This is a genomic window from Pseudomonas sp. URIL14HWK12:I6 (assembly GCF_000514195.1).
GTDB lineage: Bacteria > Pseudomonadota > Gammaproteobacteria > Pseudomonadales > Pseudomonadaceae > Aquipseudomonas > Aquipseudomonas putida_A.
Genome location: NZ_AZVL01000014.1, coordinates 1 through 194,147 on the forward strand (window position 1 = coordinate 1; position 194,147 = coordinate 194,147).

A 194,147-nucleotide genomic window follows, 5' to 3' on the forward strand; every position below is an offset into this window, starting at 1 on the left:
TGCATGACGAGGTTGAAGGGATCGAGATCTTCAGGGCGCCGGGGTTGAGGTAGAAGTTGATGGCGCGGTCGGTGGCCGCTTTTATCTTCTGCGGGTCGAGGGCTGGGTCGTACGGGATTGAGGTGTCCGGGGGGTTGGGTGTGGCTTTGAACATGGATGAAGCTCCTGCTTAGCAAAAGTAAGGAGCCATCACTCTCGCTACCAAACGAGGGTGGCGGCCATACGCGGGTTGGTAGACCGGTCTAAGCAGGAAAACCCGGCGCTCCCGAAGGAGCCCCACGCATGGCCACCATAAAATCGAGCCCCTGAAAAGGGACTGCACACGGTGTCGCCATCACACTTAGAAACGGGCTACCAAACCCGATCACTGATTTTCAGTGACAGGGAAACGATATAGCCCGCCCCATAGCCGTGTAAGCCGGCGGATTCTGGCGTACGTGTAGGTAACGGCGCAAGGCGTTGTAGCCGTTATGGCGTAACGGGTCGTGTATTTTAAACGTGGTTGCGGCGATGCGTTTATGGTGCGTGTAGAGAACCGGGATTGCTCCTGTAGTTTTGATGTCGTCTGGCAGACCGCTTTCGCGAGCAAGCCCGCTCCCACAGTTGGATTGAGTGCATTCAGGTGGGAATTGGTCGGCTTGTAGGCCGTCATCGCTGGCAAGCCAGCTCCCACCATTTGACCGAGTGCATTCAGTCAGGGATTGGTCGACTGTGAGGCCGCTTTCGCGAGCAGGCTCGCTCCCACAGTTGGAAAGCGAAAAACAGGGACGGGTTCATCACCCGTCCCTTTCGATGTGTGAACTTCAGACACCAGCCCGGCCAATCAGCTTCGGCAATCAGTCCCGCGCCAGCGCCTCGATCGGATCGAGGCGCGATGCATTGCGCGCGGGGACGAAGCCGAAGACGATGCCGATCAGCGTCGAGCAGATCACCGCCGTCAGCACCGAGGCCATGGAGAACACCATCTCCCATTCCTTGATGAACAGCGAAAACAGATGGCCGATGGCGTACGACAGGGAAATGCCGATGGCCCCGCCGAGCAGGCAGACCATCACCGCCTCCACCAGAAACTGCTGACGGATGTCCGACTGACGCGCGCCGACCGCCATGCGAATGCCGATCTCGCGGGTACGCTCGGTGACCGACACCAGCATGATGTTCATCACCCCGATGCCGCCGACCACCAGCGAAATCACCGCGATCAGCGACAGCAGCAAGGCCAGCGAGCGGCTGGTTTTCTGCACGGTCTGCATCACGCTGTCGAGGTTGTTAGTGTAGAAGTCCTTGATGCCGTGGCGTTGCAGCATCAATTGGGTGACGTGATTTTCCACGACTTTGCTCGACTGGCCGTCCTTGATCCGTACGCTGATGCTGTCGAGAAAACGTTGGCCCAAGATACGCCCGGCGGCGGTTTCGTAGGGCACCCAGACGTTGAGGGTTTTGCCCGAGGCAAACAGGTTCTTGTTCTCGGCGGCCACGCCGATCACGGTGCATGGCAGGTTACCGATCAGGATCACCTGCCCCAGCGGATCGACGCCCTCGCCGAATAACCGATGCCGGGTGTTGAAGTCGATCACCACCACCTGCGCCTGACGCCGCGCGTCGCTCTCGCTGAAGGTGATGCCCGCCTCCAGTTTGATTCCGCGAACCTGGAAATACTGGTCACTGACACCGTTGATCTGCGCATCGAGGTCGATGTTGCGATAACGCAGAAGCATGCTGCGACCGACCACCGGGGTGGCGCTGTCGACGTAATACAGCTGATTCAGCGCGGTGACGTCGGCCGGCACCAGTGTCTCGATCGAGGCGGCGCGCTTGTCGCCGAAACTGCTGCCGGAATAGATATCGATGGTATTGCTGCCGATCGCCGAAATGTCCTTGAGCACGTAGTTTTTCGCGCCCTCACCGATCGCCGAAATCGACACCACCGAGGTGATGCCGATGACAATCCCGAGCATGGTCAGCAAGGTGCGCATGCGGTGCGAAATCAGCGCCACCCAGGCCATGTTGAAGGCCTCCTTGAACAGCCCGAGGCTGGCGACCAAACGGCGTGTCGCCGGTGGTTTGGGCGGCACCTCCTCTTCGTCCGACAGTTGCCCGGTGTCGCGCTGATTGCGCCGGTCGCTGAGGATTTCACCGTCGCTGACTTCGATGATGCGTTCGGCGTTGGCCGCGACTTTAGGGTCGTGGGTCACCAGAATCACCGTGTGCCCGGCCGCGTGCAGCTCCAGCAGAATACGCATTACCTCTTTGCCGCTGGCGGTGTCGAGGGCGCCGGTGGGTTCGTCGGCGAGGATCACTTCACCGCCGTTCATCAAGGCCCGGGCGATACTCACCCGTTGTTGCTGACCACCGGAGAGCTGACTCGGCCGGTGGGTCAGGTGCCCATCAAGGCCCAGCCGTGCCAGCAATTCGCGGGCGCGGGCATGGCGTTGCGGCGCCGGGATCCCGGCGTAAATGGCCGGCATCTCGACGTTGTGCATCGCGCTCAGGTGCGGCAGCAAGTGATAGCGCTGGAAGATGAAACCGAAGTAATCGCGGCGCAGTTCGGCCAGCGCCTGATCGTCGAGGTCGCGGGTCTCCTGGCCGTTGATCTTGTAACTGCCGGCGGTCGCATAGTCGAGGCAACCGAGGATGTTCATCAGGGTTGATTTGCCAGACCCGGACGCGCCGATGATCGCCACCATTTCTCCGGCATTGATCGTCAGGTTGATGTTCTTCAGTGCGAGAAATTCACGGTCGCCGGCGGTGAAACTGCGGGTGATGCCGGTCAGTTGCAGCAACGCTTGCGTCATGCTCAAGCCCCCGCCACGGCAGGCAGCGGATCACCGATCACCACCCGCTCGCCTTCGCTGAGGCCCTGATTGATCTGCACTTTGACGTTGTTGTTGATCCCGGTCTGGACGTTGCGCGACTGCGCTTGGCCCTTGGAATCGAGCACCCGCACCGGAAAGCTGCCATCGGCGTTGCGTGGCCCAAGCGCGGCCACCGGCACGGTCAGCACCGATTGCGCGGTATCGAGGACGATGCGCACTTGCGCGGTCATCGAGATGCGCAAGCGATGGTCGGGATTGGGCACCTCGAACAGCGCGTTATAGAACACTGCGGTGTTTTGCTTCGGGGTGCCGGCCGGCGGCGTTTCGAGGAAGTTCTGCGGCGCCGGCTCAGTGCCGCGCAGCTTGCCGTAATAGCGTTTGTCTTCGCCGAGAATAGTGAAATACACCTGCTGCCCCGGCGCGATATGAATCACGTCGGCCTCCGAGACCTGGGCCTTGATGGTCATGGTGTCCAGATCCGCCAGTTTCAGCAGGATCGGCGCCAACTGGTTGGCGATCACGGTCTGGCCTTCCTGGGTGACGATGCCGACCACGTCGCCATCGATCGGCGCGACGATCCGCGTGTACGCGAGGTTGACCTTTGCGGTATCGATCTGGATGTGCGCACTTTTGATCTGCGCGTCCAGCGACAGCAGGTTGGCCTGCTGCACCTCGTAGTCCGATTGCGCGGTTTCGAAATCCTGACGCGAGATCGACGCGTCTTCCTGCAGGTTCTGATAGCGCTGGTAAATCGCTTTGGTCTGTTTGAGCTGGGCCTGCGTGGCGCGCTTTTGCGCCTGCAGGTTTTCCTCATCGACCTGCGCCTGACGCAGGGTGTTCTGCAGCACCAGCGGATCGATCTCGGCCAGCCACTGGCCCTTCTTCACCTTGTCGCCAACCTTGACCTTGAGCGACTTCAACTGCCCCGACACCTGGGCACCGACGTCCACCTGCTTGACGCCTTCCAGCAATCCGGTGGCGAGCACGGTGTTTTCGATATCCGAGCGTTCGACCGGGGCGGTCTGGTACTTCGGCGCTTCGGCCGGTGCCTGCACCGTGTACAGCACCAACCCGGCCACCGCCGCCAATGCCAACCCCATACCGACTTTGCGCAACTTCGACTTTTCCATAAATAACCACAAGTCCGTTCAGGGATGAACCCGGCCAGCGGCCGGGTCTTGATAGAACAACCACACTCAGGACAGCACTTCGCCGACCGTCAGCGCCAGGCCGTCATGCCACCACGCGGCGAAACTGAAGACGTTGGGCGCCTTGAGAATCGTGAAGTGATTGCCCGGCCCGTACCACACCGCCAGATCGCTGACCTGCCGCTGCCAGCCTTCAAGCACCGCCGCCTGTTCGCGCTGATTGCCCCACTCGTCCAGCGTCGGGTCATCGACTAGTACCAGCCGCACCGGCCCGGTATAGGCCAGTCGCGGTTGATAGACCGTGCGCAAGGCGCTGGCGAAGGTGCGTACCGGGCCATGCATCGCGTCCGGCGCCGCGCGCTCCGACAACACCCCGGCGCGCACCATGCCGTCGTGCAGCATGCGCAATTGCGTGGTGTCGTCAGCGTCGGCGAACAGCACAGGATCGATGCCCAGCGACTTGCCACAGGACAGTTGCAGGGTGTCGATCAGCCGTTGCAGCGCGGCAGTGGCGGTGTATGGTTTGCCCGCCGTGCCGTCACCGCCCGGTGCCTCGCTGTCGATCAACGTCAGCGAAGCCACCACGCGCCCGGCCGCCTGCAACTGCGCGGCCATGGCATGCGCGACCCAGCCGCCGAACGAATGACCGATCAGGTGCAGCGGCCCCTGCGGGTGGATCTGCTCGATGGCTTGCAGGTAGAACGCGGCAGCGGCTTCGACCGCGCTGTGCGGCACACTGACGCCGTCCAGCCCGCGCGGTTGCAAGCCGATGATCGGCCACTCCGGGCCGATCGCCTCGGTCAGGTGAATGAACCCGGTGACGCTGTCACCCGCCCCCGGCACACAGAAAATCGGCGCATGCCCCGACTGCCCGGTCTGAATCGTCAGCAGCGGTTGATACAGCGCCGGTTCCGGCGTCACCAGGGTTTCCAGCGCCTGGGTAATGGCCTGGCCAAGCGCTTGGATGTGCGGGTGCTTCATCATGGTCCGGTGATCGCCGGGGATGTCGATGCAACGCAGCAAGCCAATGTTGAAGCGCTCTTCCCAGCCGCGCGTCGGGCTCGGCAATGACTGGCCTTCCATCAGTTCCTGTGCACGGAACAGGTGGATCGGCTGGCTCGCCGGGCTGACCCGGTAATGCGCCAGCGCCAGACGATGCGCCGCTTCGCGATCAAAGTAATGCCAGGCGTCCGCCGCGCTGACCGTGGCCAGTTCCGGATCGGTCAGTTGCTGCGCCTGACAGCGCTTGAACAGCTCGGGGAAATCCAGCTGTTCGACTTGCGCTTCCAGCACTTGCACCGCCGCCAGCGCCGCCTCGGTTTCGGCACCCAGCATCAGCGAACGCCCTCGGCAATGGCCAAGTAACTGGCGCTTGTCGAGGCCCTCGCCGCTCCACATTGCCTTGTCCTGGGCGAGCGGGTTTGGCGCGTAGCTGTCGAGCATGCCGATGAAATCCACCGGCTCATCGAGGCCGAGCAATTGCTGCGCGACCTCATGCGCCAGCACCCCGCCGAACGACCAGCCCGCCAGCCGATACGGCCCGTGAGGCTGTACCGCGCGGATGATTCCGACCATGCGCTGCGCCATGCACTCAAGCGTGCGCAATTGCGCTTGCCCCAGCGGCACACCGGGCAAACCGTAAATCGGGAACTCGCCACCGATGTGCTGGGCCAGCGTCGGGAAATACACGTCCCTGCCGCTGAATTCATGCAGCAGAAACAGCGGCGTACCGTGCGCCCCGGCACGCACCACGACCAGCCCGTCAGGCTGACTGAGCGCCTCGCCCTGACTGAGCAGCGCGGCGGCAGACTCGATGCTCGGATACTGGAACAGCTCGGCCAGCGACAGTGGCAGCCCGGCCCGTTGCAGCAGATTGACCAGCTTCACCGCCAGCAACGAATGCCCACCGAGTTCAAAGAAGTTGTCGTGCCGTCCGACCTGTTCGACGCCAAGCACCTCGCCCCAGATCTGCGCCAGCGCGGTTTCGACTTCACCCTGTGGCGCCACGTATGGGCGGTTGATCACCGCGTCTGCACCCGGTTCCGGCAAGGCTTTGCGATCAATCTTGTCGTTTGGCGTCAGTGGCAACGCGTCGAGCAGCACAAACGCGCCCGGCACCATGTACTCCGGCAAACGCTCCAGCACATGGCTGCGCAAGGTATCCAACGATGGCGCGTCGATGCCGGCGCGCAAGCTGTACCAGGCCACCAGACGCTCATCGCGGACCATCACCACCGCCTCGCGAATCGCCGGATGCTCAATCAACCGCGCCTCGATTTCTCCCGGCTCCAGACGCAAGCCCCGCAGCTTGATCTGGAAGTCATTACGGCCGAGGAATTCCAGTTCCCCATGATTGTTGTAGCGCGCCAGATCCCCCGTTCGATACAGGCGATCACTCGGCACAAACGGGCTGTCGATGAAGCGCTCGGCCTGCATCTCCGGCAAGCCGTGATAACCACGTGCCACGCCGACGCCGCCGATGTGCAACTCACCGCTGACGCCTTGCGGCACCGGTTGTCCGTACGCGTCGAGCACGTACAGGCGTGTATTGCTCAAGGCTGTACCGATTGGCACCACGTTGTCCGGCACCGGCATGTCCGGCTCCAGCGTCCAGCCCGTGCTGTCCACCGTGGTTTCAGTCGGGCCATAAACGTTGTGCAAACGCACCCACGGCAGGCGATTACGCACTTGGCGGGCCAGCGCCGCGCTGAGTTCGCCGCCACCGTTGAGCACATCGGTCAGGCTGGTGCACTGTTCGACACCGTCCTGCTCAATGAACTGCTGCAATAGCGCCGGCACGAACTTGACCACCGTCACCTGCTGCTCGCGAATGGTCTGCACCACATACGCCGAATCGCGGTTGCCATCCGGTCGCGCCAGTACCAGGCGCATCCCGGAGCACAGCGGCCAGAAGATCTCCCACACCGAACTGTCGAAGCTGAACGGCGCCTTTTGCAGCAGCGCACCGTGTTCGGTCGGCGGACTGAGCTGCGAGCCCCAGTGCACCATGTTGCAGGCGCTGCGATGCTCGATCATCACGCCTTTCGGCAACCCGGTGGAGCCCGAGGTGTAGATCATGTAAGCGAGGTTCGAGGCGCTGAGACCAGGCACCTGCAAATCATGTTCCGGCAGGTGCTGCCAGGTACTGCGGTCAAGGTCGATCACCGTGGCGGCCGCCTCATCGAACAGTCCGCAAGTAGCGGTCTGCACTAGCACCGCGGTCGGCGCGCTGTCCTTGAGCATGTAGGCCAGACGCTCCACCGGATACCCCGGATCCAGCGGCACATAGGCACCACCAGCCTTGAGGATGCCGAGCAGACCAACGATCAGATCCAACCCGCGCTCGACGCAGATCGCCACCCGTGCATCCGGCTGCACACCGAGTTCGCGCAGATGCTGGGCCAAACGGTTAGCACGCTGATTGAGCTCGCGGTAGGTCAGGTTGCCTTGCGCGGACTGCAGCGCGACAGCGTCCGGTTTGCGCCGCACCTGCGCTTCGAACAAGCCGTGCAACGGCTGCTCCAGCGGACAATCAACGGCGCTGGCATTGAAATCGACCAGCAAACGCTGCTGCTCCTGCGGTGCGAGCAACGGCACTCGCGCAAGCACGGCCTGATCATCGTTGACCAACGCCGCCAGCAGCCGCTGGAAGTAGCCGACGAAACGCTGCACCGTCGACTCATCGAACAACGCCGTGGCGTAGCGCAACGAACCGCGAATGCCGTCGTGCGAATCGCCAAGACTCAGCGACAGATCGAATTTCACAAAATGGCTGTCGCCGGCCACCCCTTCCAGGGTCAGGTCGCCGAGGGTCAGGCTCGGATCGTCGTTGTTGTCCCAACTGAGCATGGTCTGGAACAACGCGCTGTGCGACAGGCTGCGGACCGGTTTGCTGATGTCCACCACTTGCTCGAACGGCAGATCCTGATGCGCCTGAGCGTCCAGAGTCCGCGCCTTGACCCGCGCCAGCAGCGCCTCGCCGCTCGGTTCGCCCGAGGTGTCGATGCGCAGCGCCAGGGTGTTGACGAACATGCCGATCAGGCCTTCGATCTCGGCCCGGGTACGGTTGGCCACTGGCGAGCCAATCACCACGTCGTCCTGCCCGGACAAACGGCTGAGCAACATCGCCCAGGCGCTCATGATCACCATGTACGGCGTCACCGCGCGACGCTGACACAAGGCTTTCAAACCGGCGCTCAAGTGTTGATCGAGCAGCATGTCGACGCGGCTGCCGGAATAGTCCTGCTGTGGCGGACGCGGACGGTCGGTGGGCAGGGTCAGCAGGGCTGGCGCGCCGGCCAGCGTCTGCTGCCAGTAATCGCTTTGACGCTGCAGCACCTCGCCGCTGAGCCAGCGCCGTTGCCACACCGCGTAGTCGGTGTATTGCAGCGCCAGCGACGGCAGCGGATCGTCTTCGCCACGGCTGAAGGCCTGATACAACGCGGCCAACTCGCGGGTCAGCACGCCCATCGACCAGCCATCGGCGATGATGTGGTGCAGCGTCAGCAACAGCACATGATGGTCGTCGGCCAGACGCACAAGACGTCCGCGCAGCAGCGCATCGTGCTGCAGATTGAACGAGGCGCAGGCCTGTTCCTCGATCAGGCCACGCAAGGCATTGTCAGCCTGCGGGTGCTGACGCAGGTCTTCTACCGCCAGCAACAAACTGCTCTCGGCCGGCAGAATCCGCACTTGCGGCTGATCGTCGATCTGGCTGAAACGGCTGCGCAGGGTTTCGTGACGGGCGACGATGCGTGCCAGTGCCCGTTGCAGCGCGTCCTCATCCAGCCGACCACGCAGGCGCAGACCGACCGGGATGTTGTAGGCGCTGTTGCCGCCGTCCATCTGCGCCAGGAACCACAGGCGTTGCTGAGCGAAGGACAGCGGCAATAGCTGATGACGCGGTGCCGGCAAAATCTCCGGCAAGGTGCTGCGCCCTGCCCGGCTCAGCACCTCGGCGACAGCGGCCAGCTCGGGGTTGGCGAACAGCTCGGCGAGTGTCAGCTCGACGCCCAACTGCTGGCGCACCTGCGACAGCATGCGCATCGCCAACAAAGAGTGCCCGCCCAGTTCGAAGAAGTTGTCGTGACGACCGACCTGTTCGAGCTGCAGCAAACCGGCCCAGATCCGCGCCAGATGTTCCTCCAGCGCCGAGATCGGCGCGACATACACCCGGCTGAGCATCGCTGCCTGGGTCGGCGCCGGCAGCGCCTTGCGGTCGACCTTGCCGTTGTTGTTCAACGGCAGGACATCCAGTTGCACCCACGCGCTCGGCACCATGTATTCCGGCAGTCGCGCCAGCAACTGCGCATGCAGATCGGCGCTGTCCAGGCGCCCGGCGTGCGCGGTGTAGTACGCCACCAGACGCGTGATGTCCTGACCATCGCGGCGCGCCAGCACCACCGCTTCCTTGATCCCTTGGCAGTTGAGCAGGCGGTTTTCGATTTCGCCCAGTTCGATACGGAAACCGCGAATCTTCACCTGATCGTCATTGCGCCCGATGCAATCGAGCTGCCCCGGTGCCAGCCAGCGTGCGAGGTCGCCGGTGCGATAAAGCAACGCACCCGGCTGCTCGCTGAACGGATCGCGCAGGAACTTCTCGGCGGTCAGATCGGCGCGATTCAGATAACCCAGCGCCACGCCCTGCCCGCCGATGTACAACTCGCCGGTCACGCCCATCGGCACCGGTTGCTGATGCGCGTCGAGCACATAAACCTGAGTGTTGGAGATCGGCGCGCCAATCGGCACGCTCTCGGCGTTTTCCGCCACTTCACGCACTTCGAAGGTGGTGGCGTAAGTGGTGGTTTCGGTCGGACCGTAGCAATGCACGATGCGCAGCGCCGGCGCCTCGGCCAGCAGTCGACGGAACGCCGCCGGGTCACCGCGCTCACCGCCACACAGCAGAATGCGCAAGCCTTTCAGCGCCTGCGGAATCAGCTGCACGTACTGGTTGAACAGCGCCGTGGTGACGAACAGCACAGTCGCCCCGGAGGCGCTCAATTCATGGCCGAACGCGTGCGGATCAAGCAGGGTCTGATGATCGAGCACCAGCACCCGCCCGCCGTTGAGCAGCGGCCCCCAGATGTCCATGGTACTCGCATCGAACGCCGGGTTGGAGGCGAATACCACGCGGTCCTGCGGGTTGAAATCGGCGTAACCGTTGTTCAGCACCAGGCGGCCGATGGCGCGGTGCGGCACCATCACGCCTTTCGGCGTGCCGGTGGAGCCGGAGGTGTACATGATGTACGCCAGCGACTCCGAGGACTGCGCCAGATTCGGGTTGTGCGTCGGTTGGCCGCTGAGGGTCAAGCGGTCGAGGTCGATGCGTGGCGCAGCGTAGTCGATGACTTCACTGCTGAGGGTCAGCAACGCCGCCGCGTGACAGTCTTCGACCATGAACGCCTGCCGCTCGCTCGGCGCATTGATATCCAGCGGCACATAGGCCGCCGCGCACTTGGCAATCGCCAGTTGCGCCACCAGCAATTCCAGCGAACGCGGCAACAGGATCGCCACGTGGTCGCCCGGCTGCACGCCCTGGCTGATCAAGTGATGCGCCAGACGGTTGGCCTGGGCGTTCAGTTCAAAGTAGCTCAGCGAATGCTCGCCATGCACCGCCGCCACCGCCTTCGGATGCGCCGCTGCCTGCTGCTGGAAAATCCCGTGCACGGTCAACGTCTGCGGGTATTCGCGTGCGGTGGCGTTGAACTCGTAGAGCAAGCGCTGACGCTCTGGCTCGGTGAGTAACGCCACCCGCTCCAACACCGTCTGCTCATCGCTGACCATCGCCGCCAGCAGGCGCTGCAGGTAGCCGACATAACGCTCGACGGTCGCTTGATCGAACAACGCCGTGGCGTACTCCAGCGATCCGCGAATCACCCCGTTGACCTCACCCAGGGTCAGGGTCAGGTCGAACTTGGCCACCTGGCCCGGCGCGGCCACACCTTCGAGGCGCAGATCGCCCAACGCCAGGTTCGGCCCCACGTTGCTGTCCCAGCTCAGCGTGCTCTGGAACAACGGGCTGTGCGCCAGACTGCGCGCCGGCCGGGTGATTTCCACCACTTGCTCGAACGGCAGATCCTGATGCGCCTGCGCCTCCAGCGTGCGCGCCTTGACCCGTGCCAGCAGCGTGGCCACGTTCGGTTCGCCCGAGGTGTCGATGCGCAGGGCCAGGGTGTTGACGAACATGCCGATCAGGCCTTCGATCTCGGCCCGGGTGCGGTTGGCCACCGGCGAGCCGATCACCACGTCGGACTGCCCGGACAAACGACTCAGCAACAGCGACCAGGCACTCATCAGGGTCATGAACAGGGTCACACCGTGCCGCTGACTCAGGGCTTTGAGCCCGGCGCTCAGGCGCTCGTCCAGCCGTACTTCGACGCTGCTGCCGGCAAAGTCTTGCTGTGTCGGACGCGGACGATCGGTGGGCAGGGTCAGCAACGCCGGCGCGCCGTCGAGGGTCTGCTGCCAGTAATCGCTCTGGCGCTGCAGCACTTCACCGCTGAGCCAGCGCCGCTGCCACACGGCGTAGTCGCCGTATTGCAGCGCCAGTGGTGGTAACGGATTCGGTTGCCCATGACTGAAGGCTTGGTACAGCGCCATCAGCTCACGGGTCAGCACGCCCATCGACCAGCCATCGGCGACGATGTGATGCACAGTCAGCAACAGCACATGGTGCTCGTCGGCCAGACGCAGCAGGCGTCCGCGAATCAGTGGATCGCTTTGTAGATCGAAGGCTGTCGCGGCTTCCTGCGCGAGCAGCGCCTGCACGCTGGCTTCGGCCTGCGGGTCCTGGCGCAGGTCTTCCACTTGCAACAGCAGACCGCTATCGACCGGTGCAATCGTCACCTGCGCCTGATCGTCGACGCTGACGAAGCGGCTGCGCAGGGTTTCGTGGCGCGCAACGATCTGCGTCAGCGCGCGCTGCAAAGCTTCGACATCGAGTTGCCCGCGCAGGCGCAGGCCAAGCGGAATGTTGTACGCCGAATTGCCGCCGTCCATTTGCGCGAGGAACCACAGGCGTTGCTGGGCGAAGGACAGCGTGCCGTCACGCGGCACCGCTACGATCTGCGGTTGGCTACTGACCTGCGCTACGCAAAGGCATTCGGCGACCGCCGCCAGTTCAGGGTTGGCGAACAGATCAGCCAGCACCAGCTCCAGCCCCAGTTGCTGACGCACCTGCGCGACCATGCGCATAGCCAGCAGTGAATGCCCGCCGAGTTCGAAGAAGTGATCATGGCGGCCAACCCGCTCGACCTGCAGCACCTCGGCCCAGATCTGCGCCAGCGCGGTTTCCAGCTCACCTTGCGGCTCGATGTATTCGCGGGTGAATAGCGCAGTCAGGTCAGGTTTCGGCAATGCCTTGCGATCAACCTTGCCATTGGCGGTCAGGGGTAACGCGTCGAGCCGGACAAACGCCGCCGGCACCATGTACTCAGGCAATTGCGTGAGCAGGTGCGCGCGCAGATCAGCGACGCTCAACGATGCGCCCTGCTCGGTGTAATACGCCACCAACCGTGGCTGACCGGGTTCGTCCTCACGGGCCAGCAACACCGCATCCTGAACACCGGGGAGCTGATTGAGCCGGGTTTCGATCTCGCCCAACTCGATACGCACGCCGCGGATTTTCACCTGATCGTCGTTGCGCCCGAGGTACTCGAGCGTGCCGTCCTCACGCCAGCGCGCAAGGTCGCCGGTGCGGTACATACGTGCATTTGGCAGGCTGCTGAACGGATCGCGCAGAAAGCGTTCGGTGGTCATCTGCGGACGGTTCAGGTAACCACGGGCCACGCCGGCACCTCCGACATACAACTCGCCGATCACCCCTAGCGGTACCGGGCGTTGCCGTGCGTCGAGCAGATACACCATGGCATTGCTCACCGGTTTACCGATATGCAGCACCTCGCCCGCCGCAATCAGGCCGGAGGTAGCAACCACCGTAGCCTCGGTCGGGCCATAGTTGTTGATCACCCGGAACGGCTGGTTACGGTTGAACTGACGCAGTCGATCGCCGCCGATCAACAGGGTTTTCAGGGTTGGATGCGCCGGCTCCTGACTGAAGGCGTATTCGGCCACCGGGGTCGGCAGGAAGCTCACGTCCAGCGGCTGCGCACGCCACCAGGCAAGCAGTGCGTCGATGTCTTCGTTGCCGTCATGGGTTGGCGCCAGATGCACGGTCGCACCCACGCACAGCGCCGGCCAGACCTCCCAGGCCATGGCGTCGAAACCGAACCCGGCCAGGCTTGAGGTATGGCTGCCGGCGTGCAGATCGAAGGCCGCGCAGTGCCAGTCCACGAGGTTGCTCAGCGTCTGGTGCTCGACCATCACGCCTTTCGGCAAACCGGTGGAGCCGGAGGTGTAGATCACGTAAGCCAGATGCTGCGGGCTCAGGGCCGGCAGCGATGGGTTGTCGATGCGCTCGTTTGACCATTGGCGCAGATCAAGGTCGATCAGCGGCACCGTCAATGCCGGCAGGCGTTCACGCAGATCGCTTTGGCTCAGCACCACGACGGGCGCACTGTCTTGCAGCAGATAGCTCAGGCGCTCCGCCGGGTGCGCCGGATCCACCGGCACATAACCGGCGCCGGCCTTGAGAATCGCCACCAGCCCGACCAGCGTATCGAGACCGCGCCGGGCGACGATGGCCACGCGGTCGTCAGGCTGTACACCCGATGCAATCAGATGATGCGCCAGACTGTTGGCCTGGCGGTTCAACTCGGCATAGCTCAGCGAAGCACCGGCAAACACCGCCGCCAGCGCCTGCGGTCGTTCAAGCGTTTGTTGCTCGAAACGCTGGGCAATCGTCAGTCTCTGTGGGTAATTGGCGCGGGTCGCGTTGAAGCTGTGCAACAACTGCTCGCGCTCCCCATCCGGCAGGATCGACAGGTGCTCGAAACCTTGGTGCGGCGCGCGTTCCAGCGCATCCACCAGCCTGTGCAAGGCGCATTGCAGATAGTCGCAGGTACGCCGCGCATCGATGCCGGCACCGGCCAGCGCCGTCAGGCTGAAGCCTTCACCGAGATCGTCGACACTGAGGGTCAGGCGATAGTTGCTGTGTTCTTCGGCCTCAAGCAATTGCATGCCTTGCCAGGCCGTTTGGGCCTCGGCAGAACCGCCCTGCGCCGAGGCACCATGACGATAATTGAACAACGAACTGAACAGCGGCGTGCTTGGCGCCATGGCGCTGCAATGCTGGATGCGCGCCAGTTGCGCGTGTTCGTGCTGCAGTAACTGACTGAGCCGTTGATGCGTCGCCAGTGCCGCGCCCTTGACGCTGTGCGCACGCAGATCGACGCGCAGCGGCAAGGTGTTGATGAACACCCCGAGCGCGCGTTCGGCGCCCTCGCCGCCCTGCAAGCGACCGAGCAATACCGTACCGAAAACCACGTCATCGCGACCGGACAACTGCCCCAGCACCTGCGCCCACGCCAGGTGCATCAGGCTCGCCGCGCTGACACCCAGACGCCGCGCCTGACTGCGCAGGTTGCGGCTCAGCGCGGTGTCGAGGCTCAACTGTGCCTGCGTGGCCAGCCCTTCCGGCGCCGGGTTCTGCCCGTAAGGCAAGGTTGGTTCGTCGACGTCACCGAGCATCTCGCGGAAGAACTCTTCGTGCTGCTGGTCGCTCATCCCCGACAGGGTATGCGCCACATAATTGCGATACGACACCGGCTCGGCCAGACGCTGCGGCTGGCCGCTGAGGAACGCCTGCATTTCGTGTTGCAGCACCTCCAGCGCCACGTGGTCCATCACCAGGTGATGAAACAGCAACAACGCCACCACACGCTGATTGGCGGCGTCCCACGCGTGCACCACGCGCATCAGCGGCGCCTGATTGACGGCCATGCGGTACTGCGCGGCGTCGAAGCGCCGGCGCAATTGCTCCAGCACATCGCCGTCCGCGCCATTCAGTTGCAGCGCTTCGCACGCCAGCGGCGCCTCACGCCAGACCACTTGCACCGGGTCTTGCAGTCCGTCCCAGAACAGCGAAGTGCGCAGGATGTCGTGGCGCTGGATTACGTTCTGCAAGGCTTGGGTGAAGCTGTTCAGGCGTTGCTCATCGGCAAACGCGAACTGCGCCTGCAACACATACGGATCGCCCTGTGCGGCGGACAAATGGTGGAACAGGATGCCGGTCTGCAACGGCGCCAGCGGATAAATATCCTGCACGTTGGCCGCACCGCCGGGGATGCTCGCGACGATGCGGTCGATGCTCGGCTGGTCGAGCGCCACCAGTGGCAACAGCTCGGGGGTGATGCGCGTGCAGTCCGCAGTGATCAGGTTGGCCGCGACTTCGGCCTCGGGCTCACCGCCCACGGCAGCGGCCAGCGCGGCGAGGGTCGGCTGGTTGAACAGCACGCGAATGTCGGCGCTCAGGCCGGCACGGCGCATCCGCGCCACCAGATTCACCGCCAGCAGCGAGTGACCACCGAGTTCGAAGAAATGGTCGTGGCGCCCTACCCGCTCAACCTTGAGCAATTCAGCCCAGAGCTGCGCGAGCGCGGTTTCCACTTCGCCGACCGGGGCTTCGTATTCACGGGCGGTCTGCGCCGCCAGATCGGGGGCCGGCAGCGCCTTGCGGTCAAGTTTGCCGTTGGGGCTCAGCGGCAATGCTTCGAGATGCACGAACACGGCGGGCACCATGTAGTCCGGCAGGTTTTCCAGCAAGTGGCCGCGCAGTTTTTCAATTTCCAGCGGTGCGCCGGTGTAGTACGCGACCAGACGCTTGTCGCCCGGCACGTCTTCGCGGGCCAGTACGGCGGCCTCCTGAATGCCGTCGATCTGGGTCAGGCGCGCCTGGATCTCGCCGAGTTCAATGCGCAGGCCACGGATCTTCACCTGATCGTCGTTGCGGCCCAGGTATTCGATATTGCCGTCCGGCAGATAGCGGGCGACGTCGCCGGTGCGGTACATCCGCCCGTTGCTCTGGAACGGATCGTCAAGGAAGCGTTCGGCGTTCAGTTCCGGGCGATTCAGATAACCGCGCGCCACCTGCACGCCGCCGATGTACAGCTCGCCGACCACGCCGTGCGGCACTGGTTGTTGCTGGGCATCGAGGATGTACATGCGGGTGTTGGCGATCGGTTTGCCGATCGGTGTGTTGTCCGGAGTGCTTTCCAGCGGCCCGGCGCAGTTCCACGCGGTCACGTCCACTGCCGCTTCGGTCGGGCCGTAGAGGTTGTGCAGTTCGCTGCCCGGCAGTTGCTGTTTGAAACGCCGCACCACGCTGCCCGGCAACGCTTCGCCGCTGCACATGACTTGCCGCAGGCTGCTGCAACGTGCGGTGTCGGCGTGGGCGAGAAAGACGTCGAGCATCGACGGAACAAAGTGCAGCGTGGTGATGTGTTCGCGTTCGATGATTTCGCTGAGGTATTGCGGATCCTTGTGCCCTTCAGGTCGGGCCATGACCAATCGGGCGCCAGTCATCAACGGCCAGAAAAACTCCCAGACCGACACGTCGAAGCTGAACGGGGTCTTTTGCAGCACCGTGTCAGTGGAACTCAGTTGGTAAGCGTCCTGCATCCACAGCAAGCGGTTGACCACCCCGGCATGTTCGTTGATCACGCCTTTCGGCTGGCCAGTGGAACCGGAGGTGTAGATCACGTAGGCGGTGTGCTGCGGGGTCAATTCAGCGAGCGGAAGGTTTTCCGTCGACAGCGATTGCCAATGCGGCAGATCCAGATCGATCACCGGCACGCCAACGTCACTGAGCAACGAACGCGTGGTTCCCTGCACCAGCACCGCCAGCGGCGCGCTGTCCTCCAGCATGTAAGCCAGACGCTCCAGCGGATACGCCGGGTCGAGCGGCACATAACCGCCGCCGGCCTTGAGGATCGCCAGCAGCCCGACCACCATGTCCAGATCGCGCTCGACGCAGATCGCCACCCGTGAGTCCGGCCCTACGCCCAATTCGCGCAGGCGCCGTGCCAGTTGATTGGCCCGGGCGTTGAGTTCGGCGTAGCTGAGTTGCTGCTCACCCGCGATCACGGCGGGCGCCAGAGGCGAGCGCACCACTTGCGCTTCGAACAGACCATGAATGGTCTGCTCAAGGTTGTAATCGACATCCGTGGCATTGAACTCGACCAGCAAGCGCTGCTGTTCTTCCGGCGCCAGCAGCGGCGCCTGTTCCAGCAGCGCCTGATCGTTGGCGACCATCGACTGCAACAGACGCTGGAAGTAACCGGTGAAGCGCTCGACCGTGCTCTGGTCGAACAATGCTGTGGCGTATTCCAGCGATCCGCGAATGATGCCGTTGGACTCACTGAGGCTCAGCGACAGGTCGAACTTGGCGAAGTGGCTCGGCTCGGCCACGCCCTCCAGCGTCAGTTCGCCGAGGGCCAGCGCCGGGCTTTCGAGGCCATCCCAACTGAGCAAGGTCTGGAACAACGGGCTGTGGGCCAGGCTGCGCACGGGCCGGGTGATTTCCACCACTTGCTCGAACGGCAGATCCTGATGCGCCTGCGCTTGCAGGGTTTGCGCCTTGACCCGCGCCAGCAGCGCTTCGACGCTCAGCTCGCCCGAGGTGTCGATGCGCAGCGCCAGGGTGTTGACGAACATGCCGATCAGGCCTTCGATTTCGGCGCGGGTGCGGTTGGCCACCGGCGAACCGATCACCACTTCAGCCTGCCCGGACAAGCGGCTGAGCAGCATCGCCCAGGCACTCATCAGCGTCATGTACAGGGTCACGCCGTGGCGTTGGCCCAAGGCTTTGAGCCCGGCGCTCAAGCGTTCGTCGAGCACTACGGCAACGCTGCTGCCGGCATAGTCCTGCTGCGCCGGGCGGGGGCGATCGGTCGGCAGCATCAGCAGCGCCGGAGCACCGGCGAGGGTCTGTTGCCAATATTCGCTCTGGCGCTGCAGCACTTCGCCGCTGAGCCAGCGTCGTTGCCATACCGCGTAGTCGGTGTATTGCAGCGCCAGTGGCGGCAATGGATCCGGCTGGCCGTGACTGAACGCCTGATACAGCGCCATCAGTTCACGGGTCAAAACGCCCATCGACCAACCGTCAGAGATGATGTGGTGCAGGGTCAGCAACAGCACATGGTGATCGTCGGCCAGGCGTACCAGTCGCCCGCGAATCAACGGATCGTCCTGCAAGTCGAACGGTCCGGAGGCTTCGCCCTGAATCAGCGCTTGCAGGGTTTCCTCGGGTTGCGGGTGCTGGCGCAGGTCCTCGACCCGCAGCAGCAGACCGGTATCCACCGGGGCAATCAGCACCTGCGCTTCGTCGTTGAATTGGGCGAAGCGGCTGCGCAGGGTTTCGTGGCGGGCGACGATCCGCGCCAGCGCGCGTTGCAGCGCTGCGTCGTCGAGACGGCCACGCAGCCGCAGGGCCACGGGAATGTTGTAGGCGGTGTTGGCGCCTTCCATTTGCGCGAGGAACCACAGGCGTTGCTGGGCGAACGACAGCGGCAACGCGCCGTCACGCGGGACCGGCACGATCTGCGGTTGCGCACAGCGCCCGGCCTCGTTGAGTACTGACGCGACCGCCGCCAGTTCAGCGTTGGCGAACAAATCGCTCAGCGCCAGCTCGACACCCAGGCGCTGGCGCACTTGCGAGACCATGCGCATCGCCAGCAACGAATGCCCGCCAAGTTCGAAAAAGTGATCCTGGCGCCCAACCCGCTCGACCTGCAGCACGTCGGCCCAGATCTGCGCCAGCGCGGTTTCCACCTCGCCTTCGGGCGCTGCGTACTCGCGAGTGAACAGCGCCGCGAGATCCGGCGCTGGCAAGGCCTTGCGGTCGACCTTGCCATTGGCGGTCAGCGGCAGCGCGGCGAGTTTGACGAACGCCGTCGGCACCATGTACTCCGGCAAACGGCTGAGCAATTGCGCGCGCAACTCGCCCACCGGCAACGCTTCGACCTGCGGCTGTTCGGTGAAGTAGGCCACCACTCGCGGCTGGCCGGGCTGGTCTTCGCGGGCCAGCAACACCGCCTCCTGAATGCCCGGCAACTGGTTGAGGCAGGTTTCGATCTCGCCCAGCTCGATGCGCACGCCACGGATCTTCACCTGATCGTCGTTGCGCCCCAGGTACTCGATGTTGCCGTCCTCGCGCCAGCGTGCAAGGTCGCCAGTGCGGTACATCCGTGCGTTCGGCGCGCGGCTGAACGGGTCACGCAGAAAACGCTCGGCGGTCATGTCCGGGCGATTCAGGTAGCCACGGGCGACCCCGGCACCGCCAACGTACAACTCGCCCGCCACGCCAAGCGGCACCGGGCGTTGTTGTTCGTCGAGCAGGTACACCGTGGCGTTGCTCAGCGGTTTGCCGATGTGCAGCGCATCGCCGCTTGCTACCCGCCCTGAAGTGGCGACCACTGTGGCCTCGGTCGGGCCGTAGTTGTTGATCACGTCGAAATGCTGGTTGCGATTGAACTGCCGCAAGCGGTCGCCGCCGATCAGCAGCGTGCGCAGGGTCGGGTGTTCGAGGTTCTGGCTGAAGGCGTATTCGGCCACCGGGGTCGGCAGGAAACTCACGTCCAGCGGCTGCGCGCACCACCACGCGAGCAAGGCATCGATGTCTTCGCCGCCCTCGTGAGTCGGCGCCAGATGCAGGGTCGCGCCCACGCACAGCGCCGGCCAGACTTCCCAGGCCATCGCATCGAAACCAAAGCCGGCGAGGCTTGAGGTGTGGCGCCCGGCGCAGAGGTCGAACGCCGTGCAGTGCCAGTCGACCAGATTGCTCAAGGTGTGATGCTCGACCATCACGCCTTTGGGCAAACCAGTGGAGCCGGAGGTGTAGATCACGTAGGCCAGGTTCGCGGTGCTCAGGCCCGGTACCTGCGGGTTTTGCGTAACCGTCAGCGGCCAGTTGCAGTGATCGAGGTCGAGCACCGGCACGTTTAGCGCCGGCAGTCGCTCGCGCAAATGACTTTGGGTCAGTACGGCGACTGGGGCGCTGTCGTCGAGCAGGTAGTTCAAACGCTCGGCCGGGTGCGCCGGGTCAATCGGCACGTAACCGGCACCAGCCTTGAGGATCGCCACCAGTCCGACCAGGGTGTCCAGCCCGCGACGGGCGACGATGGCGACACGGTCGTCGGGTTTCACGCCCAAACCGATCAGATGCTGTGCCAAGGCGTTGGCCTGACGATTGAGTTCGGCGTAGGTCAGTTGCGCGTCGGCAAACACTGCCGCCAGCGCGTCCGGCCGTTCGGCTACCTGTGCCTCGAAACGTTGCTGGATGGTCTGTGCAGCCGGGAAATCCACTTGAGTGGCATTGAACTCGAGCAGTACCTGCGCAAGCTCCGCCGCCGGCAGGATCGGCAGTTGATTGACCGGTGTCTGCGGCGCCTGCTCCAGCGCGAGCACGAGGTTTTCCAGCGCGCAGTGCAGGTAGTCGCAGATGCGCTGCGGATCGGTCTGGGTGCTGGCCAGCAGGGTCAGGCTGAATGCATCACCGAGGTCATCGACACTCATCGTCAACGGATAGTTGCTGCGCTCTTCGGAGTGCAACGTGGAGATACCGTCCCACGCCGCGAGGGTTTCGGCACTGGCGGTGGCGACGTTGTGGCTGTGGCGATAATTGAGCAGTGTGCTGAACAGCGGCGTCGGCGCCACCACGTGACTGCAGCGCTGAGCCAGGGCCAGCGGTGCGTGTTCGTGCCGCATCAGCGTGGTCAACCGGGCGTGGGTGGCGTTGACCGCCGCGCGCACGTCCTGCCTGTCGATGTTCACCCGCAACGGCAAGGTGTTGATGAAAATCCCCAGCGCCCGGTCAATCGCTTCGGCGCCCTGCATGCGGCCCATCAGCACGGTGCCGAACACCACTTGCTGCTTGCCGGTCAGCGCGGCCAGCACCTGCGCCCAGCCGAGGTGGAACAGGCTGGCGACACTGACGCCGAGCGTCCGTGCCTGCGCCCGCAAACGCTGGCCCAATAGCGCCGCAACCGGCACGCTGAGTTCGACGATTTCGCTGCCGTCACCTTGCACATCCTGCAAGCCGTAGGGCAGCGTCGGTTCGTCGATGTCGCTGAGCATCTCGCGGAAAAACGCCTCGTGCTCGGCCTCGCTGACGCCCAGACGTGCCTGCGCCACGTAGTTGCGAAACGGCACCGGGCGCCCGAGCAGCTCGCGCTGCCCGGTGAGGCAGGCGCGCATTTCGTGGCGCACCACGTCGAGGGCCGAGTGGTCGAGCGCCATGTGATGGAACAACAGTGTGGCGATCACCCGTTGCCCCGCTTCATCCCAGGCGTAGGCCAGACACATCAGCGGTGCCTGGGTGACGTCGAGGCGGAAGTGCCGGGCGTCGAAGCGCTCATGCAGATACGCCAGCACGTCGCCATTTGCATCAGGCAACGTCACCTCTTCCACTGGCAGTTCGGCCCGGCGCCAGACCACCTGCACCGGCGCGTCCAGCCCTGCCCAATGCACAGCGGTGCGCAGAATGTCATGGCGATCGATCACCGCTTGCAGCGCTTGAGCGAACGCTTGAAAACGCTCGCGGCTGGCGAAGGCGAAATGCGATTGCATGACATACGGATCACCGTCACCGCCACTCACGTGGTGATACAGGATGCCTTCCTGCAGCGGCGCCAGCGGGTAGATGTCCTGCACATTGGCTGCGCCGCCGGGGACTTGTGCGACGAGGTGGTCGATGGTCGCCTGGTCGAGTTCGACCAGCGTCAGCATCGCCGGGGTGATGTGCGTGGTGCCCGAGACGATGCCATTGGCCGGCACCTCGACCTGGCCGTGCTTGCTGGCCGAGTACTGCCCGGCCTTGATCAGTTCGATCAGCGCCGGTTTGTGCTCGCGCAACAGCGCCAGCAACGCCGGGTCGTTCAACGCCTGCTTGTTGCCATTGACCCGCAATTGGTCGTCCGCGACCGCCAGCTGGATATCTTTAGCCTTCAATGTGGCCAACAGTTCGATCACGTTCACAGGACGATCTCCATTCGTTCGGTAATTGCGGCGTAGCCGGCCAGGGTCGGATGTTCGAACAGCGACCTGACATCGGCTTCCATGCCTTCCTGACGCAAGCGGCCGATCAGACTGACCGCCAGCAGCGAGTGACCACCCAGTTCAAAGAAATGATCGTTGCGCCCCACCCGCTCGACGTTGAGCAACTCGGCCCAGAGCCGTGCGAGGGTGATTTCCACCTCGCCCACCGGGGCTTCATATTCGCGCACAGGCAATGCGGCCTGATCCGGGGCCGGCAGCGCCTTGCGGTCGAGTTTGCCGTTGGGGCTCAGTGGCAATGCATCGAGATGCACGAACAGCGCAGGCACCATGTAGTCCGGCAGATGCTCCAGCAAGTGGCTGCGCAGCACGTCGATTTCCAGGCGTGCCCCGGTGTAGTACGCCACCAGACGCTTGTCGCCGGATGCATCTTCGCGGGCGAGCACGGCGGCTTCCTGAATGCCGTCGATCTGGGTCAAACGCGCCTGAATCTCGCCGAGTTCGATGCGCAAGCCACGGATCTTCACCTGATCGTCGTTGCGGCCCAGGTATTCGATATTGCCGTCCGGCAGATAGCGGGCGATGTCGCCGGTGCGGTACATGCGTCCATTGGACTGGAACGGATCGGTGAGGAAGCGCTCGGCGTTCAGTTCCGGGCGATTCAGATAACCGCGCGCCACCTGCACGCCACCGATGTACAGCTCGCCGACCACGCCGTGCGGCACCGGTTGTTGCTGGGCATCGAGGATGTACATGCGGGTGTTGGCGATCGGTTTGCCGATCGGCGTGTTGTCCGGGGTGTATTCCAACGGCCCGGCGCAGTTCCACGCGGTCACGTCCACCGCGGCTTCGGTCGGGCCATAGAGGTTGTGCAATTGGCTGGCCGGCAGTTGCTGTTTGAAACGCCGCACCACGCTGCCCGGTAACGCTTCGCCGCTGCACATGACTTGCCGCAGACTGCTGCAGCGTGCGGTGTCGGCGTGGGCGAGAAAGACGTCGAGCATCGACGGAACAAAGTGCAGTGTGGTGATGTGTTCGCGTTCGATGATTTCGCTGAGATACAGCGGATCCTTGTGTCCCTCGGGCCGGGCCATGACCAATCGGGCGCCAGTCATCAACGGCCAGAAGAACTCCCAGACCGAGACGTCGAAGCTGAACGGGGTTTTCTGCAACACCGTGTCGCTGGCGGTGAGTTGATAGGCGTCCTGCATCCACAGCAGGCGGTTGACTACCCCGCTGTGCTCATTGATCACGCCTTTCGGTTGGCCAGTGGAACCGGAGGTGTAGATCACGTAAGCGGTGTGCTGCGGGGCCAGTTCGGTTATCGCAAGATTGTCTATCGGCAGCGCTTGCCAATGCGGCTGATCCAGGTCGATCACCGGCACGCCAACGTCACCGAGCAACGAGCGCGTCGTTCCCTGCACCAGCACCGCCAGCGGCGCGCCGTCCTCCAGCATGTAGGCCAGTCGTTCCAGCGGATACGCCGGATCCAGCGGCAGATAACCGCCACCGGCCTTCAGGATCGCCAGCAGCCCGACCACCATGTCCAGACCGCGCTCGACGCAGATCGCCACCCGTGAGTCCGGCCCTACGCCCAATTCGCGCAGGTGCCGCGCCAGTTGATTGGCCCGGGCGTTGAGTTCGGCATAAGTCAGTGGCTGTTCATCAGCGGCCACCGCTGGTGCCCAAGGCGTGCGCGCCACTTGCGTCTCGAACAAGCCGTGAATGGTTTGCTCAAGGTTGTAATCGACCTCCGTGGCGTTCAGGCCGAACAGCAGATGCTGACGCTCGGCATCCGCCAGCACCGACAGACGATTTAACGCCTGCTGCGGAGTCTGCTCCAGCGCTTCGACCAGCCCCGCCAACGCCTGCTGCATGTAGCCACACAGCCGCGCCGCGCCAATCGGCGAAGGGGTCATGGCCGTGAGATCAAAGCCCTGACCGAGGTCATCGACGTTGAAACTCAGCGGATAGTTGGTGCGCTCCTCGCTGGAGAGGTTTTCGATGCCTTGCCAGGCCAAGCGATTGGCTTGCAACTGTTCCGCGCTGACGCTGTGCCGGTAGTTGAGCATGGCGCTGAACAGCGGCGACGGCGCGGCCACCCCGCTGCAACGCTGGGCCAATGCCAGTGACGCATGTTCATGGCCGAGCAATGCGGTCAGTTGCGCATGGGTGGCGCGCACCCCGGCACGCACCGAAACATCGCCTAAATCCACCCGCAGCGGCAGCGTGTTGATGAACATTCCCAGACCACGATCAGCGCCGGTACCGCCCTGCATCCGCCCCAGCAGCACGGTGCCGAACACCACGCGCTCATGTCCGGAAGTCGCCGCCAATACCTGGGCAAATGCCAGATGGAACAGGCTCGCGACACTCACGCCCATCTGCCGCGCCTGGCTGCGCAGGCGCCGCGCCACGGCGTCGGGCAGGCGCTGACGGACTTCTTCGATGTCATGGCCGTCACCGTGCACGTCCAGCAGACCGAACGGCAGCGTTGGCTCGTCAATCTCGCCAAGCATCGCGCGGAAGAACGCTTCATGCTCCTGCTCGCTGACGCCCAGCCGGGTCTGCGCCACGTAATTGCGATACGGCACGGCGGGTATCAGCGCTTCGCCGTGACCGAAGAGCAGCGCCTGCAGTTCCTGCTGCACCACTTCCAGCGCCGTGTGATCCATGGCGATGTGATGGAACAGCAGCATGGCGACCACTCGATCATTGGCCGGGTCTTGTGTATACACCAGGCGAATCAACGGCGCCTGACTGAGGTCGATGCGGTAATGCCGCGCGTCGAAACGCTCATACAACTGCGCCAGAACATCACCGGCCGCCGGGTCGAGGGCTACTTCCTGCACCGGCAGCTCGGCTTCACGCCAGACCACTTGCACCGGCATCGCCAACCCTTCCCAGACCACGCCGGTGCGCAGGATGTCGTGCCGGGTCATGACCTGACGCAGCGCGGCGGCAAAGGCCTGCAAGCGTTCAAGGCTGTCGAATGCCAGGCGCGATTGCAGCAGATATGGATCGCCCTGCCCGGCGCTCAAGTGGTGATAAAGAATGCCTTCCTGCAAGGGCGCCAGCGGATAAATGTCCTGCACGTTGGCGGCACCGCCCGGCACCGTGGCCACGATACGCTCGATGCTCTGCTGATCCAGTTGCAACAGGGTCAGCATGTCTGGAGTGATATGCGTGCAACCGAGTGGAATCAGGTTGGCCGGCACCGCGACTTCGCGACCGCTGCCGACGGCGGCCGCCAGCGCGGCGAGGGTTGGCTGGCTGAACAGCACGCGCACGTCGGTACTCAGGCCGAGCTGACGCATGCGCTCGACCAGGGTCACCGCCAGCAGCGAATGTCCGCCCAGTTCAAAGAAGTTGTCGTGCCGCCCGACCTGTTCAACTTGCAGCACCTCGGCCCAGACCTGCGCCAGCGCGGTTTCCACCGGCCCTTGCGGCGCTGCGTATTCGCGGCTGAGCCAGGCGTCCTGATCCGGTTCGGGCAAGGCCTTGCGGTCGAGTTTGCCGTTGGCGGTCAGCGGCAGCGCCGGCAGGCGCACGTAGGCGGCGGGCACCAGTGCCTGCGGCAAACGTGCTTGCAGATGCTGGCGCAGCTCTTCGATTTCTACCGCAGTGCGCGCGGTGAACCAGGCGATCAAGAGCGCCTCGCGCACCTGCACCACCGCGTCCTGCACCGCCGGATGGCTGGACAGCGCGGCTTCGATTTCACCCAGTTCCACCCGCACGCCGCGCAGTTTGACCTGATCGTCGTTACGCCCCAGATACTCGATATTGCCGTCGGCCAGCCAGCGCGCGAGGTCACCGGTGCGGTACATGCGCGCCTGCGGTTCGTCACTGAACGGGTCTTCGAGGAAGCGTTCGGCGGTCAGCTCGGGACGGTTCAGATAACCACGGGCCACACCCGCGCCACCGACGTACAGCTCGCCCGCCACGCCAACCGGCACCGGACGTTGTTGTTCGTCGAGCAGGTAGATTCTGGCGTTGCTCATCGGTCGGCCGATGTGCAGCAATTGCCCGGCATGGATTTGCCCTGAAGTCGCAACCACCGTGGCCTCGGTCGGGCCGTAGTTGTTGATGACGTCAAAGGTCTGCCCACGCGAGAACTGGCGCAACTTGTCGCCACCGATCAACAGCGTGCGCAAGGTCGGGTGACCCAGCTCACGACTGAAAGCGTATTCGGCAATCGGCGTCGGCAGGAAGCTCACTTGCAACGGCTGCGCGCGCCACCAGTCGAGCAGTTCATCGAGGTGTTCGTTGCTGATCGACGGCGGCGGCAGGCGCAGGGTCGCGCCGACACACAGCGCCGGCCAGACCTCCCAGGCCATCGCGTCGAAACCGCAACCGGCGACGCTGGCGGTGTGGCTGCCGGCGCGCAGGTCGAACGCCTCGCAGTGCCAGTGCACAAGGTTTTCCAGGGTTGCGTGTTCGACCATCACGCCTTTCGGCTGACCGGTCGAACCCGAGGTGTAGATCACGTAGGCCAGATGCGCCGGGGTCAGCGTCGGCAGTTGCGGATTGGTAGCCGGCAGGTGCTGCCAGAGGGCGTTGTCCAGATCGATCACCGGCACTCGACCCAGCAGCTCGCGGGTCGCGCCCTGCGCCAGCACCGCCACCGGATCGCTGTCCTGCAACAGGTAGGCGATGCGCTCCGCCGGGTACGCCGGGTCGATTGGCACGTAACCGGCGCCGGCCTTGAGAATCGCCAGCAGCGCCACCAGCATCTGCGGGCTGCGTTGCAGGCACACGGCAATCCGGTCGTCCGGCTGCACGCCGAGGCCGAGCAAGTGATGCGCCAGGCGATTGGCCTGCTGATTGAGTTGCGCATAAGTCAGTTGCTGCGTGCCCTGGACCACCGCCAGTGCCTGTGGCTGCTGCTCGGCCTGCGCTTGCACCAGCGCCTGAATCGTTGCGCCGCGCGGGTATGCCGCCGCCGTCGGGTTGAAACCGATCAGCAAGCGTTCGTATTCCTCGACCGAAAGAATCGGCAAGCGGTTGAGCGGACGTTGCGGCGCCTGTTCCAGTGCGTGCACCAGATGCTCCAGCGCGGTGTGCATGTAGCCGCAGATCCGTTGCGCGCCGATCTGCGCCAACGCCAGCACGGACAGGGAAAAGTCTTCGCCGAGATCGTCGACGCTGAGGGTCAGCGGATAGTTGCTGCGCTCTTCGCCGCCGAGCAATTGCACGCCTTCCCAGATGCCCTGACCGTCACGCGGCTGCGCTTCGGCAGCGGTATGCCGGTAGTTGAGCAAGGCGCTGAACAGCGGCGCGCCGGACACCGCGCTGCAACGCTGGGCCAGCGCCAGTGGCGCGTGTTCATGGGCCAGCAGCGCGGTCAGCCGTGCGTGGGTGGTTTTGACTGCAGAGCGCACGCCTTCGCTGACATCCACCCGCAGCGGCAAGGTGTTGATGAACACGCCGAGGGTGCGATCCGCGCCCTCACCGCCCTGCATCCGCCCCAACAGCACCGTGCCGAAGACCACGTCACGGCGGTTGGCAAGCACGCCCAGCACTTGCGCCCAGGCCAGGTGCATCAGGCTCGCCGGGCTGACGCCGAGTTGCCGGGCCTGCTCGCGTATACGCAGGGTCAACCCGGCATCGACGGCTTGCTGCGCCTCCTCGATGGCGCCGCCATCGCCTTGCACGTCGTGCAGACCGAACGGCAGAGTCGGTTCGTCGATATCGCCGAGCATGTCGCGGAAGAACGTTTCGTGCTCCCGTTCGCTGGCCCCCAGACGCGCCTGCGCCACGTAGTTGCGATACGGCATCGGCGTGCCGAGGCTGTCGGCCTGATTGAACATGAACGCGCGCATTTCCTGGCCCACCACCTCCATGGCGGTGTGGTCGAGAATCAAGTGCTGGAACAGGATGATCGCCACCACCCGTTGCTGCGCCGGGTCCTCGGCGTAGACGATGCGCATCAGGGGTGCCTGGCTCAGGTCGAGGCGGTTGTGCCGGGCGTCGAAGCGCGCGTGCAACTGTTCGAGAACGTCGCCCTGCGCCGGATCCAGCGGCACCGCTTGCACCACCAGCGGCGCCTGACGCCAGACCACTTGCTGCGGACTCGCCAGCCCTTCCCAGACCACACTGGTGCGCAGAATGTCGTGACGCGCGATGACCTGCTGCAAGGCTTGGCTGAAGGTGCGCAGGCGCTCGACGCTGTCGAAGATCAGCCGCGATTGCAGCAGGTACGGATCGCCCTGTTCGGCGCTCAAGTGGTGGTAAAGAATGCCTTCCTGCAAGGGTGCCAGCGGGTAGATGTCCTGTACGTTGGCGGCACCACCCGGCACCGTGGCGACGATGCGCTCGATGCTCGCTTGATCGAGTTCAGTCAGGCTGAGCATGTCCGGGGTGATGTGCGTGCAGCCCGGCGGAATGCGGTTGGCCGGCACCTCGATTTCGCGACCGCTGCCCACAGCGGCGGCCAGTGCGGCCAGAGTCGGCTGATTGAACAGCACGCGCACGTCGGCCGCGAGGTCAATCTGGCGCATGCGTTCGATCAGGCTCACTGCCAACAGCGAATGCCCGCCCAATTCGAAGAAGTTGTCGTGACGCCCGACCCGCTCGACTTTCAGCACGTCGATCCAGATCTGCGCCAGCGCGGTTTCCACCGCACCCTGTGGCGCTTCATATTCGCGGCTGGGCCACGCGCCCTGCTCCGGCTCCGGCAAGGCCTTGCGGTCGATCTTGCCGTTGGCGGTCAACGGCAATGCGTCCAGACGCACGTAAGCCGCCGGTAGCAGCGCATCCGGCAAGCGAGCCTGTAAATGCGTGTGCAACAGTTGAATATCGACCGCCGTACGCTCGGTGAACCACGCAATCAGCCGCTCGTCGCGAACCAGAACCACCGCCTCCCGCAGCGCCGCGTGGCTGCCGAGCGCAGCTTCGATTTCACCGAGCTCGATACGCACACCACGCAGTTTGACCTGATCGTCGTTGCGCCCCAGGTACTCGATGTTACCGTCGGCCAGCCAACGCGCCTGATCGCCGGTGCGGTACATGCGCGCCTGCGGCTCGTCGCTGAACGGATCGAAGAGGAACTGCGCAGAGCTCAGCTCGGGGCGATTCAGATAACCGCGCGCCACACCCGCCCCGCCGACATACAACTCGCCCGCCACACCCACCGGCACCGGGCGCTGCTCGGCGTCCAGTACATAGATTTTGGCGTTGGCGATCGGGCGGCCGATATGCAGCGGCTGATCCAGCGAGACCGGTCCCGAGGTGGCGACCACCGTGGCTTCGGTCGGGCCATAGTTGTTGATCACCTCGAAGGTTTGCGCGCGACTGAACTGACGCAGTCGGTCGCCGCCAATCAGCAGCGTACGCAAGGTCGGGTGCTGCAATTGCCGGCTGAACGCGTATTCGGCCACCGGCGTCGGCAAGAAGCTGACCTGCAACGGCTGCGCGCACCACCAGTCGAGCAGCTCGTCGAGGTGCTCGTTGCGGATCGACTGCGGCGGCAGGTGCAAGGTCGCGCCGACACACAGTGCCGGCCAGACTTCCCAGGCCATGGCATCGAAACCGAAGCCGGCGACGCTCGCGGTCTGGCTGCCGGCCTGCAAGTCGAAGGCTTCCGCGTGCCAGTGCACGAGGTTTTCCAGGGTCGCATGCTCGACCATCACCCCTTTCGGTTGGCCAGTGGAGCCGGAGGTGTAGATCACGTAAGCCAGATGGTTCGGGGTTAATGCCGGCACCTGCGGATTGGCATCCGACAGGTGCTGCCAGAGGTCGCGGTCCAGATCGATGACCGGCACGCCACCGAGCAGATCGCGGGTCGCTGCCTGCGCCACGACGGCCACCGGGGCGCAGTCCTGCAACAGATAGGCGATGCGTTCCGGTGGATACGCCGGATCGACCGGCACATAACCGGCGCCGGCCTTGAGGATCGCCAGCAGCGCGACCAGCATGTCCGGGCTGCGCCGGGCGCACAGGGCGACCCGGTCATCGGGCTGCACGCCCAGTCCGATCAGGTGATGCGCCAGGCGATTGGCCCGCTGATTGAGCTCGCCATAGCGCAACTGCTGCGCGCCTTGCACCGCCGCCAATGCCTCGGGGTGCGCGGCCGCCTGGGCCTCGAACAAACGCTGCACGGTTTGCGCCGGCGGGTATTGGCGACCAGTGATGTTAAACCCGACCAGGACCCGCTGGCGTTCGCTCGGCGACAGCACCGAGATCTGCCGCAGCGGCATTGCTGGCGTGTGCTCCAGCGCCGTCAGCAAATTGTGCAGCGCAGTTTGCAGGTAATCGCAGACCCGTACGCCGTCCACTTGCGGCACCGCCTGCACGCTCAGGCGGAAACCTGCGCCGAGATCATCGACGCTGACCACCAGCGGATAGTTGCTGCGCTCGCGCGAGCTGAGAATCTCGATCCCGTCCCAGGCCACGCCTGCCGGTTCGGCCGCGCTGTGGCGATAGTTGAGCAAGCTGCTGAACAGCGGCAGCGATGCGGCAACACCGCTGCAACGCTGGGCCAGCGACAGCGAGGCCTGCTCATGCGCCAGCAGTTGCGCCAGACGCTCATGAGTAGCGCGCACGCCTTGCTCCACCGCAGTCGCGCCAACACTGACCCGCAACGGCAAGGTGTTGATGAACATGCCGAGTGCGCGATCGGCGCCCTCGCCACCCTGCATGCGCCCGAGCAGCACGGTGCCGAACACCACCTCTTCGCGCCCCGAAACCTGCGCCAGCACCTGGCCCCAAGCCTGGTGCACCAGACTGGCGGCGCTGATGCCGAGGCGGCGCGCCTGCTCGCGCAAGCGCTGGGCCACGCTCGAATCCAGCGCCTGCTCGCTGTCGACGATGCTGCTGCCGTCGCCATGTACGTCCTGCACACCGAAGGCCACGGTCGGCTCGTCGATGTCGCCGAGCATGTCGCGGAAGAACGCTTCGTGCGCCTGAGTATCGGCGTGCTGTTGCGCCTGCGCCACGTAGTTGCGGTACTGCACCGGCATCGGCAAATCGGCGCCGCTCGGGTACAGGCTGTCGTTCATTTCCGCGAGCAACACTTCCAGTGCGGTGTGATCGAGCACGATGTGGTGCAGCAACAGGATGCCGACCCAGCGCTGCTGTTCCCGGTCTTCTGTGTAGGCCAGACGCATCAGCGGCGCCCGGCGCAGGTCGAGGCGGTAGTGCCGTGGATCGAACCGCGCCTGCATCTGCTCCAGCACATCGCCCTCAAGCAGGTCGGCATCGACCCGTTCCAGCGCCAGCGGCGCCTCGCGCCAGACCACTTGCACTGGCTCCTCAAGCCCTTCCCAGACCACGCTGGTGCGCAGAATGTCGTGACGCGCAATCACCGCATTCAACGCACGGACGAAGGCCTTGATCTGTGCCAGACCGGCGAAGGCGAATTGCGCCTGCAATACGTAGGGATCACCGGCGCTGGTCGCCAGATGGTGGTAGAGAATCCCCGCCTGCAACGGTGCCAGGCCGTAAATGTCCTGCACATTGGCAACGCCGCCGGGCACGCTGGCGACCACGCAGTCGATGGCGGCCTGATCCAGCGTGGCCAGCGGCAGCATGTCCGGGGTGATCCGCGTGCAATCGGCAGCAATCAGATTGTCCGGCACCCGCAGGGCGTGACTGTGGCTCAGGGTCGCCGCCAGTGCCGCGACGCTCGGCTGGCCGAACAGAACACGTACGTCGCACTGCAAGTCGTGCTGGCGCATGCGCTCGATCAGTTTCACCGCCAGCAGCGAATGGCCGCCAAGTTCGAAGAAATTGTCGTGCCGCCCGACCTGCTCGACACCGAGCAGGGTCTGCCAGATCCCGGCGATCAGGGTTTCCACCGGCCCCAGCGGAGCTTCGAAGCCGCGCCGGGCGAACGCATCGCTGTCCGGTTGTGGCAAGGCTTTGCGATCAAGTTTGCCGTTGGTGGTCAGCGGTAACGCGTCGAGGCGCACAAACGCGCTCGGCACCATGTAGTCGGCCAGCGATTGCAGCAACGCGTCGCGCAATTGCGCGGCGCTCGGTTCAGTGCCTTCGGCGGCCAGCCAGTAGGCCACCAGACGCTTGTCACCGGGGCTGTCTTCGCGGGCGATCACCAGCGCTTCGCGCACACCGGCGCAGGCGGCGAGGCGAGCTTCAATTTCACCGAGCTCGATGCGAAAACCACGGATCTTCACTTGATCGTCGTTACGCCCCAGGTACTCAAGGCTGCCATCGGCGGTCCAGCGCGCCAGGTCACCGGTCTTGTACAGACGCGCCTCGGCACGGCCGCTGAACGGGTCGGCAATAAAGCGCTCGGCGGTCAGCGCCTCGCGGTTGAGGTAGCCGCGGGCAACCCCGGCGCCACCGACGTACAACTCGCCGATCACGCCGACCGGCACCGGTTCGCGCAGCGCGTCGAGCACATACAGTTGCAGGTCGGGAATACCCACACCGATCGGGCTGCGCCCGACCAGTAGCGAGTCCGCTGCCTCCAGTGGCCGATAGGTCACGTGCACCGTGGTTTCGGTGATGCCGTACATGTTCACCAACCGCGTACCGGCATTGCCGACCCGCGCGTACCACGGTTTGAGCAGGCCCGGTTCCAGGGCTTCGCCGCCGAAGATCACTTCGCGCAACGAGTGCTGCAACGGGCTGCGGCCCTGCGCCGCGATCAACTGGCGGAAGGCGCTCGGGGTCTGATTGAGCACGGTGACGCCAGTGCGGCACAGCAGCGCGTAGCAGTCGTCCGGCGAGCGGCTGACGGCCTGCGGCACCAGCAACAACTGGCCGCCAAACGCTAGCGCACCCCAGATTTCCCACACCGAGAAATCGAAGGCGAAAGAATGGAACAGCGCCCACACGTCCTGCGGGTTGAAGTTGAACCAGTCATGGGTCGCCGAAAACAGGCGCACCACGTTGCGGTGTTCGACCATCACGCCTTTGGGCAACCCGGTGGAACCGGAGGTGTAGATCACGTAGGCGAGGTGATTTGGGCTCAGCTCGGGAATCTGCGGATTGCTGCTGAGTTCAGCCTGCAACTGCAGGCTGTCCAGATCGATGATCGGCACGCCAAGCGCGCCAACCCGATCCAGCGTATCGGCCTGGGTCAGCACCGCCACCGGGGCGCTGTCCTCCAGGGCGTAGGCGATGCGCTCCAGTGGATAGGCCGGGTCGATCGGCACGTAACCGGCGCCAGCCTTGAGGATAGCGAGCAGGCCGATGATCATCTGCGGGCCGCGCTCGACGCAGATCGCCACGCGCTGATCCGGACGAATCCCCCGCGCCAGCAGGTGATGCGCAAGTTGATTGGCGCGGCGATTGAGTTCGCCATAGCTCAGCGTCTGCTCCTCGAACAGCAGCGCTGTGACCTCGGGGCGCGCCGCCGCGTGGGCTTCGAACTGCTGGTGAATCAGCGGGGTTTCCGGGAACTGCGGCAACGGCGAATTGACCCCGTGCACCAAGTATTCGCGCTCGGCCGCCGGCAGAATATTCAGGCGTTGCAGCGGCGCATCCGGGGTCGATTGCAAGGCCTGCAGCAGGCTGTGCAACGCGGTGTGCAGGTAAGCGGCGATGCGTTCGGCACCCAGCGCCGCATCCGCCAGCGCGGTGATGCGCAAGTCTTCGCCGAGGTCGTCGATGTTGATCGTCAGCGGGTAGTTGGTGCGTTCGCGGGCGCCCAGCACTTGCACGCCGGGGGCCAGTTCGCTGACCTCGGCGATCTCTTCGCTGCTGCTGTGGCGATAGTTGAGAATCGCGCTGAACAACGGCGTCGGCACCGCCACCGCACTGCAACGCTGGGCCAAGGCCAGCGAGGTCTGTTCATGGCCGAGCAACGCGGTCAGGCGTCGATGGGTGGCCAGCACCCCGGCACGCACGCCGTCCTGCCCGACATCCACGCGCAGCGGCAAGGTGTTGATGAACATCCCCAGCGCCTGTTCGCCGCCCTCGCCCGCCTCCATCCGCCCCAGCAACACGGTGCCGAACACCACGGCGGTGCGGCCCGACAACTGGCCGAGCACCCGCGCCAGCGCCAGGTGCATCAGGCTCGCGACACTGACGCCGAGCTGACGCGCCTGGCCACGCAGTTGCCGGCTGAAGTCGGTGTCGAGCATCAGCACAGCTTCTTCGATGCTTTGGCCGTCGCCTTGCACATCCTGCAGACCACAGGGCAAGGTCGGCTCGTCGATGTCGGCGAGCATCTCGCGGAAAAACTGCTCGTGAGTCTGTTCGTCCAGACGCAGACGGGCCTTGGCCAGGTGATCGCGGTATGGCACCGGCGGCCCGACCTGCGCGGTCTGGCCCAGCAGGTGCGCACGAGTTTCGCGGCGCACCACGTCGAGGGCGACGTGGTCCATGATCAGGTGATGGAACAGCAACAGTGCGACCACGCGCCCGTTGGCCGGATCCATGGCGTAGACCAGACGCAGCAGCGGCGCCTGCTGGATGTCGAGGCGGAAGAACCGTGGGTCGTGGCGCTCCAGCAGTTGCGTCAGGACATCCGAGCCCGGGTCGAGGGCGATTTCTTCGCAGTGCAGACGAGCCTGCCGCTGCACCACTTGCAGCGGTTCGTTCAGGCGTTCCCAGACGAAGGAAGTGCGCAGAATGTCGTGGCGTTCGATCATCCATTGCAGCGCCTCGGCGAAGGCCTCCAGATGTTCGCGGCTGTCGAAGGCGAATCGCGCTTGCGACACGTAGGGGTCACCGGCGGGCGCCGACAGGTGCAGATAGAGCATGCCTTCCTGCAGCGGCGCCAGCGGGTAAATGTCCTGCAGGTTGGCGGCGCCGCCGGGTACTTTGGCGACCAGGCGATCGATGGTCGGCTGATCCAGAGTCACCAGCGGCAGCATGTCCGGGGTGATGCGAAACGCCGGGCTCAGCCAGTCGCCACCGTTTTGCGCGACCAGTTCCAGCAACTGCGCCTTGTGTTCGCTGAGGCTGTCCCACAACGCATCGTCCAACGCGTCGTCGCTGCCCAGAATGACCAGGTCTTCATCTTCCTGTTGAAGGCGGATCGCATGGGTGGAAAGAACAGCCATCAGTTCGCTGAAATGCATGGGATAACCTGCTGTAAATACGAGAAAAAGGAGCGCGCAGCGGCGAGTCCGTGCCTGCTGTGCGCAGCCTGGAAAAACTAAAACATCGGGGCTTGCGGGGCTGACATGGGAAGCGGGGACAAGCTGCCGGCTCGGTCACCGCAATACCCCTGTGGGAGCGGGCTTGCTCGCGAATACGGTGGATCAGTCGATGTTGATGGCGACTGTTACACCGCATTCGCGAGCAAGCCCGCTCCCACAGGGTTTGGTTTACACAATCAGTTCCGGGTCAGAGCCGCCGTTTGCGATTGAGGCTCGGGATGGTGGTTTGCGGAATGACCACGTGCTGCGCCTCTGGCGTGGTACTGAGCGCCAGCGCCGCCAGAGTCGGCTGACTGAACAACGCGCGGGCGTCGGTGTGCAAACCGCTCTGACGCATGCGCGCCACCAGACTCACTGCCAGCAGCGAGTGCCCACCCAGTTCGAAGAAGTTGTCGTGCCGACCGACCTGTTCGACGCCGAGGACTTCACCCCAGATCTGCGCCAGCGCGGTTTCGACTTCACCCTCGGGCGCCACGTATGGGCGGTTGATCACCGCGTCTGCACCCGGTTCCGGCAAGGCTTTGCGATCGATCTTGTCGTTCGGTGTCAGCGGCAAAGCGTCGAGCAGCACAAACGCACCCGGCACCATGTACTCCGGCAAACGCTCCAGCACATGGCTGCGCAAGGTTTCCAACGATGGCGCGTCGATGCCGGCGCGCAAGCTGTACCAGGCCACCAGACGCTCATCGCGGACCATCACTACCGCTTGGCGAACCGCCGGATGTTCGATCAGCCGCGCCTCGATTTCCCCCGGCTCCAGACGCAAGCCACGCAGCTTGATCTGGAAGTCATTGCGGCCGAGGAATTCCAGTTCCCCATGATTGTTGTAGCGCGCCAGATCGCCAGTGCGGTACAGGCGATCCCCCGGCACAAACGGGCTGTCGATGAAGCGTTCGGCCTGCATCTCCGGCAAGCCGTGATAACCACGTGCCACGCCGACGCCGCCAATGTGCAACTCACCGCTGACACCTTGTGGCACCGGTTGTCCGTACGCGTCGAGCACGTACAGGCGGGTGTTGCTCAACGCCTTGCCGATTGGCACCACGTTTTCAGGCACTGGCATGTCCGGTTCCAGCGTCCAGCCCGTGCTGTCCACTGTGGTTTCAGTCGGGCCGTAAACGTTATGCAAACGCACCCACGGCAGCCGATCGCGCACCTGCCGCGCCAGCGCTGCACTGAGTTCGCCGCCACCGTTGAGCACATCGGTCAGGCTGGTGCACTGCTCGACACCGTCCTGTTCGATGAACTGCTGCAACAGCGCCGGGACGAACTTGACCACCGTCACCTGCTGCTCACGAATGGTCTGCACCACATACGCCGAATCGCGATTGCCGTCCGGTCGCGCCAGTACCAGACGCATCCCGGAGCACAGCGGCCAGAAGATCTCCCACACCGAACTGTCGAAGCTGAACGGCGCTTTTTGCAGCAGCGCACCGTGTTCGGTCGGCGGACTGAGCTGCGAGCCCCAATGCACCATGTTGCAGGCACTGCGATGCTCGATCATCACGCCTTTGGGCAACCCGGTGGAGCCCGAGGTGTAGATCATGTACGCGAGATTCGAAGCATTCAGGCCAGGCACCTCCGGATTTCCTGACGACTGCTGCTCCCAACTGCCGTGATCCAGATTGATCAGCGTCACACCCGGTTCGCCGAGCAATTGCCGCGTGGCGTCATGCACCAGCAGTGCGACCGGCGCGCTGTCCTGCAACATGTAGTTCAGACGCTCCAGCGGATAGTCCGGATCCAGCGGCACATAGGCGCCGCCAGCCTTGAGGATGCCGAGCAAACCAACGATCAGATCCAGTCCGCGCTCGACGCAGATTGCTACGCGCGAGTCCGGTTGCACGCCGAGTTCACGCAGGTGATGGGCCAGACGGTTGGCGCGCTGATTGAGCTCAAGGTAAGTCAGGGTTCCCTGCGCGGATTGCAGCGCGATGGCGTCCGGTTTACGCCGCACCTGTGCTTCGAACAACCTGTGCAACGGCTGGTCCAGCGGACAATCGACCTCGGTGGCGTTGAAGGTGATCAGCAAGCGTTGCAACTCATCGGGCTGCAGGATCGGCAAGCGGTTCAACGGCTGTTGCGGGGTCTGCTCCAGGGCCTGCAGCAAACCGTGCAACGCGGCTTGCATGTAGCCGCAAATCCGCTGCGCGCCGATCTGCGCCACGGCCCTGCCGGTGAGGCGCAAGCCGTTGCCAAAATCATCCACGCTCATGGTCAGCGGGTAATTGGTGCGCTCCTCGTTGGCCAGGGTTTCGATGCCTTGCCAGGCCTGACTGGATGGCTCCAGCAGTTCGGACTCGTCACTGTGCCGATAATTGAGCAGCGCGCTGAACAACGGTGACGGCGAGGCGACGCCGCTGCAGCGCTGAGCCAGTGCCAGCGAAGCGTGCTCATGCCCGAGCAGCGCGGTCAGCCGCGCATGGGTGGCGCGCACCGCGTCGAGCACCCCGGCATCGACGTCGATGCGCAGCGGCAAGCTGTTGATGAACACGCCCAAGGCCCGGTCAGCGCCCTCGCCGCCTTGCATACGCCCCATCAGCACCGTGCCGAACACCACACGCTGCTGGCCAGACGTCGCCGCCAGCACCCGCGCCCACGCCAGATGAATCAGGCTCGCCACACTGACCCCGGCCTGTCGCGCCTGGGTGCGCAAGCGCTGATAGACGTCAGCCGGCAACGCCTGCTGCGCTTCGTCGATGCCGCGCCCGTCGCCCTGCACTTCCTGCAGACCGAATGGCAGGGTCGGCTCGTCGATGTCGGCCAGTTGCTCACGGAAAAACGCCTCATGTTCCTGCTCGCTGACGCCCAGTCGCGTCTGCGCCACGTAATTGCGATACGGCACCGGCGGCGCCAGCGCCACGACCTGCCCCGACAGGCTGGCCTGCATTTCGCTGCGCATCACTTCGAGGGCGATGTGATCCATGGCCAAGTGATGGAACAACAGAATCCCCACCACCCGATCCTGCGCCGGGTCACGGGCATACACCAGGCGCATCAGCGGCGCCTGGCTGACGTCGAGGCGATAACGCCGGGCGTTGAAGCGCTGGTGCAACTGCTCGATGATCGAGCCGTCGGCCGGGTTCAGTTCGACCTCCCGCAACGGCAGAATCGCTTCGCGCCACACCACCTGCACCGGGGTGCTCAGGCCTTCCCAGAGCACCGAAGTGCGCAGAATGTCGTGCCGCGCCATGACTTCTCGCAACGCTGCGGCGAAAGCCTCGACGCGTTCAAGACTGTCGAACGCCAGTTGCGATTGCAGCAGGTACGGATCGCCCTGCTCAGCGGTGATGTGGTGGTAGAGAATGCCTTCCTGCAGCGGTGCCAGCGGATAGATGTCCTGCACGTTGGCCGCGCCGCCCGGTACCGTGGCGACGATCCGCTCGATGTCCTTCTGCTGCAGTTGCACCAGCGGCAGCATCTCTGGCGTGAGGTGGGTGCAATCGGCGGCGATGCGGTTGGCCGGCACTTCGATTTCCCGACCGCTGCCGACCGAAGCCGCCAGCGCCGCCAGGGTCGGCTGACTGAACAGCACGCGCACGTCGCTGCTCAGATCGAGCTGACGCATGCGCTCGATCAGAATCACCGCCAGCAACGAATGCCCGCCGAGTTCGAAGAAGTGATCGTGACGCCCGACCCGCTCGACTTGCAGGACTTCGGCCCAGATCTGCGCCAGGGCGATTTCGACCTCACCCTGCGGCGCCTCGTATTCGCGGCGGATCAGATCGTCCGGCCCAGGCGCCGGCAGTGCCTTGCGATCGACCTTGCCGTTGGCGGTCAGCGGCAGCGCCGACAGACGCACGTAGGCGCTCGGCAGCATGGCGCTGCTCAGGCGGGTTTTCAGCTGCGCGTGCAGCTCATTGATGTCCAGCGGCGCCTGCTCGGTGAACCACGCCAGCAATTGCCCGTCGCGCACCAGCACCACCGCTTCGCGCACCGCCGAATGGCTGGCGAGTGCGCTCTCGACCTCCCCCGGCTCGATCCGGATGCCACGGATTTTCACCTGATCATCGTTGCGCCCCAGATACTCCAGATTGCCGTCGGCGCGCCACCGCGCGAGGTCGCCGGTGCGGTACAGGCGCGCGCCCGGTTCAGCACTGAACGGGTCGCGCAGGAAACGCTCGGCGCTCAGCTCTGCGCGGTTCAGGTAACCACGGGCTACCCCGACCCCGCCGACGTACAACTCGCCCGTCACGCCAAGCGGCACCGGTTGCTGCTGCTCGTCGAGCAGATACACCGTGGCGTTGCTCACCGGTTTGCCGATGTGCAGCGCCTGCCCGGCGTCGATGCGCCCCGAGGTCGCCACCACGGTGGCTTCGGTCGGGCCGTAGTTGTTGATCACTTCGAACGATGGCTGACGCGGGAACTGGCGCAGGCGATCGCCACCGATCAGCAGCGTGCGCAACGTCGGGTGATCGAGCTGGCGGCTGAACGCGTATTCGGCGATCGGCGTCGGCAAAAAACTCACGTCCAGCGGCTGCGCACGCCACCAGTCGAGCAGCGCATCGATGTCTTCGCTGCCCTCGCTGGCCGGCGCCAGGTGCAGGGTCGCGCCCACGCACAGCGCCGGCCAGACTTCCCAGGCCATCGCATCGAAACCGAAACCGGCCAGGCTTGAGGTATGGCTGCCGGCATGCAGGTCGAAGACATCAGCGTGCCAATCGACCAGATTGCACAGGGTGCGGTGCTCGACCATCACCCCCTTGGGCAGGCCGGTCGAGCCGGAGGTGTAAATCACATAAGCGAGGTTGGCCGGGGTCAGCCCCGGCACCTTCGGCGCGCCGACATATTCGGCGGGCCAGCTCGGCTGATCCAGCTCGATCACCGGCACCGACAACGCCGGCAAATGCCCGCGCAGCGCGCGCTGGGTCAGCACCGCGATGGGCGCGCTGTCCTCCAGCAGATAGCTCAGGCGCTCGGCCGGATGCGCCGGATCCAGCGGCACATAAGCGGCGCCAGCCTTGAGGATCGCCAACAGCCCGACCAGCGTGTCGAGCCCGCGCCGGGCAACGATCGCCACCCGGTCATCCGGGCGCACCCCGAGATCGAGCAGATGATGAGCCAGCGCGTTGGCGCGTTGATTGAGTTCGGCATAGGTCAGGCTTTGCCCCTGATCAACCGCCGCCAGCGCGTGCGGCCGTAGCGTCGCCTGCGCTTCGATACGTTGCTGAAGGGGCGTCGGCGCCGGGTAGTCCACCCGCGTGGCATTCCACTGTTGCAGCAACGCGGTTTCTTCCGGCGTGCTCAGATCGAAATCCGCCACCGCCAGATTCACCGCTTCCAGCCCCTGCTCCAGAATCAGCAACCAGCGTTCAGCCAGTGCCTTGACTTCATCGGCGCTGAAATACGCCTCGCTGTAGATCAGGTACAGCCGCGCGTCGTCATTGGCCAGATTGCTCAGCAAGTGCACCGCCAGCGGTGTGGCCTCCTCGACGTTCGAGGCCTTGATGATCCGTCCCGACGCCTCGCCGTAGCGATAATCGTGAGTGCCCTGCTCGTAGGAAACAGTGACTTCGAACAGCCGCGAGCGCTCCTCCCGCAGCAGGCCAAGGGCGCGGTTCATCTCACTCACGGGGAAGCGCTGATGGCGGAAATCCTTGCGCAGTTCCTCACGGATCGCTCTGACCAGTTCAGCGAACGTGCAGTGGCGACCGAAGCCCATGCGCACCGCACTGACCTGGGCGAACAACCCAAGCGTGGATTTGAAGCGCGCGCCGGAGCGGTTGAGAATCGGTAATCCAACCACCCATTCGTCACGTTGTGCGGTGCGGCTGAAGTAGACATGCAGCGCCGCCAGCAACACATGGAACGCCGACGCGCCGAACGCTCGGGCCACCTGCTGCATGCGCTCGTGCAGCAACGCCGGCAAGGGCTGCGCGTAGACCTGCGTCTGCGCGGTCTGGCCGGCCAGACTCTGCTGATGCCGTGGCAGCAACAGCGGCTCGGGCAATTGTCGGTACTTGTCCAGCCAATAGGCGCGATCCTGCGCATAACGCGGCGACGCGTGATAGCGCGCATTGTCCTCGATGAAGTCGATGTACGACGGCGCCGCGACCGGTGCCGGTTGACCGTGTGCCAGCGCGTTGTAGATCTCGTCCAGCGACTTGAACATTTCGCCGAAGCCCCAGCCATCGACGATCAAGTGATGCGCCTGCACGGACAGCCAGTGTCGCTGCTCATCGAGGCGAATCAATAGAAAGCGCAACAGGCAGCCGCCGTCCAGTACAAAGGGTTGATCGATGCGTGCTTGCACCAATGCCCGCGCCGCCGATTCCGGGTCGCTGTGCGCCGACACATCGTCGATCGGCATCGGCACCGCTACTGACCGGGCGAACTGCTGCAAAGGCAGACCATCGGCGCCAGCGCCCGGCAGCAGAATCGTGCGCAGCGCGTCATGCCGGGCTACCAGTGCTTCCAGCGCAGCCTGCATCCGCGCCGGATCCAGCGGCCCGCTGAGGTCCAGGTAGCCGCCGATGTTGTACAGCGGCGAATCCCCGTGACTCAGCTGATCCAGCCAGATATCCAGCTGCGCTGCGGTCAGCGGATACGTCTGGAGCGATGCGGACGGCGTGGCCACCGCAGGGGCAGAAATAGGCGGCATAAGATCCTTCTCATGTGATTTTGCGCCTATTCAAGCATCGGCCCCGATGCCGACATGACACGTAAAACCCGGACAACCCCGCCCCGGGCGCTGGCCTGTCAGCGCTTGTAGCCCCTGATTGGGTGGGAACCCACTAAAAGTTCGGAGAGGAAACACTGAAAATCCTGTAGGAAAAATGCCACACACCAGCGCTGCCATCGACCTGAGTTGTGACCTCAAAAAAACACAACTGCCCCGGTTTTCAAGGTCTTGCCGTGACCAAACAGTCACACGATGCGCAACACCTGTAGCAAACGGCGTCAGAAGCCCGGCGCCAACTTTCAGAAATGATGGCACTTTGTGTCCCTGTTTTCCCCTACAGACGTAGGACAAATCCATAGGCTTAAATCCCGCCCCAGATCAGTTTCAAGGAGAGACGATTGCGTGGGCGGCTTTTGCATAAACAGCGGACGACTCGGTGATGACTCGGAACCAGGGATGACAAGGATATGAATCTGACCGGCAGCATTCGCAACATGGAAAACCCGCATTTCTACTGGCAACTAGGGGAACTGATTGCCAGCACCGGCGACGATCATTTCGCCAGCAACCTGTTCCAGTTGGTCGACACCCTGGTGCCGGTCAATCGCGTCGATCTCAGTGAGTGGACGCTGGACGAACGTCAGGCCAGCGTGGTCGAGATCAAGGCGCTGGGCAGCGCCGGACTGCCGCAGACCTTCCCGCCACCGGACCCGTTGAAAAGTCCGGACGATCATCCGTTGTTGCAGAAGATGATCGAGATGAATGATTCCCTGCTGATTCAACTCAAAGCGTCGCTCCAGCCGCAACATCCGCAGCACAGCGTGCACCAGTGCAATCTGGTGTCCCGCACCTCTAATCGCCGCTGTGTCATCTCGTTCTACCGACCGCATACGCAACGGGTGTTTTCCCTGCCGGAACTGTCGTTTCTCAAAAGCCTGTCCGACACCCTGTTGCCGCTGATCGAACGGCACGCGCAGCTCAGTCGGCAGATCGTCGCCAAACAGCCACGCCAGCCCTTGGCCGATCTGGAGCAGGCGCCGTTGCAGAAGGTGTTCGACGAACGTCTGGCGCTGGGTGGCATCGTGCTGTCGGCGCGGGAAAAGGAAGTCTGCCTGGGTCTGCTGACCGGCGGTACCGTGCCGCAACTGGCCGAGATACTGCGGGTCAAGAGCAGTTCGGTCGAGACCTACCTCAAACGGGCGACCGCCAAACTGGGGGTCAGCGGACGGCACGGTCTGGCGCGCTGGATGGCCGGGGCGTAACCGCACAGTCGTGTTCAACAGTGTTCGATGGTGGTGTGGGGACGCGGTCCCCGGCACGTGTTTTTTCTGCATGAGAGCGTTCGATGCTGCGCATTTCCCTGCTGTCCTTCGCCGTCCTGCTGGCCGGTTGTTCGTTGATTCCCGAGTACCAGCGCCCTGCGTCACCGAGCGCGGCGCAGTATCCGCAAGGCGCCGTTTACCCGGCACCGACACCCGCCGCAGCGCGCACTGAAGACTGGCGCACGCTGTTCAACGACCCGGCGCTGCAACAGTTGATCGAAAGCGCGCTGGTGAACAATCGCGATCTGCGGGTGGCGGCGCTGAACGTCGAGGCGTTCCAGGCGCAGTACCGGATCCAGCGCGCCGATCTGCTGCCGGCGGTGTCGGCCAATGCCAGCGAGTCACGCCAGCGCATGCCGCCCAGCGTGACCCGCAGCAAAGCCATGATCAATTCGACCTATGCGGTGAATCTGGGTGTCAGTGCCTATGAGCTGGATTTTTTCGGCCGAGTGCGCAGCCTCAGCGAGCAGGCGCTGCAAACCTGGCTGGCGACCGAACAGGCGCGGCGCAGTGCCGAGCTGAGTCTGGTAGCCAACGTCGCCAACGCCTACCTGACCTGGCGCGCCGATCAGGAGTTGCTCGAACTGACGCGCCAGACCCTGGCCGCCGATGAGCAAAGCCTGCGCCTGACCACGCGCAACCGCGACGCCGGCAAGTCTTCGGCGCTGGAACAGGCGCAGGCGCAAACCAGCGTCGACAGTTCGCGAGCCAATCTGGCGCGATACAAACGTCAGGTGGCGCAGGATCTCAACAGCCTGACGCTACTGGTTGGCGCTCAGATCCCCGAGCAACTGCCGGCGCAACCACTGGCCAGCGATCTGGTTCAGCAATTGCCGGCCGGGTTGCCGTCGGATCTGCTGCAACGGCGCCCGGACATTCTCCAGGCCGAGTACAAACTGAAAGCGGCCAACGCCAATATCGGTGCAGCGCGCGCGGCGTTTTTCCCCAGTGTCAGCCTGACCGCCAGCGCCGGCACCTCCAGCCGCGATCTGTCCGGCCTGTTCAGCGCCGGCTCCGGGGCGTGGACGTTCCAGCCGCAAATCAACCTGCCGATTTTCAACGCCGGCGGCCTGCGCGCGAGTCTGGATTATTCGAAATTGCAGAAAGACGTCGCGGTCGCCGAATACGAGAAATCGATTCAAACCGCGTTTCAGGAAGTTGCCGACGGCCTGGCAGCGCGCAGCACTTATCAGCAGCAATTGCAGGCACAGCGCGATCTGGTGCAGGCGACACAGGACTACTACAACCTGGCGCAGCACCGCTATCAAAACGGTGTCGACAGCAGCCTGACGTTTCTTGATGCGCAACGTTCACTGTTCAGTTCACAGCAGGGGCTGATCACTGATCGGCTGGCGCAGCTGGTTGCCGAGGTCAACCTGTACACCGCGCTGGGCGGCGGCTGGCAGGCCGATGAGGCCCGGGTTCAGTAGCCCCTCGTCACTTTTTCTTACACCTTTTGTCGCCCGATACGACGCCGCGCGGCGATCCGTGGCCGGCGTCTGCCGTCAGTTTGGTATCATGCGCCGCTTTTACGGTTAACCCCCCGCCAGTCCTGCCGACTGACGGGCTGCAAAAGGCGGTATTAGATGACGGCTTTGTTGACTCGCCGCAAGGTGCTTGCGGGAATGGGCGTGCTGGGCCTGGGCCTGCTCGCCGGCTGCGACACCCGTGGCCAACTGTCGTACAAGTACGGCAAGGACCTGAGTGACAAGATCCTCGGACGCACCTTCAAGCTGAAGAACACCGACGGTGAAACCATGACGCTGTCGAGCTTTCGCGGGATGATGCCGATGATCTTCTTCGGCTTCACCCAATGCCCGGCGGTGTGCCCGACCACTCTCGCCCGCGCCGCGCAAATCAAGAAGCTGATGGGCAAGGACGGCGACCGTCTGCAGGTGATCTTCATCACCCTCGACCCGGAACGCGACACGCCGCAGATCCTCGACGCCTACGTCAAAGCCTTCGACCCGAGCTTCGTCGCACTGTACGGCACGCTGGAAGAAACCCAGGCCACCGCCAAGGAATTCGACGTGTTCTTCGAGAAGGTGCCGGCCGGCGAAACCTACACCATCTCCCACACGTCCACCAGTTACGTCTACGACTCGCGCGGCCAGTTGCGCATGGGTCTGTCTGTATCGCTTTCGGCACAAGAGTGCACGGAAGATTTGCTCACCGTTATGGAGGTCTGCTGATGCACCCCGTTTTGAACAACATCAAACGCGCCGTTTTCGCCCTGTCCCTGCTGGGCCTGGCGTTTCAAGCCTCGGCTCAGACCAAGGTCGATGATGCCTGGGTGCGTGCGACCGTGCCGACCCAATCGGCCAGCGGCGCGTTCATGACCGTCACCGCGGACAGCGACAGCAAACTGCTGAGCGTGGCCTCGCCAGTGGCCAAGGATGTGCAGATCCACGAAATGTCGATGAAGAACGACGTGATGAGCATGGGCCCGGTCAAATCGGTTGACCTGCCAGCCGGCAAAGCCGTCACCTTCGACCCGAACGGCTACCACGTGATGCTGATGGGCCTGACCGGCCAGCTCAAGGAAGGCGAAAGCGTACCGCTGACCCTGACCGTGGAAAACGCCAAGGGCGAGAAAGAAACCGTCGAAGTCAAAGCCGAAGTGCGTGCGCTGACGCACATGGAAGGCCACGATCACAGCAAGATGCATTGATCTGACTTGGCGGTAATAAAAAGGGGCGGCCTGATTGATGATCAGGTCGCCCCTTTTTTATCGCGCATGTCAGCCGCGCTTGCGGGCCAGTGCATTGCGCACGCTTTCTCTCGACATCCCCGAGCGCGATGCCGCTGCAGTTTTCTCCACGGGCGCCACAGCCAACTGCTGCTTGCGCTTCAACACCTGACTCCAGCGATAACCGAGATAACCGGCCGCCGCAAAAAATCCCAGCCAACCGGTGATCAGGTTGACCACTGTCCACAGCCCAAGGGTGATCAGTACGGTTTTCCAGGTGAACAGCTTCAGGTTGTTGTCGACGGGCACCGTTTCAACCGGTGCCTGCTGCGCCACTGGAGTCTGCTGCACTCCATCCAGATCAAAGCGCAATGAGAAGTCCGCCCCCGGTACCTGGACATTTATCTGATTGCCTTCAGCGGTATGCACCCGCACTTCGCCATTGACGACCGACACCGAGCTGAAACTGATCTGGGTTTCGTGATGAATCTCGCCGTTGACCAAGGTCACGACCGTTCGTTGTTCGCCATTGGGGGTGTCGCGCATGTCGATTCCTTGAGAACTCCACGTCGGACGACGTGCGAAGGGAAAATCCGTTGGGCTCGAATGCTACTGAGTGGCCATCAGGCTGTCCAGAAACAGCCAAAGGTTTCAACGCTTTGGCGAGCCGTTATCAGCTCCCCGCGCCGCCATGCGCCTCTTCAAAGAAGTAATCCTTCCAACTGTCGGCCTTGTTCTTCAGCACGCCCAGTTCCTGCAGTTTCTCGGCATAGATGAACGTGCGCTGCGGCACCACTGTGAAGTCGATTTCCGGATCGGTGACGATCTGCTCGACCAGCGCCAGCGGCAGCTTCGACTGTTCGACGCGGATGTACGCCTGGGCGGCGGCGGGTTTGTCGGCCTTGATGATTTTTTCCGCTTCGGCCAACGCGTCGTAGAACGCCTTGTAGGTCCTGGGATTTTCGTCGTGGAATTTTTCCGTGGTGTAGAGCACGTTGAACGTGGCCTGACCGCCGAGCACGTCGTAGGAACTCAGCACTTTGTGCACGTTGGGGTTTTGCAACGCCTGATACTGGAACGGCGGGCTGGAGAAGTGCGAGTTGATTTCCGAACCACCGGCAATCAGCGCCGCCGTGGCGTCCGGATGCGGCAGGCTGACCGAGATGTCGTCAAATTTTTTGTACTGGTCATTGCCGAATTCCCTGGCCGTTTCGATCTGCAGGGTCCGCGACTGGAACCCCACGCCCGCCGCCGGCACGGCGATGCGATCCTTGTCGCTGAAATCCTTCAGGGTCTTGATGTTCGGGTTGTTGGTCAGCAGGTAATTGGGCATCGAGCCGAGCGAGGCAATCGCCTTGACGTTCTGTTTGCCACGGGTGCGATCCCACACGGTGAGCATCGGCGGCACCCCGGCGGAGACCACGTCCAGCGCGCCGGTCAGCAGCGCTTCGTTCATGGCGGTGGCGCCGGAGATGCTGTTCCAGTCGACCTTGATCTCCAGCCCCTGCGCCTTGCCGTGTTTTTCGATCAACTGCTGATCACGGACCACATCGAGAATCAGATAACCGATGCCGAATTGCTGGGCGATGCTGATCTTGCCTTCGGCCTGGGCACCGCCGCTGAGCAGAAGACTGCCTGCCAGGGATGCGGCCAACAGAATCAGCGCAGAACGTTTGAACGGTATGGCCATGACAACCTCGCAGCTGGGTGAATTGGCTGAAAGGCCGAACTCTATCGCTATAAAAAACAGAAATTAAATACCGTTATCGAATATCCATAGCACGCTCACGTTTGCCGTCATGCGCTGATTTAAACAGCCTGAAACAATAAATCTGCCATCGATTACACGCTGTGCGTCAGCCGTCAGCGCGCTGACACCAACGCCAGTCACGGCCTCAAGCCCTGCGCCGTGCCTGCGAGAGCGGATCAGCCGGTAGTTTAAAAGGGCGATCAGACAGCCCACCCTTGGTATCATCGCGCACACTTTTATGACGGTTTGATGGCTGGAAGGTCTTTGTTTGTGAGCGTTTTATTGCGTTGGTTGCGGCAGCCGCATGCCCGCCTGTTTTCCCTGATTCTGCTGGTGCTGATTGTACCGGTGTGCCTGCGCGCGGCGTTGGGCTGGTCGTCGTCGCCGGGCTATTTGTCCGACCTGGCGATTGGCAGTTTGCTGGTGCTGGTGCTGCATCGTCGTGCGTGGTGGCTGGCGTTGCCGTTGCTGCTGTTCTGGGGGTTGCTGGCGGTGGCAACGGCCGAGTTGGTCAGCGCTGTCGGCCGGTTGCCGAACCCATCCGACCTGCATTACCTGATTGACCCGCAGTTCGTGGAGAACTCCACCGGTGGCGGCTTTGCCCATCCGACGCTGGGCGTTGCCCTGTTGCTGGCGCTGCTGCTCTGGTTGCTGACGCGTTTCGCCAATCGCGCGCAGCCCGCTGCTGCCCTGCCCCGTGCCGTGTGGGCGGCCCCGGCGCTGCTATTCGCCGCGCACTGGGGCGTGCAGAACCAGTGGCCGAACGATGAGGATCCGTGGCGCCTGTACAACCTGCCGCATCAGTTGCTCGCCTCGCAAGTCGCCGAGCTGCAGTTGCAGGCCGAGGAATGGCTGGACGGTGACGTCGAACCCGCCGCGCCACAGATGGCCGGGCTGACCGATCTGGATCTCAATGGCCACAAGCTGCTGGCCGCACCGGGGCAGGCGCGCAATGTGCTGATCATCGCCCTGGAGGGCATCCCCGGCGCGTACATCCGCGCCAATCGCGAGGCCATCGGCAGTCATTATCAGGAAGAACTGATGCCTCATCTCAGTCGCTGGGCCGAGCGCGGCATGAACACCCCGGATTACGTGCTGCATACGCACCAGACCATTCGTGGCCTGTACGCCATGCTCTGTGGCGATTACGACAAGCTCAACAACGGCACGCCCAAAGGCGTGGAAATGCTCACCCAGCAGGAGCGCAATCAGGCCTGCCTGCCGGCGCAACTGCGGCAGAACGGCTTCAGCACTCACTACCTGCAAGGCGCCGGTCTGCGTTTCATGGCCAAAGACAAGATCATGCCGCACATCGGTTTCGATGCGACCCATGGTCTGGAGTGGTTCAGCAACGCCAACTATCTGGAGTTTCCGTGGGGCAAGGATGACAAGGCGTTCTTCGAAGGCGCGCTGGATTACGTCGGCCAACTGAAGAAGCAGAAGCAACCGTGGATGCTCACTCTGTTGACCGTCGGCACGCACCAGCCCTACTCCGCACCGGAAGACTATCTGGCGCGCTACGAGACGCCGAAACAGGCTGCCGTCGGTTATCTCGATGATGCGCTGGAGCAGTTCCTCAGCGGTCTCGAACGCCAGGGCGTACTGAAAGACACGCTGGTGGTGATCACCTCGGACGAATCCCACGGCATCGATGGCGTGCGTCTGGCGTCGTCCTGGGGTTTCAACCTGACTCTGGCACCGGAACACGAGCAACTGCCGCGACTGAATGCCGGGGTCTACGGTCATGTCGATCTGAGCGCGTCGATCCTCGACTATTTCGATCTGCCGGTGCCGTCGGCGCTGAGCGGCCGTTCGCTGTTCCGCGACTACGACAGCGGACGCGAAATCATGTCCTACACCAACGGCAAGCTGCGCTACCACAACGGCCAGGGGATCTTTTCCGAGTGCGACATGCCGCGCCGCTGCCGCTACTACGAAAGCGCCGGGTTCATTGCCGAGCGGGCCACCTTCAAGGGCAATGAAAGCAGCCAGCAGGCCCGGCAGATTGCCGCGCGGGCCATGGCGCTGGACCTGTCGCTGCTGCGCACCCCGCTCAATCAGCGTTACCAGTTCGGCAGCAACAACGTCATCCCGCTGCAGGCGCAGATCAAGGATGACTGGGCCGATAACCTGATCGGTGCGCAATACCTGGAAATGCCCAAGGGTTCGCACACCCGCGTGCGCCTGACCGTGCGCTCGGTGGACCCGCAGCAGGCGGCGTACATTCAGCTCAAGGCCAAGGAGTTCGAACAGGACGTGCAACTGGGCCTGCCGACCGAGATGGTCGCCACGGCCGATCAGCCGCTGCAGATGGATTTCAGCTTCGACAACCCGCAACAGCGCAAGGCCTTTTCGTTTCACTTGCTGGGTTATGGATTGGGTGCGGTCGAGGTCACGGATTTCAGTGTGATTACTGAATTGCCGGGGCAGGAAGATCCGCTGGATGCGTTGCCGGAGGATGAAACTGTGCAATCGAGTTGAAATCGGGGAAGGGGCGGATTGGTTGGATCCGTCCCTTTACGTTTACTCACGGAGCTTAATTTCAAATTTACCTGTTATTTTCCCTACTCGAGGCAAACTAAAATCGATTTCACCTTTAACACCGTATTTATATTCGCCGCTTTGTAAGAACGTCACAGTTGCCACCCCTTGTTGAATCTCGTGAAAATCGCCGCCCTTACTAATGCTCCAAACCAGACCACCTTTGTACCACTTCACCTCGTGAGGGCCTTCTTTTATAGCCCATGGAACACAGAAGGCTACGGAGTTTTTATTATCTCTATCAGCCCCAACAATGTAATATTCCTCTCCTGCCCTGTGAAACACCACGTTCGTATCCGCGAACATGAACTCTACGTTATCAACGCTAGCTTTAAACGTGCCTTTATATTTACCGCGACCTTCATGAATCAGCTTAAGAATTTGCTCTTCTGGTTTAATTGAATTTTTCATGCAAATACACTCCCGACTCGATTGCCAACAAAGGTTTGTGATTCATCAGGCCCTTAACATGCAGCCAATATATTTTTTATTAATTCCTCCGCGCACTGTCAGAAATGACAGTCGTTTAGTCTATTTCGAGCTAAAAACCTTTCAACTCATTCCATAGCATCATTCATTGAAGAGTTTGCCTATCAGCCTCCAATAGTCGGCCTATTAGCTGACTGCCCAAGTCGGGTCTAGCCTTACTAGTCCGAAGTCGGCATGAGCCGGCCGCACAAGACCTGATAAGGACTCGAACATGGCAAACGAATCGAAATGCCCGTTCAACCACGCCGCCGGTGGTGGTACGACGAACCGTGACTGGTGGCCGAATCAACTGAACCTGAAGATCCTCAGCCAGCACTCGCCCAAGTCCGATCCGCTGGGCAAGGACTTCGACTACGCCAAAGCCTTCCAGAGCCTGGACTTCCAGGCCCTGAAACAAGACCTGCGTGCGCTGATGACCGACTCCCAGGACTGGTGGCCGGCCGACTTCGGCCACTACGGCCCGCTGTTCATTCGCATGGCCTGGCATAGCGCCGGCACCTATCGCACCGCCGATGGCCGTGGTGGCGCCGGCTCCGGGCAACAGCGTTTCGCTCCGCTCAACAGCTGGCCGGACAACGTCAGCCTCGACAAAGCGCGGCGCCTGCTGTGGCCGATCAAACAGAAATACGGCCGCAATATTTCCTGGGCCGACCTGATCGTGCTCACCGGCAACGTCGCTCTGGAGTCGATGGGCTTCAAGACCTTCGGCTTCTCCGGTGGACGTCCCGATGTCTGGGAACCGGACGAAGACGTCTACTGGGGTTCGGAACGCGAATGGCTCGGCGGCGACAGCCGTTACGGCAAAGACAAGTCAGCCATGCAGGAGCCCGGTGACGGCACGCTGGTGGCCGAACCGGACTTGCACGGCAAAGAGCAAAGCCGTACCGATCAGGGCGAACGCAATCTGGAAAACCCGCTCGCCGCGGTGCAAATGGGCCTGATTTATGTGAACCCGGAAGGCCCAGAGGGCAATCCGGACCCAGTAGCTTCGGGCCGCGATATCCGCGAAACCTTCGGCCGCATGGCCATGAACGACGAAGAAACCGTCGCGCTGATCGCCGGCGGTCACGCCTTCGGCAAGACCCACGGCGCCGGCCCGGCCGACAATGTCGGACCTGAGCCGGAAGCGGCCGGCCTGGAAGAACAAGGCCTCGGCTGGCGCAACGCATTCGGCACCGGCAAAGGCGCCGACACCATTACCAGCGGCCTGGAAGTGACCTGGACCACCACCCCGACCCAATGGAGCAACAACTACCTGGAAAACCTGTTCGGCTTCGAGTGGGAACTGTTCAAGAGCCCGGCCGGTGCGCACCAGTGGAAACCGAAAAACGGCGCGGGGGCTGGCACCGTTCCCCATGCGCACGATCCAAGCAAAAAACTCTCGCCAACCATGCTCACCTCCGACCTGGCGCTACGTTTCGACCCGATCTACGAGCCGATCGCCCGTCGCTTCCTGGCCAACCCGGATCAACTGGCCGACGCCTTCGCCCGCGCCTGGTACAAACTGATCCACCGAGACATGGGTCCGCTGTCGCGCTACCTCGGCCCGGAACTGCCGAACGAAGAACTGCTGTGGCAAGACCCGATTCCTGAGGCCACTCACCCACTGATCGACAGCAACGATGCGGCAGCGCTGAAAAGCAAAGTGCTGGCTTCCGGCCTTTCGGTGTCGCAACTGGTGTCCACCGCCTGGGCCGCGGCATCGACCTTCCGTGGTTCGGACAAACGGGGGGGCGCCAACGGCGGACGTCTGCGTCTGGCCCCGCAGAAATTCTGGCAGGCCAATCAGCCGGAGCAACTGGACAAGGTGCTGAAAACCCTTGAGGGCATTCAGAACGAGTTCAACGCCGGCTTATCCGGCAAGAAAGTCTCGCTGGCAGATCTGATCGTGCTGGCGGGTAACGCCGGGGTCGAGCAAGCGGCGAAAAACGCCGGGCACTCGGTCTCTGTGCCGTTCAATCCAGGACGCACCGACGCGACTCAGGAGCAAACCGATGTCGAGTCGTTTGGTTTCCTCGAACCGATTGCCGATGGTTTCCGCAACTACAGCAAGGGCAAATACACCGTGTCGGCCGAAGCGCTACTGATCGACAAGGCGCAATTGCTCACCCTCTCCGCTCCGGAAATGACCGTACTGGTCGGTGGTCTGCGGGTATTGGGGGCGAATGTCGGGCAGAGCCGGCATGGCGTGTTCACCTCGCGCACGGAAACCCTAAGCAACGACTTCTTCACCAACCTGCTGGACATGGGTGTGGAGTGGAAGCCGACGTCGGCAGCGGCGGACGAGTTCGAAGGACGCGACCGTAAAACCGGTAGCGTGAAGTGGACGGCGACGCGGGTTGATCTGGTGTTTGGTTCCAACGCGATACTGCGCGCGCTGGCCGAGGTGTATGCGAGTTCTGACGCGAAGGAACAGTTCGTCAAAGACTTCGTGGCGGCGTGGGCCAAGGTGATGGAGCTGGATCGATTCGACCTGAAATAACAGCAAACGCAAAAACCTGTGGGAGCGGGCTTGCTCGCGAATGCGGTATACCAGTCGACATCTCCGTGTCTGACACACCGCTTTCGCGAGCAAGCCCGCTCCCACATTTCGTTATGCGTTACGCCAGGCTTTTGCTCACCACTTCATATACATCGCTGGACAGCTGACCGGAAGCCAGAATCCGCTCCAGCTCCGCCTTCATCAACGCCTGACGGGCGCTGTCGTATTTACGCCAGCGAGTCAGTGGCGCCAGTTGCCGCGAAGCAATCTGCGGGTTGAAGCCGTTCAGTTCGATCACCAGATCCGCAAGGAAGCGGTAGCCCGAACCGTCGGCGGCGTGGAAGTTGATCAGGTTCTGCCCGGCAAACGCACCGACCAGCGCACGCACCTTGTTCGGGTTCTTGATATTGAACGCCGGGTGCTGCATCAACGCCTTCACCCGCGCCAGACCGCCCGGCAGTGTGCTGCCGGCCTGCACGCTGAACCACTGATCCATGACCAGCGGATTGTCCTTGAAGTGCTCGGCGAACGTCGCCAGCGCTTTGGCCTTGTGTTCTTCGAACGGCGAGTTGACCAGCACCGCCAGCGCGGTCAGGCGCTCGGTCATGTTGTCGCTGTTTTCGAACTGTTCCTGCGTAGCGGCCAGCACTTCGGGCTTGCCGCTGAGCATCAGGTACGACAGCGCAATGTTCTGCAGCGCGCGACGGGCAAAGTGCTCGGCCTCGGCCACATACGGCGTCTGCTTCGACAAGTCGCGGTTGGCCTGATAACGCAGCCACAGCGCTTCGAACAGGTTGTCCGCGAGTTGCTTGCGAGCGAATTCGCGAGCGTTGTGGATCGCCTCGACATCCGCCACTTCGCTGATTTCGGTCAGATACGCTTCGCTCGGCAGCGAAAGCATTTCGGCGACCATGGCCTGATCCAGCGACTCATCGGACAGCACGGTTTTCAGCGCCGAGATCAGACGCGGATCGAGCACCAGGCTCTCGCCCTTCTGCTGCTGGGCGATCAGCTCCTGCAGGACCTGCACCGACAGTTGCTGACCGGCATCCCAGCGGTTGAAGCCGTCGCTGTCGTGCTGCATCAGGAACATCAACTGGTCACGGTTGTACGGGAAGCTCAGTTTCACCGGTGCCGAGAAACCACGCAGCAACGACGGCAGCGGCTGTTCAGCGATGTCGACGAAGGTGAAGGTCTGCTCAGCCTCGGTCACCGAGATCACGCGGGTGGTGCCCTGGGCCGACGCTTCACCCGCCAGACGCAGCGCGATCTCGTGGCCTTTGCTGTCGAGCAGACCGAGTTCGACCGGGATCACGAACGGCAGTTTTTCCACTTTGTCCGGGGTTTCCGGGCAGCTCTGGCGGAAGGTCAGGCTGTAGGTTTTCGCCGCGGCGTCGTAGGACTCGCTGACCGCCAGACGCGGCGTGCCAGCCTGGCTGTACCAGCGTTTGAACTGGGTCAGGTCGACACCGTTGGCGTCTTCCATGGCTTTGACAAAGTCGTCGCAGGTCACGGCCTGGCCGTCGTGGCGTTCGAAGTACAGGTCACTGCCCTTGCGGAAGCCTTCGGCACCCAGCAAGGTATGGATCATGCCGACCACTTCCGAGCCTTTTTCGTACACGGTCAGGGTGTAGAAGTTGGAAATCTCGATGAAGCTGTCCGGGCGCACCGCGTGGGCCATCGGGCCGGCATCTTCGGCGAACTGGTGGGTACGCAGGTACGCTACGTCCTGAATGCGCTTGACCGTGGCCGAGTTCATGTCCGAGGAGAAACCGGCGTCGCGGAATACGGTGAAGCCTTCCTTGAGCGACAGCTGGAACCAGTCGCGGCAGGTCACGCGGTTACCCGACCAGTTGTGGAAGTATTCGTGGGCGACGATTGCCTCGACCCGCTGGTGCGCGGCGTCGGTGGCGGTTTCGGCGCGAGCCAGCACGGCGCTGGAGTTGAAGATGTTGAGGCCCTTGTTCTCCATCGCGCCCATGTTGAAGTCGTTGACGGCGACGATCATGAAGATGTCCAGATCGTACTCGCGACCGTAGACCTCTTCGTCCCAGCGCATCGACTTCTTCAGGCTGTTCATCGCGTGCTGGCACTTGTCGATGTTTTCCGGCTCGACGTAAATGCGCAGTGCAACATTGCGATTGGTCATGGTGGTGAAGGTGTCTTCGACACACCACAAATCACCGGCCACCAGCGCGAACAGGTACGCCGGTTTCATGAACGGGTCTTCCCAGGTCGCCCAGTGTCGGCCGTCTTCGCCCGGGCCGGAGGCAATCGGGTTGCCGTTGGACAGCAGCACCGGATAGCTGTGCTGCTCGGCGACCACCGTGGTGGTGAACTTGCTCATCACGTCCGGGCGGTCGAGGTAATAGGTGATCTTGCGGAAGCCTTCGGCCTCGCACTGGGTACAGAACATCGTGCCGGACTTGTACAGGCCTTCCAGCGCGGTATTGGTTTCCGGGTGAATCCGGACGCTGGTGTCGACCGTGAAGCTGGCGCTGGCCGGCTGCAGGGTCAGGGTGTTTTCGCTCAGCTGGTAATCACTGGCGCTCAGTTCCTGGTCGGCCAGGGTTACCGACAGCAGTTCCAACTGCTGGCCGTCGAGCACCAGCGGCGGCAGGCCCGGGCCACGCTCCGGGTTGCGGCGCATCACCAGTTGCGCGTGGACCAGGCTGTGGTCCTCGAACAGCTCGAAGGTGAGGTGCGTCTCGTCGATCAGGTACTCGGGCGCCTGATAGTCCTTCAGGTAAATCATCTTCGGTTGTTCGGTGCGCATGCTGGAATCCTTATTGATGCACGGCGAGCTGATAGGCCGTGTATTTACGAATGTTGATCACGCCGGTGTCAAAAATCAGGTACTGACCCTTGATACCCAGCAGCGTGCCTTCGGCAATCGGGTTCTTGTCCAGGTTGAAGCTGACGATTTTGGCCGGGTATTGCTCGACCGGATAGCGGATTTCGAGAGGTTCTACATCGGCAATCGTCTGAATTGCTTGTAGGCCGAATCGCTGTTGCAGGCCTTGCAAGCCCTCGGCGCAGCTTTCAAATAACTGGTCGCGCACTTGGGCCAGGTCCACCGCCGCCGCATCGCCCTTGAGCAAGGCGCGCCAGTTGGTCTTGTCGGCCACCTGGCTGCGGAACAGGTCTTCGACGAAGCCCGACTGCTGGCGCGTCGATACGCGCATGATCGGCAGCGCCTGACTTGCGCCCTGATCGAGCCAGCGAGTCGGCAACTGCGTGGCGCGAGTAATACCGACCTTGATCCCCGACGAGTTGGCCAGATACACCACATGATCAGTCATGCAGAACTTCTGCCCCCACTCCGGCTCCCGGCAGGTACCGGCCTCGAAGTGACAACGCTCCGGGCTCATGATGCACAGATCGCACTGCGCCAGTTTGGTCATGCACGGGTAGCAGTAACCCTGACTGAAACTGGTTTTGGTCTTGCGCCCGCAATGGGTGCAATGAATCGCCCCCAGGTACTCCAGACGCACAGTGGTGCCGATCATGGGGTTGACCGGGACCTCGACGTCATCCAGACGAAACGCGTATTGCACATTCGGCCCGTCCAGGCGCGCCGACATTTTGCTGATTGCACCGCGGCCAATCTCGATCAATGGATGGCATCCGACTTGAACAGGATGTTCGGTACTTCGATCGACTTCGACGCACATTCCTGCGGGCCCATGTAACCGGTGCGCTGATCTTCAGGCAGGTTCTGGATTTCCCAGGCGATCATCGCCTGCAGCGACAGCTCGCGCTGTTCGGCGGTGAGTTTGCCACCGTCGGACCACTTGCCGATTTCCACGGCCAGTTTCAGGCTCTCGTAGATGTCCGGGGTGATGTTTTTGATCATGTCGTTAAAAGAGGACATCAGGGTCTCCGTGCTCTTTATTCACTTAAAATTTCAGGCGGCCAGTTTACGGCGGTTATACAAACCGCCCAACAAACCGGTGAAGCATCCGATGAGTAACCCGCTGACGTGCGCGGCGTTGGCGATCTGGCCGAAACCGATCATCGAGACCAGTCCGGACATGCAAATCACCAGCCACACCAGCATCATCACCAGCACGCCTCGCGGCAGGCGATACGCCGGGTTCGGCGCCAGCAACTGGAAAATCCAGCAATGGCCGAGCAAACCGTAGAGCACGCCGGACAAGCCGCCAAACAGGCTCGGGCCGCTCCAGGCAAACTGCGCGTAGTTCGACACCAGGCTGAACAGCAGGGTCAGCCCGAGCAGGTTGATGCTGCCCTGACGTGACTCGATGCGCCGCCCCAGCTCCCAGTACCACATGCCGTTCATGGCCAGGTGCAGGATGCCGAAGTGCAGCAGCATCGGCGTGAACAGGCGCCACCACTGCCCCGCCGCCAGGCTGTCGGCCAGCGGCGTGAACTGGATGTACTCGCCGACCACGCGGAAGTCGAGGAAGGTCAGCCAGCGAATGGTGTCGAGGTTGTCACCCAGATAGGTCAGGCCGCCGACCAGCAGGCTCAGCAGCAGGATCAACCCGGTGGCCTTGGCGTGTTTGAGTTGCTCGGCGAAGCTCGGACGCTTGAAAGTCGGCGCCAGCGGGATGTCCAGTTGCTGATCGGGGTCACCGGCCGGGAAGCGCTCGTACAGTGAACGCACGTCCTCGCTGATTTCCGAAGGCGCCCACAGCACCTGCTCGCCCGCCTCTTCGCTGACTCGATGCGGCACCTGCATCCGTTGCAGCAGCTTGACGAAACCGCTCAGATCCACCGCCAACGGCAGACGCAATACCGCTACCGCACTCATTGCAGCACCTCCGGCCGCTCGACATCGACCCAGACAAATTTATGCGGATCCAGACGTGTTTCCTGATCCAGACGATAGGCCACCAGTTTGCCGTAGAGCACCGCGCTGTAATCGAGACACGCGAGGTTCGGGCGGATCGGCGCCGGTTTGCCGCTGCGCCAGTAGTGGCCGACGAACAACAACGGCTCGTCAATGCCGTAGCGCAGCAGATTGTTTTTTTCGCTGGAGGTCAGCGGCTTCTGCGCCACCGGCTCCGGCAATGCATCCGGCTGGAAGACGATGTCGCCGTAGGTTTTCGGGTCGTCTTCCCAGAATTTGGTGCGGAAGAACGAGCGCACCAGACCGTCGCCGCTGGTCATGGTCAAGCCATCCGGCAGGCGCATGTCGGTGCCGCGCAGCAAGCGGTCGAACACGGTGCAGGCGAAACTGCCGGGCACGGCCGACGCCTGGAGAAAGTGCTCGTCGATGCGCGCATCGGGAAACAGCCCGCGCAATGGTTCGATCAGGCTGGCATCCCAACAGGCGTGCACCACACGGAAGCGTCCGGCATCAACCACCAGCGGCAGTTCGTAGAACCAGTTGAGAAAGTCATGCCAGTCGCCCGGATGGTCTTCGAACTGGGTCAGGGTTTCATGCAGCAGGCGCGCGTGCCGCGGCGTGTGCTCACGGACGAACTGCTTGCCGCTGCCCGGCAGCGCCGGCGTGCTCCAGCCCAGTGCGTTGAATTCGTGGTTGCCCATGATGCACAGCGCCTGCCCGGCCTCGACCATGTCGTGGACGATGTGCAGTGCCTCGCGGATTCGCGGGCCACGGTCGATGATGTCGCCGACGAACACGGCCATGCGCGATGGATGCCGCCAGACCCCGCCCTGCTTGTGATAACCGAGACGATCAAGCAAGTGTTCGAGGGTCAGGGCGCATCCGTGCACGTCACCAATCAAGTCATAACTGCGCGCGGGATCGAGCATCAGTCGCCTCCACCACCCAACTTGCTGCCCCAGCCGAGCTTGGTCCGGCAGACTTCGTAGTAGTTGTGGTCGAGCGGGTGAATCAGCCGCAGCTTCTGGGCTTTTTTGCTGACGGTGATGGTGTCGCCCGGCGCGCAGGTGAAGTGGTTCTGCCCGTCGCAGGAGACCTGCGGGTAGATCTGCATGTTTTTCGACACGACGATTTTCAGCTCACTGTTGCCATCGACCACAATTGGCCGGCTCGACAACATATGGGGGTACATCGGCACGATCACAATGGCATCGAGCTTGGGATGCATGATCGGGCCACCGGCGGACAGCGCGTACGCGGTGGAACCGGTCGGCGTGGCGACGATCAGGCCGTCGGCCTTCTGGCTGCAAACGAACTGGCCGTCGATGTACAGCTCGAACTCGATCATCCGCGTCGATTTGCCCGGGTGCAGCACCACGTCATTCAGCGCATCGCCCTGGCCAATGGCCTCGGCATGCCGGCGCACCTCGGCTTGCAGCAGGAAGCGGTTTTCCACCAGATAGTGGCCGTCGAGCACCTTGGCCACTTCGACTTCCAGCTCATCGGGACGAATGTCGGTGAGAAAACCGAGGCTGCCCCGGTTGATCCCGAGTACCGGAATATTGTGCTTGGCCAGCGCCCGCGCGGCGCCGAGCAGGCTGCCGTCACCGCCGACGACGATGACCATGTCGCAGACTTCGCCGAGCATCTTGCGTGACGAGGTCTGCAGGCCGTGGCCCGGCAGGACTTCGGCGATGGTGTCTTCGAGAATCACGTGCAGGTGACGATCGAGCAGAAAGCGTTTCAGTCGGCGGACGGTATCCAGCACCTGGGAACTGCCCAGGCGACCGATGATGCCGATATTACGAAATTGCTCCATGGGACCTCTGCGGACAATCGAAAACGCGAAAAACACGATTATGGGCGAAAGCCCGCCATAGACAAAATCCTTTCAGCCTCAAGGGTGCGCGCGTGTTTCAGGCTATGCTCGCAAGATGATCCTGTTTCCCGACCTGCTTCAGTTGCCACACCAATTACGCCATCCCGAAGTGCGTGATCTGGCGTGGGTGATTCTCGCGCCGCCGATGCTGGCCGCGACGCCGTGGCCGCAGCGCCATCCGCTGGCCGGCAGCGACTGGGTCAGTGATCCGCAGCGCCTGGAGCACTGGCTGCGGCAACTTGATCGTGACAGTTATGGTTTGCTGCACTGGCTGTCGCAGGCGCGTACCCGGCGGCTGGGCCTGTATTACGAACGGTTGTGGCAGTTTGCCGTGGAGCATGCGCCGGGCATCGAACTGATTGCCGCCAACCTGCCGATCCGCCGCGAAGGCCACACCCTCGGTGAACTGGACATGCTGCTGCGCGACCGCGACGGTGTGCATCACCTGGAACTGGCGATCAAGCTCTATCTCGGCCCGCAGAATGGCGACGGCCACGACCCGGCGCAGTGGCTGGGGCCGGGCTGTCACGATCGACTGGACCGCAAACTGGCGCATCTGGCCGAACATCAACTGCCGATCTCGGCGCGCCCGGAAAGTCGCGAGGTGCTGGCGAAGCTGGATATCGAGGTGTTCAGTGCGCAGCTGTGGCTGGGCGGATACCTGTTATACCCGTGGCCCGGCACGTCTGCCTCACCGAGCGGCGCGCATCCGCAACATTTGCGCGGGAGCTGGCTGCATCAGAAGGATTGGCCGGCGTTCGTCGCTCAACGTCCGGCCGGGCGCTGGCAACCCCTGCCCCGCCATGCGTGGCTGGCGCCGGCACACTACCCGGCGGATCAGACCTGGAGTGCTGAACATCTGCAGATGTGGCTGGACGACCTGGAACCGATGGCCCCGGCGCAACTGCTGGTGCGCCTGACCGAGAATGCGCAGGGCGAATGGGAAGAGGCGGAGCGGTTGTTTCTGGTGGCGGATCTTTGGCCGAATGTGCCGGGCCAGGCCTGAAAATTTCAATGCCTGACCCGGCCTCTTCGCGAGCAGGCTCGCTCCCACATTTGGACTGCATTTCAAATGTAGGGAGAGGCGCCACACTCCCTGTGGGAGCGAGCCTGCTCGCGAATGGGCCGACTCGGTCTAAAGGGATAACCGCAGCGCCAAAGCCGCCAAAGTAATCAACAACACCGGCACCGTCAGCACAATCCCGACCTTGAAGTAATAGCCCCAGCCAATCCGGATATCCTTGCGCGCCAGCACATGCAGCCAGAGCAAGGTCGCCAGACTGCCGATCGGGGTGATTTTCGGCCCCAAGTCGCTGCCGATCACGTTGGCGTAGATCATCGCTTCCTTGATCACACCGCTGGCCTGACTGGCATCGATCGACAACAAGCCGATCAGCACTGTCGGCAAGTTGTTCATGATCGACGACAACAGCGCGGTCAGCACCCCTGTGCCCAGCGCCGCGCCCCACACACCGTACCCGGCAAACACATCCAGCCAGCCGGCCAGATACCCGGTCAGCCCGGCATTGCGCAGGCCATAGACCACCAGATACATGCCGAGCGAGAAAATCACGATCTGCCACGGCGCTTCTTTCAGCACCTTGCGCGTGGAAATCTTGTGGCCTCGGGCGGCGATCCCCAGCAGCAGCGCCGCACAGACCGCCGAGATCGCGCTGATCGGGATGCCCATCTGTTCGAGGAAGAAGCAGCCGATCAACAGGATCACCAGCACCACCCAGCCGGCATAGAACGTGGCTTTGTCGTGGATCGCCGTGTGCGGCTGTTCGAGCTGTTCGGGGTCGTAAGCCTTGGGAATGTCGCGGCGGAAAAACCACATCAGCACGCCGAGCGTCGCGGCCACGCTGACGAAGTTGACCGGCACCATCACCGCCGCGTAGCGGTTGAAGCCGATGTGGAAGAAGTCTGCCGAGACGATGTTGACCAGGTTCGACACCACCAGCGGCAGGCTCGCGGTGTCGGCGATGAAACCGGCGCCCATGACGAACGCCAAGGTCGCCGCCGGGGAAAAGCGCAGCGCCAGCAGCATCGAAATCACGATCGGGGTGAGGATCAGCGCCGCACCGTCATTGGCGAACAGCGCCGACACCAGCGCGCCGAGCAGCACCATGAAGGCAAACAGCTTGCGCCCACTGCCCCGCCCCCAGCGCGCCACGTGCAACGCGGCCCAGGCGAAGAACCCGGCTTCGTCGAGCAACAGGCTGATGATGATCAGTGCGACGAAGGTGCCGGTGGCGTTCCAGATGATTTGCCACACCAGCGGAATATCGCTCAGGTGCACGACGCCGAAGATCAGCGCCAGCACCGCGCCGAGCGTCGCGCTCCAGCCGACCCCGAGGCCTTTGGGTTGCCAGATGACAAGGGTGATGGTCAGCAGGAAGATCAGTGACGCAGCGAGCATTCGCGACAGCCTTCAATTATTCAATGAGTGGAGATCCAAACGTGGGAGCGGGCTTGCTCGCGAAAGCGGTGTGTCAGATGACAACTTTGTGTCTGACACACCGCCTTCGCGAGCAAGCCCGCTCCCACAGGATCTCTGTTTTATCGCAGCTCTGACCAGATTATTTCTTGTGTTGTTCCACAAATTTCCCATACGCATTAATGAAATTCTGCAGGAACGGTTTGACCGACTCGCTCAACTTGCCCGCCTCGTCAAACGCCGAACCCGCGCCCCCCAGATACGCTTCCGGCTGCTGCATGCACGGCACATCGAGAAACACGAAGGATTGGCGCAAATGCTGGTTGGCACCAAAACCGCCAATCGCCCCCGGCGACACACTGATCACCGCACCCGGTTTGCCGCTCCAGACGGCCTTGCCATACGGCCGCGAACCCACGTCAATCGCATTCTTCAAAGGCGCCGGCACCGAGCGGTTATATTCCGGGGTGACGAACAGCACCGCGTCGGAAGAACCGACTTCCTGGCGGAAAGTGCTGTAGGCTGCCGGCGGTGAATCGCCGTCGATGTCTTCGTTATAGAGTGGCAGGTCGCCAATCTCGACAATCTTCAGTTTGAGGTTCGCCGGTGCCAGCTCGGCCAGCGCCAGCGCGACTTTGCGGTTGATCGATGCTTTGCGCAGGCTGCCGACGACTACAGCGACGTTGTAGACATTGCTCATGGAAGACTCTCGACTGTCGGTGGGAAGAGCCAGTAGTTATAGATGATTCGATGACAGTTTCACCAGCGAGCAAGGGAAATTCCTGCGCGCTGATTATTTTTTTCCTGTAGGAAAACTTACAGGGCTTGATGACGGTCTACCAAGCCGCAAATCAAGCGTTTTATCTCCAGAGGTTCTAAGCAGATGGCAGCAGTACTCGTCGGTCAGTTCCATGCAAGAGATGCGGAAGGCCGCGTTTATTCCGTGCATGAGTTCCAGGAATCCACCCCGTCGGCAGACGGTTCCACTGGCTCGGAGCCGATTTACAAACTGGCCATTGGCGATCGCGTCAACAAAGTCAGTGACACCGAGTTTCTCCTGGTTCAGTCAGGTATTACCCTGACCCGTGAGCCTGAGACAACCGTCGCGTCATAACCGGCCGTTATGAGCAGAAGTCATATGCGAAGACTTGGGGTAGGATTCAGCCACTGACCCCACCTGCTGAACATGGACTTCACGCATGCGTTTACGTCATATCGAAGTGATTCAGGCGCTCTTGCAGACCGGTCACCTGGGCACCGCCGCCGAATGGCTGCAGCTCCCGGTGACCGAGGTCGAAGAGCGTTTGCGCGAAGCCGAGAGCGAGCTGGGGTTCATGCTGTTCGCCAGCGTACGCGGTCGATTGCAATCGACGCCCGAAGCGCGGGCGCTGCAAGTCGAGATCGCTCATGTCTATGAGGCACTGGAACCGGTGCAGCGCTTGGCCAGCAGCCTCAAGCAATACCTCGCCCCGCCCCTGCGCATCATCGGCACCCCGCCGCTGGCGCAACAGCTGTTGCCGCAAAGTATCGCGCTGCTGCGCCGACGCTTGCCCGACGCTCCTTGCCGCTTGCTCAGCTCTCCGACCTGCGACATCGTCCGCAGCCTGCTGCTGCGCGAAAGCGATCTGGGCCTGAGCCTGCACGATCCAGAACACCCCGACATCCACTGCCAGCCATTGGCCCACGGCAAGCTGCAACTGCTCGCGCCCCACGGCTGGCTGCAACCGAAGCAAAAATACATTTCCCTGCAGGATCTGGCTGGCCAGGCAATGGTCGGCCTCGAAGGCCACGACCCGTTGAGCCCGGCGCTGGAGAACAAACTCCAGGCCCTGCGCCCGGCACCGAGCATCCAGACCCGAGTGCAAACTCATCAGATGATGCGCAGCATGGTCGAGGCCGGCGAAGGCCTGGCCATCGTCGACCCGTTCACCGCCCTCGGCGCGCGGACGAGCGGGCTGGATGTCTGCCCGTTGTCACCGGCGGTGCCGATCAGCCTGTATGCGCTGACCTACCGACACAGCGCCATGCCGGCCGCGATTCAGACCCTGCTGACGATCGTCACGGAACAAGCCGAGGCGATGCTGGCGAGCTGAGCGAATGTTCCAGCGGGTTATCGAACAGTCGATACCAGAACAACGCAATTTCCGCGGTGTTCGGATCAATCCCGCGATAACGTAGATGGTCGATACCGCCAATCTCGTAGCCACAACGCTCATACAAACGACAGGCGCCGAGGTTGTTGTTCTGGGTTTCGAGCATGATCCCCGGCAGTTTTTTCTTGCGACTCCAGAACTGCGCGACATCCAGCAGCGCCTTGGCCACACCATGCCGGCGCGCCGGTGCGTGTACCGCCAGCTCATCGATATGGGCAAAGCCGTTCCAGTTGGTGCTGATCACCAGATGACCGACCGGCTCATCATCGAGATACGCCATGAAGATCGCGCTGTCGGCGGCATCGCGATAGCTGCTGAACTCTTCAGGATCAATGCCGTAGCACTTGCGGTACGGCACGATCGGCGTCACCGCCCAGCGCTCGACCGGTTGACCAATGACGGCGGCACCGTACGCGCCCACCTCGAAACTGAAGTCGCTGCCCCAGATGTACGCCGCGAAACCATCGTCGGCGACGCGCACCGACAGCCCTGGGTATTTCGGATTCATGACCGGTTGCATACTCGGAAAAGTCCTCATTCCTTGACGCAATCGACGGTGTACTGCCGTCCATTGCCCTCGTCTTCATGTTGCAGTCCATGCACATCAGCGACAAAACCGGGGAAGCTGCTATCGAACGTGCGGGCGAACTTCAGGTAGTCAATGATCGAGCGGGTTGCCTCGGTAAAGCGCTCGCCGGGCATGATCAATGGAATTCCCGGTGGATACGGCACCAGCATCACCGCCGCGATCCTTCCTTCCAGCTCATCGATCGGCACCGCCTCGACTTCGCCGCGCACCAGATGATCATAGGCATGGGCCGGCTTCATTGCGATTTCCGGCAGCACCGTGTACATGCGTTTCAGATGTTTGGCGGTGGCGTTGCTGCGGTAACAGGCGTGCAGTTGATCGCACAGGTCACGCAGGCCCATGCCGCGATAGCGCGCGGTGTCTTGCTGCGCCACGCACGGCAGGCAGGTCGCGAGACTGATGTTGGCGTCGTAACTGCGCTTGAACTCCAGCAACTCGGTGAGCAGCGTGCTCCACTTGCCTTTGGTGATGCCCATCGAGAACAGCACCAGGAACGAATACAGCCCGGTCTTCTCCACCACCAGCCCGCGCTCCCAGAGGAACTTGCTGACCACCGCCGCCGGGATGCCCTTCTCGCTCAGCGCGCCACCGGCATTCAACCCGGGCATGACCAGGGTCACTTTGATCGGGTCGAGCAGCACATAGTCGTCACTGACTTCGCCGAAGCCGTGCCAGTCGGCGTCCGGTTGCAGCAGCCAGTCTTCAGTCTGCACCCGGTCGATGCCTTCGACGCCGGGCGGCTGCCAGATCGAGAACCACCAGTCGTCCGCCGCAATGTGCTCGCGCAGATTGGCCAGCGCCCGGCGAAAACTCAGCGCTTCATCGAAGGTTTCCTGCAACAGCGAACGCCCGGCCGGGCCTTCCATCATGGCCGAGGCCACATCCAGCGAAGCGATGATGCTGTACTGCGGCGAAGTCGAGATGTGCATCATGAACGCTTCGTTGAAACGGTCACGGTCCAGTTGCCGCGCTCCGCCGTCCTGCACATGAATCATCGAGGCCTGGCTGAATGCGGCGAGCAGCTTGTGCGTGGAATGGGTAGTGAACACCAGCGGGCTGTCTTCGGTGCGCGAGGTGGCCATGCCATAACGCCCGGCGAAGAACTCGTGAAACGCCGCGTAGGCGTACCACGCCTCATCGAAATGCAGCACTTCAACGCTATTGCCCAGACTCTGTTTGATCAGCTCGGCGTTGTAGCAAAGCCCGTCGTAGGTCGAATTGGTCACCACCGCCAGTTTGACTTTTGGCGCCCGGCCCTTGGTCAGCGGGCTGGCGTCGATCTTCGCCTGAATCGATTCGCGACTGAATTCGCTCAGCGGAATCGGGCCGATGATCCCCAGCTCATTGCGCTCCGGACACAGGTACAGCGGGATCGCGCCGGTCATGATGATCGCGTGCAGCACCGATTTGTGGCAGTTGCGATCGACCAGCACCAGATCATCCCGACCGACCATCGAGTGCCAGACGATCTTGTTGGCGGTCGAGGTGCCATTGATCACGAAAAACGTGTGATCGGCGCCGAAGTTGCGCGCGGCGCGCTCTTCGGCTTCGGCCAGCGGCCCAGTGTGATCGAGCAGTGAACCGAGTTCCGGCACCGATACCGACAAGTCCGAACGCAGGGTGTTTTCACCAAAGAACTGATGAAACGCCTGCCCCACCGGACTCTTGTGATAGGCCACGCCACCGCCATGCCCGGGGGTGTGCCAGGAATAGTTGGAGTCGGCGGTGTGCTGCACCAGCGCCTTGAAAAACGGCGGCAGCAGACCGTCCAGATACTTGCGCGCCGCCCGCGCCACTTGCCGCGCCAGAAACGGCACAGTGTCTTCGAACAGATAGAGAATGCCGCGCAGTTGATTGAGCTCGGCCATGGCATCGGCGGGGGCGTTTTCCAGAGTGACCTGTTCGCCGAGGGCAAAGATCGGCAGATCCGGCGCGCGCACCCGGGCCAGACCGATCAGTTCGGCCATGTTCTGCAGCAGATGCGAGTTGGTGCTGGCGTCTTCGGCAGCGATCAGCATGCACGCCAGACCATGATGGGTGGAGGCCACCAACCGCCCTTCGGTGTAGTCGATGGCCGAAACGATATTGAAACCTTCCTGCTCCAACTCCCGGGCGATGCCACGGATACGGTCACCGGCGACCGTGTCGGCCTTGATGTCGCGGTGGACGATCAACACCGGAAACTTCAAATCTTTGTACATGAGGCTCAGTGTCCCGAGGCGGCGGATCAAAGTCTGCCAATGCACTCAGGGTAGAGGGTTGCAGCGAAAGTGGCGAGGGTGGCCAGTTGGCTTCATTCAGCCAAAAGCAAAAGATCGTCCGAACGCGGCCCGAACCTTCGGCAGCTCCTACAGGGATCGCATTCCAATGTAGGAGCTGCCGAAGGCTGCGATCTTTTGATCTTTTGATCTTTTGATCTTTCAGGCTTGAGCATCAGCCTCGGCAATCTGCGTCCACAGCGCCGGACCGCCCGCCGACTTGGCGATGATTTCCAGCCGCGCCATATGCGCCGCCAGTTCCTCTTCCGTCGCCCGAATGATCCGCGCAGGCTGACGACTCGCCGGCAGACGACGGATTTCGGTGGCGGAGTTGTCCGCGCCCTCGCCCGTGCCATTGCCGTCGGAAGCGTTGCCGGCCAGCGACAGACTGGTCTGGCCACCGGTCATGGTCAGGTAGACGTCGGCGAGAATCTCCGAGTCGAGCAAGGCGCCGTGCAGTTCACGGCCAGAGTTGTCGACGCCATAACGTTTGCACAAGGCGTCGAGGCTGTTGCGCTGCCCCGGGTGACGTTCCCGAGCCATCATCAGGGTGTCGAGGATGGTGCAATGCTGGGTGATGTCAGCGCGATCGTGCTGACCCATCAAGGCAAATTCGTTGTTGATGAAGCCAACGTCGAACGCCGCGTTATGGATGATCAGTTGCGCGCCGTTGATGAACTCGAAGAACTCGTCGGCCACTTCGGCGAAGCGCGGTTTGCCGACGAGGAATTCGTTGGTGATGCCGTGAACGCCGATCGCGCCCTCGTCACTCTCGCGATCCGGTTGCAGGTAGACGTGAAAGTGCCGGCCCGTCAGGCGCCGACCGATCAGTTCGACACAGCCGATCTCAATGATCCGGTGACCATCGGTCACCGGCATGCCGGTGGTTTCGGTATCGAGTACAACGGATCTGGTGGCCATCAGTGTTCAATTCTCAACGGGGTCAATCGTGCAAAAGCGGCGATGTTAACACGCTCGGTGGGGGTGTTTCAGTCAGACCGTGTCGCCCCATTCGCGAGCAGGCTCGCTCCCACAGGGAAGCGCATTCCAATGTGGGAGCGAGCCTGCTCGCGAATGGGCCGTACCACAGTGCAGCGCCGTTAATCAGCTCTGCTTGTACCCGCGAACTTCATCCACCCCACGGTTGGCCAACTGGTCAGCCCGTTCGTTACCGTGATGACCAATGTGCCCGCGCACCCACTTCCAGGTGACCTTATGCCGGTTGACCTGCTCATCCAGCTCTTTCCACAGATCAGCGTTTTTCACCGGTTCTTTCGCCGCCGTCTTCCAGCCGCGTTTTTTCCAGTTGGCCATCCACTCGTTGATGCCCTTCATCACATATTGCGAGTCGGTCACCAGCAGCACTTCGCACGGCCGCTTCAAGGCTTCGAGGCCACGGATGGCGCCGAGCAGTTCCATGCGGTTGTTGGTGGTATTGGCTTCGCCGCCCCACAGTTCCTTTTCGACGCCCTTGCACACCAGCAAGGCGCCCCAGCCGCCCGGGCCTGGATTGCCCTTGCAGGCACCGTCGGTGAACAGTTCTACGCTATCGACGCTTTCGCTCATGCCACTCTATCCAGAAAAATGCCTGGCCCCGTCAATCGCGGATCGACGATGGCCGCGGCCGGAACAAGTCCGGCCACTATAAAAAGAAGGTTTACGGTTCGATACGACGGCGGTTGACCTTGGCCATCGGCAGCGGAATCAGCTTGCCCATCGGCTCGCGACGCTCCTGACGCACCGGGCGCAGGCCGACCACGATCTTGCGCGCGACCAATAAATAGAAGCCACCGCCCGACAGTTGCCAGTCGCCGGCCTTGCGTTCCCAGCCGGCCAGTCGGGCCTGCCACTTGGGCGACGCGAGCGGCGGACGATAGCACCCGAAGCGGCGTTTCTCCAGCGCAAACCCCAGCAGATTGAGCCAGTCGGCGACCCGCGATGGCGAGATGCAGCGTGCCTGGCGCAAGGCGTCGTGGGCAAATACGTGGCGCAAACCCCAGGTGCTCCAGGGGTTGATGCCGATGATCAGCAGATGCCCGCCGGGGCGTACACTGCTTGCCGCTTCGCGCAGCAAACCGTGGGGCGACAGACAGAAATCCAGACCGTGCTGCAACACCACCACGTCGGCGGCGTGCTCACTCAATGGCCAGGCCTGTTCCTCGCAGACGATCTCGACACCCGGCAACGGCGCGCCGAGCCGCACGTTGCGCTGTACCTGCGGCGCCGACGGCGGAGTCTGGGCCGACGGCCCGTAATGCACCAGATAGCCGCCGAAGAACCGCCCCAACTCGTCTTCGAGCATGCGCCGTTCTTCATCCAGCAGAAATTGCCCGAGCGGGCCGGCCAGCCATTCTCGGGCCGCGCCGATCAACGCCAGCCAGTCGGGATCGGCCTGAGCGAACGCTTTATCGGTCATGTCATTCTCCAACGCCGCTAGAAGCTCTAAGATGCGCCAATGTTTTCCGCTTGGCGAATTCCGACGATGATACAGATCAGTGCCCTGCCCGCGTTCACCGACAACTACATCTGGTTGTTACAGGATCACCGCACCCAGCGCTGCGCCGTGGTCGACCCGGGCGATGCCGCGCCGGTGCAGGCCTGGCTGGCCGCGCACCCGGGCTGGGTGTTGAGCGACATTCTGATCACCCATCACCATCACGATCACGTCGGCGGCGTCGAACGCCTGAAAGCGGCGAGTGGCGCCAAAGTCTACGGCCCGGCCAGCGAAAACATCCCGGGGCGCGACGTGGCGCTCAAGGACAACGACACGGTCAGCGTGCTCGGCTGGGATTTCGATGTCTATGCGGTGCCCGGTCACACCCTCGGCCACATCGCCTATTACCACCACGGCCTGCTGTTTTGCGGCGACACCCTGTTCGCCGCCGGTTGCGGACGCCTGTTCGAAGGCACGCCGGAGCAGATGCACCACTCGCTCGGCCGTCTCGCTGCCCTGCCCGAGGATACGCTGGTGTATTGCACCCATGAATACACCCTGAGCAATCTGAAATTTGCTGCGGCAGTCGAACCGAGCAACCCGGACATTGCCGCCCGTCTGGAAAAAGTCACCCGGCAACGGGAAAAAGGCGTGATGACCCTGCCCTCTACCCTGGCCCTGGAAAAGCTCACAAATCCGTTTTTGCGTACCGCTGAAACATTAGTTACACAAAAAGTGGACGAACGGGCAGGCGCTCAAAACCGGGCGCCGAGTGAGGTTTTTGCGGCTCTGCGGGCATGGAAAGATAAGTTCTAAGTGACTCACCAGTTGGTACAAAAATTCTGAATGGTTGACCGCAGGGGGTGCGCTTTCTAGAATCGCCCGACATTTTTGCCCGGAACTTACTTCCAGCCAATGTCGTCATCCATACGTAAGTCCGTCAATTCAGACACGCTGACCCGCCTGGCGCAAGCCATCGCGGTGGCTGTGTCCGCCACGTTGGCGGGCTGTTCCAGCCATGCTCCGCAACCTGAAGCGAGCCATACGCCGAACATTGCTGCGCGAGCCAAGCAGAAACCGATCTGGCTCAGCGAAAAGCCCAGCCCGCAGGTGCCTCAGGACATCTGGGAGCGCATGCGCGGTGGTTTCCAGCTGCAGGACGGCCTGGGCGTCAACCCGCGCATCGAGCAGCAGCGGCTGTGGTTTGCCAGCAACCCGTCCTTTCTGGAGAACGCCGGCGAACGCGGCAGTCTCTACATTCATTACATCGTCGAGCGTCTCGAAGAGCGCAACATGCCGCTGGAACTGGCCCTGCTGCCAGTGATCGAGAGCGCCTACAACCCGATGGCCTATTCCCGGGCCGACGCATCGGGCCTGTGGCAATTCATCCCGTCCACCGGTCGTTACTACAACCTGCGCCAGACCCGCTTCTATGATGGCCGTCGCGATATCACCGCCTCGACCACCGCCGCGATGGACTACCTGACTCGTCTGCACGACATGTTCAACGGTGACTGGCTGCTGGCCCTGGCGGCCTATAACGCCGGTGAAGGCACGGTCAGCCGTGCCATCGAGCGTAACGAGAAGCTCGGCCTGCCGACCGATTATTGGAACCTGTCGTCGTTGCCGGCGGAAACCCAGGCCTACGTGCCGAAGCTGCTGGCCCTGTCGCAAGTGGTGCTGGCCCCGGAAGCCTACGGGGTGAACCTCAACCCGATCGCCAACGAACCCTATTTCCAGGTCGTCGAAATCAACCAGCGCATGGACCTGTCCAAGGTCGCAGCGGTGGCCAACATCGACGAAGACGAGCTGTTCCAGCTCAACCCGGCTTTCAAGCAGCGCACCACCATCGACGGTCCTCAGCATCTGCTGGTGCCGACGTCCAAGGCGCAATTGCTGACCGCCAGCCTGCAGACCATGCGGCCTGAAGAGCTGATCAGCCCACGCTCGCTGAAGCCGGTGTTCGACGGTGCCGACCCGACTGAAGTGGCGAAGCTCAAGCGCGCTTACCGGGTCAAACGCGGCGACAATCTCGGTTCCATCGCCAAGGCCAACAAGGTCGAAGTCAAGGATCTGCAGCGCTGGAACAAGCTGACCGGCAAGAACCTCAAGGTCGGCCAGACCTTGGTGATGCAGGACAACACCAAGCGCACCCCGGCGCGCAGCGGTGGCCGGGTCAACACGGTGATCGCCGCCAACAGCAAGAGCAAAGGCAAAGCCGACAGCCAGCAGCAGACCCAGTACAAGGTCAAGCGTGGCGACACATTGTATGTGGTGGCCAAGCGTTTCAACGTCGAGATGCAGCATCTCAAGCGCTGGAACCCGGGTGCCGGCAAGGCCCTCAAGCCTGGGCAGATGCTCACGGTTTATCAGCCGCACTGACAGAAGAGCCCCTGAAATTCAGGGGCTTTTTTATTACCAGAATATTGTCCCTGACGGATTCCTTGTGGTGAGGGGATTTATCCCCGATGGGGCGCGAAGCGACCCCCTGCCTTCCAAAAACCACGGGGACTGCTGCGCAGTCCATCGGGGATAAATCCCCTCGCTACAATGCAAACCGGGCAAGCATTGCACGCCGATTAACAGCGCATTAACCCGCTATCTTTTTCCTGTCCAGACAAGCTGTTACTGTACGGCCCACTAAGCCCAAGCCGCCTGGATCGGATCTGACTTGAAGCGTCCCCTCCTCCTGCTCCTGATCAGCCTGGCCTTGAGCTCACCCGCAAGCGCGACGATTACCGAAAGTCACGGTTATGCGCAGTTCGGCACGCTCAAGTACCCGGCCAGATTTACCCACTTCGACTGGGTCAACCCGCAAGCGCCCAAGGGCGGTACGTTGCGGGTGATGGCGTTCGGCACCTTCGATACGGTCAACCCGTACACCTTCAAGGGCACCAGCCCGGTCACCACGCCGAATTTCCTGCAGTACGGCATCAATGAGCTGAACGAGCCGCTGATGGTCGGCACCGGCCAGTATTCGCCGTCCGGTGACGAACCGGCGTCCAGTTATGGCTTAATCGCGCAATCGGTGGAGTACAGCGAAGATCGCAGCTGGGTGGTGTTCAATCTGCGCCCGGAAGCACGCTTTCACGACGGCACCCAGATCACCGCTTACGACGTGGCGTTCTCCTACCGAATACTGCTCAAGGACGGCCACCCGCTGTACCGCACCGCCCTGCAGGAAGTGTCGCGGGTCGACATCCTCAACCCGCAGCGCATTCGTTTCGTGATGAAACGCTCGGGCAATCCGTTACTGATCCTGCGCCTCGGCGAGTTGCCGGTGCTGCCGCAGCATTACTGGAAGGATCGCGACTTCAAGGCCACCACCTTCGAACCACCGCTGGGCAGCGGCCCGTACCGCATCACCTCAGTGACGCCGGGGCGGCAGCTGATTTTCGAGCGGGTCAAGGATTACTGGGGCAAGGATCTGCCGGTCAATCGCGGCAAGTACAACTTCGATCGCATGGAAGTCGAGTTCTACCGCGACAGCGACGTGGCCTTCGAAGCGTTCAAGGCCGGCGAATTCGACATCTACATCGAGCATCAGGCGAAGAACTGGGCCAACGGCTACAACTTTCCGGCGGTGCGCCGTGGCGAAGTGATCAAGGCGCAGATTCCGCACCAGATCCCGACGCAGAGCCAAGGCCTGTTCATGAACACCCGACGCGCGACCTTCAGCGACGTCAAGGTGCGCGAAGCGCTGGGCCTGATGTTCGACTTCGAATGGACCAACCGCGCGCTGTTCAGCGATGCCTACCAGCGCACCACCAGCTACTACCCTAACAGCGAGTTTTCCGCGACGGGGCTGCCGGTCGGCCATGAATGGCTGATGCTCAAGCCGTACAAGGAGCAACTACCGGCCAAGCTGTTCACCGAGCCGTTCAGCCTGCCGCAAACCGATGGCCGTGGCATCCCGCGAGAGACCATGCGCAAGGCCCTGGCCCTGCTCGCCGAGGCCGGCTGGAAGCTCAACGGCCAGCGCCTGCAAAACACCGCAGGGCAGCCGCTGAGCTTCGAACTGTTGCTGGTCAATCCGAACCTTGAGCGGATCCTCCAGCCCTATATCGAGAACCTCAACAGCATCGGCATCGACGCGCGCCTGCGCACGGTGGATCGCGCCCAGTACAAACAGCGTCTGGACCAGTTCGATTTCGACATGATCCTGATGACCCTCAACCAGACCCTCAGCCCGGGTCTGGAGCAATGGCAGTACTTCCATTCCAGTCAGGTCGGGGTCAAGGGCAGCAAGAATTACGCCGGCATTGCCAACCCGGTGGTCGATCACCTGCTCGAACAATTACTCGCCGCGCAAACCCGCGACGAACAGGTCGCCGCCGGCAAGGCGCTGGACCGCGTGCTGCTCTGGCAGCACTACAGCATTCCCAACTGGTACCTCAATTATCACCGACTGGCCTACCGCAACCGGTTGGCCTTCGTCACCACGCCGCCCTACACCCTGGGCCTGAGCGCGTGGTGGCTGAAATCTTCGGAGAACAATAAATGACGCCCATCCGCGCCCTGCTCGTGCAGGCCAGCGGTCTGCTGTTCGCCGGGCTGGCGATTGCCGCCCCGCAACACGCTGTGACCCTGTACAACGAGCCGCCGAAATACCCGGCGGACTTCAAGCAGTTCGATTACGTGAACCCCGACGCGCCCAAGGGCGGGATCTTCCGTCAGGCCGGGTTCGGCGGCTTCGACAGCCTCAACCCGTTCATCAGCAAAGGCGTGCCGGCCGATGATATCGGGCAGATCTACGACACCCTGACCAAGCACAGCCTCGACGAGCCGTTCACCGAGTACGGCCTGATCGCCGCGAAGATCGAGAAAGCCCCGGACAACAGCTGGGTACGTTTCTACCTGCGCCCGGAAGCGCGTTTTCACGATGGCCATCCGGTGCGCGCCGAAGACGTGGTGTTCAGCTTCCAGACCCTGACCAAGGACGGCTCGCCGCTGTTTCGCGGCTACTACAGCGATGTCGAAGAGGCCATCGCCGAAGACCCGCTCAAGGTGCTGTTCAAGTTCAAGCACACCAACAATCGCGAGTTGCCGCTGATCCTCGGTCAGCTCCCGGTGCTGCCGAAACACTGGTGGGCCAGTCGTGATTTTTCCAAGGGCAATCTGGAGATCCCGCTGGGCAGCGGCCCGTACAAGGTCGCCGAAGTGAAAGCCGGGCGCTCGGTGCGCTATGAACGGGTCAAGGACTACTGGGGCAAGGATCTGCCGGTCAATCGCGGGTTCTACAACTTCGACGTAATGACCACCGATTACTACCGCGACAACACCGTCGCCGTCGAAGCGCTGAAGGCCGGCCAGTTCGATTACTGGCTGGAAATGACCGCGAAGAACTGGGCCAACGCCTACAACATCCCGGCCGTGACCGAAGGTCGGCTGATCAAGGAACAGATCGCCAACAGCAACCCGACCGGCATGCAGGGCTTCGTTTTCAACTTGCGCCGTCCGGTGTTTCAGGATGTGCGGGTGCGTCAGGCGCTCGGCCTGCTGTTCGATTTCGAGTGGACCAACAAGCAGCTGTTCAACGGTGCCTACTTCCGCACCCGCAGCTATTTCGAGAACTCGGAAATGGCCGCCACCGGCCTGCCCGACGTCGAACAACGGGCGATCCTCGAACCGTTTCGCAGCAAGCTGCCGGCGCAGGTGTTCAGCGAAGCCTTCGAGAACCCGAAGACCGACGCCAGCGGCATGATCCGCACCCAGCAGCGCGAGGCCTATCAATTGCTGCAGGAGGCTGGCTGGAAGATCGTCGACGACAAAATGGTCGACGCCAGCGGCAAACCGGTGGTCATCGAGTTTCTTCTGGCGCAGACCGAATTCGAACGCGTGCTGCTGCCGTTCAAACGCAATCTGGCCGACCTCGGCATCGATCTGGTGATCCGCCGTGTCGACGTTTCGCAATACATCAACCGCGTGCGCTCGCGGGACTTCGACATGATGGTCGGCAGCTTTCCGCAATCCAATTCGCCGGGCAACGAGCAGCGCGAATTCTGGATGAGCGCCGCCGCCGACAAACCGAGCAGCCGCAACACCATGGGCCTGAAGGATCCGATCGTCGATCAACTGGTGGAGAACCTGATCAACGCCGACTCGCGCAGCAGCCTGGTGGCGCACGCCCGGGCGCTGGATCGAGTGCTGCAATGGGGTTACTACGTGGTCCCCAACTGGCACATCAAGACCTGGCGCGTGGCGTACTGGAACCACATCGGTCACCCGAAAGTCTCGCCCAAATACGACATCGGGATTAATACCTGGTGGGTCAAGCCTGACGCGAAGCCCGCCATAGAAGTCGAAACCAAACTGCAAGCCGACCCTGTGGGCACGGAGTAATCAGATGCTGGCGTATATCTTTCGGCGACTGCTGCTGATCATCCCGACCCTGTTCGGCATCCTGCTGATCAACTTCGTGATCATCCAGGCCGCGCCCGGCGGCCCGGTGGAGCAGATGATCGCCAAGCTCGAAGGCTTCGAAGGCGCCACCAGCCGCATCGCCGGTGGCGGTGCCGAGGTCTCGGTGGCCGGCTCCGCGTATCGTGGCGCGCAAGGCCTCGACCCAGCGCTGATCAAGGAAATCGAGCACATGTACGGGTTCGACAAATCGGCCCCGGAACGTCTGTGGATCATGGTCAAGAACTACGCGAAGCTGGATTTCGGCGACAGCTTTTTCCGTGACGCCAAGGTCATCGACCTGATCAAGGAAAAGATGCCGGTGTCGATCTCCCTCGGGCTGTGGAGCACGCTGATCATGTACCTGGTGTCGATCCCGCTGGGGATCGCCAAGGCCACGCGGCACGGCAGCCACTTCGACGTGTGGACCAGTTCGGCGATCATCATCGGCTATGCGATTCCGGCTTTTCTTTTTGCCATCCTGCTGATCGTGGTGTTTGCCGGCGGCAGCTATCTGGACTGGTTCCCGCTACGCGGGCTGACCTCGAACAACTTCGATGAGCTGAGCCTGGGCGGCAAGATCCTCGACTATTTCTGGCACCTGGCGCTGCCGGTGACCGCGCTGGTGATCGGCAACTTCGCGACCATGACCCTGCTGACCAAAAACAGCTTCCTCGACGAGATCAACAAGCAGTACGTGGTCACCGCCAAGGCCAAGGGCCTGACGCGCAATCGCGTGCTCTACGGCCATGTGTTCCGCAACGCCATGCTGCTGGTGATTGCCGGGTTCCCGTCAGCGTTCATCGGCATCTTCTTCACCGGCTCGTTGCTGGTGGAAGTGATTTTCTCCCTCGACGGTCTGGGTCTGATGAGTTTCGAAGCGGCGATCAACCGCGATTACCCGGTGGTGTTCGGCACTCTGTTCATCTTCACCCTGCTCGGCCTGGTGGTGAAACTGATCGGCGATCTCACCTACACCCTGGTCGATCCGCGCATCGACTTCGCCAGCCGGGAGCATTGAGATGAACCTGTCCCCTCTCAACCGCCGCCGGTTCGAACTGTTCAAGGCCAACAAGCGTGGCTGGTGGTCGCTGTGGCTGTTTCTGATCCTGTTCGGCCTGAGCCTCGGTGCCGAACTGATCGCCAACGACAAGCCGCTGGTGGTGCATTACGACAACCACTGGTACTTCCCGGCGATCAAGCGCTACCCGGAAACCACCTTCGGCGGCGAATTCCCGCTGGAAGCCAACTACAAGAGCCCGTACATCCGCGAACTGCTCAAGGCCAAGGATGCGTGGGTGTTGTGGGCGCCGATCCCCTACAGCTACCAGAGCATCAACTACGACCTGAAAGTCCCGGCCCCAGCCCCGCCGTCGGCGGACAACCTGCTCGGCACCGACGATCAGGGCCGCGATGTGCTCGCGCGGGTGATCTACGGCTTCCGCATTTCCGTACTGTTTGCCCTGACGCTGACCGTGCTCAGCTCGATCATCGGCGTGATCGCCGGCGCGCTGCAGGGTTTCTATGGCGGCTGGGTCGATCTGGCCGGGCAACGCTTTCTGGAGATCTGGTCGGGATTGCCGGTGCTGTACCTGCTGATCATCCTTGCCAGTTTCGTCCAGCCGAATTTCTGGTGGCTGCTGGGGATCATGCTGTTGTTCTCGTGGATGAGCCTGGTCGACGTGGTGCGCGCCGAGTTCCTGCGTGGCCGCAACCTCGAATACGTGCGTGCGGCACGGGCGCTGGGCATGCAGAACGGCGCGATCATGTTCCGCCACATTCTGCCCAACGCGATGGTCTCGACCATGACCTTCATGCCGTTCATCCTCACCGGTGCCATCGGCACCCTGACCGCGCTGGACTTCCTCGGCTTCGGCTTGCCGGCCGGCAGCCCGTCGCTGGGTGAACTGGTGGCCCAGGGCAAATCCAACCTGCAGGCACCGTGGCTGGGCATGAGCGCGTTCGCGGTGCTGGCGCTGATGTTGAGTTTGCTGGTGTTTATCGGCGAGTCCGCTCGCGATGCCTTCGACCCGAGGAAGTGAAATGAATCAGGACAATCTGATCGAAGTGCGCGACCTCGCCGTCGAGTTCGGCTTCAACGAGCGGCTGCACCGGGTGGTCGAGGGCGTGAGCTTCGACATCAAACGCGGCGAAACCCTGGCCCTGGTCGGCGAGTCCGGCTCGGGCAAATCGGTGACGGCGCACTCGATCCTGCGCCTGCTGCCCTACCCGCTGGCCCGCCATCCGGCCGGCAGCATCAACTATGCCGGGCAGAATCTGCTGGGGCTGAGCGAAAAGACCATCCGGCATATTCGCGGCAACCGCATCGCGATGATCTTTCAGGAGCCGATGACCTCGCTCAACCCGCTGCACTCGATCGAGAAGCAGATCAACGAGATCCTCGGCATCCACAAGGGTCTGAGCGGCAAAGTCGCGACCAAGCGCACTTTGGAGCTGCTGGAGATGGTCGGCATCCCCGAGCCGCACAAACGCCTCAAGGCCCTGCCCCACGAATTGTCCGGCGGCCAGCGCCAGCGGGTGATGATCGCCATGGCGCTGGCCAACGAGCCGGAGCTGCTCATCGCCGACGAACCCACCACCGCACTGGACGTGACCGTTCAGCTGAAAATCCTCGATTTGCTCAAGGAATTGCAGGCCAGATTGGGCATGTCGCTGCTACTGATCAGTCACGATTTGAACCTGGTGCGAAGAATTGCGCATCGCGTATGTGTCATGCAGCGCGGTTGCATCGTCGAACAGGCATCGTGCGCAGAGCTGTTCCGTTCGCCGCAGCATCCGTACACTCGGGAATTGCTCGGCGCGGAGCCCAGCGGAGGCCCGGCGAGCAATAAAATCGGGGCGCCGCTGCTCGAAGTCGAGAACCTCAAAGTCTGGTTCCCGATCAAGAAAGGCCTGCTCAAGCGCACGGTGGATTACGTCAAGGCAGTGGACGGCATCAATTTCAGCCTGCCTCAGGGTCAGACCCTGGGGATCGTGGGGGAAAGCGGTTCCGGCAAATCCACCCTCGGTCTGGCGATTTTGCGGCTGATCGGCAGCAAAGGCGCGATCCGCTTTGAGGGTAAGCAGCTAGACTGCCTGACGCAGAACGAGGTTCGCCCGTTGCGTCGGGAGATGCAGGTGGTGTTTCAGGATCCGTTCGGCAGCCTGAGTCCGCGGATGTGCGTCAGCGACATCGTTGGCGAAGGCTTGCGGATTCACAAGATGGGCACCGCCGCCGAGCAGGAAGCGGCGATTATTGCGGCATTGAAGGAGGTAGGTCTGGATCCGGAAACCCGGCACCGCTACCCTCACGAATTTTCCGGTGGGCAACGGCAACGTATCGCCATTGCCCGGGCTTTGGTGCTGAAACCGGCGCTGATCCTGCTGGACGAGCCAACTTCTGCGCTCGACCGCACGGTGCAGCGGCAAGTGGTGGAGCTGTTACGTTCACTGCAAGCCAAGTACAACCTGACGTATTTGTTCATCAGCCATGACCTGGCTGTCGTCAAAGCGCTGAGCCACCAGTTGATGGTGGTCAAGCATGGCCAAGTGGTCGAACAGGGAGACGCGCAAGATATTTTTGCCGCCCCCAAACATCCGTATACACAGCAGTTGCTGGAAGCCGCTTTTTTGGCACCAGCCACTGCGCAATAACCTGAAAGAGGAGCAACACATGGGTTTTCTCGCCGGTAAGCGCGTACTGATCGTCGGTGTCGCCAGCAAGCTGTCCATCGCATCCGGCATCGCTGCCGCCATGCATCGCGAGGGCGCTGAGCTTGCCTTCACTTATCAGAACGACAAACTGAAAGGTCGTGTTGAGGAATTCGCTCAAGGCTGGGGTTCGAGCCCTGAGCTGTGCTTCCCGTGCGACGTGGCCAGCGATGAAGAAATCGCCAAGGTCTTCGAAGAACTGAGCAAGAAGTGGGACGGCCTGGACTGCATCGTGCACTCCGTCGGCTTCGCCCCGGGCGACCAACTGGACGGCGACTTCACCGAAGCCACCACCCGTGAAGGTTTCCGCATCGCTCACGACATCAGCGCCTACAGCTTCGTGGCCCTGGCCAAGGCTGGCCGCGAAATGATGAAAGGCCGCAACGGCAGCCTGCTGACTCTGTCGTACCTGGGCGCCGAGCGCACCATGCCGAACTACAACGTGATGGGCATGGCCAAGGCTTCGCTGGAAGCTGGCGTACGCTACCTGGCCGGCTCCCTGGGCCCGGACGGCACCCGCGTCAACTGCGTATCGGCCGGCCCGATCCGTACCCTGGCAGCCTCGGGCATCAAGAACTTCCGCAAGATGCTGGCCGCCAACGAAGCGCAAACCCCACTGCGCCGCAACGTCACCATCGAAGAAGTCGGCAACGCCGGCGCCTTCCTGTGCTCCGACCTGGCGTCGGGCATCAGCGGTGAAATCATGTACGTGGACGGCGGCTTCAACACCACCGCCATGGGCAACATCGAAGAGTAATCTTCGGTCTGCCGATAAAAAACCCGCCAATCGGCGGGTTTTTTTGTGCCTGCAATGTCTTCAACAACCCAAATCCCCCTGTAGGAGTGAGCTTGAATTTCGTGAACAGCGGATAAACCTGTGGGAGTGGGCTTGCTCACGAAGAGGCCGGCACATTCAACATGGATATCGCCTGACCGGACGCTTTCGCGAGCAAGCTCGCTCCCACACTGTTTTTACGATGTGCCTGAATTTTATGGGCAGCCGACAAACCTGTGGGAGTGAGCTTGCTCACGAAGAGGCTGGCACATTCGACATGGATATAGCCTGAGCGGACGCTTTCGCGAGCAAGCCCGCTCCCACACTGTTTTGCGATGCGCCTGAACTTTGTGGGCAGCCGCTAAACCTGTGGGAGTGGGCTTGCTCACGAAGAGGCCGGCACATTCAACATGGATATCGCCTGACCGGACGCTTTCGCGAGCAAGCCCGCTCCCACAGGGTTCTGCGGTGTGCCGGGATTTCGTGGGCAGCCGCTAAATCTGTGGGAGCTGGCTTGCCAGCGATGAGGCCTGAATCAGCGCCGTTTCAACGCCTGCTTGTGCGCATACATCGCCTCGTCGGCATCGGCCAGCAGTCGATCCACCGTTTCATGGCGTTGCGGATCGTATTCGATCTGGCCGACGCTGAAGCGAATCTCGTAGCCGCGCTGCAACATCGCATTGCGCTCGTCGAGGATTTCCTTGAGCCGCGCCATGATCGCTGTGGTTTCAACGTGACTGGAGCCGGTCAGCAGCGCCACGAACTCGTCACCGCCCAAGCGCCCGACCACGTCGCTCTCGCGAAAAGCGATGCGCAGCACATCGGCAAAGGTCTTCAGCGCACTGTCGCCTTCGGCATGGCCGTAACGATCGTTGATCTGTTTGAAGTCATTGAGATCGAAAAACAGCAGCGTCGCCGGTTTATCCCGGTGTTTGCAGGCGTCCAGCGCATGCTGGGCCAGGGTCTTGAAGCCGCGGCGGTTGGACAGCAGCGTCAGCTCGTCCATGCTTGCCATCTGCACCGCCATCAACTCTTGCTCGGCCATGCCGGCGAGATCGCGCAACAGGGCACGCTCCTCGTCGTCGAGTTCGCGCGGCTGGGTGTCGATCAGGCACAACGTGCCCATTTTGTTGCCGTTGGGCACGGTCAGCGGGTAGCCCGCGTAGAAACGAATCTTTGGCTCGCCGGTAACCAGCGGATTGTCATGAAAGCGTCTGTCCTGCTTGGCATCGGGCACCAGCAGCAATTCGTCCTGAAGAATCGCGTGCCCACAGAACGACACATCTCGCGGGGTTTCGTTGACGTCGAGGCCGACGCACGACTTGAACCATTGCCGATCCTTGTCCACCAGTGTGACCAGCGCAATCGGCACGTTGAACAGGCGTTTGGCTAGACGGGTCAAACGGTCGAAGCGTTCTTCGGGCGCAGAATCCAGGACGTTCAGTGCGTGCAACGCCTGGATTCGCACAGCTTCATTGGCAGGTTTACTCGGGGCCAGCATCACGCACTCCATCGAGGTCAGTGGCCGTAGAGTAGCCTGATTTTGCGCAGGGTCACATCGTCAACTCCCGGCTACCGGGCACGGCCCACCGGCATCGGCCCAAAGCTTGAACTGGGCCACAAAAATGTCATGCGGCACCGGCACCGGTGCGCGCCCTGCCCCGGGATTCCAGCCCCACAACACCAGTTTGTCGTCGCTGACATGTTTGATCAGTGCAGCGAAATCACGGTCGCCGTTGCTCGAACGGTCCTTGATCATCGCGCACAACTTGTCCGGTGGCAGGCCGATCCAGGCCATCTTGTGCGCCGCCGGCGGCAGGCTCCAGTGCGGCGCCCCCGGAGGTGCATGCGGGCCATAACTGGCCGGCGGATTGCTCTCGGCGTGGCAGGTGGCGCAAGGCAAACCGGCAGCGCCCTTGCCGTCCATGCCGCGCACCACATTCATCGCGTGTGGAATGCCGGCATCGAACTGCAGCGGCGAGTCGCCGGGGATGTGGCAGTTCTGGCAGCGCGGGCTCTGGAACACCTTCTGCACCGTGCCGAACGCCTTGAGCGCTTCCTGATCGTCGGCGAACAGGTCCGAGGCGTAGCCGCCCAGCCCCAGCAACATCATCGTGCCCAACAGCAGATGTCGTTTCATCTCACACCCCCGACAGTTGCAGCGGCAGTTCACGCAAGCGCTGCCCGGTCAGCGCATACACGGCATTGGCCACCGCCGGCGCGGTGGGCGGAACCCCGGCCTCGCCGATGCCGCCGGGCTTGTCGCTGCTGGGCACGATATGCACCTCGACCAGCGGCATCTCGTTGAGCCGCAGCACCTGGTAATCGTGATAATTGGACTGCACCACCGCGCCATCCTTGAGCGTCAGTTTGCTGTGCAGCGCCATGCCCAGGCCAAAGGTGATACACGATTCCATCTGCGCCGCGATGCTCTGCGGATTGACCGCGATTCCGCAATCCACCGCACACACCACGCGGTGCACGCGGATCGCCAGATTGTCCTGCGAGACCTCGGCCACCTGCGCCACATAACTGCCGAACGACTCGTGTACCGCCACGCCCAATGCATGCCCGTCAGGCAACGGCGCTGTCCAGTTGGCCTTCTCCACCGCCAGATTCAGCACGCCGAGATGGCGCGCGTGGTCCTTGAGCAAGGTGCGTCGGTATTCCACCGGATCCTTGCCCGCCGCTGAGGCCATCTCATCGATCAGCGACTCCATGACGAACGCGGTGTGGCTGTGCCCCACCGAACGCAGCCACAGCACATTGATTCCGGTCTGCGGCGAATGCAGCTCGACCTGTTGATGGGCCAGGCCCTTGATATACGGGCTGTCGGCCACACCTTCGACCGAAGTCGCGTCGATGCCGTTCTTGACCATGGTCTGTTCGAGCATGGTGCCGGCCATGATCGACTGGCCGACCAGCACATGCTGCCAGCTCAGCGGCATGCCCTGCCCGTCCAGGCCTATGCGTGCCTGATGCAGGAACATCGAGCGGTAATAGCCGCCGCGAATGTCGTCCTCGCGCGACCACACGGTTTTCACCGGCAGCCCGGCGGCTTTCGCCACTTGCACCGCTTCGGCGACGAAGTCCGAGGTCGGATTGGCCCGCCGCCCGAATCCGCCGCCAAGAAATTCGGTGTGAATTTCCACCTGTTCCGGTTTGAGTCCGGTGATCTTGCCGGCGACCATCTGATCGAGGGTCTGGAATTGCGTGCCGGTCCAGATCTCGCACTTTTCGGCGCTGATCTTCACTGTGCAGTTCAGCGGTTCCATCGGTGCGTGCGCCAGATACGGCACGCTGTATTCGACGTCGATTTTCTTCGCCGCCTTGTCGAAGTTGCCTTTCGGATCCCCAGCCTGGCTGGCGGAAGTGCCCGGTGTCGCTGCCAGTTTGCGGAAACTGTCGAGCAGGCCCTGGCTGCTCAGGTCAGCGTGCGGCCCGAGATCCCAATCGACCTTCAGCGCATCGCGACCAAGTTTCGCCGCCCAGTAATGATCGGCAATCACCGCCACACCGGTCGGCACCTGTACCACTTTGTGCACACCGGGCACCGCCAGTGCCTCGGCGCCCTCGAAGGATTTGACCGTGGCACCGAACACCGGCGCACGGGCGACCATCGCGGTCATCAAGCCCTCGAATTGCACGTCCATGCCGAACTTGGCGCGGCCGGTGATTTTCTCCGGGGTATCGAGGCGTTTGGTCGGTTTGCCGATGACTTTCCAGTCCTTGGCCTCTTTGAAGGTGATCGACTTTGGATCTGGCACTGGCAGTTGCCCGGCGGCGTCCGCCAGTTCGCCGTACGTCGCGCGTTTATCGCCGGCGATCACTACGCCGGACTCGGTGCGAATCGTCGACGCAGCGACGTTGAAGCGCTTGGCCGCCGCTTCCACCAGCATCTGCCGCGCCGTGGCCCCGGCGAGCCGGTAGCGGTCGAATTCCATCCAGGTCGAGGTCGAGCCGCCAGTAATCTGCATCCCGCCAAACGCGGGCATGCCGTAATTGGCCGCCGAGGCCGGCGAGTGCTCGACGCGGATCGTCGACCAGTCGGCGTCCAGTTCTTCGGCGATCAGCATGGTCAGGCCGGTCCAGATGCCCTGGCCCATTTCAGAATGCCCGAGCAACACCGTCACGCTGTTGTCGGCGGCAATGCGCAAAAACGCATTCGGCGCGAAGACCTTGCCTTCATTCTCCGCCGCCAGAGCAAAACGATGGGCACCGGGCACGACAAACGCCACCACCAGACCGCCACCCAGCACGGCACTGCCCTTGAGAAATCCGCGACGCGATACAGGACTGTTCATCGTCTATCTCCCAATCAGCCGATCTCGGCCGCACGTTTCACAGCCGCGCGGATTCGCGGATAGGTACCGCAGCGGCAAATATTGCCGGAGAGCGCCTGATCGATATCGCTGTCGGTGGGCTTGGGGATTTTCGCCAGCAGCGCGGCGGCAGACATGATCTGCCCCGACTGGCAGTAGCCGCACTGCACCACATCAAGTTCGGCCCAGGCCTGCTGCACCGGGTGCGAGCCATCGGTCGAAAGGCCTTCGATGGTGAGAATTTTCTGCCCGTTGGCCACGGCGGTGGCGGGCGTGATACAGGCGCGCAACGGCGCGCCATCGACGTGTACGGTGCAGGCGCCGCACTGGGCCATGCCACAGCCGAATTTGGTACCGGTCAGGTGCGCAACGTCACGCAGGACCCAGAGCAACGGCATGTCGGCCGGCACATCGAGCTCCTGATCCTTGCCATTGATATTCAAGGTCAGCATCGGGGATTTTCCTCAGACTCACGGTGTTCTGAAGGGGCGTCGCTACGGCCATCGAAGCCTGTGCGCGCCTCGGCTTATCCCTTTCAGCAAAGCCTAATTTGCGCGTGAAGCCAGACGTGGCGACCACCGGTCATGCCCTATCGCAAAAATGTCGACTTTAATCTTCTGGCTGATAACGGCGCTTATCCGAACCGTCACGACCGGTCTGCGACGAGCGCGGTAACCCATCACCTTGGTCAGGAGTCGCGAACATGGGATTTGTCACCACCAAAGACGGCGTCGAAATTTTCTACAAGGACTGGGGCCCGAAGGACGCCCCGGTGATCCACTTCCACCACGGCTGGCCGCTCAGCTCGGATGACTGGGATGCGCAGATGCTGTTCTTTCTGGCCCAGGGCTTTCGGGTGATTGCTCACGACCGTCGAGGCCACGGACGGTCGAGCCAGGTCTGGGACGGCCATGACATGGACCATTACGCCGACGATGCGCTGGCGGTGGTTCAGCACCTGGGGGTGAAGAACGTGGTGCATGTCGGCCACTCCACCGGCGGCGGCGAGGTCATCCACTACATCGCCCGGCATGGTCAGGACAACGTCGCCAAAGGCGTGTTGATCAGCGCGGTGCCACCGTTGATGGTCAAGACCGAAAGCAATCCGGGTGGTTTGCCGAAATCGGTGTTCGACGATTTTCAGGCGCAACTGGCGGCCAATCGTGCGCAGTTCTACCGCGACATTCCCACTGGCCCGTTCTACGGTTACAACCGCCCGGGGGCCACGCCTTCGGAAGGGATCATCAGCAACTGGTGGCGTCAGGGCATGATCGGCGGGGCCAAGGCGCATTACGACGGAATCGTCGCGTTCTCGCAGACCGATTTCACTGAAGACCTGAAGAAGGTCACCGTGCCGGTGCTGGTGATGCACGGCGAGGATGATCAGATCGTGCCGTACGCAAACTCTGGGCCTTTGTCGGCGAAACTGCTGCCAAATGGCACGTTGAAGTCGTATCCGGGGTTTCCGCACGGGATGCCGACGACTGAGGCGGCGACGATCAATGCGGATCTGCTGGCGTTTATTCGCGGTTGAGATAACCGAAGTCAGCTGACTCCCCTGTAGGAACGGGCTTGCTCGCGAAGGCAATCGGTCTGTCGATATCGAGTTGGCTGAACCACCGCTTTCGCGAGCAAGCCCGCTCCCACCAAGGTCGGTGGGGTACACACTTCTATCTATCCAACACAAATCCTGTGGGAGCGGGCTTGCTCGCGAAGGCAATCGGTCTGTCGACATCGGGTTGGCTGAACCACCGCTTTCGCGAGCAAGCCCGCTCCCACCAAGGTCGGTGGGGTACACACCTCTATCTATCCAACACAAATCCTGTGGGAGCGGGCTTGCTCGCGAAGGCAATCGGTCTGTCGATATCGAGTTGGCTGAACCACCGCTTTCGCGAGCAAGCCCGCTCCCACCAAGGTCGGTGGGGTACACACTTCTATCTATCCAACACAAATCCTGTGGGAGCGGGCTTGCTCGCGAAGGCAATCGGCCTGTCGATATGGAGTTGGCTGAACCACCGCTTTCGCGAGCAAGCCCGCTCCCACCATAGTCGGTGGCGTGCACACTTCTATCCATCCAACACAAATCCTGTGGGAGCGGGCTTGCTCGCGAAGGCAATCGGTCTGTCGATATCGAGTTGGCTGAACCACCGCTTTCGCGAGCAAGCCCGCTCCCACCAGGGGACTCGGTATTGCCCGGACTTTTTGCTATTCCTCGGTGCGCCCCGTCCCTTCGCGATCACGTTCGTAGTGGTGCGCCAGTGGCAGCGCCGGCAACCATGACTCGCGCCGCACAGTCCACAGTTCATAAGTCGGCTTGAGCTGGTTCGGCGCGTCCAGCGAGCCGACATTCACTTCAATTTCATCCCCCGAACGCGCCAGTACCGGCGAACCACAGCGCGGACAGAACACCCGCCCTTGATATTCGCCGGTCTTGCCACTGACGGTCACGGCATTCTCGGGAAATATCGCCGAGGCATGAAACAACGTGCCATGGTGTTTGCGGCAGTCGAGGCAGTGGCAGATCCCGACGCGGTAAGGTTGGCCCGATGCTTCGAAACGCACATCGCCGCACAGGCAACCGCCAGTTAATGGGTTCATGGTGTCTATCCTCTGCCAGACTCTGTTCAGCCTTTGAACATAGCAGCCGTACAAGCGAACGCCCACAATCGGCTTATACCGGAGACAGCGCCATGCCCTCCCCTGAATCCATCTTGTTACAGAGCTGGCACACCAACGCTGATGCCTGGATCGACGCGATCCGCAGCGGTGCCATCGAAAGCCGTCAGCAGGTCACCGATCAGGCGATCCTGCTGGCGATCATGGGGCGCCAACCGGAGCGCGTACTGGATCTGGGTTGCGGCGAAGGCTGGTTGTTGCGGGCGCTGGCGGATCGCGGTATCGATGCGGCGGGCGTCGATGGCGATGCGACGTTGATCGAGGCTGCACGCGAGGCCGGTTCGGCCAAGGTGCATGTGGCCAGTTATGCGGCATTGGTCGACGCCGAAATTGATATTGGCCGTGATTACGATTTGATCTGCGCCAACTTCTCACTACTGCATCAGGACATCATTCCATTGCTCGCCGCGATGCAGGCGTTGCTGGTTCCCGGCGGCGCCATGATCATTCAGACCCTGCATCCGTGGGCCGTGGCGGCCGGCGATTATCAGGACGGCTGGCGAGAAGAATCCTTTGCCGGGTTCAAAGGCCAGTGGCAGCCGATGCCGTGGTATTTCCGCACGCTGTCGAGCTGGTGCAACGCGCTGGACATGGCCGGGTTTCACCTGGTCAGCCTGCAAGAGCCGCAGCATCCGCAAAGCCCGGTGCCGCAGTCGCTGTTGATGATTGCCGAGCGGCGCTCCTTGTAGGAGTGAGCCTGCTCGCGATGGCGTCGTCGCAGCTTGCATAGGCGTTGCCTGACCCTACGCCATCGCGAGCAGGCTCACTCCTACAGGGTTTGGCGGCAAGCGACGCACTTGTCGATCTACGGCACCGCCATTCGACCAAGGACTGACTACGCTGTAAATCCTGCGTGTCTAACCTGCCGAGGATGACTGCCATGCAACGCTTTCAAAAACTCACACCGTGCCTGTGGTTCGATGATCAGGCCGAAGCCGCCGCGAAGTTCTATTGCTCGATCTTCGACCATTCGAAAATCACCGGCCTGACCCACTACAGCAAAGTCGGCCAGGAATTTCACGGCAAGCCGGAAGGCGCGGTAATGACCGTCAGTTTCGAACTCGACGGCCAGACCTTCACCGGCCTCAACGGCGGGCCGATGTTCAAGTTCAGTGAAGCCATTTCGTTTCAGGTCAATTGCCAGAATCAGGAAGAAGTCGACCACTTCTGGGGCAACCTGTCGGCCGGTGGCCCGGTCGAGGCCCAGCAATGCGGCTGGCTCAAGGACCAGTTCGGGGTGTCGTGGCAGATCGTGCCGGTGGCGTTCATGCACATGATGCAGGACCCCGACACCAGCAAGTCGCAACGGGCGATGCAGGCCATGTTCAAGATGAAAAAACTCGACATCGCCGAACTGGAGCGGGCCTTTGCCGGCCAGAGCTAATACACTCCGGTTCTGGCCTGCCGGGAACCATAACGATGAAACACGCTGCCGCCAAAAACCCTGAAAAAGCCCCTCGCTTCTGGCGCGACGATGCCCTGCCCTTCATCGAAGCGCGGGCCATCGCCGATGGCCGTGAGGTCTGCTACTCGCGCCATTCCCATGCGCATTTTTCAATTGGCGCGATCACCGCCGGGCGGAGCATTTATGTGCATGAGCAATCGACGTTCGAAGTCGCCGCCGGCACCGTGGTGCTGATGAATCCGGGCGACGTGCATGCCTGCAATCCGATCGATGATCAGCCGTGGTCGTACTTGATGTTGTATGTCGAGACGCCGTGGCTGACGGATTTGCAGCATCAACTGGGGTTCAGTGCGGAGCTGGAGTTTCGGCGGTTCTCCACTACTCATCTGGATGACCCGCGACTGTTTCGTGACCTGCAAGGGCTTTACGCCACCCTTGTCGACGAGCAGCAGGACGTACTGCGCAAACACAGCGCAGCGGTGGAGTTTTTCAGCGATCTGCAACTACGCTTGAACCCGGCTGAACCACCGTTGCGCGAACCGAATTTCAAGCTCGAACGCGCCGCCGACTTCATTCGCGAACACTGCACCGACCTGCTCAGCCTGGAGGACATCTGCACGGCGGCGCAGTTGTCACCGTCGTATCTGATCCGTACGTTCAAGCAGCATTACGGCATGACCCCGCATGCATTTGTGGTCAACCAGCGCATCCAGTTCGCCCGCGAACGTCTGCGCAGCGGCCAGTTGATTGCCGATGTCGCGCTGGAAGCAGGGTTTGCCGATCAGGCGCATTTTCAGCGCGCATTCAAACAGCATCTGGCGGCAACACCGGGCCAATATCGCGGCTGATCCTGGCGCCGGGCTCACGGCAACAGCAGATAACCCGCGCTCGCCGCCAGCAACAAGGCCATCAACCGATTGAACAGGCGCATCCCCTTCGGATTGCCCAGATACCCACGCAGAAACGTCCCGGCATAGACCCAGCAACCGACCGACAGATAACAGATCACCAGATACACCGCGGCGAACTGCCAGACCAGCCGTGCCTCGCCATCGGCGACAAACGCGCCCATCCCTGCCACACACGCCAACCAGGCTTTCGGGTTGAGCCATTGCATCACCGCGCCGTACAACATCGACGGCGCCCGACCCGTCTCGCCGGCATGCAACTGGCCGTCATCGGCAGCCAGTTTCCAGGCCATGAACAACAGAAACGCCACCCCGGCCAACTGCACCACCCGGGTCAGGAACGGCCAGAGTTTCAGGACTTCATGCAATCCCAGGCCCATCAGTACCAGCAACAATACAAACCCCAGCGTCGCTCCCGCCACGTGGCGCTGACTGGCCCGAAAGCCGAACTGCGCACCGGAACTCAGCGCGACGATGTTCACCGGGCCCGGGGTTATGGACGCCACTAGCGCGAACGCCGCCATCGACACAATCAGACTCATAACGCACCTGCCGCAGATTGGGGAGAAAGAGACTCAGGCTAACTAAGGCATAGCCTCCTGTATTGAACAAAATTGCCCTCGTATCGACCGACAGGAAACATACATTGAAACCAATACTGCAGAACAAACCCTGACTGCGCCGATATAGTCGCCATGCGAAAACAAAACTTCGCTATACCCGTTTATTGACCCACCTATATAGCCATGGATGGACTGACACCCAATGACGACTTCAACCAATCTTTTTCCCCCAGCACCTCTATCAAGTGAGCAACTTGAGCGACGTGATATTGCGCAGACAATGAGAGCCATGCTCGGAAAGTGGGAAAAGGCCAATGCCAGCGACAACTATGCCTACCCCACCAACCGTGTTAATAACAAACAACTGTGCATATCGACTCTTGAGGGAAGTCTATTCAATCAAGCGCATTTTTCGGCACACATCGTCCTGCGCCAACTGGTACGTCAGCCACAATTCGTTGCAATCGTCGATACGTTAGAAATCAATGATGACAACTGGACACTGGTCAATAAAAAGGGCGAAATCTTTCAAGTCCATGAAATCCAAACAACTGTCGGGACGTTTATCGAGCGCATTGATATCACCCAGCAGATCCACGCGATTGATTCGTTGAAAGCCGACCTGGAATTGCTGGCCAGAAGTGCAGTCATGACAGGCGGCATCGTTTCTTCAAGCGACCGTCTGCCGTTGCTCAACTGGCTGCAGTTCCAGCAACTGAACCTGCCCAAGAGCGTGGAACAGATTCAAAACCTGATCGCCTGGCTCGAACTGACGTTGCCGCTGCCACCGACGCATGGCAACTACTGGGGGATATCGAACGAAACCGGCGCAACAGAGCTGTGCATCGACGAAGATCAGCAATCGGCTATCTACCAGGTCATCCATAAGTTGATGGACAGGGGCGAGCCGCGCGCGGAACCGCTGATCAATTATCTGGCGGGCGCACTGCTCAAGAAAGAGACGCCGACAGCCCTGCGTGAATACCCGCGTCGCGCCTGGGCACTGCTGATCGAGACCGAAGAAGCCAAAGCTTTCGCCCAGTCCTGCTTCGAAGCGCTGAACGAGCCGTCCATGGTCAATGCGACTGTGCTGAGCACAGAGCAGCGCAGTCGACTGCTGGTCGCAGCGGTCATGCTGGATTTGTCGTTGGGTCGCGAAGACAAGAACCAGAACTTCATCGAGCAGAATATCTATAACCCAGGTTACGTGCAGGCTACCTCCCATGAGGTCAACCTGACACTGGAACAGGCACTCGGACGCCGACGTATCAAGGAATATGCAGTTCCCATGACGCTGGAACTGATCCTCGCCGGACTTGCACCTGAGTTCCTGGTCAGGACACCCGCGACTCTGCAGATCGGCACGCCAGGCTGGGTAATTCTGCGCAAATCGGTAAGTCTGGCCGAGAGCATCGCGCCTGGCCTGTCCAGTCAGATGTCCTATGACAAGCTGCTTGAATTGGGCGCGATCTTGCCCACTAGTGCCCAACAGCAGACCCTGCATGACTGGGCGAACCTGCAAGGCATCATGGACTGGTCGATGCTGAATGGCCTGGAACCGGAGAATGCCAATGACCTGCCAACCCAGGAACTGTTCAAGCAGGCAGCCAGCCAATACAACGCCCACCTCGAGACGATCAACACCGCACTGACAACGATCGCCACCCCACCGGTCAGCCGGCGCAAGCTGGCAAAAGCCGAGCTGTACGACGTAGGTTGCGATCCGATGATGCAAATAGCGTTGCCGGTCGAATACGGATACGAACGCCATTATCATCCCGTGCTTGATGTTTACATGACCCGCAACTTGCTGTTCAAAAAGGGCTATGACAGGCAATCCGGCACAAGTATCTACAAGGCGTATCCGGATCTGCTGACACTCGAACCAATCAACGACATTTACAAGGCAAAAGTAAAAGAACACTTCAAGCAATACAAAACAGCCATCAATACCACTGTGCGTCTGACACTTTCACGATTGTCACTGGAAGAACGGATGGCACTTGAATTCGGCAAGGTGGCCATATTCACCGTTCGCGATTTCTCCATACAAACCCCGATAAACAGCAGCTTTGTGCCGTTTGATCCACGTAAAACAGCGCGCTTCGGCAACATGCTGTTTTGCAAGTATGGATTGCAGTTCTACTGTTTTGAAATATTCCCCCTGCAAGGCATTTGCCGCAATAATCCGGCTCTTGCTGGAGCCTACATCCGCGGCCAGACACTCGATGAGATCGGATGGTTTACCGAGGGACCGAACGGCGACAAAGACTTCAAGTCGCTGACGTATCTTCATGCGCGAATCGAGAAAACCGCCTACTTCGAAGGCCAGCCCCCCTTGAGCGAGGAGCTGCGAGACAGGCCGGGCATCATTCTCGAACGCTTTGCCGAATTCGATGAACCTGACGACGCGCTACCCCTTACGCGTAGCCCTATGCACAGTTTCAACTCGGAACGTTTCGACAAGATCGGCGAAATCATTGCCGAACATAATCCCCCGACCCATTACGATCAGTTTTATGCAATCAGTTACGACAGACCCGCCCTGGAGAAGAAACATGATGACTGGGACAACGTCACCGAAACCATTCTCGACATCGTCATCCCGTTCCGCCAGTGCATCAGGGGCCTGTCCTCCAGTGACCCGGATCTTCGCAGCGGCGCCATATTCAGCTGTGTGATGGACCTGACCGCGATCCTCTTCGTCTTTGCCGGAGCGCTGGGGCCGTTCAGCAAGGCGCTGGGCAGCAGTACAAGACTGTTAAGCCTGAGCAAGGTCGGCGCAAGCGTAGCGCTGTCGGTGTTCAATCCGCTCGATGGCGTTCCGAAGCTGGTTTACGGTGGCGCCAGACTGGTCGGCAAAGGCGTGATGAAACTCAGCCATTTCGGCCATACCGTCATCCGGGCCGGAGCCGGACAACTCCGAGCGCTGAGCAGTACCAGCAGCGGCTCGTACGACCTGGTCAAGGCCCTGAGCAAGACCGGGGCTGCAGCGGAGATTCGCATGACGTTGCCGACGCTGGCGCATGCACGGGCATTGTTCAAGGATGATGCACTCGAAACAGTCGAACAGCTCGTCACACGCCTGAGCCAGGACGTTGTTTCCATACCCAAGGGCGGCAATGCGACAGAACTGCAGCATCTGTTCAACGCTGCAACGAGGGAAGCGACTCAGTCCTCAAAGGGATTCCAGCAACTGGAATCGTTAATCGGTCATGCCGCGGCGAACGACGTACTGATCAGCTTCACCAAAAGCAGAGGCCCCCGGTTCAACGGCACAAAGTTCACTACAAAAGCTGGTGACTATTCGGAAATACTTGGATCAATGGCCGAGCTTGAATCCAGGAAAGTCATCTATCTGAAGAATCATCAGCAAAGCATCTTGAAGACGGATCTGGGCAAGCCACCCTACAGCGACGTGATGCCCGAAACGGCGTTCAACCCGCAGGGTTTCACCGACAATGCGCAGAGAGCCGGAGCCTGGATGGTCAAGGGTTCGTCCTCCGACAACGAACTGGAGCACATTGTCGCGATCCTGCGCGAGTATACGAGCAACAATAAATCGCTCACCGATGCGAACGTGGTCAAAGAGATCCACGCTCGACTGGTGCCTCAACTGGCGGAGTCTGTGCGCGAGGTAGGACAGCCAACAAAATATGGTGGCAGCATCAGCGGTTATGCTTCGCTGGAACAACATCTGAAGACGCTCGATGCCGCCCATGAGCATGTCGACAAACACTTGCTGGCGGCCATCGCCGGTTTTCAAGGCTTCGGCGACGGCAATGGTCGTACCGCCAGCGCGGTGTATGCGATCAGCCAATTGCGCAACAATCGATTTGTACCGATGCCGAAACACGTGTTCATGTCGTTGAGCGATCTGGGCTAACCACCCAAAATCCGTGCCCCGTTTAAGGTGGCACGGATTTCTTCATTCCCCGGAGAGCATCGCCGGCACGGTAAACCGAAACTCCGTGCCCTCACCCGGCTCACTGCTGGCCTCGATGCGCCCGCCGTGGGCTTCAACAATCCCCTGCGTGATGTACAAGCCCAGTCCGGTTCCGGTCGGGTTGCCCTCCTTCACCGTCCAGTAGCGGTCAAACACCCGCGCCAGGTTTTCCTTGGGAATGCCTTCGCCGGTATCGCGCACGGTAAACACGATCTCTTTGCCGTCAGACTTGGCCAACACGCCCACCGAACCTTTGCGCGGGGTGAACTTGATCGCGTTGCCGATCAGGTTCGACAGCACCTGAAACAGGCGCTCCGGGTCGGCGTGGATTTTCAGGTCGGGATCGGCCTCGAACGAGATATTGATGTCCTTGTCCAGCGCCAGTGGCCCGAGCAGCGACTGGGTTTCCTCGAACATCTGCCCGACATCCAGGGTCTGCGGGGCGATGGTGTAGCGCCCGGCGTCGATCTTCGAGGTGTCGAGCAGATCTTCCAGTAGCGTGTTCATCCGCCCGGCCGCCTGCTGCATGGTGTCGATAGCCGTGGAGATGCGCCGCGAGGTGTGCGGGCCGTCGGAACTGAAGGTCTTCTGCATCATGCCGCAGAGCATGGAAATCACGGTCATCGGGTTGCGCAGGTCATGGGAAACCACCGCCACCAGTTCATCACGGGCGCGCACCGCCTCCTGCTCGCGGCGTACCTGTCGCGCCAGGTCGTTTTCCAGTGCCGAACGGCGCAAATCGTTGGCCGCGAACAGATCGCCATGACTCCATTTGGTGGAGATCCCGGCCATCTCGACTTTCCAGATTTCGAACGAAGTACGCGGACGCAGACGCAGGCCGGCGTCGGAATTTTCCAGATCCAGCGGCTTGCGCGGGTCGCCGCTCCAGTTGATGTTTTCCTTGACCTCGGGACGGAACCACATCACCCCGTTGTCCACCGGTTTGGGCAGGCTCATGGCAAGCACGCCGCTGGCCACTTGCTGAAACTGCGCAGCCGGCGGATAGACGCTCGCCAGATGATGGCTGGCGAACACCGGCTCACCGGTTTCCTGCAACCACTTGTGCAGGGCGCGAATGTCTTCTGGCTCCGGGCAGTTGCCATAACGGTGCAACTGCTTGTCTTCGATGATCGCAATACCCCCGGCCCCGGCCAGCGCCATCAGCACTTGCGGCTGCTGCGCCAGACCGTCGAAGACATTTTCCGGCGAGTCGATCATGGCTTGATTGAGCAGCGCCAGCGCCTCGACTTTCTCTTCGCGCTGGCGGCTGATCTCCAGCGCCTCCATCGCGCTGATCTGCAGCGACAGCACCTGACCGATGGTCTGGCACGCGCTGCGCAGTTCGTGCGGCACATGCAGCGGCTGGCGGTTGCCGCAGCTGATCAGGCCCCAGAGTTTGTCGCCCTTGAGCAGCGAGATGCTCATCGACGACAGCACGCCCATGTTCTTCATGTACTGGCAATGAATCGGCGAGACGCTGCGCAGAGTGGCAAAACTCAGGTCCAGCGGGGTCTGGGTGTCCGGGCGCAACTTGGGCACCAGCGGCACCGGCTGGTAATCGGCATTCGGGATGATCCGCAGCCAGTTGGTGCGGTACAGCTCGCGCGCCTGCTCGGGGATGTCCGAGGCCGGGAAAAACAGGCCGTTAAACACTTCCATTGACGGGTCGGACGCCTCGGCGATCACCTGACCGTGGCCCTCCTCCTCGAAGCGGTAGATCAGCACCCGATCGTAACCGGTCATTGCCTGGATTTCCTTGACGCTGATGTCGTACAGCGCCTGCAGCGAAGTGGCCGCTTGCAAGCGCTGGAGCATGCGCCCCAGATGGGTCTGGTTGCCGGCGACGTTGCGCGGCTGGAAGTTCTCGACGTGGATTTCCAGTTCCAGAATCAACACGCCTTGATGACGGTGCAGCAGACCTTCGAACGCGGTGCCGTTGAGGCGAAAGTGCAGCGGTCCGGCATCGGCAAATACCGGTTGTTGCAACGCCTCGCGCACGGCCGCCGCGTGCGTCTCACCCAGCAATTCGTGCAGTGGCTGGCCGAACAGTTCTTGCGCCGGGCGTGCCAGCAGGGTCTCGACGTTGGCGCTGATCTGAATGATGTCCAGCGCCGGCTCGCTCAGGGTCAGCAACAGGCCGTGGGGCTGGATTGCCCCGGGAAAGCGGATCGGTTCGTCGGCACAGTTGGCCAGCAGTTCTTCAAAAGCTTCTTGGTCTTGCGGGTTCATGCCAGTACCTCCCGGCTTTCGAGCCAGCGCTCGAAACAACTGAATGTGGTTCGGGCCGCCGCAACCACGGCTTCACGTTCGCTCGCATCCAGCGATCGACTGCCCAGGTATTCAATGAAAGCGCGCCAGCGGCGGCCGGTGGCGGCGCCATAAATGTCGAGGAATGCCGCGCCATTGTCGGCGTTCAGGCTCAACCTCGAGGCGATTTCGCGGCGCAGGATCTGCCCGCCGAGGGTTGCCCCTTCCAGCACGTACAACACCCCCAGGCAGGCATCGTTGGAGTCGATCACCGGCAACGACTGACACAGTGGCAAGCGAGCGATGGCCTCGGCCGTCAGGCCCAGCGCCTGCAGATCATTGAGCAGGATCTGCGTCTTGAGACGTGGCGCAAGATCGAAATCGACCGGGATCACGCCACTGTCGAGCAGTGCACTTTCCAGCGGTCGATAAAAGCCGTAGTAGGCCTGCATCAACCGTACAAAAGCGTTCGAATCGAGGGTATCGGAGAAAAAAGGAAGACGTTTTTCCAGTGCGATGTGCAGTTCGGCAGTGCCGGCTCGCAGATCTTGCAGCACCGGTGGCACATAAACTTCACGGGCCTTTGCTTGCATGTAGATCGCTCTTGGTGGGGCCGCTTCGGGGCCGGCAGGGTGTTTGCAGCTTTGGAAGGATATTACACGGCAAACGCCTTTTTCTGACTTGGCGCACAGATTTTTCTGACGAAACCATCGCCTTCAGACCTTTGAGAGTTTCGGCCAACCGGAAAAGTTCGACTCGATGGACGGGCTGCTGATGCTGTACCGCGACAGCACCACGTGACTGTACGGGTCAAGGCGCCCGCAGCCTGTGATAAAAAAGCACCATCGTTTCCGGAGCCCAAGCCCATGGATCTCGCCACGCTCTCGCTGTTTCTCCCGGCCTGTTTCGCCCTGAACATGGCCCCCGGCCCGAACAACCTGCTGTCGGTGAGCAATGCCACCCGCTACGGCTATCGTCGGGCCTGCGCCGCCGGTATCGGACGGATTATCGCGTTCGCCGCAATGATCACCCTCGCTGGCGCGGGGTTGTCGGTGGTGCTGCAGACCTCGGAATGGCTGTTCCATGCGATCAAGATCATTGGCGCGGCGTACTTGCTGTACCTGGCCTGGCAACTGTGGCGCGCCAACCCCGAGGCCGAGCAGCAGGTCGCAGGAGCGTCGGTGGGGTTCTGGCGCTTGGCGCGTCAGGAGTTTCTGGTGGCGGCAGGCAATCCGAAAGCAATCCTGTTGTTCACCGCGTTTCTGCCGCAATTCGTTGATCCGAGCCGCCCGGTGCCGGCGCAATTCGCGGTGCTCGGCGCGCTGTTTCTGCTGCTGGAATGGATTGCCATCGGCGCCTATGCGTGGATGGGCCTGCACATGCGCCGCTGGTTCGCCGAGCCGCGCGGCAAACGGATCTTCAACCGTTGCTGCGCAGGGCTGTTGTCGGCAGCGGCTTCGGTGTTGTTGCTGGCGAAACGCGCGTGATACCTAGGCCTCGGACGGCCCTTTGAGTTCGACCTGATTGCCGTCCGGGTCGAAGCAATACAACGACAGGCCGTAGCCCTCGGCGCCGAAGCGTCGGGTGGCTTTTTCCACGGTCAGACCGTGCGCCTGCAAGTGTGCGATCAGCGCCGGTTCATCGAACGGCTCAATGCGCAGGCAGAAGTGATCGACGTTGCGCCGCTCTTTACCGGCCGCCCCGCCACCCTTTTTGCCAAGTTCGCCTTGCAAGTCGACGAGGTCGATCATCGAGGTGCCGGCGCGCAGGTGCACCAGACCCAATGGTTCGTTGTGCCTGACCACCTCGACGCCGAAGACCTGGCGGTAGAACTCGATACTGCGTTGCAGATCGGCGACACGCAGGACGATGTGATCGATGTGTTGAATGATGAACGGTGGCATGGTTGGCTCCAGCGAATCGGCGATCCGCTGATTGTGGTGCAGAATCGAAAAAATTCACTGTCGATTTTTCGGTGGAGCCATCGAAATCCTGGATTTAAGCTCTGCCCATGAACATACAAACCGCACTGCTGCCGCCCCACGCCGAGATGGTTCGCGCCATGCTCGAACGCGACACCGCCTACGAAGGGGTGTTCTTCACGGCCGTGAAAACCACCGGGATCTTCTGCCGCCCCAGCTGCACGGCGCGCAAGCCGAAACCGCAGAACGTCGAATTCTTCGCCCACGCCGATGAGTGCTTGAGCGCCGGTTATCGCGCCTGCCTGCGCTGCAAACCGCTGGACGCCGCAGCCATCGCCCCCGACTGGGTGCAGCGCCTGCTCACCGCCGTCGATGCCGACCCGGAAATGCGCTGGAGCGATGCGCAACTGCTGGCCGCAGGCATCGAACCGCTGAAGCTGCGGCGCTGGTTCAAGCAGCATTTCGGCATGACCTTTCATGCGTGGCTGCGCACGCGCCGGCTCGGTATGGCGCTGGGCGGGATTCGCCAAGGCACCTCGATTGACCATGCGGCGTTCGACTCAGGCTATGAATCGCTCAGCGGTTTTCGCGATGCGTTCCAGAAGTCGTTCCACATCACCCCGGGCCGCGCGGCCAACAGTGAACCGCTGCTGTTCACCCGCCTGACCACGCCGCTGGGGCCGATGATCGCCATGGCCGAACGTCGCGGACTGGTGTTGCTGGAGTTTCTCGATCGCCCGGCGCTGACCCGCGAAGTCGAGGAACTGCAAACCCGTCATGGCTACGTGGTCGCCCCGGGACACAATGCGCATTTGCAGCTGATCGAAGAGCAAATCAACGAATATTTTGCCGGGACGCGCAGTGCATTCAGCGTCCCGCTGCATCTGCCCGGCAGCGCGTTCGACCAGCAAGTCTGGGAGCAACTGCTGCAAATTCCTTATGGCCAGACCAGCACCTACGGCGCCATCGCCTCACGCCTGGGCAAACCCGGCGCCAGTCGCGCGGTAGGTTTGGCCAATGGGCACAATCGGCTGTCGATCGTGGTTCCGTGCCATCGGGTGATCGGTGCGGACGGTTCGCTGACCGGCTATGGTGGTGGACAGCCGCGCAAGGCGTTTCTGCTGAGGCTGGAAAACGCTGCGGTGCAGCTCACGCAACCACTGGCTTTCTGACACTTCGCTCCACTCACAAGAAGGGATTTCGATGAACGCGCTCGACACTCGGTTCCACCAGTTACACCAGGAAGGTCTGCTGATCCTGACTAACGTCGCCGACGCCACTGGCGCGCGACTGGTCGAGCACGCGGGTGGGCAAGCGGTCGCCACCAGCAGCGCGGCAGTCGCTTGGGCGCATGGCTATCCAGACGGCAACACCCTGCCCCTCGAACGGCTGATTTCAACCGTGGAATCCATCGCGCGGGTGATCCAGGTGCCGCTGAGCGTGGACATCGAGGCGGGTTATTCCGATGACCTTGGCCGTGTGGCCGAAGTGGTCGACGCGGTGCTCGCCGCCGGTGCGGTCGGGATCAATATCGAGGACGGCAGCGGCGCCCCGGAGCTGTTGGCGCGCAAGATCGAAGTAGCACGGCAGATCGCTCAGAAGCGTGGTGTGAAGCTGTTCATCAATGCGCGCACGGACGTCTACCTCAAAGGTCTGGTACCGGCCGAGGATCGCGTCGCCGAAACCCTGCACCGTTCAGCGTTGTATCAGGCGGCCGGGGCTGATGGCTTGTTTGCCGCTGGCGTGACCGCCGCTTATGAAATCCAGGCAATCTGCAAGGGCACGTCACTGCCGGTGAACGTGCTCGGCTTCGCCTGCCTGCCCTCGCCGACCGAGCTGCAAGCTCTGGGCGTGCGGCGCTTGAGCGCCGGGTCCGGGATCGCCGAGTTCCTCTACGGCGCAATGGGTTCGCTGGTGAAAAGTTTCCTCGCCAGCGGTAAGCTCGACACCCATGATCTGAAGGCGCTGACCTACGGCGAAGTCAACGGACTGCTGAAATAGCATGCCGGATCGTTATCAGGCGGCCAGCGAATTTCTCGCCGCGCTCGACGAGGACTGGCAGCGCCACATTGCAGCCGTCGGCCCGTGCCTGCATCAACCGCACCCGGCGCGTGATCCTTACGAATCGCTGGTGCGGGCAATTGCTTATCAGCAACTGCACGCCAAGGCTGGGGATGCAATTGTCGGGCGTCTGGTGGCGCTGTTTCCGGGGCAGACGTTTCCCCGGCCTGAACAGATTCTCGCGACCGACTTCGATCAACTGCGCGGCTGCGGTTTTTCGGCGGGCAAGATTGCGACCATTCAGGGCATCGCCCAGGCAACGCTGGACGGTGTAGTGCCGGATTATCCCACCGCGCTGGCAATGGAGGATGAAGCGCTGATCGAACGCCTGGTCAGCCTGCGCGGGGTTGGCCGCTGGACCGTGGAGATGCTGCTGATTTACAGCCTGGAGCGCATGGATATTCTGCCGGCGGATGATTTTGGCGTGCGCGAGGGCTATCGGCGCTTGAAGGCGCCGGAGGTACAGCCGACGCGCAGGCAGATGATCGAGATCGGCTTGGCGTGGAGTCCGTATCGGACGGTGGCAGCTTGGTATTTGTGGCGCGTTGCCAAGGTCTAGACCGCGTTATCGTTCTTCGCGAGCAAGCCCGCTCCCACAGAGGAACGCATTTCAAAATTTGGGAGCGGGCTTGCTCGCGAAGGCGCCCGTCGACTCAACCTCAAATCAAAGACCTGACTTCAACTTGCTGAACGCCCGAATCAAAGCCCGGTTGAACGCCTTGCCATTGTCATTCTTGCTGTACAGCGAAGCCCGCACCGCCTCCGACGGATACGTCCCCGGATCATTACGGATCGACGCATCCACCAGACCATCCGCCGCCGTGATCGCATTGGCATAGTGAATGGTGTCGGTGATCGGCGCGATCACCTCAGGCGTCATCAGATAATCCATTAATGCCAGCCCGGCCTGTGGATGCGGCGCATCCTTGGGAATGACCATGGCGTCAAACCAGATCAACGTGCCTTCTTTGGGGATGCGGTAACTGAGCTGGAACGGCTTGTTCGCCGCTTGCGCCTGCCCCGCCGCAATCGCCACGTTGCCATTCCACGACATCGCCACGCAGGTGTTGCCGTTGGCCAGGTCGCTAATGTTCAGATCGTTGTCGAAGTAGCGAATGTACGGGCGGATCTTCGCCAGTTGCTGCTCGGCGAGTTTCAAGTCATCAAGGTTCTGCCGGTTGATGTCCAGGCCCAGGTACTTCATGACCGCCGCGAACACTTCGTTCGGATCGTTGAGCAGACTCACGCCACAGTCGGCAAATTTCGCCACCACCGCCGGGTCGAACAGCATCGCCCAACTGTCGGTCGGCGCGTTTGGCAGACGCCGCTTGATCGCCTGTTCCTGATAACCCACGCCGGTGGTACCCCAGGCATAAATCCCGGCGTAACGGTTGCCCGGATCGAACACCGCCATGTGCTGGCGGAACTCCTCGCCAACCCCGGCAAAGTGCGGCACCCGCGCCTTGTCCAGCGGCTGGATCGCACCGCTCTCGATGGCTCGCGACAGGTGTTGCCCGGCGGTCAGTACCAGGTCATAACCGCTGCGCCCGGTGAGCAGTTTGGTCTCTACGGTTTCCAGCGAATCGAAGTGATCGGCGACCACCTGAATCCCGGTTTTCGCCTCGAAATTCTTCAGGGTATCCGGGGCCAGGTACTCGCCCCAGATGTACAGATTGACCACCGGTTTCGCCGTTTCGGCAGCCTGCACACACAGGGGTGCAAGCACCAGCAATAACGCTTTACTCAGTTTGTGCAGGCCCATGGTCAGGCTCCTTTTTTCTGGCCGGCGTATTGCGGCATGGTGATGCACGCGACGTTGCCGCCACCGAGGAGGATTTCCCGGGAGTTTTCGATGCCGACAATCTTGTGCTGCGGGAACAGTTCGGCGAGGGTCGCCAGCGCCACCTGATCGTTGCGATCACCGAACAGCGGCACCACGATCGAGCTGTTGCCGGCGTAGTAGTTGATATACGACGCACAGATTCTGGTGCCGGCCTGACGGGTATGGGTACTGTCCTGCTGATCGAGGCCTTCGGCTTCTTCGGCGGTCCACTCCAGCACGTCCGGTTGCGGCAGCTTGTGCACGATCAACTCGCGGCCACGGCTGTCGCGGGTGCTGCGCAGGATGTCGTAGGCCTCTTGATAGATTTCCCACTGCGGATCGTCGCGGTTGTCGGTCCATTGCAGCACCACTTCGCCGGGGCGCACGAAACAGGCGAGGTCATCGACATGGCCATCGGTTTCGTCGAACTTGCAGCCACGTGGCAACCAGATCACTTGTTCGGCGCCGAGGTAATCGGTCAGGCGCCGAGTGACCTCGTCCTTGCCCAGATGCTGGTTGCGATTGCGGTTGAGCAGGCACTGTTCGGTGGTGAGGATGCTGCCCTGCCCATCGCTCTGGATGCCGCCGAGTTCGGCAATCAGCGGTGCGCGGTAACGGTCGAAGCGTTCGATTTCGAGGATCTTGCTGGCGATCTGGTCGTCCTTGTCCCACGGGTAGTACAAACCGCCGTCGAGCCCACCGTAGGCGTTGAACTCGAAGTCGACGCCGCGCACTTCGCCGCTCTGGTCGTTGACCACGAAGCACGGACCGCTGTCGCGGAACCAGGTGTCGTTGCAGGTCATCTCGACCACGCGCACTTGCGGCGGCAACTGGCGGCGGGCGGTGGCGAATTGTGCGGCGGAGGCGCAGACGGTGACCGGTTCGCTGTGGGAGATGGCGGTGACGATCTGCACCCAGACTTTCTGCGCCGGTTTCGCGCCGTTGCGCCACACGTCGGTGCGCTCCGGCCAGCCGAGCCAGCAGCCGGACTTGGCTTCGAATTCGCCGGGCAGACGGAAGCCGTCGCGCTTGGGGGTGGAGTCGAGCAAACGTGCCATGGTCAAACCTCGTCTTGGGGTTGGGAATGACCACAGGCTACGATCGCGGACGGCTGGCCCGCCAACGATGAATATTGCGGAACAGTTGAATTCAACTCATCAATCGGCCAGTTGATCGTTGAACCATTCAAGCATCTGCGCCACCGCCGGCCGCTCCAGGCGCAGCCGTTCGCAGACCAGCGCGTACTGGCCGAGCGCGGTCATGCTCGAGGTGAACGGCCGCACCAGCCGCCCGCTGAGCAAGTCCTCCTGCGCGGTGAGGTTGTCGCCCATCGCCACACCCTGCCCCTGTGCCGCCGCTTCCAGCGCCAGACCGGCATGGGCGAAATACAACTGGCGCTGCGGGCGCAGATCGCCGGCGTGACTGGTCAGCCAGGCGGTCCAGGTCTTGCCGTCCTGATCGTCATGCAGCAGGCAGTGGCGCGCCAGGTCTTTCGGGGTTTTCAGAGTGCCCTGATTGAACAGCCCCGGGCTGCATACCGGGAAGAACTGCAGCGCCGGCAACGGCCGTACGAAGTAGGCGCTGCTGTCCACCGGGCCGGTGCCGTAGGTGATCGCCAGGTCGATGTCTTCGCCCGGCGCGCTGCCGTCGATCGGCTGTTCGTAGAGATGCAGGGTGATGTGCGGATAGCGTGCGTAGAAATCGGTGAGACGGTTCATCAGCCACTTTTGCGCCAGCTCGGCGGTAACCGCCAGGCGCAACACCGCCAGCGAGGAAGGATCGCGCAGTTCATCACAGGCCTCGCCGATCAGTTCGAAGGCCTGCTGCAGGCTCTGCATCAGGCGTCCGGCGGCGATGGTCGGGCGGATCTGCCGGCCTGCGCGAATGAACAGCGAGACGCCGAGCTGCTCTTCGAGCTGCCGGATCTGGTGGCTGACCGCGCTGTCGGTGACGCACAACTCGGCGGCAGCCCGGCCGAAATGCGCGTGGCGGGCGGCGCATTCGAAGGTTCGCAGGGCCGCCAGTGAGGGGAGTCTTCGCATGGGTTGGGGTGCCTTTTTTTGGGACATGCTGACCGGGCTGGCGGTGGGCGTCCAGTGCGACCGAGTTATCGTTCTTCGCGAGCAGGCTCGCTCCCACATTCTCGAACGCGCGCCCCTGTGGGAGCGAGCCTGCTCGCGAAAGCGTCTGCATGATCGCCACAAATCTTCTAGGCTCAACCGCACCCCTTCAGCCAACCGGAGGCCCCTCATGCACCTCGAAGGCTCCTGCCATTGCGGCGCCGTCACTTTCAGCCTGACCAGCGCCCATCCCTACCCCTATCAACGCTGCTACTGCTCGATCTGCCGCAAGACTCAGGGCGGTGGCGGCTACGCGATCAACCTCGGTGGCGATGCGGCCAGCCTCAAGGTTCAGGGGCGCAAGCACATCAGCATCTACCACGCGAAGATGAAGGAAGCAGGTGAAAAACGTGCCCATCGCAGCACCGCCGAGCGGCATTTCTGCTCACAGTGCGGCAGCGGCTTGTGGCTGTTCAGCCCGGAATGGCCGGAGTTGATTCATCCATTCGCCTCGGCCATCGATACGCCACTGCCGTTGCCGCCGCAGCACACGCATTTGATGCTGGGGTCGAAGGCGGCTTGGGTCGAGGTGGATGCGAAGCCCAAGGACAAACAGTTTGCGGTGTATCCCGAGGAGTCGATTGCGCAGTGGCATGAGCGGTTGGGGTTGGTCAAATGACAGGGGGGGTGTTGTGATTGATGGCCCTATCGCGAGCAGGCTCACTCCTACAAGGGAATGCATTCCAAATGTAGGAGTGAGCCTGCTCGCGATGGGGCCCAACCTGTCTACACAAATCAGTCCAGATGCGCCCAGGTCATCCGGAACGACGCCCCACCCCACACCGATTCCCCGACCTCGACCTGCCCGCCATGGGACTGCGACACCCGCCGCACCAGCGCCAGACCCAGGCCGAAACCGCCGGTACGCCGATCGCGACTGGCATCCAGCCGCGAGAACGGCTCGAAGATTTTCTCCCGACCTTCCACCGGCACACCCGGACCGTCGTCGTTGACCCGCACTTCGTAGTAATCGCCGCTGCGCACCAGCGTCACTTCGACACGGCGCTCGGCATAACGAATAGCGTTGCGCAGCAGATTGATCACTGCGCGCGCCATAAAGCGCGGCTCGATGCGTACGGTGTCGAGCAGGCAGTCACCAATCAGCAACTGCACCCCCGCCGCTTCCGCCTCCAGCGCCACGCTGCCGACCACGCTGTCGAGCCAGTTGGCAGCTTGAATGTTTTCGCACTTGATCACCGTCGCGCCACGTTCGAGGCTGGCGTAGGTCAGCAGCTCGGAGACCATTTCTTCCAGCTCGCCAAGGTCGGCGTACATGTCGGCGATCAGTTCGCGGTTCTGGCTGGCGTCCGGTTGCTGCTTGAGCTGGTCGAGTTCGAACGACAATCGCGCAATCGGCGTGCGCAGCTCGTGGGACACCGCGTTGGTCAGCTCACGCTGATTGGCGATCAAACTCTCGATGCGCGCCGCCATCAGGTTGAAGTGTTCAGCCAGATCGCGAATGTTCGAGCGCTTGGACAGTTGAATGCGCACCGACAGATCGTTGTCGCCAAAGCGCTCGGCGGCCAGACGCAGTTTTTCCAGATCGCGCCAGTGCGGGCGCACCCAGAAAAACAGCACGCAGCCGATCAGCACGGCGATCATCAAGTAGGCACCGGCAATGTAGAACGGCATCAGGCTGGGTTCGGCGGGCAAGCGGATGCTGAGCAGTTGCGAGCCGCCGTCGATGGCTGAAATGTATTGGGTGTATTTGTCGCGGATCACCAGCAAGCCTTGAGCAAGCTCGGCTTTTTCCTCGTCGCTGAGCGCCAGTTGATCGGCGTCGACCAAGGTCAACCCCAGGCCATAGTGCGGGCGCAGGGCCTGCAATTGTTTTTCACGGGCCGGGCCGTCGAGGTTGCGCAGCAACTCCCCCAGCGTCCAGGCCTGACCACGCACCGCCTCGCGGTTGTAATCCTGCATCTGATAGTCGAGCAAGGCATCGAACGTACGCTCGACAGTTTGCAGGGCCAGGACCAGGCCCACCGTCATCACCAGAAACAGCCCGAGGAATAACCGCAGCATCTACAGCTCCCACGCGAACGGATTGAACAGATACCCCTTGCCCCACACGGTCTTGATGCACACCGGTTCGCGTGGGTTGTCCTTGAGTTTGTTGCGCAACTTGCTGATGTACACGTCGACGCTACGATTGAGCCCGTCGAAGGCGATGCCGCGCATGCGGTTGAGAATGTCATCGCGGGACAAGGTCTTGCCCGCGGCGCTGGCCAGCAACCACAGCAGCTCGAATTCCATGGTGGTCATTTCGATGATCTCGCCGGCCAGACGCACTTCGCGACAGCTGCGATCGATGCTCAAGCGCCCGAACTCCAGCGCACTGACCACGCCAGCTTCCGGCATCTGCCGCCGCTGCAAGGCGCGCAGCCGAGCGAGCAGTACCGGCGGTTTGATCGGTTTGATCACGTAGTCGTCGGCGCCGGATTCCAGGCCGAGAATATGGTCGAGGTCGTCTTCCTTGGCGGTGAGGATGACAATCGGCGTGTCCGACACGCTGCGGATTTCCCGGCACACGTGCAGGCCGCTCTGCCCCGGCAGCATCAGGTCGAGCACCACCACTTTGGGCTGGAACTCGAGAAACGCGGCCACTGCCAGATCACCGCGATGCACCGCGCGCACCTCGTAGCCATGTTGTTCGAGAAAGTGCGCAATCAACGTGGCCAGACGCTCATCGTCTTCGACCAGCAGGACTTTGCCAAAACCCAGGTTATCCATAACGACCGTCTGCCAACCCATGTGTGAAGTGGGCGACAGTATGGCGGGATTCGTCGGCGAGGCGTTGTTTCGGGCAGCAAAAACCGGCCGCAGGGGCCGGTTTTCGGTGATATTTCATACTCTTAAGAGTTTTTAACAGTTTGTGTTTCAGGCCGCGGCCGGCACACCACTGTGAAAGCGGAATTCTTCATCCGGCGACTCGATCAGCTCCTGCTCGGCAGCACGCACCTTGTCGATCACCTGAGCGATGTCCTTCGCGTCGCCGTACTGGTAAGCCAGTTTCAGATAACCCTGGAAGTGCCGCGCCTCGCTTTTCAGCAGGCCGAAATAGAACTTGCCGAGTTCTTCGTCCAGATGCGGCACCAGCGCTTCGAAACGCTCGCAACTGCGCGCTTCGATAAATGCACCGACCACCAGGGTATCCACCAGTTTCACCGGCTCATGGCTGCGCACCACTTTGCGCAGGCCCGAGGCGTAACGCCCGGCGTGCAACTGGCGCAGCTCGATCTTGCGGCGTTTCATGAGGCGCATGACTTGTTCGTGGTGCACCAGTTCTTCCCGGGCCAGACGCGACATCATATTGATCAGGTCGACGTGGGAATGGTACTTGGCAATCAGGCTCAACGCGGTACTGGCGGCCTTGAACTCGCAGTTCTTGTGGTCGATCAGCAGGGTTTCCTGATCGGCCAGTGCCGCCTGGACCCAGGCGTCGGGCGTGCGGCAGCCAAGGAATTCGTGGATTTCGGGAAGGATCATGGGGCTCACGGTAAAAAGTGTACGAGCAAAGGCCGCCGATTATACCGGCCTGCCCGCAGACCACCAGTCGCAGGCGTTGATATGTATCAAGTCGCAGGCGCATGAGCAGCAACTATAGTTGTGCAACGCCGTGCCTTTTCTTTGCTGGAGACTCCGCTCATGCAAGCCATTCGCAGCATTCTGGTGGTCATCGAACCCGAACATTCGGAAAGCCTGGCGCTCAAGCGCGCCAAGCTGATCGCCGGCGTGACCCAGGCCCATCTGCACCTGCTGGTGTGCGACCGCAAGCACGACCACGCCGGCATGCTCGGCGTGCTCAAAGCCGCGCTGCTGGCGGATGGCTACAGCGCGACCACCGAACAGGCGTGGAACGAGAGCCTGCACGAAACCATCATCGATGTGCAGCAGGCCGAAGGCTGCGGGCTGGTGATCAAGCAGCACTATCCCGACAGTGCGCTGAAAAAGGCTCTGCTGACGCCGGCGGACTGGAAACTGCTGCGCCACTGCCCGACCCCGGTGCTATTGGTAAAAACATCCACTTCCTGGAAAGACCGGGTGATTCTTGCGGCCGTGGACGTGGGCAATGCCGATGGCGAACACCGGCATTTGCACACCACGATCATTGATCACGGCTACGACATTGCCAGCCTCGCCAAGGCGCATCTGCATGTGATCACGGCGCATCCGTCACCCATGCTCTCGGCAGCGGATCCGACCTTTCAACTCAAGGAAACCATCGAGGCGAAATACCGCGAACAGTGCAAGGCGTTTCAGGCCGAGTTCGATGTGGACGACGAACACCTGCACATCGAGGAAGGCCCGGCGGATGTGCTGATTCCGTTCATGGCGCACAAACTGCAAGCGGCAGTGACCGTGATCGGCACCGTGGCGCGGACCGGGTTGTCGGGCGCACTGATCGGCAATACCGCCGAAGTGGTGCTGGATGCACTGGAAAGCGACGTGCTGGTGCTCAAGCCGCAGGAGGTTGAGGATCATCTGGTGGAGTTGGCGGTGAAGCACTGAGGATTACGGTGCCTGAACCGGCGCCTTCGCGAGCAGGCTCGCTCCCACAATTGGAATGCAATCTCCTGTGGGAGCGGGCTTGCTCGCGAAGCTTTTGATCTTCAGGCGCCGAAGGCGTCTTTCAGGAAGCCAGGGGCGATGTAGCGCTGATAATGCGCTTCCGACAGCAGGAAAAATTCCCGATCAATGGCATCGCGCAACTCCGGCAGGTTCCAGTCGCGGAACTCCGGCAGCAACACCATCCCGTAGGCTTCCAGATTAATGATCACCCGCGCCCCGCGCGCAATCAGCTGATAGGCCCAGCAATATTCCGACTGATGCGGCACGAAGCGGATCTTGCGCTGCTCCAGCTGTTGGCGAAGGCGCGCCGGATCGAAGATCTCGACCTTGCTCGCCATCACTTGTGACAGCAATTGCTCCAGACGCAACCACACCGCACGCTTTTCCTCCTCGCCGTAACCATTCCAGTGGATCACTTCGTGGTGGAAACGCTTGCAGCCACGGCACACCAGATCTCCGTAAACAGTGGAGCAGAGGCCGACGCAGGGGGTCTTGATGGTCTGATTGGGCATAAATTGGCAAAACACTGAAACGCGGAACAGGCCGGCATGTTAGCCCTTTGTCGGGCATTGATCACCCCTCAAACGTCAGGGGCAAGCGCTGGCTCGCGGTTTGCCTCGCCCGCGCACAACGCCACCAAAGTCCAATAGAGCGCGACTTACCTTTAAATTTTTTTTGCCGTAGAATCAGCCAGCCTTTTAAGGCGCCAATGTCCGTTAGAAGCTGTTTTCAAAGCGTCACGAGCACAGTCGTTCCTTCAGAGCGGTGTTGGCGAAGGGTTTTTCCAGCGGGGAAAAGCCCAACGCCAACCCTCATCAGCTCCCCGTTCTGCAGGCGTAAAACTTTGAAAGCAGCTTCTGTAAGGAATTGCCGGTAATTCTGGCCAAACGACCCACAACGTCGTGCGGTGCATGAGTACGGCAATTTCGGGATGAGCGTCCCGGACACCCATTTGGGACCACTGATGAGGGTAATAACTGTGCTTGAAGCCTACCGCAAACATATCGAAGAGCGTGCAGCCCTGGGTATCGTTCCCCAGCCGCTTAACGCCGAACAAACTGCAGGCCTGGTCGAGCTGCTGAAGAATCCTCCGGCTGGCGAAGAAGCTTTCCTCGTTGACCTGATCACCAATCGCGTACCACCAGGAGTGGACGAAGCCGCTTACGTCAAAGCCGGTTTCCTGTCGGCCCTGGCCAAAGGCGAAGTCACCTCCCCTCTGCTGGACAAGAAGCGCGCTGTAGAACTGCTCGGCACCATGCAGGGCGGCTACAACATCGTGACTCTGGTTGAACTGCTGGACAACGCCGAGCTGGCGCCAGTGGCTGCCGAAGAACTCAAGCACACCCTGCTGATGTTCGATGCCTTCCACGACGTGGCTGAAAAAGCCAAGAACGGCAACGTTCACGCCAAGGCCGTGCTGCAATCCTGGGCTGACGGCGAGTGGTTCAAGAAGCGTCCTGTCCTGGCCGACAAGATCAGCCTGCGCGTATTCAAGGTCACCGGCGAAACCAACACCGACGACCTGTCCCCTGCGCCAGACGCCTGGTCGCGTCCTGACATCCCGCTGCACGCCCTGGCCATGCTGAAAATGGCCCGTGACGGCATCGTTCCGGACGAGCAAGGCAAGACCGGCCCGATGAAGCAGATCGAAGAAATGCGCGGTCAAGGCTTCCCGATCGCCTACGTCGGTGACGTGGTCGGTACCGGTTCCTCGCGTAAATCGGCAACCAACTCGGTGCTGTGGTTCTTCGGCGACGACATCCCTTACGTGCCGAACAAGCGCGCTGGCGGTTTCTGCTTCGGCAGCAAAATCGCTCCGATCTTCTACAACACCATGGAAGATGCCGGCGCACTGCCAATCGAGTTCGACGTGTCGAACATGAACATGGGCGACGTGATCGACCTGTACCCGCACGCTGGCAAAGTCTGCAAGCACGGTACCGACGAAGTCATCACCACCTTCGAAATGAAGACCCCTGTGCTGCTGGATGAAGTCCGTGCCGGCGGTCGTATTCCGCTGATCATCGGCCGTGGCCTGACCGAGAAGGCTCGCGCCGAACTGGGTCTGCCGGCATTCGATCTGTTCAAGAAGCCGGAAGCACCGGCTGAAAGCACCAAGGGCTTCACCCTGGCGCAGAAAATGGTCGGCAAGGCGTGCGGTCTGGCAGAAGGCAAAGGCGTTCGTCCTGGCACCTACTGCGAACCGAAAATGACCACCGTAGGTTCTCAGGACACCACCGGTCCGATGACCCGTGACGAACTGAAAGACCTGGCGTGCCTGGGCTTCTCCGCTGACCTGGTGATGCAGTCCTTCTGCCACACCGCGGCGTATCCGAAGCCGATCGACGTGACCACCCACCACACCCTGCCTGACTTCATCATGACCCGCGGCGGCGTTTCCCTGCGTCCGGGCGACGGCATCATCCACTCGTGGCTGAACCGCATGCTGCTGCCGGACACCGTGGGTACCGGTGGTGACTCGCACACCCGTTTCCCGATGGGCATCTCGTTCCCGGCCGGTTCCGGTCTGGTCGCGTTCGCCGCTGCCACCGGCGTCATGCCGCTGGACATGCCGGAATCGATCCTGGTGCGCTTCAAAGGCAAAATGAAACCTGGCATCACCCTGCGTGACCTGGTTCATGCCATCCCTTACTTCGCCATCCAGAACGGTCTGCTGACCGTCGAGAAGAAAGGCAAGAAAAACGCCTTCTCCGGCCGCATCCTGGAGATCGAAGGCCTGGAAGGTCTGACCCTGGAACAGGCGTTCGAACTGTCCGACGCCTCGGCCGAACGTTCGGCTGCCGGTTGCACCATCAAGCTGTCGAAAGAGTCGATCACCGAGTACCTGCAGTCCAACATCACCCTGCTGCGCTGGATGATCGGCGAAGGCTACGGCGATGCACGTACCCTGGAACGTCGCGCGCAAGCGATGGAAGCCTGGATTGCCAACCCTGAGCTGATGGAAGCCGATGCCGACGCCGAATACGCCGAAGTCATCGAAATCGATCTGGCCGACATCAACGAGCCGGTACTGTGCGCGCCGAACGATCCGGACGACGCCCGTCTGCTGTCCAGCGTGGCTGGCGAGAAGATCGACGAAGTGTTCATCGGTTCGTGCATGACCAACATCGGTCACTTCCGCGCTGCCGGTAAACTGCTGGATCAGGTCAAGGGTCAGCTGCCTACCCGTCTGTGGCTGTCGCCGCCGACCAAGATGGACGCTCACCAACTGACCGAAGAAGGCTACTACGGCATCTACGGCAAGGCCGGCGCACGCATGGAAATGCCAGGCTGCTCGCTGTGCATGGGTAACCAGGCACGCGTTGAGCCGAACAGCACCGTGGTCTCGACTTCGACCCGTAACTTCCCGAACCGTCTGGGCGACGGCGCGAACGTCTACCTGGCTTCGGCCGAGCTGGCGTCCGTGGCTTCGATCCTGGGTCGCCTGCCGACCGTCGAGGAGTACATGGAATACGCTGGCAAGATCGACAGCATGGCGGCCGATGTCTACCGCTACCTGTCCTTCGACCAGATCGCCGAGTTCCGTGAAGCTGCTGCGAACGCCAAGATTCCAGTCGTTCAAGCCTAACGTTACAAAGCAATAGAAAACGCCGCCCATCGTGAGATGCGCGGCGTTTTTTTATGCCTTGGAATACCGTCCCCTGTAGGAGTGAGCCTGCTCGCGATAGCGGTGTGTCAGATACATTTGTATCGACTGACACACCGCTATCGCGAGCAGGCTCACTCCTACAGGGGGGTTAAGTGTTGAGTTTGAGGGCTTGCCGGACCGCGCCATCAACGCTCAGCCCGCTAAGCGTCACGCCATTTGCTTGCACTTCAGGCAACGCCTCCAACACGGCCAGCGCCTCATGCTTGAGTCGCGCCAGAATCAGGCGCTTGCCCTCCTGATGCACCCGCAGGAAGAACTCCTGGATCGCCTCGATGCTGGTGCCGTCCAGATCCGGGGTTTCCTCCAGACTGAGAATCACCGTGTGCAGCGCCACGTCCGAATGACGAATCAAGTGCAAAGCTGCACCAAGAACTCGCTCGACGTTAGCAAAGAACAACGCTTCACTGGGCCGCACAATCAGCACTCCCGGCTCAGTCACCGCCGTTGGGTGACGCTGCAGATCGACAAAATCATGCCCGCCGTCGATCCGACCGAGCACCTGAATGTCCGCCGCCGACATCTGTTTGAGCATCAGCAACACGCTGATGGCCACCGACACCAGCAAGCCGTCGAGAATGCCCAGTACCAGCACCGCCCCCACCGCGCACAGCACCAGCAGCCGATCCCGGCGCCAGACGAAATAGCGCCCCAGCGGCTGCAGACTCAAGCCCCGCGCCAGCGCATGAACCACGATGGCCGCCAGAATCGGCTCCGGTGTCAGGGCGATCCACGGCAGCACCGTCAGCACGATCACCAGTACCACCAGCGCCGCCACCCCACCAGCCCAGCGGGAAGTCGCGCCGGCGGCCTCGTTCGCCGACGTCGCCGAATACCCGGCCCCCGCCGGCATGCCATGGAACAATCCGGACAACAAGTTCGCTGCGCCGAGCGCCAGCAGATCGCGGTTGGAGGTCACACGATCACCGTGCTTGAGGGCGAACGAACTGATCGAGCCGTACGACTCGGCGTACAGAATCATCACCAGCGCAAACCCCACCTCCCCCAGCCGCAGCCAGTCGGCAAACGGCAGCAACGGCAGGCTTGGCATCTCCAGGCTCAGGTCGATCAAACCGATCATGTTCACGCCATACGCCGGAAGGTTCAACCATTGTCCGGCGACGATGCCGATCACCACCACCAGCAAACCGCCTGGCACCCGTGGAAAGCGCGAGAACAGTCCCAACAGCAGCAACGCCACCGCTGCGACGGCCGCCGCCGGCCAGTTCCACTGCGGCAGTTGTTCGAGCAGTTGCGGGGCGAAGCGCACCAGATTGGCATCGGTCAGATGCACACCGACCACACTGGCGACCTGCTTGAGGATGATGGTCAGCGCGAGGCCGAAGGCGAAGCCGCGCAGCACCGGTTTGGCGATAAACGCAGTGACGCTGCCGAAACGAAAGATCCCCGCCAGCAAGAACAGCCCACCGGTGACCAGCACCAACCCGACCGCCAGCGTCGCGCGTAGCTGCGGGTCGCCATTGGCCATGGTCGCGGTGGCCGCCGCCAGCACCGCCGCTGACGAAGACGTGGCTGAGACAATGGCAAAGCGGCTGGTGCCAAACAACCCATAGCACAGCAACCCGGCAAACAGCGCAATCACCCCGGCCTGGGGCGCCAGTGCGGCGATGGTCGAATAGGCGACCGCTTCGGGCAACAGCAGACCGGCAATCGACAGACCGGCGAGGATGTCCTGCCAGCGATTGGGTGGCTCTACTGATTGGGGCGCGCTCGACAATCCACTGTCTCCAGACGAAAAAAAGCCGCTGTGCGTATCACGCACAGCGGCCACTGTAGCTGAGTCTCTGGCGCTTTGGCTTACGCCGTCAGCGAATAAATCACCGCCGAAATGGCCACCAGACCGACCAGGGTAACGAATACGTTCGACGCCTGACCGCGATAGCGCGCCATCGCCGGTACTTTACGAATCGCGTACATCGGCATCAGGAACAGGATCGCCGCAATCACCGGACCGCCGACGGCCTCGATCATCCCGAGAATGCTCGGGTTCAGGGTTGCAACGATCCAGCACACCACCAGCATGAACGCCGCGACGATGCGATCCAGCGCTTTGGCGCCCGGACGCTTGCCGCTCTTGACGATCAGGCCCTTGAGGCCTTCGCTGGCACCGATATAGTGGCCGAGGAACGACTTGGAGATCGCCACAAAGGCAATCAACGGCGCCGCAAAAGCGATAGCCGGATTGCTGAAGTGGTTGGCCAGGTACGACAGGATCGACAGGTTCTGCGCTTTGGCTTCGGCCAGTTGTTCCGGCGACAGGGTCAGCACGCAACTGAAGACGAAGAACAGCACCATCACCACCATCAGCAGGTGGGCGCGGCAGAGGATCTGCGAGCTGCGCTGCTCCGCATTGGCACCGTAACGACGCTTCTGGTCCACCGCGAAGGCCGAGATGATCGGCGAGTGGTTGAACGAGAACACCATCACCGGAATCGCCAGCCACAGTGTGTGCAGCAGTGCCGACGGTGCCGGCACTTGCGAAGCGGTCGTAAGAATGCCGCCATTCCAGTGCGGAATCAGGTACACCGCGAGGAACAGCAACGCGACGATGAACGGATACACCATCAGGCTCATCGCCTTGACGATCGCCTGCTCGCCGCAACGCACCACGGCCAGCAGGCCGAGGATCAGCACGAACGACAGCAGCGCGCGCGGTGGCGGCGTGATGTGCAGTTGGTGTTCGAGGAAGCTGGCGACCGTGTTGGTCAGGCCGACGCTGTAGATCAGCAGGATCGGGAAGATGGCGAAGAAGTACAGCAGGGTGATCAGCGCGCCGGCCTTGATGCCGAAATGCTGCTCGACCACCTCGGTGATGTCGGCGCCTTCGCGACCGGAGAGCACGAAGCGGGTCAGGCCGCGGTGAGCGAAGAATGTCATCGGGAAGGCCAGCAGCGCGAGGATCACCAGCGGCCAGAAGCCACCCAGACCCGCGTTGATCGGCAAAAACAGGGTACCGGCGCCAATGGCCGTCCCGAACAGTCCCAACATCCACGTGGTGTCATGGCGATTCCAGCTCGACAGTTCAGCTGGTGCTGCCGCTTCATAGCGTGCGTCGACGCTATTGGCCTGATCATTCATCCGGTCGGATCTCCGCATTCCGGTCACTTGCCACTCGGTCAGGACGCGTCGGAAAAAACCGACAGACATGCTCCGGCCGAAACAGGGGCGCGATTCTCCGCGATAAATGAGCAGAAGCAAAGACTTAGCTGAGGAATGGTTGTACGGAGCAGATCAGCGGGTTGTCGTTTTCGGGAAAATGGCTGTCGGCTCCAGATACGTTAGATGTCGTTTTCCGGCAAGTTTCAATGGAATACGAGCGGGAAGATTTGATCAGATCGATCGAGCCAGCATGAATCCGAGTGACATGCAAAACAGGCCGAACGCTAGCATTCCCCAGATTGGGTACATATCGCCCTTGTTTTTGATGCGCATTCTTTCAACGTCCTCATCGTATTCTCGATCTGCCCGTTCAATCATGGCCTGACGGTCAAATGTACTCATGGTGATGTCCTTTTTTAGAGAGGGGTCTGAATGGTACAAACGCGAACACTTAAAACTTGAGTGAAAGTCCTACTACGGCTGCTGTTGCGGTCAACACCCCAGTGACTACCGCAAACGGATAAAAATACGTATCCCACCTCAACTTCTTTTCTTCCGCTATAAGCTTTTTTCTCTCGGCCGCCAGTTTCCGTATTTCACTCATTATCCTTTCGAGTTCCAGGTGTTCTCGATTGTTTTGAAGCATTTGCCTTCCTTGGCTGTTGGTAGTCACTGCCCAAGCTACTTTGTGCCCCCATGATTTCGCGTTCATCACCATTCCGGTAGCAGACGCATCCGCCAAATTCGTAGGCAAAATCCGCGAAAAACGTAGGTAGCCTCGTACAAAAACAGCGGCGAGCTCATCACCCCACACTTTCAATCTGGCCGACATGTTCTAGCGTGAGACAAGTCCCCTACCCAACGGAGTCTCTGCCCATGCCCCTCGTCCGCGTCGAAATCAAAAAACACTCTGACCCCACCTTCGCCAAACGCATCGGCAAGCAGATCTACGCCGCCATGCGCAGCACCATCAACGTGCCGGAGCACGACAACTTCCAGATTCTCAACGAGCACGACGGCGAACATTTCATCTTCGATCCGCAGTACCTGGGCATCCAGCGCAGCGATCAGTTGGTGATCATCCAGATCACCCTCAATGAAGGGCGGACGCTGGAGCAGAAAAAAGCCCTGTACCAGACCATCGCGCACAGCCTGAACACCCAACTGGGCATTCGCATGGAAGACGTGTTCATCAATCTGGTGGAAGTAAAAAAGGAGAATTGGTCGTTCGGCAACGGCATCGCTCAATACGCCAGTTGACAGCCCTTCGCCGCCGCCAGCATGATCGGCGGCATGAACGTTCGCCCGCTGCACCTCACCCGTACCACCACGACCGCCACCGGCGGGTCGTGGTGTTGCTGCCTGAGATGAATCCAGCGCAGTGAACCCAAGGCCCCGCCAGCAATGGACGGGGCTTTGTTGTTTCTCCCGTCCGTGCGGCTTTTGCAGCCCTCAAGGAGAAACATCATGTCCGCAGCATTGTTGATCATCGATATGCAGGTCGGTCTGTTCCATGGCCCGGAAAAACCCCACGACGGCGAACGTGTGCTCGCCAACATCCAGCAGTTGATCCGCCAGGCACGCCAGCAACACGTGCCGATCTACGCCGTGCGCCACACCGGCCCGACAGGTTCGCCGATTGCCGCCGGTAGCCCCTTCTGGCAATTGCTGCTGGAACTTGACCTGAATGCCGAGTCCGACCACGTGTTCGACAAGTCCCGACCCAACGCCTTCCATGGCACCGATCTGGCGCAGCAACTTAAAAGCCGAAACGTCGAAGATCTGTACCTGGTCGGCATGAAGACCCAGTTCTGCATCGACGCCACCTGCCGCGCCGCTGCGGATCTTGGCTTCAAGCCGTTGCTGGTGGCCGACGCCCACACTTGCATGGACACCCCGGCATTACCCGCCCACGTCATCATTGAGCACCATAACGCCACCCTCGGCGGAGCATTTGCACGGCTGATCAACAGCGCTGACGTGAGCTTCTGACGAAGCGCCCGCGCGCTCCCCGTTTCAGCTCCTACACTGGCTGAAGCGGGGCTGCGGCCACCATTGCCAAACCGCTCTGGAATCAGCACTCTGACACGACTTTCGCGACCACACCGTCATAGATCACAGGAGCCGCGCAATGCCCGCCACCGTTCTGGTACTGGTTGAAACCATCAATGACTATCTGCCGATTCTCGAGCATCAGGGCTTTCATCTGATCCTCGCACCAACCCCTGCCGAACGTGCGCAAGCCATCGCCAGCCACGGCGCACGGATCGACGCGGTGCTGACCCGTGGCCCGCTGGGACTGACCGCTGAGGAAATCGCCGCCCTGCCGGCGCTGAAAATCATCACCGTGATCGGCGCCGGCTATGAACACGTTGACCTGCAGGCTGCCAGCGATCGCGGGATCACCGTGACCAATGGTGCCGGGGTCAACGCTTCGTCGGTGGCTGATCATGCGATGGCGATGCTGTTGGCGCTGGTGCGCGACATTCCGCGCTGCGACGCGGCGGTGCGCCGGGGTGAATGGCCGAAGATCATGCGCCCGTCGCTGGCCAATAAACGCCTGGGCATTCTCGGCCTGGGCGCGGTGGGCATGGCGATTGCAAGGCGTGCTCACCTCGGTTTCGACATGCAGATCAGCTATCACAACCGTCAGTTGCGCAGTGATGTGCCCTATGCGTTCTGCTCGACGCCGACCGAACTGGCACGCGCCTCGGACTTTCTGATCGTCGCCACGCCGGGCGGGATTGGCACCCAGCATCTGGTGACTCGCCCGGTGCTCGACGCCCTTGGCCCGAACGGTTTCATCGTCAACATCGCGCGGGCCAGTGTGATCGCCACCGCTGAGTTGATCAGCGCCCTTGAGCAACGGCGGATTGCCGGCGCCGCACTGGACGTGTTCGATCACGAACCGCAGGTGCCGGATGCACTGAAAACCCTGAGTAATGTGATTCTCACGCCACACGTCGCCGGCCTGTCACCCGAGGCCACCCAAGGCACGGTGGAACTGGTGGGAAAAAACCTCGTGGCGTTCTTCTCAGGGCAACCGGTGCTGACGCCGATCGCCCTGCCCCCCAGGCTCAACAACCAGCGCGTGCATTGAAAAGAGCCGGCAGCGCCCTGCTGCCGTACCTATTCGAAACGCTGATTATCCTGCAACACGCTAACCTATAAGACCGCTGCGCGCTTGTGGCCGCCCGAGTGCGCCATTAGATTAGCCAATGATGTCTGGCCTCCAAAATAAGCAGAAGGGATAAGCATGGCGCTTACTGACCAGTCCACCCGGATCCGCTCTGGCGAAGAACTCGATGCCAGCCTGATCGATCCATACTTGAAGGCGCACATTCCGGACCTGACCGGCACGCCGCAGATCAGCCAGTTTCCAGGCGGTGCGTCGAACCTGACTTACCTTCTGGAATACCCGCAGCAGGAGTTCGTGCTGCGCCGGCCGCCGTTCGGCCACAAGGCCAAATCCGCCCACGACATGGGCCGCGAATTCCGCATCCTCAATCAACTGCGCGACGGTTTCCCCTACTGCCCGAAAGCCTACGTGCACTGCACCGACGAGTCGGTGATCGGTGCCGAGTTCTATGTGATGGAGCGGGTCAAGGGCATCATCCTGCGCTCCGACCTGCCGCCGGAACTGGGCCTCGATGCAGCCAAGACCGAAGCACTGTGCAAGAGCTTCATCGACCGTTTCGTCGAGCTGCATCAAGTTGACTACAACGCCTGCGGCCTCGGCGACCTGGGAAAGCCGGAAGGCTACGTCGCCCGTCAGATCAAAGGCTGGAGCGACCGCTACGATAAAGCCCTGACCCCGGATGCGCCGCACTGGGAGAAAGTCAAAGCCTGGCTCAACGACAAGATGCCGGCCGACCATCCGACCTCGAGCATCGTCCACAACGACTATCGCTTCGACAACGTGATCCTTGACCCGAACAACCCGATGCAGATCATCGGCGTGCTCGACTGGGAACTGACCACCCTCGGCGATCCGCTGATGGACCTGGGCAACACCCTCGCCTACTGGATTCAGGCCGATGATCCGGCACCGGTGCAACTGATGCGCCGCCAGCCGAGCCACGCCCCGGGCATGCTGACTCGACGCGAATTCGTCGATTACTACGCCGAACGCTCGGGCATCCAGATCGACAATTTCGACTTCTACTACACCTACGGCCTGTTCCGTCTGGCCGGCATCGTGCAGCAGATCTACTACCGCTTCTACCACGGCCAGACTCAGGACAAACGCTTCGCGCAGTTCATTCACATGAACAAACTGCTGGAGCACATGAGCCTGCAGGTCATTGCGAAATCGAGCCTCTGACGGCCCACACCAAGGAACCTTTATGTCCAAGACTCAGTTGTTCGACCTCGACGGCAAAATCGCATTCGTCTCCGGCGCCAGCCGTGGCATCGGCGAAGCCATCGCCAAACTGCTGGCCCAGCAAGGCGCCCACGTGATCGTCTCGAGCCGCAAGCTCGAAGGCTGCCAGCACGTCGCCGACGCGATCATCGCCGCCGGCGGCAAGGCCACCGCCGTGGCCTGCCACATTGGTGAAATGGAACAGATCAGCCAGGTCTTCGCCGGAATCAAGGAACAGTTCGGTCGCCTCGATATTCTGGTGAACAACGCGGCGACCAACCCGCAGTTCTGCAACGTGCTGGACACCGATCTGGGTGCGTTCCAGAAGACTGTCGACGTGAACATCCGTGGCTACTTCTTCATGTCGGTGGAAGCCGGCAAGCTGATGCGCGAAAACGGTGGCGGCAGCATCATCAACGTCGCCTCGATCAACGGTATTTCACCGGGCGTGTTCCAGGGCATCTACTCGGTGACCAAAGCAGCGGTGATCAACATGACCAAGGTCTTCGCCAAGGAATGCGCGCAATTCGGCATCCGCTGCAACGCCTTGCTGCCGGGCCTGACCGACACCAAATTCGCTTCGGCCTTGGTGAAGAATGACGCGATCCTCAAGCAGGCACTGACGCAGATCCCGCTCAAGCGCGTGGCCGATCCGAGTGAAATGGCCGGGGCGGTGCTGTATCTGGCAAGTGATGCATCGAGCTACACCACCGGGGTTTCGCTGAATGTGGATGGTGGGTTCCTGTCCTGATCTCTCTGACAACCCTGTGGGAGCGGGCTTGCTCGCGAAGTCGGAGTGTCAGGCAGCATTGCCTTGAATGACACACCGCATTCGCGAGCAAGCCCGCTTCCACAGGGGTTATCCGTAAGACAGTGACTTTGGGTAATGGCCTGACAAAGTGCACCGGCAAGCCCCCCCACAGCACTACTGCGTGACACACCGGGTGGTGGTGATATGCCGAGTGACCTGCTCGTCAACATACATATCGCCCGACACCTGAGTGTTTTCCAGGATCTGACAGGTACGCACCGGCGGTGGTGGCGGTGCAGCAGGAGGCGGTGGCGGAGGACTGGCGCAGCCGCTCAATAGCGCGACAGAGAAAGCCAGCGACAACGGCAGATACACGCGTTTCCCAGGATTATTCATAGGACGACCCGCGATGAATGGAAGAGCCACTTCCGCAATCGCGCACGAATACTGCGGATGACGGAAGACCTGACCACTCATTCTTTATAGCCGACCACCCTGTAAGCGCCAGTGAAATGGAGAGGGATAAGGGAATTGGCTGTCGATTTTGCGGGGAGTAACTCTGTGTGGGAGGGGTACATCAACAAGAATTTTTTTGACTGGAAGGCCGCCATCGCTGGCAAGCCAGCTCCCACAGGGGTTGAGTATTCCTGACTGAAATGGGTCAGCTGTCAGGCCGCCTTCGCGAGCAAGCCCGCTCCCACAGTTGGAATGGGTGTGTTCAGTTGTAAATTGGTCAGCTGTCAGGTCGCCATCGCCAGCAGGCTGGCTCCTGCAATTCAGAGAGCGAGCCCCCCATGCGGCGAAGCCGCCCCACTCAACACAATGAGCGTTAGCTCGAGTACCGCTTTTGATCTGAGGGCCTGTCGGCAGGCTGAGTGGAGGGATTTATCCGGGGGTGGGAGCGCAGCGACCGTTTGGCGCAGCCAAACACAGCGAGAGGAGGTGCAGCGAAGCAAACCGTAGGCGCTGCCCCCCGGATGAATCCCGCAGCGAAGGAACCCGAGCCCAGGCGAGGGCCGAACGTCAGGGTAAAGCCTTTTTGGTTACTTTTTCGGCGTCTGGAAAAAGTGACCCGCCGTCAGGGCGGAACCCTAAGTGGCCGTTACCGCAGCAACGGATATACACCCAAAACAAACCAACACCAAAACCCTAGGCCATATCCGGATCCCGAGCAGCCCGCAAAGAATTGCTCTCCAACTCATACCGCAACTCATCAACCAACGCCGCCACAGCCTCCGGCGTACGCAACGCATTGAGCTTCAACCCGCTGATCACCAGATCCACCTGCCCCGAATCCGGGTGATACAACTTCACCGTCAGCGAATGATCCCCATCCACTGAACACTCGCACGCCAATGGCGAAAAACTCTGTTCGAGGCTGGCGCGCAACTGCGCAAGATTCATCATGGAGCCTGTTCCTTTAGCTGTTTCGAAGGGAGACGATCCCAAGCCAACAGGCTCGTATCGCACCCCAACAGACTAAGAACTGCCCTATCTCACCAGAACCTGCATTTGCACCGCATCAGCTAGTGCATTTGCACCTACCGCTGACCCTTCGCGCCGCGCTCGCCAGAAAACAGACCACGCTCCCGCGCCCAGACAATCGCCTCGCTGCGACTGTGTACATCAAGCTTGGAATACACGGTCGCCACATGATTGCGCACGGTGTTCGGCGCGAGTTTCAGGCGGGCGGCGATCTCCTTGTCGGCCAGGCCTTCGCAGATCAGCCCCAGCACGTCGCGCTCACGCGCCGTCAGGTCAGTGAACGACACGCTCGGCAGTTGCGGCGAGTTGACCTTCTTCACATTGGCCAGTTTTTCGATCAGCGTCCGGCTGAACCACGAAGCGTCTTTCATCACCTCTTCAATCGCCGCCACCAGCTCCAGCTCGGTGCGCTTGCGTTCGGTGATGTCCATCAGCACCAGCAGATAGCACGGCGTGTCCTGAATATTCACGGTGTCCGCAGACACCGCGCACTCCAGCAGATCCGCGTCCTTCTTGCGCACCCGCACATCGACCCGATCCACTCGTCCGCTTTTCGCCAAGGCGGTCAGCAGTCGGGCCCGCGCACCATCGTCGTCAATGAAATTCAGCTGCGTCACGGTTTTGCCGACGACGTCGTCACTCTCGTACGCCAGGGCGTCGAGGAACGCCTGATTGACATCGATCACCTGCTGTTCGTCGGCGGTACAGATCAGAATCGGCACCGGAGTCAGGCGGAACGCCTTGGCAAAGCGCTCTTCACTCTGACGCAGCGCGACTTCGGCCTTGTGGCGCAGCTCCATGTCGACGAAGGAAAACAGCATGCAATCCTCATCATTGAGCACCAACGGCTGCCCGGCAACGATCACTTGCTTGCTGCCGCCATCGGGCAGGCGCAGTTGAGCCTGCATCTGCGGAATGGTCGCCACATCGCGCAGGCGCTGGATCGCCAGATCCTTTTTTTCGGCCTGTTCGAAGATGTCGATTTCATAGGCCGAGGTGCCGATCACCTGCTCGCGGGTGTAACCGGTCATCTCCAGAAACCCCGGATTGACCTTGATGTAGCGCAAATCGCTGAGGCGGCAGATCACCGCCGGCGCCGGGTTGGCATTGAAGGTCTTTTCGAAGCGCTGCTCGGCGTTGGCCCAATCGGTGACGTCGCTCATGATCAGCACCAGTGACTCCGGCTGCCCTTCGCGATCAGTCAGGATCATGCTGCGCACGCTGTGCACCCAGACGTGCTCGGGATCATTCACGGCAGACACTTCGATCAGCACGTCGTTGAAGGCTTCGCAGCGTGCCGCGCGGCTGATCGGATAGTGTTCCGGGGGCACCGTATGATTGTTGCGATAGCGCAGGCTGAAGCGCTTGGCATACTCATCGGCATTAGTGCCCAGCTCACCGATCCGGCTGACACCGTGCATCGCCAGCGCCGCCTCATTGGCCCAGAGGATGCTCTGATCGAGCTCCAGCAGAATCACCCCGTCGGACAGCCCGGCGATGATCTGCTGCAGCTGGCGACGGTTGGTTTCGGTGGTCAGGACTTCCTGGCTCATTGGATCTCCACAGGGAATTCGCGTGTGAAGATTACGACCGCAGGCGTTCGTGATCGTGCCGAACTCTTCAACAACACCACAAATCCCTGTAGGAGTGAGCCTGCTCGCGATAGCGGTCTGTCAGCCACATCAACTCTGACTGACACACTGCTATCGCGAGCAGGCTCACTCCTACAGGGGATCAATGGTGATCTGAAGTTTCCACCAGCTCGCGCAACGTATCGAGAAACAGCTTGAGCACCGGCGAGGCATCATCCGCCCGGTAAGTCGCATACAACGGCACCTCCGGCAGCGCCGGTGTCAGCTTGCGAAACACCAGCCCCGCCGGCGCCAACTGCTCGATCGAGGCCGGCAGCAGCGCCACCCCGAAACCGGCGCGCACCAGACTGAGCAAGGTCTGCACCTCGATCACCTGCTGGCGGATCTGCGGGGTGAATCCGGCCTGAATGCAGCACTGATAAAGGAAGTTGGCGAACCGCGACTGCTTCAGTTCCAGCGCGACAAACGGCTCCTGCGCCAGATCTGCCGGGGCCAGAAGCTCGCGGCTGGCCAGCGGATGATCGGCCGGCATCACCACATGAATCGGCTCGTAGATCAACAACTCGTTGCGCAGCAACGGATCGTCATAACCCACGCGAAACACGCAGGCGTCGATACGCTTTTCCTTCAACGCCTTGACCTGTGCTGCCGGGGTCATTTCATGCAGCCGCCAGTTCACCTGCGGATAGCGCTCGCGAAACAGATGCAGGGCCTTGGGCAGCACGCCGACCATCACCGAACTGATCATGCCGATTTCCAGTTCGCCGAGTTGCCCGCGCCCGGTCTGGCGCGTCAGATCCAGCGCCCGTTCCAGTTGTTCGAACACCAGCGGCGCCTGCTCCTTGAGCATCTGCCCCGCCGCTGTCAGCTCGACCCGATGGTGACTGCGCTCGAACAGCGGCGTGCCCAGCTCCTCCTCCAGCAGGCGAATCTGCTGGCTCAGCGGCGGCTGGCAGATGTGCAGGCGCTCGGCGGCCCGGCCGAAATGCAGCTCATCGGCCAGGGCCATGAAATACCGCAGCAGACGCAGGTCCATAGCGCTTACCCCAGACTCAGCGGCGTTGAACGCTGGCGCACGCCGGTCAGCGCAAACAAGGCGTTGGCAATCGCCGGCGCCACCGACGGACTGCCCAACTCACCAACGCCACCGGGTTTTCCGGGCTCGCCATCCATCACCACGATATCGGTGGCCGGCATGTCCGACATCCGGGTCACGCGGTAGTCGTGGAAATTGCTCTGCACCACCCTGCCCTGTTGGATATCGAGGCGGTCAAACAGTGCATGGCCCAGGCCCCACATCAGTCCGCCGTAGATCTGCTCCTCGACCCCGCCCGGCGACACCGCCAGACCGCAATCGACCACACAGGTCAACTTCTCCACTTTCGGCTTGCCATCGACCATCGCGACCCGCGCCACCACCGCAATAAAACTGCTGTAACCCTGATGGGTCGCAATCCCCAGCGCAGTGCCCGGCGGCAATGACTGGCCCCATCCGCCGCGTTCGGCAGCCTGTTTGAGCACCGCCACATGCCGTGGCCGCTCCTGCATGTTGGCCAGACGGAACGCCAGCGGATCCGCGCCTGCCGCATGGGCCAGTTCGTCCATGAAACTCTCGACGGCAAACACATTGGGAATAAAGCTCACCGAGCGATACCAGCCGCTGGGCACATGGCTTTCGTGCTTGACCCAGTTCAACTCCAGGTGCGGCGGACGGTAGGCGAAGTCCCACGCGGTGATCGCTTCGGTGGTGCTGTAATCCATGTGATCCGGGCGTTCGAAATAGCCCGGCTCCCACTGCTCCGGCGAGGCCGGTGACACCGCGTGCAGTTGCAGTGCGTTGAGTTTGCCTTGGGCATCCAGCGCGCCTCTGACCCGGTGCAGCGTCGCCGGGTGATTGAACAGTGCGTGCATTTCGTCTTCGCGGCTGTTGAGCAACTTCACCGGCACGCCGGTCTGTTGCGCCAGATACGCCACCTCGAACAACCAGTATTTGGCCTCCCGCGCGCCGAAGCTGCCGCCGGACACCAGCTCATTGATGGTGACCTTCTCCTTGGCGATGCCGCATACGGTTTGCGCCGCTTCCAGCGCCGACGACGGCACCTGCACGCCGCCCCAATAAGTGATCGCCTTGTCCTGCACGTGCGCGGTGATGCAGATTGGCTCGAGCGGGTTCTGCACCTTGTACGGCATGCGGTAATCGGCTTCGATCAGTTGCGCCGCGTGCGGCCATTGCGCGCCGACATCGCCATGCGTCATGGCTTTGATGGTTTGGCTGTTCGGGTCGGAAATAGCGGCAGCCTGGGCCTTGGCCAGTTCCGCGCTGTCGAACCCGGCCAGCGGCGAATCGCTCCATTTGATCTCCAGCACTTTGCGCCCCTGCTGCGCCGCCCAGAACGTCTCGGCCAGCACCGCGACGCCTTCCAGATTGCCGCCGAGCACGTCCGGGCGCCCGGGGACTGCAAGCACCTGGCGCACGCCCGGCACCTGCAATGCCGCCGCCGAATTCACGCTGACGACTTTCGCCCCGACTACCGGCGCACGCTGAATCACCGCCACCAGCATCCCCGGCAACTGCACGTCGATGCTGTACTTGAAGCGCCCGCAGACCTTGGCCGTGGCATCGCGCTTGTGCCGCAGTTTGCCGATGTATTTGAACTGCGTCGGATCCTTCAGCGTGACACTGGCCGGCGCCGGCAGACGCGCCGCCACCCCGACCAGTTCGCCGTAGCCGAGGCTGCGTTTGCTGGGCAGATGAACCACCCGACCTTCTTCGGTGCTGCAGCTGTCGGGGCTGACTTTCCATTGCTGCGCTGCCGCCGCGATCAGCAGCGCCCGCGCCGCGGCGCCGGCCATGCGCAAGCGTTCGTATTCCAGCGAAACACTGGTGCTGCCGCCGGTGGAGAAGACTTTCCAGACCGGATGAATGTAGGTGTCGAAGAACGGATCTTCCGGGGTGATGACCTGCACGGTCATCGGGTTCACATCCAGCTCTTCGGCCACACACGCGGCCAACGCCGTTTGCGTGCCGGTGCCGGAATCGTGTTTGTGCACCACCAGTTTCACTGTGCCGTCGGGGAAGATCCGCACCCAGGCGTTGGGCTCGAATTCGGTGGCCGGCGCCGGAGCTTTCGGGTCGCTGGCGGCGCTGCCGGAGGGCAGATACAAGGCAATCGCCAGGCCCGAAGCCACCGTCGCCGCTTGCTTGAGAAATACCCGGCGTGACGGTTCGAGCAAGGTGTCGTCGCGCAGGCTCATCACGCCTCCTTCGGCGCGTTCGCCGCGCGCTTGATCGCTTTGTTGATCCGCGCGTAAGTGCCGCAACGGCAGATATTGCCGGTCATCGCATTGCGGATCGAATCGTCGGTTACCGCCGCGCCGGTGTTGAGCAGCGCCGCGGCGGACATGATCTGCCCGGATTGACAGTAGCCGCATTGCGGCACATCTTCGGCGACCCAGGCCAGTTGCAGCGGATGGCTTTCGTTTGGCGACAGGCCTTCGATGGTGGTGATGCTGTGGCCCGCGACGGCGGCCAGCGGCAACTGGCAGGAACGCACCGCGACACCGTCCAGATGCACGGTGCAGGCCCCGCACAGGCCCATGCCGCAGCCGAATTTGGTGCCGGTGAGTTTCAGTTGATCACGCAGTACCCATAACAAGGGCATGGAGGGGGACGCCTCATCCAGCTCGCGTCGTTCGCCGTTAACCGTGAATGCGATCATTGTCAGGCTCCAAAAGAGCGGCCCGTCTTTGTGCGGGCCTGGTGACCGATTATTGGAAGCCCACGCAACACGCGGCCAGCGACGATTTCTGCCAACCGGTGTAAGCAGGACTAACAACATGTACAAGCGATACCCGTCGGTGCAGTCCATGAGCGCGTTCATCCAAGCGGCGCGCAGCGGCAGTTTTTCCAGTGCCGCGCGCAAACTCGACCTGACGCACAGTGCGATCAGCCAGCAGATTCGCGCACTGGAAGATTTCATCGGTCAGCCGTTGTTCGTACGTGAGGGCGGCGGCAGCAACCTCACCGATGCCGGGCAGTTGTTTGCCAGCGTGCTGGCGGACGGACTGGCGCAGATCGACCGGGCCCTGTCCTCGGTGAAAAACCGCAGCGTGGCGCAGCGCCTGACCCTGGACGTCGACAGTGAACTGGCACAGAGCTGGCTCAATCCGCGCCTGCCGGAGTTGCTCGACGGACTTCCGGATTACGAGGTGACGCTGCTGTCGATGCCGCGCAGTGATCGCAGCACGTTTGAGCGGGTCGATCTGGCGTTGCGTTACGGCTATGGCGATTGGGATGACTGCGAGATGACGCAGATCTGCGGCGACCGGGTGCTGGCGGTGGCTTCACCGGCGCTGCTTGAGCGCTATGGTTTGCAGTTGCCGCTGAGCCCGGCGCAGATTCTTGAATTGCCGCTGTTGGGCTATACGCGGCGCTCGTGGATACCGTGGCTGGATGCGGCCGGAATGCCCCCGGTAGAGCCAGCGGCGCGGGTGATTTTCGATAATGCAGCGAACCTGATTGCGGCTGCCGAAGCCGGGGTTGGTGCCGGGCTGGTACGCGGTTTACTCGCCGCCGATGCGTTGCGCAGTGGGCGGCTGGTGGCGTTGAACGAGGCGCAGATTGCTGCGCATTACAACCTGTATGCGGTTTGGCCGCATGGGCAGGCCGAGCGGGTGGCGCCGGTGGTTGAGGTGATCCGGCAGTTGGCTTTGCGTACGCAACACTGACGCCTTCGCGAGCAGGCTCGCTCCCACAGTTTGACCGCATTTCTCCAGCTGGAATGCATTCCCCCCTGTGGGAGCGAGCCTGCTCGCGAAGAGGCACCATCAGTCACATCACTGTTGAATGAAACTCCGCCATCGCGAGCAGGCTCACTCCTACAATTGGAATGCGTACCCTGTAGGAGTGAGCCTGCTCGCGATAGCGCCGGTAGAGTTTCCACAGAAGTAAAAACCAAAACCATATCGCCCAAGTATCACCACCGCGCCCAATTAATATTGTACGAACCCCTCCGCCCTTTCCAATACTCGCCCTCAGCAACCACCCACCCGGGCCGGATGCGAACAGGCGAGGGAATGCGCGAGTGCTGCGCATAGAAATGGCCGATAGCCCGGGGCGTGGATGCCGAGAGCCGCAAGGCTCCCTTCCCCGCTATCAGGAGATCGACTTCAATGATCATCGATATCAGCTGCTATCCCACGGATCTCGTGGACCTCGCCTGGAGGCATGACGGTGACCCGTTCACCGGCGAGCGTTTGCTGGAGATGATGGATGGCCCGTACATGGTCAACGGCAAACCTCGCCGGATCGACAAAGCCTTCATCCAGCCGCCGCAGGGCAACACGATTTACACCTGGACCGACGGCGAACTCTCGGGCCGTGAATCCATCGACGCCTACATGGCCTACACCCTGAAAATGGTGCAGACCTACCCCGATCGTTTCATCGGCTGCTTCGTCTACAACCCGCGCTGCGGCGTGGAAAACGGCGTCGAGGCGATCGAGCGCTACGTCAAGGAGCACGGTTTCAAGATGGTGCAGATGCAGGCCAACATGCACGCCTACCGGCCTGATCGTGCATTGGACTGGGTGCGCCCGTGCTTCGAGAAGTGCGCCGAGCTGGGTATTCCGGTCAAGCTGCACACCGGTGACGGGCCGTACAGCATCCCGTCGGAATGGGTGCCGATGATCAAGGAATTCCCCAACGTGAATTTCATCATGGCCCACTTCGGCGTGCAGACCGGCGGGGTCTACGTATTCGAACCGATGCAATGGGCGATGGAACTGCCCAACGTCTATTGCGAATCCGGCTGGTGCCTGCAATCGCGGATCGTCGAGTTCGCCAAGGTCTTGCCGACGCACAAGATCCTGTTCGGCACCGACACCCCGCCGAACGAACCGGGCATGTGGCTGCGCCTGCTCGAAGTGTTGTGCCACGAGCCGCCGCAAGGCCTGAACCTCGACGAAGACACCCTCGAGGAATACCTGGGCAACAACACCGCGCGGATGATCGGCCTCGAACCGACCCCGCCGCCGCGTTCCGTTTCCGAAGCAGAGGCGCAACTCAAGCGCCCCGTCACCACGCAACTGGCCAGGAGCTGAACCGATGATCATCGACACCCATCTGCACCCCACCAATCTGGTCGACGAAGCCTGGCGCCACACCGGCGAACCGTTCACCGGCGAGCGCATGCTCAAACTGATGGACGGCCCGTACATGATCAACGGCAAACCGCGCCGCATCGACATGGGTTTCATCCAGCCGCCACCGGGCAACACCGGTTATCGCGACGGTAACCGCCGTGGCCGCGAGGGCGTGCGTGACTACATGTCGTACGTCGCCGAACTCTGTGTGAAGTACCCGGATCGCTTCATCGGCAACTTCAACTTCAACCCGCGCTGGGGACCGGAAAACGGTGCGGCGGAGCTGGAATTCCACATCAAGGAATACGGCTTCAAGATGCTCAAGCTGCACGCCAACATGCACGGCTATCGCCCGGACCGGGCGCTGGACTGGTTGCGCCCGGCAATGAAAGTCTGCGCCAAGTACAACATCGTGGTGCTGATCCATACCGGCGACGGCCCGTACACCATTCCGACAATGTTCTACCCGATCATCCGCGAGTTCCCGATGGTCAATTTCATCATCGGCCACTTCGGCATCCAGACCGGCGGCAACTACTCGTTCGAGGCGTTCTGGATGGCGATGGACACGCCGAACGTTTACTGCGAATCGGGTTGGTGCTTCCAGTCGCGGATCGTCGAATTCGCCAAGGAACTGCCGCGCAACAAGATCGTGTTCGGCACCGACTCGCCGCCGAACGAACCAGGCATGTGGCTGCGCGAGCTGGAGGTGTTGTGCTCACCGGCACCGCAAGGTCTGGGCATCGATGAGGATCATCTGGAGGACTACCTGGGCAACAACATCGCCCGGTTGTGCGGGATCGAGCCGACGCCACCGCCGAAGGATCTGGTTGAGGCGGATATTCGCCTGACCACCACTTACCTCTGACCTGAAGAAATGGCGCACTTTGTGGTGAGGGGATTCATCCCCGATGGGTGACGAAGTCGCCCTCTCTTGATGCTGAGAGTCCAGGCCTGCTGCGCAGTCCATCGGGGATAAATCCCCTCACCACAGTTAATCCCATTCCACAGGGGTTTCTCAGTGTTTCATGTGGGCAACACAGCGACTTTACGGGCACGAAGATGACCCGGCGTTCCCTCGACCGGCAGGCCAACGGCTGCTCGATCGAACGCCCTCTCACCCCTGCGTGCCTGCTTTTTACGAGGTGAAACCATGACCCGTTCGACGCTCGGCGATTCTCAGGATTTTCACGTGTTCATCGACGCCTATCGCCGTGAGTACCCGGACGATGTGCTGACCATCACCCAATCTGTTTCTGCCGATCAGGACATCACCGCCCTGGTCGATGCCCTCGCCGCACAGGGTCGCGATCCGCTGCTGATCTGCGAAAACGTCGGCGGCCTCAAGGTGCCGGTGGCGACCAATCTGTTCGCCTCCCGCACCCGCATTGCCCGGTTGTTCGATGTCACCCCGGCACAACTGCACGAAACCTTCCAGCGCCGCGCCAACCAGCCCATCGCCCCGCGCTACGTGGAAAGCGGCCCGGTGCTCGATGAAGTGTTCGAAGGCGAAGCCGTGGATCTGGCGCTGCTGCCGATGCTCAAGCATTTCGACAGCGATCGCGGGCCGTACATCACCAACGCGATCATCATCGCCGAGGACCCGCTGACCGGCATCGCCAACATGAGCTACCACCGCTCGATGCGCCACGCTCGCCAGTCCCTGGCGACCAGCCTGCACTCGCGTGGACACCTGTGGCGGATGCTGCAGACCGCCCGTGAGCGCGGCGAAGAATTGCGCGTGGCAATGGTGGTCGGCGCACATCCGCTGTTCATGCTCGCGGCGGCAGCGCGTTTGCCGTATGGCGCCGATGAGCGCGCTGTCGCTGGCGGGTTGTTCGGCGCGCCGTTGGAACTGGTCAAGACCCCGCGCTACGGCATTGGCGTCCCGGCATACGCCGAGTTCGTCCTCGAAGGCGCCATCGACCCGACGGCCTACGCCGAGGAAGGCCCGTTCGGCGAGTTCAGCGGTTACTCCTCGGATCGCTCGACCAACAATGTGCTGCGCGTCGACACCCTGTTGCGGCGCAAGGACGCCTGGCTGGTGGACGTGATGGGCGGCCGCTACGCCGAACACCTGACCCTCGCCCGGCTGCCGCGCGAAGCGGAAATGAGCGAGAAGCTCAAGGCGCGTTTCCCTGCCGTCACCGCCGTGCATTACCCGAATTCCGGCACGCACTTTCATTGCTATGTAGCGCTGGATCAGAGCCGCGACGGCGAGGCGCGGCAGATCATGCTGGCCCTGCTCGGCTGGGATCCGTATCTGAAAAACGTGATCGCGGTGGACAGCGATATCGATATCACCGACGACAGCCAGGTGTTGTGGGCGCTGGCCACGCATTTCCAGCCGCATCTGGATATTTTCGTGATCGATGGCTTGCCCGGCAGCCCGCTGGATCCGTCGTCATCGGTCAACGGCACCACTTCGCGCATGGGCCTGGACGCCACCCGTGGCTCGGGCTTCGACGGGATCAAGGCGCAGCTCGATCAGGACGTGCTCGAACGTGCCCGGCAACTGCTCAAAGGCCTGGCCTCGTGAACCGTCAGCGGATGGTGGTCGGCATCAGCGGCGCGTCCGGCTTCATCTACGGCGTGCGTCTTTTGCAATTGCTCGCCGAGCTGAACATCGAAAGCCACCTGATCATCAGTCGTGCGGCGCTGCTGACCATGGCCCACGAGACCGATTACAAACTGGCCGATGTCACTGCGCTTGCCAGCCACTACCACCGCGCCGATGACGTCGCGGCCGGGATCGCCAGCGGTTCGTTTCGCTGCCTGGGCATGGTGGTCGCGCCGTGTTCGATGCGCACGCTGGCGGAGATCGCCACCGGCACGTCTTCCGGGCTGATCGGCCGCGCCGCCGACGTCACCCTCAAGGAGCGCCGCACCCTGGTGCTGATGGCCCGCGAAACCCCGCTGACCCTCGCCCACCTGCGCAACATGACTTCCGTCACCGAGATGGGCGGAATCATCGCCCCGCCGGTGCCGGCGTTCTACGCCCGGCCCGAGAGTCTTGGGCAAATGGTCGATCACAGCCTCGGCCGGGTGCTCGACCTGTTCGGCCTCGATGCCGGGGTTGCCACCCGCTGGAAAGAACACCGAGAACCCTGTGGGAGCGGGCTTGCTCGCGAATGCGGTGGGTCATTCAACAATGAAGGTGGCTGAACCACCGCATTCGCGAGCAAGCCCGCTCCCACCCAAAGCAAATCCGCGTCCATCAAGGAGCTGCATATGAACACCCCCTTCAACGCCCCAACCCCCAACACCAAAATCCCCGTGACCATCCTCACCGGCTTCCTCGGTGCCGGCAAAACCACCCTGCTCAACTACATCCTCAAGGAAAACCACGGGCGCAAGATTGCCGTGATCGAAAACGAGTTCGGCGAGGTCGGCATCGATGGCGATCTGGTGCTCAGCTCCGAAACCGAAGAAATCTACGAGATGGTCAACGGCTGCGTGTGCTGCACCGCCGAGGTTCGTGAGGACCTGGTGCGCATCGTCCGCGAGCTGGTGGCGCGCCCGGTGCGCCTCGATCACATCCTGATCGAGACCAGCGGCCTCGCCGATCCGTACCCGGTGGCGCAGAGCTTTTTCATCAATGACCCGATTGCCGAAGAAGTCGAACTCGATGCGATCGTGACCATGGTCGACGCCAAGCACATCGCCCAGCACCTGGAAGATTTGCAACTGGATGGCGTCGACAATCAGGCGGTGGATCAGATCGTCTGCGCCGACCGCATCGTGATCAACAAGGTCGATCTGGTCAGCCCTGAAGAGGTGGACATTCTGCGCGGCAAGATCCGGGGTTTGAACGCCACCGCAGATCTGGTGACCTCCACCCACGCGCAGATCGACCTGACGAAAATCCTCGGCATCGGTGCGTTCGAGTGCACGCAGAAGCTTATGGAAATCGGCGCGGAACCTGAGCATCACGGCCATGACCACCACCATGAATCAGAAGACCACGAACACGATCCGAGCGTGTCATCGGTGGGCATCGCCGTCGACGGCGCGGTCAATCTGATGGCGTTCCACCGCTGGATTAGCGAACTGCGCTCGTCCCAGGCCGACAACCTCTATCGCATGAAAGGCGTGCTCGCCGTGGCCAACGAAGACCAGCGCTACGTGCTGCAAGGCGTGCACAGCCTGGTGGAGTTTCGCGCCTCGACCGCATGGGGCACGGAGCCTCGTTCGAGCAAGATCGTGTTCATCGGCCGCGACCTGGACCGCGCGGCGTTGAACCAGGGCTTTGCCGCCTGCCTGGCAGGCTGAACAAGGCATCGGAGCCGGTGGATGGCGGTTCCGGGCACGAATGACTGATGTTGATCAGCGAAACGCTGCAAAACCTGTGGGAGCGAGCCTGCTCGCGAAGGCGGTGGGCCATTGAACAGTGATGTCGGCTGACACAACGCTTTCGCGAGCAGGCTCGCTCCCACAAGGGATTTTCAGTGTTCCTGAAACCTGAGGCATCAGACGAATACCCCTCTGTACCGAATAACAACAGCTAGAGGTGATTCCCCATGTCGTCAGCCACTCCTTCCTCCACCGTGCACCCCGTCGACCGCGTCCTGCCGGTGCGACAGATGCTCACCCTCGGCCTGCAACACATGGCCGTCTCGTACATCGGCGCCATCGCCGTGCCGTTGATCGTCGCCAGTGCCCTGAAGATGTCCCACGCCGACACCGTGGTACTGATCAGCACCACGCTGTTCTGCTCCGGCATCGCCACCCTTTTGCAAACCGTCGGTTTCTGGAAATTCGGCGTACGCCTGCCGATCCTGCAAGGCGTGGCGTTCAGCAGCGTCGGTCCAGTGATTGCCATCGGCAGCAACCCCGAAGTGGGCTTCGCCGGTGTCTGCGGCGCGGTGATCGGCGCCGGAATTTTCACCCTGCTGATGGCGCCGTTCGTGGGCCGATTACGGCGGTTTTTCCCGCCGGTGGTCACCGGTTGCATCGTCACAGTGATCGGTTTGCAGCTGTTCCCGATCGCCTATGAATGGGTCGGTGGCGGGCGCAACGCGAGCAACTTCGGCGCCCCGGCATTTCTCGCGGTGGCGGTGGTGGTGCTGCTGACCATCCTGCTGGTCAATCGCTATGGCAGTCCGCTGCTGCGCAACATGGCGGTGCTGGTGGGCATGCTGGTCGGCGCCGGTCTGGCCTACGGTCTGGGCATGGGCAATTTCCACAGCGTCGAAGAGGCGCCGTGGCTGACCGTGCCCTACCCGTTCTACTTCGGCCTGCCGACTTTCAGCCTGATCCCCATCGCGACCATGGTGGTGGTGATGATCGTGCAGATGGTCGAGTCGATGGGGCTATTCGTGGCCATCGGCGACATCGTCGACAAACCGGTGGAAGACAAGCAGGTGATCAACGGCCTGCGCGCCAACGGCCTGGCCAGCACCATCGCCGGGATGTTCGCCGCGTTCCCGTTTATCGCCTTCATGGAAAACGTCGGTCTGGTGATCCTGACCGGCGTGCGCAGCCGCTGGGTGGTCGCCGTCAGTGGCCTGCTGATGTGCTCGATTGCGCTAGTGCCCAAGGCCGGGGCGATCATCGCGTCGATGCCGACCGCGGCGCTGGGCGGTGCCGGCATTGCGATGTTCGGCGTGGTCGCGGCGGCGGGGATTCAGACCCTGGCCAAGGTCGATTACGAGCGCAATCGCTACAACGTATTGATCGTCGGTTTCACCATCGCCGCCGCGCTGGTACCGGTGCTCGCGCCCACCCTGTTCAAACAAATGCCCGAGTGGTCACAGCCGTTCCTGCACAGCAGCGTGGTCATCGCCTGCCTGGTGTCGGTGCTGCTCAACGCGGCGCTCAACGGCGTCAGCGTGCCAGACACCACACCCGGCAAATCCGCCTCGCACATTCTCTGACTGGAGCCTGCCCATGACTCGACTTCAAAACATCCTGATCAAAAACCCGCTGGCGGTGATGACCGGCCTGCGCGGCCCGCGTGCCCGGGCCGGTGCGGTGGACATTCGCGTGGTCAACGGCCGCATCGCCGAAATGGCCGCCGACCTTCAAGCGCAACCCGGCGAGCGCGTGATCGATGCACGCAACTGCGTGGTCTATCCGGGCTGGATCAACACCCACCATCACCTGTTCCAGAATCTGCTCAAAGCCGTGCCCGAAGGTTTGAATCAGGATCTGCAAGGCTGGCTGGCGAGCGTGCCCTACCCAAGGTTGAACCGCTTTACCCCGCAACTGGCGCGGATCGCCGCTCGGCTGGGCATGGTCGAATTGCTGTTGTCCGGGGTGACGACCTGCGCCGATCACCACTATCTCTACCATGCCCACGGCACCACCGAGACCGGGGACCTGCTGTTCGATCTGGCCGATGAGTTCGGCCTGCGCTTTGTGCTGTGTCGCGGTGGCGCGCTGGAATCCGCCAGCGCGCACCCGGGTTTCTCGAAAACCGCGCTGCAACCGGAAAGCCTCGAACAAATGGTCGGCGATATCGAGCGACTGAAATCGCTGTATCACCAGGACACCCCGGATGCCCTGCGCCGGGTGGTCGTCGCGCCAACCACACCGACCTTTTCGCTGCCGCCGACCCTGCTGCGCGAACTGGCGCACACCGCGCGCGGCCTCGGTTTGCGCCTGCACACGCACCTGTCGGAAACACAGAACTACGTGAATTTCTGCCGCGAGAAATACAACTGCCTGCCGGTGGAATTCGTCGCCGAACACGAATGGCTCGGCCCCGACGTGTGGTTCGCCCACGCCGTGCACCTGCAACCCGGCGAAATCCGCATGCTCGCCCAGACCGGTACCGGCATCTCGCATTGCCCGGTGAGCAACGCGCGCCTGGGCAGCGGCGTCGCGCCCGTGCCGCAAATGTACGAGGCCGGCGTACCGATCTCCCTCGGCGTCGACGGCGTCGCGTCCAACGAATCCGGAAGTATGGTCGGCGAAGCCAACACCGCATGGCTGATCCACCGCGCCGAACAAGGCGCCTCGGCGACCACTGCCGAAGACGTGATCCACTGGGGCACGGCGGGCGGCGCGCAGGTATTGGGACTGGGCGCGGTCGGTACGCTGGAGATCGGGCAAGCGGCGGATCTGGTGATCTACAGCCTTGATCATCCACGCTTCTTCGGCTTCCACGACAGTGCGGTTGCAACGGTGGTCGCGGGAGAACCGATCACGGTGAAGTACAGCCTGGTGGGCGGCCGGATCGTGGTCGATAACGGCGTGATTCCGGGGCTGGATATCGAACGGATGCGCGCCGAGGCATGGGAAGGTGTGCAGGCGATGATGAATATCGAGGATTGACTTGCAGGCGATACGAAAACCTGTGGGAGCGAGCCTGCTCGCGAAAGCGATGTGTCAGCTGACATTTGCGCTACTGACGCACCGCTATCGCGAGCAGGCTCACTCCTACAGGGAACAACGGCGCATTCGCGGACTCGAGGATTCTCGACTAAGGTTACCCCCTCATCGGATTGAGCCCCTGCCAGCTACACCGGGCTCTTGATCAAGGAGAGACTGATGACGTCGCGTCGCAACATCGAACAGACCTATCGCACCTGGTCCAGCCCGATTCTGCTGGAGCTGAAAAAGCGCGAACACCAAATGGCGCCGGTCGAGCGTCAGGCGCTGGAGAATGTGCTGGTAGAACGACGGTTGCTGGATATCGGCAATCCAAATGGAAGTGATCGCCGCCAAGGGGGCGCGAACAAAAACGAGCGTCCCGGCTGATCACTAAAAAAAACCTGTGGGAACTGCTCCCACAGGTCATGCCGCGTTTTCAGGCCGCGCGCTGCCCCTCCGCCACCATCGCCGAAGCCGCCAGCATCGCCCGCAACAACACCGCGCACCCGGCCGCCAGATCATCCGGCGCGGCATTCTCGATTTCGTTGTGGCTGATCCCGCCTTCGCACGGTACGAAGATCATCCCCGCAGGACCGAGTTCGGCGAGGAAGATCGCGTCATGCCCGGCGCCGCTGACGATGTCCATGTGCGACAGGCCCAAACCTTTTGCCGCACCGCGCACGGCTTCGACGCAACCCTTCTCGAAGTACAGCGGCGGAAAGTCGGCCGTCGGGGTCAGTTCATAGGTCAGGCCGTGTTCTTCGCAGGTCGCCTCAATGACTTGTTTCACCTCGCTGATCATCGAATCCAGCCGCTCCGGTTGCAGATGGCGGAAGTCGAGGGTCATGCGCACCTCGCCGGGGATGACGTTGCGCGAGCCGGGGTAGGCTTGCAGGCAACCGACGGTGCCGCAGGCGTGGGGTTGATGGCCGAGGGCGGCGCGGTTGACCGCACCAACGATGACCGAGGCGCCGACCAGCGCGTCCTTGCGCAGGTGCATCGGGGTTGGCCCGGCGTGGGCTTCGACGCCGCGCAGTTTCAGGTCGAACCACTTCTGCCCGAGGGCGCCGAGCACCACGCCGATGGTTTTCTGCTCGTCTTCGAGGATCGGGCCTTGCTCGATGTGTGCCTCGAAATAGGCACCGACCTTATGACCGCTGACCTTGCGTGACCCGGCGTAACCGATCGCATTCAGGGCTTCGCCGACGGTGACGCCGTCAGCATCGACCTTGGCCAGAGTTTCTTCGAGGGTGAATTTCTCGGCGAACACCCCGGAGCCCATCATGCACGGGGCGAAGCGCGAGCCTTCTTCGTTGGTCCAGACCACCACTTCCAGCGGCGCTTCGGTTTCCACGCCGAGGTCATTGAGGGTGCGCAGCACTTCGACGCCGGCGAGGACACCGAAGCAGCCGTCGAACTTGCCGCCGGTGGGCTGGGTATCGATGTGGCTGCCGGTCATCACCGGCGGCAGGTTCGGATTGCGCCCGTGACGGCGGGCGAAGATGTTGCCGACTTCATCCACCGTGACGCTGCATCCGGCGTCCTTGCACCACTGCACGAACAGGTCGCGGGCCTGACGGTCGAGGTCGGTCAGCGCCAGGCGACAGACCCCGCCCTTGACCGTGGCACCGAGCTTGGCCAGTTCCATGAGCGAGGCCCAGAGGCGGTCGCGGTTGATGTGCTGATGGGTGGATTGCAGAACGTCTACGGCTGCGTTCATGTTGATCTCCTCAGGCAGTTTCTTAGGGTATTTCTTTGGTGTTTTCCAGGCCGCCATCGCTGGCAAGCCAGCTCCCACAGGTTTTGAGTGAACTCATGGTTTGTGTACGACTTGATCCTTGTGGGAGCTGGCTTGCCAGCGATGAGGCCCTCCCTCACACCGGTGATTTCACGACCGAAGGCTGCGCCCGCATCACGCACAACCCGTAATAAATCACCCCACCCAGCGCCGAACCGGTAAACCAGCCGTAGCTGTAAAACCAGCTGAACGCATCGCTACCCAGCGACAGCAAGGTCAGCACCACCGGCACGCCAAACGCGGTAAACCCGGCCCAGTTCCACGCCGGATAGACGTCATCGCGATACAACCCGGCCAGGTCCAGCTGCTGTTTCTTGATCAGGAAATAGTCCACCACCATGATCCCGGCAATCGGTCCGAGCAGGCTCGAATAGCCCAGCAGCCAGTTGGAATACACGGTTTCCAGGCTGACATCGGAAACGATCAGCCCCAGCTTTTTCAGCAGCTCATGGGCCATCAGCGCGAGCCCGACGAAGCCCGTGAGCAACACCGCTTTGGTGCGGTTGATCACCTTGGGCGCGATGTTCTGGAAGTCGTTGGTCGGCGAGACAATGTTCGCTGCGGTATTGGTCGACAGCGTGGCAATGATGATCAGCGCCATGGCCACCGCCACCCACAGCGGGCTCTGGATATGGCCGATCAGGCTGACCGGATCCGACACGGTGACACCGACCAGTTTCACCGACGCGGCAGTCATCACCACACCCAGCGAAGCGAACAGGAACATGGTCAGCGGCAGACCGAAAATCTGCCCGAGGATCTGGTCCTTCTGGCTCTTGGCGTAACGGCTGAAGTCAGGAATGTTCAGCGACAGCGTGGCCCAGAAGCCGACCATCGCCGTCAGCCCGGCGGCAAAGTAACTGACCACGCTCGCGCCCTCAGGACGCTTGGGTGGAATCGCCAGCAGCTCGGTCATCGACACATTGGGCATCGCCCACATCAGCAGGCCGATGCCGACCGCCACCAGCAACGGCGCGGACAGGGTTTCAAGCCACTTGATCGACTCGGCGCCGCGGATCACCACCCACAGATTCAGCGACCAGAAGATCATGAAGCCGATCACCTCCCCTGTTCCACCGAGTGACTTCCAGCCGTCGAAGATCGAGCCAAGAAACAGGTGAATCGCCAACCCGCCGAACATGGTCTGAATGCCGAACCAGCCACACGCCACCAGTGCACGAATCAGGCACGGCACGTTGGAACCGAGCACGCCGAACGACGAGCGCAGCAGCACCGGGAATGGAATGCCGTACTTGGTGCCGGGGAAAGCATTGAGGGTCAACGGGATCAGCACGATGACGTTGGCCAGCAGAATCGCCATCAGCGCTTCGCCGACGGTCAGGCCGAAATACGCGGTAAGTACGCCGCCGAGGGTGTAAGTCGGCACGCACACCGACATGCCGACCCACAGCGCGGTGATGTGCCATTTATTCCAGGTTCGTTCGCGCACCTTGGTCGGTGCCATGTCGTGGTTGTAACGGGGACTGTCGAGGACGTCACTGCCGGCTTCGAGTTCGAACAAGCCGTCGCGCTCGGTCACTTGCGATCTGTTCTGTTGCATGGCCGCTCCACTGTTCTTCTGATTATTTTTTTGCTCATCAGGCGGCTGCACACGGGGTGCGAGCCGGACGATGGCCGGAGGAACTGACAACTTTCGTGTACCGGCCATGGTGTCAGCGGCGGCATCAATAAACGTGCCGGGTGCCCCGCTTAACGGTAGGGCCGTGGTTCAAACACATTGCAACTTTCTGATATTGCTCGGTTTTAATTATTCACCGAAAGAGTCCGCGAAAACTTGTCTGCATGCTCAGGCCAAACGTTTGCCAAGTTGTCCGAACTGTCAGGACTCAATCTGGTGCACTGCACTTTTTTTCATCACGGACAATCAGCCGCAGCTCAACTTCAAGCGGCTGATTTCACATAGGAAATCTTGCTCATATTTCCATCCTGTCAAGTGCGTCAAAATGGTGAACAGCCTCACCATTTTGGTGATTTAGGTTTTTTATCGTTATTTTTCATAGAGTTAAAACAGTCATAAGCTTATAAAAAATAATCTTGATCAATTTCAAAACTGCGACTAGCTTCTATTCCTGACAGCACTGACAGGAATACGCCGATCAGCGTTGTAGATCAATAAAACATTTAGAACCGGCACAAGTCGGTCATGCCTGCGAGGAACTCGGAATGTCTCTGTTGATCCGTGGCGCCACCGTTGTTACCCATGATGAAAGTTATCGCGCCGACGTCTATTGCGCCGACGGCGTGATCAAAGCCATTGGTCAGAACCTGGATGTTCCCGCCGGCGCCGAAGTGCTCGACGGCAGCGGCCAATACCTGATGCCCGGCGGCATCGACCCACACACTCACATGCAACTGCCGTTCATGGGCACCGTGGCCAGCGAAGACTTCTACAGCGGCACCGCTGCAGGTCTGGCCGGCGGCACCACGTCGATCATCGACTTCGTGATTCCCAATCCGCAGCAGTCGTTGATGGAAGCGTTTCATCAGTGGCGCGGCTGGGCCGAGAAGTCGGCATCGGACTACGGCTTCCACGTCGCGATCACCTGGTGGAGCGAGCAAGTGCGTGAGGAAATGGCCGAGTTGGTCAGCCATCACGGGGTCAACAGCTTCAAGCATTTCATGGCCTACAAGAACGCGATCATGGCCGCCGACGACACGCTGGTGGCAAGTTTTGAACGCTGCCTGGAACTCGGCGCGGTGCCGACCGTGCATGCGGAAAACGGCGAACTGGTCTATCACCTGCAACGCAAGTTGATGGCCCAGGGCATCACCGGGCCGGAAGCGCATCCACTGTCGCGGCCATCGCAGGTGGAAGGTGAAGCGGCGAGCCGGGCGATTCGCATCGCTGAAACCATCGGCACGCCGTTGTATCTGGTGCACGTTTCGACCAAGGAAGCGCTGGACGAAATCACCTACGCCCGCAGCAAGGGTCAACCAGTGTACGGCGAAGTGCTGGCCGGGCATCTGCTGCTCGACGACAGCGTCTATCAGCACCCGGACTGGCAGACCGCCGCCGGTTACGTGATGAGCCCGCCGTTCCGCCCGCGCGGCCATCAGGAAGCGCTGTGGCACGGTCTGCAAAGCGGCAATCTGCACACCACCGCCACTGACCACTGCTGCTTCTGCGCCGAGCAAAAAGTCGTCGGGCGCGACGACTTCAGCAAGATCCCCAACGGCACCGCCGGCATTGAAGACCGCATGGCGGTGCTGTGGGATGAAGGGGTCAACAGCGGACGTTTGTCGATGCAGGACTTCGTCGCCCTCACCTCCACCAACACCGCGAAAATCTTCAACCTCTACCCGCGCAAAGGCGCGATCCGCGTCGGCGCCGATGCCGACCTGGTGCTGTGGGACCCGCAAGGCACCCGCACCATCTCCGCCAAGACCCACCATCAGCAGGTGGACTTCAACATCTTCGAAGGCAAGACCGTGCGCGGCGTACCGAGCCATACCGTCAGCCAGGGCAAAGTGGTCTGGGCCGACGGCGACCTGCGCGCCGAGCGTGGGGCCGGGCGGTACATCGAACGGCCGGCGTATCCGGCGGTGTTTGATTTGCTGAGCAAGCGGGCTGAGAGGCACAAGCCGGCGGCTGTGAAACGCTGAAATCCAGGCCTTCGGCCTTCGCGAGCAGGCTCGCTCCCACATTTGAAATGCATTCCCCTGTGGGAGCGAGCCTGCTCGCGAAGAGGCCCTCCCAAACGACACAAAAACCACTGCCCATCAGAGGCAGAGAACCTCAATAACCGTGAGGCACAAAACCGTGATCGAGACCCTGAACCATCTCCCGCACCCGCACGAAAGCGCGGCCGCCCTCGCCGGCCATTTCACCGATCTGGCGCCACCGCTCAACGCCCGGCAGGCGCATCTGGAAGCCTCGCGCTGCCTGTATTGCTACGACGCGCCATGCGTCAACGCGTGCCCAAGCGAAATCGACATTCCGTCGTTCATCCGCAACATCCATCAGGACAACGTGCCCGGCGCAGCGCAGAAAATTCTTTCGGCGAACATCCTCGGCGGCAGTTGTGCGCGGGTCTGTCCGACGGAAATCCTTTGTCAGCAAGCCTGTGTGCGCAACAACGCCCAGGAATGCGCGCCGGTACTCATCGGCCTGCTGCAACGCTACGCCGTGGACAATGCGAATTTCACCGAGCACCCGTTCCAGCGTGCGGCGAGCGCCGGCAAGCGCATCGCCGTGGTCGGCGCCGGGCCAGCGGGTTTGTCCTGCGCCCACCGCAGTGCGATGCACGGGCATGACGTGGTGATTTTCGAAGCACGGGAGAAGGCTGGTGGCCTCAATGAATACGGGATCGCCAAGTACAAACTGGTCGACGACTACGCGCAGAAGGAGCTGGATTTCCTCCTGCAGATCGGCGGCATCGAAATCCGTCACGGACAGAAACTCGGCGAGAATCTGACCCTCAGCGAGCTGCATCAGCAGTTCGACGCGGTGTTCCTCGGCCTCGGCCTCAACGCCAGCAAACAGCTCGGTCTGGCCCACGAAGACGCGCCCGGCCTGCTCGCCGCCACCGACTACATCCGTGAACTGCGCCAGGCCGATGACCTGACGCAACTGCCACTGGCCGAACGCTGCATCGTCCTCGGCGCCGGCAACACCGCGATCGACATGGCCGTGCAAATGGCCCGCCTCGGAGCGCGTGACGTGAATCTGGTGTATCGCCGGGGTGCGGCGGACATGGGCGCCACCGGCCACGAACAAGACATCGCCAAAGCCAATCAGGTGCGCCTGCTGACTTGGGCGCAACCGGAGGAAGTGCTGCTCGACGCGCAAGGCAAGGTGCGCGGCATGCGTTTCGCCCGCACGCAACTGGTCGACGGTCGCCTGCAAACCACTGGCGAAACTTTCGAGCTGGCCGCCGACGCGATCTTCAAAGCCATCGGCCAGGCCTTCGACAGCAGCGCCCTCGCCGACCCGCTGGCCCGTGAACTCAAGCGTCAGGGCGAACGGATTCAGGTCGATGACAACCTGCGCACGAGCATTCCCGGCGTGTATGCCGGCGGCGACTGCACCAGCCTCGATCAGGACCTCACCGTGCAAGCCGTACAGCACGGCAAACTCGCCGCCGAGGCGATCAACGCGCAACTGATGCTCAACGTGGAGGCTGCGTAAATGGCCGATCTCTCGATAGTCTTCGCCGGTATCAAAGCCCCCAACCCGTTCTGGCTGGCCTCTGCGCCGCCGACCGACAAGGCCTACAACGTCGTGCGCGCCTTCGAGGCCGGTTGGGGTGGCGTGGTCTGGAAAACCCTCGGCGAGGACCCGGCAGCGGTCAACGTCTCGTCGCGCTACTCGGCGCACTACGGCAACAACCGCGAGGTGCTGGGCATCAACAACATCGAACTGATCACCGACCGCTCGCTGGAAATCAACCTGCGCGAGATCACACAGGTCAAGAAGGACTGGCCGGATCGTGCGCTGATCGTCTCGCTAATGGTGCCGTGCGTCGAGGAATCGTGGAAACACATCCTGCCGCTGGTGGAAGCCACCGGTGCCGACGGCATCGAGCTGAATTTCGGTTGCCCGCACGGTATGCCCGAGCGTGGCATGGGCGCAGCGGTCGGTCAGGTGCCGGAGTATGTCGAGCAGGTGACGCGCTGGTGCAAGACCTATTGCTCGCTGCCGGTGATCGTCAAGCTGACACCGAATATCACCGACATCCGTGTCGCCGCCCGCGCTGCGCATCGCGGGGGCGCCGATGCGGTGTCGCTGATCAACACCATCAACTCGATCACCAGCGTCGACCTGGAACACATGGTCGCCCTGCCCACCGTCGGCAGTAAGAGCACCCACGGCGGTTACTGCGGCTCGGCCGTCAAACCGATCGCGCTGAACATGGTCGCCGAAATCGCCCGTGATCCACAGACCCAGGGCCTGCCGATCTGCGGCATTGGCGGCATCGGCAGTTGGCGTGACGCGGCGGAGTTCATGGCGCTGGGCAGCGGCGCGGTGCAGGTTTGCACCGCGGCGATGCTCCACGGTTTCCGGATTGTCGAGGAGATGAAGGACGGGCTGTCGCGCTGGATGGACAGCCAAGGCTACGCCAACATCGCCGAATTTTCCGGGCGCGCAGTGGGCAATACCACCGACTGGAAGTACCTCGACATCAACTATCAGGTGATCGCCAAGATCGACCAGGACGCGTGCATCGGTTGCGGGCGTTGCCACATTGCTTGCGAAGACACTTCACACCAGGCGATCAGCAGCCTGAAACAGGCCGACGGCACGCATAAATATGAAGTGATCGATGAGGAGTGTGTGGGGTGTAACTTGTGCCAGATCACTTGTCCGGTGGCGGACTGTATCGAGATGGTGCCGATGGAAACCGGCAAGCCGTTTCTGGACTGGAATCATGATCCGAGGAATCCGTACCATGTCTCAGCTTAGGGCAGGTAGCGTCTGAACTGACGCCTTCGCGAGCAAGCCCGCTCCCACATTTGGAATGCATTTCAAAACAGTGGGAGCGGGCTTGCTCGCGAAGAGGCCAGCCGCTTCAACTCATATATCAGGGCTCCAACCCGATCCCGCGCAAAATCACACTGGTCACCGTCTGCACCGCCCGCTCGAACTGCATGTCCGACAGCGGTTGATGCTCGTTGAGAATATTCACCTGATGGTCGAAGTCGGCGTAATGCTGGGTCGAAGCCCAGATCATGTACAGCAGGCTCGACGGCTCCACCGGCAGAATCCGCTTGTCCTCGACCCACTGGCGGATCTTCGCTTCCTTCATTTTCGCCCAGTCGTACAGGCTCAGATCCAGCGCTTCACCCAAGGTCGGGGCGCCGTGGATGATCTCGTTGGCCCAGACTTTCGAACCATAAGGCCGGCTGCGCGAGTGGTTCATCTTGGCGCGGATGTAGCTGCTGAGCACCACCCGTGGGTCATCGAACATCTCGAAGCACAGCGCATCCTGCTTCCACACCTCCAGCAGGTCGAACAGCACCGCGCTGTACAGTTCGCTTTTGGTGGAAAAGTAGTAATGCAGGTTGGAGCGCGGCAATTGCACCTCGGCGGCGATGTCGGCCATGGCGGTGCCGCCGAAACCTTTTTCGGCGAAGACTTTTTCCGCCGCGAGCAGGATTTTCTCGACGTTACTGCGACGGATCTCGATCTTGTGATTGCCCATGAGGGCTCCCTGACAACGACGTTGTTGAAGACTAGCATCCGCTCTGGCCTCGGGGCGACCGCTGCAAACAAAACTTCGTATGAAGGCCGGCGCATGGCTAAACTGGCGCTTCTTTGTCCTGCCTCAGAGGTATCCGCGATGCTGTTCAAGAACGTCCTGACCACCACTGCCCTGCTCGCTTCGCTGTTCGCCGCATCTTCGGTTTTCGCCCACGCCCACCTGAAAAGTGCCACCCCGGCCGCCGACAGCACCGTCGCCACGCCGGCCGATCTGCGCCTGACCTTTTCTGAAGGCGTCGAAGCCAGTTTCACCAAAGTCAGCCTGACCCACGACGGCGCCCCGGTCGCGATCAAACCGCTGACCACCGAAGCCGACAAGAAAACCCTGATCGTCACCCCCGCCGCACCACTCGCCGCCGGTGAATACAAAGTCGAATGGCACGCGGTGTCGGTCGACACACACAAGAGCGAAGGCGCCTACCAGTTCAAGGTTGGCCAGTAATTCATGAGTGAAGCGCTGGTGCTGTGCCGTTTTGTGCATTTCAGCGCGGTGTTGATGCTGTTCGGCGCCTGGTTGTTCCGGCCGTTGCTGCTCAAGGCACCAGTGCCGACGTTGGATCGGCATCTGGCGCAACTGGCGCGTTGGCTGACCACGATTGCGTTGGTCAGCGGTGTCACCTGGGCACTGTTGATCACCGCGAGCATGGCCGGTTCGGCGGCGGCAGCGTTCGATCCGGACACTGTTGGCATGGTGCTCGGCAACACCTTTTTCGGCCAGGTCTGGCGCTGGCATCTGCTGATCAACGCGCTGTTGCTGGCATTGCTGTTCACGCCGTGGCGTTCGAATGTGCTGCTGCGCCTGGGCTTGAGCGCGCTGCTCTTGGCGACCCTGGCGCCGGTCGGTCACGGCGCGATGCTCGACGGCCTCAGCGGGCAACTGCTGATCCTCAACCAGATCGTTCATCTGACTTGCGTCGCTGCATGGCTGGGCGGCTTGTTGCTGTTGGTGTTGATCCTGCGTCAGCCGAGCACAGCGATGGGGCGGATCCTGCAACGCTTCAGCGGTGTCGGTTATACGATCGTTGGCGGCCTTCTGATCACCGGGTTGATCAACGTGCGCGTGCTGACCGGGCAATGGTGGCCGACGCCGCTGTTTGCAGGGTTTGCCTTGATTCTGCTGATTAAGGCCTTGCTGGTGCTGGGCATGCTCGCGCTGGCGCTGTTCAATCGCTTGCGGATTGATGATTGCGAACAGCGGATGGGCGCGCTCAAGCGCAGTGTGGTGCTGGAGTGGTTGTTGGGGATGGGGGCGGTGGCGGCCGTCTCCCTGCTCGGTACCTTGCCGCCGATGATTGCTGGATAAACCCAATCAGACTGTGGGAGCGGGCTTGCTCGCGAAGGCGGTGTATCAGATACGAAAATATCGCCTGACACACCGCTTTCGCGAGCAAGCCCGCTCCCACATTTTTGATCTGCGCAGGTCAATGCGGTTGTGTGTCGCCCGCCGCGGTGTCGATGCTGACCACCACCGACATCCCCGGGCGCAAGCGTTCCTCTTCCTGCTGCCCCTCATCAATGGTGATTCGCACCGGCACGCGCTGGGCGATTTTCACAAAGTTGCCGGTGGCGTTGTCGGCCTGCAACAGGGCGAATTCCGAGCCGGTACCGGGCGAAATGTGCTGCACATGGCCGGTGAACTTGCGGTGGTTCAGCGCATCAACGGTGAAGCGCACCGGCTGCCCGACGCGCACATTGTTCATCTGGGTTTCCTTCATGTTGGCGATCACCCATTTCTGGTTCGGCACCAACGCCATCAACTGCGCCCCGGAGTTGACGTAAGCGCCGAGGCGCACGCCGATCTGCCCGAGCTGGCCGTCACGCGGGGCGACGATGCGGGTGTTCGACAAGTCGATCCGCGCCAGTTGCACCGCCGCTTCAGCGCTGGCCACCGAGGCTTCCAGCGAACCGCGATTGACGATCACCGTCTGCAGATCCTGCCGGGCGATTTCCAGATTGGCCTTGGCCTGCGCCACCGCCGCAATGCTCTGCGCATTGGCCGCGAGCGTCACGTCCATCTCGCGTTTCGACACCGAGCCGTCACTCACCAGCTCCTTGTTACGGCGCAGATCCGCCTCGCTTTTGCGCAACTGCGCCTCGCTGTCGGCCACCACCGCCTGACGCAGTTTGATCGTCGCTTCGGCGCTGTTGCGTTGCTGCACCACGTTGGCCAGCGCGGCTTTCTGCACCGCCAGTTGCGCCAGCGACTGGTCGAGGCGCTGCTGATAAATCCGGTCATCCAGGCGCACCAGCAGGTCGCCGGCCTTCACGTACTGGAAATCCTGCACCGGCACCTCGAACACGTAACCGCTGAGCTGCGGGCCGATGATCGTCACCTGGCCACGCACCAGGGCGTTTTCAGTGGTTTCGACCGCACTGCTGAACGGCGGCAACTGCCAGGCGTAGAGCACGATCAGCACACCGACGATGGCAATCGCGGCAAAGCCCAGGGACGAGATGATCCGCACCCGCAACGAGCGCGGCTCGGTGTTCGGCGAGGACGGCGGTGCCACGCCTTCCGGGGTGGCGGCGATGGCATTGGTGGTTGTGGTGGTGGGTTCGGTCATGAATTGGAAGCACCGTCAGGAGGTACGGAAGGCGCGGGGTCGACGGCTTTGGTGGTGCTCATCAGCCACAGCGCACGAATGGACAGCCAGATCATGGTCAGCACCGCAATCACGGCGATCAGCATGAATACATCGTTATAGGCCAGCACGTTGGCTTCGCGAGTGGCCGCGTTGGACAGGCTGCGAATCCCGGCCAGATTGCGCAGGCTCGGGTCGGCCAGCAACGAGCCATAGGCCGACCCGCCGCTCTGTACGCGGGCGGCCACCAGCGGATCGGACAGCGTCAGGTGCTCGACCAGGTGACTGGAATGGAATTTCTCGCGCACGATCTGGAACGTGCCCAACAACGCCGCGCCGAGCAGGCCGCCGAGGTTGTTGCAGATCCCGAACAACACCGAAAAACTCACCAGATTGCGCGGATTGGTCAGCACGTTGCGGGTGCCGAACACCATGGTCGGTCCCAGAAAAAACGTGCTGCCGAAGGCCAGCAGAAACTGGCTGAAATACAGGTTTTGCGGGCGGGTCAGGTTATTGGAAAAACTGTCCATCACCGAACCGGTGGCCATCAGCGCCAGCGAGATGATCAGCGGCATCAGCAGGTGCTTGGGGTCGATGGTCAGGGCGCTGGTCGCCAGCCCCGCGACGCTGCCGATCAGCATCACCACATACAGGCTGTGCAACTGCTCATAACCCATGTTGAGGTTCTGCATGAAACCGACGGCGCCGGTGGATTGCTCCGAAGTGACCATGCGAATCAGGGTCACCGCCAGCGCCAGGCGGATCATCGTGCCGCTGCCGAGCCAGCGGGTCATCAGCATCGGGTTGCTGCGATTGTGCTCGATCGCCAAGCCCGCGAGGATCAGGGCAATCGAGGCCGCCAGCGCATAGCCGATCCAGTTGGCCTCCAGCCACCAGTCGATGCGCCCCAGCGAGAGCACCGCGCAAAGCAGTGCCACGCCGCTGGCGAGAATAGCGAAGGTCAGAAAGTCCAGCGGCTCGAAGGTTTTGAAGCGGTCACCGGGCGGCAACTTGAGCAGCAGCACGCAGCCCAGCGACAGCAAGGCCATGCCCAATTCGAACAGGTACAGGCCGCGCCATTCGGCAATCTGCAGCAAGTCTTCGGAGAACAGGCGCGCCAGCGGCAGCGCCAGTTGCGAGGCACCGAGACCCAGCACCAGCGCCTTCAACCGCCATTTGGCCGGAAACGCCTGAACCATGTAATACAGACCCAGCGAACTCAGCGCCGCACCGACCATGCCGTGCGCCGCCCGCACCGCGATGGCCGAGCTCAAGTCGTTGACGAACAGATGACCGAACGTCACCAGCGCATACAGCACCAGAAACACTTCGGTGAACGCGCGCAGGCCAAACTGCTGGCGAAACTTCACCAACAGCAGGTTCATCGACACGTTGGTCATCACGTACGCAGCTGGCAGCCAGGCCATCTCCGCCGTGGTCGCGCCCAGCGCGCCTTGCAGGTAAGGCAGGTTGGCGACCACCAGCGAGTTACCCAAACCACCGGTCACTGCCACCAGCAGCCCGACCAGCGCATAGGCCAGGCGCTTGGGGTTGGAGTGCAGCGGCGTCGAGGGGGAACCGGGCAGACTGGGCTTCTCGTGAGGCTGCCAGTCGCGCGGGGCGTATCGATCCATTGAAAGGCCTTGTGCTTGTGTTGCCGGGAGTTTGCCGCAAATCCTGCGGCAAACCCACAATCCTGTGGGAGCTGGCTTGCCGGCGATGACGGCAGTCGGCTCGGCAACAGGCTGACTGGCAGACCGTTATCGCGGGCACGCCCGCCCCCACAGGGTTCGTGGTGGATTCGTAAATTCTGTTTAAAGGTCCTCTCGCCCGCAACGGATTTTTCCCGCGCCGGGCAACTGCCACCCTTGCAGCCCTTCTCAACCTGCAAGGTGCCCGTTATGACCACGCCCCACTGGCAACGCTCCCCACGCCTGCTGAAAAACCTTTTGGCCGCCGCCCTGTTGCTGCCCGCCCTCGCCTTCGCCCAGGAACGCCCGTGGCCGGACGGTTCGCAACTGGTGATTTCAGTGTCGATGCAGTTCGAAACCGGCGGCCAGCCCGAGGGTGCGGAAAGTCCGTTCTCCGGCAGTCCATTGCCCAAGGGTTACCCTGATCTGCCGGCGCAGACCTGGTTTGATTATGGCTACAAGGAAGGCTTGTGGCGGATGCTCGACCTGTGGGATCGCACCGGGATCAAGGTCACCTCGCATGTGGTCGGCGAAGCGGCGCTCAAGCACCCGGAACTGGCGAAAGCGATTGCCGAGCGCGGCCACGAACTGGCAGCCCACGGCATGCGCTGGGCCGATTCCTACAACATGAGTTACGACCAGGAAAAACAGTTCATCGGCGACGGTGTCAACGCGGTCGAGAGACTTACCGGCCAGCGCTCGGTGGGCTACAACGCCAACTGGTTGCGGCGCAGCCCCAACACGCTGAAAGTCCTGCAAGACCTGAACTTCACCTACCACATCGATGACGTCAGCCGCGACGAACCGTTCGTGACCATGGTCCGTGGGCGCAAATTCGCCGTGGTGCCGTATACCTTGCGCAACAACGACATCGTGTTGATCGAGGGTCGGCATTTCTCCGCCGAGCAGTTCTATCAGCAACTGGTGCTGGAATTTGATCGCCTGTACGCGGAAGGCGCGAGCAAGCGGCGGATGATGTCGGTGAGTTTGCACGATCGCATCGGCGGCACCCCGGCGATGGTCGAGGCGATGGAACGTTTTATCCGCTATGCGCAGTCCCATCCGAAAGTGACATTCATGCGCAAGGACCAGATCGCCCGGATCGTCCTGACCGAGAAAAACCCGCTGATCGACAACACAGAGGCGCTCTATAACCGGTAAACCCGCCGGAAACAGCCCTCTTCGCAGCATTTGGAGGGCTGCCACCTCGCGCAAAATAATCGTAAAAAGCCCTGTTGACTTTTACGGAAAACCTCGCAACTATCCGCAACCATGTTGTACGACGACGTATGACAAATAATAAAAACAACAACAGGGAGCGTCACAGTGAGCACACTCGTCTGCAATTCCGTTCGCACGTCCCGTATTTCCTTCCCCCGCCCGTGTTCCACCCTGAGTTTGATCGGCTGCAGCAGCCTCGCCCTGGTTTTGCCGATGAGCGCCGACGCCGAAGGTTTCCTCGAAGACAGCAAAGCCACGCTGAACCTGCGCAACGCCTACTTCAATCGCAACTTCGTCTACCCGAACTACCCGCAGGGCAAGGCTGAAGAGTGGACGCAAAACTTCATCCTTGATGCCAAATCCGGCTTCACCCAAGGCACAGTCGGCTTCGGTCTCGATGTGCTGGGGATGTATTCGCAAAAACTCGATGGCGGCAAGGGCACCGGCGGTACGCAACTGTTGCCGATTCACGATGACGGGCGTCCGGCGGACAACTTCGGTCGCCTCGGCGTGGCGCTGAAGGCCAAGGTGTCGAAGACCGAATTGAAGGTTGGCGAATGGATGCCGGTGCTGCCGATCCTGCGCTCAGACGATGGCCGCTCGTTGCCGCAGACCTTTCGCGGTGGCCAGATCACCTCCACCGAAATCAACGGCCTGACCCTCTACGGTGGGCAGTTCCGTGGCAACAGCCCGCGCAACGATGCCAGCATGGAAGACATGTCGATGAACGGCCGCGGCGCCTTCACCTCCGACCGTTTCAACTTCGGCGGCGGCGAGTACACCTTCAACGACAAGCGCACCCTGGTCGGCGTGTGGTACGCCGAACTCAGCGACATCTACCAGCAGCAGTATTTCAACCTCAGCCACAGCCAACCGCTGGGCGACTGGACGCTGGGCGCCAACCTCGGTTTCTTCACCGGCAAGGAAGACGGCAGCGCCCAGGCCGGCGACCTCGATAACAAGACTGCATTTGCCCTGCTTTCGGCCCGCTACGGCGGCAACACCTTCTATGTCGGCCTGCAAAAACTCAGCGGCGACGATGCGTGGATGCGGGTCAACGGCACCAGCGGCGGCACCCTGGCCAACGACAGCTACAACGCCAGTTATGACAACGCCAAAGAGCGCTCCTGGCAGTTGCGGCATGACTACAACTTCGTCGCCCTCGGCATTCCCGGCCTGACCCTGATGAACCGTTACATCAGCGGCGACAACGTGCACACCGGGACGATCACCGACGGCAAGGAATGGGGTCGCGAGTCGGAACTGGGATACACCGTGCAGAGCGGGCCGCTGAAAAACCTCAACGTGAGATGGCGCAACGCGACGATCCGCCGGGACTTCAGCACCAATGAGTTCGACGAGAACCGGGTCTTTATCAGCTATCCGATTTCGTTGTTGTAAAGCCAGTACTCACACCGGGTTTCCCTGTGGGAGCGGGCTTGCTCACGAAGGCGTCGGGTCAGTCAATTCATCTTTCAATGACACACCGCTTTCGCGAGCAAGCCCGCTTCCACAAGGGGATTGCATTGCAACGAAGGCGTCGCGGTGATTGAAAAGTGAATGAGCCCCTTCCGTCATTTACCCCAAAAGTCGCGTTGACAAGTTCCGGAAAGCCTACCGATACTTCAGTGCAGTCATACGACAACCTACAACAAACCTAATAACAACGTGTAAGGGATTGCCATGACGTCTACCTCTACTCCCCGCGCCCCGTTCAACCGTCTGCTGCTGACCGGCGCTGCCGGTGGCCTGGGCAAAGTCCTGCGCGAACGTATGCGCCCTTATGCCCATGTCCTGCGCCTGTCGGACATCGCCGCCCTCGCCCCGGCCGTTGATGATCGCGAAGAAATCGTCCCCTGCGATCTGGCTGATAAACACGCAGTGCACCAACTGGTCGAAGGCGTCGATGCGATCCTGCATTTCGGCGGTGTCTCCGTCGAGCGGCCCTTTGAAGAAATCCTCGGCGCCAACATCTGCGGCGTGTTTCACATCTACGAAGCTGCACGCCGCCATGGTGTGAAGCGAGTGATCTTCGCCAGTTCCAACCACGTCATCGGCTTCTACAAACAAGACGAGCCGCTCGACGCCAGTTGCGCCCGCCGCCCCGATGGCTACTACGGATTGTCCAAGTCCTACGGCGAAGACATGGCCAGTTTCTACTTCGATCGCTACGGCATCGAAACCGTCAGCATCCGCATCGGCTCTTCATTTCCCGAGCCGCAGAACCGCCGAATGATGCATACCTGGCTGAGTTTCGACGACCTCACGCAATTGCTCGAACGCGCGCTGTACACGCCAAACGTTGGCCATACCGTGGTCTACGGCATGTCCGCCAACAAGGACGTCTGGTGGGACAACCGCTTCGCCAGTCACCTCGGTTTTGAAGCCAAGGACAGCTCCGAAGTGTTCCGCGAAAAAGTCGAAGCACAGCCTATGCCCGCCGCCGATGACCCGGCGCGGATCTATCAGGGCGGCGCATTCGTCGCGGCCGGCCCCTTCGGCGACTGAACACTCTGCCAACGACGCAAAGGAATGAGTATGCAAGCCGAATTGATCGTCGATGCGCGCAACGCCGTGGGCGAAAGCCCGGTCTGGGTGCCGCAGGAAAACGCGCTGTATTGGGTCGATATTCCCAACGGCGGACTGCAACGCTGGAGCGCTGACTTCGGCCATGTGCATGCCTGGAAAACCCCGCAAATGCTCGCCTGCATCGCCCGTCACAGCGGTGGCGGCTGGGTTGCCGGCATGGAGAGCGGCTTTTTTCATCTGCACCCGCACAGCGACGGCAGCCTCGACAGCGAATGGCTCGCCACCGTCGAGCACAGCCGAGCAGACATGCGCCTCAACGATGGTCGCTGCGACCGTCAGGGCCGTTTCTGGGCTGGCAGCATGGTGCTGAACATGGGCCTGAACGCATCCGAAGGCCGGCTCTACCGCTACGGCGCCGACCCGTCAGGTGTGATCGAAGCGCAACTCGACGGGTTCATCGTGCCCAACGGCCTCGGCTTCAGCCCTGACGGCAAGACGATGTACCTGTCCGATTCACATCCGCACGTGCAATTGATCTGGGCCTTCGATTACGACACCGAGACCGGCACACCATCGAATCGGCGGATCTTCGTTGACATGAAGCACTTCCCCGGCCGGCCGGATGGCGCTGCCGTGGATGCCGAAGGCTGCTACTGGATCTGCGCCAACGACGCCGGCCTGATTCACCGTTTTGCCCCGGACGGACGCCTCGATTTCTCGCTGGAAGTGCCGGTGAAGAAACCGACGATGTGTGCCTTCGGCGGCAGCCGCATGGACACCCTCTTCGTGACCTCGATTCGTCCCGGCGACGACCGCGATCCGCAATCCCTGGCCGGCGGCGTGTTCGCCCTCAACCCCGGGGTCAAAGGCCTGGAAGAACCGCTGTTCGACGATTCCCTGTAACACCCGCCTCTGCTGCACCGCTGCGCCTTGAACACAACAATAACAAGACTGGAGACTCGCCCCCATGAACTTCAAACGCACCTTGCTGGCCGCTGCACTCCCGCTGATGTTCACCTTCACTGGTGCCGCCCAGGCCCTGCAACTCAAATTCGCTGACATCCATCCCGCCGGTTATCCCACCGTGGTGGCCGAAGAAAACATGGGCAAGACCCTGACCAAGGAGACCAACGGCGAGCTGACCTTCCAATACTTTCCCGGCGGCGTGCTGGGCTCAGAAAAGGAAGTCATCGAGCAGATGCAAGTCGGCGCGGTACAGCTGTCTCGCGTCAGCCTGGGTATCGTCGGCCCGGTAGTGCCGGACGTGAACGTGTTCAACATGCCGTTCATCTTCCGCGACCATCAACACATGCGTAACGTCATCGACGGCGCAGTGGGCGACGAGATTCTCGATAAAATCACCAACTCCGAATTCGGCCTCGTGGCCCTGGCCTGGATGGACGGCGGCACGCGCAACGTCTACACCAAAAAACCGGTACGCAAGCTCGAAGACCTCAAGGGCATGAAGATTCGTGTCCAGGGCAACCCGATGTTCATCGACATGATGAACGCCATGGGCGGTAACGGTATCGCCATGGACACCGGGGAAATCTTCAGCGCCTTGCAGACCGGCGTAATCGACGGCGCGGAAAACAACCCGCCGACCCTCCTCGAACACAACCACTTCCAGAACGCCAAGTTCTACAGCCTGACCGGTCACTTGATCCTGCCAGAGCCGATTGTGATGTCGAAAATCACCTGGGAAAAACTCACCCCGGAACAACAGGCGCTGGTCAAGACCGCCGCCAAGGCTGCCCAGGCTGAAGAGCGCGTGCTGTGGGACAAGAAGTCCGCTGCCAGCGAAGAAAAACTCAAGGCCGCTGGCGTCGAGTTCATCGAGGTCGACAAGAAACCCTTCTACGACGCCACCGCACCGGTGCGGGAAAAGTACGGTGCGAAGTACGCCGACCTGATCAAGAAAATCGAAGCCGTGCAGTAACGCCTCCCGCTCCGTCCTCATTAACCAGGCCCGGCGCACCTGATCACTCAGGCGCGCCCGGTTACGGTGGAACCCGATGAAGAATCTACTGCTGCGTATCAACGACAAGATCTACATGACGTGCATCTGGGTCGCCGGCCTTTCCGTCCTGGCGATTTCCCTGATGATTCCCTGGGGCGTGTTCGCCCGCTACGTGCTGGGCACCGGTTCGAGCTGGCCAGAGCCGACGGCGATCCTGCTGATGATGGTGTTCACCTTCATCGGTGCCGCCGCCAGTTACCGCGCCGGTGCGCACATGGCTGTGGCCATGCTCACCGACCGCATGCCACCCCGGCTGAGATCTGCGGCGGCGATACTCTCGCAACTGCTCATGGCGTCGATCTGCATTTTCATGACGATCTGGGGCGCCAAGTTGTGCATGTCCACCTGGAACCAGTTCATGGCGGCCCTGCCCGATCTGCGGGTTGGCGTGACCTATCTGCCGATTCCCGTGGGCGGCTTGCTGACGCTGGTTTTCGTCCTGGAAAAACTCTTGCTCGGTGACCAGAGCAAACGGCGGGTCGTGCAGTTCGATCTGGTTGAAGAAAGTGAAGGTGGCGCTTAATGGACGCTCTGATTCTGCTGGGCAGTTTTATCCTGTTGATCCTCATCGGCATGCCAGTCGCCTATGCGCTGGGCGCCGCCGCGCTGATCGGTGCATGGTGGATCGACATCCCGTTCCAGGCGGTGATGATCCAGGTCGCGTCGGGGGTGAACAAGTTCTCGCTGCTGGCCATTCCGTTCTTCGTCCTGGCCGGCGCGATCATGGCCGAGGGCGGCATGTCGCGGCGTTTGGTGGCGTGTGCCGGGGTGCTGGTGGGTTTCGTGCGCGGTGGCCTGTCGCTGGTCAACATTGTCGCCTCGACCTTCTTCGGCGCGATCTCCGGTTCCTCGGTGGCCGACACCGCGTCGGTGGGTTCGGTGCTGATTCCGGAAATGGAACGCAAGGGCTATCCACGGGATTTCTCCACCGCGGTGACCGTCAGCGGCTCGGTGCAAGCCCTGCTCACGCCGCCAAGCCATAACTCGGTGCTCTACTCCCTGGCCGCCGGTGGTACGGTTTCGATTGCCTCGCTGTTCATGGCAGGCATCGTGCCGGGGTTACTGATGAGCGCCTGCCTGATGGTGCTGTGCCTGATCTTCGCGAAAAAACGCGACTACCCCAAGGGTGAAGTCATCCCGATGCGCCAGGCGTTGAAAATCGTCGGCGAAGCCCTCTGGGGCCTGATGGCGATGGTGATCATCCTCGGCGGCATCCTCTCGGGGATTTTCACCGCTACGGAATCGGCGGCCATCGCCGTGTTGTGGTCGTTCTTCGTGACCATGTTCATCTACCGCGACTACAAGTGGCGTGAACTGCCGAAGCTGATGCATCGCACGGTACGCACGATTTCCATCGTGATGATCCTGATCGGCTTCGCCGCGAGCTTCGGCTACATCATGACCCTGATGCAGATTCCGGCGAAAATCACCACGCTGTTCCTGACCCTGTCGGACAACCGCTACGTGATCCTGATGTGCATCAACGTCATGCTGCTGTTGCTCGGCACAGTGATGGACATGGCGCCGCTGATCCTGATTCTGACGCCGATCCTGATGCCGGTGATTCTCGGCATCGGTGTCGATCCAGTGCAGTTCGGCATGATCATGCTGGTCAACCTCGGGATCGGGCTGATCACACCGCCGGTGGGCGCGGTGCTGTTTGTCGGTTCGGCGGTGGGCAAGGTCAGTATCGAGAGCACCGTGAAGGCGCTGCTGCCGTTTTATGCGGTGCTGTTTCTGGTGTTGATGCTGGTGACTTACATCCCCGCCATTTCCCTGTGGCTACCGCATTTGGTGTTGTAACAACCTGAAAGATCGCAGCCTCGTTTCACTCGACAGCTCCTGCATGGGAATGCGATTCCTGTAGGAGCTGCCGAAGGCTGCGATCTTTTGATCTGCCAACATTCAGGCACGCAACAACATATACCCCGCCACCACCAGACACACGCTGGCAAACCCCACCTGCAACGTCCGCGCCGGCACCCGGGCGCAGAGTTTGCGGCCGATGATCATGCCGACGATGCTGGCCACGATAAACGCCGCGCCCTGAGCGTCGATGCGCACTCCGGCATGGAAGGAGCCGATCACGCCAATCGCCGAAATCAGGCTGATCACCATCAGCGACGTCGCGACAATTCCGCGCATTTGCACATCGGTCAGTTGCTTGAACGCCGGCACGATCAGGAAACCACCGCCAACGCCGAGCAAGCCCGAAACCACACCGGTCACCGCACCCAGCGCCGCGAGGGTCGCGGTGCATTTGGCGGTCCAGTCGAAACGACCGGTCTGCTCATTGAGCATGCAGTTTTTCTGCCCCCAGCTCGCGTGGCCGTGGTCGCTCGGCCCCTCTTGCGCACGCTCACGGCGCAGCATGCGCCAGGCCACCATGACCATCAGCAGACTGAAGAGGATCATCAGGATCTTCTCCGGCAACTGGTGCGCGAAATAAATGCCCAGCGGCGAAAACACCGCGCCAAGCGCGGCGATCAGCAGCGCCGCGCGATAACGCACCAGCCCATGGCGCAAACCGTCGATCGCCCCGACTGCCGCCGCACTACCGACGGCGAACAACGCCACGGGCGCGGCCTGGGTCATGCTCCAGCCGAGGCCAAGCACCAGCGCCGGCACCGCGAGAATCCCGCCGCCTGCCCCGGTCAGTCCGAGAATCAGCCCCATCAACACGCCAAACAGACTTGCCAGCAACATAGGGAGTTCTCAGTCGACTTTGGACAAACCGGTCAGCCACTCGCGGCCCTTGAGCATGCCGTTCCAGTAGAACCACGGCAGTAGCGTCGCCTTGAGGAACCACGCCGAGCGGCGCGGCACGGTCGCATCGAGGGCGAAAGTCGGCAGCAACTTCCCGCCGTAACCAAACTCGGCGAGGATCACCTTGCCCTTCTCCACCGTGAGCGGGCACGAACCGTAGCCGTCGTACTTCAGTGGCAGCGGTTGTTGCTTGCGCAGGGCCAGCAGGTTTTCCGCGACCACCACGACCTGCTTGCGCACCGCCGCAGCGGTTTTCGCATTGCTGGTGCCGCAGATATCACCGAGGCCGAACACCTCGGGGTAACGCGGATGTTGCAGGCTATGCGGATTGACTTCGCACCAGCCGGCAGCGTCGGCCAGCGGGCTCTGGGCGATGAAATCCGGCGAGACTTGCGGCGGCACCACGTGCAGCAGATCGAAGGTTTTCGCCTGTGTGGTGAGGTTGCCGTCGGCGTCCTTGATCTCGAACCACGCGGTTTTCGCCGGGCCGTCGACCTTGACCAGGTTGGAGTTGAAGGCCAGTTGCGCGTTGTACTTTTCGATGTACTTCATCAGTGGCGGGACGAAGGTCGCGACACCGAACAACGCGGCGCCGGCCAGGTTGAATTCGACATTGATGTTGTTCAGCACAGCGGTTTTGCGCCAGTGATCGCACGACAGGTACAACGCCTTCTGCGGCGCGCCGGCGCATTTGATCGGCATCGCCGGCTGGCTGAACAACGCCTTGCCGCCGCGCAGTTTCTGCACCTGATCCCAGGTGTACTGCGAGTGCTGATAGCTGTAGTTGGAGGTTACGCCGTGCTGACCGAGGCTTTCCTGCAGGCCTTCGATCTTCTCCCAGGCCAGACGCAGGCCGGGGCAGACGATCAGGTTCTGGTAAGTGACGGTGCGCTGATCGTTGAGGGTCAACTGGCGCTGATCGGGATCGATGCCAGTCACCGCCGCCTGAATCCAGGTGGCCTGACGCGGCATCACTTTGCTCATCGGCCGCACGGTGTCCTTGACGTCGTAGGCGCCACCGCCGACCAGCGTCCACGCCGGTTGGTAGTAGTGCTGGGCGCTTGGCTCGATCACGGTGACTTTTAGAGTGGGATCACGCTTGAGCAGACTGGCGACGAAGCCGATGCCGGCGGTGCCGCCGCCGATGACCACGATATCGGCACTGATGGATGGGCCCCAGTGTTGATCGTTCATTGCTTGTTCCTTATTGCTGCATGCAAGGATTTCTTTGAATCAAACCACTAAACCTGTGGGAGCTGGCTTGCCAGCGATAGGGACTTGTCAGCCGCGGTTGATGGCGACTGACACTCCGCCATCGCTGGCAAGCCAGCTCCCACAGGTTTTGAATGTGTTGGCTGGCATTCAGGGGTGACCCCAGCTCTTGAGCACCGCTCCGCAATACAACCCGGACAGGGTCTTCATCACCTGAATCACTTCAGGACTGGCCAGACCGTAAAAGATGTATTTGCCTTCGCGACGGGTCGCCACCAGGCCTTCATCGCGCAGGATGCCCAGTTGCTGGGACAGCGTCGGCTGGCGCACGCCGGTCATTTTTTCCAGCTCGCCGACGTTGCGCTCGCCCTGGGTCAGCTGGCACAGGATCAACAGGCGATCCTCATTGGCCAGCGCCTTGAGCAGCGCGCAGGCCTTGGAGGCGGACGCCCGCAACTGGGCGACTTCACATTCGGTCAGACTGGATTGCATTTGCACGATGCCTTCAACGTCACTTAAGCTGCGAACATTATGTTTTTAGATAAAGTGTTGCAACCCATTTCCCTGGTTCAGGTTGGTGTCCATGCCCGCGCAGATTGAAGCTTTCCTCGACCCCGCCTCCTCGACCTACAGCTACGTGGTCTATGAAGCCGATGGCGGGCAGTGTGCAATCGTCGATCCGGTACTCGATTACGACGGCGCTGCCGGTCGCACCTGCACCGCGCAGGCCGACAAAATCATCACCTTCGTCCGAGAACACCACTTGCAGGTGCAATGGCTGCTGGAAACCCACGCCCACGCCGACCACCTGTCCGCCGCGCCGTACCTGCGCCGCGAGCTGGGCGGCAAAATTGCGATCGGCCAGTCCATCAGCAAGGTGCAGAACGTGTTCAAGGCGCTTTTCAACCTGGAACCGGAATTCTGCGTTGACGGCTCGCAGTTCGATCACCTGTTCGCGCCGAACGAATCGTTCAAGATCGGTAACCTCAAGGCCACCGCCCTGCACGTCCCCGGCCACACTCCGGCAGACATGGCTTACCTGATCGACGGCGAACAGATCCTGGTCGGCGACACGCTGTTCATGCCCGATGTCGGCACCGCCCGCTGCGACTTCCCCGGCGGCAACGCCCATCAACTGTTCAACTCGATCCACAAACTGCTGGCCTTCCCGGCCAGCGTCAAACTCTACGTCTGCCACGACTACCCGCCCGAAGGCCGCGCGGCGCAATGCCAGACCACCGTCGGTGAGCAGCGTCTGAGCAATATTCATGTGCATGACGGGATCGATGAGGCGACGTTTGTCGAGATGCGCACCAAACGTGACGCCGGGTTGGGCATGCCGACGCTGTTGCTGCCGGCGATTCAGGTGAATGTGCGGGCGGGGAACATGCCGCCGGCCGAGGACAATGGTGTGGTTTATTTGAAAGTGCCGATCAACAAGCTCTAGAAGCAAAAGATCGCAGCCTTCGGCAGCTCCTACAGGAACACGGTTTATGCGTGCTCTGTGTAGGAGCTGACGAAGGCTGCGATCTTTTGATTTTCAGGACCCGAGGGTCAACCCATTGGCCGGCAACGGCAACGCCGTCTTGTAGCGCACCTGCTTCAAGGCAAAACTCGAGCGGATATTCGCCACCCCCGGCACCTTGGTCAGAAAGTCCATCATGAACCGCTCCAGCGCCTGAATCGTCGGCACCAGCACCCGGATCAGATAGTCCGGGTCGCCGGCCATCAGGTAGCACTCCATCACCTCGGGGCGGTCGGAGATCGCCTCTTCGAAATGCTGCAACGCTTCCTCGACCTGTTTCTCCAGGCTGACGTGAATGAACACGTTCACATGCAGCCCCAGCAGATCGGCATCCAGCAGCGTCACCTGCTCGCGAATCAGCCCTAATTCTTCCATCGCCTTGACCCGGTTGAAACACGGCGTCGGCGACAGATTCACCGAGCGCGCGAGGTCGGCGTTGGTGATGCGTGCATTCTCCTGAAGGCTGTTGAGAATGCCGATGTCTGTACGGTCCAGTTTGCGCATGAGACAAAACCACCTGTTTTTTATGTTTATGCAGAATTTCTATCTGCAAATCGTCTCCAGCGCAACGAAACAGAGAGAAATATTCTTCTTGGCCGGGCCTATGATTGTTGTAGGACAAGATTTCTTTCACCCAAGAATGATTGCCAGCTCACTACAAGAAATTCACAAGATCGAGCGTAGAAGCCATGACCCAAGCGTATGAACCGCTGCGTCTGCACGTCCCTGAACCCTCGGGCCGCCCAGGCTGCAAAACCGACTTCTCCTACCTGCATCTGACCGATGCCGGCACGGTGCGCAAACCCTCCATTGACGTAGAACCCGCCGACACCGCCGACCTGGCGCGCGGGCTGATTCGTGTGCTCGACGACCAGGGCAACGCCCTCGGCCCCTGGGCTGAAAACGTGCCGATCGAGATCCTGCGCAAGGGCATGCGCGCCATGCTCAAGACGCGGATCTACGACAACCGCATGGTGGTCGCCCAGCGCCAGAAAAAAATGTCGTTCTACATGCAGAGCCTTGGCGAAGAAGCCATCGGCAGTGCTCAGGCCCTGGCCTTGAATATCGACGACATGTGCTTCCCGACCTACCGCCAGCAAAGCATCCTGATGGCCCGCGAAGTGCCGCTGGTCGACCTGATCTGCCAACTGCTGTCCAACGAGCGCGATCCACTCAAGGGCCGGCAGTTGCCGATCATGTACTCGGTCAAGGACGCCGGTTTCTTCACCATCTCCGGCAACCTCGCCACCCAATTCATTCAGGCCGTCGGCTGGGGCATGGCCTCAGCGATCAAGGGCGACACGAAAATCGCCTCGGCCTGGATCGGTGACGGCGCCACCGCCGAATCGGACTTCCACACCGCCCTCACCTTCGCTCACGTTTACCGCGCGCCGGTGATCCTCAACGTGGTCAACAACCAATGGGCGATCTCGACCTTCCAGGCCATCGCCGGGGGTGAAGCCACCACTTTCGCCGGACGCGGCGTCGGCTGCGGTATCGCCTCGCTGCGGGTCGATGGCAACGATTTCTACGCGGTCTACGCCGCTTCCGCCTGGGCTGCCGAACGCGCCCGGCGCAACCTCGGCCCGACCATGATCGAATGGGTCACCTACCGCGCCGGCCCGCACTCGACCTCCGACGATCCGTCGAAATACCGTCCTGCCGATGACTGGAGCCACTTCCCGCTGGGCGACCCGATTGCCCGCCTGAAGCAGCACCTGATCAAGGTCGGCCACTGGTCGGAAGAAGAGCACGCCGCCGTCAGCGCCGAGCTCGAAGCCGAAGTGATTGCCGCGCAGAAACAGGCCGAACAGTACGGCACCCTTGCCGGCGGACAGATTCCAAGCGCCGCGACCATGTTCGAAGACGTCTACAAAGAGATGCCGGAGCACTTGAAGCGCCAGCGTCAGCAGTTGGGGATCTGACATGAACGATCACAACAACAATATTCAGTTGGAAACCGCCATGACCACGACCACCATGACCATGATCCAGGCCCTGCGCTCGGCCATGGATGTGATGCTTGAGCGTGACGACAATGTGGTGGTGTTCGGTCAGGACGTCGGCTACTTCGGCGGCGTGTTCCGTTGCACCGAAGGCCTGCAGACCAAGTACGGCACCTCGCGGGTATTCGACGCGCCGATCTCCGAAAGCGGCATTGTCGGTGTTGCGGTGGGCATGGGTGCTTACGGCCTGCGCCCGGTGGCCGAGATTCAGTTCGCCGACTACGTCTACCCGGCTTCCGACCAGATCATTTCCGAAGCGGCGCGCCTGCGTTATCGCTCGGCCGGCGAGTTCACCGCGCCGATGACCCTGCGCATGCCGTGCGGCGGCGGGATCTACGGCGGCCAGACCCACAGCCAGAGCATCGAGGCGATGTTCACTCAGGTCTGTGGTCTGCGCACCGTGATGCCGTCCAATCCTTATGACGCCAAAGGCCTGCTGATCGCCTCCATCGAAAACGATGATCCGGTGATCTTCCTTGAGCCGAAACGCCTGTACAACGGCCCGTTCGACGGCCACCACGACCGCCCCGTAACCCCGTGGTCGAAACACCCGCAGGCCCAAGTACCGGACGGTTACTACACCGTGCCGCTGGACGTCGCCGCGATCACTCGTCCGGGCAAGGACGTGACCGTATTGACCTACGGCACCACCGTGTACGTGTCGCAAGTTGCCGCTGAAGAAAGTGGCGTTGACGCCGAAGTCATCGACCTGCGTAGCCTGTGGCCGCTGGATCTGGAGACCATCGTCAAGTCGGTGAAGAAAACCGGCCGCTGCGTGGTGGTGCACGAAGCCACCCGTACCTGCGGTTTCGGCGCCGAGCTGGTGTCGCTGGTGCAAGAGCACTGCTTCCATCACCTGGAAGCGCCGATCGAACGCGTTACCGGTTGGGACACCCCCTACCCGCACGCGCAAGAGTGGGCGTATTTCCCAGGGCCGTCCCGAGTGGGCGCGGCGTTGAAACGGGTCATGGAGGTCTGAATGGGCACGCACGTTATCAAGATGCCGGACATCGGCGAAGGCATCGCAGAAGTCGAACTGTCGCAGTGGCACGTCAAGGTCGGCGACCTGGTGGTTGAAGACCAGGTGCTGGCGGACGTGATGACCGACAAGGCAATGGTCGATATTCCATCGCCGGTCCACGGCAAGGTGATTGCGCTCGGCGGTCAGCCGGGTGACGTGATGGCGGTCGGCAGTGTGCTGATCAGCATTGAAGTTGAAGGCGCCGGGAATCTGAAAGAGTCCGCCGCGCCAGCACCGGTTGCTGCGCAAGAGCCGCCTGCTGCTCCGAAAGTTGAAACAGTTGCCGAGAGCAAACCTGCCGCTGCTGCTGGGCCGCGCCCGGCACCGGTTTGCCAGGGCCCGATGGTTGCCCGCGAGGCCGATGAACGTCCGCTGGCCTCGCCGGCCGTGCGCAAACATGCGCTGGATCTGGGCATTCAATTGCGTCTGGTGCGCGGTTCCGGCCCGGCCGGTCGTGTGCTGCACGAAGACCTCGAAGCCTATCTGGCGCAAGGTCAGTCGAACGCTTCGGCGCCGGCAGCTGCCGCGTACGCCCAGCGTCACGATGAAGAACATATTCAGGTTATCGGCATGCGCCGCAAGATTGCCCAGCGCATGCAGGACGCCACCCAGCGTGCCGCACACTTCAGCTACGTCGAGGAAATCGACGTTACCGCGATTGAAGAACTGCGCGCGCATCTGAATGAAAAACACGGCGCCAGCCGGGGCAAGTTGACCTTGCTGCCGTTCCTGGTCCGCGCACTGGTCGTCGCCCTGCGTGACTTCCCGCAGATGAACGCCCGTTACGACGACGAAGCCCAGGTCATCACCCGCCTCGGCGCAGTGCATGTCGGTGTCGCCACGCAAAGCGATGTCGGCCTGATGGTGCCGGTGGTGCGTCACGCCGAAGCGCGCAGCCTGTGGGACAGCGCCGCGGAAATCTCGCGTCTGGCTAACGCCGCACGCACTGGCAAGGCCAGCCGCGACGAATTGTCTGGTTCGACCATCACCCTGACCAGCCTCGGTGCGCTGGGCGGCATCGTCAGCACCCCGGTGCTGAACCTGCCGGAAGTGGCTATCGTCGGCGTGAACAAAATCGTCGAACGGCCGATGGTCATCAAGGGCCAGGTGGTGATCCGCAAGATGATGAACCTCTCCAGCTCCTTCGATCACCGCGTGGTCGACGGCATGGACGCGGCGCTCTTCATCCAGGCCATTCGTGGCTTGATCGAACAACCCGCAACCCTGTTTGTGGAGTGACGCCATGCAAACCTTGAACACCACGCTGCTGATTATCGGCGGCGGCCCCGGCGGCTACGTCACGGCGATTCGCGCCGGGCAACTGGGCATTTCGACGATTCTGGTCGAAGGCCAATCGCTGGGTGGCACTTGCCTGAACATCGGCTGCATTCCGTCCAAAGCGTTGATTCACGTGGCCGAGCAGTTCCACCAGACACAACATCACAGTCAGCATTCGGCGCTGGGTATCAGTGTCTCGGCGCCGACCCTCGACATCGGCAAAAGCGTCGAGTGGAAGGACGGCATCGTCGATCGCCTGACCACCGGCGTCGCCGCACTGCTGAAAAAGAACAAGGTCCAGGTCATCAATGGCTGGGCCAAAGTCATCGACGGCAAAACCGTGGAAGTCGGCGATACGCGGATTCAGTGCGAGCATCTGGTGCTGGCCACCGGTTCGACCAGCGTCAACCTGCCGATCCTGCCAATCGGCGGGCCGATCATCTCCTCCACCGAAGCGCTGTCGCCGAAGTCCGTGCCCAAACGTCTGGTGGTGGTGGGCGGCGGTTACATCGGTCTGGAGCTGGGCATTGCTTACCGCAAGCTCGGCGCCGAGGTCAGCGTGGTCGAGGCGCAGGATCGTATCCTGCCGGCCTACGATGCCGAGCTGACCCAACCGGTCCACGAAGCACTGAAGCAACTGGGCGTGAAGCTCTATCTCAAGCACAGCGTGCTGGGTTTCGACGGCACCTTGCAGGTGCGTGACCCGAACGGCGACACCCTCAATCTGGAAACCGATCAGGTGCTGGTGGCGGTCGGTCGCAAGCCGAACACACAGGGCTGGAACCTCGAAGCGCTGAACCTGGACATGAACGGCTCGGCGATCAAGATCGACAGTCGTTGCCAGACCAGCATGCGCAACGTCTACGCCATCGGCGACCTCAGCGGCGAGCCGATGCTCGCCCATCGCGCCATGGCTCAGGGCGAAATGGTTGCCGAGCTGATCAGCGGCAAATCCCGCGAATTCAACCCGACCGCCATCGCCGCCGTGTGCTTTACCGACCCGGAACTGGTGGTGGTCGGCCAGACCCCGGACGAAGCCAAGGCTGCCGGGCTGGACTGCATCGTTTCCAGCTTCCCGTTCGCTGCCAATGGCCGGGCGATGACCCTGGAATCAAAAAGCGGCTTCGTGCGGGTGGTCGCACGTCGTGACAATCATCTGATAGTCGGTTGGCAAGCGGTCGGGGCAGGCGTTTCCGAGTTGTCGACCGCGTTCGCGCAAAGCCTGGAAATGGGTGCGCGCCTCGAAGACATCGGCGGCACCATTCATGCGCATCCGACCCTGGGTGAAGCGGTGCAGGAAGCGGCGTTGCGTGCTTTGGGGCATGCGTTGCACCTGTGATGGTGGGTGGCTGTAATGGCCCCTTCGCGAGCAGGCTCGCTCCCACAATGGGAATGCATTTCAAATGTGGGAGCGAGCCTGCTCGCGAATTCTCAGGCGCAACCGGAATTATCTGTCTGTCATCCGATAGTCCGGGCTGCGAAACCGCTCAAGAATGAAGTATTGTTGTGCCCATCCAAAAAAACGTCAGAAGCCTTGAACCGTTTCGACGGTTGTTCAGTGATAGAGGGTGTCATGGGTAACGAAAGCATCAATTGGGACAAGCTGGGTTTTGACTACATCAAGACCGACAAACGCTATCTGTCGTACTTTCGCAATGGCGAATGGGACAAAGGCACCCTGACCGAAGACAACGTGCTGCACATCAGCGAAGGCTCGACTGCCCTTCACTATGGCCAGCAGTGCTTCGAAGGCCTGAAGGCTTATCGTTGCAAGGACGGCTCGATCAACCTGTTCCGTCCTGACCAGAACGCCGCGCGCATGCAACGCAGCTGCGCTCGCCTGCTGATGCCGCACGTGTCGACCGAGCAGTTCATCGAAGCGTGCAAGGAAGTGGTTCGCGCCAACGAGCGCTTCATCCCGCCATACGGCACCGGCGGAGCGCTGTACCTGCGTCCGTTCGTGATCGGCGTGGGTGACAACATCGGCGTGCGTACCGCGCCGGAGTTCATCTTCTCGGTATTCGCGATCCCGGTCGGCGCCTACTTCAAGGGCGGCCTGACTCCGCACAACTTCCAGATCTCCAGCTTCGACCGCGCCGCCCCACAAGGCACCGGTGCGGCCAAGGTCGGTGGCAACTATGCCGCCAGCCTGATGCCGGGCTCCCAGGCCAAGAAAGCGCACTTCGCTGACGCCATCTACCTGGATCCGCTGACCCACAAGAAGATCGAGGAAGTCGGTTCGGCCAACTTCTTCGGGATCACCCACGACAACAAGTTCATCACCCCGAACTCGCCATCCGTGCTGCCAGGCATCACCCGTCTGTCGCTGATCGAACTGGCGAAAACCCGTCTGGGTCTGGAAGTGATTGAAGGCGACGTGCTGATCGACAAACTGTCGGACTTCAAGGAAGCCGGCGCCTGCGGTACCGCGGCGGTGATCACCCCGATCGGCGGGATCAGTTACAACGACCACCTGCACGTGTTCCACAGCGAAACCGAAGTCGGCCCGGTCACCCAGAAGCTCTACAAAGAGCTGACTGGCGTACAGACCGGCGACATCGAAGCGCCAGCGGGCTGGATCGTCAAGGTTTGATCTGACGGCTGCTTAGGCACAAAAGCCCCCATCGAGTGATCGATGGGGGCTTTTTCATGGGCGCTGTTGCTGTAGCCACTCAATCAACACTTTGGTGTGCGCCGACGCTTGCGGGGCAACGCCGTAGTAATAGCGTGGCAGCGGCATGCGCAGATCCGGCAACGGACAGATCAGGCGACCACTCGACAAATGCGTGCCGAGCAAAGTAGTCGGACACAGCGCGATGCCCTCGCCCGCCACGGCCGCTTCCAGCACCCGGTGCATGTAATCAAACTGACGGATCACCTGAGTGCTGCTCTGACTCTGGCCAAAATGCCTCGCCCAGTGGTGCCAGTCTTCACGCCGCGCCCTGACGGTCAGCAAGGTATGCGCACTGAGGCCGGCGAGATTTGTCAGCGGCAGTCGCTCAATCAATGCCGGCGCCGCGACCATGACCAATTCATCCTCGAACAACGCGTGCGCCTCCAGCGTCGGCGCCCAATCGTCACGGCCCCGGCGGATGACAATGTCGAAATCGTCGCGGGCCGGATTCGGCGACTGGGTCTGCGTGACGACCTGGGTGTCGATGTGCGGATGCTGCACCGAAAAGTCCGCCAAACGAGGCGTCAGCCATAACAGGGCGAAGGACGGCCGGACATTGATCGTGATCGTCGGCCGCGCTGCCTGTCGCCTCAACTCGGCAGCGGCGTCGGCAATCTGCGCCAGACCGGCGCTGACTTGCTGATAAAAAAGCTCACCCGCCGGCGTCAGCAGCGACTGCCTGATGCGCCGTTCAAACAACAAAACGCCCAGATGTTCTTCAAGCAATTTGACGTGGCGGCTGACCGCACTATGGCTGACATGCAGCTCGTCGGCCGCCAGGCTGAAACTCTGATGACGAGCAGCCACAGCGAAGGCGCGAACCGCATTGAGCGGGGGAAGTGAATTTTTCATGGGTCTAATTTAGTCACATATGCACTGCATTTAAAGCGTTTGTCAGCGCGTTGCCGCCACGCCAATCTGCCCGCACGCAGATACGCGATTCGACGGAGCAACATCATGCACAGCTACGGACTCTTTGTATTGTTCGCCGCCCTGACCATTTTGAGCCCCGGCCCGGGCGTGGTGCTGACCCTGTCCAACGCCGTGCGCCTGGGCTGGACCGGCGCAGTACCCGGCATTCTGGGCATCGCCTCGGGCGCTTTCGTGGTGGCTGCCCTCAGTGCCACCAGCGTCGGATTGATCCTCAGCGCCTCGGCCGAGGCGTTTACCGCGCTGAAATACGCCGGAGCTGCATACCTGTTGTACTTGGGCTTCAAGAGCTGGCGTTCAGATCGTTTCCGTAGCCTGCAGCAGGTTCGCCCTTCTCGTCCGGGCTACCGTTTTCTCGAAGCCGCGTCCCTGCAGTTTCTCAATCCGAAAGCGATCTTCTTCTTTCTGGCCGTATTCCCGCAGTTCATCGACACTGAACAGGCTTTTTACCCGCAGTTCTTCAAACTGGTGGCCTCTTACGCGGTGCTGGTAATTCTGGTGCACGGCAGCTACGCCCTGCTCGCCAATGCGGCCAAAGGCTGGCTGTCGAGCCCGAAAGGATCCTGGCTGGCGGCGAAAGTCTCGGGGGTGACCTTTGCCGGTTTTGGTCTGCTGATGGCGTCGGCAACCCGCTGATCGACCTGCTCAGGCTCATCCTGTTTCAAGGCAATTCGCTTGCCGGCTCGCGCGGCAATCCCGCTGGCCTGTCCGTTCTGCTGCTTGCCCGTGCGCGCCTGGGTAATCAGCCCGGGAATCAACTCCCCTTCCGGCAGATTCTTCCAGAACCGTACCGGCAAATGCCCTTGCATGACCTTCTCGTTCAATCGCGCCGGGTTGAAGATGTGGCTGTAGTACGTCAGCCATAGCTCGCCATGCGGGTCATCGACGTTCTGCGCCAGCTGCTGCCATTCCACCGGGCACTGGCGCTGATGAATCAACTGTTCGCCATCGTAATAAACCCCGTCACGCGGCGTGGCGATCAACCAGCGATGCCGGCCCATGCGTCCGATGAAATGTTCGCTGGCACTGTGCAGGATGTCGTGGGCCGGTTCGTGCCACGCGACGTATTGCGGGCCTGGCTGATCCTGCGGGCGTTCGATGAAACGCACGAACGCATGCAAATGGTGGGCTTCGCGCTGCACCTGCTTGATCCGCCGCTGCAACTCGCTGCCGAGCTTGTCGCCGGCCATCATCGCCGTGCGATCGCCATGGCTAACTCGCCACAGCACTTCATACAACAGACTCCAGCGCTGGTCGCCCCGGTAGCGCGCGGCTTGCTCCAGGGTGTCGAGCAGTGCACGGGGGATGCGTGCCTGAAACGGCCCCTGCCCTTCGGGTACCGAGACGTCACTGGCAAACAGATCGCTCACCCCTTCCGACGCCCAGCTCACCAGACTCGGGTCGACTTCATGGCTGAGCAGCCAGCGTGCCTGCTGGCGCCAGGTGTCGAACAGGTCGTCGCAATCGAGATTGATCATCCCCACAACCCCATCTGCTGCGGCTGCGGCCGGTCGCGCAGTTGCTGATAGAGCATGTGGCTGGTGACTTCGGCCTGTTGCGGGTGGTAGTCGCTGGTGATGATGAACGGCTTGGCCTTGGCCAGCACACAACGCATGCGCGCCACATCTTCGTAGCGGATGCGCCGTTGCTGGCGCAATTGCACCAGACGTTCGGTGGTACGCAGACCGATGCCGGGGATTCGTGCGATCAGCGACGGCTCGGCGCGATTCAGGTCCAGCGGAAACACCTCGCGATTCTGCAGCGCCCAAGCCAGTTTCGGGTCGATGTCCAGCGCTAGATTACCCGGGCCCTTGAGCAGCTCATCGGCGCTGTAGCCGTAACTGCGCAAGAGGAAATCGGCCTGATACAACCGGTGTTCGCGCATCAGCGGTGGCGCGGCCAGTGGCACGCTTTTCGGGCTGTCGGGAATCGGGCTGAAGGCCGAATAGTAGACGCGCCGCAAGCGGTAGTTGCCATACAGCGACTGAGCGCTGTGCAGGATCGTGCTGTCGTCGGTGTCATCGGCGCCGACAATCATTTGCGTGCTCTGCCCGGCGGGAGCGAATTTTGCCGAACGCGGTTCGTTGAGCACCGTTTGTACGCCGGTGTAAATGGTGTTCATTGCCTGCTTGATCGAACCAATCTGCTTCTCCGGCGCCAGGGTTTGCAGGCTGGCGTCGGTGGGCAGTTCGATATTGACGCTGAGGCGATCGGCGTAGCGCCCGGCCTCCTCGATCAATGCCGGATCGGCCTCGGGAATGGTCTTGAGGTGAATGTAGCCGCGAAACTCGTGCTCTTCGCGCAACAGCTTTGCCACGCGTACCAGTTGCTCCATGGTGTAATCCGCCGAGCGGATGATCCCCGAGCTGAGAAACAGCCCGCTGACGCAGTTGCGCCGGTAGAAATCCAGGGTCAGCGTCACCACTTCCTCGGGGGTGAAGCGTGCACGCGGCACATCGCTGGAGCGGCGGTTGACGCAATACTGGCAGTCGTAGAGACAGAAGTTGGTCAGGAGGATTTTCAGCAGCGACACGCAACGACCGTCCGGCGTGTAGCTGTGGCAGATGCCCATGCCATCGGTCGAGCCCAACCCACTCTTGCCTTCGGAGCTGCGCTTGGGCGCACCGCTGCTGGCGCAGGAGGCGTCGTACTTGGCGGCGTCGGCGAGAATGCTGAGCTTGTCGATGATTTGCATGGCGCGGGCTCTTTACTGTGTGGATATACAGTATAGGTCCGAGCACGGGGTTACAAGGTGCCAGAAGCGCACCTCGTCGGGCAGAAGCTCAAGATCAAAGGATTGCAGCCTTCGCCGGCTCCTACAGAGATTGGGCAGGGTCGAGAATTAGCGGGTGTACGCGATTACTGTAGGAGCTGCCGCAGGCTGCGATCTTTTGACCTTCGCGTCTAACGGCAACTCAAGACCAAACCGCATACCCATTTCCTTTCGCCCCGCCACGGTGAGCGCCAACGCCCGACTATCAAGATCCTGCGTCACCCACTTGCGTTTCAATGCCATCTGCAACAACGCCGCGCCCAACGAACCGCCCAGATGCGGCCGGCGCATGCTCCAGTCCAGGCACGGGCAAGCAAACTTGCGGCGCAAGGTACTCAAGTCCTGCACCTCAATTCCCAAGCTCGCAAACAACGCGTCGCCGGTGCCGCTCAAGCGATAAACCCGCTCGTCGGTTTCCACCAGCCACCCCGCCTCGAGCAAACGGTCGTGGAGCAACACCGCCAGCGTGCCGGCCATGTGGTCGTAGCAGGTGCGGGCGAATTGCAGGCGATCCGGGGTGTGCGGCTTGAAGCTAGGTGCGGCGTTCTGTCCGATCACCATCAACGCTTCCAGCGCCTGAGCCACGCGCTGATCGGCGAGGCTGTAATAACGATGGCGGCCCTGCACGTGCAGGCGCACCAGTGCCAGATCCTTGAGCTTGGCCAGATGTGCACTGGCGGTGGAGGCGCTGACTTCCGCCACGGCCGCTAATTCAGTGCTGGTGCGGGCGTGGCCGTCCATCAGCGAGCAGAGAATTTTCGTGCGTGCCGGTTCGGCGATGGCGGCCGCCACCTGCGAAACGCCGATGTCTTGATGTTCTGCGTGCATATTTCGCTCCCCGACGAATCGTCGTCGCTGCGGACTGAAGATACTCGCATCACTTTCCCGACGACAAGGCTGTGAACCATGGACCCGATCATCGCTGCGACGCATGCCGATCCCTACCCCTACTACGCCAAACTGCGCGCCGAGGGCGGACTGACCTTTGATCATGGATTGAAGCTGTGGGTCGCCAGCAGCGCCCGAGCGGTGCGTGCGGTGCTGACGCATACCGATTGTCGGGTGCGACCGTTGCAGGAACCGGTGCCCAAGGCGATTGCCTCGGGGCTGGCCGGCAAGGTGTTCGGGCAGTTGATGCGGATGAACGATGGCGAGCGTCAGCGCTGCCCACGCTCTGCGATGGAACCGGCGCTGCAGTTGATCAATGACGATCAGGTACGCGCATTGGTGGCAGCACGGCTGATGACAGCGGACGCCGACGGCTTGTACAAGGCGATGTTTCGCGGCCCGGTGTGCGTGGTCGCGGCGCTGCTCGGCTTCACCCCGGCGCAAGGCCGGGCAATCAGTGAGCTGACCGCGGATTTCGTCGCCTGCCTGTCGCCGCTGAGCAATGACCTGCAATTGGCGACGGCGCAGGCGGCGGCGGAGCAATTGCGCGGTTACTTCGTCGAGTTGCTGGCCGAAGCCGATAGCGAGTTGCTCAAGGCGATCGAGCAGCGATTTGCAGGAGACGAAGAAACCCTGATTGCCAACCTGATCGGTCTCTGTTCACAGACGTTCGAAGCAACTGCCGGACTGATCGGCAATGCACTGATAGCACTGCAACGTCAGCCCGAGTTGCGTGACGCCTCTGTGGACGCACTGTTGGCCGAGGTTCAGCGCTTTGATCCGCCGGTGCAGAACACTCGGCGCTTTGTCGCACAGACTTGCGAGATCGATGGCGTGCGGCTCGAGGCTGGCGAGGTGATTCTGGTGCTGCTGGCCTCGGCCAACCGCGATCCTTTGTTAAATGCAGAGCCCGAGCGGTTTCTGCTGGAGCGTCCTGACCGGCGCAGTTTCAGCTTTGGCAGCGGGCGGCATCAGTGTCCGGGACAGACGCTGGCGCTGAGCATTGCCGCTGCGACTGTCAGAAAAATCCTTGATCAGGGTATGAATTTGCAACAACTGACGTGGCATTACCGCCCATCGCTCAATGGGCGGATTCCACTGTTCAGCGCGGCACAGCCTTAGTCGCTGTGGCTCAGCGCTTGGGGTTGAGGCTCATGATGCGCGTGCCCTGCTCTAATCCCCTGTAGGAGCAAACTGGCGATGTCGATACCGAATATCAGATAAAGAAAATCAAGCTTGATTTATATCGGTTTCGATATAGCCTGCTGATAGGTGACCTCTGCCACTCTTTGCAACACACCGCCGCAACGCATTTTCGTCGGAGCCATTACGCTTATCCTTTCAACAAAGGAGAAGTCGATGCCAAGACACAAGGATGTGGTGTTTGTCGCAAGTGCACTCAAGGATCTGAGAGCTTTTCCTTTGGATGCTCGCAGAGCTGCGGGATTTCAATTGGATCTGTTGCAACAGGGCGACGAGCCTTTTGATTGGCGCCCCATGAAAACCGTAGGACGGGGTGTCAATGAAATCAGAATCACCGAAGACTCAGGAGCGTTTCGAGTGTTTTATGTGGTCAATCGGCCTGACGCGATTTATGTGCTGCACGCCATGCAAAAGACCACTCGCAAAACTGAAACGCGAGATATAGAACTGGCACGCGCCAGATACCAGGAAATAGGTTAAGCCATGAAGGATCATCAACACCCTTCCCAGCATTTCTCAAGCATCTGGGACGCGCTGGAAGACACGCCGCAGGACGCGGCCAACATGCGCCTGCGGGCCAAACTCATGCGCACGCTTTGCGAGACGGTTCGTGCCTGGGAGCTTCCTCAGAAGGAAGCCGCCAAGCGCTTGGGGATTACTCAGCCACGCCTCAATGACGTACTCAACGGTAAAATCGACAAATTTTCTCTGGATGCGCTGGTCAATCTGTCGGCCGCAGCGAAACTGGAAGTAGACATCTGTTTCCCCTAGGCCGCACCGCTGCACTGGGCTTGAAGGCAGCTCGGATTCTTAGGCCAAGAGGCGATGTCGTTACTGCATCCGCCTCAATCCTCCCGCGTCAAAACCTCCAACAATTCAATCTCAAACACCAGATTCGAATTCGGCGGAATCTTGCCCATCGTCCGCTCGCCGTACCCCAAATGCGCCGGCACCAGCAGTCTGCGCTTGCCGCCCACTTGCATGCCCATCAGCCCCTGATCCCAACCCTTGATCACCCGGCCCGTGCCAATCACGCACTGGAAAGGTTTGCCACGGCTGTGAGAAGAATCGAACTCGCTGCCGTCTTCCAGCCAGCCGGTGTAATGGGTGGTAATCAGCGCGCCTTTGACGGCAGCCTTGCCCTCGCCCACCTGAAGATCGATTATCTGCAGTTCATCAGTCATGACATTCACTCAATTGCTTTACTGGCGGCCGTTTTCCCAGAAATGGCAGTGATTGGCAAGCCGATTGCGCAGAGCAACGCTATTACTCCGCGGATTGTGGACCTTGCGATGCAGGAGGTCAGACACAGCAGGATTTCGAGGTGGGAAGCCCTGCACGAGTGCATGCGCAGGGCCTTTGAGTCCGGGGATTAACGTTCGACAGGCTGCATCTCGACAATGGTGCCGTTGGTAATCATGACCATCACGTACTTGTCATTGATCTGCACCCACTGCGCCTGATCGACCGGCGCTTTCAAGCCTTTCTGTTTCCAGTTTTTCAACGCTTTGTCGCTGCGCTGATAAATGTCTGGAGCCCGGTCGTTGACCTTCAATTCGCGGTCGCTGGTCGGCGACTGGACCGTGGGTTCGCTTGAGGTTTGCGCCGCTTGAACAAGTGGGCTGATCCCGGCAATGCCGGCGACCAGGGCCAGGCTGGCGATTAGGGTTTTGCTGTTCATCGGTGAACCTCCTTCAGATGTGTGATACCTGAACTCCGACTGCGGAGGACTGGAATCATTCCTTGTTTTTTTGCCTGAGCTGGCTGGGGAATTGTCGTTGGCAGGCAGATCGTCATCGCTGGCAATTCAGCTCCCACAGGGTCTGCTGATGAAACAGGATGTGTGATCGCCCCGCAAAACTGTGGGAGCGAGGTTTCTCGCGAAGAGGCCGGCACATTCAACACTTTTCCGCCTGAACCACCGCTTTCGCGAGCAGGCTCGCTCCCACAGGTTAGACGGTGTTTTCAGGATTGATCCGCTTTGCGCATCAATCCATGCCAACAATGCAATTAACATCCTGTTACGGCTGCGCGACCATCCGCCGCAATAACAACCGTGCGCCGCTTCCACGTCGCGCACGTCATAAAAGCGGTGGAGATTTTTCTATGACAGCCTCAATCCCACACGGCGGCTCGCGGGCCGGCGCCATTTTCCGGGTCACCTCGGGCAACTTCCTCGAACAGTTCGACTTCTTTCTGTTCGGCTTCTACGCCACGCAGATCGCGGCGGTGTTCTTCCCGGCGAGCAGTGAGTTCGCTTCCCTGATGATGACCTTTGCCGTATTCGGCGCAGGCTTTCTGATGCGTCCACTGGGCGCCATCGTGCTGGGTGCGTACATCGATGACGTCGGTCGGCGCAAAGGGTTGATCGTCACCCTGTCGATCATGGCCAGCGGCACGATCCTGATTGTGCTGGTGCCCGGATACGAGACCATCGGTCTGTTTGCGCCAGCGCTGGTGTTGATCGGACGGCTGTTGCAGGGCTTCTCCGCCGGTGCGGAACTGGGCGGTGTTTCGGTGTACTTGTCGGAAATCGCCACCCCTGGCCGCAAGGGCTTTTTCACCGCTTGGCAGTCCGCCAGTCAGCAAGTGGCGATCATCGTCGCGGCAGCCTTGGGCTATGCGCTGAACGCGTGGATGGCGCCGGATGTGGTTGCCGATTGGGGCTGGCGCATTCCGTTTTTCGTCGGTTGCATGATCGTGCCCTTCATCTTTTTCCTGCGGCGTAACCTGGCGGAAACTGAAGAGTTCGCCGCACGCAAACACCGCCCGAGCATGAAGGAAGTGTTCCGCACGCTTGGCCAGAACTGGGGCGTGGTGCTCGGTGGCATGTTGATGGTCGCGCTGACCACCACCGCGTTCTACCTGATCACCGTGTACGCGCCGACCTTCGGCAAGACCGTGCTGCACCTGAGCACTTCCGATGCGTTGCTGGTGACCTTGCTGGTTGGCGTGTCGAACTTCTTCTGGCTGCCGATTGGCGGCATGTTGTCCGACCGTGTCGGCCGGCGCCCGGTGCTGATCGCCATGGCGCTGCTGGCACTGGCCACCACCTATCCGGCCCTGTCGTACCTGGTGCAGGCGCCGAGCTTCAGTCACATGTTGCTGTCGCTGCTGTGGCTGTCGTTCATCTACGGCATGTACAACGGCGCGATGATTCCGGCGCTGACCGAGATCATGCCGGTGGAAGTGCGAGTAGCCGGTTTCTCCCTCGCCTACAGCCTGGCGACCGCGATTTTCGGCGGTTTCACCCCGGCGATGTCGACCTTCCTGATCCAGTACACCGGCGACAAAGCGGCGCCGGGTTACTGGATGAGCGTCGGCGCACTGTGTGCGTTGTGCGCCACGTTGTACCTCTATCGCCGCGCAGGCGGCCGTTTGCAACCGGTTGCCGCATAAGGAGCAATCACCTTGAAAAAACTGATCAATCTCAGCGCCATCGCCCTCTTCGCTTTCAGCGCCCTGGCCCATGCTGAACAGCTGAATGTGATGACGTCGGGCGGCTTCACCGCCGCCTACAAAATCCTCGGCCCGAAATTCGCGGCTGCCACCGGCAACACCCTCGACACCCAACTCGGCCCGTCGATGGGCAAGGCGCCGGAAGCCATCCCTAATCGCCTCGCTCGCGGTGAGCACGCCGACGTGGTGATCATGGTCGGCTACGCCCTCGATGACCTGATCAAACAGGGCAAGGTCGACCCGGCCTCGCGGGTCGAACTGGCGGATTCACGGATCGGTCTGGTGGTGCGTGAAGGCGCGCCGAAGCCGGACATCAGCAGCGTCGAAAGCCTGAAGAAAACCCTCCTCGACGCAAAATCGGTGGCCTACTCCGACAGCGCCAGCGGCGTGTACATCGAGAAGGAGTTGTTCAACAAACTCGGTGTCGAGGATCAACTGAAACCGAAAGCGAAGATGATCCCGAAAGTCCCGGTCGGCTCGGTGGTTGCCACCGGCGATTACCAACTGGGCTTCCAGCAGGTCAGCGAATTGCTGCCGGTGCCGGGGGTGACGTTTGTCGGCAAGATTCCGGAGTCGGTGCAGTCGGTGACGCGCTTCGCCGCCGGCATCCCGGTCGGCGCACAGCATCCAAAAGAGGCCAAGGCCCTGCTCGACTATCTTGCCGCGCCTGCCGCCCAGGCTGACGTGCAAGCCACCGGGCTGGATTCGGTCAAGCGCTAAGCGTTGGTGGCTGGACTTTCATTTCCACTACCAGCCGCTCCAGTTCCAATGCCGCCGGGGTCAACGTGCGACCCCGGCGCTTGAGGATGCCGACACTGCGCATCACTTGCGGATCTGTCAGCGGCACCCGCGTCAGGATCGGATGATCCGGCCCGGGCATCGCCATCAGCGGCACCGCCGCCACCCCCAGCCCCGCCTCCACCAGACCAATCATGGTCGTCACATGCCGCGTCTCGCAGATGCTCGGGCGCTGCGGCACCACGCTGCTCAAGGCCTGATCGAGCAGAAAACGGTTGCCCGACGTCTTGTCCAGCGAGATGTAATCCTGCTGATAGAACTCGTCCCAGGTCACGCTGCCGCGTCCGGCCAACGGGTGATCGCGCCGGCAAGCGACGACATAGCACTCCTGCACAAGCGGTTCGAAATCGACCTTGGCATCCTGCGTGCCCAGAAAACTCAACCCGAAATCCGCCTCGCCGTTGACCACTGCGCTCAACACGTCGTGGGCGCTGGAGTCGAGGACTTTGACCTTGATTCGCGGAAACTGCTGGTGATAGCGAGCGACCACCCGCGGCATGAAGTAGTACGCCGCCGAGGGTACGCAGGCCACGGTGACATGACCGAGTCGGGTCGATGCGACTTCACTGATGCCCAGCAGCGCCACGTCCAGATCATCCAGCAAACGCTCGACGCTGGGCATGAAGCCACGCCCGGCCTGGGTCAGGCTGACTTTGCGCGTGGTGCGCTCGAACAGCTTTACGCCGAGGGCGTCTTCAAGCTTCTCGATGCGTCGGCTCAGGGCCGGTTGTGACAGGCGCACGGTGTCGGCGGCCTTGCGGAAACTGCCCTGCTCGACCACGGCGCGAAAGGCTTGCAGGTCGTTGAGGTCGAAGTTGATGGCCATGGCGGACTCGAAAAGATTGATTCGTGAAGGCTATCAATGTAACCGAATGATGCAATTTATTACAGATTTGATGATATCGCCCTTGTGGGAGCGGGCTTGCTCGCGAATGCGGTGTCACAGTCGCCATCAACATCGACTGAACCAGCGCTTTCGCGAGCAAGCCCGCTCCCACAGGGTTTTGTGGTGGATTGACGAGCGGCGCAGCCCTTATCCTTGTCACCCCCCGCCGTACCGCTGTCAGGAGTCAACCCATGCCCCATGAAGGCAACCTGTTACAAGCCGCTGTCGTGTTTCTCTTCGCAGCCGTGCTCACCGTGCCATTGGCCAAGCGTCTGCAACTGGGCGCGGTGCTCGGTTATCTGTTGGCGGGGGTTATCATCGGCCCGTCGGTGCTCGGCCTGATCGGCAATCCGCAGAGCGTTGCGCATATCTCGGAACTGGGCGTGGTGTTGCTGTTGTTCATCATCGGCCTTGAGCTGTCACCTCGCCGCTTGTGGGTGATGCGCAAGTCGGTGTTCGGCGTAGGTCTGGCGCAGGTGCTGCTGACGGCGGCAGTGATCGGCGTGCTGGCGTTGTACGTGTTCGGTCAGCCGCTGAACAGTGCGATTGTGCTCGGTCTTGGCCTGGCGCTGTCGTCCACCGCATTCGGCCTGCAAAGCCTGGCCGAGCGCAAGGAGCTGACCAGCCCCCACGGGCGGCTGGCGTTTGCGATTCTGCTGTTTCAGGACATCGCCGCGATCCCGTTGATCGCGCTGGTGCCGATGCTCGCCGGCAGCGCCCACGCCAGCAGCAACGCGGAAAGCCTGAACCACGGTTTGCAAGTGCTCGGCGGGATCGCCGTGGTGGTGGTCGGCGGGCGGTATCTGTTGCGTCCGGTGTTTCGCGTGGTGGCGAAAACCGGTCTGCCGGAGGTCTCCACCGCCACCGCATTGCTGGTGGTGATCGGTACGGCGTGGCTGATGGATCTGGTCGGCGTGTCGATGGCGCTCGGGGCTTTCCTCGCCGGCCTGCTGCTGGCGGACTCGGAGTATCGCCATGAACTGGAAGCGCAGATCGAGCCGTTCAAAGGCCTGCTGCTCGGGCTGTTTTTCATCAGCGTCGGCATGGGCGCCAACCTGAGTCTGCTGCTGAGTGCGCCGATCACCGTGCTGGGCCTGACGCTGCTGCTGATCGGCTTGAAGTTGCCGCTGCTGTTTGTGGTCGGGCGTCTGGCCGGTGGGCTGACCAAAGTCAGTGCGATTCGCTTGGGTATCGTGCTCGCCGCCGGCGGTGAATTTGCCTTTGTGGTGTTCAAGATCGGGCGCGATCAGGGCCTGTTCGAACCGCGCCTGTATGACTTGCTGGTGCTGACCATCACCTTGTCGATGGCCTTGACGCCGTTGCTGCTGTTGATCTGTGCGCGACTGGTCAGCCCGAAAGTGCAGCCGGTGGAGGTGCCGGAGAAATTCCGCGAAATCGACACCGAGGCACCGCGCGTGGTGATTGCCGGCATGGGGCGAATGGGCCAGATCGTGGCGCGGATTCTGCGTGCGCAGAACATCAAGTTCGTGGCGCTGGACACCTCGGTGGAAACCATCGAACTGTCGCGCAGTTTTGGCGGCGTGCCGGTGTTCTACGGCGACCCGATGCGCCCGGAAATCCTCAATGCGGCGAAGGTTGGCGACGCGGAGTATTTCGTGATTGCCACGGATGATCCGGAGACCAACATCAAGACCGCCGAGATCGTGCGCAAGCTGTATCCGCACATGAAGATCATCGCTCGCGCACGTAACCGTCAGCACGTGCACCGCCTGGTCGATGTCGGCGCCGAAGCGATTCGCGAGACCTATTACTCCAGCCTGGAAATGAGCCGCCGTACCCTGGTCGGCCTCGGTCTGACCCAGGCCCAGGCCGATGCGCGGATCAAGCGTTTCAAACACCATGACGAACAGGTGCTGGAAGCCCAGCACGCGGTCTACGACGACGCCGCCAAAGTCCTGCAGACCGCCCAGGAAGCCCGGGCGGAGCTGGCGCGGTTGTTCGAGTCTGATCAACTGGAAGAGGAAGCTCGCAAAGTCTGATCTCCTTGCACAGATCCAAGCTTCAGGCCTGCTGCACTGACGCCTTCGCGGGCAAGCCCGCTCCCACAGGTTTTGTGAACGACCGAAACCCTGTGGGAGCTGGCTTGCCAGCGAAGAGGCCTGCACATTCAACATCAATGTCACTGGGATCAGGCCAGCTCTAACTCCAGCTCTTGCTTGACCGGTACAGTCTCAAACCGATCCGCCAGGAACGGTGTGATATCCAGCGGCAGCGCCTCCTGATTGACCAGTTTGTCCAGCAGCACGCCAGTGATCGCTGAGGTCAGAATACCGGTGCGGAAATGTCCGCAGGCATTCAGGTAACCCTCCACCCCACGCATCGGCCCGAGGATCGGCAGCTCATCCGGCGAGCCCGGACGCAATCCGGCCCAGGTGCGCTTTAGATTGACGTCCTTGAGTTCCGGCAGGCAGCGCACCGCGCCCTGCACCAGTCCGGCGATTTCCGGGTAGGTGGTGGTGACGTCGAAGCCTTTGTCTTCGGTGGTGCTGCCGATCAGGATTTCGCCGTTGTCCTTCTGCGCCACATAACAATCGCTGGTAGTCAGGCAGCCGTTGAGGATTTTCGGCATGCGCTCGGTCAGCAGGATCTGGCCTTTCACCGGTTTCACCGGAATCCGCACACCGGTGGCCCACTCACTCAAGTCCGCCGCCCAGGCACCAGCAGCATTGATCAGCGTCTTGCAGTGGAACACGCCCTCCTCGGCCGTCTGCACGCCAGTCACGCGGCTGCCGTGGTGCAACACACCGGTGACGTTGGTGTTGACGAAGATATCGACGCCATTCTGCCGCGCTCCTTCCATGTAGGCATCGGCGAGACGGAACGGGCTGACCTGGTGATCGCAGAGAAACTCCAGCGCGCCGCGCGCCTCGTGGCTGACGCTCGGCTCAGCCTCGCGCAGCGCGGCCTGATCGAGCCAGCGCACCTGATCGGCCAGATGCGGAATGCAACTGACGATGTGCTCGGCGTAGAGCCGGTCTTCGTCGTCATAGATGACGAACTTCAGTCCGGTCTTTTCGAACTTGAAATCCATCCCGTGCCTGTCCTTCAGCTCGCGATGCAGCGCCGGGTACAGCGCATTGGACTGCAAGGCGAAATCGAAGAACGACTCCGGCAGGATGTGCGGCGTGCTGGCGTCCACCGCGACCGCCGCGCCCTGGGTTTCGCGCTTGCGGTTGGCCGACATCATGCGGAAGAAAATCACCCCGCAGCCCAGCCCCACCGACTCGCCGATGGCCCACAAGCCTCCGGCCGAAGCGCGGGTCGCGTTGCCCGGGCGCTTGGCGTCGATCACCGCCACCTTGAGGCCCTGGCGCTTGGACAATTGATAGGCGCAGGACGCCCCGATCACGCCGCCACCGGCAATGATCACGTCATAGAACTTACTCATGGGATGCGGCCTCCGTGCCGACGGACTGGAACGCGGAAAAAGGGATCGGATCAATCGGGAAGCGCGGGCGCAGCCAGCCGACGTCCTTGCGCCCGGTGGCCTGACGCAGACGGTCGCTGCAGTAGCCGACACACATCCGCCCCTGACAATCGCCCATGCTGACGCGGGTGCGCATTTTCAGGCTGGCGATGTCTTGCACGCCCTGCTCCAGCGCCAGATCGATGTCCGCGCGGGTGGCGTGTTCGCAGCGGCAGATCACGGTGTCGGCGGCCGGCAAAGCGGTCTGGCCGACACCGCGTTCGGTGTAACGGTCGACGGCCGCACGGAAGCGCACGATTGATTTGAGTTTGCCCAGATAACGATCGCGCCGTACCCGTGCCAGTTCTTCTTCGATCACCCCGCGTTGCAGCAGGATCGAGGTGGCGGCGATCTTGCCGGCAAGCATCGCCGCTTCACCACCGCGAATCCCGCCCATGTCACCGGCCAGATGCACGTGCGGCTCGTTGCTTTGCTGCCAGTTGTTCGAATTGGCGCGCAGGTAACCGTCGTCGCTGAAACCGTGATCGAGGCCCATCTGCTGACTGAGCTGGGTGCGCGGAATGAAGCCGTAACCGACCGCCAGGGTCTGCGCTTCGAAGCGCTCGATGCGCGTCAGGTCCGGCTCCCAGCTGGCCGAGTAAGGTGCCACGATGACGCTTTTCAGCTCGCCGTCGCCGTGGGCTTCGACCACGCCCCAGCCGTAGTTCATCGGGATGCCGTGCAGTTTAAGGTAAGCAAGCATGCTCAAACCGTCGAGGAACAGCTGCGGCTTGTTCAGCAACGCCAGGCTTTCGCGGGCGATCTTGCCGAAGGCGCAGGCTTCGTACACGCCCGCGACCTTGACGCCGGACGCGTGCAGCTGCGTTGCCACCAGTGGCAGCAACGGCCCGGTACCGGCGATGACCACCGGCCCCTGCGGCTTGACCACGCCACTTTTGATTTGCAGTTGCAGGCCGCCGAGCATGATCACCCCCGGCAGGGTCCAGCCGGGAAACGGCACGCTGCGTTCGTGGCAGCCGGCGGCCAGCAGCAATTGCGGATATTCGATCTCGTGCAGCTGCTCGTCGCCGTCGAGCACCACCAGCGCGCGGGTGCCTTCGGCGCCGACCACGCGATGATTGAGGCGCACGTCGATCAACCCGGACTGTTCCTGGAAATCACCGTGCAGTTTGCTCAGGGCTTCGGAATAGCGCGGCCCCAGATAATCCAGTTGCACGCCGTCGCGCAGCGGCCCGCGATAGACCACGCCACCAAGACGCGAGGCCTCTTCGAGCAAGGTGCAGCGCACCCCATGACGCGCCAGCTCGATGGCCGCCGCCATTCCCGCCGGACCACCGCCGACGATCACCGGTTGCAGGCTCATACGACCTCCTGCTCGTTGATGCGGTTGACCTGGGTTTCGATCTGCATGCCGTCGCGCACCACGGTCTGGCAGGCACGGCGCTTGTGGCGGCCGTTGATCTTCACCAGGCAGCACTGGCACACACCCATGCCGCAGTAGGCGCCGCTGATCTGGCCATGGTCGTTGCGTGCGACCTGGCGCACGCCAAGGGACTGGATAACGCTCAGGACGGTTTCGCCAATGGCCGCCGTCACCGGTTGACCATTGATGTGGACGGTCATATCCGCCTGGGTCAGGGGCTGGATATCGAAAGTGCGTTCTAGGCAGTGCATTACGAAGTTCATCCGTGAAAAGGTTCAGGGGGAAGGTATTGCGTCAGCTCCTTGCTGCTCTACACCGTGCGGCCCGTTTAATTGTTCGATTACAGGCGGGCTCGCGGGTACTTCGTCAGCGCAGCAAAGTGCGCGTGAAGCACTGTAGTTCAAACCTCAGCGAAGGCCTGGAACATTTACGTTAGGGGAAGTTACAAACGCGAATATTGATCCAGGCCAGTGAAAGCGGTCGGATTGTTCAACGATTCGGTTGAAGAAGACGAATGGTGCACGCCAGAAAGCAAAAAGCCGCTTTCACCGTGAAGTGAAAGCGGCCGAGGCATGGGCCTCAATGGAGCATTGGAATCAGTGTACGAACAGGGCGATCAGGATGATGATCGGGATTGGCACACCGAGGAAAAACAGTAATAGAGAGCGCATGGTGATTCTCCTTGTTAACGAACTGGAGGCAGAGTGGTCGTGGTGGCGTAGGTCTCGACTTCAACGTACTCGACCGCATCCCGGCGACGACCGCCGAAGGTGGCTGCGAGACTGGCGAAGAACGCACCGGCCAGCAACGCGATGAACATCCACAGCGAGGTCCAGGCAGCAACTTTCGCAGCGGTGTCGGCAGCCTGTTGGGCTTTGACTTTGGCGTCGGCGATGGCCTTCTGAGTGCGGGCATACACTTCATCGACACGCTTCTCGGCGTCGGCCTGGCTCAGATTGGTTCGTTGTGCGACCAGTTGCGCGAGGTAGGTACGGTCTTCTGGACTGAGTTGGCCGTTGGCCAGGCTCTGGGCGAAGATCCGCGCTACGGCGCCATGGGCGGCATCATCACTGACCGATGCTGGACGGTCATCGCGGAACAGATTGTCGATGTAGTAACCGTACTGATTGCTGTCGGTGTTGGCCGCTGCGCTACCGGCAGCCTGAGTCGCGGCAGCCGCTGCGCCACCGGCGACACTGGCACCGGCCTGCACACCGCCACTGATCACACTGCTGACCGAGCCGACTACCAATACTGCGGTGACCAGCGTGGCCACACACCAGGCGAGGAAGCCATGGGCAGTATCACGAAAATACACTTCATCCCCGTGCATGTTGGCCCACTTCACCCGCAGCCGACCGGCGATGTAGCCACCCAGACCAGAGGCGATGATTTGCGTCGCCGCCAGCCAGACAATCGTCGAAATCCCCAGACCCTTGGCGCTGATGCCCTCCCCGGCCCAAGGTGAAACGGCAGAGAATCCCAAACCGAAGCCAAGCAGCACTAAAATCATCGACAGTGCTGCGGCCGCCGCTGCGCCCGCGAAAATCGCGCCCCAGGACACGCCTGACACGTTGCTCGACTCTCCTTCGAAGGCAGGATAAAACCCATCAGAGGATCTATTCATTGTTGTAGTGCTCCAGGCATGAAAAATGGTGTTACAACTCGTCACGAGATGAATTGCAGCGACCGTGCCAGTCGAGAGCCCGAAATAAATGCTTAAATTTCAATGACTTAAAAAGACTGAACTTCTACATTCATTGCAATTTGCAACAATGGACGGAAAGCAGCGGGTTTTATGCATTGACGCTAACGCCGCAAAGCGCCCCGATTTGACGTTTGTGACAAGCTATACATGAAAGTTAATTTAAAGCGCGACGCAAAATACTTGGCAAAATGCAGCCATTCCGTTTGAACCGATCAAGGCCTGCCCTATGACGCGTATTTTGACCATCGAAGACGACGCCGTGACTGCTCGTGAAATCGTCGCCGAACTCAGCAGCCACGGCCTGCAAGTGGATTGGGTCGACAATGGCCGCGAGGGCCTCGACCGCGCCGTCAGCGGCAACTACGACCTGATCACCCTCGACCGCATGCTGCCGGAACTCGATGGCCTGGCGATCGTCACCACCCTGCGCACCATGGGCGTGGCCACGCCGATTCTGATGATCAGCGCGCTCTCCGATGTCGATGAGCGCGTGCGCGGCTTGCGCGCCGGCGGCGATGATTACCTGACCAAACCGTTCGCCACCGACGAGATGGCCGCACGCGTGGAAGTGCTGCTGCGCCGGCAGAACAGCGTTGCCACCCAGGCCACCACGTTGCAGGTCGCCGACCTCGAACTCGATTTGATCAGCCACGAAGCACGCCGCGCCGGGCAGGTGCTGACGCTGCTGCCCACCGAATACAAGCTGCTGGAATTTCTCATGCGCAACAGCGGGCAGATCCTGTCGCGGATGATGATTTTCGAAGAAGTCTGGGGCTATCACTTCGACCCGGGCACCAACCTGATCGACGTACACATCGGTCGTCTGCGCAAGAAGATCGACGCGGCGGGCAATGTTCCGCTGATTCGCACGGTACGGGGCTCGGGTTATGTCATTGCCGAACCCGTCTGACGGCTGGCGCTCCTCCAGCAGTCGACTGCTGGCGCTGTACAGTTCGCTGTTCGTGGCCTGGAGCGCGATCCTCATGGGGGTCATGTATTTCGAGGTCTCCAGCTATCTCGATAACCTCGCCAAGCATTCGCTGATGCAACGTCAGCATCTGTTTTCGCACTTTCGCGGTGAACAACTGGAAGAAGCGCTCGCCGCCAGCATGACCTTTGACATCCGCGGCATCGACGCCTATGGCCTGTTCGACGCCCAGGGCGTTTACCTCGGCGGTGCCTTGCAGCAACTGCCCGAAGGCCTGCCGCTGGATGGCAAGATCCACACCCTGGATGACTGCGCCGATTCCGATGACCCGACCCTGCCCGCCGACAGCTGCGACGCGGTGGCGACTCAGACCCGCGACGGTCGCTGGCTGGTGTTGTTGCGCGATAACGGTTCGTTGTTCGCCGTGACGCGGATCATTCTGCACGCGTTGTTCTGGGGGGTATCACTGACGATTCTGCCGGGGATTGCCGGTTGGCATCTGCTGCGCCGCCGACCAATGCGCCGCATCCGCGCGATTCAGGACAGCGCCCAGGCGATTGTCGCTGGCGACCTGACCCACCGTTTGCCGCTGTCCAACCGCCGCGACGAACTGGACATGCTCGCCGCCATCGTCAACGCCATGCTCGATCGCATCGAACGGCTGATGCATGAAGTCAAAGGCGTGTGCGACAACATCGCCCACGATTTGCGCACGCCGCTGACGCGTTTGCGCGCGCAGTTGTATCGCATGCAACAGCAGGCTGGTGAAGGCTCACAGGAGGCGGCACAACTGGACCTGGTGCTGGCCGAGGCGGATACGCTGATGGCGCGGTTTCGCGGATTGCTGCGGATTTCCGAGCTGGAAGATCGTCAGCGCCGCTCAGGTTTTGTCGAGCTCGATCCGGTGCAACTGCTGGAAGAACTGCATGAGTTTTACCTGCCACTGGCCGAGGAAGGCGAACTGCTGTTCGTGCTGAACATGCCGGAAACCCTGCCACCGCTCAATGGTGACCGGGCGTTGTTGTTCGAGGCGCTGGCCAATCTGTTGAGCAACTCGATCAAGTTCACTCCGGCAGGCGGCACGGTGATTTTGCGTGGTGTGAATGACGGTGGGCATACGCGGATTGAAGTCCACGACTCCGGACCGGGGATTCCCGAAGCCGAGCGTGAGGCGGTGTTTCAGCGTTTCTATCGTGCCGAGGGCGGGCAACCGCAGAGTGGCTTTGGCCTGGGTCTATCGATTGTCGCGGCGATTGTCAGCCTGCATGGCTTCAATCTTGAGGTGGGCAGCAGTGAGCTGGGCGGTGCGCAGCTGGTGCTGGATTGTCGGCAGAGTTTGATTTCGCAGTCCTGAATTTGCGCCGATCTTTCAAACTGATACATCCCTGTGGGAGCTGGCTTGCCAGCGATGGAGGCGGTCCAGTCAATATCTATTCGACTGAAACACCGTCATCGCTGGCAAGCCAGCTCCCACAGTTTTTTGTGTTGGATGATCAGGTCGGGTAATTGGCCCGCAGCGCCTCAAGGCCACCCTGATAGATGCCATTGAACAGCGCGACCACTTCCTCTTCGCTCACGCCCTTGGCGTTGAAGCGTCCCGACCACGTCACTCGAGCGCCCTGCCCCTGAGCTTCAACCTTGATCGTCGCCAGATAGTCAGTCGCCGGGAACGGTGCCTGTTCGATCGAGTAGCTGTAGGTCCTGGCAGCGTTGTCGAACGCTTGCAGACGCTCGATCACCACCGCGCCATCGGCGGTTTGCAGGGTGCGCACGCGTCCGCCTTCGCTCAGTTCACTCTTGGGAATCAACGGCAGCCAGTCCGGCAGCGTGTTGAAGCCGCCGATCAATTGCCAGACCTGATCGGCCGAAGCCGGGATGTCGATGGTTGCTGATGCAGTTGCCATAAATACACGCTTCTCCAGAGTCTTCGCGGTTCAGATCGCCATACTGTCGACTACACCGCCATCCACGCGCAAGGCCGCGCCAGTGGTGGCGGAGGAAAACGGCGAAGCGATGTACGTGACCAGATGCGCCACCTCCGCAACGTCGGCCACCCGCTGGATGATCGACGTCGGCCGCGCCCTGCGCACAAACGCATCAGCCTCTTCACGCAGATTGCGGCCGGACTCGGCCGCAGCATCCTTGAGCATGTGTTCCACGCCACCGGTAAAGGTCGGCCCCGGCAGGATCGCATTGACCGTCACACCTGTGCCCGCCAGACGCTTGGCCAAGCCATGGGACACCGCAAGGTTGGCGCTTTTGGTCACTCCGTAATTAAGCATGTCGGCCGGGGTCGCCACGCCGGATTCCGAGGACAGGAAAATCACCCGTCCCCAGCCCTGCTCGACCATCGCCGGCACGTAATGCCGCGACAGGCGCACGCCGGAAATCACGTTGACCTCGTAGAAACGCGTCCACTCGCTGTCCGGGGTGTCGAAGAAATCCACGGCGTCGAAAATGCCGAGGTTGTTCACCAGAATGTCTGCGCGCGGTTCAGCGGCGAACAGTTTTTCCGCACCTTCGGCAGTGCCCAGGTCGGCCGTCAGACCGCGAAGTTGCGCACCCGGCACCTGCTGGCGAATGCTCGCCAGCGCTTGCTCGACCTTGGCCGTTTCACGCCCGATCACCACAACCGTGGCTCCGGCCTCGGCCAGTGACTGACTGATGCCCAGACCAATGCCACCCGTGCTGCCGCTGACGATGGCCAGTTTTCCACTCAAGTCGATTTTCATGGGTTCACCTCTTTGATGGGCAATACACGGACAAATAGAAGGAATGGATCAGCGTAGACGCGATGTTGGCCGGATGAAGGCGTTGCCGACCAAAGACTGGTCACGACCGATCCGACGCCTACGCGAGCAAGCCCGCTCCCACTAGGGATTGTCGGTGGATGGAGGCTCTCGGGCTGGCCCGGATCAAGGATGGGAGTGGGCTTGCTCACGACGGGGCCGGGACATCCGGCTTCAAGGTGACTGATCCGGGACCTACGCGGGTTCAGCGGCGTCCTACACTGAAAGGATCAGCCGCTTTTCAAGAGATGATCATGAAAATGTCTGCGCAAATGACCGTGGTTGCGGTGCTCGCCACCCTCGCCTACCTGGGCCTGGCGGTGTGGGGCATTGGTGGGCCGGCGGTGTTCTTTTCGCATGGGGCGCTGGTGCTGGTGGCGCTGGCCACGGTGCTGATGGTGGTGGCGTCGCTGTTCACCGACGTGAACATGAGTTCGGGCGAGCGCGAGGACCGCGCCAATCGCTGGGTGATTCCGGCGTTCGGCGTGATCGGTCTGGTCAGCGGTTTTCTCCCGGCGTACTGCGATCGCATCGACTTCTGGACCTTCGGCGCTGAAGGCGTGCGCTGGCTCGGCGCCTTGCTGTTTATCGTCGGTGGCACGCTGCGGCTGTGGCCGGTGTTTGTGCTGGGCTGGCGGTTCAGCGGTTTGGTGGCGATTCAGCCGGGGCATCGGCTGGTCACCGACGGCATTTACACACGCCTGCGCAATCCGAGCTATCTGGGGCTGGTGGTCAACGCCGTAGGCTGGGCGCTGGCGTTTCGTTCCAGTGTCGGGTTGATTCTGGCGGCGCTGACGCTGATTCCACTGATCGCACGTATTCACTCGGAAGAGGCGCTGCTGCGCGGGCAGTTTGGTGCAGAGTACGAGGCTTATTGCGCGCGTAGCTGGCGATTGTTGCCGGGGGTTTACTGACGCCATCGCCAGCAGACTGAACTGGCTCCTGCAGTGTTGGATAGCGGGCAACATTTACGGCCCGACATTGATCGAATGTGGGAGCGGGCTTGCTCGCGAATGCGCTGAATCAGTCGACATCGCATGCAACTGAAAGACCGCATTCGCGAGCAAGCCCGCTCCCACAGGGGACTTTGTAGTGTCAGGCCTTTTGCAGGTGCAGTTGACCTTGGCTATCGACGACAACGCTCAGCGGCTCATAACTGTCGATAGTCGCGTGGCGGGTTTCGATGGGATGCTGGTGCGTCGTGGTGATGATCATCAGCGCTGCACCTGCCGCTTCAGCGGCCTGAATACCGACAGTGGCATCTTCGAAAATCAGGCAATCAGCGGGATCAAGCCCCAGACGTTGCGCGGCCAGAAGATAACCCGCCGGATCAGGCTTGCCAGCCGCCACATCCTCCGCCGTGATCATTACTGCAGGCTCGCAAATCCCCGCCGCAGCCATCCGCCGCAACGCCAGAGCCCGTGGCGCCGAGGTCACCATGGCCCAGCGTTCGACAGGCAGGCTGGCGAGAAACGCCGCGGCCCCAGGTATCTGCACAATCCCTTCGACATCATCGATTTCCGCCTGCGCGATAAACGCCGCTTGCGCCTCGGCGTCCACTCCCGGCAGGTTCAGCCGGCGGATGGTGTCGATGGCACGAGCACCGTGGATGGTCGGCAGGAAACTCTCGACATCAACCCCGTGGCGCTCAGCCCACGCTGCCCAGACTCGCTCGGCAGCAGCGATGGAATTGAGGACGGTACCGTCCATGTCGAACAGGAACGCGCCGAACGCGCGGTCGAAGACGTTATCGTGAGCAGACAAAAGGTCGCATCCTTTGACAGAACTGGGCGGATTGGCCGGGCAATGTAGCATTTTTACCCGGCAGTTCGACCCGCCACCTCAGTGCAGACGTGGCGCCTTGGACTTGAAAGCGCTGTCGACACAGTCAAGCAACTGGCCGATCGCCCAGGGCTTTTTGATAAACGCCACCGGATGCTTGACCCCGGAAGTTTCCGGGGTTTCATAACCGGACATGACCATCACCGGCTTTTCCGGCCAGCGGTCGCCAACCAGATTGGCCAGCCCGGCGCCGTTGATTTCACCGGGCATGGTGATGTCGGTCAGCAGCAACGCGACATCCGACGCGTGCTTTTCCAGATACAGCTTGGCGGCATCCGCGCTGGTTTGCGGCTCGACCTTGAAACCTTCCTCCTGAAGAATTTCGCAGAGAAACTCCAGAATCAACGGGTCGTCCTCAACCACCAGAATCAACCCGCCAGGAAGGAGCGCGCTCGGTGTCGGTGTTGGACTCATGAACTGGCACTCCCTGAATTGCATTAACGACTTAGCGGCTCGAATCCGCTGCTTATCTGGTATGAGCAGCGCGCCCTGCATAAATTCATTTTTGATACAGGTCTTTTCTTAACAGTGGTCAATCGCCTTGGCTGACCGGCGTTCGCCAAGCGGTTTTTGTGGTTAAAATGCCGGCCCTTTTGCTTGCCGACCGTGACTGATGAACCCTGAAGCCCTCGCCACCCTCCGCGCCCATCTGCTGCCTGCACTGGCGGCCGCACCGAGCGAAACCCGTCGCCTGTTCCATGGGCGCGGGCGTTGCTGGCCGGGGCTGGAACAGTTGACGGTGGACTGGCTGCAAGGCGTGGTGCTGGTGTCGCTGTTCAAGGAGCCGCAGCCCGAACAGCTCGAAGCGCTCAAGCAATCGGCGCTCGACCTCAGCACCTCGGCCGAGTGGCAACAGTCCGGCGCCCACACCTTGCTGGTGCAACATCGTTACCTGCCGCAGAGCACCGCCGAATGGCTGCTGGGCAATGAAATCGAGGAGATGAGCATCGTCGAGGGCGGCTTGCAGTACCGCGTCGACTTGGGCCGCAAGCAAAACGCCGGGCTGTTTCTCGACATGCGCTACGGGCGCAACTGGGTGCGTGAGCAGGCCGCAGGCAAACGCGTGCTGAACCTGTTCGCCTACACCTGCGGGTTTTCCGTGGCAGCAATCGAAGGCGGCGCCAGCCATGTGGTCAACCTCGACATGTCCCGCGCCGCACTGAGCCGCGGTCGTGACAATCACCGGCTGAACGGGCATGACCTGAGCAAGGTGAGTTTCCTCGGCCACGACCTGTTCAAGTCGTGGGGCAAGGTGATCAACAACGGCCCGTACGACCTGGTGATCATCGACCCGCCATCGTTCCAGAAAGGCAGTTTTCTGCTGACCAAGGATTACCAGCGCGTATTGCGTCGTTTACCGGAATTGCTCACGGCTGACGGCACGGTGCTGGCGTGCATGAATGATCCGTCGTTCGGTTCGGATTTTTTGATCGATGGCGTGACGCAAGAGGCGCCAAGCTTGCGCTTTGAGCAACGGCTGGAGAATCCGCCGGAGTTTCCGGATATTGATCCTGAGAGCGGCTTGAAGGCGCTCGTCTTCAAACGCCTCGGACTGACCCGACATCCCGCGAACCCCGCTCATCCCTGTAGGAGTGAGCCTGCTCGCGAAGACTGACTCACCGGCAACCCATTTCTTCAGAAGGACAAAACCCGCCGCCCCGATCAACCGGGGCGGCGGGTTTTGTCGTTCAGGTCTCGATCAAACCGTCCCCGTCTTCAACGAATGATCATTGAGCACGCTGCTGATGATTGCCGCGCTGTCCTGCCCACCCGCAATCACCCCAGCCCTCTCGACCGTTCATCGCAAATAGGTCCTCACCTGTAATTTCTGACAGTAGCCAGAGCCGTTATCTTCAGCGCTGAATAACTCCACGCCCTTTGTCTCCCGACAGTTCGCTTGGAGTTCCGACCATGCTCGTTCAGCCCAAGAAGAAAAGCTCTGCCCCCCATTCATTGCTGGACCCGATAGTGCTCGGACGCCTCCTGCCTTCCGGCCAGTGGGGGATCAACCGGGCGGCGGTGTTCACTTTTCCCGACCTCGGCCTGCTTGTCGTCATCCCCGTCTGGGCCAGCAAGGATGTCGGCGATACCGTCAAGCTGCTGCTCAATGGCCGTGAGGTCGACGGGCGTCCCATCATTGACGAGGCCGAGCTCAAGCAACCGACCCTCTTGTGGGTGGCTCCCCGTCATCTGCAGACCGGTTCTTACGAACTCACCTACGAAATCAAACAGCCCAATCAAAAAGAAGAGCGTCC

Annotated in this window: 142 protein-coding genes and 1 pseudogene; 73 read left to right on the forward strand and 70 right to left on the reverse strand. The window is 61.7% G+C overall.

From position 1 onward, the window contains the following. Nucleotides 1-836: 836 nt before the first annotated feature. The 5 genes from H043_RS0118665 to H043_RS0118685 all read right to left on the reverse strand — a co-directional run bounded on the left by H043_RS0118665 (nt 837) and on the right by H043_RS0118685 (nt 41,527). Nucleotides 837-2,795 (reverse strand): MacB family efflux pump subunit, encoded by a 1,959-nt coding sequence (locus H043_RS0118665; protein ID WP_027613122.1) that lies wholly within the window; start codon nt 2,793-2,795, stop codon nt 837-839. A gap of 2 nt (nt 2,796-2,797) precedes the next feature. After that, the gene (gene macA, locus H043_RS0118670; protein ID WP_027613123.1) at nt 2,798-3,946 is read right to left on the reverse strand and encodes a macrolide transporter subunit MacA; all 1,149 of its coding nucleotides are present in this window, start codon (nt 3,944-3,946) and stop codon (nt 2,798-2,800) included. 66 nt (nt 3,947-4,012) lie between these two features. Further along, nucleotides 4,013-21,835, reverse strand: coding sequence for a non-ribosomal peptide synthase/polyketide synthase (locus H043_RS0118675; RefSeq protein WP_027613124.1), 17,823 nt, complete (start codon nt 21,833-21,835; stop codon nt 4,013-4,015). Then, nucleotides 21,832-34,845 carry a non-ribosomal peptide synthetase gene (locus H043_RS0118680; RefSeq protein WP_027613125.1) on the reverse strand — a complete coding sequence of 4,338 codons (13,014 nt, stop codon included), beginning with the start codon at nt 34,843-34,845 and terminating at the stop codon, nt 21,832-21,834. The genes H043_RS0118675 and H043_RS0118680 overlap by 4 nt, the downstream gene beginning before the upstream one ends. 268 nt (nt 34,846-35,113) lie before the next feature. Next, complete coding sequence (locus tag H043_RS0118685) at nt 35,114-41,527, reverse strand: non-ribosomal peptide synthetase (protein WP_027613126.1); 6,414 nt, start codon at nt 41,525-41,527, stop codon at nt 35,114-35,116. A 488-nt stretch (nt 41,528-42,015) separates the two neighbouring features. Between H043_RS0118685 and H043_RS0118690 the strand changes: the two genes are divergently transcribed. The 4 genes from H043_RS0118690 to H043_RS0118705 all read left to right on the forward strand — a co-directional run bounded on the left by H043_RS0118690 (nt 42,016) and on the right by H043_RS0118705 (nt 45,541). Further along, the gene (locus H043_RS0118690; protein ID WP_027613127.1) at nt 42,016-42,810 is read left to right on the forward strand and encodes a helix-turn-helix transcriptional regulator; all 795 of its coding nucleotides are present in this window, start codon (nt 42,016-42,018) and stop codon (nt 42,808-42,810) included. 83 nt (nt 42,811-42,893) lie between these two features. After that, nucleotides 42,894-44,300: an efflux transporter outer membrane subunit gene (locus tag H043_RS0118695; RefSeq protein WP_049827914.1), complete on the forward strand. Its 1,407-nt coding sequence runs from the start codon at nt 42,894-42,896 to the stop codon at nt 44,298-44,300. Between the two features lie 156 nt (nt 44,301-44,456). Further along, entirely contained in the window at nt 44,457-45,062 is a 606-nt protein-coding gene (locus H043_RS0118700) for an SCO family protein (RefSeq protein ID WP_027613129.1), read from the forward strand. Next, nucleotides 45,062-45,541 (forward strand): copper chaperone PCu(A)C, encoded by a 480-nt coding sequence (locus H043_RS0118705; RefSeq protein WP_027613130.1) that lies wholly within the window; start codon nt 45,062-45,064, stop codon nt 45,539-45,541. Before H043_RS0118700 ends, H043_RS0118705 begins: the two co-directional genes overlap by 1 nt. Nucleotides 45,542-45,610: 69 nt before the next feature. On the opposite strand, the gene H043_RS0118710 is transcribed toward H043_RS0118705, so the two are convergent. Next, nucleotides 45,611-46,105, reverse strand: coding sequence for a hypothetical protein (locus tag H043_RS0118710; protein WP_027613131.1), 495 nt, complete (start codon nt 46,103-46,105; stop codon nt 45,611-45,613). A gap of 127 nt (nt 46,106-46,232) precedes the next feature. Continuing rightward, entirely contained in the window at nt 46,233-47,249 is a 1,017-nt protein-coding gene (locus H043_RS0118715; RefSeq protein ID WP_027613132.1) for an ABC transporter substrate-binding protein, read from the reverse strand. A 309-nt stretch (nt 47,250-47,558) separates the two neighbouring features. Between H043_RS0118715 and H043_RS0118720 the strand changes: the two genes are divergently transcribed. Continuing rightward, nucleotides 47,559-49,790, forward strand: coding sequence for an LTA synthase family protein (locus tag H043_RS0118720; protein WP_155953503.1), 2,232 nt, complete (start codon nt 47,559-47,561; stop codon nt 49,788-49,790). Between the two features lie 42 nt (nt 49,791-49,832). Here the strand turns inward: H043_RS0118720 and H043_RS0118725 are convergent, their stop codons facing one another. After that, the gene (locus H043_RS0118725; protein ID WP_027613134.1) at nt 49,833-50,261 is read right to left on the reverse strand and encodes a hypothetical protein; all 429 of its coding nucleotides are present in this window, start codon (nt 50,259-50,261) and stop codon (nt 49,833-49,835) included. Between the two features lie 289 nt (nt 50,262-50,550). Between H043_RS0118725 and katG the strand changes: the two genes are divergently transcribed. Continuing rightward, nucleotides 50,551-52,821: a catalase/peroxidase HPI gene (gene katG, locus H043_RS0118730; RefSeq protein WP_027613135.1), complete on the forward strand. Its 2,271-nt coding sequence runs from the start codon at nt 50,551-50,553 to the stop codon at nt 52,819-52,821. Nucleotides 52,822-52,939: 118 nt separating this feature from the next. On the opposite strand, the gene pepN is transcribed toward katG, so the two are convergent. Genes pepN through H043_RS0118760 form a run of 6 tightly spaced genes read right to left on the reverse strand, consistent with a single transcriptional unit; the run spans nt 52,940 to nt 59,456 of the window. Further along, nucleotides 52,940-55,597 carry an aminopeptidase N gene (gene pepN, locus H043_RS0118735; protein ID WP_027613136.1) on the reverse strand — a complete coding sequence of 886 codons (2,658 nt, stop codon included), beginning with the start codon at nt 55,595-55,597 and terminating at the stop codon, nt 52,940-52,942. 10 nt (nt 55,598-55,607) lie between these two features. After that, nucleotides 55,608-56,438, reverse strand: coding sequence for a DUF2797 domain-containing protein (locus H043_RS0118740; protein ID WP_027613137.1), 831 nt, complete (start codon nt 56,436-56,438; stop codon nt 55,608-55,610). Continuing rightward, nucleotides 56,435-56,695: a YeaC family protein gene (locus H043_RS0118745; RefSeq protein WP_003224178.1), complete on the reverse strand. Its 261-nt coding sequence runs from the start codon at nt 56,693-56,695 to the stop codon at nt 56,435-56,437. Before H043_RS0118745 ends, H043_RS0118740 begins: the two co-directional genes overlap by 4 nt. 33 nt (nt 56,696-56,728) lie before the next feature. Next, nucleotides 56,729-57,598, reverse strand: coding sequence for a rhomboid family intramembrane serine protease (locus H043_RS0118750; protein WP_027613138.1), 870 nt, complete (start codon nt 57,596-57,598; stop codon nt 56,729-56,731). Then, nucleotides 57,595-58,566 (reverse strand): metallophosphoesterase, encoded by a 972-nt coding sequence (locus H043_RS0118755; protein WP_027613139.1) that lies wholly within the window; start codon nt 58,564-58,566, stop codon nt 57,595-57,597. Before H043_RS0118755 ends, H043_RS0118750 begins: the two co-directional genes overlap by 4 nt. Then, the gene (locus tag H043_RS0118760; protein ID WP_003224174.1) at nt 58,566-59,456 is read right to left on the reverse strand and encodes an NAD(+) kinase; all 891 of its coding nucleotides are present in this window, start codon (nt 59,454-59,456) and stop codon (nt 58,566-58,568) included. Before H043_RS0118760 ends, H043_RS0118755 begins: the two co-directional genes overlap by 1 nt. A 115-nt stretch (nt 59,457-59,571) precedes the next feature. On the opposite strand from H043_RS0118760, the gene H043_RS0118765 reads away from it, so the two are divergent. Further along, nucleotides 59,572-60,522: a DUF1853 family protein gene (locus H043_RS0118765; RefSeq protein ID WP_027613140.1), complete on the forward strand. Its 951-nt coding sequence runs from the start codon at nt 59,572-59,574 to the stop codon at nt 60,520-60,522. 129 nt (nt 60,523-60,651) lie between these two features. On the opposite strand, the gene H043_RS0118770 is transcribed toward H043_RS0118765, so the two are convergent. After that, nucleotides 60,652-61,935, reverse strand: a complete 1,284-nt coding sequence (locus H043_RS0118770) for an arsenic transporter (protein WP_027613141.1) — start codon at nt 61,933-61,935, stop codon at nt 60,652-60,654. 160 nt (nt 61,936-62,095) lie between these two features. Then, nucleotides 62,096-62,653: an NADPH-dependent FMN reductase gene (locus H043_RS0118775; protein ID WP_027613142.1), complete on the reverse strand. Its 558-nt coding sequence runs from the start codon at nt 62,651-62,653 to the stop codon at nt 62,096-62,098. Between the two features lie 183 nt (nt 62,654-62,836). On the opposite strand from H043_RS0118775, the gene H043_RS0118780 reads away from it, so the two are divergent. After that, nucleotides 62,837-63,067, forward strand: a complete 231-nt coding sequence (locus H043_RS0118780) for a hypothetical protein (protein WP_007965845.1) — start codon at nt 62,837-62,839, stop codon at nt 63,065-63,067. 85 nt (nt 63,068-63,152) lie between these two features. Then, the gene (locus tag H043_RS0118785) at nt 63,153-64,046 is read left to right on the forward strand and encodes a LysR substrate-binding domain-containing protein (RefSeq protein ID WP_027613143.1); all 894 of its coding nucleotides are present in this window, start codon (nt 63,153-63,155) and stop codon (nt 64,044-64,046) included. On the opposite strand, the gene H043_RS0118790 is transcribed toward H043_RS0118785, so the two are convergent. The 5 genes from H043_RS0118790 to H043_RS0118810 all read right to left on the reverse strand — a co-directional run bounded on the left by H043_RS0118790 (nt 64,012) and on the right by H043_RS0118810 (nt 69,369). Then, nucleotides 64,012-64,626, reverse strand: a complete 615-nt coding sequence (locus H043_RS0118790; RefSeq protein ID WP_027613144.1) for a GNAT family N-acetyltransferase — start codon at nt 64,624-64,626, stop codon at nt 64,012-64,014. The two genes, H043_RS0118785 and H043_RS0118790, sit on opposite strands and share 35 nt — an antisense overlap. A 14-nt stretch (nt 64,627-64,640) precedes the next feature. After that, nucleotides 64,641-66,896, reverse strand: a complete 2,256-nt coding sequence (locus H043_RS0118795; RefSeq protein ID WP_027613145.1) for an Orn/Lys/Arg decarboxylase N-terminal domain-containing protein — start codon at nt 66,894-66,896, stop codon at nt 64,641-64,643. A 219-nt stretch (nt 66,897-67,115) separates the two neighbouring features. Continuing rightward, nucleotides 67,116-67,874, reverse strand: coding sequence for a DNA polymerase III subunit epsilon (dnaQ, locus tag H043_RS0118800; RefSeq protein WP_027613146.1), 759 nt, complete (start codon nt 67,872-67,874; stop codon nt 67,116-67,118). 183 nt (nt 67,875-68,057) lie between these two features. Further along, nucleotides 68,058-68,519, reverse strand: coding sequence for a ribonuclease HI (gene rnhA / locus H043_RS0118805; RefSeq protein WP_003224162.1), 462 nt, complete (start codon nt 68,517-68,519; stop codon nt 68,058-68,060). A 91-nt stretch (nt 68,520-68,610) separates the two neighbouring features. Further along, entirely contained in the window at nt 68,611-69,369 is a 759-nt protein-coding gene (locus H043_RS0118810) for a methyltransferase domain-containing protein (protein WP_003224159.1), read from the reverse strand. A gap of 66 nt (nt 69,370-69,435) precedes the next feature. Between H043_RS0118810 and gloB the strand changes: the two genes are divergently transcribed. The 8 genes from gloB (at nt 69,436) to fabI (ending at nt 80,254) form a co-directional block, all read left to right on the forward strand. Beyond that, nucleotides 69,436-70,203 (forward strand): hydroxyacylglutathione hydrolase, encoded by a 768-nt coding sequence (gene gloB, locus H043_RS0118815; protein WP_027613147.1) that lies wholly within the window; start codon nt 69,436-69,438, stop codon nt 70,201-70,203. Nucleotides 70,204-70,302: 99 nt separating this feature from the next. Continuing rightward, nucleotides 70,303-71,769 (forward strand): LysM peptidoglycan-binding domain-containing protein, encoded by a 1,467-nt coding sequence (locus tag H043_RS0118820; protein ID WP_007965321.1) that lies wholly within the window; start codon nt 70,303-70,305, stop codon nt 71,767-71,769. A 289-nt stretch (nt 71,770-72,058) separates the two neighbouring features. Next, nucleotides 72,059-73,891: an extracellular solute-binding protein gene (locus H043_RS0118825; RefSeq protein WP_027613148.1), complete on the forward strand. Its 1,833-nt coding sequence runs from the start codon at nt 72,059-72,061 to the stop codon at nt 73,889-73,891. Then, nucleotides 73,888-75,729, forward strand: a complete 1,842-nt coding sequence (locus H043_RS0118830) for an extracellular solute-binding protein (protein ID WP_027613149.1) — start codon at nt 73,888-73,890, stop codon at nt 75,727-75,729. Before H043_RS0118825 ends, H043_RS0118830 begins: the two co-directional genes overlap by 4 nt. 4 nt (nt 75,730-75,733) lie before the next feature. Next, nucleotides 75,734-76,807 (forward strand): microcin C ABC transporter permease YejB, encoded by a 1,074-nt coding sequence (locus tag H043_RS0118835; RefSeq protein ID WP_003224148.1) that lies wholly within the window; start codon nt 75,734-75,736, stop codon nt 76,805-76,807. A gap of 1 nt (nt 76,808) precedes the next feature. Further along, nucleotides 76,809-77,828, forward strand: coding sequence for an ABC transporter permease (locus H043_RS0118840; RefSeq protein WP_007965317.1), 1,020 nt, complete (start codon nt 76,809-76,811; stop codon nt 77,826-77,828). Nucleotide 77,829: 1 nt separating this feature from the next. After that, nucleotides 77,830-79,440 (forward strand): ABC transporter ATP-binding protein, encoded by a 1,611-nt coding sequence (locus H043_RS0118845; protein ID WP_027613150.1) that lies wholly within the window; start codon nt 77,830-77,832, stop codon nt 79,438-79,440. 19 nt (nt 79,441-79,459) lie between these two features. Continuing rightward, nucleotides 79,460-80,254, forward strand: a complete 795-nt coding sequence (gene fabI, locus H043_RS0118850; protein WP_003202751.1) for an enoyl-ACP reductase FabI — start codon at nt 79,460-79,462, stop codon at nt 80,252-80,254. A 553-nt stretch (nt 80,255-80,807) separates the two neighbouring features. Here fabI and H043_RS0118855 read toward each other — a convergent pair. Genes H043_RS0118855 through H043_RS0118870 form a run of 4 tightly spaced genes read right to left on the reverse strand, consistent with a single transcriptional unit; the run spans nt 80,808 to nt 85,046 of the window. Next, a complete protein-coding gene (locus H043_RS0118855; protein ID WP_027613151.1) occupies nt 80,808-81,773 on the reverse strand; it encodes a sensor domain-containing diguanylate cyclase in 966 nt (321 codons plus the stop codon). A gap of 60 nt (nt 81,774-81,833) precedes the next feature. Next, nucleotides 81,834-82,412: a hypothetical protein gene (locus H043_RS0118860; RefSeq protein ID WP_027613152.1), complete on the reverse strand. Its 579-nt coding sequence runs from the start codon at nt 82,410-82,412 to the stop codon at nt 81,834-81,836. A 1-nt stretch (nt 82,413) separates the two neighbouring features. Continuing rightward, nucleotides 82,414-84,576 (reverse strand): xanthine dehydrogenase family protein molybdopterin-binding subunit, encoded by a 2,163-nt coding sequence (locus H043_RS0118865; RefSeq protein ID WP_027613153.1) that lies wholly within the window; start codon nt 84,574-84,576, stop codon nt 82,414-82,416. A 14-nt stretch (nt 84,577-84,590) separates the two neighbouring features. Further along, a complete protein-coding gene (locus tag H043_RS0118870; protein WP_025111491.1) occupies nt 84,591-85,046 on the reverse strand; it encodes a (2Fe-2S)-binding protein in 456 nt (151 codons plus the stop codon). Nucleotides 85,047-85,297: 251 nt separating this feature from the next. Between H043_RS0118870 and H043_RS0118875 the strand changes: the two genes are divergently transcribed. Then, nucleotides 85,298-86,128, forward strand: coding sequence for an alpha/beta fold hydrolase (locus tag H043_RS0118875; protein ID WP_027613154.1), 831 nt, complete (start codon nt 85,298-85,300; stop codon nt 86,126-86,128). 671 nt (nt 86,129-86,799) lie between these two features. On the opposite strand, the gene H043_RS0118880 is transcribed toward H043_RS0118875, so the two are convergent. Continuing rightward, a complete protein-coding gene (locus H043_RS0118880; protein WP_027613155.1) occupies nt 86,800-87,192 on the reverse strand; it encodes a GFA family protein in 393 nt (130 codons plus the stop codon). Between the two features lie 92 nt (nt 87,193-87,284). Here H043_RS0118880 and H043_RS0118885 point away from each other — a divergent pair, with 92 nt between their 5' ends. From H043_RS0118885 to H043_RS0118895, 3 genes are all read left to right on the forward strand, one after another. After that, entirely contained in the window at nt 87,285-87,959 is a 675-nt protein-coding gene (locus tag H043_RS0118885; RefSeq protein ID WP_027613156.1) for a bifunctional 2-polyprenyl-6-hydroxyphenol methylase/3-demethylubiquinol 3-O-methyltransferase UbiG, read from the forward strand. A gap of 191 nt (nt 87,960-88,150) precedes the next feature. Further along, nucleotides 88,151-88,654: a VOC family protein gene (locus H043_RS0118890; protein WP_007965300.1), complete on the forward strand. Its 504-nt coding sequence runs from the start codon at nt 88,151-88,153 to the stop codon at nt 88,652-88,654. Nucleotides 88,655-88,689: 35 nt separating this feature from the next. Beyond that, the gene (locus H043_RS0118895) at nt 88,690-89,523 is read left to right on the forward strand and encodes an AraC family transcriptional regulator (protein WP_027613157.1); all 834 of its coding nucleotides are present in this window, start codon (nt 88,690-88,692) and stop codon (nt 89,521-89,523) included. Between the two features lie 14 nt (nt 89,524-89,537). On the opposite strand, the gene H043_RS0118900 is transcribed toward H043_RS0118895, so the two are convergent. Beyond that, entirely contained in the window at nt 89,538-90,125 is a 588-nt protein-coding gene (locus H043_RS0118900) for a LysE family translocator (RefSeq protein ID WP_027613158.1), read from the reverse strand. A gap of 223 nt (nt 90,126-90,348) precedes the next feature. On the opposite strand from H043_RS0118900, the gene H043_RS30455 reads away from it, so the two are divergent. Continuing rightward, a complete protein-coding gene (locus tag H043_RS30455) occupies nt 90,349-94,032 on the forward strand; it encodes a hypothetical protein (RefSeq protein WP_177325642.1) in 3,684 nt (1,227 codons plus the stop codon). 42 nt (nt 94,033-94,074) lie between these two features. Here H043_RS30455 and H043_RS0118910 read toward each other — a convergent pair whose 3' ends face one another. Both H043_RS0118910 and H043_RS0118915 read right to left on the reverse strand, forming a co-directional pair. After that, nucleotides 94,075-96,321 (reverse strand): ATP-binding protein, encoded by a 2,247-nt coding sequence (locus H043_RS0118910; RefSeq protein ID WP_027613160.1) that lies wholly within the window; start codon nt 96,319-96,321, stop codon nt 94,075-94,077. Continuing rightward, on the reverse strand, nt 96,318-96,932 hold the full coding sequence (locus H043_RS0118915; RefSeq protein ID WP_027613161.1) for a biliverdin-producing heme oxygenase: 615 nt from the start codon (nt 96,930-96,932) through the stop codon (nt 96,318-96,320). Before H043_RS0118915 ends, H043_RS0118910 begins: the two co-directional genes overlap by 4 nt. Before the next feature lie 273 nt (nt 96,933-97,205). Here H043_RS0118915 and H043_RS0118920 point away from each other — a divergent pair, with 273 nt between their 5' ends. Continuing rightward, a complete protein-coding gene (locus tag H043_RS0118920; RefSeq protein ID WP_027613162.1) occupies nt 97,206-97,826 on the forward strand; it encodes a LysE family translocator in 621 nt (206 codons plus the stop codon). Between the two features lie 3 nt (nt 97,827-97,829). Here the strand turns inward: H043_RS0118920 and H043_RS0118925 are convergent, their stop codons facing one another. Further along, nucleotides 97,830-98,243, reverse strand: coding sequence for a VOC family protein (locus H043_RS0118925; RefSeq protein WP_027613163.1), 414 nt, complete (start codon nt 98,241-98,243; stop codon nt 97,830-97,832). A 107-nt stretch (nt 98,244-98,350) separates the two neighbouring features. Here H043_RS0118925 and H043_RS0118930 point away from each other — a divergent pair, with 107 nt between their 5' ends. From H043_RS0118930 to H043_RS0118940, 3 genes are read left to right on the forward strand one after another with little or no spacing between them, the layout of a single operon-like run. Next, a complete protein-coding gene (locus tag H043_RS0118930) occupies nt 98,351-99,433 on the forward strand; it encodes a bifunctional transcriptional activator/DNA repair enzyme AdaA (protein ID WP_027613164.1) in 1,083 nt (360 codons plus the stop codon). 31 nt (nt 99,434-99,464) lie between these two features. Further along, a complete protein-coding gene (locus tag H043_RS0118935; protein ID WP_027613165.1) occupies nt 99,465-100,262 on the forward strand; it encodes an isocitrate lyase/phosphoenolpyruvate mutase family protein in 798 nt (265 codons plus the stop codon). Nucleotide 100,263: 1 nt separating this feature from the next. Then, nucleotides 100,264-100,881: a DNA-3-methyladenine glycosylase gene (locus H043_RS0118940; RefSeq protein ID WP_027613166.1), complete on the forward strand. Its 618-nt coding sequence runs from the start codon at nt 100,264-100,266 to the stop codon at nt 100,879-100,881. 105 nt (nt 100,882-100,986) lie between these two features. Here H043_RS0118940 and H043_RS0118945 read toward each other — a convergent pair whose 3' ends face one another. The 3 genes from H043_RS0118945 to H043_RS0118955 form a co-directional block, all read right to left on the reverse strand. After that, on the reverse strand, nt 100,987-102,084 hold the full coding sequence (locus H043_RS0118945) for an extracellular solute-binding protein (RefSeq protein ID WP_027613167.1): 1,098 nt from the start codon (nt 102,082-102,084) through the stop codon (nt 100,987-100,989). Between the two features lie 2 nt (nt 102,085-102,086). Then, complete coding sequence (gene aguA / locus H043_RS0118950) at nt 102,087-103,202, reverse strand: agmatine deiminase (RefSeq protein ID WP_027613168.1); 1,116 nt, start codon at nt 103,200-103,202, stop codon at nt 102,087-102,089. Nucleotides 103,203-103,301: 99 nt separating this feature from the next. Continuing rightward, nucleotides 103,302-104,186 carry a LysR substrate-binding domain-containing protein gene (locus tag H043_RS0118955; protein ID WP_027613169.1) on the reverse strand — a complete coding sequence of 295 codons (885 nt, stop codon included), beginning with the start codon at nt 104,184-104,186 and terminating at the stop codon, nt 103,302-103,304. A gap of 208 nt (nt 104,187-104,394) precedes the next feature. Between H043_RS0118955 and H043_RS0118960 the strand changes: the two genes are divergently transcribed. Continuing rightward, nucleotides 104,395-104,883 carry a GFA family protein gene (locus tag H043_RS0118960; RefSeq protein WP_027613170.1) on the forward strand — a complete coding sequence of 163 codons (489 nt, stop codon included), beginning with the start codon at nt 104,395-104,397 and terminating at the stop codon, nt 104,881-104,883. A 116-nt stretch (nt 104,884-104,999) separates the two neighbouring features. On the opposite strand, the gene H043_RS0118965 is transcribed toward H043_RS0118960, so the two are convergent. The 3 genes from H043_RS0118965 to H043_RS0118975 form a co-directional block, all read right to left on the reverse strand. Beyond that, nucleotides 105,000-106,286, reverse strand: a complete 1,287-nt coding sequence (locus H043_RS0118965) for an ATP-binding protein (protein WP_027613171.1) — start codon at nt 106,284-106,286, stop codon at nt 105,000-105,002. Continuing rightward, nucleotides 106,287-106,994 (reverse strand): response regulator, encoded by a 708-nt coding sequence (locus H043_RS0118970; RefSeq protein ID WP_027613172.1) that lies wholly within the window; start codon nt 106,992-106,994, stop codon nt 106,287-106,289. A 147-nt stretch (nt 106,995-107,141) separates the two neighbouring features. Continuing rightward, a complete protein-coding gene (locus H043_RS0118975) occupies nt 107,142-107,750 on the reverse strand; it encodes a tRNA-(ms[2]io[6]A)-hydroxylase (protein ID WP_027613173.1) in 609 nt (202 codons plus the stop codon). Between the two features lie 159 nt (nt 107,751-107,909). Here H043_RS0118975 and H043_RS0118985 point away from each other — a divergent pair, with 159 nt between their 5' ends. Continuing rightward, entirely contained in the window at nt 107,910-108,773 is an 864-nt protein-coding gene (locus H043_RS0118985; protein WP_027613174.1) for a universal stress protein, read from the forward strand. A 101-nt stretch (nt 108,774-108,874) separates the two neighbouring features. On the opposite strand, the gene H043_RS0118990 is transcribed toward H043_RS0118985, so the two are convergent. After that, on the reverse strand, nt 108,875-109,345 hold the full coding sequence (locus H043_RS0118990; RefSeq protein ID WP_007965774.1) for a DUF1289 domain-containing protein: 471 nt from the start codon (nt 109,343-109,345) through the stop codon (nt 108,875-108,877). 467 nt (nt 109,346-109,812) lie between these two features. On the opposite strand from H043_RS0118990, the gene acnB reads away from it, so the two are divergent. After that, a complete protein-coding gene (gene acnB / locus H043_RS0118995) occupies nt 109,813-112,422 on the forward strand; it encodes a bifunctional aconitate hydratase 2/2-methylisocitrate dehydratase (RefSeq protein ID WP_027613175.1) in 2,610 nt (869 codons plus the stop codon). Between the two features lie 169 nt (nt 112,423-112,591). Here the strand turns inward: acnB and H043_RS0119000 are convergent, their stop codons facing one another. The 4 genes from H043_RS0119000 to H043_RS30960 form a co-directional block, all read right to left on the reverse strand. Further along, nucleotides 112,592-114,238 carry a SulP family inorganic anion transporter gene (locus tag H043_RS0119000; RefSeq protein ID WP_027613176.1) on the reverse strand — a complete coding sequence of 549 codons (1,647 nt, stop codon included), beginning with the start codon at nt 114,236-114,238 and terminating at the stop codon, nt 112,592-112,594. An 80-nt stretch (nt 114,239-114,318) separates the two neighbouring features. Continuing rightward, nucleotides 114,319-115,599: an HAAAP family serine/threonine permease gene (locus H043_RS0119005; protein WP_027613177.1), complete on the reverse strand. Its 1,281-nt coding sequence runs from the start codon at nt 115,597-115,599 to the stop codon at nt 114,319-114,321. A 252-nt stretch (nt 115,600-115,851) separates the two neighbouring features. Beyond that, a complete protein-coding gene (locus H043_RS30460; protein ID WP_177325643.1) occupies nt 115,852-116,022 on the reverse strand; it encodes a hypothetical protein in 171 nt (56 codons plus the stop codon). Between the two features lie 49 nt (nt 116,023-116,071). Continuing rightward, complete coding sequence (locus tag H043_RS30960; RefSeq protein ID WP_306460899.1) at nt 116,072-116,452, reverse strand: hypothetical protein; 381 nt, start codon at nt 116,450-116,452, stop codon at nt 116,072-116,074. Nucleotides 116,453-116,496: 44 nt separating this feature from the next. Between H043_RS30960 and H043_RS0119020 the strand changes: the two genes are divergently transcribed. The 5 genes from H043_RS0119020 to H043_RS0119045 all read left to right on the forward strand — a co-directional run bounded on the left by H043_RS0119020 (nt 116,497) and on the right by H043_RS0119045 (nt 120,734). Further along, complete coding sequence (locus tag H043_RS0119020) at nt 116,497-116,880, forward strand: tautomerase family protein (RefSeq protein ID WP_027613179.1); 384 nt, start codon at nt 116,497-116,499, stop codon at nt 116,878-116,880. A 207-nt stretch (nt 116,881-117,087) separates the two neighbouring features. Beyond that, entirely contained in the window at nt 117,088-117,612 is a 525-nt protein-coding gene (locus H043_RS0119030; protein WP_027613181.1) for a cysteine hydrolase family protein, read from the forward strand. A 139-nt stretch (nt 117,613-117,751) separates the two neighbouring features. Continuing rightward, nucleotides 117,752-118,720, forward strand: coding sequence for a 2-hydroxyacid dehydrogenase (locus tag H043_RS0119035; protein WP_027613182.1), 969 nt, complete (start codon nt 117,752-117,754; stop codon nt 118,718-118,720). A 156-nt stretch (nt 118,721-118,876) separates the two neighbouring features. Further along, nucleotides 118,877-119,944, forward strand: a complete 1,068-nt coding sequence (locus H043_RS0119040) for a phosphotransferase family protein (protein ID WP_027613183.1) — start codon at nt 118,877-118,879, stop codon at nt 119,942-119,944. Between the two features lie 22 nt (nt 119,945-119,966). After that, entirely contained in the window at nt 119,967-120,734 is a 768-nt protein-coding gene (locus H043_RS0119045) for an SDR family oxidoreductase (RefSeq protein ID WP_007965755.1), read from the forward strand. Between the two features lie 1,149 nt (nt 120,735-121,883). Here the strand turns inward: H043_RS0119045 and H043_RS0119055 are convergent. From H043_RS0119055 to H043_RS0119075, 5 genes are all read right to left on the reverse strand, one after another. Then, on the reverse strand, nt 121,884-122,141 hold the full coding sequence (locus H043_RS0119055) for a DUF1652 domain-containing protein (RefSeq protein ID WP_027613184.1): 258 nt from the start codon (nt 122,139-122,141) through the stop codon (nt 121,884-121,886). A 134-nt stretch (nt 122,142-122,275) separates the two neighbouring features. Continuing rightward, a complete protein-coding gene (locus tag H043_RS0119060; protein ID WP_027613185.1) occupies nt 122,276-123,772 on the reverse strand; it encodes a helix-turn-helix transcriptional regulator in 1,497 nt (498 codons plus the stop codon). A 181-nt stretch (nt 123,773-123,953) separates the two neighbouring features. Continuing rightward, nucleotides 123,954-124,847, reverse strand: coding sequence for a LysR substrate-binding domain-containing protein (locus H043_RS0119065; protein ID WP_027613186.1), 894 nt, complete (start codon nt 124,845-124,847; stop codon nt 123,954-123,956). 5 nt (nt 124,848-124,852) lie between these two features. Then, nucleotides 124,853-127,066, reverse strand: coding sequence for a xanthine dehydrogenase family protein molybdopterin-binding subunit (locus tag H043_RS0119070; RefSeq protein ID WP_027613187.1), 2,214 nt, complete (start codon nt 127,064-127,066; stop codon nt 124,853-124,855). After that, complete coding sequence (locus tag H043_RS0119075) at nt 127,066-127,530, reverse strand: (2Fe-2S)-binding protein (RefSeq protein WP_027613188.1); 465 nt, start codon at nt 127,528-127,530, stop codon at nt 127,066-127,068. Before H043_RS0119075 ends, H043_RS0119070 begins: the two co-directional genes overlap by 1 nt. A gap of 118 nt (nt 127,531-127,648) precedes the next feature. On the opposite strand from H043_RS0119075, the gene H043_RS0119080 reads away from it, so the two are divergent. From H043_RS0119080 to H043_RS0119120, 9 genes are all read left to right on the forward strand, one after another. Next, the gene (locus tag H043_RS0119080) at nt 127,649-128,539 is read left to right on the forward strand and encodes a LysR substrate-binding domain-containing protein (protein WP_027613189.1); all 891 of its coding nucleotides are present in this window, start codon (nt 127,649-127,651) and stop codon (nt 128,537-128,539) included. Nucleotides 128,540-128,983: 444 nt separating this feature from the next. Next, on the forward strand, nt 128,984-129,913 hold the full coding sequence (locus tag H043_RS0119085; RefSeq protein ID WP_007965237.1) for an amidohydrolase family protein: 930 nt from the start codon (nt 128,984-128,986) through the stop codon (nt 129,911-129,913). Nucleotides 129,914-129,917: 4 nt separating this feature from the next. Beyond that, nucleotides 129,918-130,823, forward strand: coding sequence for an amidohydrolase family protein (locus H043_RS0119090; RefSeq protein WP_003224037.1), 906 nt, complete (start codon nt 129,918-129,920; stop codon nt 130,821-130,823). A 285-nt stretch (nt 130,824-131,108) separates the two neighbouring features. Then, nucleotides 131,109-132,494, forward strand: coding sequence for a UbiD family decarboxylase (locus tag H043_RS0119095; protein WP_027613190.1), 1,386 nt, complete (start codon nt 131,109-131,111; stop codon nt 132,492-132,494). Nucleotides 132,495-132,505: 11 nt separating this feature from the next. After that, nucleotides 132,506-133,120, forward strand: a complete 615-nt coding sequence (locus H043_RS0119100; protein WP_177325644.1) for a UbiX family flavin prenyltransferase — start codon at nt 132,506-132,508, stop codon at nt 133,118-133,120. A 66-nt stretch (nt 133,121-133,186) separates the two neighbouring features. Next, nucleotides 133,187-134,227 (forward strand): GTP-binding protein, encoded by a 1,041-nt coding sequence (locus H043_RS0119105; protein ID WP_027613192.1) that lies wholly within the window; start codon nt 133,187-133,189, stop codon nt 134,225-134,227. A gap of 248 nt (nt 134,228-134,475) precedes the next feature. Continuing rightward, nucleotides 134,476-135,831 carry a nucleobase:cation symporter-2 family protein gene (locus tag H043_RS0119110; RefSeq protein WP_027613193.1) on the forward strand — a complete coding sequence of 452 codons (1,356 nt, stop codon included), beginning with the start codon at nt 134,476-134,478 and terminating at the stop codon, nt 135,829-135,831. 13 nt (nt 135,832-135,844) lie between these two features. Beyond that, on the forward strand, nt 135,845-137,233 hold the full coding sequence (locus H043_RS0119115; protein WP_027613194.1) for an amidohydrolase family protein: 1,389 nt from the start codon (nt 135,845-135,847) through the stop codon (nt 137,231-137,233). A gap of 216 nt (nt 137,234-137,449) precedes the next feature. Further along, nucleotides 137,450-137,659, forward strand: coding sequence for a hypothetical protein (locus H043_RS0119120; protein ID WP_027613195.1), 210 nt, complete (start codon nt 137,450-137,452; stop codon nt 137,657-137,659). A 49-nt stretch (nt 137,660-137,708) separates the two neighbouring features. Here the strand turns inward: H043_RS0119120 and H043_RS0119125 are convergent, their stop codons facing one another. Together H043_RS0119125 and H043_RS0119130 are read right to left on the reverse strand one after the other, a co-directional pair. Beyond that, on the reverse strand, nt 137,709-138,992 hold the full coding sequence (locus tag H043_RS0119125) for a Zn-dependent hydrolase (RefSeq protein ID WP_027613196.1): 1,284 nt from the start codon (nt 138,990-138,992) through the stop codon (nt 137,709-137,711). A gap of 154 nt (nt 138,993-139,146) precedes the next feature. Then, nucleotides 139,147-140,631: an NCS1 family nucleobase:cation symporter-1 gene (locus H043_RS0119130; protein ID WP_027613197.1), complete on the reverse strand. Its 1,485-nt coding sequence runs from the start codon at nt 140,629-140,631 to the stop codon at nt 139,147-139,149. Nucleotides 140,632-141,254: 623 nt separating this feature from the next. Here H043_RS0119130 and hydA point away from each other — a divergent pair. From hydA to preA, 3 genes are all read left to right on the forward strand, one after another. Continuing rightward, entirely contained in the window at nt 141,255-142,694 is a 1,440-nt protein-coding gene (gene hydA / locus H043_RS0119135) for a dihydropyrimidinase (protein WP_027613198.1), read from the forward strand. A gap of 157 nt (nt 142,695-142,851) precedes the next feature. Then, on the forward strand, nt 142,852-144,219 hold the full coding sequence (locus tag H043_RS0119140; protein WP_027613199.1) for an NAD(P)-dependent oxidoreductase: 1,368 nt from the start codon (nt 142,852-142,854) through the stop codon (nt 144,217-144,219). Beyond that, complete coding sequence (preA, locus tag H043_RS0119145) at nt 144,220-145,494, forward strand: NAD-dependent dihydropyrimidine dehydrogenase subunit PreA (protein ID WP_027613200.1); 1,275 nt, start codon at nt 144,220-144,222, stop codon at nt 145,492-145,494. Between the two features lie 118 nt (nt 145,495-145,612). Here the strand turns inward: preA and H043_RS0119150 are convergent, their stop codons facing one another. After that, nucleotides 145,613-146,233 carry a TetR/AcrR family transcriptional regulator gene (locus H043_RS0119150; RefSeq protein WP_027613201.1) on the reverse strand — a complete coding sequence of 207 codons (621 nt, stop codon included), beginning with the start codon at nt 146,231-146,233 and terminating at the stop codon, nt 145,613-145,615. 138 nt (nt 146,234-146,371) lie between these two features. Between H043_RS0119150 and copC the strand changes: the two genes are divergently transcribed. Together copC and copD are read left to right on the forward strand one after the other, a co-directional pair. Beyond that, nucleotides 146,372-146,734, forward strand: a complete 363-nt coding sequence (gene copC / locus H043_RS0119155; RefSeq protein ID WP_027613202.1) for a copper homeostasis periplasmic binding protein CopC — start codon at nt 146,372-146,374, stop codon at nt 146,732-146,734. A gap of 3 nt (nt 146,735-146,737) precedes the next feature. Continuing rightward, nucleotides 146,738-147,595 carry a copper homeostasis membrane protein CopD gene (copD, locus tag H043_RS0119160; protein WP_027613203.1) on the forward strand — a complete coding sequence of 286 codons (858 nt, stop codon included), beginning with the start codon at nt 146,738-146,740 and terminating at the stop codon, nt 147,593-147,595. 118 nt (nt 147,596-147,713) lie between these two features. On the opposite strand, the gene H043_RS0119165 is transcribed toward copD, so the two are convergent. Next, the gene (locus tag H043_RS0119165; RefSeq protein WP_027613204.1) at nt 147,714-148,856 is read right to left on the reverse strand and encodes an HlyD family secretion protein; all 1,143 of its coding nucleotides are present in this window, start codon (nt 148,854-148,856) and stop codon (nt 147,714-147,716) included. Beyond that, a complete protein-coding gene (locus H043_RS0119170) occupies nt 148,853-150,508 on the reverse strand; it encodes an MFS transporter (protein WP_027613205.1) in 1,656 nt (551 codons plus the stop codon). The genes H043_RS0119165 and H043_RS0119170 overlap by 4 nt, the downstream gene beginning before the upstream one ends. 267 nt (nt 150,509-150,775) lie before the next feature. Between H043_RS0119170 and H043_RS0119175 the strand changes: the two genes are divergently transcribed. The 7 genes from H043_RS0119175 (at nt 150,776) to H043_RS0119205 (ending at nt 158,138) form a co-directional block, all read left to right on the forward strand. Next, nucleotides 150,776-151,726, forward strand: coding sequence for a polysaccharide deacetylase family protein (locus H043_RS0119175; RefSeq protein ID WP_027613206.1), 951 nt, complete (start codon nt 150,776-150,778; stop codon nt 151,724-151,726). Between the two features lie 165 nt (nt 151,727-151,891). Then, nucleotides 151,892-153,187 carry an OprD family porin gene (locus H043_RS0119180; RefSeq protein WP_027613207.1) on the forward strand — a complete coding sequence of 432 codons (1,296 nt, stop codon included), beginning with the start codon at nt 151,892-151,894 and terminating at the stop codon, nt 153,185-153,187. 282 nt (nt 153,188-153,469) lie between these two features. Next, nucleotides 153,470-154,294 (forward strand): NAD(P)-dependent oxidoreductase, encoded by an 825-nt coding sequence (locus tag H043_RS0119185; protein ID WP_027613208.1) that lies wholly within the window; start codon nt 153,470-153,472, stop codon nt 154,292-154,294. 30 nt (nt 154,295-154,324) lie between these two features. After that, nucleotides 154,325-155,218 (forward strand): SMP-30/gluconolactonase/LRE family protein, encoded by an 894-nt coding sequence (locus H043_RS0119190; protein WP_027613209.1) that lies wholly within the window; start codon nt 154,325-154,327, stop codon nt 155,216-155,218. A gap of 64 nt (nt 155,219-155,282) precedes the next feature. After that, the gene (locus tag H043_RS0119195; RefSeq protein WP_027613210.1) at nt 155,283-156,254 is read left to right on the forward strand and encodes a TRAP transporter substrate-binding protein; all 972 of its coding nucleotides are present in this window, start codon (nt 155,283-155,285) and stop codon (nt 156,252-156,254) included. Between the two features lie 76 nt (nt 156,255-156,330). After that, entirely contained in the window at nt 156,331-156,858 is a 528-nt protein-coding gene (locus H043_RS0119200; protein WP_027613211.1) for a TRAP transporter small permease, read from the forward strand. Then, nucleotides 156,858-158,138 (forward strand): TRAP transporter large permease, encoded by a 1,281-nt coding sequence (locus H043_RS0119205; RefSeq protein WP_027613212.1) that lies wholly within the window; start codon nt 156,858-156,860, stop codon nt 158,136-158,138. The genes H043_RS0119200 and H043_RS0119205 overlap by 1 nt, the downstream gene beginning before the upstream one ends. A 102-nt stretch (nt 158,139-158,240) precedes the next feature. Here the strand turns inward: H043_RS0119205 and H043_RS0119210 are convergent, their stop codons facing one another. The 3 genes from H043_RS0119210 to H043_RS0119220 all read right to left on the reverse strand — a co-directional run bounded on the left by H043_RS0119210 (nt 158,241) and on the right by H043_RS0119220 (nt 160,805). After that, on the reverse strand, nt 158,241-159,041 hold the full coding sequence (locus tag H043_RS0119210) for a sulfite exporter TauE/SafE family protein (protein WP_027613213.1): 801 nt from the start codon (nt 159,039-159,041) through the stop codon (nt 158,241-158,243). 9 nt (nt 159,042-159,050) lie between these two features. After that, nucleotides 159,051-160,295, reverse strand: a complete 1,245-nt coding sequence (locus tag H043_RS0119215; protein ID WP_027613214.1) for an FAD/NAD(P)-binding oxidoreductase — start codon at nt 160,293-160,295, stop codon at nt 159,051-159,053. A 168-nt stretch (nt 160,296-160,463) separates the two neighbouring features. Beyond that, nucleotides 160,464-160,805: a helix-turn-helix transcriptional regulator gene (locus H043_RS0119220; protein ID WP_003224002.1), complete on the reverse strand. Its 342-nt coding sequence runs from the start codon at nt 160,803-160,805 to the stop codon at nt 160,464-160,466. A 91-nt stretch (nt 160,806-160,896) separates the two neighbouring features. Between H043_RS0119220 and H043_RS0119225 the strand changes: the two genes are divergently transcribed. Next, complete coding sequence (locus H043_RS0119225; protein WP_027613215.1) at nt 160,897-161,760, forward strand: MBL fold metallo-hydrolase; 864 nt, start codon at nt 160,897-160,899, stop codon at nt 161,758-161,760. 93 nt (nt 161,761-161,853) lie between these two features. Here the strand turns inward: H043_RS0119225 and bkdR are convergent, their stop codons facing one another. Then, complete coding sequence (gene bkdR / locus H043_RS0119230; protein ID WP_027613216.1) at nt 161,854-162,342, reverse strand: Bkd operon transcriptional regulator BkdR; 489 nt, start codon at nt 162,340-162,342, stop codon at nt 161,854-161,856. Nucleotides 162,343-162,527: 185 nt separating this feature from the next. On the opposite strand from bkdR, the gene H043_RS0119240 reads away from it, so the two are divergent. The 5 genes from H043_RS0119240 to H043_RS0119260 all read left to right on the forward strand — a co-directional run bounded on the left by H043_RS0119240 (nt 162,528) and on the right by H043_RS0119260 (nt 168,736). Beyond that, nucleotides 162,528-163,763 carry a 3-methyl-2-oxobutanoate dehydrogenase (2-methylpropanoyl-transferring) subunit alpha gene (locus H043_RS0119240; protein WP_027613218.1) on the forward strand — a complete coding sequence of 412 codons (1,236 nt, stop codon included), beginning with the start codon at nt 162,528-162,530 and terminating at the stop codon, nt 163,761-163,763. Between the two features lies 1 nt (nt 163,764). Further along, a complete protein-coding gene (locus H043_RS0119245; protein ID WP_003224000.1) occupies nt 163,765-164,823 on the forward strand; it encodes an alpha-ketoacid dehydrogenase subunit beta in 1,059 nt (352 codons plus the stop codon). Beyond that, nucleotides 164,824-166,104 (forward strand): dihydrolipoamide acetyltransferase family protein, encoded by a 1,281-nt coding sequence (locus tag H043_RS0119250; RefSeq protein WP_027613219.1) that lies wholly within the window; start codon nt 164,824-164,826, stop codon nt 166,102-166,104. A 4-nt stretch (nt 166,105-166,108) separates the two neighbouring features. Continuing rightward, nucleotides 166,109-167,482: a dihydrolipoyl dehydrogenase gene (gene lpdA, locus H043_RS0119255; protein WP_027613220.1), complete on the forward strand. Its 1,374-nt coding sequence runs from the start codon at nt 166,109-166,111 to the stop codon at nt 167,480-167,482. Between the two features lie 234 nt (nt 167,483-167,716). Beyond that, complete coding sequence (locus tag H043_RS0119260) at nt 167,717-168,736, forward strand: branched-chain amino acid aminotransferase (RefSeq protein ID WP_027613221.1); 1,020 nt, start codon at nt 167,717-167,719, stop codon at nt 168,734-168,736. 54 nt (nt 168,737-168,790) lie between these two features. Here the strand turns inward: H043_RS0119260 and H043_RS0119265 are convergent, their stop codons facing one another. After that, nucleotides 168,791-169,669 carry a LysR substrate-binding domain-containing protein gene (locus H043_RS0119265; RefSeq protein ID WP_027613222.1) on the reverse strand — a complete coding sequence of 293 codons (879 nt, stop codon included), beginning with the start codon at nt 169,667-169,669 and terminating at the stop codon, nt 168,791-168,793. 105 nt (nt 169,670-169,774) lie between these two features. Here H043_RS0119265 and H043_RS0119270 point away from each other — a divergent pair, with 105 nt between their 5' ends. After that, entirely contained in the window at nt 169,775-170,383 is a 609-nt protein-coding gene (locus H043_RS0119270; RefSeq protein WP_027613223.1) for a LysE family translocator, read from the forward strand. 23 nt (nt 170,384-170,406) lie between these two features. Here H043_RS0119270 and H043_RS29210 read toward each other — a convergent pair. From H043_RS29210 to H043_RS0119285, 3 genes and pseudogenes are all read right to left on the reverse strand, one after another. Continuing rightward, a pseudogene (locus tag H043_RS29210) lies at nt 170,407-171,225 on the reverse strand (TIGR03915 family putative DNA repair protein); the annotation flags it as partial. Beyond that, nucleotides 171,222-172,442, reverse strand: a complete 1,221-nt coding sequence (locus tag H043_RS0119280; protein WP_027613224.1) for a putative DNA modification/repair radical SAM protein — start codon at nt 172,440-172,442, stop codon at nt 171,222-171,224. The pseudogene H043_RS29210 and the gene H043_RS0119280, both read right to left, overlap by 4 nt. Before the next feature lie 147 nt (nt 172,443-172,589). Further along, nucleotides 172,590-173,348 carry a helix-turn-helix transcriptional regulator gene (locus tag H043_RS0119285; RefSeq protein WP_027613225.1) on the reverse strand — a complete coding sequence of 253 codons (759 nt, stop codon included), beginning with the start codon at nt 173,346-173,348 and terminating at the stop codon, nt 172,590-172,592. A gap of 78 nt (nt 173,349-173,426) precedes the next feature. On the opposite strand from H043_RS0119285, the gene H043_RS0119290 reads away from it, so the two are divergent. The 3 genes from H043_RS0119290 (at nt 173,427) to H043_RS0119300 (ending at nt 175,382) form a co-directional block, all read left to right on the forward strand. After that, nucleotides 173,427-174,530: a cytochrome P450 gene (locus H043_RS0119290; RefSeq protein ID WP_027613226.1), complete on the forward strand. Its 1,104-nt coding sequence runs from the start codon at nt 173,427-173,429 to the stop codon at nt 174,528-174,530. A gap of 237 nt (nt 174,531-174,767) precedes the next feature. Further along, a complete protein-coding gene (locus H043_RS0119295; protein ID WP_027613227.1) occupies nt 174,768-175,091 on the forward strand; it encodes a type II toxin-antitoxin system RelE/ParE family toxin in 324 nt (107 codons plus the stop codon). A gap of 3 nt (nt 175,092-175,094) precedes the next feature. Further along, nucleotides 175,095-175,382 (forward strand): helix-turn-helix domain-containing protein, encoded by a 288-nt coding sequence (locus H043_RS0119300; protein ID WP_027613228.1) that lies wholly within the window; start codon nt 175,095-175,097, stop codon nt 175,380-175,382. Nucleotides 175,383-175,456: 74 nt separating this feature from the next. Here H043_RS0119300 and H043_RS0119305 read toward each other — a convergent pair whose 3' ends face one another. Continuing rightward, complete coding sequence (locus H043_RS0119305; protein WP_027613229.1) at nt 175,457-175,795, reverse strand: FKBP-type peptidyl-prolyl cis-trans isomerase; 339 nt, start codon at nt 175,793-175,795, stop codon at nt 175,457-175,459. A 188-nt stretch (nt 175,796-175,983) separates the two neighbouring features. After that, nucleotides 175,984-176,292: an RcnB family protein gene (locus H043_RS0119315; protein ID WP_027613230.1), complete on the reverse strand. Its 309-nt coding sequence runs from the start codon at nt 176,290-176,292 to the stop codon at nt 175,984-175,986. Between the two features lie 425 nt (nt 176,293-176,717). On the opposite strand from H043_RS0119315, the gene H043_RS0119320 reads away from it, so the two are divergent. Both H043_RS0119320 and H043_RS0119325 read left to right on the forward strand, forming a co-directional pair. Further along, nucleotides 176,718-178,010, forward strand: coding sequence for an MFS transporter (locus tag H043_RS0119320; protein WP_027613231.1), 1,293 nt, complete (start codon nt 176,718-176,720; stop codon nt 178,008-178,010). A gap of 12 nt (nt 178,011-178,022) precedes the next feature. Beyond that, complete coding sequence (locus H043_RS0119325; RefSeq protein ID WP_027613232.1) at nt 178,023-178,790, forward strand: substrate-binding domain-containing protein; 768 nt, start codon at nt 178,023-178,025, stop codon at nt 178,788-178,790. On the opposite strand, the gene H043_RS0119330 is transcribed toward H043_RS0119325, so the two are convergent. After that, nucleotides 178,780-179,694: a LysR family transcriptional regulator gene (locus H043_RS0119330; RefSeq protein ID WP_027613233.1), complete on the reverse strand. Its 915-nt coding sequence runs from the start codon at nt 179,692-179,694 to the stop codon at nt 178,780-178,782. The two genes, H043_RS0119325 and H043_RS0119330, sit on opposite strands and share 11 nt — an antisense overlap. Before the next feature lie 251 nt (nt 179,695-179,945). Between H043_RS0119330 and H043_RS0119335 the strand changes: the two genes are divergently transcribed. Further along, nucleotides 179,946-181,754 (forward strand): monovalent cation:proton antiporter-2 (CPA2) family protein, encoded by a 1,809-nt coding sequence (locus H043_RS0119335; protein ID WP_027613234.1) that lies wholly within the window; start codon nt 179,946-179,948, stop codon nt 181,752-181,754. A 149-nt stretch (nt 181,755-181,903) separates the two neighbouring features. Here H043_RS0119335 and hcnC read toward each other — a convergent pair whose 3' ends face one another. From hcnC to H043_RS0119355, 4 genes are all read right to left on the reverse strand, one after another. Then, nucleotides 181,904-183,163, reverse strand: a complete 1,260-nt coding sequence (hcnC, locus tag H043_RS0119340; RefSeq protein WP_027613235.1) for a cyanide-forming glycine dehydrogenase subunit HcnC — start codon at nt 183,161-183,163, stop codon at nt 181,904-181,906. Next, a complete protein-coding gene (gene hcnB / locus H043_RS0119345; RefSeq protein ID WP_027613236.1) occupies nt 183,156-184,565 on the reverse strand; it encodes a cyanide-forming glycine dehydrogenase subunit HcnB in 1,410 nt (469 codons plus the stop codon). Before hcnB ends, hcnC begins: the two co-directional genes overlap by 8 nt. After that, entirely contained in the window at nt 184,562-184,876 is a 315-nt protein-coding gene (gene hcnA, locus H043_RS0119350) for a cyanide-forming glycine dehydrogenase subunit HcnA (RefSeq protein WP_027613237.1), read from the reverse strand. The genes hcnB and hcnA overlap by 4 nt, the downstream gene beginning before the upstream one ends. Nucleotides 184,877-185,310: 434 nt before the next feature. Then, nucleotides 185,311-186,252 carry a hypothetical protein gene (locus tag H043_RS0119355; protein WP_027613238.1) on the reverse strand — a complete coding sequence of 314 codons (942 nt, stop codon included), beginning with the start codon at nt 186,250-186,252 and terminating at the stop codon, nt 185,311-185,313. Between the two features lie 307 nt (nt 186,253-186,559). On the opposite strand from H043_RS0119355, the gene H043_RS0119360 reads away from it, so the two are divergent. Both H043_RS0119360 and H043_RS0119365 read left to right on the forward strand, forming a co-directional pair. Further along, complete coding sequence (locus H043_RS0119360) at nt 186,560-187,243, forward strand: response regulator transcription factor (RefSeq protein WP_027613239.1); 684 nt, start codon at nt 186,560-186,562, stop codon at nt 187,241-187,243. After that, entirely contained in the window at nt 187,221-188,615 is a 1,395-nt protein-coding gene (locus tag H043_RS0119365) for a HAMP domain-containing sensor histidine kinase (protein ID WP_027613240.1), read from the forward strand. The genes H043_RS0119360 and H043_RS0119365 overlap by 23 nt, the downstream gene beginning before the upstream one ends. Before the next feature lie 139 nt (nt 188,616-188,754). Here H043_RS0119365 and H043_RS0119370 read toward each other — a convergent pair whose 3' ends face one another. Both H043_RS0119370 and H043_RS0119375 read right to left on the reverse strand, forming a co-directional pair. Continuing rightward, on the reverse strand, nt 188,755-189,165 hold the full coding sequence (locus tag H043_RS0119370) for an SRPBCC family protein (RefSeq protein ID WP_027613241.1): 411 nt from the start codon (nt 189,163-189,165) through the stop codon (nt 188,755-188,757). Nucleotides 189,166-189,195: 30 nt separating this feature from the next. Then, on the reverse strand, nt 189,196-189,993 hold the full coding sequence (locus H043_RS0119375; RefSeq protein ID WP_027613242.1) for an SDR family NAD(P)-dependent oxidoreductase: 798 nt from the start codon (nt 189,991-189,993) through the stop codon (nt 189,196-189,198). 311 nt (nt 189,994-190,304) lie between these two features. On the opposite strand from H043_RS0119375, the gene H043_RS0119380 reads away from it, so the two are divergent. Beyond that, a complete protein-coding gene (locus H043_RS0119380) occupies nt 190,305-190,964 on the forward strand; it encodes an isoprenylcysteine carboxylmethyltransferase family protein (RefSeq protein ID WP_027613243.1) in 660 nt (219 codons plus the stop codon). Between the two features lie 181 nt (nt 190,965-191,145). On the opposite strand, the gene H043_RS0119385 is transcribed toward H043_RS0119380, so the two are convergent. Continuing rightward, nucleotides 191,146-191,814: an HAD-IA family hydrolase gene (locus tag H043_RS0119385; protein ID WP_027613244.1), complete on the reverse strand. Its 669-nt coding sequence runs from the start codon at nt 191,812-191,814 to the stop codon at nt 191,146-191,148. 78 nt (nt 191,815-191,892) lie between these two features. Next, on the reverse strand, nt 191,893-192,306 hold the full coding sequence (locus H043_RS0119390; RefSeq protein ID WP_027613245.1) for a response regulator: 414 nt from the start codon (nt 192,304-192,306) through the stop codon (nt 191,893-191,895). 199 nt (nt 192,307-192,505) lie between these two features. On the opposite strand from H043_RS0119390, the gene H043_RS29215 reads away from it, so the two are divergent. Together H043_RS29215 and H043_RS0119400 are read left to right on the forward strand one after the other, a co-directional pair. Beyond that, complete coding sequence (locus tag H043_RS29215; protein ID WP_256214352.1) at nt 192,506-193,507, forward strand: class I SAM-dependent methyltransferase; 1,002 nt, start codon at nt 192,506-192,508, stop codon at nt 193,505-193,507. A gap of 296 nt (nt 193,508-193,803) precedes the next feature. After that, nucleotides 193,804-194,147: hypothetical protein (locus H043_RS0119400; RefSeq protein WP_155953504.1), on the forward strand; the 344-nt coding region annotated here is incomplete at its 3' end.

Excerpts from the sequence above, each read along its gene's own strand:
- aguA (WP_027613168.1), bottom strand. The coding sequence starts at position 103,202 with ATGGCACGTTTGCTCGACTCCACCCCCAAGCGCGACGGCTTCCGTCTG.
- H043_RS0119090 (WP_003224037.1), top strand. The coding sequence starts at position 129,918 with ATGATCATCGACACCCATCTGCACCCCACCAATCTGGTCGACGAAGCC.
- H043_RS0118960 (WP_027613170.1), top strand. The coding sequence starts at position 104,395 with ATGCACCTCGAAGGCTCCTGCCATTGCGGCGCCGTCACTTTCAGCCTG.
- H043_RS0118880 (WP_027613155.1), bottom strand. The coding sequence starts at position 87,192 with ATGAACCCATTAACTGGCGGTTGCCTGTGCGGCGATGTGCGTTTCGAA.
- H043_RS0118915 (WP_027613161.1), bottom strand. The coding sequence starts at position 96,932 with ATGCAAGCAAAGGCCCGTGAAGTTTATGTGCCACCGGTGCTGCAAGAT.
- H043_RS0119095 (WP_027613190.1), top strand. The coding sequence starts at position 131,109 with ATGACCCGTTCGACGCTCGGCGATTCTCAGGATTTTCACGTGTTCATC.
- H043_RS0118810 (WP_003224159.1), bottom strand. The coding sequence starts at position 69,369 with ATGACCGATAAAGCGTTCGCTCAGGCCGATCCCGACTGGCTGGCGTTG.
- H043_RS0119280 (WP_027613224.1), bottom strand. The coding sequence starts at position 172,442 with ATGCAAATCATCGACAAGCTCAGCATTCTCGCCGACGCCGCCAAGTAC.
- pepN (WP_027613136.1), bottom strand. The coding sequence starts at position 55,597 with ATGCGCACCGAACAACCGAAGATGATTTACCTGAAGGACTATCAGGCG.
- H043_RS0118765 (WP_027613140.1), top strand. The coding sequence starts at position 59,572 with ATGATCCTGTTTCCCGACCTGCTTCAGTTGCCACACCAATTACGCCAT.
- H043_RS0118875 (WP_027613154.1), top strand. The coding sequence starts at position 85,298 with ATGGGATTTGTCACCACCAAAGACGGCGTCGAAATTTTCTACAAGGAC.
- H043_RS0118710 (WP_027613131.1), bottom strand. The coding sequence starts at position 46,105 with ATGCGCGACACCCCCAATGGCGAACAACGAACGGTCGTGACCTTGGTC.
- hydA (WP_027613198.1), top strand. The coding sequence starts at position 141,255 with ATGTCTCTGTTGATCCGTGGCGCCACCGTTGTTACCCATGATGAAAGT.
- H043_RS0119210 (WP_027613213.1), bottom strand. The coding sequence starts at position 159,041 with ATGTTGCTGGCAAGTCTGTTTGGCGTGTTGATGGGGCTGATTCTCGGA.
- H043_RS0119100 (WP_177325644.1), top strand. The coding sequence starts at position 132,506 with ATGGTGGTCGGCATCAGCGGCGCGTCCGGCTTCATCTACGGCGTGCGT.
- H043_RS0119290 (WP_027613226.1), top strand. The coding sequence starts at position 173,427 with ATGGACCCGATCATCGCTGCGACGCATGCCGATCCCTACCCCTACTAC.
- H043_RS0119265 (WP_027613222.1), bottom strand. The coding sequence starts at position 169,669 with ATGAAAAATTCACTTCCCCCGCTCAATGCGGTTCGCGCCTTCGCTGTG.
- H043_RS0118680 (WP_027613125.1), bottom strand. The coding sequence starts at position 34,845 with ATGCATTTCAGCGAACTGATGGCTGTTCTTTCCACCCATGCGATCCGC.
- macA (WP_027613123.1), bottom strand. The coding sequence starts at position 3,946 with ATGGAAAAGTCGAAGTTGCGCAAAGTCGGTATGGGGTTGGCATTGGCG.
- H043_RS0118750 (WP_027613138.1), bottom strand. The coding sequence starts at position 57,598 with ATGAGTGCGGTAGCGGTATTGCGTCTGCCGTTGGCGGTGGATCTGAGC.
- H043_RS0118965 (WP_027613171.1), bottom strand. The coding sequence starts at position 106,286 with ATGCTGCGGTTATTCCTCGGGCTGTTTCTGGTGATGACGGTGGGCCTG.
- H043_RS0118830 (WP_027613149.1), top strand. The coding sequence starts at position 73,888 with ATGACGCCCATCCGCGCCCTGCTCGTGCAGGCCAGCGGTCTGCTGTTC.
- H043_RS0119285 (WP_027613225.1), bottom strand. The coding sequence starts at position 173,348 with ATGCACGCAGAACATCAAGACATCGGCGTTTCGCAGGTGGCGGCCGCC.
- H043_RS0119035 (WP_027613182.1), top strand. The coding sequence starts at position 117,752 with ATGCCCGCCACCGTTCTGGTACTGGTTGAAACCATCAATGACTATCTG.
- H043_RS0119225 (WP_027613215.1), top strand. The coding sequence starts at position 160,897 with ATGCCCGCGCAGATTGAAGCTTTCCTCGACCCCGCCTCCTCGACCTAC.
- H043_RS0118885 (WP_027613156.1), top strand. The coding sequence starts at position 87,285 with ATGCCCTCCCCTGAATCCATCTTGTTACAGAGCTGGCACACCAACGCT.
- H043_RS0119065 (WP_027613186.1), bottom strand. The coding sequence starts at position 124,847 with ATGGACCTGCGTCTGCTGCGGTATTTCATGGCCCTGGCCGATGAGCTG.
- H043_RS0118990 (WP_007965774.1), bottom strand. The coding sequence starts at position 109,345 with ATGCCCAATCAGACCATCAAGACCCCCTGCGTCGGCCTCTGCTCCACT.
- H043_RS0118925 (WP_027613163.1), bottom strand. The coding sequence starts at position 98,243 with ATGCCACCGTTCATCATTCAACACATCGATCACATCGTCCTGCGTGTC.
- H043_RS0118715 (WP_027613132.1), bottom strand. The coding sequence starts at position 47,249 with ATGGCCATACCGTTCAAACGTTCTGCGCTGATTCTGTTGGCCGCATCC.
- H043_RS0119355 (WP_027613238.1), bottom strand. The coding sequence starts at position 186,252 with ATGAATAGATCCTCTGATGGGTTTTATCCTGCCTTCGAAGGAGAGTCG.
- rnhA (WP_003224162.1), bottom strand. The coding sequence starts at position 68,519 with ATGAGCGAAAGCGTCGATAGCGTAGAACTGTTCACCGACGGTGCCTGC.
- hcnC (WP_027613235.1), bottom strand. The coding sequence starts at position 183,163 with ATGAGTAAGTTCTATGACGTGATCATTGCCGGTGGCGGCGTGATCGGG.
- H043_RS0119055 (WP_027613184.1), bottom strand. The coding sequence starts at position 122,141 with ATGATGAATCTTGCGCAGTTGCGCGCCAGCCTCGAACAGAGTTTTTCG.
- H043_RS0119260 (WP_027613221.1), top strand. The coding sequence starts at position 167,717 with ATGGGTAACGAAAGCATCAATTGGGACAAGCTGGGTTTTGACTACATC.
- H043_RS0118845 (WP_027613150.1), top strand. The coding sequence starts at position 77,830 with ATGAATCAGGACAATCTGATCGAAGTGCGCGACCTCGCCGTCGAGTTC.
- H043_RS0118690 (WP_027613127.1), top strand. The coding sequence starts at position 42,016 with ATGAATCTGACCGGCAGCATTCGCAACATGGAAAACCCGCATTTCTAC.
- H043_RS30460 (WP_177325643.1), bottom strand. The coding sequence starts at position 116,022 with ATGAGTACATTTGACCGTCAGGCCATGATTGAACGGGCAGATCGAGAA.
- H043_RS0118975 (WP_027613173.1), bottom strand. The coding sequence starts at position 107,750 with ATGATCCTTCCCGAAATCCACGAATTCCTTGGCTGCCGCACGCCCGAC.
- H043_RS0119165 (WP_027613204.1), bottom strand. The coding sequence starts at position 148,856 with ATGACCGAACCCACCACCACAACCACCAATGCCATCGCCGCCACCCCG.
- gloB (WP_027613147.1), top strand. The coding sequence starts at position 69,436 with ATGATACAGATCAGTGCCCTGCCCGCGTTCACCGACAACTACATCTGG.
- copD (WP_027613203.1), top strand. The coding sequence starts at position 146,738 with ATGAGTGAAGCGCTGGTGCTGTGCCGTTTTGTGCATTTCAGCGCGGTG.
- H043_RS0119320 (WP_027613231.1), top strand. The coding sequence starts at position 176,718 with ATGACAGCCTCAATCCCACACGGCGGCTCGCGGGCCGGCGCCATTTTC.
- H043_RS0119070 (WP_027613187.1), bottom strand. The coding sequence starts at position 127,066 with ATGAGCCTGCGCGACGACACCTTGCTCGAACCGTCACGCCGGGTATTT.
- H043_RS0119220 (WP_003224002.1), bottom strand. The coding sequence starts at position 160,805 with ATGCAATCCAGTCTGACCGAATGTGAAGTCGCCCAGTTGCGGGCGTCC.
- fabI (WP_003202751.1), top strand. The coding sequence starts at position 79,460 with ATGGGTTTTCTCGCCGGTAAGCGCGTACTGATCGTCGGTGTCGCCAGC.
- H043_RS0118855 (WP_027613151.1), bottom strand. The coding sequence starts at position 81,773 with ATGCTGGCCCCGAGTAAACCTGCCAATGAAGCTGTGCGAATCCAGGCG.
- H043_RS0118840 (WP_007965317.1), top strand. The coding sequence starts at position 76,809 with ATGAACCTGTCCCCTCTCAACCGCCGCCGGTTCGAACTGTTCAAGGCC.
- H043_RS0119045 (WP_007965755.1), top strand. The coding sequence starts at position 119,967 with ATGTCCAAGACTCAGTTGTTCGACCTCGACGGCAAAATCGCATTCGTC.
- H043_RS0119075 (WP_027613188.1), bottom strand. The coding sequence starts at position 127,530 with ATGATCGCATTCACGGTTAACGGCGAACGACGCGAGCTGGATGAGGCG.
- H043_RS0119250 (WP_027613219.1), top strand. The coding sequence starts at position 164,824 with ATGGGCACGCACGTTATCAAGATGCCGGACATCGGCGAAGGCATCGCA.
- H043_RS0119190 (WP_027613209.1), top strand. The coding sequence starts at position 154,325 with ATGCAAGCCGAATTGATCGTCGATGCGCGCAACGCCGTGGGCGAAAGC.
- H043_RS0119005 (WP_027613177.1), bottom strand. The coding sequence starts at position 115,599 with ATGAATGATCAGGCCAATAGCGTCGACGCACGCTATGAAGCGGCAGCA.
- bkdR (WP_027613216.1), bottom strand. The coding sequence starts at position 162,342 with ATGCGCAAACTGGACCGTACAGACATCGGCATTCTCAACAGCCTTCAG.
- H043_RS0119080 (WP_027613189.1), top strand. The coding sequence starts at position 127,649 with ATGTACAAGCGATACCCGTCGGTGCAGTCCATGAGCGCGTTCATCCAA.
- H043_RS0118910 (WP_027613160.1), bottom strand. The coding sequence starts at position 96,321 with ATGAACCCGCAAGACCAAGAAGCTTTTGAAGAACTGCTGGCCAACTGT.
- H043_RS0118720 (WP_155953503.1), top strand. The coding sequence starts at position 47,559 with ATGGCTGGAAGGTCTTTGTTTGTGAGCGTTTTATTGCGTTGGTTGCGG.
- H043_RS0119060 (WP_027613185.1), bottom strand. The coding sequence starts at position 123,772 with ATGAGCCAGGAAGTCCTGACCACCGAAACCAACCGTCGCCAGCTGCAG.
- H043_RS0118725 (WP_027613134.1), bottom strand. The coding sequence starts at position 50,261 with ATGAAAAATTCAATTAAACCAGAAGAGCAAATTCTTAAGCTGATTCAT.
- H043_RS0119295 (WP_027613227.1), top strand. The coding sequence starts at position 174,768 with ATGCCAAGACACAAGGATGTGGTGTTTGTCGCAAGTGCACTCAAGGAT.
- H043_RS0119150 (WP_027613201.1), bottom strand. The coding sequence starts at position 146,233 with ATGGGCAATCACAAGATCGAGATCCGTCGCAGTAACGTCGAGAAAATC.
- H043_RS0118705 (WP_027613130.1), top strand. The coding sequence starts at position 45,062 with ATGCACCCCGTTTTGAACAACATCAAACGCGCCGTTTTCGCCCTGTCC.
- H043_RS30960 (WP_306460899.1), bottom strand. The coding sequence starts at position 116,452 with ATGTCGGCCAGATTGAAAGTGTGGGGTGATGAGCTCGCCGCTGTTTTT.
- H043_RS0119195 (WP_027613210.1), top strand. The coding sequence starts at position 155,283 with ATGAACTTCAAACGCACCTTGCTGGCCGCTGCACTCCCGCTGATGTTC.
- H043_RS0119085 (WP_007965237.1), top strand. The coding sequence starts at position 128,984 with ATGATCATCGATATCAGCTGCTATCCCACGGATCTCGTGGACCTCGCC.
- H043_RS0118900 (WP_027613158.1), bottom strand. The coding sequence starts at position 90,125 with ATGAGTCTGATTGTGTCGATGGCGGCGTTCGCGCTAGTGGCGTCCATA.
- H043_RS0118895 (WP_027613157.1), top strand. The coding sequence starts at position 88,690 with ATGAAACACGCTGCCGCCAAAAACCCTGAAAAAGCCCCTCGCTTCTGG.
- H043_RS0119270 (WP_027613223.1), top strand. The coding sequence starts at position 169,775 with ATGCACAGCTACGGACTCTTTGTATTGTTCGCCGCCCTGACCATTTTG.
- H043_RS0118755 (WP_027613139.1), bottom strand. The coding sequence starts at position 58,566 with ATGCTCGATCCCGCGCGCAGTTATGACTTGATTGGTGACGTGCACGGA.
- hcnA (WP_027613237.1), bottom strand. The coding sequence starts at position 184,876 with ATGCACTGCCTAGAACGCACTTTCGATATCCAGCCCCTGACCCAGGCG.
- H043_RS0119390 (WP_027613245.1), bottom strand. The coding sequence starts at position 192,306 with ATGAGTCCAACACCGACACCGAGCGCGCTCCTTCCTGGCGGGTTGATT.
- H043_RS0118945 (WP_027613167.1), bottom strand. The coding sequence starts at position 102,084 with ATGGGCCTGCACAAACTGAGTAAAGCGTTATTGCTGGTGCTTGCACCC.
- H043_RS0119110 (WP_027613193.1), top strand. The coding sequence starts at position 134,476 with ATGTCGTCAGCCACTCCTTCCTCCACCGTGCACCCCGTCGACCGCGTC.
- H043_RS0118930 (WP_027613164.1), top strand. The coding sequence starts at position 98,351 with ATGAACATACAAACCGCACTGCTGCCGCCCCACGCCGAGATGGTTCGC.
- H043_RS0118695 (WP_049827914.1), top strand. The coding sequence starts at position 42,894 with ATGCTGCGCATTTCCCTGCTGTCCTTCGCCGTCCTGCTGGCCGGTTGT.
- H043_RS0119170 (WP_027613205.1), bottom strand. The coding sequence starts at position 150,508 with ATGGATCGATACGCCCCGCGCGACTGGCAGCCTCACGAGAAGCCCAGT.
- H043_RS0118920 (WP_027613162.1), top strand. The coding sequence starts at position 97,206 with ATGGATCTCGCCACGCTCTCGCTGTTTCTCCCGGCCTGTTTCGCCCTG.
- H043_RS0118745 (WP_003224178.1), bottom strand. The coding sequence starts at position 56,695 with ATGTCCTCTTTTAACGACATGATCAAAAACATCACCCCGGACATCTAC.
- H043_RS0119130 (WP_027613197.1), bottom strand. The coding sequence starts at position 140,631 with ATGCAACAGAACAGATCGCAAGTGACCGAGCGCGACGGCTTGTTCGAA.
- H043_RS0118775 (WP_027613142.1), bottom strand. The coding sequence starts at position 62,653 with ATGAGCAATGTCTACAACGTCGCTGTAGTCGTCGGCAGCCTGCGCAAA.
- H043_RS0119185 (WP_027613208.1), top strand. The coding sequence starts at position 153,470 with ATGACGTCTACCTCTACTCCCCGCGCCCCGTTCAACCGTCTGCTGCTG.
- H043_RS0118785 (WP_027613143.1), top strand. The coding sequence starts at position 63,153 with ATGCGTTTACGTCATATCGAAGTGATTCAGGCGCTCTTGCAGACCGGT.
- H043_RS0119205 (WP_027613212.1), top strand. The coding sequence starts at position 156,858 with ATGGACGCTCTGATTCTGCTGGGCAGTTTTATCCTGTTGATCCTCATC.
- H043_RS0119315 (WP_027613230.1), bottom strand. The coding sequence starts at position 176,292 with ATGAACAGCAAAACCCTAATCGCCAGCCTGGCCCTGGTCGCCGGCATT.
- H043_RS0119200 (WP_027613211.1), top strand. The coding sequence starts at position 156,331 with ATGAAGAATCTACTGCTGCGTATCAACGACAAGATCTACATGACGTGC.
- H043_RS0118940 (WP_027613166.1), top strand. The coding sequence starts at position 100,264 with ATGCCGGATCGTTATCAGGCGGCCAGCGAATTTCTCGCCGCGCTCGAC.
- H043_RS0119040 (WP_027613183.1), top strand. The coding sequence starts at position 118,877 with ATGGCGCTTACTGACCAGTCCACCCGGATCCGCTCTGGCGAAGAACTC.
- H043_RS0118685 (WP_027613126.1), bottom strand. The coding sequence starts at position 41,527 with ATGCCGCCTATTTCTGCCCCTGCGGTGGCCACGCCGTCCGCATCGCTC.
- H043_RS0118700 (WP_027613129.1), top strand. The coding sequence starts at position 44,457 with ATGACGGCTTTGTTGACTCGCCGCAAGGTGCTTGCGGGAATGGGCGTG.
- dnaQ (WP_027613146.1), bottom strand. The coding sequence starts at position 67,874 with ATGGCCACCAGATCCGTTGTACTCGATACCGAAACCACCGGCATGCCG.
- H043_RS0119360 (WP_027613239.1), top strand. The coding sequence starts at position 186,560 with ATGACGCGTATTTTGACCATCGAAGACGACGCCGTGACTGCTCGTGAA.
- H043_RS0119240 (WP_027613218.1), top strand. The coding sequence starts at position 162,528 with ATGACCCAAGCGTATGAACCGCTGCGTCTGCACGTCCCTGAACCCTCG.
- H043_RS0118970 (WP_027613172.1), bottom strand. The coding sequence starts at position 106,994 with ATGGATAACCTGGGTTTTGGCAAAGTCCTGCTGGTCGAAGACGATGAG.
- hcnB (WP_027613236.1), bottom strand. The coding sequence starts at position 184,565 with ATGAGCCTGCAACCGGTGATCGTCGGCGGTGGTCCGGCGGGAATGGCG.
- katG (WP_027613135.1), top strand. The coding sequence starts at position 50,551 with ATGGCAAACGAATCGAAATGCCCGTTCAACCACGCCGCCGGTGGTGGT.
- H043_RS0118835 (WP_003224148.1), top strand. The coding sequence starts at position 75,734 with ATGCTGGCGTATATCTTTCGGCGACTGCTGCTGATCATCCCGACCCTG.
- H043_RS0118760 (WP_003224174.1), bottom strand. The coding sequence starts at position 59,456 with ATGGAGCAATTTCGTAATATCGGCATCATCGGTCGCCTGGGCAGTTCC.
- H043_RS0119125 (WP_027613196.1), bottom strand. The coding sequence starts at position 138,992 with ATGAACGCAGCCGTAGACGTTCTGCAATCCACCCATCAGCACATCAAC.
- H043_RS0118935 (WP_027613165.1), top strand. The coding sequence starts at position 99,465 with ATGAACGCGCTCGACACTCGGTTCCACCAGTTACACCAGGAAGGTCTG.
- H043_RS0119105 (WP_027613192.1), top strand. The coding sequence starts at position 133,187 with ATGAACACCCCCTTCAACGCCCCAACCCCCAACACCAAAATCCCCGTG.
- H043_RS0119375 (WP_027613242.1), bottom strand. The coding sequence starts at position 189,993 with ATGAAAATCGACTTGAGTGGAAAACTGGCCATCGTCAGCGGCAGCACG.
- H043_RS0119380 (WP_027613243.1), top strand. The coding sequence starts at position 190,305 with ATGAAAATGTCTGCGCAAATGACCGTGGTTGCGGTGCTCGCCACCCTC.
- H043_RS0119245 (WP_003224000.1), top strand. The coding sequence starts at position 163,765 with ATGAACGATCACAACAACAATATTCAGTTGGAAACCGCCATGACCACG.
- H043_RS0118955 (WP_027613169.1), bottom strand. The coding sequence starts at position 104,186 with ATGCGAAGACTCCCCTCACTGGCGGCCCTGCGAACCTTCGAATGCGCC.
- H043_RS0119020 (WP_027613179.1), top strand. The coding sequence starts at position 116,497 with ATGCCCCTCGTCCGCGTCGAAATCAAAAAACACTCTGACCCCACCTTC.
- H043_RS0118780 (WP_007965845.1), top strand. The coding sequence starts at position 62,837 with ATGGCAGCAGTACTCGTCGGTCAGTTCCATGCAAGAGATGCGGAAGGC.
- H043_RS0118790 (WP_027613144.1), bottom strand. The coding sequence starts at position 64,626 with ATGCAACCGGTCATGAATCCGAAATACCCAGGGCTGTCGGTGCGCGTC.
- H043_RS0119300 (WP_027613228.1), top strand. The coding sequence starts at position 175,095 with ATGAAGGATCATCAACACCCTTCCCAGCATTTCTCAAGCATCTGGGAC.
- H043_RS29215 (WP_256214352.1), top strand. The coding sequence starts at position 192,506 with ATGAACCCTGAAGCCCTCGCCACCCTCCGCGCCCATCTGCTGCCTGCA.
- H043_RS0119030 (WP_027613181.1), top strand. The coding sequence starts at position 117,088 with ATGTCCGCAGCATTGTTGATCATCGATATGCAGGTCGGTCTGTTCCAT.
- lpdA (WP_027613220.1), top strand. The coding sequence starts at position 166,109 with ATGCAAACCTTGAACACCACGCTGCTGATTATCGGCGGCGGCCCCGGC.
- H043_RS0118795 (WP_027613145.1), bottom strand. The coding sequence starts at position 66,896 with ATGTACAAAGATTTGAAGTTTCCGGTGTTGATCGTCCACCGCGACATC.
- preA (WP_027613200.1), top strand. The coding sequence starts at position 144,220 with ATGGCCGATCTCTCGATAGTCTTCGCCGGTATCAAAGCCCCCAACCCG.
- H043_RS0118820 (WP_007965321.1), top strand. The coding sequence starts at position 70,303 with ATGTCGTCATCCATACGTAAGTCCGTCAATTCAGACACGCTGACCCGC.
- H043_RS0118870 (WP_025111491.1), bottom strand. The coding sequence starts at position 85,046 with ATGCTGACCTTGAATATCAATGGCAAGGATCAGGAGCTCGATGTGCCG.
- H043_RS0119305 (WP_027613229.1), bottom strand. The coding sequence starts at position 175,795 with ATGACTGATGAACTGCAGATAATCGATCTTCAGGTGGGCGAGGGCAAG.
- H043_RS0119335 (WP_027613234.1), top strand. The coding sequence starts at position 179,946 with ATGCCCCATGAAGGCAACCTGTTACAAGCCGCTGTCGTGTTTCTCTTC.
- H043_RS0119330 (WP_027613233.1), bottom strand. The coding sequence starts at position 179,694 with ATGGCCATCAACTTCGACCTCAACGACCTGCAAGCCTTTCGCGCCGTG.
- H043_RS30455 (WP_177325642.1), top strand. The coding sequence starts at position 90,349 with ATGACGACTTCAACCAATCTTTTTCCCCCAGCACCTCTATCAAGTGAG.
- H043_RS0118890 (WP_007965300.1), top strand. The coding sequence starts at position 88,151 with ATGCAACGCTTTCAAAAACTCACACCGTGCCTGTGGTTCGATGATCAG.
- H043_RS0119175 (WP_027613206.1), top strand. The coding sequence starts at position 150,776 with ATGACCACGCCCCACTGGCAACGCTCCCCACGCCTGCTGAAAAACCTT.
- H043_RS0118665 (WP_027613122.1), bottom strand. The coding sequence starts at position 2,795 with ATGACGCAAGCGTTGCTGCAACTGACCGGCATCACCCGCAGTTTCACC.
- H043_RS0118985 (WP_027613174.1), top strand. The coding sequence starts at position 107,910 with ATGCAAGCCATTCGCAGCATTCTGGTGGTCATCGAACCCGAACATTCG.
- H043_RS0119365 (WP_027613240.1), top strand. The coding sequence starts at position 187,221 with ATGTCATTGCCGAACCCGTCTGACGGCTGGCGCTCCTCCAGCAGTCGA.
- H043_RS0118770 (WP_027613141.1), bottom strand. The coding sequence starts at position 61,935 with ATGCTCGCTGCGTCACTGATCTTCCTGCTGACCATCACCCTTGTCATC.
- H043_RS0119215 (WP_027613214.1), bottom strand. The coding sequence starts at position 160,295 with ATGAACGATCAACACTGGGGCCCATCCATCAGTGCCGATATCGTGGTC.
- copC (WP_027613202.1), top strand. The coding sequence starts at position 146,372 with ATGCTGTTCAAGAACGTCCTGACCACCACTGCCCTGCTCGCTTCGCTG.
- H043_RS0119370 (WP_027613241.1), bottom strand. The coding sequence starts at position 189,165 with ATGGCAACTGCATCAGCAACCATCGACATCCCGGCTTCGGCCGATCAG.
- H043_RS0118865 (WP_027613153.1), bottom strand. The coding sequence starts at position 84,576 with ATGAACAGTCCTGTATCGCGTCGCGGATTTCTCAAGGGCAGTGCCGTG.
- H043_RS0119120 (WP_027613195.1), top strand. The coding sequence starts at position 137,450 with ATGACGTCGCGTCGCAACATCGAACAGACCTATCGCACCTGGTCCAGC.
- H043_RS0119115 (WP_027613194.1), top strand. The coding sequence starts at position 135,845 with ATGACTCGACTTCAAAACATCCTGATCAAAAACCCGCTGGCGGTGATG.
- H043_RS0118860 (WP_027613152.1), bottom strand. The coding sequence starts at position 82,412 with ATGAAACGACATCTGCTGTTGGGCACGATGATGTTGCTGGGGCTGGGC.